Annotated in this window: 205 protein-coding genes and 3 pseudogenes (2 of these 208 only partly in view); 130 read left to right on the top strand and 78 right to left on the bottom strand. The window is 32.8% G+C overall.

Annotated features, from left to right (window positions below; all coding sequences use genetic code 11):
• The 3 genes in view from fmt to AC1EU5_RS13175 are tightly spaced (each overlapping or abutting the next) and all read right to left on the bottom strand, a layout consistent with a single transcriptional unit that may run on beyond the window.
• Positions 1-673: the 5' portion of a methionyl-tRNA formyltransferase gene (gene fmt / locus AC1EU5_RS13185; protein ID WP_480192869.1), read on the bottom strand. The gene continues 272 nt to the left of window position 1, outside the view; the window shows 673 of its 945 coding nt (coding positions 1-673); it begins with the start codon at positions 671-673; the stop codon falls past the left edge of the window.
• On the bottom strand, positions 666-2,567 hold the full coding sequence (locus tag AC1EU5_RS13180; RefSeq protein WP_480192868.1) for a RecQ family ATP-dependent DNA helicase: 1,902 nt from the start codon (positions 2,565-2,567) through the stop codon (positions 666-668). The genes fmt and AC1EU5_RS13180 overlap by 8 nt, the downstream gene beginning before the upstream one ends.
• Positions 2,560-3,120 (bottom strand): AAA family ATPase, encoded by a 561-nt coding sequence (locus tag AC1EU5_RS13175; RefSeq protein ID WP_480192867.1) that lies wholly within the window; start codon positions 3,118-3,120, stop codon positions 2,560-2,562. Before AC1EU5_RS13175 ends, AC1EU5_RS13180 begins: the two co-directional genes overlap by 8 nt.
• A 130-nt stretch (positions 3,121-3,250) precedes the next feature.
• Between AC1EU5_RS13175 and AC1EU5_RS13170 the strand changes: the two genes are divergently transcribed.
• The 6 genes from AC1EU5_RS13170 to rpsA all read left to right on the top strand — a co-directional run bounded on the left by AC1EU5_RS13170 (position 3,251) and on the right by rpsA (position 10,704).
• The gene (locus AC1EU5_RS13170) at positions 3,251-3,535 is read left to right on the top strand and encodes a DUF493 family protein (protein WP_480192866.1); all 285 of its coding nucleotides are present in this window, start codon (positions 3,251-3,253) and stop codon (positions 3,533-3,535) included.
• An 87-nt stretch (positions 3,536-3,622) separates the two neighbouring features.
• A complete protein-coding gene (locus AC1EU5_RS13165) occupies positions 3,623-5,521 on the top strand; it encodes a peptidylprolyl isomerase (protein ID WP_480192865.1) in 1,899 nt (632 codons plus the stop codon).
• 33 nt (positions 5,522-5,554) lie between these two features.
• Entirely contained in the window at positions 5,555-6,376 is an 822-nt protein-coding gene (locus AC1EU5_RS13160) for a peptidyl-prolyl cis-trans isomerase (protein WP_480192864.1), read from the top strand.
• Complete coding sequence (locus tag AC1EU5_RS13155; protein WP_480192863.1) at positions 6,360-7,718, top strand: peptidylprolyl isomerase; 1,359 nt, start codon at positions 6,360-6,362, stop codon at positions 7,716-7,718. The genes AC1EU5_RS13160 and AC1EU5_RS13155 overlap by 17 nt, the downstream gene beginning before the upstream one ends.
• A gap of 1 nt (position 7,719) precedes the next feature.
• A complete protein-coding gene (locus tag AC1EU5_RS13150; protein WP_480192862.1) occupies positions 7,720-8,673 on the top strand; it encodes an AAA family ATPase in 954 nt (317 codons plus the stop codon).
• 195 nt (positions 8,674-8,868) lie between these two features.
• Positions 8,869-10,704 carry a 30S ribosomal protein S1 gene (gene rpsA / locus AC1EU5_RS13145; protein WP_480192861.1) on the top strand — a complete coding sequence of 612 codons (1,836 nt, stop codon included), beginning with the start codon at positions 8,869-8,871 and terminating at the stop codon, positions 10,702-10,704.
• 57 nt (positions 10,705-10,761) lie between these two features.
• Here the strand turns inward: rpsA and AC1EU5_RS13140 are convergent, their stop codons facing one another.
• Entirely contained in the window at positions 10,762-11,436 is a 675-nt protein-coding gene (locus tag AC1EU5_RS13140) for a CPBP family intramembrane glutamic endopeptidase (protein WP_480192860.1), read from the bottom strand.
• 93 nt (positions 11,437-11,529) lie between these two features.
• Positions 11,530-12,039 (bottom strand): hypothetical protein, encoded by a 510-nt coding sequence (locus AC1EU5_RS13135; RefSeq protein ID WP_480192859.1) that lies wholly within the window; start codon positions 12,037-12,039, stop codon positions 11,530-11,532.
• Positions 12,040-12,185: 146 nt separating this feature from the next.
• Between AC1EU5_RS13135 and glmM the strand changes: the two genes are divergently transcribed.
• Both glmM and AC1EU5_RS13125 read left to right on the top strand, forming a co-directional pair.
• Positions 12,186-13,577: a phosphoglucosamine mutase gene (glmM, locus tag AC1EU5_RS13130; protein WP_480192858.1), complete on the top strand. Its 1,392-nt coding sequence runs from the start codon at positions 12,186-12,188 to the stop codon at positions 13,575-13,577.
• A 67-nt stretch (positions 13,578-13,644) separates the two neighbouring features.
• On the top strand, positions 13,645-14,562 hold the full coding sequence (locus AC1EU5_RS13125) for a TraB/GumN family protein (RefSeq protein WP_480192857.1): 918 nt from the start codon (positions 13,645-13,647) through the stop codon (positions 14,560-14,562).
• Between the two features lie 76 nt (positions 14,563-14,638).
• Here AC1EU5_RS13125 and secA read toward each other — a convergent pair whose 3' ends face one another.
• From secA to AC1EU5_RS13105, 4 genes are all read right to left on the bottom strand, one after another.
• Positions 14,639-17,977 (bottom strand): preprotein translocase subunit SecA, encoded by a 3,339-nt coding sequence (secA, locus tag AC1EU5_RS13120; protein ID WP_480192856.1) that lies wholly within the window; start codon positions 17,975-17,977, stop codon positions 14,639-14,641.
• A 149-nt stretch (positions 17,978-18,126) separates the two neighbouring features.
• Positions 18,127-18,348: a DUF2795 domain-containing protein gene (locus AC1EU5_RS13115; protein WP_480192855.1), complete on the bottom strand. Its 222-nt coding sequence runs from the start codon at positions 18,346-18,348 to the stop codon at positions 18,127-18,129.
• Between the two features lie 117 nt (positions 18,349-18,465).
• Complete coding sequence (locus AC1EU5_RS13110; protein WP_480192854.1) at positions 18,466-19,038, bottom strand: cob(I)yrinic acid a,c-diamide adenosyltransferase; 573 nt, start codon at positions 19,036-19,038, stop codon at positions 18,466-18,468.
• Between the two features lie 42 nt (positions 19,039-19,080).
• Positions 19,081-19,857: an O-methyltransferase gene (locus tag AC1EU5_RS13105; RefSeq protein WP_480192853.1), complete on the bottom strand. Its 777-nt coding sequence runs from the start codon at positions 19,855-19,857 to the stop codon at positions 19,081-19,083.
• A 90-nt stretch (positions 19,858-19,947) separates the two neighbouring features.
• On the opposite strand from AC1EU5_RS13105, the gene AC1EU5_RS13100 reads away from it, so the two are divergent.
• The 39 genes from AC1EU5_RS13100 (at position 19,948) to AC1EU5_RS12910 (ending at position 63,754) form a co-directional block, all read left to right on the top strand.
• Positions 19,948-20,727 (top strand): polysaccharide biosynthesis/export family protein, encoded by a 780-nt coding sequence (locus tag AC1EU5_RS13100; RefSeq protein WP_480192852.1) that lies wholly within the window; start codon positions 19,948-19,950, stop codon positions 20,725-20,727.
• Between the two features lies 1 nt (position 20,728).
• On the top strand, positions 20,729-23,176 hold the full coding sequence (locus AC1EU5_RS13095) for a GumC family protein (RefSeq protein WP_480192851.1): 2,448 nt from the start codon (positions 20,729-20,731) through the stop codon (positions 23,174-23,176).
• A gap of 10 nt (positions 23,177-23,186) precedes the next feature.
• Positions 23,187-24,488, top strand: a complete 1,302-nt coding sequence (locus tag AC1EU5_RS13090; RefSeq protein WP_480192850.1) for a nucleotide sugar dehydrogenase — start codon at positions 23,187-23,189, stop codon at positions 24,486-24,488.
• A 21-nt stretch (positions 24,489-24,509) separates the two neighbouring features.
• The gene (locus AC1EU5_RS13085; RefSeq protein WP_480192849.1) at positions 24,510-25,829 is read left to right on the top strand and encodes a UDP-glucose dehydrogenase family protein; all 1,320 of its coding nucleotides are present in this window, start codon (positions 24,510-24,512) and stop codon (positions 25,827-25,829) included.
• 2 nt (positions 25,830-25,831) lie between these two features.
• Positions 25,832-26,875: an NAD-dependent epimerase gene (locus AC1EU5_RS13080; RefSeq protein WP_480192848.1), complete on the top strand. Its 1,044-nt coding sequence runs from the start codon at positions 25,832-25,834 to the stop codon at positions 26,873-26,875.
• Between the two features lie 8 nt (positions 26,876-26,883).
• Positions 26,884-27,675: a 3'(2'),5'-bisphosphate nucleotidase CysQ gene (cysQ, locus tag AC1EU5_RS13075; protein WP_480192847.1), complete on the top strand. Its 792-nt coding sequence runs from the start codon at positions 26,884-26,886 to the stop codon at positions 27,673-27,675.
• Between the two features lie 8 nt (positions 27,676-27,683).
• Positions 27,684-28,142, top strand: coding sequence for a DUF2061 domain-containing protein (locus AC1EU5_RS13070; RefSeq protein WP_480192846.1), 459 nt, complete (start codon positions 27,684-27,686; stop codon positions 28,140-28,142).
• Complete coding sequence (gene cysC, locus AC1EU5_RS13065) at positions 28,139-28,735, top strand: adenylyl-sulfate kinase (RefSeq protein WP_480192845.1); 597 nt, start codon at positions 28,139-28,141, stop codon at positions 28,733-28,735. Before AC1EU5_RS13070 ends, cysC begins: the two co-directional genes overlap by 4 nt.
• Positions 28,728-29,633, top strand: a complete 906-nt coding sequence (cysD, locus tag AC1EU5_RS13060; RefSeq protein ID WP_480192844.1) for a sulfate adenylyltransferase subunit CysD — start codon at positions 28,728-28,730, stop codon at positions 29,631-29,633. Before cysC ends, cysD begins: the two co-directional genes overlap by 8 nt.
• Positions 29,634-29,643: 10 nt before the next feature.
• A complete protein-coding gene (locus AC1EU5_RS13055; protein ID WP_480192843.1) occupies positions 29,644-30,903 on the top strand; it encodes a sulfate adenylyltransferase subunit 1 in 1,260 nt (419 codons plus the stop codon).
• Positions 30,904-30,920: 17 nt separating this feature from the next.
• Positions 30,921-32,039 (top strand): GDP-mannose 4,6-dehydratase, encoded by a 1,119-nt coding sequence (gene gmd, locus AC1EU5_RS13050; RefSeq protein ID WP_480192842.1) that lies wholly within the window; start codon positions 30,921-30,923, stop codon positions 32,037-32,039.
• Entirely contained in the window at positions 32,032-33,114 is a 1,083-nt protein-coding gene (locus tag AC1EU5_RS13045; protein WP_480192841.1) for a GDP-L-fucose synthase family protein, read from the top strand. The genes gmd and AC1EU5_RS13045 overlap by 8 nt, the downstream gene beginning before the upstream one ends.
• A 34-nt stretch (positions 33,115-33,148) precedes the next feature.
• A complete protein-coding gene (gene wecB, locus AC1EU5_RS13040) occupies positions 33,149-34,219 on the top strand; it encodes a non-hydrolyzing UDP-N-acetylglucosamine 2-epimerase (RefSeq protein ID WP_480192840.1) in 1,071 nt (356 codons plus the stop codon).
• A gap of 115 nt (positions 34,220-34,334) precedes the next feature.
• Positions 34,335-35,783: a lipopolysaccharide biosynthesis protein gene (locus tag AC1EU5_RS13035; protein WP_480192839.1), complete on the top strand. Its 1,449-nt coding sequence runs from the start codon at positions 34,335-34,337 to the stop codon at positions 35,781-35,783.
• A gap of 72 nt (positions 35,784-35,855) precedes the next feature.
• On the top strand, positions 35,856-36,467 hold the full coding sequence (locus tag AC1EU5_RS13030) for a class I SAM-dependent methyltransferase (RefSeq protein ID WP_480192838.1): 612 nt from the start codon (positions 35,856-35,858) through the stop codon (positions 36,465-36,467).
• Positions 36,468-36,701: 234 nt separating this feature from the next.
• Complete coding sequence (locus tag AC1EU5_RS13025) at positions 36,702-37,583, top strand: sulfotransferase family protein (protein WP_480192837.1); 882 nt, start codon at positions 36,702-36,704, stop codon at positions 37,581-37,583.
• Entirely contained in the window at positions 37,580-38,746 is a 1,167-nt protein-coding gene (locus tag AC1EU5_RS13020; protein WP_480192836.1) for a glycosyltransferase, read from the top strand. The genes AC1EU5_RS13025 and AC1EU5_RS13020 overlap by 4 nt, the downstream gene beginning before the upstream one ends.
• 154 nt (positions 38,747-38,900) lie before the next feature.
• Complete coding sequence (locus AC1EU5_RS13015; protein ID WP_480192835.1) at positions 38,901-40,145, top strand: glycosyltransferase family protein; 1,245 nt, start codon at positions 38,901-38,903, stop codon at positions 40,143-40,145.
• Positions 40,142-41,161, top strand: a complete 1,020-nt coding sequence (locus AC1EU5_RS13010) for a glycosyltransferase family 2 protein (protein WP_480192834.1) — start codon at positions 40,142-40,144, stop codon at positions 41,159-41,161. Before AC1EU5_RS13015 ends, AC1EU5_RS13010 begins: the two co-directional genes overlap by 4 nt.
• 44 nt (positions 41,162-41,205) lie before the next feature.
• On the top strand, positions 41,206-43,077 hold the full coding sequence (locus AC1EU5_RS13005) for a carbamoyltransferase family protein (RefSeq protein WP_480192833.1): 1,872 nt from the start codon (positions 41,206-41,208) through the stop codon (positions 43,075-43,077).
• 2 nt (positions 43,078-43,079) lie between these two features.
• Entirely contained in the window at positions 43,080-44,243 is a 1,164-nt protein-coding gene (locus tag AC1EU5_RS13000; protein ID WP_480192832.1) for a hypothetical protein, read from the top strand.
• 2 nt (positions 44,244-44,245) lie between these two features.
• On the top strand, positions 44,246-44,395 hold the full coding sequence (locus AC1EU5_RS12995) for a DUF5989 family protein (protein WP_480192831.1): 150 nt from the start codon (positions 44,246-44,248) through the stop codon (positions 44,393-44,395).
• Between the two features lie 4 nt (positions 44,396-44,399).
• Positions 44,400-44,774 (top strand): hypothetical protein, encoded by a 375-nt coding sequence (locus tag AC1EU5_RS12990; protein WP_480192830.1) that lies wholly within the window; start codon positions 44,400-44,402, stop codon positions 44,772-44,774.
• Positions 44,775-44,812: 38 nt separating this feature from the next.
• Positions 44,813-46,816, top strand: a complete 2,004-nt coding sequence (asnB, locus tag AC1EU5_RS12985; protein ID WP_480192829.1) for an asparagine synthase (glutamine-hydrolyzing) — start codon at positions 44,813-44,815, stop codon at positions 46,814-46,816.
• A 41-nt stretch (positions 46,817-46,857) separates the two neighbouring features.
• Positions 46,858-47,970 carry a glycosyltransferase gene (locus AC1EU5_RS12980; protein WP_480192828.1) on the top strand — a complete coding sequence of 371 codons (1,113 nt, stop codon included), beginning with the start codon at positions 46,858-46,860 and terminating at the stop codon, positions 47,968-47,970.
• 36 nt (positions 47,971-48,006) lie between these two features.
• Positions 48,007-49,242 (top strand): hypothetical protein, encoded by a 1,236-nt coding sequence (locus AC1EU5_RS12975; RefSeq protein WP_480192827.1) that lies wholly within the window; start codon positions 48,007-48,009, stop codon positions 49,240-49,242.
• Entirely contained in the window at positions 49,239-50,363 is a 1,125-nt protein-coding gene (locus AC1EU5_RS12970; RefSeq protein WP_480192826.1) for a hypothetical protein, read from the top strand. Before AC1EU5_RS12975 ends, AC1EU5_RS12970 begins: the two co-directional genes overlap by 4 nt.
• A 92-nt stretch (positions 50,364-50,455) precedes the next feature.
• The gene (locus AC1EU5_RS12965) at positions 50,456-51,781 is read left to right on the top strand and encodes a DUF362 domain-containing protein (RefSeq protein WP_480192825.1); all 1,326 of its coding nucleotides are present in this window, start codon (positions 50,456-50,458) and stop codon (positions 51,779-51,781) included.
• Positions 51,782-51,784: 3 nt separating this feature from the next.
• Positions 51,785-52,804: an ATP-grasp domain-containing protein gene (locus tag AC1EU5_RS12960; protein WP_480192824.1), complete on the top strand. Its 1,020-nt coding sequence runs from the start codon at positions 51,785-51,787 to the stop codon at positions 52,802-52,804.
• Positions 52,797-53,873, top strand: coding sequence for a glycosyltransferase family 4 protein (locus AC1EU5_RS12955; RefSeq protein WP_480192823.1), 1,077 nt, complete (start codon positions 52,797-52,799; stop codon positions 53,871-53,873). The genes AC1EU5_RS12960 and AC1EU5_RS12955 overlap by 8 nt, the downstream gene beginning before the upstream one ends.
• Positions 53,870-54,991 (top strand): glycosyltransferase, encoded by a 1,122-nt coding sequence (locus AC1EU5_RS12950; RefSeq protein WP_480192822.1) that lies wholly within the window; start codon positions 53,870-53,872, stop codon positions 54,989-54,991. Before AC1EU5_RS12955 ends, AC1EU5_RS12950 begins: the two co-directional genes overlap by 4 nt.
• Positions 54,984-56,147: a glycosyltransferase family 4 protein gene (locus AC1EU5_RS12945; RefSeq protein WP_480192821.1), complete on the top strand. Its 1,164-nt coding sequence runs from the start codon at positions 54,984-54,986 to the stop codon at positions 56,145-56,147. The genes AC1EU5_RS12950 and AC1EU5_RS12945 overlap by 8 nt, the downstream gene beginning before the upstream one ends.
• A gap of 2 nt (positions 56,148-56,149) precedes the next feature.
• Positions 56,150-57,283, top strand: a complete 1,134-nt coding sequence (locus AC1EU5_RS12940; RefSeq protein ID WP_480192820.1) for a hypothetical protein — start codon at positions 56,150-56,152, stop codon at positions 57,281-57,283.
• Positions 57,276-57,881 carry a sugar transferase gene (locus AC1EU5_RS12935; RefSeq protein WP_480192918.1) on the top strand — a complete coding sequence of 202 codons (606 nt, stop codon included), beginning with the start codon at positions 57,276-57,278 and terminating at the stop codon, positions 57,879-57,881. Before AC1EU5_RS12940 ends, AC1EU5_RS12935 begins: the two co-directional genes overlap by 8 nt.
• Positions 57,881-58,885, top strand: coding sequence for a sugar-transfer associated ATP-grasp domain-containing protein (locus AC1EU5_RS12930; RefSeq protein ID WP_480192819.1), 1,005 nt, complete (start codon positions 57,881-57,883; stop codon positions 58,883-58,885). The genes AC1EU5_RS12935 and AC1EU5_RS12930 overlap by 1 nt, the downstream gene beginning before the upstream one ends.
• The gene (locus AC1EU5_RS12925) at positions 58,882-59,511 is read left to right on the top strand and encodes an acetyltransferase (RefSeq protein WP_480192818.1); all 630 of its coding nucleotides are present in this window, start codon (positions 58,882-58,884) and stop codon (positions 59,509-59,511) included. Before AC1EU5_RS12930 ends, AC1EU5_RS12925 begins: the two co-directional genes overlap by 4 nt.
• Before the next feature lie 2 nt (positions 59,512-59,513).
• Positions 59,514-60,593 (top strand): non-hydrolyzing UDP-N-acetylglucosamine 2-epimerase, encoded by a 1,080-nt coding sequence (gene wecB / locus AC1EU5_RS12920; RefSeq protein WP_480192817.1) that lies wholly within the window; start codon positions 59,514-59,516, stop codon positions 60,591-60,593.
• A 13-nt stretch (positions 60,594-60,606) separates the two neighbouring features.
• Positions 60,607-61,722: a DegT/DnrJ/EryC1/StrS family aminotransferase gene (locus AC1EU5_RS12915; protein WP_480192816.1), complete on the top strand. Its 1,116-nt coding sequence runs from the start codon at positions 60,607-60,609 to the stop codon at positions 61,720-61,722.
• A gap of 97 nt (positions 61,723-61,819) precedes the next feature.
• Positions 61,820-63,754 carry a polysaccharide biosynthesis protein gene (locus AC1EU5_RS12910; protein ID WP_480192815.1) on the top strand — a complete coding sequence of 645 codons (1,935 nt, stop codon included), beginning with the start codon at positions 61,820-61,822 and terminating at the stop codon, positions 63,752-63,754.
• Here the strand turns inward: AC1EU5_RS12910 and AC1EU5_RS12905 are convergent.
• The 5 genes from AC1EU5_RS12905 to AC1EU5_RS12885 form a co-directional block, all read right to left on the bottom strand.
• Entirely contained in the window at positions 63,704-64,795 is a 1,092-nt protein-coding gene (locus tag AC1EU5_RS12905; RefSeq protein ID WP_480192814.1) for a lipoprotein N-acyltransferase Lnb domain-containing protein, read from the bottom strand. The two genes, AC1EU5_RS12910 and AC1EU5_RS12905, sit on opposite strands and share 51 nt — an antisense overlap.
• Positions 64,796-64,872: 77 nt before the next feature.
• Positions 64,873-65,988: a putative type IX sorting system protein PorV2 gene (locus AC1EU5_RS12900; protein WP_480192813.1), complete on the bottom strand. Its 1,116-nt coding sequence runs from the start codon at positions 65,986-65,988 to the stop codon at positions 64,873-64,875.
• An 81-nt stretch (positions 65,989-66,069) separates the two neighbouring features.
• Positions 66,070-67,032 (bottom strand): YheT family hydrolase, encoded by a 963-nt coding sequence (locus tag AC1EU5_RS12895; RefSeq protein ID WP_480192812.1) that lies wholly within the window; start codon positions 67,030-67,032, stop codon positions 66,070-66,072.
• Positions 67,033-67,773 carry a 5'-methylthioadenosine/adenosylhomocysteine nucleosidase gene (locus AC1EU5_RS12890; protein ID WP_480192811.1) on the bottom strand — a complete coding sequence of 247 codons (741 nt, stop codon included), beginning with the start codon at positions 67,771-67,773 and terminating at the stop codon, positions 67,033-67,035.
• Positions 67,774-67,817: 44 nt separating this feature from the next.
• Positions 67,818-68,483: an ABC transporter ATP-binding protein gene (locus tag AC1EU5_RS12885; protein WP_480192810.1), complete on the bottom strand. Its 666-nt coding sequence runs from the start codon at positions 68,481-68,483 to the stop codon at positions 67,818-67,820.
• Positions 68,484-68,576: 93 nt separating this feature from the next.
• Between AC1EU5_RS12885 and sucC the strand changes: the two genes are divergently transcribed.
• Positions 68,577-69,812, top strand: a complete 1,236-nt coding sequence (gene sucC / locus AC1EU5_RS12880) for an ADP-forming succinate--CoA ligase subunit beta (protein WP_480192809.1) — start codon at positions 68,577-68,579, stop codon at positions 69,810-69,812.
• A gap of 92 nt (positions 69,813-69,904) precedes the next feature.
• On the opposite strand, the gene AC1EU5_RS12875 is transcribed toward sucC, so the two are convergent.
• The 7 genes from AC1EU5_RS12875 to AC1EU5_RS12845 all read right to left on the bottom strand — a co-directional run bounded on the left by AC1EU5_RS12875 (position 69,905) and on the right by AC1EU5_RS12845 (position 77,505).
• Positions 69,905-72,400 carry a M14 metallopeptidase family protein gene (locus tag AC1EU5_RS12875; protein ID WP_480192808.1) on the bottom strand — a complete coding sequence of 832 codons (2,496 nt, stop codon included), beginning with the start codon at positions 72,398-72,400 and terminating at the stop codon, positions 69,905-69,907.
• A gap of 119 nt (positions 72,401-72,519) precedes the next feature.
• A complete protein-coding gene (locus AC1EU5_RS12870) occupies positions 72,520-73,014 on the bottom strand; it encodes a DUF2911 domain-containing protein (RefSeq protein WP_480192807.1) in 495 nt (164 codons plus the stop codon).
• A 57-nt stretch (positions 73,015-73,071) separates the two neighbouring features.
• Positions 73,072-73,914 carry a DUF2911 domain-containing protein gene (locus AC1EU5_RS12865; RefSeq protein ID WP_480192806.1) on the bottom strand — a complete coding sequence of 281 codons (843 nt, stop codon included), beginning with the start codon at positions 73,912-73,914 and terminating at the stop codon, positions 73,072-73,074.
• An 81-nt stretch (positions 73,915-73,995) separates the two neighbouring features.
• Complete coding sequence (gene gldG / locus AC1EU5_RS12860; protein WP_480192805.1) at positions 73,996-75,633, bottom strand: gliding motility-associated ABC transporter substrate-binding protein GldG; 1,638 nt, start codon at positions 75,631-75,633, stop codon at positions 73,996-73,998.
• On the bottom strand, positions 75,633-76,346 hold the full coding sequence (gene gldF, locus AC1EU5_RS12855; protein ID WP_480192804.1) for a gliding motility-associated ABC transporter permease subunit GldF: 714 nt from the start codon (positions 76,344-76,346) through the stop codon (positions 75,633-75,635). Before gldF ends, gldG begins: the two co-directional genes overlap by 1 nt.
• Positions 76,347-76,376: 30 nt before the next feature.
• The gene (locus AC1EU5_RS12850) at positions 76,377-76,673 is read right to left on the bottom strand and encodes a putative quinol monooxygenase (RefSeq protein WP_480192803.1); all 297 of its coding nucleotides are present in this window, start codon (positions 76,671-76,673) and stop codon (positions 76,377-76,379) included.
• 1 nt (position 76,674) lies between these two features.
• Positions 76,675-77,505 carry an SAM hydrolase/SAM-dependent halogenase family protein gene (locus AC1EU5_RS12845; RefSeq protein WP_480192802.1) on the bottom strand — a complete coding sequence of 277 codons (831 nt, stop codon included), beginning with the start codon at positions 77,503-77,505 and terminating at the stop codon, positions 76,675-76,677.
• A 144-nt stretch (positions 77,506-77,649) separates the two neighbouring features.
• Here AC1EU5_RS12845 and AC1EU5_RS12840 point away from each other — a divergent pair, with 144 nt between their 5' ends.
• Genes AC1EU5_RS12840 through AC1EU5_RS12830 form a run of 3 tightly spaced genes read left to right on the top strand, consistent with a single transcriptional unit; the run spans position 77,650 to position 80,004 of the window.
• Positions 77,650-78,597 (top strand): PhoH family protein, encoded by a 948-nt coding sequence (locus AC1EU5_RS12840; RefSeq protein WP_480192801.1) that lies wholly within the window; start codon positions 77,650-77,652, stop codon positions 78,595-78,597.
• A gap of 49 nt (positions 78,598-78,646) precedes the next feature.
• Positions 78,647-79,603: a phosphoribosylaminoimidazolesuccinocarboxamide synthase gene (locus AC1EU5_RS12835; RefSeq protein ID WP_480192917.1), complete on the top strand. Its 957-nt coding sequence runs from the start codon at positions 78,647-78,649 to the stop codon at positions 79,601-79,603.
• Positions 79,600-80,004, top strand: coding sequence for a DUF2721 domain-containing protein (locus AC1EU5_RS12830; RefSeq protein ID WP_480192800.1), 405 nt, complete (start codon positions 79,600-79,602; stop codon positions 80,002-80,004). Before AC1EU5_RS12835 ends, AC1EU5_RS12830 begins: the two co-directional genes overlap by 4 nt.
• Here AC1EU5_RS12830 and AC1EU5_RS12825 read toward each other — a convergent pair.
• A complete protein-coding gene (locus AC1EU5_RS12825) occupies positions 79,991-81,205 on the bottom strand; it encodes an aminotransferase class I/II-fold pyridoxal phosphate-dependent enzyme (RefSeq protein ID WP_480192799.1) in 1,215 nt (404 codons plus the stop codon). The two genes, AC1EU5_RS12830 and AC1EU5_RS12825, sit on opposite strands and share 14 nt — an antisense overlap.
• Positions 81,206-81,356: 151 nt before the next feature.
• Between AC1EU5_RS12825 and AC1EU5_RS12820 the strand changes: the two genes are divergently transcribed.
• A complete protein-coding gene (locus AC1EU5_RS12820; protein ID WP_480192798.1) occupies positions 81,357-81,815 on the top strand; it encodes an Lrp/AsnC family transcriptional regulator in 459 nt (152 codons plus the stop codon).
• Positions 81,816-81,868: 53 nt separating this feature from the next.
• On the opposite strand, the gene AC1EU5_RS12815 is transcribed toward AC1EU5_RS12820, so the two are convergent.
• The 6 genes from AC1EU5_RS12815 to AC1EU5_RS12790 form a co-directional block, all read right to left on the bottom strand.
• On the bottom strand, positions 81,869-82,459 hold the full coding sequence (locus tag AC1EU5_RS12815) for a YceI family protein (RefSeq protein WP_480192797.1): 591 nt from the start codon (positions 82,457-82,459) through the stop codon (positions 81,869-81,871).
• 127 nt (positions 82,460-82,586) lie between these two features.
• Entirely contained in the window at positions 82,587-84,854 is a 2,268-nt protein-coding gene (locus tag AC1EU5_RS12810) for a M1 family metallopeptidase (protein WP_480192796.1), read from the bottom strand.
• Positions 84,855-84,927: 73 nt separating this feature from the next.
• The gene (locus AC1EU5_RS12805; protein ID WP_480192795.1) at positions 84,928-85,431 is read right to left on the bottom strand and encodes a DUF6702 family protein; all 504 of its coding nucleotides are present in this window, start codon (positions 85,429-85,431) and stop codon (positions 84,928-84,930) included.
• Between the two features lie 120 nt (positions 85,432-85,551).
• The gene (locus tag AC1EU5_RS12800) at positions 85,552-86,346 is read right to left on the bottom strand and encodes a hypothetical protein (RefSeq protein WP_480192794.1); all 795 of its coding nucleotides are present in this window, start codon (positions 86,344-86,346) and stop codon (positions 85,552-85,554) included.
• A gap of 92 nt (positions 86,347-86,438) precedes the next feature.
• Positions 86,439-87,170: a DUF4369 domain-containing protein gene (locus AC1EU5_RS12795; protein ID WP_480192793.1), complete on the bottom strand. Its 732-nt coding sequence runs from the start codon at positions 87,168-87,170 to the stop codon at positions 86,439-86,441.
• Positions 87,171-87,173: 3 nt separating this feature from the next.
• Entirely contained in the window at positions 87,174-88,301 is a 1,128-nt protein-coding gene (locus AC1EU5_RS12790; RefSeq protein ID WP_480192792.1) for a sugar-transfer associated ATP-grasp domain-containing protein, read from the bottom strand.
• A 559-nt stretch (positions 88,302-88,860) separates the two neighbouring features.
• Between AC1EU5_RS12790 and AC1EU5_RS12785 the strand changes: the two genes are divergently transcribed.
• The 22 genes from AC1EU5_RS12785 to AC1EU5_RS12680 all read left to right on the top strand — a co-directional run bounded on the left by AC1EU5_RS12785 (position 88,861) and on the right by AC1EU5_RS12680 (position 116,640).
• Positions 88,861-93,120: a T9SS type A sorting domain-containing protein gene (locus tag AC1EU5_RS12785; protein ID WP_480192791.1), complete on the top strand. Its 4,260-nt coding sequence runs from the start codon at positions 88,861-88,863 to the stop codon at positions 93,118-93,120.
• Positions 93,121-93,988: 868 nt separating this feature from the next.
• Positions 93,989-94,966 carry a Gfo/Idh/MocA family protein gene (locus tag AC1EU5_RS12780; protein ID WP_480192790.1) on the top strand — a complete coding sequence of 326 codons (978 nt, stop codon included), beginning with the start codon at positions 93,989-93,991 and terminating at the stop codon, positions 94,964-94,966.
• A gap of 17 nt (positions 94,967-94,983) precedes the next feature.
• Positions 94,984-95,763 (top strand): glucose-1-phosphate cytidylyltransferase, encoded by a 780-nt coding sequence (rfbF, locus tag AC1EU5_RS12775; RefSeq protein WP_480192789.1) that lies wholly within the window; start codon positions 94,984-94,986, stop codon positions 95,761-95,763.
• Positions 95,745-96,851: a CDP-glucose 4,6-dehydratase gene (rfbG, locus tag AC1EU5_RS12770; protein ID WP_480192788.1), complete on the top strand. Its 1,107-nt coding sequence runs from the start codon at positions 95,745-95,747 to the stop codon at positions 96,849-96,851. The genes rfbF and rfbG overlap by 19 nt, the downstream gene beginning before the upstream one ends.
• On the top strand, positions 96,827-97,387 hold the full coding sequence (gene rfbC, locus AC1EU5_RS12765) for a dTDP-4-dehydrorhamnose 3,5-epimerase (RefSeq protein ID WP_480192787.1): 561 nt from the start codon (positions 96,827-96,829) through the stop codon (positions 97,385-97,387). Before rfbG ends, rfbC begins: the two co-directional genes overlap by 25 nt.
• Positions 97,384-98,514 (top strand): DegT/DnrJ/EryC1/StrS family aminotransferase, encoded by a 1,131-nt coding sequence (locus AC1EU5_RS12760; protein ID WP_480192786.1) that lies wholly within the window; start codon positions 97,384-97,386, stop codon positions 98,512-98,514. The genes rfbC and AC1EU5_RS12760 overlap by 4 nt, the downstream gene beginning before the upstream one ends.
• Positions 98,507-99,466: a peptidoglycan bridge formation glycyltransferase FemA/FemB family protein gene (locus AC1EU5_RS12755; RefSeq protein ID WP_480192785.1), complete on the top strand. Its 960-nt coding sequence runs from the start codon at positions 98,507-98,509 to the stop codon at positions 99,464-99,466. The genes AC1EU5_RS12760 and AC1EU5_RS12755 overlap by 8 nt, the downstream gene beginning before the upstream one ends.
• Before the next feature lie 2 nt (positions 99,467-99,468).
• Entirely contained in the window at positions 99,469-100,107 is a 639-nt protein-coding gene (locus AC1EU5_RS12750; protein WP_480192784.1) for a DapH/DapD/GlmU-related protein, read from the top strand.
• Positions 100,108-100,222: 115 nt separating this feature from the next.
• Positions 100,223-101,668 (top strand): lipopolysaccharide biosynthesis protein, encoded by a 1,446-nt coding sequence (locus tag AC1EU5_RS12745; RefSeq protein WP_480192783.1) that lies wholly within the window; start codon positions 100,223-100,225, stop codon positions 101,666-101,668.
• A 49-nt stretch (positions 101,669-101,717) separates the two neighbouring features.
• Positions 101,718-102,830 (top strand): DegT/DnrJ/EryC1/StrS family aminotransferase, encoded by a 1,113-nt coding sequence (locus AC1EU5_RS12740; protein ID WP_480192782.1) that lies wholly within the window; start codon positions 101,718-101,720, stop codon positions 102,828-102,830.
• Positions 102,831-102,956: 126 nt separating this feature from the next.
• Positions 102,957-104,153, top strand: coding sequence for an ATP-grasp domain-containing protein (locus tag AC1EU5_RS12735; protein WP_480192781.1), 1,197 nt, complete (start codon positions 102,957-102,959; stop codon positions 104,151-104,153).
• Between the two features lie 40 nt (positions 104,154-104,193).
• Positions 104,194-105,159 (top strand): hypothetical protein, encoded by a 966-nt coding sequence (locus AC1EU5_RS12730; RefSeq protein ID WP_480192780.1) that lies wholly within the window; start codon positions 104,194-104,196, stop codon positions 105,157-105,159.
• A gap of 41 nt (positions 105,160-105,200) precedes the next feature.
• Complete coding sequence (locus AC1EU5_RS12725; protein WP_480192779.1) at positions 105,201-106,232, top strand: glycosyltransferase; 1,032 nt, start codon at positions 105,201-105,203, stop codon at positions 106,230-106,232.
• A gap of 9 nt (positions 106,233-106,241) precedes the next feature.
• A complete protein-coding gene (locus tag AC1EU5_RS12720; RefSeq protein WP_480192778.1) occupies positions 106,242-107,594 on the top strand; it encodes an O-antigen ligase family protein in 1,353 nt (450 codons plus the stop codon).
• Positions 107,581-108,546: a glycosyltransferase family 2 protein gene (locus AC1EU5_RS12715; protein WP_480192777.1), complete on the top strand. Its 966-nt coding sequence runs from the start codon at positions 107,581-107,583 to the stop codon at positions 108,544-108,546. The genes AC1EU5_RS12720 and AC1EU5_RS12715 overlap by 14 nt, the downstream gene beginning before the upstream one ends.
• 20 nt (positions 108,547-108,566) lie before the next feature.
• Positions 108,567-109,700, top strand: a complete 1,134-nt coding sequence (locus AC1EU5_RS12710; protein ID WP_480192776.1) for a glycosyltransferase family protein — start codon at positions 108,567-108,569, stop codon at positions 109,698-109,700.
• A 209-nt stretch (positions 109,701-109,909) separates the two neighbouring features.
• Positions 109,910-110,938, top strand: a complete 1,029-nt coding sequence (locus AC1EU5_RS12705) for an ATP-grasp domain-containing protein (RefSeq protein ID WP_480192775.1) — start codon at positions 109,910-109,912, stop codon at positions 110,936-110,938.
• A gap of 2 nt (positions 110,939-110,940) precedes the next feature.
• Complete coding sequence (locus AC1EU5_RS12700) at positions 110,941-111,864, top strand: glycosyltransferase family 4 protein (RefSeq protein WP_480192774.1); 924 nt, start codon at positions 110,941-110,943, stop codon at positions 111,862-111,864.
• Positions 111,865-111,871: 7 nt separating this feature from the next.
• Positions 111,872-113,020, top strand: a complete 1,149-nt coding sequence (locus AC1EU5_RS12695) for a carboxylate--amine ligase (protein WP_480192773.1) — start codon at positions 111,872-111,874, stop codon at positions 113,018-113,020.
• A 16-nt stretch (positions 113,021-113,036) separates the two neighbouring features.
• On the top strand, positions 113,037-114,113 hold the full coding sequence (locus AC1EU5_RS12690; RefSeq protein ID WP_480192772.1) for a DUF354 domain-containing protein: 1,077 nt from the start codon (positions 113,037-113,039) through the stop codon (positions 114,111-114,113).
• Positions 114,114-114,124: 11 nt separating this feature from the next.
• Positions 114,125-114,880 (top strand): hypothetical protein, encoded by a 756-nt coding sequence (locus AC1EU5_RS12685; RefSeq protein WP_480192771.1) that lies wholly within the window; start codon positions 114,125-114,127, stop codon positions 114,878-114,880.
• A gap of 362 nt (positions 114,881-115,242) precedes the next feature.
• Positions 115,243-116,640, top strand: coding sequence for a sugar transferase (locus AC1EU5_RS12680; RefSeq protein ID WP_480192770.1), 1,398 nt, complete (start codon positions 115,243-115,245; stop codon positions 116,638-116,640).
• A 94-nt stretch (positions 116,641-116,734) separates the two neighbouring features.
• Here AC1EU5_RS12680 and AC1EU5_RS12675 read toward each other — a convergent pair whose 3' ends face one another.
• From AC1EU5_RS12675 to AC1EU5_RS12650, 6 genes are all read right to left on the bottom strand, one after another.
• A complete protein-coding gene (locus AC1EU5_RS12675) occupies positions 116,735-119,155 on the bottom strand; it encodes a GumC family protein (protein ID WP_480192769.1) in 2,421 nt (806 codons plus the stop codon).
• 17 nt (positions 119,156-119,172) lie between these two features.
• Entirely contained in the window at positions 119,173-119,853 is a 681-nt protein-coding gene (locus AC1EU5_RS12670; RefSeq protein ID WP_480192768.1) for a polysaccharide biosynthesis/export family protein, read from the bottom strand.
• A gap of 265 nt (positions 119,854-120,118) precedes the next feature.
• On the bottom strand, positions 120,119-120,781 hold the full coding sequence (locus tag AC1EU5_RS12665; protein ID WP_480192767.1) for an LbetaH domain-containing protein: 663 nt from the start codon (positions 120,779-120,781) through the stop codon (positions 120,119-120,121).
• Between the two features lie 88 nt (positions 120,782-120,869).
• The gene (locus AC1EU5_RS12660; RefSeq protein WP_480192766.1) at positions 120,870-121,655 is read right to left on the bottom strand and encodes a hypothetical protein; all 786 of its coding nucleotides are present in this window, start codon (positions 121,653-121,655) and stop codon (positions 120,870-120,872) included.
• A gap of 137 nt (positions 121,656-121,792) precedes the next feature.
• The gene (locus AC1EU5_RS12655; protein ID WP_480192765.1) at positions 121,793-123,172 is read right to left on the bottom strand and encodes an arylsulfotransferase family protein; all 1,380 of its coding nucleotides are present in this window, start codon (positions 123,170-123,172) and stop codon (positions 121,793-121,795) included.
• A complete protein-coding gene (locus AC1EU5_RS12650) occupies positions 123,150-124,559 on the bottom strand; it encodes a hypothetical protein (RefSeq protein ID WP_480192764.1) in 1,410 nt (469 codons plus the stop codon). The genes AC1EU5_RS12655 and AC1EU5_RS12650 overlap by 23 nt, the downstream gene beginning before the upstream one ends.
• A gap of 702 nt (positions 124,560-125,261) precedes the next feature.
• On the opposite strand from AC1EU5_RS12650, the gene AC1EU5_RS12645 reads away from it, so the two are divergent.
• Positions 125,262-126,296: a class I SAM-dependent methyltransferase gene (locus AC1EU5_RS12645; RefSeq protein ID WP_480192763.1), complete on the top strand. Its 1,035-nt coding sequence runs from the start codon at positions 125,262-125,264 to the stop codon at positions 126,294-126,296.
• Between the two features lie 259 nt (positions 126,297-126,555).
• On the opposite strand, the gene AC1EU5_RS12640 is transcribed toward AC1EU5_RS12645, so the two are convergent.
• From AC1EU5_RS12640 to mnmE, 6 genes are all read right to left on the bottom strand, one after another.
• Positions 126,556-126,774 carry a hypothetical protein gene (locus AC1EU5_RS12640; protein WP_480192762.1) on the bottom strand — a complete coding sequence of 73 codons (219 nt, stop codon included), beginning with the start codon at positions 126,772-126,774 and terminating at the stop codon, positions 126,556-126,558.
• Positions 126,764-127,741: a ketoacyl-ACP synthase III gene (locus AC1EU5_RS12635; RefSeq protein WP_480192761.1), complete on the bottom strand. Its 978-nt coding sequence runs from the start codon at positions 127,739-127,741 to the stop codon at positions 126,764-126,766. The genes AC1EU5_RS12640 and AC1EU5_RS12635 overlap by 11 nt, the downstream gene beginning before the upstream one ends.
• A 165-nt stretch (positions 127,742-127,906) precedes the next feature.
• Positions 127,907-129,235 carry an ANL family adenylate-forming protein gene (locus AC1EU5_RS12630; RefSeq protein ID WP_480192760.1) on the bottom strand — a complete coding sequence of 443 codons (1,329 nt, stop codon included), beginning with the start codon at positions 129,233-129,235 and terminating at the stop codon, positions 127,907-127,909.
• Positions 129,232-129,927: an SDR family NAD(P)-dependent oxidoreductase gene (locus AC1EU5_RS12625; RefSeq protein ID WP_480192759.1), complete on the bottom strand. Its 696-nt coding sequence runs from the start codon at positions 129,925-129,927 to the stop codon at positions 129,232-129,234. The genes AC1EU5_RS12630 and AC1EU5_RS12625 overlap by 4 nt, the downstream gene beginning before the upstream one ends.
• A complete protein-coding gene (locus tag AC1EU5_RS12620; RefSeq protein WP_480192758.1) occupies positions 129,920-130,213 on the bottom strand; it encodes a hypothetical protein in 294 nt (97 codons plus the stop codon). The genes AC1EU5_RS12625 and AC1EU5_RS12620 overlap by 8 nt, the downstream gene beginning before the upstream one ends.
• A gap of 504 nt (positions 130,214-130,717) precedes the next feature.
• Positions 130,718-132,112 carry a tRNA uridine-5-carboxymethylaminomethyl(34) synthesis GTPase MnmE gene (mnmE, locus tag AC1EU5_RS12615; RefSeq protein ID WP_480192757.1) on the bottom strand — a complete coding sequence of 465 codons (1,395 nt, stop codon included), beginning with the start codon at positions 132,110-132,112 and terminating at the stop codon, positions 130,718-130,720.
• 140 nt (positions 132,113-132,252) lie between these two features.
• Between mnmE and AC1EU5_RS12610 the strand changes: the two genes are divergently transcribed.
• The gene (locus tag AC1EU5_RS12610) at positions 132,253-132,588 is read left to right on the top strand and encodes a DUF4870 domain-containing protein (protein WP_480192756.1); all 336 of its coding nucleotides are present in this window, start codon (positions 132,253-132,255) and stop codon (positions 132,586-132,588) included.
• 469 nt (positions 132,589-133,057) lie between these two features.
• On the opposite strand, the gene AC1EU5_RS12605 is transcribed toward AC1EU5_RS12610, so the two are convergent.
• The 3 genes from AC1EU5_RS12605 to AC1EU5_RS12595 are packed head-to-tail and all read right to left on the bottom strand — an operon-like array spanning position 133,058 to position 137,166.
• Positions 133,058-133,639: a MiaE family protein gene (locus tag AC1EU5_RS12605; RefSeq protein ID WP_480192755.1), complete on the bottom strand. Its 582-nt coding sequence runs from the start codon at positions 133,637-133,639 to the stop codon at positions 133,058-133,060.
• Between the two features lies 1 nt (position 133,640).
• Positions 133,641-135,359 carry a DNA polymerase III subunit gamma/tau gene (locus tag AC1EU5_RS12600; RefSeq protein WP_480192754.1) on the bottom strand — a complete coding sequence of 573 codons (1,719 nt, stop codon included), beginning with the start codon at positions 135,357-135,359 and terminating at the stop codon, positions 133,641-133,643.
• 37 nt (positions 135,360-135,396) lie between these two features.
• On the bottom strand, positions 135,397-137,166 hold the full coding sequence (locus AC1EU5_RS12595; RefSeq protein WP_480192753.1) for an AMP-dependent synthetase/ligase: 1,770 nt from the start codon (positions 137,164-137,166) through the stop codon (positions 135,397-135,399).
• Positions 137,167-137,343: 177 nt separating this feature from the next.
• On the opposite strand from AC1EU5_RS12595, the gene pheT reads away from it, so the two are divergent.
• On the top strand, positions 137,344-139,773 hold the full coding sequence (pheT, locus tag AC1EU5_RS12590) for a phenylalanine--tRNA ligase subunit beta (protein WP_480192752.1): 2,430 nt from the start codon (positions 137,344-137,346) through the stop codon (positions 139,771-139,773).
• A gap of 2 nt (positions 139,774-139,775) precedes the next feature.
• The gene (locus tag AC1EU5_RS12585; protein WP_480192751.1) at positions 139,776-140,816 is read left to right on the top strand and encodes a quinone-dependent dihydroorotate dehydrogenase; all 1,041 of its coding nucleotides are present in this window, start codon (positions 139,776-139,778) and stop codon (positions 140,814-140,816) included.
• Here AC1EU5_RS12585 and AC1EU5_RS12580 read toward each other — a convergent pair.
• Together AC1EU5_RS12580 and AC1EU5_RS12575 are read right to left on the bottom strand one after the other, a co-directional pair.
• Positions 140,799-141,536 (bottom strand): pentapeptide repeat-containing protein, encoded by a 738-nt coding sequence (locus tag AC1EU5_RS12580; RefSeq protein ID WP_480192750.1) that lies wholly within the window; start codon positions 141,534-141,536, stop codon positions 140,799-140,801. The two genes, AC1EU5_RS12585 and AC1EU5_RS12580, sit on opposite strands and share 18 nt — an antisense overlap.
• Positions 141,537-141,605: 69 nt before the next feature.
• Complete coding sequence (locus tag AC1EU5_RS12575) at positions 141,606-143,978, bottom strand: M14 family metallopeptidase (RefSeq protein ID WP_480192749.1); 2,373 nt, start codon at positions 143,976-143,978, stop codon at positions 141,606-141,608.
• Between the two features lie 106 nt (positions 143,979-144,084).
• Between AC1EU5_RS12575 and AC1EU5_RS12570 the strand changes: the two genes are divergently transcribed.
• Positions 144,085-144,837, top strand: a complete 753-nt coding sequence (locus tag AC1EU5_RS12570; protein WP_480192748.1) for a head GIN domain-containing protein — start codon at positions 144,085-144,087, stop codon at positions 144,835-144,837.
• A gap of 69 nt (positions 144,838-144,906) precedes the next feature.
• Here AC1EU5_RS12570 and purL read toward each other — a convergent pair whose 3' ends face one another.
• Both purL and AC1EU5_RS12560 read right to left on the bottom strand, forming a co-directional pair.
• The gene (gene purL / locus AC1EU5_RS12565; RefSeq protein WP_480192747.1) at positions 144,907-148,674 is read right to left on the bottom strand and encodes a phosphoribosylformylglycinamidine synthase; all 3,768 of its coding nucleotides are present in this window, start codon (positions 148,672-148,674) and stop codon (positions 144,907-144,909) included.
• A 143-nt stretch (positions 148,675-148,817) separates the two neighbouring features.
• Positions 148,818-149,189 carry a hypothetical protein gene (locus tag AC1EU5_RS12560; RefSeq protein ID WP_480192746.1) on the bottom strand — a complete coding sequence of 124 codons (372 nt, stop codon included), beginning with the start codon at positions 149,187-149,189 and terminating at the stop codon, positions 148,818-148,820.
• Between the two features lie 378 nt (positions 149,190-149,567).
• Here AC1EU5_RS12560 and AC1EU5_RS12555 point away from each other — a divergent pair, with 378 nt between their 5' ends.
• The 4 genes from AC1EU5_RS12555 to AC1EU5_RS12540 are packed head-to-tail and all read left to right on the top strand — an operon-like array spanning position 149,568 to position 154,652.
• Positions 149,568-150,245: a TetR/AcrR family transcriptional regulator gene (locus AC1EU5_RS12555; RefSeq protein ID WP_480192745.1), complete on the top strand. Its 678-nt coding sequence runs from the start codon at positions 149,568-149,570 to the stop codon at positions 150,243-150,245.
• A gap of 2 nt (positions 150,246-150,247) precedes the next feature.
• Positions 150,248-151,918: a peptidase domain-containing ABC transporter gene (locus tag AC1EU5_RS12550; RefSeq protein WP_480192744.1), complete on the top strand. Its 1,671-nt coding sequence runs from the start codon at positions 150,248-150,250 to the stop codon at positions 151,916-151,918.
• Positions 151,912-153,264, top strand: coding sequence for an HlyD family secretion protein (locus tag AC1EU5_RS12545; RefSeq protein ID WP_480192743.1), 1,353 nt, complete (start codon positions 151,912-151,914; stop codon positions 153,262-153,264). Before AC1EU5_RS12550 ends, AC1EU5_RS12545 begins: the two co-directional genes overlap by 7 nt.
• Entirely contained in the window at positions 153,261-154,652 is a 1,392-nt protein-coding gene (locus tag AC1EU5_RS12540) for a TolC family protein (RefSeq protein WP_480192742.1), read from the top strand. Before AC1EU5_RS12545 ends, AC1EU5_RS12540 begins: the two co-directional genes overlap by 4 nt.
• Here AC1EU5_RS12540 and AC1EU5_RS12535 read toward each other — a convergent pair.
• The gene (locus tag AC1EU5_RS12535; protein WP_480192741.1) at positions 154,645-154,992 is read right to left on the bottom strand and encodes a winged helix-turn-helix transcriptional regulator; all 348 of its coding nucleotides are present in this window, start codon (positions 154,990-154,992) and stop codon (positions 154,645-154,647) included. The two genes, AC1EU5_RS12540 and AC1EU5_RS12535, sit on opposite strands and share 8 nt — an antisense overlap.
• Before the next feature lie 107 nt (positions 154,993-155,099).
• Between AC1EU5_RS12535 and AC1EU5_RS12530 the strand changes: the two genes are divergently transcribed.
• From AC1EU5_RS12530 to AC1EU5_RS12485, 10 genes and pseudogenes are all read left to right on the top strand, one after another.
• Positions 155,100-156,041 (top strand): NADP-dependent oxidoreductase, encoded by a 942-nt coding sequence (locus AC1EU5_RS12530; protein WP_480192740.1) that lies wholly within the window; start codon positions 155,100-155,102, stop codon positions 156,039-156,041.
• Between the two features lie 83 nt (positions 156,042-156,124).
• A pseudogene (locus tag AC1EU5_RS12525) lies at positions 156,125-156,364 on the top strand (DUF1330 domain-containing protein); the annotation flags it as partial.
• Positions 156,365-157,339 (top strand): LLM class oxidoreductase, encoded by a 975-nt coding sequence (locus tag AC1EU5_RS12520; protein ID WP_480192739.1) that lies wholly within the window; start codon positions 156,365-156,367, stop codon positions 157,337-157,339. It begins immediately after the preceding pseudogene.
• Positions 157,336-158,142: an SDR family NAD(P)-dependent oxidoreductase gene (locus AC1EU5_RS12515; RefSeq protein WP_480192738.1), complete on the top strand. Its 807-nt coding sequence runs from the start codon at positions 157,336-157,338 to the stop codon at positions 158,140-158,142. Before AC1EU5_RS12520 ends, AC1EU5_RS12515 begins: the two co-directional genes overlap by 4 nt.
• Before the next feature lie 39 nt (positions 158,143-158,181).
• The gene (locus tag AC1EU5_RS12510) at positions 158,182-159,060 is read left to right on the top strand and encodes an AraC family transcriptional regulator (RefSeq protein WP_480192737.1); all 879 of its coding nucleotides are present in this window, start codon (positions 158,182-158,184) and stop codon (positions 159,058-159,060) included.
• Between the two features lie 88 nt (positions 159,061-159,148).
• Complete coding sequence (locus AC1EU5_RS12505) at positions 159,149-159,775, top strand: O-methyltransferase (protein ID WP_480192736.1); 627 nt, start codon at positions 159,149-159,151, stop codon at positions 159,773-159,775.
• A 69-nt stretch (positions 159,776-159,844) separates the two neighbouring features.
• Positions 159,845-160,738 carry a nuclear transport factor 2 family protein gene (locus AC1EU5_RS12500; RefSeq protein WP_480192735.1) on the top strand — a complete coding sequence of 298 codons (894 nt, stop codon included), beginning with the start codon at positions 159,845-159,847 and terminating at the stop codon, positions 160,736-160,738.
• 68 nt (positions 160,739-160,806) lie between these two features.
• Positions 160,807-161,109 carry a hypothetical protein gene (locus AC1EU5_RS12495; protein WP_480192734.1) on the top strand — a complete coding sequence of 101 codons (303 nt, stop codon included), beginning with the start codon at positions 160,807-160,809 and terminating at the stop codon, positions 161,107-161,109.
• A 231-nt stretch (positions 161,110-161,340) separates the two neighbouring features.
• Complete coding sequence (locus AC1EU5_RS12490; RefSeq protein WP_480192733.1) at positions 161,341-165,084, top strand: glycosyl hydrolase; 3,744 nt, start codon at positions 161,341-161,343, stop codon at positions 165,082-165,084.
• A gap of 85 nt (positions 165,085-165,169) precedes the next feature.
• Positions 165,170-166,066: an alpha/beta hydrolase fold domain-containing protein gene (locus AC1EU5_RS12485; RefSeq protein ID WP_480192732.1), complete on the top strand. Its 897-nt coding sequence runs from the start codon at positions 165,170-165,172 to the stop codon at positions 166,064-166,066.
• Here the strand turns inward: AC1EU5_RS12485 and AC1EU5_RS12480 are convergent.
• The 3 genes from AC1EU5_RS12480 to AC1EU5_RS12470 all read right to left on the bottom strand — a co-directional run bounded on the left by AC1EU5_RS12480 (position 166,063) and on the right by AC1EU5_RS12470 (position 169,682).
• Positions 166,063-166,920, bottom strand: coding sequence for a fructosamine kinase family protein (locus tag AC1EU5_RS12480; RefSeq protein WP_480192731.1), 858 nt, complete (start codon positions 166,918-166,920; stop codon positions 166,063-166,065). The two genes, AC1EU5_RS12485 and AC1EU5_RS12480, sit on opposite strands and share 4 nt — an antisense overlap.
• A 66-nt stretch (positions 166,921-166,986) precedes the next feature.
• The gene (locus AC1EU5_RS12475; RefSeq protein WP_480192730.1) at positions 166,987-169,209 is read right to left on the bottom strand and encodes a xanthine dehydrogenase family protein molybdopterin-binding subunit; all 2,223 of its coding nucleotides are present in this window, start codon (positions 169,207-169,209) and stop codon (positions 166,987-166,989) included.
• Positions 169,210-169,220: 11 nt separating this feature from the next.
• Complete coding sequence (locus tag AC1EU5_RS12470; protein ID WP_480192729.1) at positions 169,221-169,682, bottom strand: (2Fe-2S)-binding protein; 462 nt, start codon at positions 169,680-169,682, stop codon at positions 169,221-169,223.
• Positions 169,683-169,853: 171 nt separating this feature from the next.
• Between AC1EU5_RS12470 and AC1EU5_RS12465 the strand changes: the two genes are divergently transcribed.
• The 4 genes from AC1EU5_RS12465 (at position 169,854) to AC1EU5_RS12450 (ending at position 173,388) form a co-directional block, all read left to right on the top strand.
• A complete protein-coding gene (locus AC1EU5_RS12465; RefSeq protein WP_480192728.1) occupies positions 169,854-170,957 on the top strand; it encodes a bestrophin family protein in 1,104 nt (367 codons plus the stop codon).
• A gap of 41 nt (positions 170,958-170,998) precedes the next feature.
• Complete coding sequence (locus AC1EU5_RS12460) at positions 170,999-171,640, top strand: transglutaminase-like domain-containing protein (RefSeq protein WP_480192727.1); 642 nt, start codon at positions 170,999-171,001, stop codon at positions 171,638-171,640.
• A gap of 3 nt (positions 171,641-171,643) precedes the next feature.
• Positions 171,644-172,753 (top strand): bestrophin family protein, encoded by a 1,110-nt coding sequence (locus tag AC1EU5_RS12455; protein WP_480192726.1) that lies wholly within the window; start codon positions 171,644-171,646, stop codon positions 172,751-172,753.
• 68 nt (positions 172,754-172,821) lie between these two features.
• A complete protein-coding gene (locus tag AC1EU5_RS12450; RefSeq protein ID WP_480192725.1) occupies positions 172,822-173,388 on the top strand; it encodes a carbonic anhydrase in 567 nt (188 codons plus the stop codon).
• Between the two features lie 44 nt (positions 173,389-173,432).
• On the opposite strand, the gene AC1EU5_RS12445 is transcribed toward AC1EU5_RS12450, so the two are convergent.
• From AC1EU5_RS12445 to AC1EU5_RS12420, 6 genes and pseudogenes are all read right to left on the bottom strand, one after another.
• The gene (locus AC1EU5_RS12445; protein ID WP_480192724.1) at positions 173,433-174,011 is read right to left on the bottom strand and encodes a hypothetical protein; all 579 of its coding nucleotides are present in this window, start codon (positions 174,009-174,011) and stop codon (positions 173,433-173,435) included.
• Between the two features lie 84 nt (positions 174,012-174,095).
• A complete protein-coding gene (locus AC1EU5_RS12440; RefSeq protein ID WP_480192723.1) occupies positions 174,096-175,304 on the bottom strand; it encodes an RsmB/NOP family class I SAM-dependent RNA methyltransferase in 1,209 nt (402 codons plus the stop codon).
• Between the two features lie 47 nt (positions 175,305-175,351).
• Positions 175,352-175,471: pseudogene (locus AC1EU5_RS12435) on the bottom strand (DUF2400 family protein); the annotation flags it as partial.
• A 254-nt stretch (positions 175,472-175,725) separates the two neighbouring features.
• A complete protein-coding gene (locus AC1EU5_RS12430; RefSeq protein ID WP_480192722.1) occupies positions 175,726-176,523 on the bottom strand; it encodes a phytanoyl-CoA dioxygenase family protein in 798 nt (265 codons plus the stop codon).
• A gap of 284 nt (positions 176,524-176,807) precedes the next feature.
• A complete protein-coding gene (locus tag AC1EU5_RS12425) occupies positions 176,808-177,572 on the bottom strand; it encodes a TIGR02757 family protein (protein WP_480192721.1) in 765 nt (254 codons plus the stop codon).
• 57 nt (positions 177,573-177,629) lie between these two features.
• Positions 177,630-179,363 (bottom strand): tetratricopeptide repeat protein, encoded by a 1,734-nt coding sequence (locus tag AC1EU5_RS12420; RefSeq protein WP_480192720.1) that lies wholly within the window; start codon positions 179,361-179,363, stop codon positions 177,630-177,632.
• Positions 179,364-179,540: 177 nt separating this feature from the next.
• Here AC1EU5_RS12420 and AC1EU5_RS12415 point away from each other — a divergent pair, with 177 nt between their 5' ends.
• Both AC1EU5_RS12415 and recG read left to right on the top strand, forming a co-directional pair.
• Positions 179,541-180,323 carry a hypothetical protein gene (locus AC1EU5_RS12415; RefSeq protein WP_480192719.1) on the top strand — a complete coding sequence of 261 codons (783 nt, stop codon included), beginning with the start codon at positions 179,541-179,543 and terminating at the stop codon, positions 180,321-180,323.
• Positions 180,324-180,418: 95 nt separating this feature from the next.
• Entirely contained in the window at positions 180,419-182,524 is a 2,106-nt protein-coding gene (gene recG / locus AC1EU5_RS12410) for an ATP-dependent DNA helicase RecG (protein ID WP_480192718.1), read from the top strand.
• Between the two features lie 32 nt (positions 182,525-182,556).
• Here the strand turns inward: recG and AC1EU5_RS12405 are convergent, their stop codons facing one another.
• Both AC1EU5_RS12405 and AC1EU5_RS12400 read right to left on the bottom strand, forming a co-directional pair.
• Positions 182,557-183,354: an alpha/beta hydrolase family protein gene (locus tag AC1EU5_RS12405; RefSeq protein WP_480192717.1), complete on the bottom strand. Its 798-nt coding sequence runs from the start codon at positions 183,352-183,354 to the stop codon at positions 182,557-182,559.
• Positions 183,355-183,361: 7 nt separating this feature from the next.
• Positions 183,362-184,477: a DUF2911 domain-containing protein gene (locus AC1EU5_RS12400; RefSeq protein WP_480192716.1), complete on the bottom strand. Its 1,116-nt coding sequence runs from the start codon at positions 184,475-184,477 to the stop codon at positions 183,362-183,364.
• Between the two features lie 199 nt (positions 184,478-184,676).
• On the opposite strand from AC1EU5_RS12400, the gene AC1EU5_RS12395 reads away from it, so the two are divergent.
• Together AC1EU5_RS12395 and AC1EU5_RS12390 are read left to right on the top strand one after the other, a co-directional pair.
• Positions 184,677-185,534: an N-acetylglucosamine kinase gene (locus AC1EU5_RS12395; protein ID WP_480192715.1), complete on the top strand. Its 858-nt coding sequence runs from the start codon at positions 184,677-184,679 to the stop codon at positions 185,532-185,534.
• 27 nt (positions 185,535-185,561) lie between these two features.
• On the top strand, positions 185,562-186,608 hold the full coding sequence (locus AC1EU5_RS12390) for an ATP-grasp domain-containing protein (protein WP_480192714.1): 1,047 nt from the start codon (positions 185,562-185,564) through the stop codon (positions 186,606-186,608).
• Between the two features lie 26 nt (positions 186,609-186,634).
• Here AC1EU5_RS12390 and AC1EU5_RS12385 read toward each other — a convergent pair whose 3' ends face one another.
• The gene (locus AC1EU5_RS12385; RefSeq protein WP_480192713.1) at positions 186,635-187,015 is read right to left on the bottom strand and encodes a RidA family protein; all 381 of its coding nucleotides are present in this window, start codon (positions 187,013-187,015) and stop codon (positions 186,635-186,637) included.
• Positions 187,016-187,025: 10 nt separating this feature from the next.
• A complete protein-coding gene (locus AC1EU5_RS12380) occupies positions 187,026-189,683 on the bottom strand; it encodes a putative LPS assembly protein LptD (RefSeq protein WP_480192712.1) in 2,658 nt (885 codons plus the stop codon).
• Positions 189,684-189,823: 140 nt separating this feature from the next.
• Between AC1EU5_RS12380 and AC1EU5_RS12375 the strand changes: the two genes are divergently transcribed.
• The 14 genes from AC1EU5_RS12375 (at position 189,824) to AC1EU5_RS12310 (ending at position 201,694) form a co-directional block, all read left to right on the top strand.
• The gene (locus AC1EU5_RS12375; RefSeq protein ID WP_480192711.1) at positions 189,824-190,933 is read left to right on the top strand and encodes an N-acetylmuramoyl-L-alanine amidase family protein; all 1,110 of its coding nucleotides are present in this window, start codon (positions 189,824-189,826) and stop codon (positions 190,931-190,933) included.
• Between the two features lie 57 nt (positions 190,934-190,990).
• Entirely contained in the window at positions 190,991-191,944 is a 954-nt protein-coding gene (locus tag AC1EU5_RS12370; RefSeq protein ID WP_480192710.1) for an MlaD family protein, read from the top strand.
• Between the two features lie 147 nt (positions 191,945-192,091).
• Complete coding sequence (locus tag AC1EU5_RS12365; RefSeq protein ID WP_480192709.1) at positions 192,092-193,408, top strand: membrane protein; 1,317 nt, start codon at positions 192,092-192,094, stop codon at positions 193,406-193,408.
• A complete protein-coding gene (locus AC1EU5_RS12360) occupies positions 193,398-193,844 on the top strand; it encodes an LNS2 domain-containing protein (RefSeq protein WP_480192708.1) in 447 nt (148 codons plus the stop codon). Before AC1EU5_RS12365 ends, AC1EU5_RS12360 begins: the two co-directional genes overlap by 11 nt.
• A gap of 14 nt (positions 193,845-193,858) precedes the next feature.
• Positions 193,859-194,629, top strand: a complete 771-nt coding sequence (locus AC1EU5_RS12355) for a (Fe-S)-binding protein (protein ID WP_480192707.1) — start codon at positions 193,859-193,861, stop codon at positions 194,627-194,629.
• Between the two features lie 26 nt (positions 194,630-194,655).
• Positions 194,656-195,318 (top strand): SPOR domain-containing protein, encoded by a 663-nt coding sequence (locus AC1EU5_RS12350; RefSeq protein WP_480192706.1) that lies wholly within the window; start codon positions 194,656-194,658, stop codon positions 195,316-195,318.
• 20 nt (positions 195,319-195,338) lie between these two features.
• The gene (locus AC1EU5_RS12345; protein WP_480192705.1) at positions 195,339-196,235 is read left to right on the top strand and encodes a 1,4-dihydroxy-2-naphthoate polyprenyltransferase; all 897 of its coding nucleotides are present in this window, start codon (positions 195,339-195,341) and stop codon (positions 196,233-196,235) included.
• Between the two features lie 38 nt (positions 196,236-196,273).
• On the top strand, positions 196,274-196,951 hold the full coding sequence (locus AC1EU5_RS12340) for a metal-dependent hydrolase (protein WP_480192704.1): 678 nt from the start codon (positions 196,274-196,276) through the stop codon (positions 196,949-196,951).
• Positions 196,952-196,963: 12 nt separating this feature from the next.
• Positions 196,964-197,491 (top strand): SRPBCC family protein, encoded by a 528-nt coding sequence (locus AC1EU5_RS12335; protein ID WP_480192703.1) that lies wholly within the window; start codon positions 196,964-196,966, stop codon positions 197,489-197,491.
• A 4-nt stretch (positions 197,492-197,495) separates the two neighbouring features.
• Positions 197,496-198,020 (top strand): SRPBCC family protein, encoded by a 525-nt coding sequence (locus AC1EU5_RS12330; RefSeq protein WP_480192702.1) that lies wholly within the window; start codon positions 197,496-197,498, stop codon positions 198,018-198,020.
• A 16-nt stretch (positions 198,021-198,036) separates the two neighbouring features.
• Positions 198,037-198,420, top strand: coding sequence for a VOC family protein (locus AC1EU5_RS12325; protein WP_480192701.1), 384 nt, complete (start codon positions 198,037-198,039; stop codon positions 198,418-198,420).
• A gap of 106 nt (positions 198,421-198,526) precedes the next feature.
• A complete protein-coding gene (locus AC1EU5_RS12320) occupies positions 198,527-199,561 on the top strand; it encodes an o-succinylbenzoate synthase (RefSeq protein WP_480192700.1) in 1,035 nt (344 codons plus the stop codon).
• 29 nt (positions 199,562-199,590) lie between these two features.
• The gene (locus tag AC1EU5_RS12315) at positions 199,591-200,571 is read left to right on the top strand and encodes a CPBP family intramembrane glutamic endopeptidase (protein ID WP_480192699.1); all 981 of its coding nucleotides are present in this window, start codon (positions 199,591-199,593) and stop codon (positions 200,569-200,571) included.
• On the top strand, positions 200,549-201,694 hold the full coding sequence (locus AC1EU5_RS12310; protein ID WP_480192698.1) for an AMP-binding protein: 1,146 nt from the start codon (positions 200,549-200,551) through the stop codon (positions 201,692-201,694). Before AC1EU5_RS12315 ends, AC1EU5_RS12310 begins: the two co-directional genes overlap by 23 nt.
• Before the next feature lie 149 nt (positions 201,695-201,843).
• On the opposite strand, the gene AC1EU5_RS12305 is transcribed toward AC1EU5_RS12310, so the two are convergent.
• On the bottom strand, positions 201,844-202,731 hold the full coding sequence (locus tag AC1EU5_RS12305) for a 3-hydroxybutyryl-CoA dehydrogenase (protein WP_480192697.1): 888 nt from the start codon (positions 202,729-202,731) through the stop codon (positions 201,844-201,846).
• Between the two features lie 54 nt (positions 202,732-202,785).
• The gene (locus AC1EU5_RS12300) at positions 202,786-203,751 is read right to left on the bottom strand and encodes a Gfo/Idh/MocA family protein (protein ID WP_480192696.1); all 966 of its coding nucleotides are present in this window, start codon (positions 203,749-203,751) and stop codon (positions 202,786-202,788) included.
• Positions 203,752-203,837: 86 nt separating this feature from the next.
• On the opposite strand from AC1EU5_RS12300, the gene AC1EU5_RS12295 reads away from it, so the two are divergent.
• Positions 203,838-204,482, top strand: coding sequence for a protein-L-isoaspartate(D-aspartate) O-methyltransferase (locus AC1EU5_RS12295; protein WP_480192695.1), 645 nt, complete (start codon positions 203,838-203,840; stop codon positions 204,480-204,482).
• A gap of 107 nt (positions 204,483-204,589) precedes the next feature.
• Here AC1EU5_RS12295 and nadC read toward each other — a convergent pair whose 3' ends face one another.
• Positions 204,590-205,447, bottom strand: a complete 858-nt coding sequence (nadC, locus tag AC1EU5_RS12290; protein WP_480192694.1) for a carboxylating nicotinate-nucleotide diphosphorylase — start codon at positions 205,445-205,447, stop codon at positions 204,590-204,592.
• An 84-nt stretch (positions 205,448-205,531) separates the two neighbouring features.
• Between nadC and rlmH the strand changes: the two genes are divergently transcribed.
• Entirely contained in the window at positions 205,532-206,005 is a 474-nt protein-coding gene (rlmH, locus tag AC1EU5_RS12285; RefSeq protein ID WP_480192693.1) for a 23S rRNA (pseudouridine(1915)-N(3))-methyltransferase RlmH, read from the top strand.
• Position 206,006: 1 nt separating this feature from the next.
• On the opposite strand, the gene AC1EU5_RS12280 is transcribed toward rlmH, so the two are convergent.
• Positions 206,007-207,107: a hypothetical protein gene (locus tag AC1EU5_RS12280; protein WP_480192692.1), complete on the bottom strand. Its 1,101-nt coding sequence runs from the start codon at positions 207,105-207,107 to the stop codon at positions 206,007-206,009.
• Between the two features lie 121 nt (positions 207,108-207,228).
• On the opposite strand from AC1EU5_RS12280, the gene AC1EU5_RS12275 reads away from it, so the two are divergent.
• Entirely contained in the window at positions 207,229-208,497 is a 1,269-nt protein-coding gene (locus tag AC1EU5_RS12275) for a hypothetical protein (RefSeq protein WP_480192691.1), read from the top strand.
• Between the two features lie 19 nt (positions 208,498-208,516).
• Here the strand turns inward: AC1EU5_RS12275 and ppgK are convergent, their stop codons facing one another.
• Complete coding sequence (gene ppgK, locus AC1EU5_RS12270; protein WP_480192690.1) at positions 208,517-209,290, bottom strand: polyphosphate--glucose phosphotransferase; 774 nt, start codon at positions 209,288-209,290, stop codon at positions 208,517-208,519.
• A gap of 107 nt (positions 209,291-209,397) precedes the next feature.
• Between ppgK and mscL the strand changes: the two genes are divergently transcribed.
• Entirely contained in the window at positions 209,398-209,841 is a 444-nt protein-coding gene (gene mscL / locus AC1EU5_RS12265) for a large conductance mechanosensitive channel protein MscL (protein ID WP_480192689.1), read from the top strand.
• Positions 209,842-209,920: 79 nt separating this feature from the next.
• Here the strand turns inward: mscL and AC1EU5_RS12260 are convergent, their stop codons facing one another.
• The 6 genes and pseudogenes from AC1EU5_RS12260 to AC1EU5_RS12235 form a co-directional block, all read right to left on the bottom strand.
• Positions 209,921-211,891, bottom strand: coding sequence for a vanadium-dependent haloperoxidase (locus AC1EU5_RS12260; RefSeq protein WP_480192688.1), 1,971 nt, complete (start codon positions 211,889-211,891; stop codon positions 209,921-209,923).
• Positions 211,892-212,045: 154 nt separating this feature from the next.
• A pseudogene (locus tag AC1EU5_RS12255) lies at positions 212,046-212,225 on the bottom strand (DUF2188 domain-containing protein); the annotation flags it as partial.
• A gap of 214 nt (positions 212,226-212,439) precedes the next feature.
• Positions 212,440-213,978, bottom strand: coding sequence for a serine hydrolase (locus AC1EU5_RS12250; protein WP_480192687.1), 1,539 nt, complete (start codon positions 213,976-213,978; stop codon positions 212,440-212,442).
• A gap of 396 nt (positions 213,979-214,374) precedes the next feature.
• Positions 214,375-215,757, bottom strand: a complete 1,383-nt coding sequence (locus tag AC1EU5_RS12245) for a hypothetical protein (RefSeq protein ID WP_480192686.1) — start codon at positions 215,755-215,757, stop codon at positions 214,375-214,377.
• A gap of 2 nt (positions 215,758-215,759) precedes the next feature.
• Positions 215,760-216,488 carry an NAD(P)-dependent oxidoreductase gene (locus AC1EU5_RS12240; RefSeq protein WP_480192685.1) on the bottom strand — a complete coding sequence of 243 codons (729 nt, stop codon included), beginning with the start codon at positions 216,486-216,488 and terminating at the stop codon, positions 215,760-215,762.
• 63 nt (positions 216,489-216,551) lie between these two features.
• A complete protein-coding gene (locus AC1EU5_RS12235) occupies positions 216,552-217,607 on the bottom strand; it encodes a serine hydrolase domain-containing protein (protein WP_480192684.1) in 1,056 nt (351 codons plus the stop codon).
• Between the two features lie 132 nt (positions 217,608-217,739).
• On the opposite strand from AC1EU5_RS12235, the gene AC1EU5_RS12230 reads away from it, so the two are divergent.
• On the top strand, positions 217,740-217,964 hold the full coding sequence (locus tag AC1EU5_RS12230; protein WP_480192683.1) for a hypothetical protein: 225 nt from the start codon (positions 217,740-217,742) through the stop codon (positions 217,962-217,964).
• 30 nt (positions 217,965-217,994) lie between these two features.
• On the opposite strand, the gene AC1EU5_RS12225 is transcribed toward AC1EU5_RS12230, so the two are convergent.
• Positions 217,995-218,633, bottom strand: a complete 639-nt coding sequence (locus AC1EU5_RS12225; protein ID WP_480192682.1) for a GDSL-type esterase/lipase family protein — start codon at positions 218,631-218,633, stop codon at positions 217,995-217,997.
• A gap of 59 nt (positions 218,634-218,692) precedes the next feature.
• Here AC1EU5_RS12225 and AC1EU5_RS12220 point away from each other — a divergent pair, with 59 nt between their 5' ends.
• A complete protein-coding gene (locus AC1EU5_RS12220) occupies positions 218,693-219,298 on the top strand; it encodes a non-canonical purine NTP diphosphatase (protein WP_480192681.1) in 606 nt (201 codons plus the stop codon).
• A gap of 8 nt (positions 219,299-219,306) precedes the next feature.
• Here the strand turns inward: AC1EU5_RS12220 and AC1EU5_RS12215 are convergent, their stop codons facing one another.
• Positions 219,307-219,924 carry an HAD family hydrolase gene (locus tag AC1EU5_RS12215; RefSeq protein WP_480192680.1) on the bottom strand — a complete coding sequence of 206 codons (618 nt, stop codon included), beginning with the start codon at positions 219,922-219,924 and terminating at the stop codon, positions 219,307-219,309.
• 114 nt (positions 219,925-220,038) lie between these two features.
• A complete protein-coding gene (gene prfB / locus AC1EU5_RS12210) occupies positions 220,039-221,139 on the bottom strand; it encodes a peptide chain release factor 2 (protein ID WP_480192679.1) in 1,101 nt (366 codons plus the stop codon).
• Between the two features lie 111 nt (positions 221,140-221,250).
• Between prfB and AC1EU5_RS12205 the strand changes: the two genes are divergently transcribed.
• Genes AC1EU5_RS12205 through AC1EU5_RS12190 form a run of 4 tightly spaced genes read left to right on the top strand, consistent with a single transcriptional unit; the run spans position 221,251 to position 225,438 of the window.
• A complete protein-coding gene (locus tag AC1EU5_RS12205; protein WP_480192678.1) occupies positions 221,251-223,644 on the top strand; it encodes a zinc-dependent metalloprotease in 2,394 nt (797 codons plus the stop codon).
• A 13-nt stretch (positions 223,645-223,657) separates the two neighbouring features.
• Positions 223,658-223,954, top strand: coding sequence for a barstar family protein (locus AC1EU5_RS12200; protein WP_480192677.1), 297 nt, complete (start codon positions 223,658-223,660; stop codon positions 223,952-223,954).
• Between the two features lie 6 nt (positions 223,955-223,960).
• Positions 223,961-224,983, top strand: a complete 1,023-nt coding sequence (locus AC1EU5_RS12195; RefSeq protein WP_480192676.1) for a threonine aldolase family protein — start codon at positions 223,961-223,963, stop codon at positions 224,981-224,983.
• Positions 224,984-224,985: 2 nt separating this feature from the next.
• A complete protein-coding gene (locus AC1EU5_RS12190; protein ID WP_480192675.1) occupies positions 224,986-225,438 on the top strand; it encodes an N-acetyltransferase family protein in 453 nt (150 codons plus the stop codon).
• Here AC1EU5_RS12190 and AC1EU5_RS12185 read toward each other — a convergent pair whose 3' ends face one another.
• Positions 225,439-225,948 (bottom strand): alpha-ketoglutarate decarboxylase, encoded by a 510-nt coding sequence (locus AC1EU5_RS12185; protein ID WP_480192674.1) that lies wholly within the window; start codon positions 225,946-225,948, stop codon positions 225,439-225,441.
• A gap of 79 nt (positions 225,949-226,027) precedes the next feature.
• On the opposite strand from AC1EU5_RS12185, the gene AC1EU5_RS12180 reads away from it, so the two are divergent.
• The 4 genes from AC1EU5_RS12180 (at position 226,028) to AC1EU5_RS12165 (ending at position 229,115) form a co-directional block, all read left to right on the top strand.
• A complete protein-coding gene (locus tag AC1EU5_RS12180) occupies positions 226,028-227,374 on the top strand; it encodes a M28 family metallopeptidase (protein WP_480192673.1) in 1,347 nt (448 codons plus the stop codon).
• Positions 227,375-227,439: 65 nt separating this feature from the next.
• A complete protein-coding gene (msrA, locus tag AC1EU5_RS12175) occupies positions 227,440-228,090 on the top strand; it encodes a peptide-methionine (S)-S-oxide reductase MsrA (protein WP_480192672.1) in 651 nt (216 codons plus the stop codon).
• Positions 228,091-228,185: 95 nt separating this feature from the next.
• Positions 228,186-228,782: a GTP cyclohydrolase I FolE gene (gene folE / locus AC1EU5_RS12170; RefSeq protein ID WP_480192671.1), complete on the top strand. Its 597-nt coding sequence runs from the start codon at positions 228,186-228,188 to the stop codon at positions 228,780-228,782.
• 51 nt (positions 228,783-228,833) lie between these two features.
• Positions 228,834-229,115: a hypothetical protein gene (locus tag AC1EU5_RS12165; RefSeq protein ID WP_480192670.1), complete on the top strand. Its 282-nt coding sequence runs from the start codon at positions 228,834-228,836 to the stop codon at positions 229,113-229,115.
• 13 nt (positions 229,116-229,128) lie between these two features.
• Here AC1EU5_RS12165 and AC1EU5_RS12160 read toward each other — a convergent pair whose 3' ends face one another.
• Positions 229,129-229,434: a DUF6787 family protein gene (locus tag AC1EU5_RS12160; RefSeq protein WP_480192669.1), complete on the bottom strand. Its 306-nt coding sequence runs from the start codon at positions 229,432-229,434 to the stop codon at positions 229,129-229,131.
• Between the two features lie 89 nt (positions 229,435-229,523).
• Positions 229,524-230,162: a DUF937 domain-containing protein gene (locus AC1EU5_RS12155; protein ID WP_480192668.1), complete on the bottom strand. Its 639-nt coding sequence runs from the start codon at positions 230,160-230,162 to the stop codon at positions 229,524-229,526.
• A 166-nt stretch (positions 230,163-230,328) separates the two neighbouring features.
• Between AC1EU5_RS12155 and AC1EU5_RS12150 the strand changes: the two genes are divergently transcribed.
• Positions 230,329-230,686, top strand: the 5' portion of a protein-coding gene (locus tag AC1EU5_RS12150) for a dicarboxylate/amino acid:cation symporter (RefSeq protein ID WP_480192667.1). 968 nt of this gene lie beyond the right edge of the window; the window shows 358 of its 1,326 coding nt (coding positions 1-358); it begins with the start codon at positions 230,329-230,331; the stop codon falls past the right edge of the window.

Raw genomic sequence — 230,686 nt, 5'->3', positions numbered from 1 at the left:
TGTTGTAGATATCTTTTCGAGAAGTGTTCCAATCTATTTTGCAGGTTTCTTTAAATATTTTTGGTGCCGCTTTTTCTTCTTTTTTAGGTTGCTTTTTGGTAACTACACTTCCTTTGGCAATCTTTTTAACGGTTTTCACAACTAACTTACTTCCTAGTTCCATAAGTTTATCATGAAGCTCACCTGCGGTTTCTTCTTTACCTATTTTAGTTTTCTTTTGAAGGATAATCTCTCCAGTATCAATTTTTTCATCAATAAAGAAAGTAGTGACACCGGTTTTCTTTTCACCATTAATAATTGCCCAGTTAATAGGGGCAGCACCTCGATATTCTGGTAATAAAGAAGCATGCAGGTTAAAAGTGCCATATGTTGGCAGGGTCCATACTACTTTTGGCAACATTCTAAATGCTACTATTATTTGCAAATTGGCATTTAACGCCTTTAATTCTTCAATGAAAGATTCACTCTTTAAATTTGTTGGCTGTAATACCTTAAGATTGCGCTCTGCAGAGAATTTCTTAACAGCCGACTCATTTAATTTTCTTCCTCTACCAGCGGGCTTGTCTGGTGCAGTAATAACGCCTACAATATTGAATTCATGCTCTAAAAGTGCCTTTAATGTACCTACAGCAAAACCTGGAGTTCCCATAAAAACAATACGCAAATCAATCATAGTCAACTTTTTCAAATGTATTGTGCGAAGTTAATCGTATTTTATTCGTTTCCAATAGCAATTGTAATGATTCTATAACACACTCTTTGTCTGATTGGAGTAATTCTACAAGTTGCCTTGAAGTTAGATTCTTATGGTCAGTCAATGCAATTAAAATTAATGCTGAAAGTTTTTGGGAATCTACTGTTTTTATGTTTCTCACTTGACAGATATCACAAATGCCGCAATCTTCACTTTCTAACTCGTCAAAATAGCTCAATAAAAATTTACTTCTACATAGCGTATTATTGTTAATATAATTTAGAACAGCGTCCATTTTCTTCTTTTTGACTGATAAGTGTAGTTTAATTTTCTTTGATATTCTATTGATAACTCTATCATCCTCACGAGGTATGAGGAAAAAAAGTGCGCTATCATTTGAAGCAGGAACATATTCTATAATGCCATCTGTATGCATCTTATTTAATTTGTCTTTAATCTCAGGGGTATTTAGCTTCAATTTTTTGCTAAGTATCTGCTCATTAATTTGCTTGGGGCTTTCAAAAATTCCACCATAAGTTCTTAAAAGAAGTTTAGCTAATTGACCTATTGAGGTATGAGTATCACAATATTTCATTATTATACCATGATTTGCTGTGAATACCACGGAAGACTTTTTATTAAAATTATCTTCTATAAATATAATTTCTTCTTGCTCTAATAATTTTAAAGTATTGTATGTTTTTAATGAAGACAATTCATAATGTGCGCAAAACTTCTGAAAATTAAATGAGAATGACTGCTCTGGCTTTTCACCTAAACCAATATGAAAATATTGATTTAGTTTACTATATACTTCTTTAATAAAACCTAAAGTAGGTTGCCCATTAATAAATCGTTGTTTAAATGTTGAAATAGTGGCTTCATTATATAAGATCGTTGAAGAAGCCCAACTTCCATTTCTACCTGCTCTACCTGCTTCTTGCATATAGTTTTCTAAACTAAAAGGTAGATTGATGTGTATAATTTTTTCAATGTTGTCTTTGTCTATTCCCATTCCAAAGGCATTAGTAGCTACCATAACAGGAGTTTTCTCTTCCATCCAGTTTTCGAAAGCCCTTTGCTTTTCATCATTAATCAAACCGCCATGATAATAACCACTTCTAATACTCTTTGAATTTAAAAAATTAGCAGTGTTTTTGGTTGCTTTTCTACTTGTTGTGTATACTATTGAAGGGATTTCTTTATTAAGTTCTTGCTTCAATGCATATAAAACATCTTCAGACTTTATCAGTTTATAGGCTAATTCCTCTCTTTTTAAAGAGCTTTTAATAGTGGTGATATCACTTAATTCTAGATTTTCAACAATGTCCTTCAATACAGTTTTGGTAGCCGTGGCTGTTAAAGCAATAGTAGGAGTATTTGGGGTCAATTTTTTTAACGATACTATATTTCTGTAAGCAGGCCTAAAGTCATGCCCCCATTCTGAAATACAATGTGCTTCATCAACAGCAACTAGACTAACATTTAATTGTTTGATCTTTTCTTGAATAAATTCAGATTGTAATTTTTCAGGGGATAGGTATAAAAACTTATAATGTCCATAACGCAAATTATCAAAAGCTGTAATTACTTCCTCTTGTAAAAGCATAGAAGTTAAGGCAATGGCCTTAATTCCTTTTTTCTCTAGACTTTGCACCTGATCGTTCATCAAAGCAATTAAAGGTGAGATAACAATGCAAATACCTTCTTTTATAAGTGCAGGAATTTGAAAACAGATAGACTTACCACCACCAGTAGGTAATAGAGCGACCACATTTTTACCTGTTAGTATTTCTTCAATAATTTGCTCTTGCGGAGGCCTGAATGATGAATAGTTCCAATACTTTTTTAAAACAGTAATGGGATCATCCATTTTTAATGTAGTTTAGTATGAAATTTACCCGTTCTTTAACGGTACCAGTAGGCACTTTTATTGTGGAATATCCAAGATCGCTGTAGGTTTGTTCAAGATAACCATGAATTTGTAGTGCTTCGTCATAGCTTTCTAATCGTTCATTATCAGAGACATAGATTTCTTTCCATGGAGGTAAGATAAATATCGTGTTGTAGACATTTTTCTTACAAACCTTTATGAAGTCGTTGTCATACTCTTGATCAAAAAAATCCATGTAAGCAAGTACATCTGGAATACCTCGATCAAAAAAGACAGTATTATAGTCTAAGTCTTCTGACGTAATAAACTGATGTACCCTGCCATTTAAAAGCTTTTTATTGAACTCCATAGGGTCATCAACAAAAGCTAATGGATTGGAGACAAAAGTATTGGGGTCACCATCTTTTTTTGCTTCAAATGTCATATCACGAATAATTTCATGATGGCAATAGTACCCTTGCTTTTCAAGCTCCTTTATAATAGATGTTTTTCCGGTACCTGGTCCACCCGTAATGACTACCTTATGTTGCATTCATATATGACTTTAAAGACAAAGAAAAGAATAATTTCATTTAAGATAAATAATATCGGTAATTTTGTCAGCAATTTGTGAAAAATGCAAATTGGTATTGTATTTGAAATAATACATTTAAATTATCGAGATGTCAAGTAAAGAGGAGGAGTTTTATACAAAATTAAAGGCTAGTTTAGAAGAAACTACTACGTTTCCTGCAGATTATATGTACAAGTTTATTATACCTGCCGATAAGGAAAAAATGAAAACGATAGAGTCTATTTTTGACCATAGTGGAGCCGTGATAAGTACCAAGCCATCAAAAACAGGAAAGTATAACAGTATTACTGTTGTAGTGAAGATGAAAAATGCCGATGAAGTGATTGCAAAATACCAGGAAGTTGCTACTGTTGAAGGCGTTATTTCTTTGTGATTTATTTAACAGGTAAATTAAAAATAATAAATATTTTTGCGAAGCAAAAATTCTATAAATCAGCCAAATTTTAGAGATTATTCGTTTATGAAGATACAAGGGATTATTGTTCTAGCGTTTACTATTGCTTTTCTTCAGTTAAATGCCCAACATAAAAAAGATATATTATTTACTATTGATAAGGAACCGGTTTATGCCGATGAATTTTTGAGAGTTTTCAATAAAAATAGAGATATAGTTGATGAGGAGAATCAAAAATCAATTGAAGAATACCTTGAGCTTTATGTAAACTACAAATTGAAGTTAAAACAGGCATATGAATTGGGTCTGGACACGGTTGCAAGTTATCAAAAAGAATTAAAGAAATATAGAGAACAGTTAATTGCTCCCTACCTTAAAGATAGCAAGGTAACCGAATTATTGTTGCGTGAGGCTTATGACAGAATGAAAATAGATGTAAATGCCAGTCATATTTTGGTAAGACTTGACCCTAAAGCATCTCCTCAAGATACCTTAACAGCATACAATAAAATTATGGAGGCCAGAGAAAAAGTAATAAAAGGAGCCTCTTTTGAAGAAATTGCTAAGACTTATTCTGAAGACCCTTCTGCAAAAAAAAATGGAGGTAGTTTAGGTTATTTTTCCGCCTTTAATATGGTATATCCTTTTGAAAATGCTGCTTATAGTTCAAAGTTAAAAGAAATCTCAATGCCATTTAAGAGTGCGTTTGGCTACCATATTTTAAAAGTGAATGATAAAAGACCCTCTAAAGGAGAAGTTGAAGTTGCACATATCATGATTCGCGAGAAAGAAGCAGACACAACTTATGCCAGTAAACAAATAAAGGAGGTTTACTCAAAACTCCAGCAAGGTGATGCTTTTGATTTCTTAGCCAGAAAATACTCAGATGATAAAGCTAGTGCTGTAAACGGAGGTAAACTAGCAAAGTTTTCCGAAAATAAAATGATTAAATCTTTTTCAGATGTGGCCTTTGCCCTTAAAGATAAAGATGAGCTTTCAAAACCTTTCAAGACGCAGTTTGGATGGCATGTGGTTAAACTAATAAAGAAGCATCCTTTACTTCCTTATGAAGAGTTGAAAGATGATTTAAAAAGAAAAATAGAGCGAAGTGAACGCGCGAGTATTGCCGGGAAATCCATTGCGGGAAAATTGAAAAAAAAATATAACATTCAAGAAACACCTGAGATATTGAATGCTTATTACAATGATGACAGCCTTGCAATTGCAAATAATTTGAATACAACTGCTTTTTCTGTAAATGGTAAAAGTACATCCTTAGAAGAATTAGTTAATTATAATAAATCACAGCGTAACAAAACACCGCAGGCTGCGTATCAAGATTTTCTTAATCAACAAATTATAGAGTATTACAAGACGAACCTTGAAAATACCAATGAAGACTTTGCATTTACTATTCAGGAATATAGAGATGGGTTATTACTTTTTGATTTGCTACAAGATAAAGTGTGGACAAGAGCAGAAAAAGATACAATTGCCTTAGCAGATTATTTTAGCAAAAATAAATCAAAATATATGTGGAAGCAGCGAGCTGATTTAATTTTGGCTAGTTGCACAAAAGCTAAAAAGGCGAAAATTGTACAAGATCTTTTAAAGCAAGGAAAAACTATTAATGAAATAAAAGAAAAGGTAAATGAAGGAGCTACTATTCATGTGCTATTTTCAGAAGGTGTTTTAGAAGAAGGTGATGTTAAATTACCCAAAAATTTTGTCTTTGAAGAAGGTGTTTCTGATATTTATGATGAGGGAGCAAGCCAATTTTTGATAGCTAAAGTAAATCAAATAATGGCGCCTACTACTAAAAAGTTAAAAGAAGCTAAAGGTTTGGTGATCAATGATTTTCAAAAGAAGCTTGAAGAGCAGTGGATAACCGAACTAAAGAATTCTTATGAAGTTAAAGTAAACAAGAAAACATTAAAACGTCTGGTAAAAGAAAATGCTAAATAAGTAATGCCTAAACAGCTTTTTTACATATCATTCATGGTGTTAATTTTTTTTTCTTGTTCTGAGAAAGGAGATATTGAAAATGCAGTTGCGAGAGTACATGATACTTATTTGTACGATAATGACATTTACGACATACTTCCTGAAAGATATACACCACAGGACAGCTTATTATTGACTAAAAATTATATCAATTTTTGGGCTAAAGAGCAGCTAATGCTAAAAAAAGCTGAGATCAATGTAAATGATGATAAGAGTATTGAAGAACTAGTCCAAAGATATAAGCAAGATATTTTAATTGATAAATATAAAGAAGCTGTAGTAAAACAGTATTTAGATACGGCTATAACATCATCAGATATCACTAATTTTTATACAGAAAATAAAGCAATTTTCAAGCTTAATGAGGAGCTTATAAAATTTAAATACATAAACTTCAGCAATGAGTTGTTAAACCCAGAAGAGTTTAAAAAACTGTTTAGATCTAGTAAGAGAGAAGATTTAGATAGCCTTAGATCTAAGGAAATGCAATTAAAGTCTTTAAGTCTAAATGATACAATATGGGTTCGTTTGAGTGATGTATTTAACAGGATACCTAATTTAGACAATGATGACAGAGATAAAATACTAAAAAAGACTAAGTTTCTTGAAAAGAAAGATTCTTTAGAAGTATATTTGATCGCTGTAAAAAATGTTTTAAAAAGAAGTGAAACGGCTCCTATGAGTTATGTTTTACCAACCATCAAGCAAATGATTTTGCACAGAAGGAAATTAGACTTATTAAAGAAAATAGAAGAGACGTTAGTTGAAGATGCTATTAATAATAAAGAATTTGAGATTTATGAAGAGCGTAATTAAAAATCTAGTAATTATTGTTTTTTTGAGTGTTGTAACCTTTGGTTATGCTCAAAACAGAATTAAGTTAGATGGAGTTGCTACTGTAGTAGGTAAAAATATTGTATTAGACTCAGAAATAGAAGGCTACAAAAAACAGCTTGAGCAACAAAGTGAAGGGAAAGTTGAGGCTTCAGATTGTGAAATTTTGGAGCAGATTATGGATAGAAAGCTACTATCACACCATGCAGTTATTGATAGTGTTGTGGTGACTGATGTAGAGGTTTCTTCAAGAGTTGATAGAAAGTTAGGCTATTTCTTGCAACAGTTAGGAACTGAGGAAAATGTATACAGATATTACGGGTTTGATAATATGTCTGATTTGAGAAAGGAATTTTTGGAAGTTGAAAAGGAAGCAGCACTTATAGAAAGAATGCAACAAAAGTTGACAGAAAAAGTTGACGTGACGCCTGATGAGGTACGTAGTTATTATAAAAGTTTAGAAGAGAAAAATAATTTACCAGAGTTTGGTGCAGAAATAGAACTTGCTCAGATTGTATTAAAAGCGCAACCGTCTGGTGATGAAGAAGAGCGCGTTATTAATAAACTCAAAGAGTTAAAAGGGCAGGTTGAAAACGGAGATAGTTTTACAATGAAGGCCATTTTATATTCTGAAGACCCTGGGGTTACTAATAATAAGGGGTTTTATACAATCACCAGAGAAAGCGGATTTGTAAAAGAATTTAAAGAAGCTGCATTTAGTTTAGACGAAGGAGAAATATCAGAACCTTTCAAATCTGATTTTGGATATCATATTTTACAGGTAGAAAAAATTAAGGGTAAACAACGTGATACCAGACATATATTAATGCAGCCAAAAATAAATGATAATGAACTTCAAAAGAGTAAGGATACTTTAAATAAAATTCGCAAAGACATACTTACATTTAAATTAACTTTTGAAGAAGCTGTAAAAAAATATTCAGAAGATAAGGATACTAAGAGTAATGAAGGTTTATTGGTAAACCCTGTTACAAGTGATACAAAGTTTGAATTAACGGGTATGGACCCAACTTTATATTCTAGGATTAGTGAATTGAAAGAAGGTGAGATTACAGAAGTTTTTTATGATGAGACCAGGGAAGGCGAAAAGATGCATAAGATCATTCTTATGAAGAGTAAGACAGAACCGCACATTGCTGATCTGAATAAAGATTATGTAAAGATTCAGAATTTAGCATTACAAAAAAAGCAGCAAGAAACTATAGATAAGTGGGCAAAAGATAAGATTACGGATACTTATATAAAAGTTAATCAAGGTTATAAAAAATGTACCTTTAAGAATAACTGGGCCAAAATCAATTAATATGTCAGATGTTGCTGCAATTGAGAACTTGGTAAAGAAGTATGCTCAGTTAAAATCAGAAATAGGAAAAGTAATTGTTGGTCAACATGAAGCTGTTGACTATGTGTTATTGTCCATACTTTGTGGAGGTCACTCTTTATTAATTGGTGTTCCGGGCCTTGCTAAAACATTATTAGTCAATACGGTAGCTGAGTCTTTAGGCCTTGATTTCAAGCGTATTCAATTTACACCAGACTTAATGCCTTCTGATATTTTAGGAAGTGAGATATTGGATGAAAGTCGTCATTTCAAATTTATTAAAGGCCCAATTTTCTCGAATATCATCCTTGCGGATGAAATTAACAGAACACCTCCAAAAACACAGGCAGCTTTATTAGAAGCTATGCAAGAAAAAGCTGTTACCGTAGCCGGACATCATTATAAGTTAGACGCACCGTTTTTTGTATTAGCAACTCAGAACCCCATTGAGCAAGAAGGAACCTATCCTTTACCAGAGGCGCAATTAGATCGTTTCATGTTTTCTATTAATTTGCAATATCCTTCATTTGAAGAAGAAGTAGAAGTGGTGAAAGCTACTACCTCAGATATTACAAATCAGGTGAATGCCGTACTTTCCGCACAGGAAATCATTGCAGCACAGCATTTAATTAGACGTATTCCTGTGGCTGATAATGTTGTTGAATATGCTGTTAGACTTGTGGGAAAGACTAGACCTAATACTGATGCAGCGGCAAAAATAGTAACAGACTATATAGATTGGGGTGCTGGCCCTAGAGCTTCTCAAAATTTGATTTTAGCGGCGAAAGCACACGCAGCTATTAATGGTAAATTTTCTCCTGATATAGAAAATGTAAAAGCGGTTGCTTCTGGAATTTTAAGGCATAGAATTGTAAAGAATTACAAAGCTGAAGCCGAAAGTGTTAGCGAAAATCAAATTATTGAATCACTCTTCTAAATTTTCTCATTTTCCTTTATCTTAATTATTTGATTTTCAATTGAAGAATTGAAAAATTAATCGTAAATTTGCACGCCTTTTTAGGTGAGTACAGATTCAAAAAAGGTATTGCAAAAATTTAGTTAAACATCTCTTATTAATATTCTCACTTAAGAATCTGAATAACAATAAGATACAAATTTTAAAATCAGCAATATGGCTGAAGAAACAAAAAAAGAAGTAGCTGAGCAAGAAGCAATAGCTACTGAAAAAAACAACAAAACTGAGAAGAAACAAGAAGTTCAACAGCAAAATACGCAAGAATTTCTTGATAATTTTGACTGGCACAAGTACGAAGAAGGTATTGAAGCTGTAGATGAAAAGAAATTAGAAGCTTTTGATAAGGCACTAGAAGGTACAGTAGGTTTTGTTGATGAGCGTGAGGTTATAGAAGGAACTGTAGTTCGTATGACTGATCGTGAAGCAATTATTGATATTAACTCTAAGTCAGAAGGAGTTATTTCATTAAATGAGTTCCGTTACAATCCAAAACTAGCAGTTGGTGATAAAGTGGAAGTATTAGTTGATAAGCGTGAAGATGCAACAGGGCAACTAGTATTATCTCATAAAAAAGCAAGAGTAATTAAAGCTTGGGAGCGTGTAAATACTGCACATGAAACTCAAGAAGTAGTGAATGGTTACGTTAAGTGTAGAACTAGAGGAGGAATGATTGTTGATGTATTTGGTATTGAGGCATTCTTACCTGGTTCTCAAATTGATGTAAAGCCAATTAGAGACTACGATCAATATGTAGATAAAACAATGGAATTCAAGGTTGTAAAAATCAATCATGAATTCAAAAATGTTGTTGTATCTCACAAAGCATTAATTGAGGCTGATCTTGAAGAACAAAAGAAAGAGATCATCGGTCAATTAGAAAAAGGTCAGGTATTAGAAGGTGTTGTTAAAAACGTAACATCGTATGGTGTATTTGTTGACCTTGGTGGTGTTGATGGATTGGTTCACATTACAGATTTATCTTGGAGTAGAATTAATCATCCAAGTGAGGTAGTTGAACTAGATCAAAAATTAAATGTGGTAATCCTTGATTTTGATGATAATAAGTCAAGAATTCAATTAGGATTGAAGCAATTAAGCAAGCATCCATGGGAAGCTCTTGATGCTGAATTAAAGATAGGTGATAAAGTAAAAGGTAAAGTGGCAATTATTGCTGACTATGGTGCATTTATAGAAGTTGCTGAAGGTGTTGAAGGATTGATTCACGTATCTGAAATGTCTTGGTCTACACATTTACGTTCTGCTCAAGATTTTGTAAAAGTTGGTGATGAAGTTGAAGCTGAGATCTTGACTTTAGATAGAGAAGAGCGCAAGATGTCTTTAGGTATGAAGCAGCTGAACCCAGATCCTTGGACAGATATTACAACAAAATATCCTGTAGGTTCTCAACACACAGGTACTGTTCGTAACTATACTAACTTTGGTGTATTTGTTGAGCTGGAAGAAGGTATTGACGGGCTAGTTTATATTTCTGATCTATCATGGACTAAGAAGGTAAAACATCCATCTGATTTTGTAAAAGTAGGTGATAAGCTTGATGTTCAAGTATTAGAACTTGATGTAGAAGGGCGTAAGTTAAACTTAGGTCACAAGCAGACTACTGAAAATCCTTGGGACAAGCATGAAGAAACTTATTCATTAGATTCTGTTCATAAAGGAATTGTGAAAGAAAGAACCGATAAAGGTGCTATCGTTACATTAAATGATGAAGTAGAGGCATTTGTTCCTTCACGTCACATGGAAAAAGAAGATGGTAGCAAACTAGACAAGGGTGATGCATTAGACTTCAAAGTGTTAGAGTTCAATAAAGAGTACAGACGCTTAGTAGTTTCACATACATCTACCTTTAAAGAGCAAGAAGAGAGAAACTTCAAGAAAGCGCAAAAGAAAATGGCAGAGAGTGTTGAGAAACCAACATTAGGTGATGCTAATGATGCTTTACAAGCGCTGAAGGATAAGATGGACGGAAAATAAATCTGAAGTTCATTTTTATATATAATAAAGCCGCTGATTTTTTCAGCGGCTTTATTGTTAGATATATGCTAGTACTACTTCATAGTCAAGTAACAATACTATTAAATTGTGAAGAAAATGTACGATAATGCCTAGCCATAAAGTTTTGTATTTGCTCCTTAAATACCCAAGAAATAACCCAAAAGGAAAAATCCAAATTAAAGAGATAAATGAAAAATGAATTAATGCAAATATAAATGCTGTGCCTACAATTGTAAGTTCACTACTTGTTATTTTTTCTAGTTGGTTAAATAAGAATCCTCTAAATGCGAGCTCTTCAAATATTGGTGGCATTACTGCAATAAAAATAAAACCGCTTAACAAAGGATATTCGTAATCTATATATTGTAAATAATAATTGTCTACTTCCACGATGTTAAAAAAGGTAGAAATAGATTCAATAAAGTAATAGACCCCAACGCTAGAAATTATTGGAAATAATAAAACTAAGCACCAGATATGCCAATTTACATTAGGAAATTTATAAAGTTTAATAATACTTTTGCTATCAAAAAAACAAAAACCAAGCACTAATAAAGCAAAAGCAATTTCAATGATTAGTTCTATGCTGAAATTATAAGCATACTTTTCGCTTATAAAGAATGAAACTAAAGCAAATATTACAAAAGCAACATAAAAGGAAATAATTAAGTTTAGCGAACTAGTTCTTTCATTATTTTGATCTTTAACCAATTGTTTTCCGCACTTTGGGCAAAACTTCGCATTATCTTCATATGTAATTTTGCAACTCTTACATGTTGTACTCAACTTTGTCTTTTATTAAAATTAGGTTAGCTCCGCTTCCTTTATTGAAGAAGCTGAATAAATACCCTTGCCTAGGTAAGTAATAATAATTACTTTCCATATAATGCCTTTTACCAAACTAGATGGGTCTACAACCGCAGAAAGAACAATAGTAGTAATATATAGTAAAAGCCCAAGCAGAAGTGCCATTAAGGGTTTTTTCGATGTCCAAGATGCTAATAGCAGATAAATAAAGAAAAGGATAAAACTTACTGCAAGAGCAAACAAGTCTTTATTAGAAAAGTAAAAGATAAGTCCAAACACTAGATTAATGCCTGCTATTACATATAGTGTAGTTCTTGCTGATTTTATTTTCTTTTCAGCATCAATATTTTTGTTTTTTTCTACTGCTCTTCTAGCATGAAATTGAGCGATTTCTTTTTCGGTTCCACTTTCAGGGTAGCCACAATTAGAGCAAAAAACAGATTCTGATTCAATAGGTTCGCTACACAAAGAACATTCGTGAATCTCTTCTTTGATTTTCTCTTCCAAAGCTTGTTGATTTTTGATTAAAATTCTAGTGCCAAATATATATGAATATATTAATCTTCAAAAAGAATATTTTTTGATTTAAAACTAATAAAATCAAATGTGCAATATTCTAAAGTATATATTTGTAAAAACTAAAGTATCAAGTTGTGACATTAATAAAATCAATTTCAGGTATAAGAGGCACCATAGGTGGAAAAGTAAGCGAAAATCTAACACCAATAGACGCAGCTAAGTTTGCCGCGGCGTATGGAACATGGCTTATCAAACGTAATAATACTAAAGAAGGGTTACGAGTGATTATTGGTAGAGATGCACGTATCTCGGGTAAAATGATCAGTAGTATCGTTTCCAATACGTTAATAGGTTTAGGTATTGATGTAGTTGATATTGGTTTGTCTACTACACCAACTGTTGAAGTAGCTGTTCCTTTAGAAAAAGCAGACGGAGGTATTATCTTAACGGCTTCTCATAATCCTAAACAATGGAATGCCTTAAAACTATTGAATGAAAAAGGAGAGTTTTTAAATGGAGAAGATGGAGCTGAAATTTTAACTTTGGCTGAAGCGGATGATTTTGATTTTGCAGAAGTAGATGATTTAGGATTGTATATAAAGGATAAAGGTTATATAGAAAGGCATATTAGTGAAGTATTGAATTTAGAGCTAGTAGATGTTGACGCCATTAAAGCGGCTAATTTTAAAGTGGTAGTTGATGCTGTAAACTCTACGGGAGGTATTGCCATTCCAGCTTTATTAGATAGGTTAGGAGTAGAGTGTATAAAATTATATTGTGAGCCAAATGGACAATTTCCTCATAATCCTGAGCCATTAAAGGAACATTTAACAGATATTTCAGAGTTAGTAGTTAAGGAGAAAGCTGATTTAGGTATTGTGGTTGATCCAGATGTAGATAGACTAGCGCTAGTTTGTGAAGATGGTTCTATGTTTGGAGAAGAATATACACTAGTGGCTTGTGCCGATTATGTACTAAGTCAAACTCCTGGCAATACGGTTTCAAATTTATCTTCATCTAGAGCGTTGCGCGATGTAACTCAAAAGCGAGGAGGTAATTATCAAGCGAGTGCAGTAGGTGAAGTAAATGTAGTGCAGTTAATGAAAGATACCAATGCTGTGATTGGTGGTGAAGGTAATGGTGGTATTATCTATCCTGCCTCACATTATGGACGTGATTCATTAGTTGGGGTAGCCTTGTTCTTAACCCATTTGGCTAAATTTGGTATTAGTTGCAAAGAACTAAGAGAAAGTTATCCTTCTTACTTTATGAGCAAAAACAAAATTCAGCTTACCCCTGATCTTGATGTAGATGGTATTTTAAAGTCAATGGCTGAAAAGTATGGAAATGAAGAAGTAAACACCATTGACGGAGTTAAGATTGATTTTACCAATGAATGGGTGCATTTACGTAAATCTAATACTGAACCTATCATACGAATTTATACAGAAAGTACTTCACAACAAACTGCTGATGATCTTGCCAAAAGAGTACTACAAGAAATTGCTAAAATAGCTGGAATCTAAAAATGGTGAGCATGTTGTAACGTTTTTTAAAAAAAGCGTCAAGTAATTACAACTCAAAAACAAAAAAATGAAAACAACTATTAAATCTATTTTAGTAGTGGTATTTACCGCTACCTTTTTTATTGCCTGTAAAAGCACAGCAACGTCTAGAACAACTGAATCAATTTCAAGTTCTGATAAACAAGAAAAATTGGCAAATTCTTTGTTGTGGAAAATCTCGGGCAATGGTTTGGAGCAACCGTCTTATTTATACGGAACAATTCATATGACTTGTGATTATCAGTTTACTGATAAATTGAAAAAAGCCTTTGATGAAACCAGTCAAATAGCATTAGAGATTGATATGGATGACCCTCAAATGCAAACTAAGATGATGCAAGGTATGATGATGCAAGGTGATACAACTATAAAAGGCATGCTGTCAGAAGAGGATTATGGTTTGTTGAATGACTTCGTAAAAGATAATGTAGGGATGAATCTAGGTATGTTTAATAAGATGAAGCCTTTTGCTTTGTCATCTATGATGATTGCGAAATTAATTCCCTGTTCACCACCTGCTTCTTATGAGCTAGAGTTTGTGAAATTGGCCAAAGAGCAGAATGAAGAATTAAAAGGTTTGGAGACTATAGAATATCAAATGGCAGTTTTTGACTCTATTCCTTATAAGGATCAGTTAAACGAATTAGTGAAGATGGCTAAGGAAGGATTAGAAAAAAGTAGTGAGGAATTCCAAAAATTAAACGATCTGTATGCTAAAGAAGATGTGGAAGGGTTGTTTACCTTAATGATGGAAACTGATGATATGACTTCTGAGTTTACGGAAGAATTGTTAGACAAACGCAATCAAAACTGGATTCCGGTTATTGAAGAAATGTCTAAGGAGAAACCAACTTTCTACGGGGTAGGTGCAATGCATTTGGCAGGTGAGCAAGGAGTAATTAAATTGTTAAAAAAAGCTGGTTATAAGGTTGAACCTGTGTTTTAATTAAAAGATTTTAGGGCATAGAATAAAAAATCCAGCTTTTGAGCTGGATTTTTCTTTTTCTATATGTTGTGATTTATTATTCAACCAAAACCCATTCCCCTTTATCAATTAAAGGGATGGCTTGTTTGTATTTCACTTCTTTACTTTCACCACTCATAACATTTTTAATGGTAACACGCTCATTTCTTCCAATTTTTCGTTCTGTACGAACAATAGTTTCGGTTACATGTTGCTCTTGTGTTTGATTGGTAATAGTATCCTGTGTTTGACTTCTGAAATCTGCTTTAGTAGCTTGCACTTTTTCTCTTTGTTGTTCTCTTGCTTGTGATACCTGATTTGCATTTTGATTAGGTAATTCACCTTTGAACAAGAATGATAGTACCTCTTTATTTACCTTATCAAGCATTTTCTTGAATAACTCAAAAGCTTCAAACTTATAGATCAATAACGGATCTTTTTGTTCATAGGTGGCATTTTGAACAGACTGTTTTAGTTCATCCATTTGACGAAGATGATCTTTCCATGTTTCATCAATGATTGCAAGCGTAATGTTCTTTTCAAAATCGGTTACCAATTGTTTCCCTTGGGTTTCATAAGCATCTTTTAAATTGGTAACTACATTTAGTGTTTTTACACCATCCGTAAAAGGAACTGCAATGCGTTCATATTGCGCTCCTTGTTTTTCATATACATCTTTGATCACAGGAAAAACAGCATCAGCATTACGTGCTATTTTTGCCTGATAGTGCTTATAAACAACATCAAATAATTCATCAATTAATTCTTGTTCCGTCTTACTTTCAAATTCTTCTTTGGTAAAAGGAGAGGAAGTAGAAGAGAAGCGAATTAATTCAAACTCAAAATTTGAATAATCATTAGATGCTTTATTTTCTAAAACAATGCTTTCACAAGTGTCAAATACCATGTTTACAATATCTACTTGCAAACGTTCACCATAGAGTGCATGACGACGACGTTTATAAACTACTTCTCGCTGAGAGTTCATAATATCATCATATTCAAGTAATCGCTTACGAATACCAAAATTATTTTCTTCTACTTTCTTTTGAGCCCGTTCTATAGACTTTGAGATCATAGAATGCTGAATTACCTCACCTTCTTTTAATCCCATTCTGTCCATCATCTTAGCTACACGCTCGGATCCAAATAAGCGCATTAGATTATCCTCAAGAGAGACGTAGAACTGTGAAGAACCAACATCCCCTTGACGTCCAGCACGACCTCGTAACTGCCTATCCACACGACGAGAATCATGACGTTCCGTACCTATAATAGCAAGGCCACCAGCATTTAGCACCTGATCAGATAATTTAATATCGGTACCTCGACCAGCCATATTCGTTGCAATGGTAACAACACCTGGCTTTCCTGCTTCAGCTACAATATCAGCTTCCTTTTTATGAAGTTTTGCATTTAGAACATTGTGTTTTATCTTTCTGATGGTTAACATCCTAGAAAGCAATTCAGAAATTTCAACAGAAGTAGTACCCACCAACACTGGTCGATTTGAATTTACCAATTCTACAATTTCATCAATAACAGCATTGTACTTTTCACGTTTGGTCTTGTAGATTAAATCTTCTCTGTCATCTCTAGCTAAAGGTCTATTTGTTGGAATTTCAACAACATCTAGTTTATAGATTTCCCAAAACTCACCAGCCTCAGTAACAGCAGTACCTGTCATTCCAGAGAGCTTCTTGTACATTCTGAAGTAGTTCTGCAAAGTAACAGTTGCATAGGTTTGTGTAGCTGCCTCAATCTTAACGTTTTCCTTTGCTTCAATGGCTTGGTGCAGACCATCAGAGTAACGACGTCCATCCATAATACGACCTGTTTGCTCATCAACAATTTTGATCTTATCATCCATCAAAACATACTCTACATCTTTCTCAAAAAGTGTGTAAGCCTTCAATAACTGGTTCAACGTATGAATACGTTCGCTTTTAATACTGAAATCACGGTATAGCTCCTCTTTTGCCTTTGCTCTATCGTCTGCTTCAGTTTTTTCTGAATCTATCTTTGCAATTTCAATTCCTATATCAGGTAGTACAAAGAAATTATCTTCTTTGTTGCCACTTCCAGATAAATACTCTATACCCTTATCTGTTAATTCAATTGAGTTATTCTTTTCATCAATAACAAAATACAATGCTTCATCAATTTTTGGCATTTCTCTATTGTTATCTTGCATAAAGAAATTCTCTGTCTTTTGCAGGAGTTGTCGTATACCTTCTTGGCTTAAGAATTTAATTAGAGCTTTATTTTTTGGTAACCCACGATACACACGCAGCAAATGAAAACCACCATCTTTGGTGTCTCCTTCGGCAATCATTTTTTTGGCATCAGCTAAAACACCAGTTAAAAAAGCACGTTGTTTCTTAACAATATCATCCACCTTAGGTTTTAGCTCATTGAATTCATGGCGATCACCTTGTGGGGTTGCTCCAGAAATAATTAATGGTGTTCTGGCATCATCAATTAATACCGAATCTACCTCATCAACAATCGCATAATTATGAGGGCGTTGTACCAGGTCTTTTGGTGAATGTGACATGTTATCACGCAGATAGTCAAAACCAAATTCATTATTTGTTCCGTATGTGATGTCTGCGTTGTAAGCCTGCCTTCTAGATTCAGAATTTGGCTGATGCATATCTATACAATCAATGCTAAGTCCATGAAATTCAAAAATAGGACCCATCCAGGCGGCATCACGTTTTGCCAGATAGTCATTTACTGTTACCACATGTACACCTCGTCCTGTTAAGGCATTCAAATAGATAGGTAGAGTAGCTACAAGTGTTTTACCTTCACCGGTCATCATCTCTGCAATTTTACCTTGATGCAATACAGAACCACCTATAAGCTGTACATCATAATGAACCATATCCCAGGTGATAGCTTTTCCTGCAGCATCCCAAGAATTTTTCCAAATAGCTTTATCGCCGTCAAGAGTTACATAGTCTTTGGTACCTGATAATTCTCTGTCAAATTGATTAGCATTTACTTCAATGGATTCATTTTGAACGAAACGCCTGGCCGTTTCCTTTACTACAGCAAAAGCTTCGGAAGAAATTTCGCTTAAAACCTTTTCTGAGGCTTCATAAGCCTCATCACTTAAGCGGTCAATTTCTCTATAGATTTCTTCTTTTCTATCAACATTGGCTGTTTCAGTTTCTTTTTTTAATTCAGCAATGGTGTCATCAAAAGTTTTGGTAGCTTCTTTTATTTTTTCTTTGAAAAGAAAGGTCTTTTCGCGAAGCTGGTTGATGGAAAGTGGTTGTATTTCAGCTTCAAAAGATCTGACACCATCAACAATTGGTTGTAGTAGTTTTAAATCCTTTTTCTTCTTATCACCAACAAATGCCTTTAATACAGAATTTATAAAACTCATAGTTTGATTTTAAATTATAGCGCAAGCCAACTAAGGAAAATTTGGGCTTACAAATATAGCCTTTTTAGCTACTTAATATTTATATTTTATTTGCCAGAACTTCGAGTTCAGTGCATAAAAAAAGTCTCACAAAGGAGACTTTTAGATCGTTAATATTCATCTTCATTCCAGAGGAAATCCTCGTCAGTGGGATAATCTGGCCATATCTCTTGAATTATTTCATAAGTCTCACCCTCATCTTCAATTGCTTGCAGATTTTCAACTACTTCAAGAGGCGCACCGGTTCTTATTGCATAATCAATCAATTCATCTTTGGTTGCCGGCCAAGGCGCATCACTTAAATAAGATGCTAGTTCTAATGTCCAATACATAGCGTTATTACCTTTTTTAATTTTTTGCAAATGTAATTTTTTTGAGCAAAAAAGCAAGTTTTTTCTACTCTAATTTTCAAATACGTAAAAGAACGTGTTTTTAATTGTTTGTTAAAGCTATTTTTTCTTTGGAATCCAAGGAATTTCTTTAACCTGATTATCGACGGTCAACTTTCGTGCCAAGACAAAAAGGTAGTCGGAAAGGCGGTTAAGATATGACAGAATATATTTATCAATGGGTTCGTGCTCATTCAGCTGAACTACTAACCGCTCTGTTCTGCGGCATACACAACGCGCTATATGACAGAATGACACGGTTTGATGACCGCCAGGTAAAATAAAATGAGTCATCTGTGGTAATGATTTGTCCATGTAATCAATTTCTAGTTCTAAAAAAGAAATATCTTCTTGACTTATTTTGTTAATATTTAATCGTTCTTGACCACTTTTTAATTTTTCTTTTTCAGGAGGAGTGGCGAGCATAGCACCAATGGTGAACAATTCATTTTGAATTTTTAATAGCGCGTCAGAAGTTCTTAAATCTACTTTTTGATCTTTAATAAGTCCTAAATAAGAGTTAAGTTCATCAGTTGTGCCATAGGCTTCAATTCGTAAATGATATTTAGGAACGCGAGTTCCTCCATATAATGCAGTAGTACCTTTATCTCCTGTTTTAGTGTAGATTTTCATATGTTAAAAGTAGAAAGTTAAAAATAGAAATTCAACATTAATTTAAACTCTTATTATATAATGTTGTTTTGGTTGTTCTTTTCTAAAAAAAACAAGTCCCCATTTAAAAGTATCTATTGATACTGTAACTTTTGGATGCTGATAGATATACTCCCATGCTTCTTTCATTCCTTTGCTCCAATAAATATCATCAAAAATAAAAATTGTGTCATTATGAATATGATGTAAACATTGTTCGAAATAGTCGATCGTTGGTTTCTTTTGATGATTGCCATCAAAATATATAAGATCATAGACATTATTTTCTACTACTTTTTTTAAGGTATCACTAAACCTTCCGGTAATTACTTCTATGTTAGAAATATTAAATTTTTTAAAATTATCTTGAGCTAATGATGCTGTATTTTTGCATCCTTCAAGAGTGGAGATGCTTATCTCCGCTCTAGCTAAACTCATACTTGCAGTTGCTAATCCTACTGAGGTGCCCAGTTCTAAAACAAATTCAACGTTAAAATAGTTAATGATCCTACCTAACAAATATGCTCTTTTTCTATTGATTCCTGCATTTTTTGCTATTTGAGAAACCCTTCTAGTGTAGGCTTGTAATTTTTTCGAACCAGCTCCAAAGTCCTCAACTTTAATTTTTGCATCATTTTTTAATAAAGCTGTTTGTAGTAAATTGAATTTTGAATACCAATCTTTATTGTCTTTATCGTAAAAACATTTGGTGATTAATTCATAGACAAATGGAGAATGTATCCCGTGTTCATTTGAGGATTTAATAAAGAATTTCAAATATGATTTAACTTGAAAAAGCATGGTTTGTATGTAGTGCCGAAAATAGCTAGAAATATTCTTTTAATAAACAATTAAAAATTATATTTGCCGTTGGAATAAAAATGACCTTAGATGCGTAGGCTATTAGTACTGATCTTTATTGTAACAATTACTTCTTGTGTTCCAAAAAAGGACTTGATTTATTTTCAAGGGGAGCCTTCTTCAAGAAAGTCGGTTCATAAATTGATGAATGAACCATACAAGTTACAGGTAAATGACATTTTAGACGTACGTATTAAGGCTGCAGATCAAAAACTTGTTGCGCTTTTTAGTCAAAATCAGGAGAGTAATGTTCAAATGCAAGTAACACCTGAAAATATTTATTTTAACTCCTACACAATTGATAGGCACGGAAATATAAGATTACCATACTTGGGTGAAGTAAATGTATTAGGTTATACTGAGCGCGAAGTTAGAGAAAAGATTGAGCAAAAGTTAACAGTATTCTTTAAGAACCCTGAAGATCTTTTTATAACCGTTAAATTGGCGGGAATTCGTTTTACCGTTTTAGGTGAGGTCACTAATCCTAGAAGTATTGTGTTGTTTCAGAATCAAGTAAATATTGTTGAAGCTATTGCAAATGCAGGCGATATTACGTTAACTGGTAATAGAAAAAGAGTTTCGGTAATAAGAAAAAATGTTGATGGAACAAAGAAGTTTGTATTAGATTTAACAAGTGTAAATACCTTTGATTCTGATGCCTATTTTATTCAATCTAATGATATCGTATATGTTGAACCATTAAGTCAGAAATCTTGGGGAACAGGTACTACGGGTCTTCAAACCTTAACTACAATTGTATCGATTGTTTCATTAGTTTCTACTGCTATATTAATTTCCAGAAATTTATAGAGTGAAGGAGAAATCGAATAATTTTGATATAAATCTAGAGGATATTAAGTCTTTTGATGTTAAAGACTATGTTTTGAAGGTTATTTCACATTGGAAACTATTTGCAATAACAGTTTTTATTGGTTTACTTATCGCTTATTACTATAACATGCGTAGGCCCCGTATTTATAGTTTACATAGTATTATTACTGTAAAAGAAGAGCAAAACCCATTGTTTACGTCTAGTACTAATATTGCATTTAACTGGGGAGGCCCAAGTGATCAAGTAGAAACAATCATTACAATATTAAATTCTCGTACGCATAATGAAAAGGTAGTTAAGTCATTGAAATACTATATTAACTACTTGCAGGAGGGTCGTTTCAGGCTTTTAGATGTTTATGGCCAAACTCCATTTAAGATAGAACTTGATACTACTGAATACCAAATTCAAAATTTGCTTTTAAAGCTTAAATTTTTAGATAATGGTAAATTAAAACTGAGTACTGAATTTGAAGAGGGCTTAGAATATAGTTTAAGCAATTATGCCAATTTTAATTCTAAAATATATGTTCCGAACAAGGCTGACTGGGAGCAAGAATTTTCAATTTTTGAGACTTTAGAGACTCCTTTTTGTAATTTTAAATTAAGCTTTAATGATCCGCTAACTGATTTTTCTGGAAAAGAGTATCTTATAAGCTTTTCGGGATTTAACAGCACTGTTGCCGCATATCAAGGTATTAATGCTCAAACGATGGTTAATCGTACTTCTTTAGTTCGTTTAGAAATGAAAGGATTAAATAAAAAACGAATTGAGGATTTTATTAATACAACTGTTGCGGTATTAGACCGAGATCAACAAGATCAAAAGATTCAATATGCTATTCGAACAAAAAAATATATTGATACAGTGTTTTCCGATGCATCTACAAACCTTCAAAATATTGAACAGGATTTAGGAAATTATAAGCGTGATAATAATATTTATGATTTAAGTGTAGAGGGTAATGCATTATTCAGCAAAGCTCAAGAACTTGATAAAGAGGAACAAGAGATTCAGAGCAGGTTATCTTATTATAGTAATTTAGAGAATTACATTCAATCAGCTAATACTATCAATGATGACGTTCCAGTTCCTCTAAATGTTTCAATGGAGGACGCTAACATTTCTAATAATATTGTTGAGCTAGTGGAACTTTCAAAACAGAAGAAGAATTTAGAGAATACTGTTAAATCAGATTACCCACCTTTAAAAATACTTAATGATAAGATTGATATTACAAAAAAAGTTGTTATCGAAAATTTATCTAATTTAAAAAACGAAACAAAGAGTAATCTTAATAATATTAAGCGTCAGTTAAGTTCTTATAATGCGAGATTGCAAACCCTTCCAAAAAAAGAACAAGGTCTTGTAAAATTGCAACGTAACTACGGTCTTACTTCTGCTAATTATGAATATTTAAAGCAAAAACAATATGAAGCTGGTACTGCAATTGCCGCGAATGTATCAGATATTAAGGTATTAGATAAAGCAAAAGATGTTGGACAAGGCCCAATAAGTCCTAATACACGATTTAATTATCTAGTGGCTTTAATGGTAAGTTTTGGAATTCCTTTTTTGTTTATCCTGCTGAAGGAAGCATTTAATAATAAAATAGTGAGTGTTGAAGAAATTGAAAAAAGGTATGACATTCCGGTATTAGGTGTTGTGGGTACTAGTAAGTTAAACAGCTATTTAGCTGTTTTTGAGAATCCGAAATCAACTATGGCTGAATCTTTTAGGGCTTTAAGATCAAATATTCAATTTTTATTTAAAGATGTTAAAGGCTCTAAAACTATAGTTATAACTTCATCAGTAAGTGGGGAGGGTAAGACATTGTGTTCAATCAATATGGCCTCTGTTTTTGCTTTAAGTGAAAAAAGAACAGTTTTATTAGGATTAGATTTAAGAAAACCAAAATTACATACTGATTTTGATATTGCCAATGATATAGGAGTTGTAAACTACTTAATAGGTCAAAAAGATATAGAAGAGGTAATTCAACAAACAAAAATTAATAATTTAGATATTATAACTTCTGGTCCAATTCCACCTAACCCTTCAGAATTGATACTAGGGGAGCGAACTACAAATCTTATTAATTACCTCAAAAAGAATTACGATTATATAATAATAGATACACCTCCAGTAGGTTTAGTAGCTGATGCAATAGAATTGTTTAAATATGCTGGCGCTATAATGTACATAATAAGGCAGAATTATACGCAGAGAGGTATGCCTAGAATGATCAATGAAAAGTATAAAAATGAGGAAGTAAAGAATATAAGTTTTGTTTTTAATGATTTTACGGTAAGAGATGGCTATGGTTATGGCTATGGTTACGGTTATGGAGGGTACGCTTATGGAAAATATGGAAATGGCTACCATCAAAATGAAAAAATAAAATGGTACAAAAAGCTTTTTAAATAAATTATTTATTATGAAAAAACCAAAAATTGCTATTATCGGATTAGGATACGTAGGTTTGCCATTAGCAGTAGAATTTGCTAAGCAATATGAAGTCGTTGGCTTTGATATAAATAAGAGACGTATAAATGAGTTGAAGTCTGCAAAAGATATTACTTTAGAAACTTCATCTGAAGAATTGGAGGCTGTAAATGTAAACTCATTAGATGAATTGAAGGCAGATGCCAAAGGGCTTTGGTTAACATATGACTTGAAAGAAATTGAGGCTTCTAATTTTTTTATTATCACCGTCCCTACTCCTGTAGACAAAAATAATAGACCAGATCTTACACCTTTATATAAAGCAAGTGAAACTGTAGGAGGTGTTCTAAAGGAAAATGATATTGTTGTTTATGAGTCTACCGTATTCCCTGGAGCTACAGAAGAAGAATGTGTGCCAATTCTTGAAGATACTTCAGGTTTAAAGTTTAATAAAGATTTCTTTGTAGGGTATTCACCTGAGAGGATCAATCCCGGAGATAAAAAACATACTGTAACCAAAATTTTAAAGGTGACTTCAGGTTCAACACCTCAGGTAGCAGCTTTAATTGATGAAGTTTATAATTCGGTTATTACAGCTGGTACTCACTTGGCGCCATCCATTAAAGTTGCTGAAGCAGCTAAAGTAATAGAGAATTCACAACGTGATATTAACATAGCATTTGTTAATGAATTGTCTAAAATATTTAGATTGATGGATATTGATACGCATGAAGTACTAGAAGCGGCAGGTACTAAATGGAATTTTTTACCTTTTAAGCCAGGTTTGGTTGGAGGGCATTGTATTGGCGTAGATCCTTATTACTTAGCACAAAAGGCTATGCTTTTAGGATACAATCCAGAAATTATTCTAGCTGGTAGAAGATTAAATGACAGTATGGGGCCATTTGTTGCTCAAGAAACAGTAAAGATGATGATTAAGAAAGGAATATCAGTTAAAGATTCAAACATACTTGTTTTGGGTATTACCTTTAAAGAGGATTGTCCAGATATTCGTAATTCAAGAGCCATTGATATTGTACGTGAGTTGGAAACTTATAACATTAATGTAGATGTATTTGATCCCTGGGCATCTGCTTCTGAAGTTATGCACGAATATAATATTGAACTAATTTCATCACAATCAGAGATAAATAAAAAATACAGTGCAGCTATAATTGCTGTTTCACATAAAGAGTTTGAAAATATAGATTTAGACGGTTCTTTATTAGATCAACATATCATTTTTGATGTGAAAGCTACATTACCAAAAGAGAGATCTCATAGCAGATTATAAATAATAGATATTATTTAGATAATGAATATCACAGTAATTGGAACAGGGTATGTTGGTTTAGTTACCGGAACTTGCCTGGCGGATATGGGTAATACAGTTACCTGTGTAGACATAGATCAGGATAAAGTTCAGCGAATGAAAAAAGGAAAGGTTCCTATTTATGAACCTAATCTGGAAGAATTATTTTTAAAGAATATTAAAGGTGAGCGTCTTTATTTTACTGATGATTTAAAGAGCGCTGTAAAAGATTCAACCATTATTTTTCTAGCACTTCCTACACCTCAAGGAGAAGATGGTTCTGCAGATTTGTCTTATGTGAAGAAAGTAGCGAAAGATTTAGGTAGTATTATTGAAGATTATAAAGTAATAATCAATAAAAGTACTGTACCTGTTGGCACAAGTGATATAGTTAAAGAAGTAATATCAAGCCTTACAAATACTGAGTTTGATGTGGTTTCTAATCCTGAATTTTTAAGAGAGGGCTATGCTGTTAAAGATTTCATGGAACCTCAACGCATTATTGTAGGTACAAAAAGTAAAAAAGCAAGACATATTCTTGAAAAGCTATATAAGCCGTTCATTACAGTTAAAAGGCCTATTATTTTTATGGATGAACGTTCTTCTGAACTTACTAAGTATGCAGCAAATACTTTTTTAGCTACTAAGATTACTTTTATGAATGAAATGGCTAATCTTTGTGAACAGATAGGAGCTGATGTAGATTTGGTACGAATTGGAATGGGATCTGATAATAGAATAGGAAACCGTTTTTTATATCCGGGGATAGGGTATGGAGGGTCTTGTTTTCCTAAAGATGTAAATGCTTTGGTTAAATCTAGTGATGAAGCTGATTATGATTTTCAGTTATTAAAATCTGTTTTGAAAGTTAATGGAAAACAGAAAAAATCACTAATTCCTAAACTAGAAAAATATTTTAATAATGATTTAAAAGGTAAGAAAGTGGCCATTTGGGGTTTGGCTTTCAAACCAAATACAGATGATATTAGAGAGGCTCCAGCAATAGATGTAATAAATGAATTATTGCTTAAAGATGTTTTAATTTCTGGTTATGATCCTGAAGCTATGGAAAATATAAGCAGAATATACGAAGGTAAAATTCAATTAGGTAAGAACGCCTATGAAATATTAGAAGGAGCAGATTGTTTGTTAATTTGTACAGAATGGAGTGAATTTGTTTCTCCTGATTTTGATAGAATGAAATCATTGATGAATGCACCAGTCATTTTTGATGGTAGAAATATATTTGATCTAGAGGTTATGAAAGAAAAAGATTTCCATTATGAATCTGTGGGAAGAAAAATTATTAAAGGAAAACTTTAAAAATGAAAAAAGTATTAGTTACCGGTGCTGCAGGATTTATAGGATTTCATCTTTCAAGATTGTTGATTGAAAATAATTTTGAAGTAATTGGTATTGATAATATTAACGATTACTATGACCCTAACTTAAAACTGATAAGACTAAAAGAGCTTGATGTAGAAGTTGGTAATATTGAATACAATAATGCTATTCAAGGAAAGATTAGGTTTGTGAAACTTGATCTTCAGGATAGAGATAATATTTTAAAACTTTTTGAAACTGAAAAATTCGATTATGTAATTAATTTGGCCGCACAAGCCGGTGTAAGATATTCTTTAGAGAATCCTCAAGCATATATAGACAGTAATATTACGGGATTTCTAAGTATTTTAGAAGCTTGTAGACATTTTCCGGTAGAACATTTAATTTATGCTTCCTCAAGTTCTGTTTATGGATTGAGTGAGCAAATACCTTTTTCGGTAGATAATCACACAGATCATCCAATAGCAATGTATGCAGCTAGCAAAAAGGCAAATGAAATGATGGCTCATTCATATGCCCATTTGTTTGGTATTCCTTCAACTGGTTTACGTTTTTTTACAGTTTACGGCCCCTGGGGAAGGCCTGATATGGCGCTACATATTTTTACCAAAGCAATCGTTGAAGATCAAGAATTTCAGGTTTTTAATTTTGGAGATATGAGTAGAGACTTTACTTATGTTGGAGATATTGTTGAAAGTATTCGAAGGCTTATACCTCTTGCTCCTGAGCCTTATAACCCTAATTTTAATGCTCAAGACCCTAATCCATCTATAAGCTCGGCACCCTATAGAATCTTTAATATTGGAAATAACAGCCCAGTTGCATTAATGGATTTTGTACATGCAATAGAAAATACATTAGGTAAAAAAGGAAAGATTAAATATCAACCAATTCAAGCTGGCGATGTGCCAAAAACTTATGCAGATGTACAAAGTTTGTTTGACCACATAGATTTTAAACCGTCAACTAAAATTGAAGACGGAGTAAAAGCTTTTGTTGATAAATATCTTGAACTAAATGCATAATAATCATTATGAATGAGCTCTTAAAAATTGCTATTAGAGCAGCTATCAAAGCTGGAGAAGAAATAATGAGGATTTATCAAGAAGATGATTTTCATATTAAATTAAAAAAAGACACCTCTCCTTTGACAATTGCTGATGAAGAATCTAATAAAATTATCAACAACCATCTCTTAAATACTAAGATTCCAATAATTAGTGAAGAGAATGCTCAAGTTAGTTTTGATAAAAGAAAACATTGGGACACATGCTGGATAGTTGATCCTTTAGATGGTACTAAAGAATTTATTAAGCGTAATGGAGAGTTCACGGTTAATATTGCATATGTTGAACATGGAGAACCAATTCTAGGTGTGGTATATATTCCTGTAGAGCGGAAATTATACTACGCAGATGTAAGAGATAGGAAAGCATATTCTTTATTTGTGAATTCAGATTTTACAGAGGAGCATTTTAATCATAGAATTGAGATTTCTCCATCAATACTAAATACTAATAAAGTTAGAGTTGTAGGAAGCAGATCACATATGAATGATGATACAAGGGCATATATTCAGCGTATTGAGAATGAGGGTAAAGAGGTTGAGATAATATCTAAAGGAAGTTCCTTGAAATTTTGTTTGATAGCAGAAGGTGAGGCAGATGTGTATCCTAGATTCGCCCCAACTATGGAATGGGACACCGCTGCTGCTCATGCTATATGTAGTGCAGTAGGTATCTCAGTTATCTCGCAAGAAACAAATAAAGCCCTGAAGTACAACAAAGAAAATTTATTGAATCCTTGGTTCTTAGTTTCTAAATAAATTATTTAATGGTGCCTTATAAGAAGGAATCTCATATCCGTAGTCTTTTAAAAGGCATTTCCTGGCGTATCATAGCTACGGTTGATACAGTTCTAGTTGTTCTTTTTGTAACATGTATTACTGGTAATTGTAGCTTAGAAAACGCAATTAAGATTGGCTTCTTTGAGTTTTTAATAAAATTCGTGCTATATTACTTTCATGAAAGGATTTGGCAGTCTGCCTTAAAAAATGGTGTTATAACACCACGTGTGACCTTATATAAAACTATTTCTTGGCGCACAGTGGCGACTGCAATGACATTTATCATTTCAGGTGCTATATTAAATGCTTTTGATGAGGTTGCTTTATATATTGCTCTTACGGAATTATTTACGAAATTTGCCCTTTATTATTTTCATGAAAGGTTATGGTTAAAATTACCATTAGGAAGAGTTAGAAGATTTTTCTTCTCTAAAAAAATAAAATGAAAGAGAATATCATACAACATACATATAAGGTTTCTAAAGAGCATAGAAACAAAAAGAATACACATGCGTCTTTTTTGATTTGGTTTACTGGATTATCTGGGTCAGGAAAATCAACTATTGCTAACCTTGTTGAAGCAAAACTTTTCGAGCAAGGTATCAATACCTATTCACTTGATGGTGATAATATACGTAATGGAATGAATAGTGATCTTACTTTTTCTGCGGAGGACAGAACTGAAAATATTAGAAGGATTGCTGAAGTGGCGAATTTGCTAGTTGATGCGGGTTTAGTTGTTTTGGCCGCTTTCATTTCTCCTTATAGAAAAGACAGGGAAAATATTAAGAATATTGTAGGTGTTGAAAATTATATTGAGGTTTTTGTTAATACCTCACTTGAAGAATGCGAGAGAAGAGATGTGAAAGGCTTGTATAAAAAAGCCCGTAAAGGAGAGATTAAAAATTTTACTGGTGTAAATGCTCCTTATGAGGCACCTTTAAATCCAGATATTGAAATAATTACTGAGAATTTAACTATTGAAGAATCTGCTGAAAAAGTTATGAATATATTACATGAAAAATTAGGCTATGAGTAAGTACTTTTTAAACTATTTAGATGAATTAGAATCTGAGGCGGTATTTATAATGAGAGAGGTTTTTGCACAATTTAGAAATCCAGTTATTTTATTCTCTGGTGGAAAAGATTCAATTGTGTTGACCCATTTAGCAAAAAAGGCTTTCTACCCTGGAAGAATACCATTTTCCCTTATGCATATTGACACCGGTCATAATTTTCCTGAAACTATAGAGTTTAGAGATAATTTAGTTGAGAGCCTTGAAGTAAATTTACTTGTAGGTTCAGTTCAGGAAGCCATTGATGATGGTCGTGTGATTGAAGAGAAAGGAAAAAATGCTACTAGAAACAGTTTGCAGATAACTACGTTACTTGATGCTATAGAAAATAATCAAATAGATTGTGCTATAGGTGGAGGTCGTAGAGATGAAGAAAAGGCGCGTGCAAAAGAGCGTTTTTTTTCTCATAGGGATGATTTTGGACAATGGACGCCAAAAAATCAGCGTCCGGAATTGTGGAACTTATTTAATGGCAGAATGAATCAAGGAGAACACTTTAGGGTTTTTCCTATTAGTAACTGGACTGAGATGGATGTTTGGAATTATATTCAAAGAGAACAGATACAAATACCTTCTCTATACTTTGCTCATGAGAGGGAAGTTGTTTGGAGAAATAATAGCTGGATTCCTGTATCTGAGTACCTTCCAAAAATTGAAGGAGAACAAATTCATAAAAAGAAAATTAGATTTAGAACTTTAGGCGATATAACAATTACGGGAGGCATTGAAAGTGGTGCAGATACTTTAGAAAAAATAGTTGAAGAAGTATCAGCAATGCGCGAAACAGAGAGAGGTAACAGAGCGGATGATAAAAGATCGGAAACTGCCATGGAGGATAGGAAAAAACAAGGATATTTTTAAGAAAATAACGATGAGCAATATAGATAACAATCAATTACTTCGCTTTACCACTGCAGGAAGTGTTGATGATGGTAAGAGTACTTTGATAGGTAGATTATTATATGATTCAAAATCAATTTTCGAAGATCAAATTACTGCTGTAGAACAAACAAGTAAAAGAAAAGGTCAAGATAAAGTTGATCTTGCATTATTTACTGATGGGTTAAGAGATGAACGCGAACAAGGTATAACAATTGATGTAGCATATAGGTATTTTACAACACCCAAACGAAAATTTATTATTGCTGATACGCCTGGTCACATTCAATATACGCGCAACATGGTAACGGGCGCTTCTACTGCGAATGTAGCCTTAATTTTAATAGATGCCAGAAAAGGAGTCATTGAACAAACGAAGAGACATTCTTATATAGCATCTTTATTGCAAATTTCGCATGTAATCGTGTGTGTAAATAAAATGGATTTGGTTGATTATAAAGAAGAAGTATTTGATGATATTGTTTCACAATATGAAGGCATTTCCTCTAAGATGATGATTAAAGATGTGCGGTATATTCCTATAAGTGCTTTAGAAGGAGATAACGTTGTTCATAGATCTCAAAATATGCCTTGGTACCAAAACGCACCGTTATTGCATACACTAGAAACTATGCACATTAGTAGTGATAATAATATGGTAGATGCGCGATTTGCCGTGCAAACTGTTTTAAGGCCTCAAAATGAAAAATATAGAGATTACAGGGGGTATGCTGGTAGAATTTCTAGTGGTATTTTTAGAGTTAGTGATGAAGTAAAAATTTTACCTTCGGGTTTAGTATCAAAAATTCATTCTATTAATTATTTGGAGAAGCAAGTTCAAGAAGTTTTTTCAGGAATGTCTGCGGCAATTACCTTAGAAGATGATATTGATATAAGTAGGGGTGATATGATTGTAAAATCTAATAATCAACCCAAAATTGGTCAAGATATTTCTGCTATGATTTGTTGGCTGAATGACCAAGCAGCTAGACCAAAAGCCAAATATATTTTAAAGCATACTTCAAATGAACAGAAGGCTATTATCAAAGAAGTAATTTATAAGGTAAATATTGATACATTCAAAAGAATAGAAGATGATAAAAACTTGAACATGAATGATATTTGTAAGGTAAACCTTAGAGTTACTGCTCCTCTTATGTTTGATGACTATGATGTGAATAGAGAAACTGGTAGTTTCGTTTTAATTGATGAAGCCACAAATGAAACGGTGGCTGCTGGTATGATTGTATAATTTAATAACATTTTACATTGAACAAAAAAGTAGCTTTAATTACCGGTGTAACCGGACAAGATGGTGCATATCTGAGCGAATTCTTATTAAAAAAAGGATATATAGTGCATGGTATTAAACGGAGGTCATCACTATTTAATACAGATAGAGTTGATCATCTATATCAAGATCCACATATAGAAAATCAAAATTTCATACTCCATTATGGAGATATGACAGATAGTACAAATCTTATTAGGATTATTCAGGAAGTGCAACCAGATGAGATCTATAATCTTGCTGCAATGAGCCATGTTCATGTATCATTTGATATGCCTGAATATACTGCTAATGCAGATGGTACCGGTACCTTACGTCTTTTAGAGGCAATCCGTATTTTAGGTATGGAGAAAAAAGTTAGAATTTATCAAGCTTCAACATCAGAGTTATATGGTAAAGTTCAGGAAGTACCTCAAACTGAAGAAACACCATTTTATCCAAGAAGCCCATATGCTGTCGCAAAGCTATATGCATATTGGATAACTGTTAATTACAGAGAAGCATATGGAATGTATGCCTGTAATGGTATTTTATTTAATCATGAATCACCAATTAGAGGAGAAACGTTTGTAACAAGAAAAATTACAAGAGCAGTTTCTAAAATTGCACTGGGCTTGCAAGACAAATTTTATCTTGGAAATTTAGATGCTAAAAGAGATTGGGGGCATGCAAAAGATTATGTTAGAATGATGTGGATGCTATTACAACATGAGACCCCTGAAGACTGGGTCATAGCAACTGGTAAAACAACTACTGTTAGAGATTTTGTAAAAATGGCTTTTAAAGAAGCTGGAGTAGAATTAGAGTTTAAAGGCCAAGGAGAAAATGAGAAAGCTTATATAAAATCATGTTCAAATCCTGAATATCAAATTGAATTAGGTAAAGAGGTTTTGGCAATAGATCCTAGATATTACAGACCTACTGAAGTTGAGTTACTTATAGGAGATGCTTCTAAAGCCAAAAATAAATTAGGCTGGGAGCCTGAATATCAATTAGAAGACCTTGTAAAAGATATGATGCAAAGTGATTTAAGTCTTATGAAAAAAGATCAATTTCTTCGCAATGGTGGGTATGATATTCTAAATTATTATGAATAAAGAAGCAAAAATTTATATTGCAGGGCATAGAGGATTGGTTGGTTCTGCCATTCTAAATAACTTAAAATCTAAAGGTTATAATAATATAATTACCAGAACTAGTAAAGAGTTGAACCTCATAAATCAAAATGAGGTAGAATCATTCTTTGAAAAAGAAAAACCTGAATATGTTTTTTTAGCAGCCGCTAAGGTTGGAGGTATTGTTGCCAATAATACCTATAGAGCAGATTTTATTTATGAAAACTTGATGATACAAAATAATGTAATTCATCAGTCCTATGTTTACGGAGTAAAGAAACTGTTGTTTTTAGGAAGTACCTGTATCTATCCTAAAAACTGCCCTCAACCAATGAAAGAAGAGTATTTATTGACTGATACTTTAGAGTATACCAATGAGCCTTATGCTATTGCTAAAATAGCAGGTATAAAAATGTGTGAAAGTTATAATATTCAATATGGCACTAATTTTATAGCGGTTCAACCTACCAATTTATATGGCCCTAATGATAATTTTGATTTAGAAAAGTCTCATGTTTTACCAGCATTGTTACGTAAAATTTATTTAGGAAAAGCGTTAGAAGAAGGTAACTGGGATATTATTAGAAAAGATTTAAATAAGTTACCTATTGAAACTATTTCCGGAAAAGACTCAGAAGAAATGATCTTAAATATTCTAAAGAAATATGGGATAAAAATGGAAGATAATAAGAACGTAGAAGTAGAAATATGGGGTACCGGAAAGCCTATGAGAGAATTCCTGTGGAGTGAAGATATGGCAGACGCGTGCGTACATCTCATGAGTAATATTAATTTTTCAGATTTGAATAATAATGATAAAGAAATAAGAAATACCCATATAAATATTGGCACGGGTGAAGAAGTATCAATAGAAGATCTAAGTAGTAAGATAAAAAGGTTTATTGGTTTTAAGGGAGAATTATTCTTTAATGATCAAAAACCAGATGGAACCATGCGAAAACTTACTGATGTCAATCGACTAAATAGTTTAGGTTGGAAGTATAAAACCTCACTTAATGAAGGCTTAGATAAATACTATAATTACTATACATCATAATTCTTTTGAGACAATTTATTATTCATAATAAAAAATGAAAATAGTAACTATCTTAGGTGCGCGTCCTCAGTTTATTAAAGCAGCTTGTCTTAGCCATCAAATTTCAAAACATGAAAATATTAATGAAGTTATAGTACACACTGGTCAACATTTCGATAAAAATATGAGTGAGATATTTTTTAATGAAATGGGTATACCAAAACCAAACTATAATCTTAATATAAATAGCCTTACTCATGGTGCCATGACTGGCAGAATGCTTGAAGAAATAGAAAAAATATTAATTGATGAAATGCCTGATTGGGTTTTGGTTTATGGAGATACTAATTCTACAATAGCTGGGGCATTAGCAGCAAAAAAGATGCATATTAAAGTTGCACATATTGAAGCAGGATTGCGTTCTTTTGATATGCAAATGCCTGAAGAAATTAATAGAATACTTACGGATCAAATTAGTGATATACTGTTCTGCCCAACAGAAACGGCTATTCAAAATCTTGCCAAAGAGGGTTTTTTGGATAAGGAGGTTGAAATTGTGAACTCTGGTGATATTATGTATGAGAGTGCATTATTTTATAAAGATAAGATGAAAAAAGTAGCAGATATTGGCGCCGATTTTATATTGGTTACACTGCATAGACAAGAAAACACAAATGACAAATATAAGTTAACCAAAGTAATAGAATCTCTTAATCAATTGGCTGAAATGGGTGAAAATATAGTTCTACCACTTCATCCTAGAACCAAAAGATTTATAGAGAAATATGATTTAAAAATTAATTTTAAGACTATTGATCCGGTAGGCTATCTTCAAATGATTTATCTTTTAGATCATTGTAAGGTGGTAGTTACTGACAGTGGTGGGTTACAAAAAGAAGCTTATTTTTTTAATAAATTTTGTATTACATTAAGAGACACTACAGAATGGGTTGAACTTGTAGATAATAATGTAAATGTACTATTGCCAATTGATAAAAATTTAACAAAAAATATCCATAACAATATGAATCATATTGTTGATAATACCACTTATTTATATGGAAAAGGCAATAGTTCTGAAGTTATTATCGAAAATTTAATAGGGCACTCAAAACAAATTGCTTAAAAGTTTTTAAAGCTTGAAAAAAATTTTCAATGTATGATTCCTAGCGCTTATATTTATGCTCTAGCGAACCATTTTGAAAGAGATACTTTTTTTATAAGTAAAAGGCGTAATAATAATGAAACAAAAGGAGCATAAATTAAAAACTGTATCTGCTTTAAAATGGAATACACTTAACCAGTTTATTACCCAGTTAATTACTCTGGGTATAGGTATTTTATTGATGCGTTTAATAGAACCTGAGGAGTTTGGTCTATTAGGTATGGTTGCCGTTTTTACGGGTTTTATGAATGTGTTAGCAAATTTTGGACTGGCTACTTCATTAATTCAAAAGAAAGAAATAGATGAGTTAGACAAAAGCACGGTGTTTTATGCTAATCTGTTGTTAGGTGTTTTTTTGTCAGCCATTTTGTTTTTTAGTAGTGATTATATTGCTGCATTTTATGATTCGCCTAAATTAGTAAGAATTGCAAGATTCATGGCTATACTTTTCACCACTCAAGCTTTTGGTATGATACCGTCAACTGTTTTAAGAAGAAGGTTAAACTTTAGACTGATATTCTTCATCAATTTAATAGCTGCATTGATTGGGGGAGGGCTGGCAATTTATCTGGCATTAAATAATTATAGAGTATGGACCTTAGTTTATCAGCAATTAACCACTTCAATCGTAACTACAATTTTACTATTAGTTATTGTTCGCTGGCATCCTAAATTTCTATTTTCATTAAGCCGTTTAAAAGTACATTTAAAATTCAGTATTCCACTATTTGGAACAAATACCCTGAATTATTGGAGCCGTAACACGGACAACTTATTAATTGGTAAATTTTTAGGTCCTGGAGCCCTGGGTTTATACTCAAAAGCATATGCTTTGATGATGCTACCATTAACTAAGATAAGTGGTGTAATTTCATCGGTTATGTTATCTTCTTTTTCATTGATTCAAGATGATAAAGAGCGTATTAAAACAATTTATTTAAAAATAAATAGAATTATAGCTTTTATTACCTTCCCCATGATGGGAATTCTATTTGTGGCTGCAGAACCATTGGTTAGTTTTTTTTTAGGAAATAGATGGGTTGATATGACATTTTTACTAAAAGCTTTTGCTTTTGTTGGGGCGGTACAATCAGTTCTCGCATTAAACGGAAATATTTTTATTTCACAGGGCAAAACAAAAACCCTTTTTTATTTAAGATTGTTTACAAGTGTAATCATAATTGTTGCCATTATAATAGGTGTTCAATATGGAATCAACGCAGTAGCAATTGCATATTTAATAGCATTTATTATTAATTTTATACCAGTTCAATATAATGTATCCAAAATAATTGAATTAAGGATAGTAGATTTTTTAAATAATATCAAAGTCCATTTTATTTCAGCTATCGTTTTGGTGTTTTTGGGTTTATTTTTATTAAAATATATTTATAATTACCCGGATTATGTTCAAATAATTTTTATAACCACCTTATTTATGTTAGGTTGGGTTTTATTATTTAAAATGTTTAATGAAAAAGTGTTAAAAGAAATACAAATTATGTTAAAGGAAATAATAAATTGATTTTTCAGACAAATGATAAAAAATATATTACATGAAATAACTCCTCCTATACTTTGGCGTGCTATATTGAAATTGCGAGGAAACCAAAAGTCAAGCACTAGCAAGTTTGAGTATGGGGTCGAACAACCTAGAGAGTTCTATGATCATACCTATCATAAATCAAAACATTGGAAAAACCACTACACAGAATCACATTATTACCCTTTATGGACCGTTGTAGCCGATCGTATCCGTAGTGTGAATCCAAAGAGAATTCTTGATATTGGGTGTGGCCCAGGGCAATTTGCTTGTTTTGTTCGTGATATTGGAATACAAGATTATATAGGCCTTGATTTTAGTGCAGCGCGTATTAAAAAAGCGCGGGAGGTTTGTCCAGAATACAAGTTTGTGGTTGCAAACGTGTTCGAAGATCAGTTAATTACTACGGAAGAATATGATGTTGTTTTGATAATGGAGTTTCTTGAACATGTTGAACGAGATATTGAAGTTCTGGAAAAAATTCGCCCAGGTACAATAATATTGGGAACCGTGCCTAGTTACCCAAGTGCTGGCCACGTTCGCTACTTTGATAGTGTCAAAGATGTTGAGTTACGGTATAATCCAGTTATTAAAGATATGAAAGTAACTCCCATACTTGCTAGAATTGATGGAACTACTAACTATCTTATTCAAGGAATAAGGTGAGCATTTATAGTATATACCATTTGCTGCATGTGATGTAATTTGTATTACGCGTCTAGAAGCTCGGATTTGGTTTATTGCCCAACAATTAGTTTTTTTAATTTGATTGTGGATGACTTTGATTCAAAGTGTAAATACAGTATTGAGATTAATGAGTGAAAAAAAATTAGATGCGATAGATCAGATCGAATAAAATGAAATCCATAAAAATGCTCAAATAAAGATCAAGAAACAAATATGAACTTCAAAAATCAAAGTAAACCTAATTTATTTATTATTGGGGCTCAGAAGGGTGGAACAACCACTTTATGGAATATGCTAAGCGCGCACCCCGATGTTTTTATGTCTGTTCCTAAAGAACCGAGTTTGTTTTCTTTTAGTGATTACAAAAATAGATTAAATGATTATGAAGACATTTTTGCAAGGGTAAAAAATGAAAGAATAATTGGAGAAGCTTCTGTAATTTACTCTCAAACTACTGTTATACCTAATATTCCTGAAAGAATTCATAAGTATAACCCAAATGCAAAGATCATTTATATTGTTAGAGAACCTATTGAAAGATTAAAGTCAGTGTGGAGACAAACATTACATACCGGCCACTGGTATAGACATGTTTATAAAATCTACAGTGATGTAGAAGTTCCTCTAATGCCTAAGAATTTTTTAGAAGCTGTATATGAATACCCTGCTTTTTTAGAAGCAACAAAGTATTGGACACATATTAATAATTATAGATCTTTTTTTGATGATAAAAATATTTTGCTTCTGTTTTTTGAAGATTTGAAAGCAGACCCAGAATCAGTTTTTAAAAGTATTTGCTCTTTTTTAGATATTAAGTATTTAACAGGGGATCATTTTTTTGAAGTTAAAAATTCAAGCAAAGGAAAGAAAGTAGAAAGGAGTTGGGTGGTTAAATTAAGAAAATTTAAGCTCTTAAAGTATTTATTTAACAAAATCAATGAAATGCTTAGATTAAATATATCCTTACAAAAAGAAATTAATTATGAAATAGATTTTCCATTAGAAGAAAGAAAGAAAATATATGAAATGCTTGATGAAGAAATAACTAAGATATTACATTATGGTAATAAAGAATCAGATTATTGGGAGGTATGAATTCTATAAAGGTTCTTAATATTTCTCGTTTTTTACCTATAAAGGGTTTTCCAACGGTCAATGATATCACATTAAAAATTTATGCCAATCTTAGAGACCAGTATGGCATTGAAAGCATTTTTATTATGCCTTTGTCGCATATACCTTATTGGGCTACTTTTATAAAATCTTCATTAAAAAAAAGACAAAAGATTATTCAAGATAAAAATTATATAGATAAGCAATATCAGTTACCAATCTATTTTTTTGAAGGTTATTTTGCCCTACTATCAAAAAAAGGTGGTTTTGGACAGTTTTATGATTTAAAGTACCAGTTTGCATTTTATAAAAATGGATTATACAAATATGTTAAAGGTTTTAAACCAGCTTTAATACATGCACATACTCTAGAAGATGCTTTTTATGCCTATAAAATTAATCAGAGGTTCGGTATACCGTATGTGGTAACATTAAGGGGTTTTTATCATGATTTATATAAGAATGAATTTTTAAAAAAAGTATTATTAAATGCAAAGACCGTAACAACACCCAGCGCCGAGCTTCAAAAGAATCTTAATGAACTGTATTCAACAGAGTTAATTCCTCATGGTTTAGATGACGAGTGGTATATAGATGTTCCTAAAATTTTTGATCAAAAAAATATTGGCTTAATTACCGTAGCAAGTTTGATTGAAATGAAGCAAATACAAACAGTAATAAAAAGTGTGGCAAAGTTGATTGAAGAAGGGGTGAAAATTAACTATTCTATTGTTGGTGATGGACCCTATAGAGAAAATCTTGAAAAATTAGTGGAACAACTTAATTTGCAAGATGCTGTTACATTTTATGGTTTTCTTGAACATGAAGAAATAAGAAGATTATACAAAAAAAACATAATATTTATAATGCTTAGTTATCCCGAAACTTTTGGTAGGGTTTACTTTGAAGCGGCGTCCCAAGGACTTTTAATAATTGGGCGGAAACAAACTGGAATGGACGGATACTTTACAGAGGATGAAGCCTTTGTTATAAATAATACCGAAGAGGAGGTAATTGAAGTTTTAAAGCAAATTGATAAATCTCTTTTTGATAAGATGACCAAAAGGTCAAGGTTAAAAATGGAATCTTTTAGAAATAGTGATGTGATAAAAAGTTATTTTAAAATTTTAAATGCAAGCTGTTGAATTGATGAGATGCTTGCATGCTCCTTTGATGGCTAACAGAGAAAGAAATAGAGTCATATTGGTACAAGAGAATAGAGACCTCTATTTATGTATTGAAATAACCTCTATAAACCAATAAAGGTTTATTAAAACTAGAATCAAAGATAAGTACGTTATGCCAAAAATATTAATTATTTGCGATGTATATCCTCCAAGTTTTGCGCCTAGGATGGGGTATCTTGTAAAAAACATGAAAAATTTGGGTTGGACCGCAGATATTGTGTCACGTGGTCAGGATGGCGATCGTAGTTTTAAATCATTAGTCGGATCTGAACGGGTAATGCGTGTACGAGGTTTAAAGATTCCCTTGAAAAGCACAAAGGACAAAATATTGAGGTTACTTACACAAAAAAAAGCTCACGAAAGAAATGCAAAATTAATTTCAGATAGAATAATTAATGAACTTAATGCTAAAGATTATGATTTAATTCTTTGTTCAACGTCACACCGCACATTTTTATTGGATGCAGCATTTCAGGTGGCTCAAGCATGGGATTTAATGTGGATCGCAGATTTAAGAGATCTCAATGAACAAAAACATAAAATCGTAAATAGGGAAAAAGGAATTATTAAAAGTATCATTAATAAAATTGAACATAATTACCATATTTTCTCTATTAATAGAAGAAATTATAGATTTAAATGTGCAAATGCTTTGATTAGCATCTCTCCATGGCATGTTGAGCAATTAAAAAAATACAATAAGAATGTACATTTAATTTATAATGGATTTTGCCCAGAGTATTATTATCCTAAACCTGGTAAACCTCAAGAGATCTTTAAAGTTACATATACTGGTATGGTTTTTAGTTCAGAATATAGTGATCCCACACTTTTTTTTATCGCCGTTAAAAAATTGGCTCAAGACGGTTTCATAAGTAAAAGTAATTTTCGTATCCAGTTCTTTACTCCTAAAAATAGAAGGCGCCCTATTTTAGAAAACACGGCTTATAAGGAGATCAGTGATTTTGTTGATTTTATGGATTATATAGATACATCAGCGGTTCCACAGGTATTAGCGGATTCATCAATACTTCTATTATTTACGAATTTGTTCAAGGAGGATGGTCCCAAAGGTATTATGCCAACAAAATATTTTGAATATTTAGCTATGGAACGACCTATACTATGTGTTAGAAGTGATGAAAATATATTAGAGGATTCCATCAAAAAAGCCAAAGCCGGTATTGCGGCTCGAACAGTAGAAGAAACCTATGATTTTTTATTGGAGAAATTAAATGAATGGAAAGAAAAAGGACAGACCACAATTAATGTAAATCGAGAGTATACACAACAATTTTCTCGAAAATTACAAGCTAAACAATTTGTTGACCTATTTGATCAAATACTTAATGAATGAAAAAGTTAAGTTTTATTCTTCCTGTTTATAACGTAGAACCTTATGTTGAAAAATGTATTAGAAGTATTAGGGACAAAGAATTGGCATTCGATGATTACGAAATTATCGTTATTAATGATGGATCACCGGATAATTCTGCTGATATAGTTAAGAATTTACAAAAGGAAATTCCGAATATTATATTAATTGAGCAGGAAAATAAAGGGGTTTCAGCAGCACGTAATAAAGGTATTGAAAATGCTGTTGGAGAATATTTAGTATTTACTGACCCGGATGATTTTGTAAATGCTAATTTATTAAAAAGACTTTATGATCGTGCAAAGAAAGATAATTTAGACATTTTGCAAAGTGGAAGATCATTTATAAGATCTGACGGCGAGGTTTTTCATATGGTTGGGTATGAAACAATAAAGGATAAAATATATGATGGGCCTCAGGCTTTTTATGAAAAAGACAAGAGTTTTCAATTTTTTGACTCATCAGTTGGTTATTTATATAAAAGAAAATTAATTATTGAGAACAATATTAGGTACCCCGTAGGTGTTGTTCATTTAGAAGATGGAGTTTTTATTCGAATGCTGTTTACATTGGCTAATCGGGTAGGTTTTGAAAATTGTGATTTTTATCAGGTCTTTGAAAGACCGGGTTCTGCATCAAGATCGAACATAGGTACATCTTTTGAAGCTGTTAAAGGAGATATTATTTCCATTAAGAAATTGTTATCATTTATAGAAACTAATCGACTTAGTTCCTTACAGAAAGAGTTTATCAATACGAGTATTTTAAAATACGTTTTATTACCCTTAATGCGTGCCATGAATGCGAAGAACATACGAGCACTACTAGCATATCATAATCTCTTGATCAATGAGGATATTTTACCGGTGAGTATCCGTCATGTTTCTCCGAACGAATATTTAAAATATGCTAAGGCTTTAAATAAGTCGGTTTGGCTTTTTGCGATTCGTTATGCTTTTGATATGATTAAGAAGAGATTTAAATCCAAAATTCCATAGCTTTGCTCGCTAAATTTTATATTTATTAAAACTAAAAAATAAGAATGAATCAAAAAAATATTTTAGGCATTTCAGCTTTCTATCATGATTCAGCAGCTACGATTACTATTGGAGGGGAAATTATTGCCGCTGCACAAGAAGAACGATTCACAAGAGATAAACACACTCCAGATTTTCCAAAAAATTCCATAAAGTACTGTTTAGAAGAAACAGGTTTAGAAATTGATGAATTAGACGCCATCGTATTTTATGACAAACCGTTACTTAAATTCGAACGATTACTTCAAACATACTATGCTTTTGCACCCAAAGGGTTAATGTCTTTTTTAAAAGCTATTCCGGTATGGTTAAACGAGAAAATGTTCTTAAAAAAATTAATATATGATGGCTTAAATGAAGTTGGACCATATGATAAGAAAAAGGTCAAACTTTTATTTCCTGAACATCACCTATCTCACGCTGCAAGTGCTTTTTATCCTTCACCATATCAGGAATCTGCAATTCTTACAATAGATGGGGTAGGTGAGTGGAGTACAGTGTCAATAGGTAAAGGTAAAGGAAAAAATATTGAGATATTAAAGGAAATGGAATTTCCACATTCTGTTGGCTTATTGTATAGTGCCTTCACCTACTTTTTAGGGTTTACTGTTAATTCTGGAGAATATAAACTTATGGGTTTAGCCCCGTATGGGAACCCTGAAGCTGAAGAAACAAGTAATTTTGTATCCTTAATAAAAAATAATTTAATTTCAATAAAAGAGGATGGTTCCGTTTGGATAGATCAAGATTATTTTAATTATGCAACTGGTCTTCGAATGGTCAAAGAGAGTAAATGGACAAACCTTTTTGGGTTTGGACGTAGAGAACCCGAAACTGATATTGAGCAGAAGCATTGTAATCTTGCTCTTGCCATTCAACTGGTTACAGAAGAGATTGTTATTAAAATGGCCAAAGAAGTAAAAAGATTAACGGGGTCTGATAATTTATGTTTGGCAGGAGGTGTAGCACTTAATTGTGTTGCAAATGGAAAATTACTCAGAGAAAATATATTTAAAAATGTATATATACAACCTGCCGCCGGAGATGCTGGTTGTTCATTAGGAGCGGCATTGGCAATTGAATATATGTATTTTAATAATGAAAGAGTCGTTACTAATAAAATGGATACTATGAAAGGCTCGTATTTGGGTCCTGATTATTCCGATAAGGAAATCCACTTGATGAACCGTAAGGTTAAGGCTAATGTTAAGAAATATGATAATTTTTCTGATTTAACAAAGATAGTTGCTGAAAAGTTGGCCAAAGGTGATGTCGTTGGATGGTTTCAAGGAAAAATGGAATTTGGACCAAGAGCTCTTGGCAATAGAAGTATTTTAGGAGATGCACGTAATCCGCAAATGCAAAAGAAATTAAACTTAAAAATAAAATACAGGGAAGGCTTTAGACCCTTTGCACCATCAGTTTTGGCGGAAAAAGTATCTGAATATTTTGATCTTGATACTGATTCGCCATATATGTTGGTTGTTGCTCCAGTAAAAAAGTCAAGAAGGAAGACATTGCCAGAAAATTATTATAATTTACCATTTTTTGAGCGATTATATACTGAAAGGAGTGACTTACAATCTATCACACACCTTGATTTTTCTGCCAGGATTCAATCAGTTCATAAGGAAACAAATCCACGTTATTGGAAATTAATTGATGCTTTTGAAAGACAAACAGGATATGGTTTGGTGGTAAATACTAGTTTTAATGTACGTGGTGAACCTATAGTTTGTACACCATACGACGCCTATCGTTGTTTTATGAGTACGGAAATGGATTATTTGGTAATCAATGATTTTTTATATGTTAAAAAGGAACAGCCTGAATGGGAAAATAGGGATAAGTGGAGAGTAAAGTTTAAAATGGACTAGAAATGAAAAAAAAGAGTATTTCAAGAACAATTTTAATCAATATTGGAATTTTTCTGGGTTTTTTAATTCTTCTGAATTTTTTTGCAATTACGGGCTGGGAATCTAGACGATTTATAAACTATCTTAAGAATGATGTTTTTAAAAAGAAAACTGAGCGTATTGATCCACGAGCATTACTCCCTAATTATAGTGATAAAAGTTGGGCAAAGCAATATTTTAATGATTTTAATAAACTGAAAGATGATAATTATGAATCTTATGTAGGATGGAGAAAGGAAGCATTTAAGTCAACTTATATTAATATTGATTCATTAGGTGATAGAGTTACACCACAAATTAATAATGCAACTGACAGTGTAACAAAAGTTTTATTTTTGGGCGGATCAACAATGTGGGGAACCGGAGCACCTGATAATGGAACAATCCCTGCATTTTTCGTCGCAGAAGAAAATAATTATTTTGTAAAGAACTTTGGTGAATCCGCATACAGGGCAATGCAAAGTTATATTTATTTGTTGCTTAAATTTAATTCGGGGGTAAAAGCTGATTGGGTGATAACCTATGATGGAGTTAATGATGCTGTAGGCTTTTTGAATAATAATAATGGTACTTCTACTATTGCTGAAAGTAAAATGAAATCTAAATTAAAGCAAAAGAAAGAAATGCCTAATTATATTACCGATTTGACTTATCGTAATTTTTTTATTGGACCTTTGGAAAATACAGTGATACGATTCAAAAATAAGAGGGTTATAAAGGAAAAAATGGACATTGTTTTAAACGAAGAAAGAACAAATATTGTTGCTAGAGCTATGCTCGATAGTTGGAATGCTATGATGGATCTATCTGAAAATAACGACTCAAACTTTTTAGCTGTTCTACAACCTAACGTATCTGTTGGAAAACCAAAAATTGACTATCTAACATTTGACGAATATGAAGAGCTATTGATGAAAACATATAAGCCATTTTATAAACGAGTTCGTGAATTGTTAAACGAAGATGAGAAATATCGTAAATTGAGCAATCATGTTCTTGACCTTACCAATAGTTTTGATGGTAAAGCATATTATATAGATTGGTGTCACGTTATACCAGAAGGAAATAAGATCATTGCAGATCGGATCAAGGAAAGAATTAATCAAAATATTAATAAAAAAGAATAAAAATGGATTTTTTAAAGGATTTATGGCATTTTATGAAAGAGCGAAAGAAGTTTTGGCTTGCACCCGTAATTATACTTTTATTATTATTGGGCATTCTAATTGTTTTTGCAGGTAGTTCGGCCCTGGCCCCATTTATTTATACCATATTTTAAAATTATGAGCTCAATAAAGATTAAATCAGATTCTGTAAAAACAGTATTAGTAATAACCGTCGGATTTATAGTGGTATATGCTATATTCAAATGGGAATGGGCACTTTATACTGCTTTAGTTATTGGAGTTTCAGGAGTTTTGTCAGAATTTATTTCAAAAAAAATTGATTTTGTTTGGATGAAATTGACATGGTTGCTAAGTTTAATTATTCCTAATGTACTTTTAACAGTTGTTTTTTACCTTTTTTTAACCCCAATAGCATTATTATCTAGGGTTTTTGGTGAAAAGAATCAACTTGGTTTGAAAAATAATCAAAGTAGTATATTCAAGGAATCATATAAGAAGTTTGATCCTCAAAGTTTTGAGAAAACTTGGTAATTAAAAAGATTTATTTTAATTAAATTTTTAGACCTAGCATGTGTGGCATAAGTGGTGTTTTGAGTCAAAAAATAATAGATTTTTCATCTTTTGTAAGAATGAATCAAATAATTAGTCACCGTGGGCCCGATGATGAAGGATTTGTTTTTTTTGATAAGGATTTGAAAGCCACAACTGGTGGCAGTGAAGATACTTCAATGGAAGCGTGGGATAGCACTTTTCCTTATAAGCCCGTTTTAGAGGTAAAAAAAAACTACGGCGATTTTAATATTGCTTTTGGGCATCGCAGACTCTCGATTTTAGACCTATCACCAGCGGGACATATGCCAATGTGTGATAAAGAAGAAGAGTTATGGATCACCTATAACGGAGAAGTTTACAATTTTATTGAGATTCGAAATGAACTGAAACAATTAGGTCACAATTTCTTTACAAACTCAGATACAGAAGTCATTCTAAATGCATATAAAGAATGGGGTTCCGATTGTTTAGATCGATTTATGGGAATGTTTGCTTTTGCTATTCTTGATATCAAAAACAAAAACTTTTTTTTGTCAAGAGATCGATTCGGAATCAAACCCTTGTATTACTGGGTCTCAGAATCAGGAGATTTTTATTTTGCAAGTGAAATTAAGCAATTTACCGAAAATAAAGAGTGGAGTCCTAAATTGAATCATCAAAGAGCCTTTGATTATATTTATGGATATAAAACTGACCATACCAATGAAACTATGTTCAAAGGTGTTTATCAACTAGAACCCGGCCATGCCATATTCTTAAATATTGAAAATTATCGTTTTGAATCTAACAATAAAATTGATTCCTTCAAATGGTATAATCCTCAACAAAATATGTTTAAGGGATCTTTCGGGGAAGCAAAAGAAATATTTAAGAACAAATTTTTTGAATCGGTCCAAATGCATTTACGAGCTGATGTGAAAGTTGGATGTACTTTAAGTGGCGGAGTTGATTCATCGTCCATTACTTGTGTAGTGAATGAACTTTTAGATAAAGAGGGTAAAGTAGAAATTCAAAATACTTTTTCAGCAGTAGACGGAGATTCAAAATATTCGGAGAAAAAATGGATTGATATAGTATTGGATAAAATAAATGTCAATTCTCATTTAATTACTCCTGATCCAGAAGAAGTGCTTAGTAATATTGATCAGATAATTTACCAAATGGATGAGCCGATAGGTTCAATGAGTCCATATTTAGCCTATTTAGTTGATCGTAGTGCAAAAGAAAACGATATAACAGTTTTACTAAATGGTCAAGGCGCAGATGAATATTTGGGAGGTTATGGAGCATTTAGAAAATTACAGCAACAAAAGGCCTTAGATTCTTTAAATATTGGCAAAATTAAAAAAGAGTTTGAATGTACTTTTGCCGAAGCAATAAAATTAGCTGTAAGATCATCACTAAGACAAATTTTTACTTCTTTATTTCCAAAAAGATATAATAGAACATTTAGTAACTCTTTGGATGCAAAAAAGTGGTTTTATTGTTTGGACTATAAGGTCTTACTTGCAGATACTAGCAGAGTAATCATGAATTCGTTACCTAAAATTACCAGTTATAAAACGATTTCGAAAGGTCAACTCACTAAGTCGCCTTTGCCCATGTATCTTCGATGGGAGGATCGTAATTCAATGATTCATTCAATAGAGGCACGAGTTCCATTTCTTGACCATCGTTTGGTTGAGTTTTGTCATAGTTTACCTATTGAATATTTAGATATTCCGGGACAGACAAAAAGAATATTATTGGAATCCATGAAAGATACTATTCCTAATAAAATATATAATAGAAAAGATAAAATGGGGTATGTGGCCCCTGATGAGCGATGGGTTAAAGAAGAGTTTACTCAAACGTTTAGAGAATTATTAAGAGATAGTATAGAGTATTCGCAAGGAATAATAAAACCTGAAGCACTAGACTATTTTGATGATATTATATCCGGAAAGGAAAAATTTAATTTTTCTTATTGGAGATTAATTATGTTTGGACACTGGATGAAAAAATTTGAGATCGTGCTATAGTATGTTTAAACCCAACTTTATCTTATACGATTTTTATTTAAATGAAAGAAAAAAGAATACTCATTGTTTCAGGCACATTTTTTCCTGAAAATAATCCTAGATCATTTAGAACTACAGAATTAGCTAAAGAATTTTCGAGATTAGGGCATAGTGTGGTATTATACATACCAAAAGATAAACCCAATCATGAGAAGTTTGAAAAAGAATACGGGGTTACAATTAAGAATCTGGGTAAAAGAGTTTTAAAAAGAATTAATCCAGATAGCGAAAATACAGTTGCAAAGATTTTAAGAAGACTACTTAGAAGAACTTTAATTCAATTATTCGAATACCCAGATATTGAATTGATGTATCAAGTTAAAAGAAAATTGAAAAGGGAAAAAGAATACGATTTATTAATTTCTATAGCTGTACCCTTCCCAATTCATTGGGGTGTAGCTTGGGCTAGAAGAAAGAGTAATCCCATTTCCAAAATTTGGATTGCGGATTGTGGTGATCCATACTATTTCTCAAGCCATGATTCGTTTAGAAAATTGTTTTACTTTAAATACTTAGAAAAGTGGTTTAGTAAAAAGGCGGATTATATTTCAATACCATTTGAAGGCTTAAAAAAGTATTTTTTTGGAGAATTTGATTCTAAATATAAGATCATTCCTCAAGGGTTCAATTTCAAGGAAATTATAATATCAAACGAGCCAATTAATAATGAAGTTGTGACTTTTGCGTATGCTGGAAGCTTTATGAAGAACTCGAGGGATCCTAGGAGGCTTTTAGATTATTTGTTAACAATAGATCTGCCATTTAGATTTATAATTTATAATAACCAAAAAGAATTTACTGATCCTTATATAAAAAAACTTGGAAACAAAATTTTTGTAAGAGATTATCTACCACGTAAAGAATTAATTTATCAACTAAGTAAAATGGATTTTTTGATCAATTTAGAATATGATCCTACTAACCAAGCCCCAAGTAAGTTAATTGATTATAGTTTGACCAAAAGACCAATTTTATTAATTAAAAACAAAGAATTTAGTGAGGGTATTATAACTGAATTTTTGAATAGAAATTATAAAAATCGATTTGAATATAATGATCTAAATGATTATGATATAACGAATGTTTCATTGAAATTTTTAGATTTGTTAAATTAAGAGGAATAGATTTATAGTTAAAAACCATAAAATAAAGTGAACCAAAAAACGAGCAGCTGGGTATTATTTTTTATAAACCCTTTTGTGTCTGTGCTAGTGGCTTTAAATAATTATTCTTGGCCTTTTGCAAAGAATATTTTTTGGGCATTTTGTGCTTTTTATGGTTTTGCTTTTGCCATTGGTCAAGAAAATTCAGGTTCTGATATTAATAGATATATAGACCAGTTAATTGTTTTACACTCTTATACTACCCTTACTATTAATGAAATTATTTCCTTCTTCGATCAGTCTGGTGAGATAGATATCTTTAACACTTCTATAACATACCTAGTATCTAGATTTACTGATAATAAAGGAATATTGACTATGGTTTATGGAGTGTTCTTTGGATATTTCTATTCAAGAAATATTTGGTATACTCTTGGGTTACTCAAAGGTAAATTCACATTTTCTATTAAATTGCTGATTTTTACATTTTTATTGATCGCCCCTATATGGTATATTAATGGGGTTAGGATGTATTTGGCATTTCACGTTTTTATGTACGGGTTACTTCCGTTTATATTTGAGAATAAAAAAGAAAAACTTATATACATATATTTATCATGGTTGATTCATTTTTCTTTCCTGATTCCAATCACAATATTTGTTATTTATCGTCTAATCGGAAATAGACTTAATTTATATTTTTTGACTTTTATATTTACTTTATTCGTTTCGCAGATTGATCTAAGTGTTTTGGGTGATATTGAGAGCTACTTGCCTCAAAGATTGTTGGAAAGATCTCAATCTTACATAATTGAAAGTACAATAGAGTCAAATACCGGTCAAGTTAGTACTTCAAATTTAGTTTGGTATGTTGAGTGGTACGGACGTGCTTTAAGATGGGCAATTTATTCTCTCATAATTTATCTTTTTCTTTATGGTAACGCCTTTGTGAAAAGAAATTTGGAATATAGGAAGTTGTTTTCGTTGATACTTATATTTTTTAGTGCTGCGAACTTACTTCTTAATATGCCTTCAGGAACTAGATTTATGATATTCCCGTTATTTTTAGCCCTTATTTTAATTCTTTTATATTTAGATATATTCAAGGTTGATATAAATTTTAGGACGATGGTTAACGTTTTGACTCCTGCATTTATTCTTTTTATAGTAGTTTCTATTCGTATTGGTTTATATTCATCTAGTTTAACAACAATTATTGGTAATCCTTTTTTTGCAGTTTTCAATGTGGGAGATACGGTTTCAATAAATGATCTAATAAAATGAGTATAGTAAGAAATATAAAACTTAACCTCTCTAATGTTATTGGTTGGAGAAGTTCGAAAAAAATCATTGTTTTTGAAAGTGACGATTGGGGTAGTATCCGTATGCCTTCTAGAAAGATTTCTGATATATTAATTAAGAAGGGAGTTAGAGTAGATAATAATGATAATTGGTCTTTAGATTGTTTAGAATCAGAAAATGATTTAGAAAATTTGTTTTCTATTATTATAAAGCATAGGGATTTGGTTAACAATTTTCCTTTATTCACTATGAATACTGTAATGGGAAACCCTGATTTTGAGAAGATAAAAGAATCTAAATTTGAAGCATTTCATCACGAACATTTTTTTAAGTCTTATGATCGTTTCCATGGTTCAAGTTTTGAGCAGTTATGGAAAAAAGCTTTTAGAGATAGAATAATCCAACCACAATTTCATGCAAGGGAGCATGTAAATGTACCCTTATGGCTTAAAGACCTCAGAACTGATTTTAAGGATACTAGACTCTCCTTTGATTATGGTTTTTATGGTTTGATAACTAAAACGAGTTCAGCGTATCAAAGTCATTATTTAGCGGCATATAGAGCTGAGAATGAAGAGGAATTGAGGCAAATTAGAGATAGTACTAAAGAAGGACTACAACTTTTTGAAAACACCTTTGGTTTTAAATCAAAATCTTTTATTGCCTGTAATTATGTTTGGTCCAAACAAATCGAATCGCTTTTACATCAAAAAGGAGTTTTATCATTGCAAACCCAAAGAGGACAGCTTGAGCCTGATATTATTAAAAATGGAAAGATTAATATAAAAAGACATTATACAGGAAAGAGAAATGAGTTGAACCAAATTTATACCGTAAGAAATGTAAAATTTGAGCCTTTTGAAAATAAAAGAATTGATTGGGTGAAGAAGGCACTAAGAGAAATTCAAATAGCTTTTTTTTGGAATAAGCCAGCTGTAATTTCTACACATAGAATAAATTATGTTAGTGGTATCAGTGAAAAAAACAGAGATCAAAATCTGAAAAAACTGGATACATTACTAAAAAATATCTTAAAAAAGTGGCCAGATGTTATATTCTTAAGTAGTGACCAACTTGCTTCACTAATAGCAAATAGTGACTAACAATTATGAAATAGTGTTTTAAAAATAAAAATTCATCAAATTTTTAATAAAAAAATACAGAATTTTATGCAGATTATAGATTATTAAAAGAAATGAAAGCATTTGTAAATATAAAAACAGTCTTCCCCAATACTTCCAGAGAGCTGCAGTCGTTAAAAAAAGTATATGAAGATCAAGATATGTTACTTGACCTTATTGATGAAGTTGTTCAAGGGTATTTAACTCCTGAAGTAATTGAAGGAAAAAAAGTTTTATTAAAACCAAATTGGGTAAGGCATTCTAAGGTTGAAGAGGATGAATGGTGTTTGAGAACTCATGATAGTTTTTTATTAGCAACCGTAAAATATGTTTTAAATCTTAAACCGAAAGAAATTCTAATTGGTGATGCTCCCATACAGGGTTGTCATTGGAGTAAAATGGTTACTCAAAATTTAAAAGAAAGCGTAGTTAACCTTTCGAAAGAGTATAAAACACCTATATCTATTAAAGATTTTCGAAGAGTTCATTTTGATCCTGAATTAAATAATGCAATTGAACAACAAGAACCTATTGATAATTATGTAATATTTGATGTTGGAAAGAAAAGTTACCTTGAACCTATAACAGAAAAGGATACTAATAAATTTAGAGTTACAGTATATAACCCGGATAGATTTCATGAATCACATAGGCCCGGTGTTCATAAGTATTGTATTACCAAAGAATTATTTAATGCAGATGTTGTAATTTCTATACCAAAAGTGAAGACACACCAAAAAGCTGGAATTACTTCGGCTTTAAAGAATATAGTTGGCTTAAATGGTGATAAAGACTTTCTGCCACATCATAGATTGGGAGGAACAGCAATGGGAGGAGATTGTTATCCTGGTGATAATAAATTTAGATATTGGTCAGAATTGAGCCTAGATAACGCCAATAGGAAAAAAGGGAAATGGCAGTATTATGTATGGACAAAGATTGCTTCTTTATTATGGAGAATCTCTTTTCCAAAGAAAGTTCATAGTTTAACAGCTGGATGGTATGGTAATGATACTACATGGCGTATGGTTATGGATTTGAATCAGATAATATATTTTGGCACAAAAGCGGGAGAATTGAAAGAACAGAAACAGCGTTTATTTTTTTCTTTGTGCGATGGAATTATTGGGGGACAAGGTGATGGTCCTCTAAATCCAGAATTATTACCTTTAGGAGTAGTGAGTTTTACAAATACTTCAGGGTTTAACGATCTAGCGCTATCTAAAATGATGGGGATGAATTCTGAAAAAATACCACTATTAGTTTCAGCTAAAACCCTTGAAAAGGACTCTGAGGTAAGCTTCCAATTAAATAAGAAATCCGTGAACTTAAAAGATTATGATAAACTTGCTATTAAAGCAAAAATGCCACCCGGTTGGATAGAATATAATAAAAAATAAAGTATGAAATTCGCAATTCACAAGGGTAAAGAGGGGTTTTATTCAAGATGGATAAATTACTGTGAGAAGAAAGATATACCATACAAATTAGTTAGATGCTATGATAATAATATTCTAGACCAACTTAGTGATTGTGATGCTTTATTATGGCATCATAGTCACTCAATGTCCAAAGATATTTTATCGGCAAAAGCACTATTATTTTCTCTTGAACAAGCTGGAATCAAAGTTTTTCCTAATTTTAATACTGGGTGGCATTTTGATGATAAAGTAGGGCAGAAATACTTACTGGAAGCCATAGATGCCCCTTTAGTAAAATCGTATGTTTTTTATTGTAAAGAGGAAGCTTTAGATTGGATAGGAAAAACCGACTTCCCAAAAGTATTTAAATTAAGAGGGGGTTCTGGTTCAGCCAATGTCAAATTGATTAGAACAAGATCAGAAGCCATTAAATATACAAAGAGGGCGTTCAGCAAAGGATTTAAACAGTATCAAGCTTTACAGAATTTGAAGGAAAGGTGGCGTAAGTATAAGAACGGCTTGACGGACTTAAAAGATGTTTTTAAGGGTATTCTACGCTTTTACAAAGAACCAGAATTTTCTAAAACTATCGGATTTGAAAGAGGCTATATTTATTCTCAGGATTTTATCCCAAATAATGATTTTGACATTAGAATTGTAGTGATTGGTGATAGAGCCTTTGCATTGAAAAGAATGGTTAGAAAAGGTGATTTCAGAGCTTCTGGTAGCGGAGAGATGAAATTCGGTAAGGAGGAGTTTGATGAGCGATGTGTTGAAATTTCATTTGAAACATCCAGAAAGTTAAATGCCCAATGTTTGGCATATGATTTTGTTTTTGATATTGATGAAAATCCTTTAATTGTTGAAATAAGTTATGGGTTTGCAGTAGAAGCGTATGATCAATGCGAAGGTTTCTGGGATAAAAATTTAACTTGGCATCCTGGGAAGTTTCTACCACAAGGTTGGATCATTGAAAATTTATTAGCAGAGAATAATGACTAGAATTATAATAGCAATTCATTCGTTGGGAGTTGGTGGAATGGAAAGGGTCGCTTCAGAATTGGCAAATAGATTTTACGAAAAAAATGATATTGAAGTTCATTTTATTCTGTTCGGAATTAAAAGGGAAGTTTTTTATAATGTGAATTCAGGGATTAAAATTCATAAACCGAAATTTGAGTTTAATAATAGACTCCGAAATTTTAACACGTTAAAAACTCTTGTTTTTTTAAGAAAAAAAATTAAAGAATTGAATGCTGATGTGATTTTAAGTTTTGGGGAGTATTGGAATAATCTAGTTTTACTTGCCAATAGTGGCTTAACAACTCCAATTTATATTGCTGATAGAAGTACTCCACTAAAAGATTTAGGTAGATTTCAAAATTACTTAAGAAAACTTTTATACCCCAGATCTTCTGGGTTAATCGTTCAAACAGAGTTTGCCAAGAATATTTATAAGAAGACCTTTAGAAACCTAAAAATTGTTTCTATACCAAACCCAATTCCAGATTTAAAATTTGATAACAATTTTAAAAGAGAAAATATAATCCTTTCAGTTGGCAGATTAATAGAAACTAAGCATATAGATAGGTTAATAAAAATATTTTCAAACTTAAAAGTAAAAGACTGGAAATTAGTTATTGTTGGCTCTAATGCTAAAGAGCAGAATACAAAAGTGAAACTTGAAAAATTGACAGATCATTTAGGTTTAAATGGTAGAGTAAATTTTGTTGGTAATACAAAAGATGTTAACAAATACTACTTAAAAAGTAAAATCTTCGCTTTTACTTCTAGTTCTGAGGGGTTTCCTAATGTTATTGGTGAAGCCATGGCTGCAGGATTACCTGTAGTGGCTTATGATTGCATAGCTGGACCCTCCGAAATTATAAGTGATACAGAGGATGGTTTTATAGTACCTCTTTTCGATGATCAACTATTTCAAAACAAACTAGAGTTCCTTATTGATAATGATAATTTAAGGTCTCAAATGGGTGAAAGAGCAAGTTTTAATAGTAAGCGATATAATTCTGATGATATTACCAGGCAATTCTTAAAAATCATTGTTAATTGAAAATCTTAATCAATACAGCTTCTACTTTTAAAGGAGGAGGAATTCAAGTGGCAAAATCATTTATTGAAGAATGTAAAAAATATTCAGAGAATCAATATTTTGTAGTTCTCGGTGTTACTCTTTCCGAAATGATTAATAAGGAGAGTTTTCCAGATAATTTTTCTTTCTATGACGCCCCGTTTAGACCGGCAACAATGGTTTTTAAATTAAAATCTCATAATTATTTCTTTAAGGAAATTGAAAGAAAATGGCAACCAGATGTGGTGTTTACAACATCTGGCCCTTCATATTGGAAGCCTAAAGCCCCTCACCTTATTGGCTATAATTTACCACATTATATATACTCGGAATCACCATTTTTTAAGCAAATATCATTTGAAAGAAGAGTATGGTGGAGAATGATGAAGGTCTACGCACGTTATGTATTTAGAAGAGACGGCGATGCATATGTGGTTCAGACAAATGATGTAAATAAAAGGCTCAAAAAATTTCTCAATAAGCCGAAAGTCTTTACGGTATTTAACACAATAAATAGTTATTTCTCAGATTTTACTAGTGTTACTGCCAGGTTAAAGGATAAAAATCAAAATGAATTTAGACTGTTAACATTATCAGCTTGGTATCCTCATAAAAATTTACACATAATTCCTGAAGTGGTTAAAAGATTAAAAGATACAAAGGTGAATATAAAATTTATTGTGACACTTCCGGAGTCCGATTTTTTTAAATTGACCAAAGGTGAGAATTATCCAAATATTATAAATGTAGGACCTGTAAAGATAAAAGATGCACCATCGTTATACACTGAGTGCGATGCGATGTTTTTGCCAACACTTCTTGAATGCTTTTCTGCTTCGTATGTTGAAGCTATGAAAATGAGAAAACCTATAGTAACAAGCGATTTAGGTTTTGCACACACCATATGTCAGAATTCAGCTATTTATATTAATCCTACTGATGCTGATGATATTGCTTTTAAAATTAAAAAACTCGCCAGCTCTAAGAAGCTTCAGGGGGATTTGATTGAAAATGGCGTATCTAGATTAAACACTTTTAGCACAGCTTCAGATAGGGCAAAACAATATCTGAGAATTTGTGAAACTTTAATTAATGAGTAGAAAATCAACTAGTAAAATTGAAAATAGAAAAATTTTAATTGTTAATCAGGCAGTTAATTATTTAACTATAGGAATTTGCAATGAATTTTGTGAAAAATTTGCGAGGGTTGCTTTAATAACTGGAAGCGTGCACACCCAGGGCGAATTATTAGATGAACAAATAGAGATTACTTATATAAATAAATGGAGAGAAGAGCACGGTATTGGTAAGTTTTTAATCTATTTAAAAGCTTTGTTAAGAATTTTCTTTTTACTAAGAACTAAGTATCGGAACTATGAGATATTTTTTATTTCTGTTCCTCCAATGGCTTACCTTTTAAATTTATTGGTTGGTAATCGATTTAGTATGTTAATTTGGGATATCTATCCTGATATACTAAAGATTATGGGTATGTCAGAAAACCATATTGTTTTTCGTTTATGGGCAAGACTTAATAAAAAATCATTTAATAAGGCTTTTAAAATATTTACAATTGGAGACAAAATGGCAGAACTGCTTTCAAAATATGTTAAAGATGAAGCTATAATTGTGCAACCTATTTGGGCTATTTTCAATGAAAACAAACGAATTGTTAAATCTGAGAACCCCTTTGTAAAACTTCATAATTTAGAAAATAAATTTGTTGTACAATATTCTGGAAATATTGGATTGACACATAAAGTTGAAGTAATGCTCGATTTGGCCGAAATAATGAGTGATTATGAGAATATATTATTTCAAATTATTGGAAGGGGACCTAGAAAGAAAGTGTTACAAGAGTTAGTTGAAAAAAAGCAATTAAAGAATTGTCAATTCTTGCCCTTTCAATCAGATGATATGTTTCCCTATTCGTTATCAGCAGCGGATGTCGGGATTGTAATACTTGATGAAAAAACCTCAAAGGGAAGCGTGCCAAGCAAATCTTATAATCTGATGAGTTTGGGTATTCCATCTTTATATATTGCATCTGAAGACTCTGAACTAAAAAATTATTCTCTGAAATATAAAAATGCAGAATGCTTTACAGAGAGACAACTTTATAATGCAAAAAATTACATTTTAAAACTAAAAGAGGATAAAAATTATTATCAATCTTTGTCAAAAAATAATATTACTGCATCCATGAATTTTAAGAGATCAAATGCAGAGAAAATTGTTAATTATTATATCGATTAATAATGAAACAGAAAATTTTAAATAATATTAAGAACATTTATGGTTGGAAAACCAAGAAAAAAATTGTTGTGATTTCTGTCGATGATTATGGTAATGTGAGGTTGGATAGCAAAAGAGCAAGAAAGAATTTAGATAATGCTGGGATTAAAGTATATAACAGGTTTGATGCTTACGATGCTTTGGAGACCAGAGAGGATTTAGAAAGTTTATTTGAAGTTCTTACGTCAGTCAAAGATAAGTATGGAAATCATGCTGTTTTTACACCTTTTGCCCTTCCTTGTAATATTAATTTTGAGAAAATGGCTTTAGATAATTTCAATAATTATATTTATGAACTTTTACCAGAAACTTTTGAGAAATTGGCATCAAAAGATCCAAAAGCATATGAAGGAGCGTGGAAGCTTTTAATGGAAGGTGTTAATGAAGGTATCATGGCACCACAGTTTCATGGAAGAGAACATATAAACCTTAAAATACTTAATGAAAAGTTAAAGATAAAGGATAGTAAGCTTTTAATAGCTTTGAAAAATAGGTGTTATACTAATATTGGTAATAGTCCTTATAAAACTATAAGTGCGACCGCAGCATTTGATTTTTGGGAATATAAAGAGAATGAATCTTTTGACGAAATAATTTCTGACGGTTTAGAAAAATTTCAGGAAGTATTTGGATACAGACCCAGACATTTTAACCCACCCGGAGGTAGAGAGCATCCAGTAATTCATAAATTCTTAAAAAATGAAGGAATAGATTTTTTGGACACTCCCCTATTGAAAAATGAACATCAGGGTGTGGGAAAATATAAGAAACGATTTAATTTTACAGGTAAGACGAACAACCTTGGAATGATATACCAGGTTAGAAATGTGGTCTTTGAACCTACAGACGATAGAGGTATTGATTGGGTTTCTTACTCTTTTAATCAAATAAAGTCAGCGTTTTACTGGAATCGCCCGGCAATTGTAAGCTCGCATAGAGTAAATTTTTGTGGTCATATTGATCAAGGAAATAGAAAAAAAGGGTTGAAAAGTTTAAATCAATTATTGAAAAAGATTGTGGCAACTTGGCCTGATGTTGAATTTATGTCTTCCTTAGATCTGGGTGACTTAATTAATGAGAGTAGAAAAGATGTATAGACATTTTATTAAAAGGGTTTTTGATTTTTTGACAAGCTTGTTTTTATTAATAATTCTTTCACCTGTATTATTATTTATATTTGTTATTCTATTTATTCAGAATAAGCATAAGCCCCTTTTTATCCAGATTAGGCCTGGAAGGAACCAAAGGAAAATAAAAATAATAAAATTCAAATCTATGACTGATGATGTTGATAAAGAAGGTAACTTGTTACCTGATAAAAATAGAATCACTCGATTCGGTGCCTTTATCAGAAAAACATCACTAGATGAATTACCTCAACTTTTAAATGTACTTAAAGGAGATATGAGCTTAGTTGGACCAAGGCCTTTATTATTTAAGTATATACCATTATTCAATAAAGAGCAATTAAGAAGGCATGAAATAAAACCGGGTATTACAGGATGGGCTCAAGTAAATGGTAGAAATAAAATTTCTTGGACAAAAAAATTCAAATATGATGTATACTATGTAGATCATATTTCATTTCTTTTTGATATAAAAATATTATGGCTTACTTTTTTAAAAGTAATTAAAAGAGAAGGTATTAATCAAACTGACGATAGGCCTATGGAGCCTTTTAATGGAACAAATTAATGAAAGTTAAAAGATTTATATATCTCATATATTATCTTAAAAAATTAGATAAAGATAAATTTAGAAAGTATTCAAACTTTGTGATTGAAAAGCATGGTATGACTAAGTTTTCCTTATATAATGATATTCTTAATGCTGTCCTTAAATACAATATTTCTATTCTGGATTACTTTTATTTTAAATTTTATATTTTGAATAAAGAGGAAAGAAAAACATATGCTGGCACTGGTTTTATGTATGAATTTCAACTTAGAATGAATCCGAAAAATAAGAGAAAAATATTGGAAAACAAACTCTTTTTTTTGAAAAAGTACTCCAGATTTGTGAAACATAAGCACTACGAAAAAAACGATTATTTGGCAAACTTAAAAACTGCTAGAGATTTTTTCGATAGTGTTGATAAGGTGGTTTTAAAATCATCTGATGGTCAATGTGGTGAAGGAATAGAAGTCATTAAAACTTCTGATTTGCAATTTGATATTTTTAAGAAAATTCTCATTCACTCTGAAAATGACCTTTTGGAAGAATTTGTTGTACAGCATAAGGATTTAATGAAGTTGTCATCAACAGGGTTAAATACAATAAGAGTTTTTACTCAATTGAATGATTATGGAGAAGTAGATTATTTAGGTGCTAGATTAAGAATTACTGTTAATTCTGAAGTTGATAATTTAGCCGCTGGGAATCTAGCTGCACCTATTGATATGAATACAGGTATTGTTTTTGGTAAGGGCGTGTATAGTGATATAACAAAAAAAGATCAAACACAACACCCTATAACCGGTCATAAAATAGTAGGTTTCAAAATTCCATATTGGAGCGAAATATTGTCAATAGCCAAAGAAGCTGCGTTACTATACCCTGAAAACAGATCAATAGGTTGGGATATTGCACTTACTGACATGGGACCCGAATTACTTGAAGGAAATCATAATTGGTGCAAATTGCTATGGCAGTTACCTGCAAAGCAAGGGCTTAAAAAAGAATTGATTAAATATTCATGAAGGACAAACTTATTATTATTGGTGCAGGAAACGTTGGTGGTTTTTTGGCATTGAATCAAGAGTTATTTCAAAAACAATATGATATTATTGGCTTTTTAGATGATAATGAAAAGAAAATTGGAAAAAAATTTTGGGGTATTCAGGTTTTAGGGAGGATTGAAAAAGTACAAGACTATAAAAATTGTTCAATTGTAATTGGAATTTCAAAACCAGCTGTTAAAAAGAAAATTCTAGGTAGAATAGGTGATAGATTTGATTTTCCAAACTTTATTTCTAACAATTGTTGGATTTCAAATAAAGTTGATATAGGAAAGGGAGTAATTATTTATCCTAATGTTTCAATTAATCATGAATCTGTGGTAAGCGATTTTTCAATTATTAATATGAATTGTGTTATTGGTCACAATTGTATTATTGGCAGGGGTAGTTCATTATCTCCGGGTGTTAATTTTGCTGGTTTTACGGTTGTTGAGCCTTTTGTTGAAATAGGAATTGGAGTAAGTACAAAACAGGGAATCAAAATTGCTAAACACTCTGTGATTGGGGGGCAAAGTATGTTAACACGAGATGTTGAGGCAAACTCAATTTATGTTGGAGTACCTGGAAAAAAAATAAAAAGTATATGAAAATGAAAATAGATATCATAGCAGGTGCGCGACCAAACTTTATGAAGATTGCTCCTATTTTAGAGGAGTTAGGAAAAGTTAAAGATAAAATTGAATATAGATTGATTCATACCGGACAGCATTATGATAAAAAGATGTCTGGTAATTTTTTTGAACAATTAGGTATTCCTGAGCCTCATGTGAATTTAGAAGTGGGATCAGCTACCCAGGCTGTACAGACAGGTAAAATCATGGAGCGTTATGAAACATTATTGCTGAATGAGCCTGCAGATTGGTGTTTAGTAGTGGGAGATGTTACCTCTACGATGGCTTGCAGTATTGCAGCAAAGAAATTAAAAATGGGAGTTATTCATGTTGAAGGGGGTATACGGTCAAATGATTTGAATATGCCAGAGGAAATAAATCGCATGGTAACCGATTCAATTACAGATGTTTTTTATACTACTAGTGAAGTTGCTAATCAAAATTTAATAAATCTAGGACACTCAAAAGAGAAGATAATATATGTTGGGAATACCATGATAGATACATTATTGAAAAATATGCCAAGATTTGCAAAACCTCAAGTTTACAATAAACTCAATTTGAAAGACAAAGGTTATTTTGTAATGACCTTACATAGACCTGCAAATGTAGATGAAGAACAAAAGCTAAAGAAGCTGATTGATGAAATTGTCAAAGGTGCCAATCAGATGCCAATTATATTTCCAGTACATCCTCGTACAGCAAAAATATTAAAGAATATAGGAGTTGAAGCGCCTAATCTGCATATGATTGAACCATTAGGATATTTAGAATTTAATTATTTAGTAAAAAATTCCTTTGCCGTAATCACTGATTCAGGGGGGATTACAGAAGAAACCACAGTCATGAAAATACCATGTATGACCTTGAGAGATAATACTGAACGACCTGAAACTATAACTGTTGGCACCAATGAATTGGTAGGTACAAACCCAGACAATATAGCTCCTTACATGAAAAAATTACATGATGGTCAATGGAAATTAGGTGATGTACCTTATTTGTGGGATGGTAAGACCTCAAAAAGAATTGTAGATCATTTGTTGACCTTGATTTAGTATTAATAATTTCATGAAAGAAAAAATCTGGTTATCGTCACCACATTTAACTGGTGAAGAGCAAAAGTATATTAAGGAGGCCTTTGAGACCAATTGGATAGCTCCACTGGGCCCCAATGTTAATGGGTTAGAAAAAGATATATGTGACTATACAGGTGCTGAAAGCTGCGCGGCCTTAAGTTCGGGAACAGCAGCTATTCATTTGGCATTAATTTTATTAGGTATAAAGGAAGAAGATGAGGTTATTTGCTCTACGTTTACATTTTCGGCCTCTGTAAATCCAATAAGGTATCAAAATGCAATTCCTGTTTTTATAGACTCAGAAAGAGATACGTGGAATATGTCTCCTGAATTGTTGGAGCAGACAATTAAGAAAAGAATAGAAATTGGGAAAAAACCTAAAGCTATAATTCTTGTTCATCTGTATGGAATGCCATCAAAAATGAAAGAATTATTAACCATAGCTAATAATTATGAAATTCCTGTTATTGAAGATGCAGCTGAGGCTATAGGAGCCAAATATAAGGGCAAAGCAATGGGGACATATGGTGAAATGGGAATTTTCTCTTTTAATGGAAATAAAATTATAACAACATCTGGTGGAGGGGCTCTGGTCTCTAATAATCCTGAATATTGTAAGAAGGCAACATTTTTAGCAACTCAAGCACGAGATAATGCTCCACATTATCAACATTCACATATTGGTTATAACTACAGAATGTCTAATATCTGTGCAGGTATTGGACGAGGACAAATGGAAGTGCTTGATAATAGGGTAGAAGCGAGAAGGTCGAATTATGAATTTTATAAAAATCAGTTGGAAGAGATACAACAAATTTCTTTTGCTCAAGAGCCAGAAGGTTTTTACTCAAATAGATGGCTTACAACAATAACTGTAGATAGTTTTGAAACTAGAGAAAAAATAAGACTTTCATTAGAAAAAGAAAATATAGAATCTAGACCATTATGGAAGCCCATGCATTTACAACCTATCTTTCAAGAATTTCCAGCATATTTAAATGGTGTATCAGAAGAATTATTCCAAAAAGGGCTCTGTCTCCCAAGTGGTTCTGACTTGACATCAGAACAATTATCTAGAATTTGCAATGTAATAAGTTCTAATTTTTAGTTAATTGTAATTTATTGATATTAAGATAAATAAATAGTTTATTCTTTTATTTCACATTTTATTACGACATTTACAGTATTAAAAGGATAGGGGAATCATGTTAAGGTCTTTTTTTCTTAAAGGTGCAAACCTAAATGTATCTCGTTGGGTAGTATTACTCATTGATATTTCTTTAGTGGTTCAAACTTTTATTCTAGCCTACCTGATAGTCTTCAATTTTAATCTGAATTTTCAAAGGTTTGGTTTTTTTGCCCAAATAGGCTTAGTTACATTCCTTTCACTTCTTTGTTTTTTGATTGTAGGCTCCTATAAGGGAACAGTGCGCCAAACTGGTATTAAGGATGCTATCAATGTGTTTTATGGAGTGTCTCTTCTTTATATTTCATTAATTGCTTTAACCCTGCTTGATCGTGAATTTGAATTTACCAATAGGTTTGCAGCACCGCTTAGAGTTCTGACAGTTCATTACCTGTTAAATATAATTGTACTTATTGCAAGCCGATTTATTTTTAAGAGATTTATACAACGCGTATTAACACAATACAAAGCTCCAGTAAATACCTTAATTTATGGAGCTGGGGATTCGGGACTTTTAACTTATTCTACCATATATAATGATACGAGTAATAACACGAATGTAGTTGGTTTTGTTGACGATGATAAAAACAAAATTGGTAAGAAATACAATAGGGTTAAGGTGTATGCTGCAAGGAAGATTACAAATGATTTTATTGAGTCAAAAGAGATCAGTGAAATTATTGTATCTATTCAGAATGTAGAAGCTTACAGACTCATGCAAATCGTTGATTCTCTTTTAGGGCTTCCTGTAAAAGTTAAAATTGTACCTTCTGTTGATAAATGGATTAATGGAGATCTCAATTTTGGACAGATAGAGGAAGTAAAGATTGAAGATTTATTGGATAGAACACCTATTAAGATTAATAATCCAATACTTCAAAAGGAATTAAATAAACAAAGTGTACTCATTACGGGAGCTGCTGGTTCTATAGGTAGCGAAATAGCTAGACAGGTAAGTAAATATAGTTATAAAGAATTGGTGTTATTGGACCAAGCAGAATCAGCATTGTATGATGTTCAGCAGAGCTTTATTAGAAATGATATTCGTAATTATGAAGTAATTATTGCGGATATAAGAAACAAGGATAGGATACAACAAGTTTTTGAAGCCTATGATTTTGATTTAGTTTTTCATGCGGCTGCATATAAGCATGTGCCATTAATGGAAGATAATCCTTATGAAGCTGTTAAGGTCAATATTTGTGGAACCAAAAATTTAATGGATTTATCATTGCAATTTGGAGTAGAAAAGTTTGTAATGGTTTCAACTGATAAAGCTGTAAACCCAACAAATGTTATGGGTGCAACTAAGAGAGTTGCCGAATTGTATGGTAGAAGTTTGAATGAAGAAAATAGAACTAAATTTATAACTACCAGATTCGGCAATGTTTTAGGATCTAATGGTTCAGTTATTCCACTTTTCAAAAAGCAAATAAAAGCTGGAGGACCTTTAACTGTTACTCATAAAGAAATTACCCGTTATTTTATGACTATACCTGAAGCCTGCGAACTGGTTTTGGAAGCCGGTGTTATGGGCGATGGTGGTGAGATTTTTGTATTTGATATGGGAAAATCTGTTAAGATTTTTGACATTGCAAAAAAAATGATTAACCTTTCTGGTTTGCGATACCCAGAAGACATAGATATTAAGATTATTGGTTTGCGCCCAGGAGAGAAGCTCTTCGAAGAGTTATTAAGTACAGAAGAAAATACTGTTAAAACCTATAACAAAAAAATACTTATAGCTAAAAATCAAGAGATTGATTACACTTTTGTAAAAAAGAAAATAGAGGCACTTACATTATTAGTTGAAAAAGATAAAGAAAGTATTGTTTTTAAACTAAAAGATATAGTACCTGAATATATCTCTAATAACTCTGAATTTGAAAAGCTTGATGAAGCTTTAAGTATGGTGGGTATAAAACCTTCTCAAAAAAAGGTACCGAATAAATAGCACTAGCAATAGCGGGATAATCGCAGTTGAGAAGATCTGTACTTTCAAAATCCAAAGTATAATTGTTGTTAATAATAATAAAATGCAAATATTAATATAATCGGTTACCCATTTTGAAGATTTTTTCAGTAGTAAAAAAGCTATCACCAAATTCAAAGGAAAAGCCCATAAAATATTAAAATTATTTGCAGTTGCGGAATGATCAGTAGCAAACCAAAGTAGTAGCAATAGTACACCAATAAGCCCTGTGGTAAAGAATAGGATAAAATCAATCCATTTTGTTCGAGTTTTGGTTCTATAATCCCTATAAGTTAATCCAATAATAATAAAGGAAATTAAAGAAAACACTACGAGCGGATTTAGTAGAAAAGAGTTTTTCCTTTCATGTTTTTGGGGTTGGAATAATGTACGTGTTATGCGAACTAATGGCTTTCCTTCAATCGTTCCTTTTTCAAAAGCCTTATAGATATACTCAGGAAGAAAGAGGTAATTTTTTGACTGTGCTTTTTTATCAATGACTGATCCCAATGCTAGATCAATACCAAACCTTCCCCAAGGCTGTTTGTCAAGATTTTGATGAATTAACTGTCTGAATGTTTTTCCCTCTTCACCTTTAAAATCATAGTTCAGTTTCAATTTATCATTTAGAATTGTATCAGAAACAACTTCTAATTTTGTAGCACAATTGTCATAAAAGAAATCATATAAATAATTTCTATTTTCGGGCTTGGCGTTGTTTTGTAAAAACTCAAAATAAGCTTGTACTTCAGCTTGTGACAGGGCTAATATCTGTTCTTTGACCGACCTATTCTGATGTTGATAAAGCTGCATGAAGCGTTCAAACCTTGAAACACTTAACAGATACAATAACTTACCCTGAGCAAATTTTCCGTAAAAATTAGGTATTTCAAAATCATAAACACCATAATTATAGACTATATCTAGGCTTAATAAGGGGTCCTTTATTCGCATGGCACTATGACCAAAGGAATCTACTAATTCATCCCCGGGCCCAATAGTTAAAATACTGACCTGAGCCATATGAGAAAGCTTTATATATTGACTATAAGAATTTCCTATTCCTACAAGTAAAAAAAGAGATATTATGAAATTCCTGATCATGGTCTAAAAAAACTAAAATCTGCTTTTATTGAAAAAACATTGGAATACAAGGTGCCGCTAGCTCCTCCAATATTTGATAAAGCATAATCCACCTGAATACCCTTATACTTAAAACCAACCCCAAAATTTGGCTCTACAATTAAAGAATTAGAGTTGTCAAAATTGGTTTCATTTTGAAAATTTGTAATACCTCCTCTTAAATACACCATATTTAAGTAATCAACTTGAAAACCAAAAGAAGGGTTCATACTCACCACTGATGAAGAGATAATATCATTGGTTTCTGTAAAACGCATATGCAAATCTAAAGCTGTTAAAAGCCCAAAATCTCTATTAATTTTAAACTTTCTGGCTATGCCAAATTGTAATTTGGGTTTTGTAATCTCTATGTCATCAGGTACAACAGTAGGAATTACTTCATCATCATTAGTTGGGTCTCCATCATTTAAAATATTATTATTTAGTTCTTCATAAATAGCCAAAATACCATCTAATTCACCATCATCAAAAGACCAGGCATTAAAAGAGGTAGTTATATCTCTTGCCATGAGTCCAAATTGCCAGTTCTTAGTTTTATATTGAATTCCAGCATCAAAACCAAAACCAATAGATGAAGCAAAATCACCAATAACGCGTCTTATAATTTTAGCATTTAAACCAAAATTAATGCCTTTGTACTTTAATTTTTTTGCGTATGCTATATTTAGTGCCCAATCGGCCGTAGAGAATAAACTCACTCTATTGTAATCTATGTTTCCATCTATAATAAGATCTGTAGTATTCAAAATATCATCAACTCCAAATCGTATTAATGAAATAGCAATAGTACTTTCATTATCTAATGGTTTGGCAAATGCTGCATAATCATATTTAGCAATGCCTTGAAAATATTCAGCGTGCATGAGTGCACCTTGGTAATCTGCTATTTCAACCAAACCTGCAGGATTCCAGTAGATAGCGTTTACATCATTTGTAGTTGCACTTACAGCATTACCCATGCCAAAAGCTGCGGCATCTACACCTATGTTTAAAAACTCATTTGAGTAGCCTCTAACCGACTGGCCAAAAGAAATCATTGAGGTTAAAAAAAAGAATAGACTTATTTTTTTCAAACGATGAATTTTGTGCAAATATTACATTTTATTATAAACTAACAGTACTTTCAGTAAGATAATGTTTGTTAGGCTAGATAGTTATATTCCATGCTGTATGAAGGATATGATTCGTTGTTCGCACCAAGGTAATTTATTAGTATTTAAGTAGGTCATAAAGCCAACATGCCCACCATATTTTGGCACTTCTAAATGAAAGTGTTTATGATCTCTAGCTTCTTCTATAGGATAACTTTCAGCAGTAAAGAAAGGGTCATCCAAGGCATTGATCAATAAAGATTTGGTCTTTATGGTTGAGAGAAATTGCTTGCAACTGGCTTTTTGCCAATAATCTTCTGCATTTTTAAATCCGTTAGCAGGAGCTGTATAAAAATCATCAAGTTCTTTAAAGTTTTTTACACGAACTATTTGTTCTTTTGTTAGATGTGAATCAGGAAACTGCTCTAATTTTTGTAAAGCCTTTTGCTTTAATGTTTTAAGAAATGTGCTTAGATACAATTTGTTTGAAATAGCGGTCATTTTTGCGGCTGTTGCCTGTAAATCACATGGTGTAGAAATTGCTACACCCGTATTGATATGTGGTCTATCTTTTTCGCCTAGATACTTCAAAGTCAAGTTGCCACCAAGACTATAACCTACCATGTTTAATTCTTCATAATCAAAGTTTTGTTGGATATAATCAAAAACTTCTTCAATATCTTCGGTTTTTCCACTGTGATACGAGCAGAAGAGTCTATTAGTCTCACCACTACATCCTCTTAAGTTCATAGAAACGGCATCATAACCTTTTCTGTTTAATTCATTGGTGAGCGAGATCATATAAGAAGAGTTTGAACTTCCTTCCAATCCATGAATAAGCAATACCAACTTTTTTGAACCTATGGTAGAAAAATCAAGATCAACAAAATCTCCATCAGACAATTCAACGCGTTTTCTTCCATACTCTAATTCAGGATGACAGAATATAGCTCTGTACATGGTATTTAAATGTCCATTTTTAAAAATAAATGAAGGCGAATATGTAGATTCTTCTAAATATGGCATTTATATAAAATAATTTTCTAAGATTTTTAAAACATATTTACTGGCAATCTGGTTTAAAAAATGCTGAAAATCTATGTGTGCGTTATCATTTGCGTTATCTGAAATAATCCGAATGATAGAAAAAGGTATTTGATATTCATAGCAAACCTGAGCAACAGCCGCACCTTCCATTTCAACACTTACAACTGACTGCAAGTTCGAATTTATGAAATTTATCTGAGATTTACTAGTGATAAATTGATCTCCACTTGCAATATCACCATGTATAACCCTAGGATTCAGAATATCGAAATTGGTTGCTTCTGCTTGTGATATAGTATGATTAAAATCCTTTAAAAAGGTTTTTGAAGCATCGATTAATTTTTTAGAAGCAACATCATCTGTATTAAAATATGATTTGCCCAACAAGGGTAATTCAAATCTATTAAACAATGGAGAGGCATCTACATCATGTTGATATAATTTCTTTCCGATTACGATATCGCCAATATGAACTTTAGGGCTAACTGATCCGGCAACACCGCTAAAAATAAGTTGATCTAAACTGAAATCATTAGCAAGTTGTGTAGCGGTTGTTGCTGAAGCTACCTTACCCCAGCGTGAGAAAACCAATACCACCTCTTTTCCAAATAGGGTGCCAACGTGATATTTGCGAAGCCCTTTAGCGTAGCTGGTTGCATTTTTGAGTTCTATAAGGAGTGCACCCATTTCTTCTTGCATGGCACTCATAATTGCAATCATAGCTAAATCGAATTAGGGTATAGATGAAATTTTACGCATTTATACTAAGGCTTAACAATTTTACCGTCTACCATTTCCAGTTTTCTATCTGCCATAGTTGCCAATTCTTCATTGTGAGTAACGATTACAAAAGTCTGTTTGAATTCATCACGAAGCTTAAAAAAAAGCTCATGAAGACTCTTTGCCGAAGCCGTGTCTAAATTACCACTGGGTTCATCAGCAAAGATTACCTTAGGATGATTTATCAAAGCTCTGGCTACCGCAGTTCTCTGTTGTTCACCACCAGAAAGTTCACCAGGCTTATGGTCAATACGGTCTCCTAAACCTAAAAATTCTAATAATTTTTTTGCCTCTTGCTGTACTTCATTTTTAGGTCTATTGGCTATAAAACCTGGAATACACACGTTTTCTAAGGCTGTAAACTCAGGCAATAACTGATGAAATTGAAATATGAAACCTATATGCTGATTTCTAAATTTTGATAAACGCTTGTCGTTTAGAACTGAGACATTATCGCCGTTTAATTGTAATTTGCTATTTCGTTTATCATCAGGAGCGTCAAGAGTCCCTAAAATTTGTAATAATGTTGTTTTTCCTGCTCCACTAGGCCCTACAATAGCTACAATTTCACTCTCTTTTATATAGAGATCTACACCTTTTAATACTTGCAGGTTACCATAAGTCTTGGTAATATTTTTTGCTTCAATCATCAAAATAAAATAAACGATGTGAAAATAGTCAAATTCACAGAAACACCTTAAATTTTAAATAAAGTTTATATGTAAAGCGCGCCTAAATTTCAAATGGTTTGTTATTTTTGCTTACGCGTACTCAAAAATACATCAATGAATTTACACGAATATCAAGGGAAAGAAATTTTAAGCAGCTTTGGCGTAAGAACACAACGTGGAATTGTTGCTCATAATCATAAAGAAGCTGTTGATGCAGCAAAGCAATTATCTATTGAGACAGGAACTAGTTGGTGGGTAGTAAAGGCTCAGGTTCATGCGGGCGGCAGAGGTAAAGGTGGCGGTGTGAAATTGGCAAAGACTTTACAAGAAGTAGAATCAATTTCAGAAGATATTATAGGTATGATGTTGAAAACTCCTCAAACTCCACCAGAAGGTAAAAAAGTACATCAGGTTTTAATTGCTGAAGATGTGTATTATCCTGGAGATAATGAACCTGAAGAATATTATATGTCAGTGTTGTTAAATAGATCTACTGGCAAAAATATGATCATGTATTCAACTGAAGGAGGTATGGATATTGAAGCCGTTGCAGAAGAAACTCCACATCTTATTTTTACAGAGGAAGTTGATCCCGCTATAGGTTTATTGCCATTCCAGGCACGTAAAATTGCCTTTAACTTAGGATTGTCTGGTGGTGCCTTGAAGGAAATGGTAAAGTTTGTTTCTTCGTTATATACAGCTTTTGTGAAGTCTGATTCTTCATTGTTTGAGATCAATCCGGTACTAAAAACATCTGATGATAAGATCATGGCTGTAGATGCCAAGGTAACTTTAGATGATAACGCCTTGTTCCGCCATAAGGATTATGCAGAAATGCGTGATTTACGAGAGGAAAATCCGATTGAAGTAGAAGCAAAAGCAGCAGGGTTGAATTATGTCGACCTTGATGGAAATGTTGGCTGTATGGTAAATGGCGCTGGATTGGCTATGGGTACTATGGATTTAATAAAAGAGTCGGGTGGTGAACCTGCTAATTTTTTAGATGTTGGTGGTACTGCAGATGCTAAACGTGTTGAAACAGCTTTTAAGATTATTTTAAAAGATCCAAACGTAAAAGCTATTTTAGTAAATATATTTGGAGGTATTGTACGTTGTGATCGAGTTGCACAAGGTATAGTTGATGCGTATCAGAATATGGGTGATGCTATTAATGTACCAATTATAGCGCGTTTACAAGGTACCAATGCAAAGGAAGCAAAAGAGTTGATTGATAACAGTGGTATGGAAATTATTTCTGCTACTGAATTTCAAGAAGCTGCAGATAAGGTTCAGGAAGTATTAGCTTAATTATACATCCGACTACCAGAATAATAATTTATAAAAGAAAAGAGCTGCAATTTTGCAGCTCTTTTCTTTTATTTGTCAATGCCTCTTCGTTTCTACATAAATTTTCCGAAAAAGATAGCATTCATCATAAGCTTATTAGTACCGTACCAAAACGCTCTGAAATTAGTATTGTCAGTAAAAACAATCACTTTACCCTTACCCATTTTTGCACTTTTAAAAGGTATAGATTCGGCTAATTGGTCTAAATTTTCTTTGGAGATATAACCACTCATGAGTGGTTTTTTAGTGTATTGTAGAGCCGGTTTATAAGTACCTAAACTATCTGGCTTTACAAATACAGTGGTATTCCTAAATAGAGGCAACTTATTTGAGTTATATCCAAAGTTTATGGGGTGACTTCTATCAATGGTGGCTTCAAAAATAGCACCGCCAATGACTTGAGCACCTCTAAAGTTTTGACGTTGATCAAATGCTACATTTTTAGTTCCAGCTTTTGATTTTTTAAAATCAAGTTTAATGAATTTATTACTGTTTAACCATTTTAAGCTATTTCTAAAACCAATAAGTGTACCGCCACCTTTCACATAGTTCTCTAATTGCTTTTTAGGATTGTTTAATCTACCACCATTTGAGTTTGGTAGAATTACAGCAGTGTACTTACTTAAGTTGACTCTTGATAGATCTCGTGTATCTAATTTAGCGATAGGAATATCGTAACGCGTGTCTAGTAAGTGCCATATTTCACCAGCATCATATGAAGTGATTCCATCACCAATAATTAAAGCTATTTTAGGTTTTTTCAAAGCTTTGAAATTACTACTTCCTAAATCAATACCTTCTGTCAAACCAGTGGTAACTGCATCAATATTAACTCCGGTTTCTTTAGCCAGGTTTTTAAGTAGTTCATATAATACATCCGGTGTTTTTTTCTGATTTTGAACAGGCACCATGATCGTACCGTAATCATATGAATTTCCTGCCAATTTAAAGGGCTTCATAGCTACTTTAGCACGCAGTCCTCTCTTTAAAATTTGATAGACCAGTTTTGGTGTATAATATTCATCCCATTCAAATAAGTAAGCATAATTACTCTTTCCTGAAACTATACCTTTTGGGAAAGACAGATCAGTCACTTCTTCACCCAAATTTGAGGTGTTATTTTGATATTGATAAGGCAAGTTAAATGCCAGAGGGAGAGTCCATGCTGAGACATCATAAAAAAGACTATCTCTAAAAGAGGTTCTTTTTTCAAACATAGCATTGATCATTCTAGAATTAGCTTGATTCAAAGGAATGACATAACTATTTTCTTTTTGACTGTTTTTATAAAACTTTATATGCTGCCTTTGTAGCATTTTAGCAAAATGATACGTTTTAGCTCTATCGGTTTTGTCACCAAAAGCAATAGCCTTTGCTTTATTTCTCGTCACCTCGCGTTGAGCGTTTTTGTAAAAATCACGTTGATAGTTTAGCAACTGCTCACGCATCTCTTTACCAGCTTCTAACGTAGATAAGGCGGTAGTGAATTGATTTTTAATTGTAAAAGGAAATTTTAGCAATCCATTATCGCTTTGCTGTAAATGACCTCTTGAACTGGCCTGTTCAAATAAAATTCCAATACCACCATTGATATCTGGAAAGGTTGAACCTTTACCATAATAAAAATCATCAAAGCTTTCTTCTGTATAATAAAGCGAGCCTATTTTATCGAGTGCCTTTGCGTGGTAGGTGCCTATTTCTTTTGTCAATTCCTGATTTTTATTAGGAGTTAATGGATGCGTTCGTGAAGGAATACCAGGTTGAAAGAAAAAAGTGGCATTGGTACCCATTTCATGATGATCAGTTAAAATATTGGGCTTCCATTGATGAAAACTTTTGACTCTAGCTTGTGATTCAGGTAATTGTGAAACTAACCAATCACGATTCATATCAAACCAATAATGATTGGTTCTGCCTCGAGGCCATGCTTCGTTATACTCTCGGTCACTACTATCAGGAGTTAAATTCTGATTTTTATGTGTATTCACCCAAGATGCGAATCTATTTAACCCATCAGGGTTGTATGATGGATCAAATAAGATAATAGTATTATCAAGCAATTCATCAATAGCTTTACCTTGTGCCGCCGCTAAATAATAGGCAACCAACATTCCTGCATTAGCACCACTGGGTTCATTACCATGTATAGAAAAACCTTGATATACCACTAATGGCATAGCACTAGTATTTATTGCTGTAGAAACATTAGCATCAGAAAGTTTTAAATGCTCGGTTCTTATAAGCTCTAAATTTTGCTGATTTTGTGGAGATGTAATTGTTAATAATAGGAGCGGTCTTCCTTCATAAGTGTTTCCTCGGTTTTCAATGGTAACCCTATCAGAAGCCCTAGCCAGTGCCTTCATATACTCTGCTAGTTTATCATGAGAAATATGCCATTCACCTACTTGATGACCAATAATACTTTCAGGAGTTGGAATAGCTGAATTATAAGAGACATCTTGCGGTAAATAGTAGGAAAGATCTATCTTTTGAGCATTGGTAGTTAAACATACTACTAGAATAAAAATGTAAGGTAAGATTCTTTTCATGGTGTTTAAATTGGTTAGAATGATAAATGTACCCAGAATAACTGAGTCATCAAAATACTGAAAAACAAAAGCCTCAATAATCAAATTGAGGCTTTTGAAAACAGAATTCTAATATTTATTTAATTAGAAACAGGTATTGTTAAGCGTGTTTTTGCCCAAGCAAATTCAATTGCGTTATCACCAATAGTATATTGCAATGCTTCTTGGTTGTCATCAACAAATGAAGGTTTCACCATAACTCTGGCTGCATCTTGACTTTCATTGTATGAATAAGCACCCCAGGCATCATTCTTTGTATTGAAAATAACTACCCAATCAGCGTCTTTTTTAGGGATAATAAAGAAGCCATATTTACCAGCTTTTAAGGTTTTACCACCTACATTTACATCCTTGTCAAAAGAAACTGTAGTATTTTCATTTGCACCAGCGCGCCATACTTTATCATATTTTTCAAGGCCTCCCCAAATAGTTCTTCCTTTTACACTAGGAGCACCGTAGTCAACAGAAACAGAAACACCACCTATGGTACCTTCAGCTTGCTTTCTAGGACTCTTTTGAGCACAGCCGATAGAGACTACAAATACAAAACATACTAATAAACTAAGTTTTTTCATGAATTATAATTTAAAGTTATTTTAAGCTTTGTCGTTCTTGGTTTGGTTTGATTACTTTTATTTTGAAGACCATTCAGCAATGGACTTTTTATTCATTTCAACCCAATTAGCATTACCTGCTTCTTCTGCACCTTTCATTGACGCCGTAGCAGCTTCAATGGCTTCTTTTTTCTTACCAAGACCAGCTAGTATTAAAGCTTTTTCACGCTTCATCCACCAGGCTCCTTCATTGATTTTTACAGCTTTATCGATCCATGTTAATGCTTGATTTAAGTCTTTGCCAGTTTTTCTATAGTATCCGGCAGCACTATAGTAATCATTAGCTGATGGGCCTGCCATGACCTTTGTAATACTTTTGGATGCTTTAGCGTCTGTAGGTACATTAAAAGGAACACCAACATACACATCTTCCCAAAGCATACCCAGTGTAGCACCGTCATCTTTTAAGTCATCAAAAGTCATGGTAAATGATTGGATTGGCATTGGCATTTTTTGAACAGGCACAATAGCAGTTAGAGCAATTTTGGCTTCACTCCAATCTCCTGGAACACCACCTCCTTCATGATCGGTATAGAAATGTACTTTCCATTTATCTGCATTAGGTTTTGTAAAAATGGCATATGTACCTTTCTTTAAGGTGTCACCATTAATAGTTACATCATCTTTAAAAGTAATTTTTGTTCTTGCGTTAGCGCCAGTTCTCCATAGTTGATCATATGGTACAAGACCGCCAAATATTTTTCTACCTTTCATTGAAGGTCTAGAATATTCAAGTACAACATCTGTTAATCCTACAGTTTGTTTTAGTTTTGAGGAAGGGCTAGGAGCCGGGGTCTCTACTTGTGCTGAAAGTGACCAAGCACCAAAAACCAATACAGCTAAAAGTGTAATTTTTTTCATTTTGGTATATTTAAGTTTAAGTTAATAAAGGGTATCAAAGATAATTGAAAAAGAACCTTAAAAAGAGGGTTTAACTTTTCTTTAACTATATTTTCTATTCCTTATAAAGTTAAAGATAAGCCCGAAGATCCCAAGCAATACCAATGGTAACAGCACATTAATTACCTGCCATTTAGTTTTTTGCGAAATAACTTTTTGTTTGTCTAAAAATTGAAGATTAAGGGTTTTAGATCTTAAGTTAATTAAGCCAGAGTCATCTAACAGATAATTGATAGTATTCAATAAAAATGTACTATTACCATACTGCTGATTTGTCCATTTATCAAGCCCCAGTTCTAGCGGTTGGCCTTGATGAATTTGATTTGCTATGATGTCACCATCAGCAATAATAACCATTTTACTAGCTAAACTTTTTTCATTAAACTCATTGGCCTTAAAAGGCTTTACACGATTTGCGTAAGCTGACTTGAATTCGCCTTCTAACAAAACGCCTAAAATCTGATCGCCATTATTATAATCTTTGGGTAATGGTTTCTTATTGATTTCTTCGATAGATATTAGATTTGGAGTGCCAATAGGTTTTGATAATTTTGAACTCTGTAGCAGTACAGTTTTACTAATATTGTTCTTTAAGGTATCAATTGAATTCGCAAATTTTAGATTAATAGCTTCAGTGTTTGTTGTAATTGGATGCTCACCTTTAGATGTAATTACAGGATGGTATTGCCATAAGAAATCCTGATACTGTGTTCTATTACCAACATTTCCGGCAGCTAAGCGAATGGTGGCACTATACATGTCTTTAATCACGTCAAAATTTAGACGCACTCCATAAGAGAATAATAAATCTGTTAAACCCAAATCACGATTGTAAGCTAAGGTCTCACCAGTATTCATTAAGCTGTCGAGTTCAGCCACTACATTATCAATGAGCCAAAGAGATTTGCCTCCATTAGTAATAAATTGATCTAATGTAAACTTCTCTTGCTCTGAAAATTTTTCTGTAGGCTTTGCTATAATTGCCAAGTCATATCCCTTTAGCTGTTGTAATGTCTTTTCAGGGTTATTACTAACAGAGTCAAGAGTGAATGGGGCAAGTTTATAGTATTGACTTAACTTTCGTAAAAAACTGGCCAGATAGATATCGTCTAACTCGCCATTTCCTTTTAAAATAGCTATGGTTTGATTCTTTTCTGAAGACACCTTATGAAAAGCATCTGCAAAGCTATATTCCAGATTTTGAATTGAGCTTTGTAGTTGTTCTTCTTGAGTAGTGGTAGTTTGTGTAGCAAGCAATGATACATTTTCAACTTTGTCTTTATATTCAACGGTAGCCCAAGGAAAAATGATTGTTTCAGATACATTACCAGCTTCTTGAGTTGATAATCTGCTCGGTTGTAACCCTTGCTTGATAAGTTCTTCAGCCTGATCTAAAGGATCAATAAATTTGAATTTAATATTATTATTCTTTGCCTTTAGTTCTTCAAGATATTGCTTGGTCTCAGTTTGGAGGCGTTTGAATTCAGCTGGAAATTCTCCTTGTAAATATACTTTTACAAAGGCGCGTTCATCAATTTTATCTAGTATAGCTTCCGTTGTTTCTGAGAATGTATACCTTTTATCTTGAGTTAGGTCAAAGCGTTTATAAAATTTATTGAAGGCAAAATTAAGTAGAACTAATCCAATTAGAAGTAAGGCTATTTTTGTGTACTTATTCATTATTCTTGCTCTAATTTTAATTTAGTTAAGAATAAAAAAAATACAGTAACACTTACAAAATAGATTAAATCTCGAGTATCTATAACACCTCGTGAGATACTGTTATAATGTTCTTTCATGCCAAAATTATGAATGCCATCTACTAGATTCATATTGGCTATTGCCTCAAAGCCATAAAACAAAACAAAGGAAATGATTACTGCCAGAATGAATGCTACAATTTGATTGTTGGATAGGGTAGAGGTAAACAATCCAACAGCCGTATATGCACTAGCTAAAAATAACAACCCTAAGTATGACCCAATGGTAACACCAGTATCTAAATTTCCAGTTGGATTTCCTAAATTATAAATACTAAAAACATAGATAAAAGTAGGAATGAGGGCTAATATAATTAGAAGCAGTGCGCCGAAATACTTTCCCAATACAATTTGCCAGTTAGTCATTGGTTTGGTTTTTAAAATTTCTATAGTTCCTAACCTGAATTCATCAGAGAAACTACGCATTGTAACTGCGGGAATTAGAAATAAAAAAAACCAGGGAACAATGAAAAAGAAAATATTCAGATCAGCAAAGCCAGCATCTAAAATATTGAATTGTCCTTTGAATACCCACAAGAAAAGTCCGTTGACTAATAAGAAAACTGCAATGACCAAATAACCTATTGGTGATGCAAAAAATGAATTTAATTCTTTTCTTAAAATTGCTAACATTTAGTTAGTTATCTTTTTAATGTTTAAGTACTAGTTTAATATTTCAATTTTATCCACACTCCATGCTTCTGGTTTATCATTGAATAACATTTTGGTTTTAACCCACACCTTTTTGAACAGGTCTGAGTTTCTATAGTGTTCTAAAAAATGTTCTTCTTGCCAATAGCTATAGGTGAAAAATATATTTGAATGTTTTTTGTCTTTATAGAGTTCTAACAATTCGCAACCTTCAAAAGCACGTATTTTATCTTTTACACCATCAAAGTTTGCTAAAAACTCATCTATTTTATCTTGCTGAAAGCTCATTTTCACAATGCGTACAAACATACTATTTAAATCTAACAGTTATTGTATCTCTATAATCCAATCCTAAAAGGCTAGAAGCACCACCTACAGTCTTTAGATTACTTCTATAAATAGCAATTTCAAGAAAGTTAGCCGAATTAAAAATTGCTAGCCGCTTACCATCATCTTGCCTGTTTTCTGCAGGAATATTAAAATTTACAACTTCATTATACTGTCTTAAGATTTTATTGAAACTATAGTTACGGGCAACAACCTCAAAACCTCGACCTTTACCAATCTCCTGAAATAGTTTTTTACTAATATTACTGATCACATTACCATAATTATCAATATAGATAACACTACCAACAATTTGAGTTTTATCATCGTTTATAGAGGGATGCACTTCAGTTATTTGCTTGTAATTTTGAATTTCTTTACCTATAACGTCTAACGTACCACCTCTGGCGATATGACCAGCTACCTTAACAAACACATCTAAAACGTTAAAGCTGCTTATGAGTCTATCATGAATAGTGATCTCTACTAATTTTTCTGGTCTAAATTCTGATGCAATCATTGAAATAACACCATTATCAGGGCAAATAAAGTAGTGATCATCAAGTAATAAAGCGATGTGCTTGTTTTCATCACTAAGCTCAGAATCTACTCCAATTATATGGATACTTCCTTTCGGGAAATTCTGATAGGCGTTTTTAACAATATATGCAGTTTCTGTAATGTTAAACGGCGAAACTTCATGTGAAATATCAATGACATTAACAGTCTCTAACTCATTGAAAATAGCACCTTTAATTGCTCCTACAAAATGATCTTTAGTTCCAAAATCTGTGGTGAGTGTTATTAATGGCATTTGTTGATTATTTCCTTAAGCCCGTTAAAATCTATTAAAATAATTAGTTAGATTTGTTGTACAAACGTACGTAAATTATCAGTCTTCAAATGCCAGTTTGTGGGCTATTTTTTAACAGATAATAAACATTAAAAAACACTCCATTTGAACGAAAGAACTATTGAGCTTACAGAAATCAATCCTAAAGATTTTTTTGGTACACAGAATAGCAATATTGAGCAATTAAAGAAATATTTTCCGAAGATTAAAGTAGTTGCTAGAGGTAATAAAATTAAAGTTTTTGGTGAAAAAAATTTACTGGATGAATTTGAAATGCGCCTCAAAATGTTGGTAAATCACTTTAACAGATACAATAAACTAGATGAGAATAGCATTGAGCGCTTACTTACTACAAGTGAAAATGAAGAGAAGAGCGAGAAAAAAGGTAATGATGTTTTAGTTCACGGGGTAAGTGGTAAATTGGTAAAAGCTCAAACAGCCAATCAACGTAAAATGGTTGAGTTGATTCAAAAGAATGATTTAATGTTTGCTGTTGGTCCTGCAGGAACAGGCAAAACATATACTGCTGTTGCTTTAGCTGTTAAAGCTTTGAAAGATAAAGAAGTACGACGTATTATTTTAACAAGACCTGCGGTTGAATCTGGTGAAAATTTGGGATTCTTACCTGGCGATTTAAAAGAAAAGCTAGATCCGTATATGCAACCCTTGTACGACGCCTTACGTGATATGATAGCGCCTGAGAAATTACAATCTTATTTAGAGACAGGAGTTATTCAAATAGCACCTTTAGCATTTATGCGTGGGCGTACATTAGATAATGCATTTGTAATTTTAGATGAAGCGCAAAATACGACGCATGCTCAGATGAAAATGTTTTTGACTAGAATGGGTAAGCACGCAAAATTTGTGATTACCGGTGATCCTGGACAAATTGACCTTCCCAGAAAACAAGTATCTGGTCTAAAAGAATCCTTACTAGCCCTTAAGAACATTAAAGGTATAGCTATGGTATATTTAGATGATAAAGATGTTATTCGTCATAAGCTTGTAAAACAAATTATTTCGGCTTATAAGAGTATTGAAACAGAATAATTACTTGTAAAGAACTAAACACAAGAATAGCTTATAACATACCATTTTGATTTTAAATACAGTCAATAAAACCAATTTTCATTTTCCGGACCAAAAATCAGTATACAGAGGAAAAGTACGTGAAGTGTATAATATTAATCATGAGTTATTGGTTATGATTGCCACTGACAGACTGTCCGCTTTTGATGTTATAATGCCACGTCAGATTCCATATAAAGGACAAATCTTAAATCAAATTGCAGCCAAAATGATGAAAGCTACCAAGGATATTGTTCCTAATTGGATATTGGCAACACCAGACCCGAATGTTGCTGTTGGGCATTTATGCGAGCCATTTAAAGTAGAGATGGTTATTAGAGGTTATTTATCAGGTCATGCAGCAAGAGAATACAAATTGGGAAAGAGACTACTATGTGGAGTTGTAATGCCCGAAGGAATGAAGGAGAATGATAAATTTCCGGAGCCTATCATAACCCCTGCTACTAAAGCAGAGGGAGGGGAGCATGATGAAGATATTTCTCGTGAGGATATTATCGCTAAAGGAATAGTTTCAGAAGAAGATTACACCGTTTTAGAAGAATATACGCGAGCTTTGTTTCAAAGAGGTACAGAGTTAGCCTCAGAAAGAAGTTTGATTTTAGTAGATACTAAGTATGAATTTGGTAGGACCATGGATGGAACGATTGTGTTAATTGATGAAATTCATACACCAGATTCTTCACGTTATTTTTACGAAGATGGTTATGAAGAGCGACAAGAAAAGGGTCTACCTCAAAAACAATTGTCTAAGGAATTTGTACGTCAGTGGCTGATTTCAAATGGATTTCAAGGTAAAGAAGGACAGACTGTTCCCAATATGTCAGATGAAAAAGTACTGGAAATTTCAGAACGTTATATCGAGTTGTACGAAAATATTACTGGAGAAGCTTTTGAGCGCTCAGGTCTTTCAAATATTGATCAACGGATAGAAAACAATGTTGTTTCATTTTTAAGCTCTAGGTCATGAGTGATATAACCTTAACTACACCTGGCTTATTGTTTTCAGCTATATCACTGCTATTATTAGCTTATACAAATCGTTTTTTGGCTATAGCTGCTCTTATAAGAAAGCTACATGGAGAAAATCAGAGCGACCCCAATTATTTGGTTTTGGGTCAGATTCAAAACTTACGAAAAAGAGTTCAGCTGATCAAGAATATGCAAATATGGGGAGTTGCAAGCTTGTTTTTATGTGTATTGTGTATGTTCCTGATTTTTGCAGACAATCAAGTAGCAGGAAAATGGGTTTTTGGAGTTGGACTACTTTTTTTATTAATCTCCTTAGGTATTTCCATACAGGAAATTCAAATTTCGGTAAAGGCGTTAAATCTGCATTTAAAGAACATGGATGAGACTAAACTGGAATAGCATTCAATATATTTAGTTCTTCCATACATTGTCGCATAGCTTTATACGTACGTTCAATATCATTATCTAAACCAATCGAAAACCTGATCAACCCGTCTGTTAATCCCATTTCTTGTTGCTCTTCTTCAGGTATTTCTGATGATGTTGCCGTGCCAGGAGCATTGAACAAGGTTTTATAAAAGCCTAAGCTAACTGCCAAATATCCTAAATTACGTTCTTGCATCAATTCCATGAACTCATTGGCTTTTTCAAGTGAGCCAACGTCAAGAGCAAGCATGCCACCATAGCCATATTCTTCATTAATCATTTTTTTAATGAGTTGGTGTTGTTTATGACTTTCTAGCCCTGGATAGATGATCTTTAAACCATCCTTTTCAAACATTTTTGACAGATACATGGCATTTTCACTATGTTTTTTGATTCTAATGTGTAGTGTTCTTAAGTTTTTCAAAACACTAGCAGCACGCAGACTATCCATTACAGGGCCTAATAGCATTGAGGCTCCATCATTTACATTTCGCAATTCATTGATGAAATTTTGTGTTCCGCAGATAACACCTCCTACAGTATCACTAGAACCATTAATAAACTTGGTTAAGCTATGGATCACAACATCTGCACCTAGTTTAGCAGGTGAAATGTTCAAAGGTGAAAATGTGTTATCAACTACTAACTTTAAGTTATACTTTTTTGCCAAATCAGCTAAAGCAGGAATATCTGCTATTTCTAGCAAAGGATTGCTCACGGTTTCGCAATAAATAACTTTAGTATTTTTATTGATAGCGGCTTCTACTTTTTCAAGATTGGTAATGTCAACAAAGGTGTTTTGAATATTGAATTTTGGAATGAAATTCTTTAAAAAAGCATAAGTGCCTCCATAGATAGTTCTAGCTGATACTATATGGTCACCCGCACCACATAACTGCAATAAAACGGGAGTAATGGCTCCCATACCTGAAGCTGATACATTAGCTGTTTCGGTACCTTCCATAGCTGCTAGAGCTTCTCCTAAATATAAATTACTTGGGCTGCTATGCCGTGAATATAAGTAACAGCCTTCTGAATTCCCTTCAAAGGTATCAGCCATTGATTTAGCTGCTAAAAATGTATAAGTCGAAGAATCTGAAATAGAAGGATTGATCCCGCCAAATTCCCCAAAGTATTGTAGGTCTTGAATCTTATCTGCTGGCTTAAATTTCATAATTGTAATTTTAGTCAAATTTACCAATGTGTTGATAAAATATCAATATATAAATATAATTATAGAAATATAATCTAATAAATTAGTATTATTTAAATTTAAAATCTAATTATTATTCGTAATTTTATAGATAGTTAGAAAAATTTTCGCAATGGATTTAGATAGTATCGATAAAAAACTCTTAATACTACTTCAAAAAAACAGCAAGGCCACAACTAAATGGTTGTCATTGCAATTGAACTTGTCTGCTACTGCAGTTTATGAGCGTATAAAGAAATTAGAAAGGGTAGGGGTGATTGAAAAATATATGGCCGTACTGAATAAGGAAAAAGTGAACAAAAGCTTTACGGTACTTTGTCATTTAAAATTAGTTCAGCATAGTCATGAGTACCTTACGAAGTTTGAAAAAGAAGTCATTGAGCTTGATGAAGTATTGGAATGTTTTAATGTGAGCGGTGAATATGATTATATTTTGAAAGTTATAGTTAAAAATATGAAAGCTTATAGAGCTTTTATTAATGAAAAATTAACCAGATTAGAGCATATAGGTAGTACGCATAGTACATTCATTATTAGTGAATTAAAGAATAGTGCTGAAATACCGGTATAAAAAAAACAGTCCCGAGTACTCGGGACTGGTTTTTTAAGTGTGTATCGTTTTTATTATTTAGCTGCTTTTACTTTTACTGTAATGACAATATCGTCGTATATCAATTTATTCTTTAGGTTATCAAAGAATTTTCCTGACCTGAATCTAATATCCCACTTCGTTCTATCAATTTTGAATTCACCACTAGTAAGTATAACTGTTCCGTTACGCTCATCAACATCAGCCAAAAAGTCAACATCATTGGTAATTCCTTTAATAGTTAGTTGTCCTTTTACTAAGGTTTTTCCATCTTTAACTTCGCTTCCAGTGATCTTATATGCGCCAGCGGTATGATTTGCTACATCAAAAAAATCCTTTGATTTTAAATGATCAACTAATTTTTGATTGTTCTTACCTGGTTTTATATCTAGTACTTTAATGGTGTTCATATCAATTGTAAAGTCACCACCTATTAGCTTCCCTTCTTCAAACATAAAATTTCCTTTTGAAATAGATAGCGTACCATTATGAGTTTTACCCGGTCTAGAAGCCGCCCATGTGATCACAGAATCTTCTACACTCGCAATATAATTTGTAGATTCAATTGCTTTGAAAGACATAAAGGCAAAACTAACTACTAACAATACTATTATTATTTTCTTCATTTTTTTCAATATTTTTTATTTCTACAGTAATAGTCGTATAAAAAGTCACTCATTACAAGTATGTATAATGAAAAAAAGCACCTTTAAAATGATTCTAAAGATGCTTTCTTACTAAAAAAGGGGAATATTAATTTTTCAACTCTTTTTTGAACTGGTCAAATTGAGATTCTTGTTCTTGCTTTGGCCAACTGTTATTGGTCATATCTATATCTGCAGTTTCTAAATCAGGATCAACAATTATATTTGTAATCTTTTTTGCCGAACGATAGACTTTAGTTACTTCTTTGTCATGCTTATTCCACACCTGAGCTGGGTATTTTTCTTTTACCTTTTCACCATCTTCGTAAGTTATTTCAACAATTAAAGGTAATACAAGCCCACCTGGTTTTTCATATGTAACCTCATAAAAGTAGTTTGGAGCTTCCTTTAACTGTTTCTTCTCTTCTTCAGATAAAGCAGTTAAATGATCATTTAAAAATTTGAATTCATCTACTTTTTTGGCATTTTCCGCTTTTACAGGATCACCTTCAGCAAAATATACAAGCTTATCTTTATAATCTGCTAGATTCATTCCGTAGCGTTTAGCCAAATCTTTAGCTTGCTCAGTTGGTTGATCTGTTAAATAGAAACTCTTCACATTTTTTACACCTTGATCATTATAATCAGTTGTGTAAAACCACCCTCTCCAGAACCAGTCAAGGTCCATAGCAGAAGCATCTTCCATAGTTCTAAAGAAATCAGCAGGTGTTGGGTGTTTGAATTTCCAGCGTTTAGAGTAGGTTCTAAATGCGTAGTCAAATAGTTCTGGACCCATAATGGTCTCGCGCAACATCCATAAACCGGCAGCGGGTTTAGTATAAGCATTTGGTCCAAAGTTATATACATTATCACCTTGAGACATTATTGGTGATAAACGATCTTGATCAATACTCATATAACGCACAATGTCTTTGGGTAGATTACCTGTATCGAAATTTGGATCATAGTCATATTCTGCAATCATTTCCACAAAAGAATTAATCCCTTCATCCATCCACGTCCAACGGCGCTCATCAGAATTTACAATCATAGGAAAGAAATTATGACCAACTTCATGTGTAATAACACCTATCATTCCATTTTTAACACGATCTGAATAGGTTCCATCAGGGTTAGGGCGACCATAATTAAAACATATCATAGGGTACTCCATACCTTGGCGCTTAGCGTGAACAGATATAGCTTTACTATATGGATAATCAAATGTCATTTTAGAATATTCTTCAAGCGTATTTGCAACTACTCTTGTAGAATGTTCTTCCCACAATGGGTTACCTTCTTTAGGATAGAGAGAGACAGCCATTACCTTTTTACCATTAATGTCTACTGCCATAGCATCCCAGATATATTTACGAGAAGAAGCGAAAGCAAAATCACGAACATTATTGGCTTTAAAGTGCCATGTTTTTTCTTTATCAGTACGACTTTTTTCTGCTACTTCAGCCTCTTCTTGTGTTACAATAAAAACTGGATCTTTATAAGAATTTCTTGCTTGCTCCCAGCGCTTACGCTGTTCTCTTGATAAAACTTCTTTCTCGTTTTGCAATTCACCAGTAGCGTCTACAATATGGTCAGCTGGTACAGTTAATTTTACATCGTAGTTACCGAACTCTAAGGCCCACTCACTACGCCCCCAGAATTGCATATTTTGCCATCCTTCTACATTATCATAAACGCAAAGTCTAGGAAAAAACTGAGCAATTGTATAATTGTTATTACCATCAGGAAAAGCTTCATAACCAGATCTACCTCCAATTTCTACATACGGAGGAACATTATACCACCATTTAATTTTAAAAACGAATTTACCACCAGATGCAAGAGGCTGTGATAGGTTAATGCGCATCATGGTCCTATTGATAGTATGTGAAAGTGGAGAGCCATCTACATTCAAAACAGATTCTATTTTAAAGCCGCCTTCAAAAGGCTTCTTCAAATTGTTTTTTGTAAACGTTACTGGCCCATTAAAAGCTGTATTACCTAAACTTTCAGCTTGAGCTAATGGAGTTTGTGAGTCAGGTGCACGCATGTTTTGATCTAATTGCACCCATAAATATTCTAAAGCATCTTTAGAATTGTTATGATATGTAATTGTTTCATCACCATAAATGCGATTGGTACCTTCCTCAACTCTAATATCCATTACATAATCAACTTGCTGCTGCGTATATTCATGCCCAGGGGCTCCAGAAGCTGTATGTTGAGAATTAGGCGTTGGCAATTCTTCGTTTAATTGCCTGAATTTACTTTTGTTATAGTGCCCTGGTTTTCTTTCTTCTTTCTCTTGTTGTTCTTGAGCAAAAGCAATAGAAGTTATTAAAAAGAAAGATAACAATAGATAGCTTAGTCTTCTCATTTATTTTGATTTAATACTTTTCAATTTTGCTGCCCGAAAATACTCATTTTCGGTTGAGGTGTGTTAATTTTAGTTAAAACTTTAACAAATCTTTATCATTATCTGAAGTTAATATAAAAGACTTTTTTTTATTGTTAATTTTTAATTTGATGATGTTTTGTTGATCAGGAAAATGATCCATCAGAATTCTATTTTGAACTTCAATAGATTTTATTTCTGGAACATTTTCTATCTCGGCAAACAAGTAAACAACATCATTGTCATATTTTTTTCCTAGGTATTTAAATTTGTAGCTCTTACCATTAATCTCAATTTTCAGAAAATCATTTAAATAACTGTGTATAAATACATTAGAATCTTTTATTTCACTTTCTGTATGAAGCTCAAAAGATTTACCATTTATTTGACTTAAGGCCAATTCTAAATCATCAATGAAAATTCTTGAAGTAATCTGAACGGATTTAGAACTAGTAATATAATCTACATTGGTAAGGCTTAGATAATACTTGTGTGTTGAAAAGGACAACGATACAATTAACGCGCTCACAATGATAAAACATGTAGTTATTTTCTTCATATACTAACTATAGATTTAGGAAGATGAAAACAAGAATCATTCCTAAATATATTTTCAGATGTAAAGGTATATTTTCAAATTCAATGATTGCAACCATTATAGAAATTTAATAAGCATCAATTATTCTTTGCTTTTAAGTTCTAAATACACATTCCGTTCTTTTAAAAACACATCTGTAATTTCTAGAAATCTACCATCATAATATAGATCTACAATATTCTTTTTATAACAATGGTCTAAAAAATAATCAATTTCTTCATTTGGTATTTTTAGCTGATTTGTAAAAAAACTATCTTTAAAACGAGTTCTTATATTTTGTAGGTCTTCCTGTTTTTTTACATTGAATTTATCTGCTTCAAGATGCTTTGACAGTTTTCTGTCAGCTTTTCTCTTTCCGGAAAGGATATAATATAAATTGTTAATTCCTCCTTTTTTACCTAATAGAGGCCCTATTAATAATGCGTCTAAAATAGCTATAGGAACACTAGCTGAAGAATGTCCGTTTAGCCTAGCTTCAAGTCTATTTAGAGGTTTCTTACCAGCATTGGGGAGATTTAAACTTTTGGCTATGTTTTCCGTTTTTTTAACCTCTATCTCAGTAATTTGATTGATTTTGGGGTTTAATTTAACAGAGATAATTAGTCTTTTGAAATCTGTATTCTTAATAATAATTTCTTTTCTTTCAAACTGTATAGCTGAAAAGAGTAGCGTGTCATTTAGTTTAACAGAAATTTGAAATTCACCAAATTTATTACTTATGGTAGCCTTTCTAGAGTTTTTATTGATTACATGAATGTCATCAACGGATAGGGAATCTGCAATGATAATTCCATTTACGGTTTTTCTTTCATTTTGTGAATGCAGTGAGAAGAATAAAGATAAAAATATGAAGGTAAAAAGTAATCCTTTTGGCATTCAGTATGGTTTGGTACCACAAATTAAGGTTCATAACTCACAAGAAAATATTAAAGCTATTATAAACTTATGTTAAATGCTAGGTGTCCAAATTAATTTGGAATCGAATCAAAACTTGTATTGAATTCAAGGAATTCTAATACATGTTTTGCATGATCTCCCTTTTTAACTTCTTCTGAAAAGTTATTGTAAACTGACTGCACTTCGCCAAAATCTAAATCAGGAGTTTTCAGCAATGAATGCAATATGATACTTGAGACAAAAGAATTAGGATATTGTTTAGCGTAATTCAGACTGTGTTCAAGATTTTCTTTTTCAATTGCTTTTATTTTATTATTTATTTCTTTAAGTTTTTCTAAATTATTTTCTGCGCGTGCTTTTTGAAATTGAGGGTACAGATCATTAATTTTAGAAGTGATTTCTTGTGATTTTTCGCGAAATAATTTTAATTCATTATTTAGTTTTGAACCTGTAATAATAGTTTTGTTTAAACTATCTATATATACAATTGATGTTGTACCCTCTTCTAAAATGAAGAATATGTTTTTGTTGTCTTCTAATTTTATATTATGAATTGATGGATACTTTATATTGCCTCTAAAGATAGCTTTATGATTTTGCAATTTTGAAGAATCTATTGAAAGAGTAGTGCCTTGTTTTCTTAATTGCAGTTTAAGATTGTCTTCAACCCCGTGGGCGATTATTTCAACAACAAAGTTAGATTCTTTGGGTGAAGAAGTATGGTTTTTGCATGAAGCTAATAACACTAAAATAAGTGTAATGAATTTTTCAGAAAAGTTTCTTGGAAAAATATTAACTAACATGAGTTATATTTCATAATCTATTTTTATCGTTTTAGTGTTTTTAAGACAGAAATCAATTATCTCATTCGTAAAATCCTTAAAAAGAGGTCCATTGCACATCTGATGAATATTAATTCCAATATTTCGATTATTTACTTCAATCATTTTTACATTACCATTAATATCAAGACACATGTCATGACCTAATAATCTTTGATAAGGAAATTTATTAGCGTTCTTTTTTACAACTGCTTTCATTTCATTAAAATTTGGAATTATCTTATCACTAAAATTTACGTTATTATAAGAAAATGATTTCTTTCCATGTTTGTTAGTAACGAACTCATTTAATTTACCCGAGTTAATATCTATACCACATATGGTACCGTCAGAAGATAAATTGTCTACAACAGCTCCGGGTTGGCCAATTCGTAAAATTGCATCTAGAATTTTTACTTCATTATCTATGACAGATCTGTAAGTGAAAAACCTTGTGGTATTCAATGAAGATTGGTTGAATTGACTAAAAAAGGAATGTTGGTCCATATATTCTTGTACCACAAAGTTATCCCCAAGTAAATTTCTTAACTCTTGTAAAGAAAACTCATGATTATTTTTATCCAACCACCGGTCATTTTTCAATTCATAAACAACAATTCCTTTACCACCTCCAGAATCAAACGATTTTTTGCAAATTATTTTTTCATATTTGGTAAGGCTTAAGTCTATATATTTTTCAGGATTTTTAATGTAATTATAATCTTCATCATAATATATACCATTAATTTTTCGAAAAATTGTTTTGGGTAATATTTCAGAATCAAAATCTTTTGAATAGACATTTTTATCAGAATATGCTAGTGCAAACGAAGCATTATTTAACGTTGGCTCAACTTTGTTATAATAAGTTTGTTCTGAAATGTATCTAAAGTCTTCAATATTATTAATTTTTGTGTAAACCTCTAACCATTTTGTACTGTGGTTTTTATCAATCTTTCTCCATAAATCTAAATTTTTCTTCCTGATAGATGACTTAGTTTCACTCTTTTTTATTCCAAGGTTTTTTCTTAAAAAATTTATTTTTTTAAAAGTGTCATATTTTATTTTCTGTGTCAGCAAAAATGAAATAACCTTTTTCAATATTCTTTTCATTACAATTTATTTTACAATGTCAGTCCATTAATATTATGATGAGGGTAAAAATACATTTTTTATTCATAGACATTTTAAATACTTGAATGCTATTATAAAAGTAATTAAAGATGTTGTAACCTCTAATAGTTCTTATTACTTACAATTTAATGTTGAAGTATTACTTCATAAGAGTTAGGTTCTGAAACTTGGACAAAAAGTACAAGAGGACAGTAAATATTCTGTTTAAAATAAAAATGGTTTTTAACAAAGCACATTACTTATTAACAATATAGGTTAATTTACCTAATAGTCTAATTGTCTTTAGATTTTCTTCAGATTTATAAAATACTTTCGCTTCGTTTTAATGGAATATTCTATAGATTTAATTGTAAGAACAATTTATTTGTATTTTTTTCGTTCTATTGAGACGTCGCTACGAAAAAAGAAATCCGTTCATTTTATATCAACCCTCCCCTAAAATATTGATTCTTAGGAATTTATAATTTTTTAGGTTAGATATATTTATGCGTAAAAAAACTATTAACAACAAATTATTAATTGTTTTATAAGGTTTCTTATGATAAAAAGAATATTCTTAATCTTACTTTTTGGATGTATAAATTTTAGTTTTTTATATGCTAATTCTACACCTATTTTGTCTAACTTTAGAGTAGAAAACGTTCAAAAAAGCAGGGTTTATTTTGATAGTAGTGTTCCGCTTGAGGGTACATCGGCAACTACAACAGGTTTTGTTATTAGTGGTAAAACAATAAGTTCAATAACACTTTCTTCCAATCAAACTACCGGGCACTATTTTACTGTCTCATCTCCGTTTAATTATTGGGATAATAATACTATCAGGTATGAGGGTGGTAGTGATATAGGTATTCATAATTTTTCATTACAATATGTCGATAACCTCATTAGTGAACCTGAAGCTGCAATAATTCGTTATGTTTCAGTAAACGGATCAGGTAATCATGATGGAACTAGTGAAGAGAATGCCTGGACTTTGCAGGAGGCAGAAGATAATTCTACAGGTGGTATGACCATATATGTAAAAGCAGGAAACTATGGGGGTGATCAATTGCTTTTAAGCTCTGGTAAAGTTACATCTGCAAATAACCCTATTAAATTTATAGGTTATAAGAATACTCCAGGAGATATTACATCCATGTATTACAGCTATCAACAAGGAGCTCCAAAAACACTAGACCCATCAGAAATGCCACTAATTCATAATTGGAACAGAACTATTAGCAGTGGCTTAATCAGAATTAGAACCAGCTATATTATCATAAGAAACTTTCAAGCTAACGAAGGAGCGTATAATTTTGAGGTTAATGGAGGAGGTAAACAAGGTGTCGTTTTCGATAATTGCTTATCTATGATAGCAATAAGTACTAGATCCGGTTTTGCGTCTCAAGCATCTCATTCAAGAATTAGAATAATTAACTCTGTAAGTATTAATGCTGAAATGGCTGGAATATATGCAGCAGGAGATTTTAATTTAGTTGAAAACTGTAAAGTTTTTAGTGACGAGTTAGGGGGAGGACCTGCGTCTGATTATTATATGTTTTTGAATGGTTCTAATAATATAATGAGGGAGTCATATTCTGAAAGGGTTGTGGATGATAGTCATGGGGGTCATGGTATTGGAATAAAAACACAAGGTGTTGGACAACTCGCGTATTACAACTTAATAGAAAATACTACTACTATTGGTTCAATTCAAGGTGTAGAATTAAGGCATGAAGAAGTTAAATACAATGTTGTTAGAAATGTAAAATTTTTAAGTGGTAACATAACAATGGATGCTGAAAATGAACCCGGAGGAATCATCTTCAGAGATGATGCGAGCTATAATAGGGTTGAAAATTGTGTATTCAGGGGATTGGAGCGTGGTTTAAGATTTAGGGATAACAGTGAAGAAGGTAGTCAGCCATCAGGCAGGTACAATACTATTATAAACTGCACTTTTGATGATTTAGAGCAAGCTATAGGAGCTTCTTCAGGCACTATTGCTACTGTTTTAAATACTAAAATTATAAATTGTACTTTCAATAATATCATAAAGATGTATTCTGACATTGGAAATAAAATGCAGGATAATAACAATGAGATGGTTAATTGTATTATTACTAATGTTGATGAAAGGTTTGGAGGTTGGGGAGAAAATCCACAAGAGCATAGAGGCTTTAAAGAAACTTATTGTGCTTATAATAATAACGGATTTAACTCGCCAAGCGGGGTTGGAAATATAGATGTAGATCCATTATTTGTTAATATATCTGCTGGAAATTTTATGCTGCAAGAGAATTCACCTGTGAAAGATTCAGGTTCAGATAGATCAGAAGTTAATTATGATATAGATGGGATGGAAAGGTCTAATGGAAGGTATTCTATGGGGGCTTATGAAGATACTGCACCTACAACAGGGGCCGTTTCACCTAGCTCATCAACAATTTGTGATGGAGAAAGTGTAACTTTAGTTGCCTCAGGTGGTACATCTTATTCATGGAATACAGGAGAAACTACAGCTAGTATAACGGTTAGCCCTTCAAGTACAACTACCTATACAGTGACTGTTACAAATGGTAGCGATTCTGATTCTCATGATGCTGAAGTTACAGTTAACGAGTCACCTTCTGTAGATTTAGGTGCAGATCAATCCATTTGTTATGGAGAAACTGTTACCCTAACAGCTAACGGTACAGGTGATTTTTTATGGAATACTGGGGATACAACTGCAAGCATTACAGTAAGCCCAACAACAACAACAACTTATAGCGTGACAGCCAATAATTCGTGTAGTTCTGATGCAACAGATGAAGTTGTTGTAACTGTAAATCCTGAAATTGAATTAGCAGTTGACGGTGATGTTAATATTTGTGTAGGCGAAACTACCACTTTAACTGCAACTGGGAATGGAGATTTTTTATGGAGTACTGGAGAAACAACACCGAGTATAACGGTTCAGCCAAATAGTACTACAACCTATACAGTTACATCTAGTTTAGGCGCATGTTCAGAGAATGAGAGTATTGAGGTAACAGTAAATACTCCACCATCGGTTGATGCAGGATCAGATCAGACGATTTGTGAAGGAGAGACAGTTACACTGACCGCTACAGGAGAGGGTAATTTTTTATGGAGTACAGGAGAAACTACAGCAAGCATTCAAGTGAGTCCTACAAGTACAACTACCTATACGGTAACAGCTAGTAATTCATGTTCAACAGATATTAGTGATGACGTGATAGTTACAGTTTCACCATCGGTAGACTTAACGGTAAGTTCAGATGTTGCTATTTGTGAGGGTGAGACGGTAACCTTAACTGCTACTAGTAATGAATCTGTGACCTGGAATACTGGAGAAACTACAGCAAGTATTCAAGTGAGCCCTACAAGTACAACAACTTATTCCGTTACTTCTGGTAATGGTAACTGTTCAGAGACAGAGGAAGTGACCGTAACGGTAAGTAATGCTGTAAGTGTTGACGCTGGTTCAGATGTATCAATTTGTGAGGGAGAGACAGTTACACTGACCGCTACAGGAGAGGGTAATTTTTTGTGGAGTACAGGTGAAACTACAGCAAGTATTCAAGTGAGCCCTACAAGTACAACCACTTATACGGTAACAGCTAGTAATTCATGTTCAACAGATGTTAGTGATGACGTTATAGTTACAGTTTCACCATCGGTAGACTTAACGGTAAGTTCAGATGTTGCTATTTGTGAGGGTGATACAGTAACCTTAACAGCTACTAGTAATGAATCTGTAACCTGGAATACTGGAGAAACTACAGCAAGTATTCAAGTGAGCCCTACAAGTACAACAACTTATTCCGTTACTTCTGGTAATGGTAACTGTTCAGAGACAGAGGAAGTGACCGTAACGGTAAGTAATGCTGTAAGTGTTGACGCTGGTTCAGATGTATCAATTTGTGAGGGAGAGACAGTTACACTGACCGCTACAGGAGAGGGTAATTTTTTGTGGAGTACAGGTGAAACTACAGCAAGTATTCAAGTGAGTCCTACAAGTACAACCACTTATACAGTAACAGCTAGTAATTCATGTTCAACAGATGCAACAGATGAGGTTGTTGTCGCGGTAGATACTATGCCTAACTTCTCTACTTCTGGTGATGTTACAATAGAAAGTGGTGAAAGTGCTACTTTAACAGTTACTGGCACTGGTAGTTTTTTATGGAATACTGGAGAAACTGCTTCAAGTATTACTGTAAGTCCAAGTACTACTACTACATATACCGTTACTTCAAGTAATGGTAGTTGTGAAGTTGAAGAAAATATCGTAGTAACTGTGGTGGCATCTTCTAACAATCAAGAAGTAATTGCTTATGCTGGCGAAGACATATCAATTTGTGAACCTGAAGAAGATATTGTTTTAACAGCTTCAGGTGGAGATACTTTTTTATGGAGTACAGGTGAAACTACAGCGAGTATAACTGTAAGTCCAGAAGAATCAACTTTATATTCAGTTCGTGTATCTGTAGGAGATTCTTATGACACAGATTATGTCCAGGTATTAATTAATGATTCTCTTTGTCAGTCAGATATTGACAAGTCTTTAAAAATATATCCGATACCAACTCAAAATACGTTAAATGTAGATCTTATTGGTTATAATGATGTAATTGAAATTCAGCTTTTTAATTTAAATGGTGCTCAGGTTTATTCTAAACAAATAGATAGTCAAAGTACATTAAATCAAATAAATCATCAGATAAATATGTCTGAGTTTAATAAGGGAATTTATTTTCTGAGAGTTATGAATTTAGGAATTGTAGAAACAAAAAAAGTTATGGTTATATAGTGAGTTATTATTTATAACTAAATATAACCCATATAATAGTTTATAAAACTGCTCATATTAAGTGAGCAGTTTTTTATTATTAGCCCATTAGTAAAACTTCCTTGTTTGTTAGAAGTTTGCCTTTTAGGTTTTACCGTTTTATTAAATCCGTTTAAATTAAAACCTTTTTTACCATTAAAATTGATTGGTATATAAACATCTCTAAAGTCTTCCAAGCGGACAATGTTTACATAACCAATTGCTCTCTTGAATTAGGAGTAAGAAGGGGAGGGATAAAAGCTCAATTAGAGTTTAATTAAATTCATCACTTTTAGTAGTGGATATTTATTTCTGAAAATGCTATTTAATAATTAATATTTTGAACTTATTCAGCAAGTAAAACCCTTTTCTCGAGCTAATAAATAGGGTTCGAATAATAAAACTTAATTTCTTTTTGTAGCAGTTCTTACGTACATTTTACAATAATTTTCAAATTCTTATTCTCATATTTTATAAGTGTTTAAAGAATCTTCTTGGTATTTAGTAAAATACTAAGTATCTTGCTCGAGTTATAGAAAAAGAAGATATTATGTTACTCCCCTTATTCAAACATTATTTTTTGATTTTAAACCGCTGGTTTTATAATATATTTTAATTTGGTGCCTTTTGTGTAAAATGAAAACATTTTTATTTACTCAATCAAAGTGTCAATCTGTTAATTTTATACTTACCATAGAAAGTTTGTAATTTTATTATTAATACTTTGTCTCACAAAAGTTGGAATAATATTGTATCTTATTTTTTATTAAAAACGTAATTTTGCTTTCAATTATTAAATTTTAAAATTTAGAACAGTAAGTATTCATTAATTATAGATAGTTTCAATTATATGAAAAAATTTGCATTAATAGGAGTTGGTGGTTATATAGCTGTAAGGCATTTAAGAGCCATTAAAGAAACCAACAATGATTTATTGGTGTCTCTAGATAAATTTGATAGTGTTGGTGTTATGGATAGCTATTTTCCTGATGCCGCATTTTTTGTTGAATTTGAAAGATTTGATAGGCATATTGAAAAACTCAGACGAAAAGGAACTAGTTTAGATTATATTAGTATTTGTACTCCTAATTATTTACATGACTCCCATATTAGAATGGCTTTAAGAAGCGGAGCACATGCAATATGTGAAAAACCACTTGTCTTAAACCCATGGAATATAGACGCCTTAGTAGATATTGAAAAACAATACAATAAAAAAGTTTACACAATCTTACAATTAAGACTTCATAAGAGTATTATTGAGTTAAAAGAAAAAATTGAAAATGGACCTAAAGATAAAGTCTACGATGTAGACTTAACATATTTAACTTCAAGAGGTAATTGGTATTATACTTCTTGGAAAGGAGATGTTACAAAGTCTGGAGGTATAGCAACCAATATAGGTATTCACTTTTATGACATGCTCACTTATATATTTGGAGAAGTGAAAAACAATATTGTACATTTACATGAGCATGATCGGGCTGCAGGCTACTTAGAACTTGAAAAGGCTAGAGTAAGATGGTTTTTATCTATTAACTATAATGTCCTTCCAGATGACGTTAAAGAGAAAGGACAAAGAACGTATCGTTCAATAACCGTAGATGGTAAGGAAATAGAATTTAGTGATGGCTTTTTTGATTTACACACAAAAAGTTATGAAGATATAATCAATGGAAAAGGATTTGGATTAGAAGATGCGCGTCAGTCCATAAGTATAGTACATCAAATTCGTAATACAGAATTAAGTCCTTTACTAGGTGATTATCATCCAATGGCGAAATTATCACCTGCTAAGCATCCTTTTAAAAGTAGTAAAGATAAATAATCAACTAAAAATTATTCATGAAAGTAGTCATTTTAGCTGGCGGGTTTGGAACCCGACTATCAGAAGAAACAGGTATAAGACCCAAACCAATGGTCGAAATAGGTGGTAAACCAATATTATGGCATATTTTAAAGTCTTATTCTTACTACGGCTTTAATGAGTTTGTAATTCTTTTGGGCTATAAAGGACATATGATTAAAGAATATTTTGCTAACTACTTTATACATAACTCCAGTATAACAATAGACCTTAAAAACAATGAGGTAAAAACATTAAATAATCAGTCTGAAGATTGGAAAGTTACTTTACTAGATACGGGTTTGAATACTATGACTGGGGGTAGAATTAAACAAGCAAAATCTGTAATTGGAAATGAAAAGTTTTTGCTTACTTATGGAGACGGTGTTTCAGATGTTAATTTAGATGAATTGGTAAATTTTCATAACTCTCATAATGGTATTATTACTATGACTACCGTTCAACCACAGAGTAGATATGGAACGATTGATTTTGGTGAAGACGATCAACTTGTAAAGTCTTTCGAAGAAAAGCCTGAAGGAGAAAGAGGATGGATTAATGGAGGTTTTTTTATGTGCGATTCTGAAGTTTTTGATTATATAGAAAACGATTCGACAAGTGTTTTTGAAAGAAACCCTCTAGAGAATATATCTAAAGATGATAAATTATATGCTTTTAAACATCATGGTTTTTGGAGAGCGATGGACTCGTTGAAGGATAAGAATGACTTAGAAAAATTATGGAATGCAAATAAAGCTGCATGGAAAACCTGGGCATAGACTCATTATTTAGTCTGTACAAGGACAAAAAGATTCTCCTAACTGGTCATACCGGTTTTAAAGGATCATGGATGGCTATTTGGCTTCAAAAATTAGGAGCCGAAGTTGTTGGAGTAGCACTAGATCCTAAAACAGAATTTGATAATTTCAATCTTTGTAATTTATCTTCTTTAGTAAAAGATATAAGATTAGATATAAGAAACAAAAGAGCTTTAATAGAAGTCTTTAAAAAAGAACAACCTGAAATTGTTTTTCATTTAGCCGCTCAACCCTTAGTCATAGAAAGTTACGAAAATCCACTAGAAACTTTTGAAACTAACACTCTCGGTACAGCTAACATATTAGAAGCAATTCGCTTGACTGATTCTGTAGAAGCAGCATTAATGATAACTACAGATAAAGTATATCATAATGAAGAATGGGTATGGCCTTATAAAGAAGAAGACAGATTAGGAGGATACGATCCATATAGTGCTAGTAAAGGTGCTTCTGAGATTGTAATTTCATCTTATAGAGATTCGTTTTTTAATCCAAGTAATTATACTAAACATAAGAAGTCAATTGCATCGGTTAGAGCTGGCAATGTGATAGGTGGAGGTGATTGGTCGGAAAATAGGATAATACCAGATTGTATACGATTTATTGAAGAAAATAAAGCTATTGAAGTAAGAAGTCCTAAATCTGTTAGGCCTTGGCAACATGTTTTAGAGCCTATATTTGGATACTTAATGCTTGGAGCTATGATGCAAAAAGATCCTGTAAGATATGCTGAGGCATGGAATTTTGGACCAGAAGCGGATAACGTCGTAACAGTTGAAACATTAGTTTCACTATTAATTGCTAAATATGGCTCAGGGCAATGGATTGATAAGTCTGATAAAAATGCACCTCATGAAGCCAAATTATTAGCACTAGATATCAATAAAGCAAAATATTATTTAGGCTGGAAACCAGCTTTAAACATAGAAGAAACAGTTGAGTTTACTGTCAACTGGTATAAAAAATATAAAGAAGCCAATGTGTTGAATTTATGTCGTCAACAAATTGATGCTTACTACGAGCTATGGAAATTAAAGAACGAAAATTAAAAGGTGTTTATGAAATCACATTAAAACCCCTTAGTGATAACAGAGGTTTTTTTATGAGAGCTTTTGATGATACGATTTTTAAAGAAAAAGGAATTGACAGAAAGTGGGTACAGGAGAACCATTCTCGATCAGAAACAAAAGGAATCATAAGAGGGCTACACTTTCAAATACCACCATATTCTGAAACTAAAATGGTTCGTTGTATTAAAGGAGCCATTTTAGATGTATTTGTCGATCTTAGAGAGGGATCTGATACATTTGGTCAATGGGATAGCATAGAACTTACCGAAGAGAATAAAAAAATGATTTTTATTCCTAGAGGCTTTGCCCATGGCTTTTGTACTTTAACAGATATAAGCGAAGTATTATATAAGGTAGATAATTACTATACGCCATCGGCGGAATTAGGCTTATTATGGAACGACAGAAACATTAATATAGACTGGTCGGTGATAAACCCCAAACTTTCAGAGAAAGATTCAAAAAACTTAACATTAAATGAGTTTATTACTAAATATAATTCTATAAAATTATGAATGTAAGATTATTCAAACCTTCCGTAGGTAAAGAAGAATTGCAAAATATATCGGAGGCTTTTGATAGATCGTGGATTGGTCTTGGTCCTAATGTCAATGAATTTGAAAGGCAATGGGAAGAATACATTGGAGTAAAGCATGCAATCGGGTTGAACTCTGCAACAGCGGCACTGCATGTGGCTTTGATGGTCTTTAATTTTCCTAAAGGAAAGAAAGTATTAGTTCCGTCACAAACATTTGCGGCTACAGCTTGTGCTGTTTTATATAATGGTCTAATTCCGGTATTTGTAGATTCTGATCCTATTACTTTAGGGATGGACCTAAACGATATGAAACAAAAATACACTGAAGATTGTGTAGCTATTATGCCGGTACATTATGCCGGTCATCCTGTTCCTATGGATGTAGTGATGGATTTTGCTAAAGAAAAGAATTTGAAAGTAATTGAAGATTGTGCGCATACAACTGGGGCTTTGTATAAAGGGAAACCTCTAGGTACTTGGGGTGATTTTGGTTGTTATTCATTCGAAGAGAAAAAATTAATGACAACCGGTGACGGAGGAATGATTGTTACAAATAATTCTGAACTCATTAAAGATATTAAAGCATTTCGTTGGGTAGGTATTGATAAAGATAATTGGAAAACGGCACAATCATATACCGATGCGAATAGAGATGCAATGCATTGGTTCTATGAAATTAATGTATTAGGGTACAAGTATAACATGAATGATTTATCAGCATCTATCGGCTTGGCACAGCTAAAAAAACTCGATGCTATGAATGAACGCAGATCAGCTATTATTAGAATGTATTTAGATGGTATTAAAGAAATAGATGACCTTGAACCGTTAGTGCCTTTTGAGCCAGAAACATACGTATATCAAATGTTCGGCATTAGATCTGACAGAAGAGATGAACTGATGATTTATCTTAAATCAAAAGGAATAGCGACTGGTTGCCATTATACTCCTTTAACTTTACAGCCATTATTCAAACCTTATGCTAAAGGCTGTGAGTATATAGAAAAAGAAGGTGATAGATTAATGACATTACCTTTGCATTCAGATTTGACAAATGATGAGGTAAATTACGTCTTAAAACATTTAAAAGAGTTTAATGCTTAGGTATAAAAACTATACATTAATAAAGCCAAATTCTGAGCAATCAGATAAAATCTTAGATGTAATTAATAATAATGATGGGTCTGTTTTTCAGGAAGTAGATCTAAATAAGATTGTTGAAAGAGAATTTCAAACAGAATTATTTTATTTAGTAGATGACCCTGAAAATATTAGTAACTTATCTCCAGTTCATGTTGAAAAAAGCAAGTTTGGACTAAAAAGATATCATTTTAAGCCACTTTACGATATTCCTTATGCAGGCTTTGTGAAAGATGAACTGGAGACAAATTATAATGACTTTTCGGTAGGTTTTTTTGATTCACTAAACTATTGTGGTCTTCCTATGATTCACAATAATGAAAATATTAATTCAACATTACAAAAAGGAGAAACTTGTGTGGTTGACCTTAGTTTGAAAGCTGAGGATATATTCAAAAATGTTATTCATTCCAAGCGCAGAAATATGATCAGAAAGGCTCAGAAATCAGGAATTTCTGTAAAGACCTTTTTTTCAAGTGGGGGTCTTACTGATTTCTGGCCTATATTAAATGAATTACATCAAAAGTTAGGATATACTCACCTTAAAGAGAATTATTACAAGACACTTATTGATCACTACGGGCCTAAAAAGCAAGCTATAATTTTAGTTGCTTTTAAAGAGGAAAAACCTATATCTGGAATTTTTGTTATTGGTAATAAAAATTCTATGTTGTACTATAAAGGAGCATCGACTTTTGGAGTAAAAAATGAAGGGCAAGGTGAATTGTTGCAATGGGAAGCAATAAAACTTTCAAAATCTTTAGGAGTGAAGAATTATGACCTTTGTAATTTGCAAAAAGAACAATTACCGTCAATTTACAAATTCAAAACGGGTATTTCAAATAACATAATTAGTTATCCGGTATATAAAAAAGCATCAATTGGATACAAAATAGTTAATAAACTTATAAGATAAGTATGATTAATGCCTTTTTAAACAAGTTACTTTTTAGATTAAATAATTCATCTTGTAAGATTGGTAGAAATGTTATCATCTCTAGAGAGACTAAAGTAAGTGATAACTGCAGATTAGCAAGGAATTGCCAGTTATCAAAAACTGTTAAATTAGGTAAGAATGTTGAAATTGGAGAATATTCGAAATTAAGAAGTATATCTATTGGAGATTATTCTGTTATTGAGAGCGGTGTTAGAGTAGTAGGTACTGAAAAAGGAAACATTGTATTAGGTAAACATTGTTATTTTGGGCTTAATAATATTTTAGATACAAGCGATAATATTACAATTGGTAATTATGTTCATATTGCAGGACCTTCAACAGCGTTATGGTGCCATTCATCAGCAAAAATGGCTTTAAATAGTATTCCTTTAAAAGATAAAGAAAAAGATAAGTTTAGACCTACGGCTCCCATTTTCATTGAGGATAATGTTTATATAGGTGGAAATTGTACAATTTATCCGGGAGTTTCAATTGGACATCATTCTATTGTTGCACCAAATAGTGCTGTGACTAAATCGTATCCTCCATATTCTTTAATTGGGGGTGTTCCAGCAATTATGATAAAGAAAATTGAAATAGACTTTGATAGTTATTATTGATTATTTGTGTTCTATAAAATTCCTTTTGTAATTGAAGATAAGAAAATCTTAGTAAGAACATATGGAATTAGATTTATTGAACGAACAATTAATATTTTAAATACAGTGGTGAGAATTGAATAATTTAAAACAAAAATCAATAGACGGTGTATTTTGGAACCTGCTAGAAAAAATAGGTATTCAGTTAATAAGATTGGTGTTGGGTGTAATATTAGCACGACTTTTGACTCCAACAGATTATGGTCTTATTGGGATGATAACTGTTTTTATTGCTATATCGGTTATGTTTATAGATAGTGGATTTGGTCTGGCTTATATTCAAAAACAAGATGCTGATGATACTGATGCCAGTACAATTTTTTATTTCAATTTATCTGTAAGTATTTTTTTCTTTATTATTTTATGGTTTGCAGCACCTTTAATTTCAAATTTTTATGAAGAGGTTCAATTAATTGAGTTAGTTCGAGTATTGAGTTTAGTTTTGATCATAAATTCTTTTGGCTTAATTCAAAGAACAAAATTGACAAAAAATGTAGATTTCAAAAAAAAAACCATCTTAAAGCTGATAAGCGCTATATTATCTAGTACATTCGGAATTATCGCCGCATTATTAAATTATGGAGTTTGGAGTTTAGTGATTTATAGAATTGTAAAGGCTAGTATTGAAAGCATAGGATTGTATGTTTTATATAAATGGAGACCACTTCCTTACTTCAGTATTAATTCTTTAAGATCAATGTTGTCTTTTAGTTCTTGGGCTTTGTTAATGGGTATCTTATCTACCATATTCAATAATATTTATTTAATTGTAATTGGTAAATTTTTTCCTGCCGCTCAGCTTGGTTTTTATACAAAGGCCAAACAATTTGACCAAACATTATCGAGAACAACGTCTCATGCTGTTGGAACAGTGGCATTTCCTGTTTTTTCAAAATTACAAGAAGACAAAACCGCACTAAAAAATGCTATGAGAAAATTTTGCCAACATACCTTATTTTTCGTTGTTCCTTTAGGAGCTATTTTTTTTGTTATGGCAGAACCATTCTTTCTATTGTTATTGACTGAAAAATGGTTGCCAATGGTACCCTATTTTCAATTATTATTAATTGCCGGAGTTTTATACCCTATTCACATGGTTAATATACAGGCATTGACTGCTCAAGGTAAAATGAAATTAAACTTTAACATATCCGTTTTAAGAAATATTCTACGAATTATAAATATCATTATTATGTATCGCTTTGGGGTTGTATTTATTATTTATGGTGAAATAGTAGCCTCATTTTTGGGCTTATTGATCAATACATATTATACAAAACGAATGGTTAATTATGGCATTGTTGAACAATTGAAAGATGTTTCTATTTTATTTTTTATTTCAGTAATTCTTGCTGCATCAGGAATATTTTTTATGAATGAAATTAATAATAATTATTTAAAAATTGCTTTTACTATATTATTTATAGCAAGTTTTTACTTGCTGGGGATGTATTATTTAAATAGAAAATTATTAATAGATAGTATAGAGATTATAAAAAGTAAAATAAGCAGAAAAAATTAGAGGACGAATAGTATAGTTTAATTTATTTTTGGTGAATAATATTTAAAATATGAAGAATAAAAAACCAGTATTAATTTCACAACCAACACTACCCGATCTTCATGATTTTGTTAAAAGTTTAGAAATTATTTGGGAGAAAAAATGGTTGACAAATAATGGTGAATTTCATCAGGAATTTGAAAAAAAACTTGCTGATTATCTAGGCGTTTCCTATGTTTCCTTATTCTCAAACGGTACTTTAGCATTAATATCAGCATTACAGACTTTAAGAATTACAGGAGAAGTAATTACCACGCCTTATTCTTTTGTAGCAACGACGCATGCATTGTACTGGAATGGAATTAAACCGGTTTTTGTTGATATTGATCCCGTTTATGGTAATATTGACCCTCTAAAAATTGAGGCAGCCATAACCCCAAAAACAACGGCAATAATGCCCGTTCATGTCTACGGTAACCCTGCAAATGTTGAAAAAATTGATGAGATAGCCGATATCTATGGTCTTAAAGTAATATACGATGCTGCCCATGCATTCGGGGTTAAAAAAGAAAACAATTCAATTTTAAATTTTGGTGATTTATCTGTACTCAGTTTTCATGCAACTAAAACATTTAATACAATTGAAGGAGGAGCTATTATCTGCAACGATGAAAAAACAAAAAAAAGGATAGATTATTTAAAGAATTTTGGGTTTGCTGATGAAACAACTGTTATTGCACCTGGTATAAATGCAAAAATGAATGAAGTACAGGCGGCTTATGGTTTATTACAATTAAAGTCTTTTGAAAAGCAAACTGAAGAACGAAAAGTAATAGCGAATGAGTACAGAGAATTGCTGAATGATGTTGATGGAATTCGTTTTTTAAATGATATACAAAGTGTAAAGCATAATTATGCATATTTCCCCATCTTTATTGACCCCGCAAAGTATCCGCATACAAGGGATGAGTTGTATCATAAATTAAAAAGTAATGGTATTCATGGAAGGCGGTATTTTTATCCTTTAATAAGCGAATTTCCTACTTATAGAGGTTTACCATCATCAGATGCTGTAAATTTAAAAAATGCTGCTGAAATTACTCGACAAGTAATTTGTTTGCCAATTTATCCTGGACTGTCAAAAGATACCATTAAAGAAATTGCAAAAATTATATCCCAATAAGTATGAAGAGCGTAAAAAATGTAATATTATTTAAAATCTTCATTTCAAAGCTATTAAGATTACCGAATTTATGATAATACAATTGAGATGATCATATTATTATGAATGAATTTTTTACGATGTAGTATGAATAAAAAACGCCTCTTGATTTTAGGTGGATCATTTTTTCAGTTATTTGCAATAAAGTATGCTAAGAAATTAGGATATTATGTAATAACATGTGATTACTTACCCAATAATCCTGGACATAAATTTTCAGATGAATATCACAATGTAAGCACAACTAATCTTGAAGGAGTATTAGAACTAGCAAAAAAAATAAAAATAGATGGAATATTAGCCTACGCATCGGATCCGTCGGCGCCTACAGCTGCATATGTTTCAGAGAAACTAAACCTTCCTGGAAACCCTTATGATTCTGTAAAGATTCTTACTGAAAAGGATTTGTTTAGAGATTTCTTGAGTAAGAATAATTTTAATGTTCCATATTCTAAAGGCTATACAAGCTATAACGAAGCTTTAGAAGATATAGATAAGTTTACCTTTCCTATTATGGTTAAACCCGTAGATTCTTCAGGAAGTAAAGGTGTAACTAAAATTATTAGCCGTTCAGAATTAGAAGACGCTTTCAATTTTGCGTTATTATATTCGAGAAATAAAAGAATTATAATTGAAGAGTTTATAAGTAGTAAAGATTGTCAATTACATGGAGATGCTTTTGTTTTTGAAGGCAAAGTAGTATTTTGCTATTTAGGCGATCAATATTTTAATGAACATGTAAATCCTATAGTGCCCGTTTCAACAGTTTTACCTTCAGTTCAAAATAAGCCTAAATTGCTTGAAATTGAAAGTGAATTACAAAAATTGATTGATATACTTGATATGAAGCACGGAGCTTTCAACATGGAGGCAAAAATTGACAATAAAGGAAGAGTGTTTTTGATAGAAGTTGGACCTAGAAGTGGAGGAAATTTTATACCCAAATTGGAACAATATGCAAGCGGCTTCAATTTGGTCGAATCATCAATTGAAGTTGCTATGGGTAACTATAAAAGTGTACAATCATATAGTAAAAAGGGATATTATGCTCAATATATTTTACATAGTAAAATTCCAGGTAAGTTTAAGAAAATAGTGATTTCAGATTCTATAGAAAGTAATATTCTCGAAAAACATATTTTCAAAATTAGAAATGAAGAAATTAATGCTTACAATGGTTCAAATACTGCGATTGGTGTTTTATTGCTTCAATTTTCTACTGCCAAAGAAATGCATGATAAAATATTGAATATGAGTAAATATGTAAAAATAGAGCTAATGTAATTTTTCTATTTAAAGTTAACTTAAATGAATATATGCTTTTATGAATGCTATTGGTGGATATCTAGAACTTGAATTGAATAATTATGGATCGGTTTATCACGACGCAGGAACAGCATTAAATACTGGGCGAAATTCTTTTGAGTATATCTTATTTAATAAAGACTATGAAAGAGTTCATATACCTTATTATACATGTGATGTTATACTTCAGCCACTTAAAAGATTGAAGATTGATTTTGAATTTTATCATCTAGATAAGGATTTTCTACCGGTAAAAAATTCAATTGGAGAAAGGGAAGCCTTACTTTATGTGAATTATTTTGGAGTAATGAATAGTCAAGTTGCACATGTGATAAAGTCTTTTCAGAATGTTGTAATTGATAATTCGCAAGCTTTTTTTGATAAACCTATAAAAGATGCACCAACATTTTATTCTCCTCGCAAATTTTTTGGGATACCTGACGGAGGTTTTGCATATGTAGAATCCAAAATGAATATTACATTAGAACAAGACAATTCTTTAGATCGTATTTCGCATCTAGTTCAGAGAATAGAGAATGGGGCAGAAAAAGGTTATAAAGCATTTATTGCTAATAAAATCAAACTAAATGACGTGTCTTTTCGCAACATGTCTCAATTAACATTTAAATTATTGCAAAACATAAATTATGAAAGCATTAAGGAAATTCGAAATAGAAACTTTGAAATGATTCATAATTCACTTGGTCAGATAAATCAGTTAACCCCAATTTTGAAGACTTCTTTTATAAATGGACCTCTAGTATATCCTTTTTTGTTTAAAGGAAATAAAAGTTTAAAAAATAAACTGATTGATAAAAGAATTTTCGTTGCTACCTATTGGCCTAATGTAAAAATTTGGCTGAATAAAAAGAATACATATGAAGCTTATCTTCAAGATAATTTGATACCTATTCCAATTGATCAGCGGTATGGAGAAAAAGAAATGCATAAAATTATACACACAATTATAGAAAGTGTTTCTTAAAAGAACAAAACACAAAATTAGTTTAAGTAGATTATAGATTTATGTCTTCAAAAGAAATTTTTTTAGAAAAATATCTAAAAGTTCCAGTTAAAGAATTTCAAAATGATGTTTGTAAGAAACCTCTTGTATCTGTATGTGTAATGACCTATCAGCACGTTAATTACATAACAAAGTGTTTAGATGGAATTTTAATGCAGCAAACAAATTTTGATTTTGAAATTTTGGTGGGTGAAGATGCGTCTTCAGATGGCACAAGAGATATTTGCGTAGAATATGCAAAAAAATACCCAGATAAGATTAGATTATTTTTACATTCAAGAGAAAATAATATTCATGTGTATGGAAAGCCTACACCTAAATTTAATGGAACTTATAATTTATACTCAGCTAGAGGTAAATATATAGCTCATTGTGAGGGAGATGATTATTGGACCGATTCGTTAAAATTGCAAAAGCAAGTAGATTTTTTGGAATTAAATAGTGATTACGGAATGATTTATTCTGATATTATTATGATTGATGAAAATGATAATATTATTAAATCTACAGATTTTCATAAAAAAATTAAATCTTTGTATAAGAGCGGATTCATTTTTTGGGAACTTTTAGAAGGTAATTTTATTAATAACCTAACCGTATGTTTTAAGAAAGATTTATTTTTAGATTATTTAGAAAGGTTTGGTGAAGAATTCGCGTATGATTATAGATGGTGGTTACATATCTCTACTTATACAAAAATTAAATATATAGATGAAAAGTGGGTTCATTATAGATTTCATAATTTAGGAATAAGCAGATCTAACGATTTTTTTGTTAAAAGAGTACCACTTGTACAGCAATCGGGGCTTGTGAACTATATGTCGGTAGTGAATTTTAAATCTGATTTTATTAACCGCACCATTTTTTCGAAAACATCATATAATATTCTAAAAAATAAAAATATATCTTGGCAAGAGAAGGCTCCTTTAATTACTATGCTAAATAAGTCTCCAAAATTATGGATTTATTTACTCAAATGGGTTGTTATTGATAAATTCATGAAAACATTGTTTAGAAAATTTCATTTGTTGTAAGACAAAAGAATGGATAAAAAGAAGTTTCAATATATTGATTATATTTTTTGGATTTTATTTATAATATATTCCAATCCTGGAGGTATTTTACAAGCCTTAGGTTTGATGAGAAGTGAAGGATCTATTTCGATAAGAGATTTATTATTTTTTTTATTATTTGGCTGCTATATGTTTGTTAGACAAGGTAAACCCGTTGTCAAAAGCGACTTATATCATAAATCAATAAAATATTTTATTATTTTTGGATTATATTACTTCATTGTTTTTGGATATATTACGCCTACTTTTAAATCGTCGGGTGGTTATTCTTTTTTTTCCTTTTTAAAGAAAAGTAGAACGGCAATTTATAATTTTCTTTTATTTATAACTGTTTACCATTTCTATTTGAGAAGTAATGTGCTTTTTTTTAGAACATTATTTTTATCATCAATTGGGGTTTTAATACTTTTCATCGCAACTATAGTCACAGGAATAGAAATTTTGCCATTAGATACAATGAATAGAAGTTTCACAAGAGCTAAAAGAATATTTTTAAAAAGTTATGGTTTCATGGCATTATTAATTCCTATAGGAGCTGTTGTTATCGTATTTTTTAAGAAAAGATTTAAATGGAAAAATATAATTTTACTTGCCTTTGGATTGATGTTTTTAGGGTGGCTGTTATCCATTACTAGAAGACATATAATTGGCACTTTTTTATATATTTTTTTGGCTTTAACTTTGTTTAACTTTATCGAACATAAAGCGCTAATTTCAGTTAAAAAACTTTTTTCAGTATTATTATATTCAATTGTTCTTGGTTTTATTATATCGTTAAGCTTTCCAAAATATATTCAAGCTGCCTCAGACGCATTAGAAGAGGCCATGTATGTTGCTAAAACTGGTGAATCATCTACAGGAGGGCAAGATGCTAGATTAGGTTTTGGAAAAGATTTTATGCAGAATTTAATAAAAGATAATACATATTTTGGAACAGGCTTTGACAATCGTTGGAGAACAAAAGAAGGAGATGAGCAAGGTTATGAAGCTGCTGATTATCCGTTCTTAGGTGCAATAGCAATGACTGGGATTTTTGGAATCCTATTTTTTATTCCAATTTATGTTTTATTAATTAAATCGTTGATTTTTGATATTAAATATTTAAGAAAACAAAAAGTAAATTACTATTCGATGGAATTTTTTGGATTAATTTTATTTATAGTTTATTGGGTATATAATTTAATGCTTTATATGAATTGGTTTTCACCAGTATCTTTACCATCTAGATATAGTTGGTTTGTTTATTTAGCTATGTACTTTGCATCTAGACAGTTGTTTTATACTTCACAAACGAAAGAAAAAATTGAGTATGAATACAAATGATACAGAAAAAACAGTAATAATTGTTTTGAATTATAACCAAAATGAATATACATTAAAATGTATTGACTCTATATTAAAATCGAGTTATCAAAATTTTTTGTTATTGGCTATTGATAATGGGTCAACTAAAGAGAACCAAGATGAGTTGATACGGAAATTACCTAAAGATAAAAGATTACTATTTAAAGTAGTTAAAGAGAATAGCGGATATGTTGGTGGTATAAATTTTGGCTTGAATGAAGGTGCAAAATTAAGCCCTGATAACTATTTAATCATGAATAATGATACGATACTTGATGAAAACGCAATCGAAGAACTATTGAAAACGTATAAAAAATTCAATAAAAAAGCAATAGTTACAGGTAAAGTGTATCATTATGATGAACCAAATAAGCTTCAGTTTGTTGGTTATGAGTATACCAATAAAAAATATCTTATTAGTAAAGTTTTAGGCGTTGATGAGTTGGATAAAGGGCAATATGATTCTATTCAAGAACGCGACATGTTAGATGATATTTTCTGGCTTTTTCCTGCTAAGCTTTATGATGAAATTGGTGGATATTGTGATTATTTTTGGTTCAATTCAGAACAAGCGGACTTTGGCCTTAGGGCTAAGAAAGCAGGGTATAAATTAGTGTTTACCCCACATGCTAAATTATGGCATAAAGGCAGTGTTTCGGTAGGGGGTAGAGATAAAAATCCAAGATTAGCTTATTGGACGGTTCAAAGCAAACTTATTTTAAAATTTCTACATTTAAAAAAAACGCGGTTTTTCAGATTTTACTTAAAAACTGTCATGAGTGTAGTAAGAACATTTATAAAATCCATTTATTACTACTTATTTAGAAATGAAAACCTATTTATATATGCACACGCCAAATATAGAGGCTTAACATATTTCAATAAATGGTTGTTCAAAAAGAATAAAAATACGGGATACAATCCGTTTTAAACTTATAGAGAATTAATCATATGAAGAAAACTTTGATTTACATAAGCGATTTTGGTGGCGAATCACAAGTTTTAAATCTTCTCAAAGAAGCTGAACTAGATGAATACATTAATGACATTTATTTACTGGTAGGTGAAAGTAATGATGATAAATGGCGAGCTTTAATTGAAAAAACCAAGAATACTGGCATTAAAGTTTTTAGGTTTAAGCAGTACCCAAATTATCATTTTTTTAATTTCCTTCAGTCTCGAGAACTGAATTCGGTATTAAAACAGATCTTATCAGATAATACAATCATTCATTTGCGCGGGGAAACATTTTCTTTATTAGTAAGTCGCATTGTTAAAAGAACCAATTTTTCTAATGTAAAAATTATCACTGATGTAAGAGGGGCGAGTTATGAAGAAATTTCACTTTATAGTAAGATAAAGCAACCTTTTTTGAAATTGAAATTATATCAATTAAAGAGAAATTTAAAGTACTTAAATAAAAGTAGTGATTATATTTCATGTGTATCAACAAGACTGAGAGATTATATAGTTGAGAAATCAGGATTTGACAAAGAGAAGATATATGTAAATCATTGTATTGCCGGTGATAGTTTTAAATTTTCAAGCTCAATAAGAGAGGAGTTTAGAAAAAAATTAGATTTAGCTGAGAAAGACGTACTTTTTCTTTTTATGACATCTGGAAACTCGGCTTGGCAAAATACAAATGAGATTATCAATCAAATTGCTCAAAATGGGTATAAGATTTTAAACTTGTCAAGAAAAAAGATAGCTCATAATAATGTTATTAATTTATTTGTTCCTTATACCGAAGTTTCTAGTTACTTAAATGCTGCAGATATAAGCATCGTATGGAGAAACGATGATATTGTTAACCAAGTTGCAGCTCCTATAAAGTTTAGCGAATATGCGTGTTCCGGTTTACCAGTTGTTGCTAACACAGGGGTTGAATTAATAAATAATTATATAAAGACATCAAAATTTGGTCTAACAATTAGCAATTTTAATGAGCTACAACCAGAAATGATTAAAAAACTGATTTCATTAGATAGGCAAGTAATTAGTGAAAGAGCACATCAATTATTTTCTTTAGATGTTATCTCAAAGAGATATATTTCAATGTATAAAGATGTATTGAAATTGTAATAAACATTTACTCCAAGCTATAATCAGAACGTATATTTGAAGGAAAGTTTAAGAGGTTATAAAAAAAATGGTGTTTGAAGAACTCATATACCCAGTGGTAGGAATTTGAAATAGAACAGTTGTTATATTTAATAAATATCAGTAAGAATTCAATAAGTCAGTAATTATGCTGTTAATAAGTAAGCTTTTCTACTAATTTAGAAATAGATATGACAAAAGAAGTAATTATATTAACAAATTATAAAAATTATTTTGGTTCAAAGCAAGGCGGTTTTCCGTATAGAAGTGGGTTTGATCTAAAGAAAATTTTTGAATTGTTCAATCTTAATTCTATTAAAGTTGAATTTGTTAAGATGTCTGATGCTGTTTATATTGAAGATGTTGAAGAAAAATACATTTTATATACTTCTTCCGAAGATAAAGGTTATCACTATAAATCTTACATTGAAGATGTGCTATTATATCTAAAAAATAAAGGAGCTAATATTATTCCCAGCTTTGATTTTTTAAGGGCTAATAATAATAAGGTTTATATGGAGCTTTATAGAAAGAATAATGGCCATTTCTGGAATGACAAATTAGATTCATGGGTTTTTGGTACATTAGAAGAAATGAAAGAGAAAATTGAGGATTTTAAATTTCCCATAGTAATAAAAACAGCAAGCGGAGCGATGAGTAGGGGCGTTATGCTAGCTCAAAATAGAGATGACTTAATTCGTAAGGTTAAATCTATTAGTAATTCTAAGTATTTTCTTAATGATCTAAAGGATCGTTTAAGGAGATTTAAACATCAAGATTATGTAAAAGACTCTCTTTATAGAAATAAATTTATTCTACAATCATTTATACCAAATTTAAAAAATGATTGGAAGATTTTGATTTATGGAAATAAATACTTCGTTTTAACAAGGCACGTTAAAAAAAATGATTTTAGAGCAAGTGGGAGTCATGAAAATTATTTACCAGGAAGTAAGTCTTTGCTGCCTTCAGGTCTTTTAGATTTTGCGAAAAAAGTTTTTGACTCAATGAATCTTCCAAACCTATCTTTAGATGTAGTGTTTGATGGTGAAAATTTTCATTTGGTTGAATTTCAAGGTCTATATTTTGGTACATCAACTATTCTTATGAGTGATATTTACTACGAAAAGGAACAAGATGATTGGGTGCAAAACGAAATAGACCAAAGTATTGAGGAGTTTTATGTTGAAAGTATTGTAGATTTTCTCAATAAGGCTTAATAATGAAAGTTTTATTTGTTTCTAGTGGTAATTCGTCTAATATAATTTCTCCTATTACAAAGAATCAGGGAGATTCATTGGAAGCACAAGGTATAAGCATTAGTTATTTTCCCATTCAAGGAAAAGGAATTTTTGGATATCTGAAATTTATTCCAATTTTAAAGAAGTATTTAAAAAAGAATAGGTTTGATGTTATACATGCACATTATTCACTAAGTGCATATGTTGCTTCATTGGCTGGTGCAAAGCCATTAGTTGTTTCCTTAATGGGAAGCGATGTTAATAGTAAGTTCTTCTATAAATTGATCATTAGAATATTTAATCTTTTTTTCTGGAAAGCTATCATTGTAAAGTCAAAAGAGATGAGTGAGATTCTTAATATAAATAAGACTACTATTGTACCCAACGGTGTTAATTTTAATAGGTTTAAACCTATAGATAAATTAATAGCACAGAAGAAATTGAATTGGAATCCAAATAAAAGGCATATTTTATTTTGTTCTAGTCCTAATAGGCCCGAAAAAAATTACAATCTTGCGGCCAGGGCCTTTAATTCTTTGAATAATGATTTGTTAATGATGCATTGTTTAGAAAATATAAAGAATGAAGATATACCATATTATATGAATGCTTCAGACGTTGTTCTTTTAACAAGTCTTAGAGAAGGTAGTCCTAATGTTATTAAAGAAGCGATGGCGTGCTGTAGGCCCATTGTAGCAACCGATGTAGGTGATGTTAGAGAAAGAATAGAGAAAACTGAAGGATGTTATGTATGTGGTTTTGACACTGAAGAGATTGCGTTGTCAATTACTAAAGCTTTAGATTTTAAAGGTGAAACAACAGGTAGAGAAAATATTTCTTATTTAAGAGCATCTAAAATTGCTAATAAGGTTATTGATATTTATAAGAAAGTAATAGCACTTTAATTCGTATATGAAAAGAGATGTAAGCAATAAAGGAGTAATTATTATAGGTGGTCATGTTCAGGGTTTAGGCATAGCTAGAATTTTTGGTAAAAGTGGAATTCCTACTATTTTGTTAGATACTACTTATTTTAATTTAACAAGACACTCAAAATATTGCAAGAAATTTTTTAGCTACAAAAAAGGAAAATTATTTGATGAATTACTAAGAATTGGTCAAAAAAATAGATATAATGATTGGCTTATAATGCCTACAAGTGATGCTCATGTTGAAGTACTGAGTAAAAATAAAGAGGCCTTATCTAAATTTTTTAAAGTCAGTACAGCAGACTTTACTTCCTTGAAGTATTTCTTTAATAAACGCCTTACTTATACATTGGCAGAAGAATTAGATATTCCAATTCCATGGACTGTTATGCCAGATGATATTGAACAGTTAAAATCGCTCACCATAAAGTATCCCTGTATCATTAAACCGGCAGTCATGCATACGTTCTATTCTAAAACAAAAAAGAAAGTTTTTGTTTGCAACCATTCAGATGAATTATATAATAATTACAAAAAAGCTTTAGAGATTATACCTAGCAATGAAATTATTATTCAAGATATTGTTCCCGGAAACAGTGAGCATCAGTATTCAGCTTGCTTTATGTTTAACGGAGAGAAATCATTAGTTAGACTATGTGCACGTAGAGCGAGACAACATCCACCAGATTTTGGCAATGCAACTACATATGCAGAAACTATTGAAAATGATGTGATTGTTCAATTTGCAGAGAAGATTCTTAAAGAAACCAAGTTTGTAGGAGTGTGTGAGGTAGAATTTAAATATGATATTAGAGATAATACCTATAAATTTTTAGAGGTGAATCCTAGAACTTGGAAATGGCATTCTATTGCCGAGAAATCAGACTCCCCCTTATTAATGAGTCTATACAATTATATGTACGGTTATGATGAGATTGTAAAAAAAACCTATAATACTGCAACATTTCAGCACATTTTGACTGATACGCCCACTAAATTAAAGATGAAAAGACTAAAAATGAAGTATAAAACCAGAAAGGGAAATAAGAAATATGCAGTTTGGGATAAAAGTGATTTATTTCCTGCTATTTTTGAATTATTGTACTTACCGTATCTTATTATAAAGAGATAAATTTTATGGAATTGCTATGAAAAAGAGAGTAATTTTTGATGTGGGTCATCCAGCTCAGGTTCATCAGTTCAAACATATGTATTGGATTTTAGAAAGAAAAGGGTGGGAGTGTCTATTTGTTGCAAAAGATAAAGATATTACTAAGCAATTATTAGATAAATATAACCTTAAGTATAGAATTTTATCAAAAAACAGAAAGGGCCTCTTAAGAAAAATCCTGAATTTACCAATTGATTATATAGCCTTTTTGAGAATTGTTAGATCTTTCAAGCCAGATTATGTACTAAGCCGATTTTCAATTCATAGTGCTCACATAGCCTGGTTATTAAGAATTCCCAATTTCGCGTTTTCTGACACAGAACATACTTCTTTTTTTCATAAGCTAACATTACCATTTGTAACTTTAAAATTTACGGGAGATTCGTATTTAATAGACCTCGGAAAGAATCATTACAGATATAAATCAAACATTGAGCTTTTTTATTTACATCCTGCTGTCTACGAGCCTGATGAATCCATTTTTGATGACTTAGGGTTATTTAAAAATGAAAAATTTGCATTGATTAGATTTGTTTCTTGGGATGCACATCATGACCTTGGTCAAAAAGGTTTTAGCCTTGATTTTAAGCATAGAATGGTGCATGAAATGGCAAAATATGTTCGGGTGTTCATAACCTCTGAATCAAATTTACCTGACAGCTTAAAAAAATACCAGATCAAAATTTCTCCTGAAAGAATGCATGATGCATTAAATTATGCGAGTTTATATATTGGTGAAGGAGGCACTATGGCTTCAGAGGCGGCATGCTTAGGGGTGCCTTCTATATATGTCAATAGTCTGGATGCAGGTGTTTTTCATGACGAAGCTGAATTTGGTTTACTATACAGTTTTAGAGATACCAATGGAGTTATTGAAAAAATCAAAGCTATTCTCATACAAGATGATTCAAAGAATTCTCACAGAAAAAAATTAGACTTATTTCTTAGTAAGAAAATAAATGCAACAGAATTTTTCTGTTGGTTTTTGCAAAATTATCCTAAGAGTCTTACAGAATTCAAAAGAGACCAAAATATTCAAGATCAATTCAATTAAACTATTTCTAGATGAGAGATTTCACCTTAGATATTTATAAAAAATTACTTGAAAGTTTAATAGGTCAAGATTATACTTTTCAAACGTTTCATGACTTTTTAGTTAGCCCAAAAGAAAAAAGTATTGTGTTAAGGCATGATGTAGACTTAAAGCCTTTAAATTCATTGAGATTTGCGCAAATTCAAAACCAGTTTAAAGTTAACGGAACTTTTTATTTTAGAGCTGTTCCTGTTAGTTGGGATGAAGAAATTATTAAAGAGATTAAGTCTTTGGGGCATGAAATAGGTTATCATTATGAGAATTTAACCACATGTAATGGTAATATTGATAATGCAATGAAGGATTTTGAACATAATTTAAATAGATTAAGAAAAATTGCTCCCGTTACTACCATTTGTATGCATGGTAGCCCTATGTCTAAGTATGATTCTAAGGATCTCTGGAAGCACCATAATTATAAAGATTATCAAATAATTGGTGAACCTTATTTTGATGTTGATTTTAATGAGGTTTATTATTTAACAGATACAGGTAGGAGATGGGATGGTCATAAAGTTAGTGTACGTGATAAAGTGAGTACTACTTTTAATATGACCTTTCATCAAACGAGTGAAATCATTGATGCTGCAAACTCAGGCTCATTGCCTAATAAAATTATGTTTACATTCCACCCTCAAAGATGGAATGACGATTATTTTTCTTGGAATAAAGAACTGGTTATGCAGAAAACTAAGAATATAATTAAGCGATTATTCTATGTTAAGTAAATGCAAAGAACATATTAAAAAACGGTTATTTTGTTATTTAACTACTTAAATTTCTGAAGAATAAATATAAAATTGTATATTTGCAAAGCTATAAAAAGAAACTCCCCTAAAAATGGCCAATTTAATATTGTTCAAAAGTTACTACAGTAAGTTTGTATTTGATCATAAATACAAACCCTCAATGCCTTTTAATTTAATAGCTTTATTTACATTTGGAGAAAATAGATTAACTCATTTTGCGAGTGTCTATACCCGGTTTTGGAGAGTTTTTTTGACTAAAGAAAAAGTTGGAAATGTTAACTTATATAATTGTCATTGTATAAGCTGATATTTTAGAAATTGTTATTTAATTCAAAATTGCTATGTTAGAATTATTAAACATTACACACCAAACTGAAGGTAGAAACTCCGAAAGTGACGTGTCTTTGGCTAAAAATCACATATTTGACAGGCTAAATGGTTTAAAAAATAGTGAAAAAAGAAATGCATCATTATTTGAAAGTCCTATCGTCAAAAAGAAAAAGCTCAAAAAAATCTCTGATTTCTCATCAATGGACCGTATTAGGATCGTTGTTGATGGATTAATTGGCGATTTAAGTAAAGAACAGATATGTAGAAAAGAACGAATATCTCTTGCTACTTATGAGCATCTTAAAGAAGAATTTTTAGTTGCATTTAACGAATTTTCTAAGTTAAAGGAGCTTCAGGAAACTTTATCATCTAAAAATATTGATACAATTAAAAAGCAAGTAGGAGAAAGACCTGCTGAATTCTTTCAAAATTTTTTAGATGTGGCGTCTTATGATTGTCTGGTAGTGCCTAAAGAAAAAGACTTGCTTAACTATAGCAACATAGTTCAAATAAAAAATCTTGTTTTACTTGATAAGATAAATAATTTTAGGAAGATAAATAAGAAATTAGAACAAGCCAATGAAAGATTACCTTTTGGTGGTATATTAATGGGAAGTTTTGAAACATTTAACAACCGCGTAAATAAGAATGTAATTTGTAGAATACCTGTATTGAATAAATTATGTTCTTTGGTTGGTTTTATTGTGCACAGAGTATTTCCTAAGTTACCTTATGTAAAAAAGTTGTATTTCTTTGCTACTAAAGGAAAAAACAGAATGCTATCTAAAGCTGAATCACTTGGTAGATTAGTTTCTTGCGGTTTTGATATTTTAGATTATACTGTAATTGACAACAGACATTATTATGCTGCAATTAAGGTTAAAGAGCCTGCATATGACATGAATCCTAGTTATGGTCCGTTGTTTAAGATGAAAAGAGTAGGTAAAAATGGTAAGACTATTGGTGTCTATAAGCTTAGAACAATGCATCCTTACTCTGAATACCTTCAGGATTATATATTAAAGCTTAATGGTTATTCAAATACTGGGAAACCAGCCAATGACTTTAGATTAGTGCCTTGGGGCAAATTCTTAAGACGTTATTGGATAGATGAATTACCACAACTTATAAATGTTTTTAAAGGAGAATTAAAATTGGTTGGAGTAAGACCAGTTTCTGAGCGCTATTTTAAAGATATACCTGTTGAAATGCAACAATTAAGATTAAAGCAAAAGCCAGGTTGTGTTCCTCCATATGTAGCTTTAAATAGAATGGGTTCTGTTGAAAGTGTATTACAAGCTGAGAAAGAATATTTAGAAGAAAAACTTAGAAATCCTTATTTTACAGATACTAAATATTTTTTCAAAGCAATATTTAATATCTTCTTTAAGAACAAAAGAAGCGCTTAAATAATAAGGTACAACATTGATAAAAAAGCTTCATGTAGATTAATTTGTATGGGGCTTTTTAAAATTAAGTGTATACGAATTTAAAAATTTTCACTTATGAAGTATTCGCTAGCTTTGTCAAGCTACGCCACCATTTATTTTTAGATTTTTCATGCTGCGCTCCATATCCGTATCCGTAACCATAACCTTTCTTTGAGTCTATTCCATTTACTAGTAAAGCTAAATTCGGAAATCTCTTCTCTTTGTAAATTGATTTAACATAACTTAAGAGTCTTTTATCTAAGAAGTTAACTCTTATAACATAAATAAAAGCATCAGCATGATTCTTTATAATGGTTGTGTCAGTTATGATGCTTGAGGCAGCAGTATCAACTATTATATAGTCATAAATTTCTTTTACTTCATCAAAAAGTTCTTTTACACGTGTGCTCATTAGCAATTCAGCAGGGTTTGGGGCAATATCTCCTGAAGAAATCAAATCTAAATTTTCAACCTTTGGTACGTTTATAACAATATCTTTTAATGATAAATCATTATTAATGATATAATTTGTTACGCCTTGAGAACCACGTATACCTAAATATGATTTTATTGTAGGAGCTCTAATATCCATACCTAAAATTAATGTTTTCTTGCCTGCATACCCTAATGAAGCTGCTAAATTTGAAGCAACAAAAGATTTCCCCTCATGAGCTATGGTAGACGTAACAAAAATTGCCTTCCCTTTTTTCTTAGAATTAGTCAATAAAAAGTTCAAATTGGTTCTAAGTATTCTAAAAGCTTCAGCTATGCTAGAATGATCTTCTTTATTAATCAAAAAGCGTTTTTTCGATTCTAACTTTGGGATATCGCCAAGTATAGGAATATTTAATATTTTTTCAACTTCTTCGCGACTTTTAATTGTTGTATTAAGAAAATCTCTAAGAAATATAATAACAAAAGGTATAATTAGGCCAATAAATATATGTACTAAATAAAAAACCTTTTTCTTTGGCGAGATTGCACTGCCCACACTTTCAGCTCTTTCTATCACCATGGCATTTGGATCAACAACACCAAGTGTAATCGCAGTTTCTTCTCTTTTTTGCAAAAGGTATAGATATAATGCTTCTTTGATACCCTGTTGACGCTGCACATTTCTAATTTGTCTTTCTTGCTTTGGGGCAGAATACAATCTTGAATTGATTACAGCATCTTGTTTATTAAGTGCATCTATAGATATTTGTTGAGTAGAACTCAAATTATCAAGCCCTTGTTTAATATTATTCTCTAAGGCTTTTAATTGATCATTAATATTAACAATAATTGGGTTTTTTTCAGTCGAATTTTTTAACAAACGTTGTTTCTCAATTATAAGATTGTTGTACTGTGCAGATGCAGATTGTACATTATTATCTTCTATTCCTAAATTTTGCGGTATAGGTTCGTTAGGATCTTTTTCGCTTACATATGTTTTGAGAGACTCAATTAGTTGAAGTTTTGTATTTGCACCAACTATTTGATTTTCTAAATCTTGTCCACTTTGCATATTTAGGCCAGTATCAGAACCTGCATAGCGAGTTTTAAGTGTTTCCGTTCGAAGGTCTACATCAGATAGCTCATTAGATATTATCTCTAGCCTTTGATTCACAAAATCTGAAGTACTTTTTGATAGTTCTTCTTTCAGAAAGATAGCACGCTCATTATATTTTTTGATAAGCTCATTTAAGAAATCTCTAGATCTTTGTCGAACGCCATCTGCTATCGATACGTCCAATATACTTGATCTTTCTGATTTAGGTTCTATAGATATGTTCCTGGCTAATGCACGAGCCAATTTATTAACAGAGTTAATTTGAATTAGAATGTTAGAGCCAATTAAATTACTTTCCTTTAAGTCAGTAGCAGGAACAATGATAATATCTCCAAATCCAATATTAATTTTTTCACCAAAATCATGTTTTAGCAAGAATGTCTTGTCTATATCAGTAACCGAAAAACTATTTAATGAATTAACAGAAATTATAAATGAATAGTTTATTCTATAGGCTGTGGAATCACTCATTAAAAAATTAATTTTTAATGGGGGCTCAACATAATTTTCAGTTTCATAGTACTCAGTATTTAATCCGAGTTTATCATCTAAAAAATTACTTAGATAGTTCTTATTGGTATAATATCGAATATTTAACCCAAGTGATTTTACTACTTCAGTAACAATACTTTGAGATTTTAGAATCTCTATTTCATCTTCTATTTTATCATTTGAACCATTCACAACACCTAAGTCTTGAAAAACTGAAAGGGTGGAATTACCCTCATTTTCTTCATCCTTAATTTTTATTGTGGTTGTAGCTCTATATTTAGGACGTTCAAAATTTAATTTATAAAATGCAATAATAATGCTTAGTAGAAGTGATAAGGCGAACCATTTCCAATGCCTAAGATATTGAATAATGGTATCCTTAATATTAACATTAATACTGTCAATATTTTCATCTTCATGATGAAGCTTTTGTTGTTTATCAAATTCCATCTAACTTTCTGTATTATTTATCTTGTTATGCTAAAAACTAAAGCAACAGCAGTAAGTAAAATCGAAACTATTCTCAAAGTTTGGGTTGAATTCGGACCTATTGTGGAGGATTTAGCTCTGGAATTATTTGGTTCCACATAGATCACATCATTTTGAGCAAGGTAATACACAGGAGAATTAAATACATCTTCTGAAGTCATATCTACTCTAATATATTTTTTTTTACTATTCTCTTCTCTAATCACTAAAACATTTTTTCTTTCGGCCTGTATGGTCATGTCTCCAGCTAAACCTAAAGCTTCAATAATTGTTATTCGTTCATTTGGAATAGTGTATGAACCTGGATTTCTAACTTCTCCAAGAACAGTTATTTTAAAATTAACTATTCTAATATTTACAATAGGGTCTTTTACGTATTCTTTTAACAGATCTTTAATCATAGATGTGGCTTGTACTCTATTTAATCCAGCTAATTTCAGTTTTCCAAGTACAGGAAAATCTATATTACCATCTGAATCTACTAAATACGATTGTTGATTTCTTCTACCCGTTGAATTTGATTCATCACTAAAATTAACAACCGTTAAGTTAAATGGTCGTACAGCATCTTGGTCTAGACCAGATACAATAATAGTTAACATGTCGTCCGGATGAATAATAGGAATATAGCTATTAACAGAATTACTACTACGTACCATATCTACATTTTGAAAATAAACTATATCTTGTTTTGAACCACAAGAGATAAAAAATAATGAAATACAGATTAAATAGATATATTTTTTAAGCTCGGTAACTGAAGTTTTCATGTCCTTTTTTTTTGGTATTTAGTATAGGTAGTTTAAGAACAAATATAGGCAAATAACTCTTTCTAATACTAGTATAATAATTTTCGTTATAGACTTGTAGTAATTCTGTCTGTAGTAATTCTGCGAAAAATTATTTAATAACTTTTATATAAAACTATTTTTTTGGAATGGCCATAACTTTTTCTTTGAAACGAAAAAAAACAGTAGCATCATCTTTTATAGATTTATAAACTACCATTCCTGCCTGAATCACATTATTATTACCAATTTGAACACGTGGAACCACCGCAGATCTAACGCCAAAATAATTATTGTTACCTATGTTTACATGACCTGCAATGACAGAGGTTGCAAAAAAATTATTATCACCAACAGTACAATCGTGGCTTACAACACTGTATGGGGTAATAATATTATAATTACCAATAACAGCATACTTTTCTATGATACAGAATGGAAATATTATATTTCCAATCCCAATTTTCAATGATTTGGGTAGTATAACAGAATCATGGACAAAGCTGCCAATCATTGCACTTTTTTTGCGTAAACTATCAATCATTTTTTTTCGAAAATTAATATCAGCAACACATACTAATACTTCTTCGTCTGGAGCAGGTGAATATCCATCAATGTCGCATATAACAGGTGCTTTGAAATTATATTTCTGATAATACTTTTTTAAATTATAATCGAATTCAATATACCCTTTAATATTTATCTTTTCATTTTCTGGAACTTTAGCATTGTGGTCCTCTATATAAAAAGTGGTTTCAGCAGCACATCCACCTGTTCCTAATATTATAATATTTTTCATGTTTTGATTTTATCTTTTATATCATAGCAAAGTAGTACAGCATATTTATATTAAATGATGACTTGATTTTTTTTGAAATATTCATCAATTATTTTTTTATAATCTCAGCTTCAATTTCTTTAATTTTTTTTAAATTTTTATCATCACCTTCTGACAAATCCAAATTCCATGTACATGCTCCATACTGTGATGATAGTTCAGCCAATTTACGACAATTATATTGTTTTTCCTGTACAAGTTTTCTAACAGATTCCTCTCCATATATGCTGAGATAGTCGTTAAGAGCTCCTTTAATTTCTGATCTACGTTTTTGCAAATTTTTAATTATATATTCTACAGGTGCCTCTAAAAATAACAATTTCCTTCCTGTAAAAAATTTATTTAAAACTTCATCTGAAATTAATTTTTTTTCAATTATTTCAACAATTTCTGAAGTAAAATTATGGCAAAAACTGTCATCTAGAAACCATCCACTGTCATCTAGTAAACCTGAAAGGTTCAAATACCTATCGTCCTTAGCTGAGCTTGTCATGAAATTTAATAATCTCATATTTTGATCAAAGTCTCTCTTATTATTATAAAATTTTGAAATTGTAAGTGATATGTTTAGTAGGTAGAACTCGTCAAGAAAAGAATTAGATTTAATGCTTTGTTGCTCATTTGCTCTATAATAATCTAAATTCCAATTGTAATTTAAGACTTTACTTGCCTTAGAATGGAAAGTAGTTTTACCTATACCTGATGTTCCTATCATTTCAAAAATAACACCTCTTGTTATTGAATTTTTGACATAAACTTTCTTAGGTTTTTTTATAAGCTTTACTCTATATCCAAATATGCCAAATATTTTGAAAAAATATTTTTTTACATTCATTAAATAGTTAATTTTTGTCTTAGATAATTTAACTCAAGTTTTTTATTGCTTGACTGAAAAAATATTAGCTACTTAAAAGATATATTAAGAAGTTATCAAAAAATATCAGCAACCTAATTATTATCTTTTTTCATGTTTTATTCTTCAAGATACTTTCCTTCCTTTTTTAAATATAATCTAGACCATCCTGGAAATTGAGCATATTTAGGTTTTGGCCTATATGGAACATAGAATTTATATTTTAATGCTCCAATAGAATCATATAAATAATATGTGCCTTTATGTGTTTCCTCAACAAAAATATCTTTTGATGACAGTATTGATTTGCGACCCTGCCATTTAGTATTAGACATATTATTCAAAATAAAATTTGTTTGATTCGTTTTAAAATTGAACAAGACTATATCATTATTGCCTTCTTTTACTTTATCGTTCAAGAAAGAAAGGTTATTATTGAAAATTGATATTATAGAATCGTTTTCAATATCAACATCATGTTGATTGAGCCAAGGGCCTTGTTTTTGCATAATAATTTTATTAGTTTGGGGTCTAAACAATGCAACTAAGCTTTTATTTCTCATACTCAGAAAAACGTCACCTTTTTTCCAATAAGTACCATCATTCATTACAGGTTCAACATCATTTAAATGAAATGGATCCTTGTACGTATTATTCCAATTATATCCCACAGGTGTTGACTCTATTGTACTTTCGAAAAGGTTGTTCTCTAAATAAATATCTGTCAAAGATTTATGGTATAATTCATTTCCTTCTTGATCTAAACATAAAATGGCATCATCTCTATAACCAATAGAGTTAGCGGTATCATTATTAAGATCAATAGAACAAGCCCAAATATTACCTTCTTCGTCTAGCTCTAATGAATGATGCGCGATTTTATTACTTTTCCAAAGAATTTTAGAATCCTTATTCATTTTATATATAAATCCATACGATGCTACTTTAAATATTACAGAACCATCTTCAAGCATCATCTGGTGTCTTATAATAATCTCGTCTGTTTTTCTTTGGATGCTCTTTTTCATCTTCTCAGACAATTTTTTATTTAAATTGGATTTATCAAAAATAGATATAATGGTATCTAAATCTGCTAAGATAATATCTAGTGGAATGGTCCATTTTCTAGCTACTTCACCAGTTTTAATATTTTGCAACAATATTTCGCTAGTAGTAGGATTAATAAATGAAGTGTGAAGTAAAAAAATTGAATCACTAACATATTCTAGGTTATTAGCTTTACCAATTTCCTGAAGAGAGTCAATGCCTTTTATTTTTATTGCATTTTTAGGTATCACTTCTTTGGATTTGAACCATTTTCTAATTTCATAAGGTATATTGTAAAATTCTACCATGATTTTATTATAAAGTCCAGAATTTCCTCCTTCAACTTTCTTAAAAGCACGTATACTAGACCAGCTAATTAACCAAATAAAAAAAAATAGGACTAAAATTACCCGAAGAATTTTTACAAATTTATCCATAACTATTGATTGCATTTTTTTTAAGATTATTAAATAAAGTTACATATTTAATATTTTTTTGATTAATGCTTTTACTGGCTCTTGATTTAAATTCCTTTATTTTGATAGAATCAACTAATTCTTGCGGTAGATGAACATTTGATAATAATATTTCTAATGATTTTTTCGGATCAGAAACAAAATATTCATAACAAAAAAAATGAAAACTTCTTTTTTCTTTGAAAGTGAAATATACTTGGGAATAAAAAAAATACCAAATTTCGAGCCAATAGTCAAGACTATCTTTATCTAAATATAATTTTGAATCAAAATCCTTTTCTTGTAGGGTTGGTATTTTGGTATGTAAACCAAATTCATGGTGCACTAAAAAATCCATGTAGTCTAGTGTAAAATTGTCCTCTTTTTGCAATTTAGATAACAATTTATGCTGTTTTAATAACGAGGCTGCCTGTTCATAAGGGTCTCTAAATGGAATTATAGTTACTGTTTTATTACTATGTTTATCATCCAATTGCTGTAACGATTCAGCTCTGAGTAAATGGTTATTATTCTTTGCTAAATAAATTTTGTCTTTAGCGATCAATTTTCTGAAATAATTGTATTTATTATATATTTCATTATTTAATTCATGCTTAATGATTTTATCATCCTTTATATATTGATCCCCTAAATAATTTCTAAAAAAAGGTTCCTCTAAGGCTTCATACGAATTTAAGCTATGTTTAATACCATCTTGATGAAACCTTTCTTTTTCTTGTGCCTTTTTTTTTGATGTTAAAAGAGGCCAGGTTTTTGGCATAAACAAAAAGGGTAAATTTCTATAAGAAAGGCTTCTAAATTCTTGTAACTCTCCCAAGTACTGCATTATCACAGTAGTACCTGCCCTTGCCATACCCGATATATAAACGTTATGAGTAGAAACATTAGCTTTTAATGTTTTCTTATTTAAGAATAACTCAATTTTGAAAATGAATCGAGATATATTTTTATTTCCTAAAAAAATATAATGTAACAATTTATTGATTGAGGAGTAAGGTTCTTTTTCTTTTTTCTTAGATATTAATGGGACTAATAGTATTGGTAATAGTGTACCTAATATAAATGGCCATTGAAGCAAATATTTTGGAAAAAGTTCCGAAATGAACTCTTCCGATTTAAAATGAGGGATAGTTTTTCCGTTAAATAAATTGATGACGATAGATGAAATACCAACTAAAAAAATAATAACAAAAATGAACAATATCGTTTTTAGTAGTACAACCAACAAAAAACTAGCAACACCTCTAAATCGTTTTTTTATTTGATTAAATATTTCATCATCATTTAATGTAGGATGTCCGCTATAATATACAAATTGTGATGTCGCAAGTATCCAATCATTAATGCTTGAAATATATTTCAATTTAAAAAAAAAGAGGATTGCCAATAAGGAAATAAGAAAACCGGCTAAAAATATCAAGTTGATTTTTTTCTTTTTTTCAAATAGCGTTTAATTGGAAACCATAAAAAAGTAAATAGAGTAATTAAAATTAAAATTATTACTCCAATAATTATTGCCAAGATTCCACCACCGACACCTGGACCTAAATATAAATAGTACATAATAGATTATTTTTTTCTTTTATCAAAAATCGCAATTACTACAAAAGTAATAAATTTAGATTTAAATGGGATAATTTCTTCAGGGGTATACAGTTTCAGAATACACTTATGAATCAAAAGATTATTTTTAGTTTTGATATTATCTTTTATTACAAAATAGTTTTCATAGACGCCTCAATACGATGAATAAGTGAAAATATTGTCATTTTTCAGATAGCTATTTTCCAGTGATTTACGCTAGACAAAAAGAGTCTGACTCTTTTCAAAAAGCAAAAGATTATTAATTAACAATTATCAACTCCTTTTTTGAGAGAAAGTAAAATTTTTACAATCTTAAAAATTTCAATTTATTTCATATCTTTATTTAAATGTAATTTGTTAATTTAACAAGCTACAAACAGAAATGTAGATCACTTATATTATTTTTCCAAATAGTTAGTATAAAATTGCTCTACAAATGAAAAAGAATAGTATTGGATTTTTAATATTAAAATGACACAAAATGATTGAGTCTAAAGTGATATGCCCGTCCTGTAAAAAAAAATCTATATATGACCGTTACGATACTTTCTGGATGTGTAGCGAGTGTAATGAGAAATATACTTGTGAAGATGGGATACCTAAACTTTATTTTACAGACTCTATTAGTAAAGTAGACAAAAGGCTTAGAGAAAGACTTTATAAGTATACAGCTTGGTTTTATAATTTTTGGAATCCTTTCTTTATGCTTCCAGTTAGACCAGTAAGAGTATCTGTGAAATACTGGATTGTATATTTTTTATTAGTTTTTCTATTAATTTTCTCAGCATATAATTTGATAGATTTGGTTGCATTTCGTAGTATTAATAATGTAACCATTTTTGATTTTTTATTGTTTATACCAACGGCAATATTGATTGTTTATTTAACAAAATATCCTCGATATGCATATTTGCTTTTGCTTTCGATTCCAATAAAAATTATACTTAAGATTCGAAATTTCACACCTAAGAAAAGCCACGCTTCTGTTCATAAGGCGTTTCAAAGGGAATATTTAGAGTCAGATAAAAAAATACAAATGCTTGATATTGCCAGTGGTACTGGTAATTCACTATTTCGACATGGTTGGATGAATTTGAATGCAGACTACACGGCTGTAGATTATTCTTTAGAAATGATAGTACAGGCGAGAAGTTTAATGAGTAAGCAGAAAGTTCCAGCAGATTTTATTGTAGCAGATGCTACTAATCTTCCTTTTGAATCTGAAACTTTTGATATTACCACCAATTATGGTGCAGTTAATGGGTTTTCCGACCCCAAAACTGCTCTGAAGGAAATGGTTAGAGTGACTAAAAAAGGTGGTAAAATCCTGTTTTTAGACGAACAAGAGTACGAATCAGCCACATGGGTAGAACATTTTTATTTTAAGAAAGTATTTGCTTGTCTCAACACTATTATTGGATGCCCTGTTAACTTACTGCCTGATGATCTTGAGGAAATAGAAGTATATCAAGTATATGAGTTTGTTTATATATGTACAGCAAGAAAAAAAATGTAATTTTTCTTCCCTTAAAACCGAACTGTTTAAAAGCAGAGCAAATAACCTAAAATTAAACAGTATTATATGACAAAATTAAATCTTCACTGTAACTGATTGCAAATATTTTGAAGGAGTTTGGTAAAGTTAATATTTAGAGAAAATTAATGATGAATATGGTTTAAGTTCAGCAACTTTTTATAGGCGAGCCAATTGAAAATTTTTCATAAAGTTTTGAGATTATTTTTGGTTTAGTCCTTTAGTGATTCTATTTTTAATATCAACTTTTTCTTTGATTAATGTAAACAATTACATCATTGATAAATTTAAATTCTTCAACTTCTTCTTTTGAGACATCAATATTAAAATTAGAATCCAAAAAAGAAACTAGCCCTAAGGAAGAAAGTGAATCAAATTGAATAGGTGTTTCATAAATATCGAAATCTTCCTCCAGCTCTAAGAGTTCTGCAATTTCTTCAATAATTTCATTACTTTTCATTATATATAATTGTTTTAAATATTTCTGTATTTGATAAGTTTACAACACAATTTGCATATGACAAACCGACCCCATATCCACTCAAAAACGTATTGCCCTTTTCAACGTTAAAGAATTTCTCTGTAAGCGCTAATGGAATTGAAGCGGGCCCTGTATTTCCAAATCCGTTTAAAACAATTGGTGATTTAGAATTATCAATCTTCAATGCTTTATTTAAAAATTTAATGATAAAATCATTCGCTTGATGAAAAATAACATTATCAAAATCATCAATGTTTTTATCAAGGTACTTTAGGTTTTCCTTAATAGATTTTGGAACATATTTACTGACAAACTTGAAAACTTCAAAACCATCCATAAAAAACTCATCTGACTTCATGATGAGAGCATCTGGTTTTTCATCTACTGATCTAATATCAAAAAAAGTGGGAGACTTATTTTCTGAAGAAGAAACTATACAAGCAGATCCTCCATCTCCAAAAACACTTTTAGTGGCAAAATCTTCTTTGTTTAAATATTTTGTTAATACATCACCACATAATAACAGCACGTTTTTTATTTTTTTATTCTGAAGTAAACTATATGACTGAAAAAGTCCTTGAATAAAACCAGTGCATCCTAACGGTAAATCAAAACAGGTAGTGTCATTGTTTAAACCTAATTTTCTTCTAATCTTAAATGAGGTCTGTGGCATAACATAATCTCTAGTTTGACTTACGAAAACAATCGAATCAATCTCGTTTTTGTTGAAGTTGAGTTCTTTAAATAAACTTTCAGCAGATTTAATACAAAGATCTGATGCAGTTGTATCAGAGTTGGCTATCCTAATCGATTCTATTCCAGTTACCTGTGATGTCTTTTTTAATCGAATTTCACTTTCGTTTTTGAAAATTGATTTGAGATCCATCAAATTTTCTGGAACACAGGAGGTTATTCCTAAGATTTCAGTATTATTGAATTCAATCATTCTTTTTCTTTTTTCTAATTATTAATTTATCTCATTCAAAAAAATCTGAATGGACTACTAGATATGTTTTGTAAAATTTATTTACAAATGCTGTCAATATAGACATTTATTAGTTCTTATGAATATTTTACCTATCACATTTATTTTACCAGCTATTAAATTTCATTATCCATTCTTCTTTCCTCTATTTGTGATTTTTAATTCATCAAATGAAATTAATACAGGGATTTTAAATTTATCAAGTCTTTCTCTACATGTTTTTTTTATTAATTTTTTCAAGAGCTTCTTGTCATCAAAATTAGTGTGTATTTTTGCACATACAATATTACCTGTTATGTTATTTTGTTGACCATAAACGGTAGAATCTATAACTTGGTCAATGGAATTTAATACCTCTTCAACTTCAGAAGGATAAACCTTTAATCCTCCTACATTGATTATTTTATTTTTTCTTCCGATGATTTTTATATATCCATCATCATCAGTCTCAACCAGATCACCTGTTGCATACCAACCATCTTCTTTGAAATTTTCATTGCTATGATTCAAATATCCTTTTATAGAAGTTTTAGATCTTAAGTATAGTTCATCATTTACAATCTTAAAATCTTTTTCATTATCAATTATTTTAAAAAAGAGACTATCAGAGGATTTACTTTTAGTTTTTAAAATGCCCGTTTCACTCGTTCCGAAAGTTTGTAACAGTTTAATATTTGGAAGAAAAGAGTTTATTTTTTTTAATAGAACTTCCGACATCCTTTCAGTTCCATAAGTTATTAGTTTTAAAGATTGTAATTTTTTTGGATTAAAATTATCATCTATTAATAATAGATTTAAAAAAGTAGGAGTTGTTGGCAAAATATTTACATTGTATTTTTCAATTAAATTTATGATAGTGGAAGGATTTCTATCTTTTGGAATTACAAAAGGTGAACCGGTAATCAGGCAATTTAATAATGTATTTAGACCTCCTATATGATCAAACATTAATAAGATAATAAAGAGTAGAGATCTTTTTTTTCGAGGTTTTTTTATTGATTTTATGATTTCAGAAAAATTCTGAATCATCACTTTTGGTTTTCCCGTAGTTCCACTAGAAAATAGAATAATTCCTGCATCTCCTTTAGTTGTATAAATGGTATACTGGTTTGAAGGTGTAGAAGTTGAATTCATTTTTTCAACTATAAGAGAACCGTCTTTATCAAATGAAATGATTTTATCTGGATTAGAAGAGCTTATTTTATCAAGAAGTTCTTTTTGGGTAGTTTTTACAATTGGAATAATATTGACCGGATATTCTGATAATAAAAGAAGAAGAGATATTGAATGAAAATTATAATCTGAGTATATAACAATATTTTCATTTTTAGTAATTTCTTTATTTATCTTGACTCTAAATTTCTCGATCTGATTTATTAAATCATCAAATGTATACGAGCTATTTTCATCAATGATAGAAATCCCGTTATATGATTTCAAAATATTATTTATCATAACCCACCCAAATAAATTTTTTGACCAGTTATAAAAGAACTTTTTTCACTCATAAAAAAATCAACTACATTCATTATGTCATCAAAAGTTCCAAATCTTTTCAAGGTTTGTTGATTCAGTATTTCTTGAACTTTATCTTTTGGAACTACTTTTATTAAATCTGTTAAAACGGGTGTTGGGCCAATCACATTCACTGTTATATTATACCTGGAAATTTCCTTGGATAGTATTTTACTCATGGTTTCTATAGCGCTTTTACTTGACGCATAAACCATTTCTCCTTCTAAGTACATAGGAACAGCTACAGTTGAAAAATTTATAATTCTACCAAATTTTTGTTTCATCATCAATTTTGAACATTCCCTAGAAAAAAGAAATGTTCCTAGATAATTTGTGTCAAAAAGATCTTTAACCGTAGAAACAGGTGTTAATACGGAATGGTTCATAGAAGCTTTTCCTGCATTATTAATTAAAACATCTATCGACCCAAATTTTTTCTTAGCTTCTTTCACTATCCTTTTCACATCCTTTTCAGAGGTAACATCACCAATTACATGAAAATAATTTTGATGAACTAAGTTGGTATTTGATCTAGAGCATCCAACCAAGTTAAACCCCTTTTTTAAATAGTGTTCGGTCAAACTTCTTCCAATACCTTTCCTATTGCCTGTTATTAATATGGTTTTATTCATTCACTTCTTCTAAAATAAAATCATACATTAATTGCAAACTAATAAACGGACTATTTCTTCTTGACATAGCTTTTTCAGATGCTAATTGAATTTCAATATCGTAGTTTTCATCCAAAAATTGTTCAACTTCAACTATAAACTGGACCAGTTCAAGAGAATCAAAGATTGAAGAGCTACCTATTAACCTAGTATTTTCGTCTATTTCACAATTAATCTCAATTTCATTTTCTTGAATAAAATCGTTTAATAGATTAATTAGATCAATTTTCAAATTTTCAAATTTCATAAACCTTTATTATATATATATCTTAATCCAAATATACATAATTGTATTTTTTAAACTAGCCTTTCTCAGTATTCTGTAAAATGTTTTAATTCTTATTGTTTATCAACCCAAATTCAGAATGAATTATCATATTAATACTATTTATGTTGATCTTAAAGTAGTTATAATTACGCTTATGGTAAATCTTTTTTCAAATAGATAGGGGTAGTATTTAATATGTTTACAAGTATTTTAATATAAGTATGACTAGATTAAGTTATAGAGAAAACTCAAAACCCTCCTAAAGTTAATTGCTTGATGTAAATTTTGACTTATTTGATAAATTGTTAAACGTGTTTTAGAGATAATAATTATTTAATGAAGTTCATAAAGAATCATATACTTATTCCTAAAGGTGTATACTAATCTTAGCCGCAAACCAACTTGAAACTAATTAGCATGAATTACCTTATTATCTCTTAATTAATAAAAATGGAGATTATTGATTGTTTATAAAATTAATACTCACTTGCCGATACAAAAATTACCAAAAATGTTACCTAAAATATCTTTGTCAACATCAAATTCACCGGTAATATTTCCTAAGTGGCGTAAACATTCACGTATATCTATTGCAAATAGGTCAGAAGGTAGTTTATTATCAACACCATTTTGAACTGCCAAAATGCTTTCTAGGGCATTATTGAGAGCTTCAAAATGGCGTGAATTGGTTACAATCGTTTCATTATTACTTAGCGCGCCGGTATTGACCAATGAGGTTAGTTCTGATTTTAGCACATCAATACCAACGCCTGTTTTGGCGGAGAGTAATAATGCATTTGGAATTTTGTCTTTGATAATTGAAATTTCTTCATCCGTTCTTTCATCAATCTTATTTACTACCACTAATAATCTTTTAGTAGTAAAACGATTACGCACTTGTTCTAGTTCAACTTTTAACTCAGAACTCCGAGCTTCGAACTTTTCCGAATTTATAAGGAAAATTACCAGCTGTGCGTTATCTGCTTTTTCATAGGTTTTTTTAATGCCAATATTCTCTACGACGTCTTTGGTTTCACGTATACCAGCAGTATCTATAAATCTAAAAGCTACACCATCTATAATAACTTCATCTTCTATAGCATCACGTGTGGTACCGGCTATATCAGAGACAATTGCTTTTTCTTCATTCAACAATGCATTGAGTAGAGTAGACTTTCCAACATTAGGCTCACCAATAATGGCAACGGGTATTCCATTTTTCATAGCATTACCAAATGCAAAGCTGTCAATCAACCGTTTTAATACAGAAGTGATCTTAGCCAATAGTTCTTTGAACTGCGTTCTATCTGCAAATTCTACATCTTCACCGGAGAAATCTAATTCCAACTCAATCAAAGAGGCAAAATCTAATAATTGTTGACGTAAAGCTTTTAATTCATTAGCAATTCCGCCACGCATTTGTTGTATTGCCATTTGATGCGAAGCTTCAGAATTAGATGCAATCACATCAGCTACAGCTTCAGCCTGGCTTAAGTCCATCTTACCATTTAAAAAAGCGCGCATAGTAAACTCACCATTATCTGCCATTCTACATCCATTTTTTAAAAACAGCTGAAGAATTTCCTTTTGTATATAGTCGGATCCGTGACAATTAATCTCTATTACGTCTTCACCGGTGTAGGAGTGAGGATTCCGAAAAATGGAGATTAATACCTGATCTAATACTTTTTCATTTTCTTTTATATGACCTAAATGTATAGTATATGATTTTTGATTTACAAGCGATTTATCCTTTTTAATAGACGTAAACAAACCATCTGTAATTGAAATGGCGGCGTCTCCTGAAATACGTAATACAGATATAGCACCAACACCAGAAGGTGTAGCTAACGCGATAATGGTATCATTTTGAATCATAGAGTGCAAAATTAAGAAATTCATTATCGGTAGAACGCACATTAAAATGTGTTTCAACCCTTTGTAGATGAACTATTTGTAACAAAACATTGAGTTTTGCGTCTAATTAATAAAGTATTCATTAATCAAAAACCAATAAAATGAAATCAAATAAACAACTTTTAGTACTCACACATCTAAGTCAGTTATTAGACTTAGTAACTGTGGTAGGGGGCTTTTTAGTTCCACTGATCATATGGATAACTAATAAAGACAGCATACAGAATATGGATGAGCACGGTAAATCAATTATTAACTTTAGATTGAGCATGATCATCTACTTTTTACTATGCTTTCCGTTAATCTTATTTTTTGGCCTTGGATTGCTAGGATTTTTAATAATTCCGGTATTATACTTCATTTTTCCAATAGTTAATGCCGTAAAAGCAAGTAATGGTGAAGAACCTAGTTACCCATTTTCCATGAAACTTATATAACACAAGAAAATTTAAATGTTAAAAAATCACTCTTTTTTGGAGTGATTTTTTTGTTTTCGGTAATAAAATTTTTAAAAATTGAATTTAAATATTTGATTATCAAATATTTATAAATAAATAGAAAACTCCCTGAAAACCATGAATTTTAAAAATCACTAAATGCTCTATTGTGAGATATGTAGATACGGTATATGTTTGTACTGTAATTATTTGAAAAGATAATAAAACGATAATTTAAACGTTCTTAAACATATACTCCGCAAGGAGATAACGAAAGGGGAGAAAGGAGAGAAGCGAAAAGTTAGTCCTATGAGTTAACGCCTACAAGTAACTTTTCTCCTTACTATTTTTTCAAAAATTCTTACTCCGTTTGGGGTTAAAAACAGGGGAGAAAGGAGAGCAGTTAGTTAATAAGCCAAGTCTTAATCTACAATTAACTGATCTCCTTATTTTTTTGCCTAATTTTAAGCTATCCGTGCACTTTTGCTTTATTTCCTCGGGTTTTCATAAATGCTGCTTCATAAGCTAGCAGGTCTTTCCACTTGGTATCAACTATCATTCTGTCAAGATATTCTCTGGCAAAACCAAGGAATAATGTATAATGATTGGCTTCAGATACCATTAAATCTTTATAGAATTGAGATAATTCTTGATCTTCTAAATTTTCAGAAAATACTTTAAAGCGTTCGCAACTTCTAGCTTCTATTAATGCAGCATATAATAATCTATGTACCAATTGCTCATTTCTTGATCCGCCTTTTGGGAAAAACTTTCGTAAATATAATGCATAGTCATTGCTCTGTTCTCTACCCAAAGTCATATCTCTTGATTTCATCAATTCATGCACCATTTTAAAGTGTTCCATTTCTTCTAAGGCAATATCTGCCATGGCAGTCACCAATTTAGTTTCTTCAGGAAAATTAATGATAATTGAAACTGCATTGGAAGCAGCTTTTTGCTCAGCAAAAGCATGATCAGTTAAGATCTGTTGTAAATCATCTTTAGCAACTTCAACCCAGGAAGTTTCTGTTTCAAATTGTAATCCTAGCATTTTACAGGTCTAATTTAAATGTACTTTTTAATTTTGCTAATGCCTTATTCTTTTCTAGCAGTTTATTGTATTTCTCTTGAGGCGTATACGCAAACTTTTTAGTATTCTTCTCATTTACAATGATTTGAAAATCAAGACTATAGTTGTTTAATGAAGCTCTTAAAAACTTTAATAATCTAGGCTTTATTTTATTGAATTCAGCTTTCATAATACTGTTGGGAAATGTTAACTCTATTGAATTTACATTTACTTTGGGCTGATCAGAAGCCATAATAGAAGCTACTATTTTTTCGCCATTTTGATGAAGCTTTTCAATAAATTGTTCCCATAATTCAAAAAACTGCTTTTCTGTAAAAGGGTCTTTCGGAAGATCTGCCAGATTTACATTTTCTAAAGCTTCCTCTCTCTTTTCTTCTTTCTTTTTTAATACAGTATTTAAAGAAAGTGCTGAAGAACGTCTACGTTCTGTTTTTAAAATTGGTTTTTCTGGAATGGAAACAGGTTGTTTAGACTGTACCTGAGATGAAGACACTGGAATTTCAGAAGCAGTATTTACTTCTTTTTTTGCATATTCTTTTGGGGTTTCTTGAACTTTCTTTTTAGCAACGTCAATAAAATTCTTCGCAGGAATTATAAAGTGCTTAGGCTTTTTTTTTTCACCATCAAAGGTGATGGATGCCAATTGCATGAGCGCTAATTCAGCTAATAAACGCTGATTCTTACTGCTTTTATACTTTAAGTCACAGTCATTAGCCAAATCAATAGCTTTTAGTAAGAAATTCATAGGAGCTTTTACTGCTTGTTCAAGATACTGCTTTTTGGCAGTATCACCAACTTCTAACAAATCTACAGTGGCTTTGTCTTTGGCTACTAATAGATCCCTAAAATGGGAAGCTAAGCCGGCAATAAAATGATGCCCGTCAAAACCTTTTCCTAATATTTCATTGAAGTAAACCAAAACTCCTGGAATATCATTTGCTAATAACAAATCAGTTGTTTTGAAATACGAATCGTAGTCAAGAACATTTAAATTTTTAGCTACAGCTTGCCGTGTTAAATCATTTCCGGAAAAGCTTACCACACGATCAAAAATAGACAGTGCATCACGCATAGCACCATCTGCTTTTTGTGCAATAATATGTAGGGCATCGTCGTCAGCTTCTATACTTTCCCGTAGCGAAATTTTATTTAAATATGACTTTATATCAGAAACTGTAATTCTTTTAAAGTCAAATATTTGACACCTAGAAAGGATTGTAGGTATAATTTTGTGTTTTTCTGTGGTAGCCAGTATGAATATGGCATGTGCAGGAGGTTCTTCTAAAGTCTTTAAAAAGGCATTAAAAGCGGCTTGTGAAAGCATATGCACCTCATCAATAATATACACTTTATACTTACCAACTTGTGGAGGTATTCTTACCTGATCGGTTAGACTTCTAATGTCATCTACTGAATTGTTAGAAGCAGCATCTAACTCAAAAATATTAAAAGCAAAATCCTCATCAGGATTCACTTGCTGATCACCTTGATTGATTTGTTTTGCCAGGATTCTGGCACAAGAAGTTTTACCAACCCCTCGTGGGCCAGTAAATAATAATGCTTGTGCTAAATGATTACTTTTTATAGCGTTTTTAAGCGTATTGGTAATCGCTTGTTGCCCAACGACATCTTCAAAAGTCTGAGGACGGTATTTGCGAGCAGATACTATAAAATGTTCCATGAAGTAACTTCGTAATTAAGAATTACAAAGGTATAAATTAACCATAGATTTTATCGTATAGGTCTTTATATATTTCTTTAATGACTTTACGCTTCATTTTCATGGTAGGAGTGAGTTCACCACTATCTATACTCCATACATTCGGCGTTAGCTCAAAGCGTTTAATTTGTTCCCATTTACCAAATTTGGTATTACAGGCAATCACTTCTTCCTGAATTTTATTAATGATAACTTCTGAACTTGCTATTTCTTCAAACGAAGTACCTATATCTTGTCCTTCATCAGAAATCCATTCACGTATGTATTCAAAATTTGGTTGGATCAACGCTGCTGGCATTTTTTCACCTTCGCCAACAACCATAATTTGTTCTATAAATAATGATTGTTTAAACTGTCCTTCTAATAATGGTGGAATTACGTACTTTCCACCAGAAGTTTTAAACATTTCTTTGATACGTCCAGTAATTTTTAAAAATCCATCTTCAATTTTTCCTTTATCTCCAGTATGAAAATATCCATCTTTTAGAACTTCAGCCGTCTTTTCTGGATCCTTATAATAGCCTTGCATTACATTAGGGCCTTTTACAAGAATTTCATCATTCTCTCCAATTTTAACTTCAACTCCATCAATAACTCTTCCAACTGTACCTATTCTAAAACCTCCATTTTGTTGATCATTTACAGATACTACAGGTGAAGTCTCGGTTAGACCATAACCTTCCATAATGGGCATACCTGCAGCAGCAAAAACACGTGCCAAACGTTGTTGTAAGGCCGCACTACCGGAAACCATAAGTTCTAAATTTCCGCCTAAAGCTTCCTGCCATTTACTAAAGATCAACTTTCTGGCTAGGCCTAACTGCTTTTCATACCACCATCCATTTTTACCGTATGGTTCATATTTTAAGCCCAAATTAATTGCCCAAAAGAATAATTTTTTCTTGATACCTGTAAGATCTTCACCTTTTGCATAGATTTTATCATAAATCTTTTCGTAAAGCCTAGGTACGGCCGTCATCACATTAGGTTTTACCTCTTGTGCATTTTCACTTAATTTATCTATGGCCTCAGCATAGTAAATTGAAACCCCACAATACTGATATAAGTACAAGATCATACGTTCAAAGACATGGCATACCGGTAAAAAACTTAAAGCTTTTGAATTACCGTAATTTAGAGGCACTCTTTTCTCACTAGCCAAAACGTTAGTAACTAAATTGTTATGAGAGAGCATAACTCCTTTTGGCCTTCCAGTAGTACCCGAAGTATAAATCAAAGTAGCAAGATCATCAGGAACAACATTTGCTTTACATGTTTCAACATCATTTTGGTTACTACCATCTTTACCCAATTCAAGAACCTCTCTCCAACTTTTCTCTCCAGCAATATCATCAAAAGTATACACACCTTTTAATTGTGTATTGCCCTTTATTTGATTAAGTTTTTCAATAATGGTAATATCAGAAGCAAAGCAGTAAATTGATTCTGAATGATTCAGTACGTATTTATAATCTTCCTTTGATATGGTAGGGTATATAGGCACACTTTGTGCTCCTAATTGTAAAATGGCTACATCCATGACATTCCACTCCGTTCTGTTGGTGGTAGAAATAATGGCAACTTTATCATTTTTTTTAACCCCTAATCGAAGTAGACCTCTACTTACGGCGTTGGCCTGGTCTATATATTCTTGACTGGAAGTAGAAACCCATTTTCCATCATATTTAGTAACAAGGGCCTCTTTTAAGTTGTATTTATCAAGTTGGTAGTAAGCAAAGTCAAAAATGCGTGTAATTTCTGTAGACATAAATTTATAATTTGGGGGAATGCAAAGTATAAAAATTAAGCCTATTTAACAAATACTTTAGATGATCTTTCAATAACTGCCATTTTCATAAAAATCAAGGGCGAATTTTGCCACTACGCTACTTTACCAGTTAAATGTATTCTTTATCTTTGCTGACTTAAAAATCAAGAATCTTCAATGAAAATTTCATATAACTGGTTACAACAATTCTTAAAACTAGATTGGGACGCTGAGAAAGTTGAGACTTTACTTACTGACCTTGGCCTTGAAGTTGAAGGTATTGAAACAGTTGAATCTGTAAAGGGAAGTTTGAAAGGTGTAGTAGTTGGAGAGGTTCTAACATGTGAAAAACATCCAAATGCTGATAAACTAAAATTGACCACTGTTGATTTAGGCAATGGTGAACCTGTACAAATCGTTTGTGGTGCTCCTAATGTAGCTGCTGGGCAAAAAGTTCCTGTTGCTACCATTGGTACGGTTTTATATGACAAGGAAGGGAATGAATTCAAAATAAAGAAAGGAAAAATTCGCGGTGAAGAAAGCCATGGAATGATCTGTGCTGAAGATGAATTAGGTCTTGGTGAAAGCCATGATGGAATTTTAGTTTTAAAAAATTCTATAAAAGCAGGTACTCCTGCAGCTAAAGTTTTTGATCTTAGTACAGATGAGGTTTTTGAAATTGGTTTAACACCGAACAGGGCAGATGCCATGAGTCATTTGGGCGTTGCCAGAGACTTACGTGCTGGTTTGTTACAACAGTCAATTGACTTAGAGTTAATTACTCCATCTGTGAGCCGCTTTGATGTTGATATACGTAGTTTTAAGATTGATGCAGAAGTTAAAGATTATAAACTAGCTCCTAGATATGCAGGTGTGACCATTACGAATATAAAGGTTGAAGAATCACCCAAATGGATTAAAGATAGGTTAAATGCAATAGGTTTGACTCCTATTAATAATGTTGTTGATATTACCAATTATGTATTGCATGAATTAGGACAACCTTTACATGCATTTGATGCTGCTAAAATCAAAAAGGAAAAAATAGTAGTAAAAACACTGCCTAGTGGAACCAAATTTACTACGCTAGATGGAGTAGAGCGAGCATTGCATGAAGAAGATATTATGATCTGCGACGCTGCTTCAAATCCATTATGTATTGGTGGTGTTTATGGAGGGCTAGATTCTGGAGTTACAGAAGAAACCACTGCTATTTTCTTAGAAAGTGCTTATTTTAACCCGGTTTCTATTCGTAAGACGGCAAAGCGTCACGGATTAAATACCGATGCCTCATTCCGTTTTGAACGAGGTATTGACCCTAATATTACTGAATATGCATTAAAGCGAGCGGCTTTGCTTATTGAAGAAATAGCTGGAGGTAAGATCACTTCTGATGTTATTGATTTATATCCTAATAAAATTGAAGACCATCAAGTAAGTTTGTATTACGATAAAGCGTTCAAATTGATTGGTGAAGAGATTTCTCATGAAACGATCAAGAATATTCTAGCATCATTAGATATTAAGATTAATAATCAGACAGAGGCCGGTTTAGGTCTTACTATCCCTGCTTATAGAGTAGATGTTACCCGTCAAGCGGATATTATTGAAGAGATATTGCGAGTGTATGGATATAATAATATTGGTACATCTTCAAAGCTGAGTACTTCATTGTCTTATTCAAATGAAAAGGATGTTACTAAGATTCAGAATTTAATTTCAGATCAATTGGTTGCATTAGGTTTTTATGAAATGATGGCCAATTCATTAACAAAACCTGACTACAGAAAGTTATCAGAAACCCTAAAGGAACAACATAATGTTACAATGTTGAATCCCTTAAGCAATGATCTTTCCGTTATGCGCCAATCAATGCTGTTCAGTGCTCTGGAAGCCATTGCATATAACATCAATCGTAAGAGTACTAGTTTAAAGTTTTTTGAATTAGGTAGTACTTATCATAACTATGAAAGTAATTATAATGAAGATAGACACCTTACAATTACTATTTCTGGAAATAAAACCAAGGATAGCTGGAATACAACCAATGCTATTTCTGACTTTTTCTATCTAAAAGGAATCGTTAATGCCTTACTTTCAAGGTTAGGTCTTGAAAAGTATAAGCCTGTACCTGTGAAGAATGACTTGTTTTCTGAAGGCGTTTCATATACCTTGGGAAAAACTTCATTAGTTGAGTTTGGAGTTGTTAAAAAATCTGTACTTAAAGAATTTGGTATTAAACAAGAAGTATTATTTGCAGATATCAATTTGAATAATTTGTTACAATTCTTAAGTAAAAAATCTTTTAAAGTTGTTGATTTACCAAAGTACCCAGTCGTAAAGCGCGACTTTGCCCTTTTATTAGATAATAAGGTATCTTTTGATGAAATATATACTACTGCATTTCAAACGGAACGGAATTTACTGAAATCTGTTGATCTGTTTGACGTATATCAAGGTAAAAATTTACCCGAAGGTAAAAAGTCATATGCCGTTAGCTTTCAGCTGCAAGATGCTAATAAGACACTTAATGATAAGCAGATTGATAAGGTGATGCAAAAGTTGCAGACTGCTTTTGAGCGTGATTTTAATGCTGAATTAAGATAAGAATGTACAAAACATTAATCCGCCCCATTCTTTTTCTATTTGACCCTGAAAAGGTGCATCACTTTACGTTTTCATGTTTGAAATTTGGGTTTAAGCTACCTTTTATAGCTTCACTTACAAGAAGTAGTTATACAGTTAAAGACAAAAAATTAGAACGTAATTTATTTGGACTGACTTTTAAGAACCCAGTTGGTATCGCCGCTGGATTTGATAAAAATGCCTTATTGGTTGATGAGCTACCTAATTTTGGATTTGGATTTATAGAAGTAGGTACAGTGACTCCCAAGCCTCAAGAAGGTAATCCAAAAAAGCGATTGTTCAGGTTAAAAGAAGATAAAGCCATAATTAATAGAATGGGCTTTAACAATGATGGTTTAGATGTTATTTGTAGACGTTTAAAAGATAGAAAAGGTACTATTATTATTGGCGGAAACATTGGTAAGAATAAGGTAACCCCAAATGATGAAGCACTTGAGGACTACTTATTGAGTTTTGATGATCTCTTTGATTATGTGGATTATTTTGTGGTGAACGTTAGCTCTCCCAACACACCAAACCTAAGAGAATTGCAAGATAAGGAACCACTTACAAGACTTTTAAAAGCGCTACAAGATGAGAATAAAAAGATGACTAGAAACGGGAGAGCCAAAAAGATGAAGCCAATTTTACTAAAAATTGCTCCGGATCTCACGAATGAACAGTTATTAGATATTATTGAGATTATTAAAGAAACGAAGTTAGATGGCGTTATTGCAACGAACACTACCATTTCTAGAAAAGGTTTGCAATCGGCTAATAAAAGCGAAGTAGGAGGGCTAAGTGGACAACCAGTCAAACAAAGAGCAACCGAAGTCATTCGTTTCTTGGCAGAAAAATCAAATAAGGCATTTGCCATTATTGGAGTAGGAGGTATTCATTCTGCTGAAGATGCTTTAGAAAAAATTGAAGCCGGTGCAGACTTGGTTCAAATCTATACCGGCTTTATATATGAAGGACCTCAATTGGTCAAAAGAATTAACAAGGCATTAGTTTCTACTGTCTAAAAGGTATTTATTAAAACTACCACCATTTATCTTAGTATATTTAGAATTGATGTCATAAGCTACATCCATTCCTTTGATATCAAAATCACCGCGTACCTTTGTGTATTTTATGTTTAGGTTTCCTCTAAACTTCGTATTATTAAATGAAACGCCTCTTCTGAATTCTGAGTACTTAAAAACTGCATCTTCATCAAATTCAGTGTTAGCAAAGCTTGACATTTCATCAAATTTGGCATATTTAAAAGTGGTGTTCTCTTTAAATTCTGATCCCGAGAAGTCAGCTCCTCGTTCAAAATCTGAATACTTAAATAAAGCATTTCCTTTAAAAGTACAGTTTACAAACTTTACGTTGTCTTCAAAGTTGGCAATAAACGTATACTTACTGGTTTCATCATGAATATACCCAAATACATTATCTTCAAAAACGCAATTCACAAATTCAACTTTACTCTCAATTTGTTCCTCAACACTATTACTTCCACCATTCTTATACCATTTGTGTTTTCTGGGTAATTCAGGTAGCTTTTCATCCATATAGGTCATGTCAAAAACTTCGGTAATGGTAACATTTTCATAATAAATGTCCTTACCATTTTTAATATCAGATAAAATACTGTTAGCGCTTACAGTTTTCTGTGCTAAAAGACTTATTGTAAATACAGAAAGTAGTAAAAATGTAGTTAAAGAGATTGATTTTTTTAGTTGCAGTGTAGTTTTCATGCTTTAGAATTAAAAAGGTTTATTAAAAAGACACTGTAATTCTTGATTTGTTACAGCAAATACAAAAAATTACTGTTTTATGATCTTATAGATTCCTTTGCCAGTTTCTGTTTGCAATTTTACAATATAAATACCTGAGCTTAATGCCTTCATATCTATTTCGGTCAATTGCTTATCAATATTTAATTTCTTGACCAATTGCCCGGTAATACTATACAGTTTTAAGTTTGCATTGATAACGTTTGGAAAGTATACACTTAGTTTTTCAGTTACGGGATTTGGGTATAGTTTTACGCCTAATGCATCAAAAGTTTCATTGCTAAGAGATTCTTCAGCAATAGTTGAGATATTAAAATCGTCAAAATAAAATCCATCAGCGGTCGCACTTTGGTCTGAAACTAATTGAAATCGTACCTTAATGGCTTCTCCTAAATAATCACTCAAATCAATTGATTCCTGAACCCAAGCATCTTGAACGCCATCATACATAGGCTGTCCATTAATACCTTGTATCGAATTTCCTGTTCTGGTATAGTTGCCACATTGCGCTTCCCAAGAAGCTCCATCATTTGTTGAAACTTCAAACTGTACATAGTCAAATCCAGCTTCAAGAGCCCATTTTGCATTAAATGTAGCCATCGCTATTCGGGCATTGGTTAAATCAATAGCGTTTTCAATTTCAATAGTGGTATTTTGATTGTTTCCATAACTGCCACTCGGAGAGTCCGTGATAGAACTAGATGCCGAAACAAATTCAGAAGTTGTGGTATTCCAACTTGAAGTATCCCAATTGATTAAATTGTTTCCAGGGTCATTGATTGCAATTTCTGCAGGTCCTAATATTTTTGATACTTCCATTTCAATAGGATAGATTCCATTATCAATCACAATTTTATAGGTAATGGTTTCGCCGATAGAGGCGGTTGAAGTGTAGCCAATAGAACCTGCAATTTTTTCAAGGAGATTTAATCCGTTGTGCATGTTTGCAGAACCAGTAATTGATAAATTTGATGAAACTGGAACTATACTTACCGTAAAATTACCTGAACCTTCTAAGCCTAGACGCTGAATTTCATAATTTAGAACTCCCGTACTTGAACTTAAAATAGATTCTTGCGTATCAAAAGCCATGGCATAATTATTCGTTGACCGTGCCATATTGAGATTGAAATACATCATTTCTTTACAGATGTCTTCAATACTGCTTTGGGCAGGCCAAAAACTATCACCTATCTCAGGAGTCATGGCTATGATCTTGTTATGTGTGCCTACTGTTCCGTACATAAAATCATCACTATCACCTGAAAATGGAAAATCTCTTATGGGGTCATATCCATTTTGTTGTGTGTATCTTCTTAAAAGAGCGTTATATACATTCTCATCAGGTGTAGTCACGTCTGCATAACCAAATGGAAAGTAGATCAACTCACCAAATGTATGGTTGTTAAGGGCAATTTTAAAATCATGCTGCTCTACAAACCATTTTACAGCTTGAGTTTCTTCTTCAGAAAATGGTGTTGTACCATGATAGATTTCAGAACTTGTTGTTGAAGAAGACCCTGCACCCCCCCAAGTGCCGTTATTAGAATTCCCGTTGATGTAGTAGTCATAGTTTCTATTATTATCTACTCCAAAAGTACCATTGCCATTATCTTTACGATTTTTCCGCCAACCACCACCGCCAAAGGGGTTGGTAGTTTCATTATAGACATATCCATCAGGATTCACTACGGGAATAAAATAGAATTCGGTATTGTCAACTAAGGCTTTAATTGATGAATCGGTGGCATAATTTTCTAATAAATACCACATAAAAAAGATAAGTTGTTGCATAGAAGCTGGCTCACGAGCATGATGCAAAGAAGTGTATAGAATTTCTGACTCAGATTCATCATTATCAGGATTATCAGAAATACGAACCCATTCTATAGGTCTTCCTTCTTCAGTCATAAAATTATTTATGATTGCACGTTGTGATATGAGATTTGGATATAAAGAGCGCATATCATCCAGTTCCTGTAACACTTCTGAATACGTATAAAAACCTCCAAATTGTGTGCTACTTTTTACTTCAAAATTTGCCGGTGTTTGATAATCAATAGTAGAGTTTTGGCAAGACGTATTTTTTAATTTAGCTTTACTTAGCGTGTTTCTTTCAAGGATATATTGACCCATATCCTCTATTAATATATCAACCTCAAATCCTAATTTTTTTGTTGTTTCAAGTTCTTGTTGAGTAAAAACAGATTCTATGTATTTTTTCGACCTCTTTATTCCGTGGTCAATACCAATACCATTATTAATCAAATGCTGAAGCTCATTGGTTTTGGTATAATGTATTCTGGCTTTTTGATATACAGGAACCTCTTCTTGCGCATAATTAATTAATGGTACAAACAAGAAAAGTGTAACAATTAAAAATAATGATAGTCTCTCTAACATATATTCAAAGATAATTATATTGACGATAAATTTTTCTTAATTTATCAGTAGCTTAAGAAAAGATTACCTTAAAAGGTGAAAAATATCAAACTTTAATCAATACATCATGAAAAAACATCTCAAGCTTGCATTATTTTTTATAGCAATTGCAACTATTCAAATCATTTCAGCCCAAGAAAAAACAATTGCACTTAATGAAGGATTTGATAAGATTATTGTGAGTCCGCATATTGAAGCTATTTTAGTGCAAGGTGATACTCCTAAGATTGAAATTGAAAGTATAACAGAGCCCATTGAAAAATTCAAATTTGAAGTTGTTAATGGTACACTTCAAGTATATATAGAAGGTGCTAAAACAGTTACTGAACATGAGAAAGTAAAGGGTAATGGTTATAAAATGAAAGTACCTAGATATAAAAATACAGTAGCCAAAATAAAATTGACGTATCAAAATGTTGGAACTTTTTCAGTAAGAGGTGAAGAAAAAATTACATTTGAAAGCCCATTAGATCAAGAGAATTGTACGCTTCGTATTTATGGAGAATCAGAGGTGTTGATCAAAGAAGCAAAGCTTGAACAATTGCGTGTTACTATTTTTGGAGAAAGTCATTTAGTCATTGATTCGGGTTCTATTAACAGACAACGCATTACAGCTTATGGTTCAAGCAAAATGAGATCGTTAAATGTTGATAGTAAGGATGCTAAGATTATTGCTTATGGAGAAGGCACTTATCAGTTTAATGTATCTGATAGATTAAAAGTAACTTCCTATGGTGAAGCCAATATTCTATATAAAGGAAGTCCTGATATAAAGAAAGGTATCGTTATAGGCGAATCCACAATAAGAAGAGTAAATTAGAAAAATTCCTTTAATTAATTTTCATTGAAATCAGCTTTGTAATTAGGCAAAGCTGATTTTTATTTTCGGTTATTTCTGGTTACCTTCTATCCACTTTCTTGCATTCACAAAAGCTTCCAACCAAGGAGATACTTCATCTTTTCTTCCCTCTGGGTAGTATGCCCAGTTCCATTGAAAAGTTGATCGTTCTATATGGGGCATAGTAACTAAATGTCGGCCTGTTTTATCACATAACATAGCTACATTATAATCTGATCCGTTAGGATTATGGGGATATTCCGCATACGTATACTTAGCACATATATTGTACATTTCTTCGGCTAGTGGAAGCGTATATTTTCCTTCACCATGAGAAATCCAAACACCTAGAGTACTTCCTGCCAGTGAGGATAACATCACAGAATTGTTCTCCTGAATTTTTACAGAGGTAAATGCACTTTCGTGCTTTCCAGAATCATTATAGGTTAATTTTCCATGTACTTCATGTTCTGGATTTACTAATTCTAACTCCATCCATAGCTGGGCGCCATTACAGATACCAACGGATAAAGTATCTTTACGTTCAAAGAATTTCTTTAAGGCCGTTTTCGCTTTCTCATTATATAAAAAAGCACCTGCCCATCCCTTTGCTGAACCCAATACATCTGAATTAGAAAATCCTCCTACTGCTCCAATAAACTGTATGTCCTCTAACGTTTCCCTTCCAGAAATGAGATCAGTCATATGTACATCTTTTACATCAAATCCGGCCAGGTACATGGCATTAGCCATTTCACGTTCTGAATTGCTCCCTTTTTCTCTTATAACAGCAGCTTTTGGTCTGTCATTGCGAGGAGTTTGCGACGCGGCAATCTTTTTATTATTGACAGATTGCTTTTCCCGATTACTTGGGATCGCAATGACGTCCTGAAGTTTACCAGTAAAATGCTTTGGAAACTTATATTGTAAAGGTTGCTTTTTATAATTATCAAATCGATCTTTTGCTAATCCGTTAACGGTTTGCTTTTCATCTAATAAGTATGAAGTTTTATACCAGGTATCTCGTAAGGAAGCTACATTCAATGCTAATTCTGTATCGTGATTTTTAATATTTAATACTCCTTTAGAATTCACAGTACCGATTTTTATACATTCGATGCCCTGCTCGTATAAAGCCGGAAAAATCTGTCCACTATTTGATTGAAATACAATACCTACATTTTCTGAGAATAGCAGTTTAATAGTATCCTCCTCTTTTAAAGATGTTAAATCTAAATCAGCTCCTAAATTAGTATCAGCAAAACACAATTCTAGTAGAGAAGTGATTAATCCTCCAGAGCCAATATCATGACCTGAAGTAATGAAGCCAAGTTTGATGAATTGTTGCATTGTATCAAACACTCTGGCAAAATATTGACTATCAACAATGTTTGGTGCCGAGTTTCCAACTGCATTTACAACTTGCCCAAATGAAGAACCTCCTAACTTAAAGGCATCCTTAGATAAATTTATATAGTAAATATCGCCTCCATCTTTTTTCAAAACGGGCTCAACTACCTTTGTAATATCATTACAGTTGGCCCCGGCAGATATAATAACTGTACCAGGTGCGATCACTTCCTCATTAGGATATTTTTGTTTCATTGATAAGGAATCTTTCCCGGTCGGAATATTTATTCCTAGCTCAATGGCAAATTCTGAACAGGCTTTTACTGCTTCATATAAACGCGCATCTTCACCTTCATTTTTACAAGGCCACATCCAGTTGGCAGATAGTGAAACCGATTTCAATCCGTCTTTCAATGGTGCCCAAATAATGTTTGTTAATGCTTCAGCAATGGAATTTCTACTGCCAGCAATAGGATTAATGAGTCCTGAGATGGGTGAGTGCCCAATTGCTGTAGCAACGCCTTCTTTACCTTTAAAATCTAAAGCCATTACGCCAACATTATTTAATGGTATTTGTAGTGGTCCAACGCATTGTTGCTTCGCTACTTTTCCGCCCACACATCTATCCACTTTATTGGTGAGCCAGTCTTTGCAAGCCACAGCTTCCAGTTGTAATACCTGCTCTAAATATTGATGGAAATTTTCTTGAATATAGGATGCTTCTTTATAGCTTCTATCAAGAGTGATATCATTCATGATAGTTTTAGGTGAGCTTCCAAACATATCACTCAAGGCTAAATCCATTGGTTTATTTCCTTTGGTTTTAGACTCAAAAGTAAAACGGTCATCACCTGTAACTTCCCCAACAGTATACATAGGCGAACGCTCACGTTCAGCAATCTTATGAAGTGTGTCTATATGTTTATCAGAAATGACCAAGCCCATTCTTTCCTGAGATTCATTGCCAATAATCTCCTTATTGGATAAAGTAGGGTCACCAATAGGTAGTTTGTCAAGGTCTATGATTCCTCCCGTGTCCTCAACCAATTCAGATAAGCAATTTAGATGCCCACCTGCACCATGATCATGAATGGAAACAATCAAGTTCTCATCACTCTCAACCATACCTCTCACGGCATTTGCAGCTCGTTTTTGCATTTCAGGATTGGAGCGCTGAACTGCATTGAGTTCAATGCCTGCAGAAAATTCACCGGTATCTGCTGATGAAACTGCAGCACCACCCATACCAATACGATAATTCTCACCTCCTAGTAGCACTACTTTATCGCCTTGTTTTGGTATGTCTTTTAAGGCTTGCGTTGCTTTACCGTAGCCTATACCTCCTGCAAGCATGATTACTTTGTCGAAACCAAGTTTTCGAGGTTGAGACCCTTCGACTCCGCTCAGGGTGACATCTTGTTTTTCATCATGTTCGAAGGTCAATAATGAACCACAGATTAAGGGCTGGCCGAATTTGTTTCCAAAATCTGATGCACCATTTGAAGCTTTAATCAAAATATCAATAGGGGTTTGGTACAACCATTTACGCTCTTCCATGGCTTGTTCCCATGGGCGACTTTCTTCCAGCCTAGAATAAGAGGTCATATACACTGCCGTTCCTGCTAAAGGAATGGCTCCTTTACCACCAGCCAAACGATCACGAATTTCACCACCAGAACCCGTTGCTGCACCATTAAAAGGTTCTACAGTGGTTGGAAAATTATGTGTTTCTGCTTTTAAGGAAATTACGGATTCAAAATCTTGTGTTGTATAATAATCAGGCACATCGGCTCTCTTTGGAGCAAATTGCTCCACTTTTGGGCCTTTTATGAAAGCTACATTGTCCTTATAGGCGGACACGATATCATTAGGATGTTGCTTCGATGTTTCCTTAATTAATTTAAACAATGAAGAAGGTTTTTTCTCTCCATCAATAACAAAAATTCCGTTAAAAATCTTATGACGACAATGTTCTGAATTTACCTGAGAGAATCCAAACACTTCTGAATCTGTAAGCTTACGCCCTATACGTTTAGAAACATCATTTAGATACGCAATCTCTTCATCATTAAGTGCTAAACCTTCTTTCTCATTATAGGCTGCAATATCTTCAATTTCTAAAATAGGTTCGGGTTGAATATCTATAGTAAATGAATTTTGATTTAACCCCATATATTTTTCAGAAACCATAGGATCATAATCTGTAAAATCTTCAGGAACAGCTTTAAATTCTTCAATTCGAAGTATATTACCAATACCCATATTTTGAGTAATCTCTACAGCATTGGTACTCCAAGGTGTGATCATTGCCTTACGTGGGCCAACAAAAAAGGCGTCAAGAGACGCCATGTTTATCTTAGGTTGGTTGCCAAACAACCACGTTAACTTTTTTTCTGTATTGTTTGAGAATTCTGAAGTGGTTTGAACAGCATATACTTTGCTGTTTACATCCCCAAAAAAATGAATCATTTAGTTGTGTATTTTGAAACAACAAAAATACATTTTTTGCCCATTTGCGGTGGTTGAGTTATAAGCTTTTATTAACTACTTCTTAATAAATAATGCAAAAGGTAGAAGTGGGTTGTTCTATTCTTTAAAAATAATCGTAAAAGCTATTCGGTTCTTACAAGTTCACCTGACTTAAGAGCTTTCTTAAAATCAACTGAAACAGTTCTATGACTTCCAAAGAACCTACTTCCATCTCCTTTTTTTATTTGCACAAGTACAGTGCCATCCTTTTTTTTACCTACAGATGTTACCTTTACCTTATTACCTATAACACTTTTGTAATTGACGATTCCTCCTTTTTTAATGATAAAATTTGGCCTAGGAAATTCTATATACTTGAATCCACTTTTTTCCGGTTGACCTATCTTAAACTGGTCGCCAATTTTTACATCCTGAGGTAAACTTTCTTCTTTATCAACTATGCTAATTTGTGAGCCGATAAATGTAAATAACAAAATAAAAATTAATGATTTCATATTGTAAAGCTTAGAGTTTAATTACTAAAGTTTTCTTATATGTAAAAGGCTACTTGAACACTTTTATCTTGAATTTGTCTGCTACTTTAAACTAGTTCTTCGACTTAACACGAAATTAGTAAAAAATGCGAATATTACAATTTTTAACATTTAATTTTATCACATCTGCTATTGAGTGATTTTATGAGTCTTAATATTAAGAAAATGATAATTCAAACGAACTAAAATCGAGTTCGACTATGTTATTTTTTGATACTTATCGTATTAATAATTGCTTTAATTTATGTTTTACACAATGAGTTTTTAACAATTATTTAATAGTTTTACAAACTTAAATAATAGTAATACTATTATATTTGCGATCGAAATTATTAGAGAATGGAGCAGCTATTATCAAATTTAAAGATTGCAGTACCGGAAAATATCTACGTAAAGGATCCTGAATCATCTGATCTTGGCAAGCGTATTGTAGAGCATAGTATTCTTTTGATAGACGAAATAGGTTTTGAGGCTTTCACTTTCAAAAAGCTAGGACAACTTATTGGTTCTAATGAGAGCTCTATTTACCGCTATTTTGAAAGCAAGCATAATTTATTGGTGTATCTTTCTTCTTGGTATTGGTCATGGAAGGAATATCAGCTAGTACTTGAAACATTTAGTATTACCGAACCTTCAGAAAAGCTAAAGAAGGCTATTAAAATTTTAACAAGAACAATTAAAGAGGATACCAAGTTTACACATGTTAACGAAGTGGTGTTGAATCGTATCATCATCAATGAAAGCTCTAAGTCCTTTCTAACAAAAGAAGTAGATCAAGAAAATCAAGAAGGCTATTTTGTGGTATATAAGCGCATTGTATCTCGCTTAAAAGAAATGATCATAGCGGTCAATAAGGAATACGAATATCCGGCTTCACTGGCAAGTACCATAGTTGAAGGTGGTTTACATCAACATTTTTTGAAAGACCATTTTAAATCAATTACCGACTGTAGTAAACAGGTTACGCCCACTTCATTTTTTGAACATCTAACATTTACCATTTTAAACATTCGCTAAACATGGCAAATCCTATACTAACACCTTGGCAGCGCTTTTTAGGGTTGCTTGAACTAGAGCGTAAAGATATTTTACAGATATTTTATTATGCTATTTTTTCTGGTTTTGTGGCCTTGTCTCTACCATTAGGTATACAGGCTATTATTAATTTAATACAGGGAGCGCAGATCTCTACATCGTGGATCGTATTAGTTGTTTTAGTTACTCTCGGCGTTTTATTTTCTGGCGCCTTACAGTTGATGCAATTACGTATTATAGAAAGAGTTCAACAGCGAATTTTTGTGCGGTCTTCTTTTGAATTAAGTTATCGTTTTCCTAAAATAAAAATGCAGGAATTGCGTAATTATTATCCTCCTGAATTAGCAAATCGTTTTTTTGATACCCTTACTATTCAAAAAGGATTAGCTAAAGTATTGATAGATGTACCTACGGCTTTATTGCAAATTGTATTTGCTTTGATATTGCTTTCATTTTACCATCCGTTTTTCATCATTTTTGGTGTTTTATTGCTTCTATTGGTTTATGTGGTTTTTAAGTATACGGCGCAGCGTGGCTTGCAAACGAGCTTGCAAGAATCAAAGAGCAAGTATAAAGTAGCACATTGGATTCAAGAAATAGCAAGGGCCGTTGTAAGTTTTAAATTATCTGGAAGTACAAGTTTGGCATTACAAAAAAATGATGCTCTGGTTACAGAGTATTTAGAAGCCAGAGAAAGTCATTTTAAGATTTTGATCATTCAGTTTATACAGATGATAGGTTTTAAAGTATTGGTCACAGCTGGTTTATTACTAATTGGAGGTGCTTTAGTATTAAAACAAGAAATGAATATAGGTCAATTTGTAGCTGCTGAGATTATTATTTTATTAGTAATTGCCTCTGTGGAAAAATTGATTCTTGGCCTCGAACCTTTTTACGATGTGATTACTTCTATTGAAAAAATAGGGCAGGTGGTAGACAAAGAAATGGAGTTGCAAGAAGGTGAAAAACCCAACTTTAAGGGGACAATGACTATTGAATTAGATAGTATATCTTATAAAGTATCTAATCGCGAAAAGCCTATTCTAAAGAATATTTCTTTAAATATTGAGCCTAAAAGCCGCGTGCTGGTTCAAGGAGAAAGTGGTTCTGGTAAGTCAAGCTTGTTGCGTGTTTTAGCTGGCGTTATTCAAACAACTAGAGGTGCAGTTACAGTTAACAATTTTGCTATAGAAAGTTTGCATTTAAACCATTATAGAGCACAATTAGGCTTATCACTTTCTGAGGAAAGTCCTTTTGAAGGTACTATTAGAGAGAATATAACTTTTGGAGATGAAGAAGTTTCTGATGATGCTATTCTATGGGCCCTTGAAAAAGTAGGGTTAAAGAGTTTTCTTAAACAACAAGTTAATGGCTTACAGACAATATTATACCCAGAAGGAAAACAAATGTCGTACACTATTGCAAAAAAAATTGTTTTGGCCAGAGCTATTGTTAAGAAACCAAAAGTGCTAATACTTGAAGATGCATTAGATCAATTTAATACCAAAGAAACTAATGATATCATTGATTTTCTGATTGCACCAGAGAACCCGTGGGCATTGGTGGTGGTGAGTAGTAATAAAAGATGGCAAAACTATTGTAATGATACTATTACACTGGAAGAAGGACAAATTAAAGATTATAAAAAATGCTAAACATTTCACATAATAAATTGAATAAAAAAGTTTCATTGGCAGGGTTTCAGTCTGGAAAAAAAGTCTTCAAAAATGGTTATCACAAACGTTTTAATCAGTTTTTATTGGCATTTGCCATCATTGGAATTTTAGTGCTCTTTTTACCATGGACGCAGAATATCACCGGTAAAGGTCAGGTTACTACATTAAAACCAGATCAACGTCCACAAACAATTCAATCGCAAATTCCTGGTAGGATAGAGTCGTGGTATGTTAGAGAAGGCGATTTTGTAAAGAAAGGAGATACGATTCTAAGAATTTCAGAAGTAAAGAGTGATTATTTTGATGACAAATTGGTTGAACGTACCAATGATCAAATTGAATCTAAGTCCTCATCTGCAAAAGCATATCAAGACAAAGTAAAGGCTTTGCAACGGCAAATAGTTGCATTGCAAAATGAAAGAAGTTTAAAATTAAAACAAGTCAAAAATAAACTTCTACAGTCAAAGCTAAAAGTAAAAAGTGATAGTATTGATTTAGAAGCTGCCAAAACCAATATTGATATTGCTCAGCGGCGCTATGATCGTGTGGTAACCTTACAATCAGAAGGGTTAAAGGCGGTAAAAGATGTTGAGGAGAAGCGTTTAAAACTACAAGAAACTCAAGCTAAATTGATATCGCAAGAAAATAAATACTTGGCAAGTCAAAACAATGTTATCAATGCTGAAATTGAACTTTCCAGAGTATCAACTGAATTTGCAGACAAGATATCAAAAGCACAGAGTGATATGTATACCGCTCAGTCTAGCCAGTATAATACCAATGCTGAAGTCACTAAGTTAGAGAACAGTTATGCTAACTACAAGCGTCGTAATGAGCTATTATTTATAACTGCACCTCAAGATGGTTATGTTAATAAAGCTATTAAGGCAGGTATTGGCGAAACATTCAAAGAAGGTGAGCAATTGGTAGGCGTGATGCCTGCTAATTACGAATTAGCAGTTGAAACATTTGTAGAACCTATAGATTTACCGCTGATTCACATTGGTGAAGATGTACGCGTTCAGTTTGACGGTTGGCCTGCTATTGTTTTTAGTGGTTGGCCCAATGTATCGTATGGTACGTATGGAGCGAAAGTTGTTGCTATAGAGAATTTCATAAGTGATAATGGTAAGTATAGAGTACTGTTAGCTCCAGATAGCGATGCTTATGAATGGCCTGAGGCTGTACGCGTAGGATCAGGAGCTAGAACTATTGCTTTGTTAGACGATGTGCCTATTTGGTTTGAATTATGGAGACAGTTAAATGGATTTCCACCCAATTATTATCAACCCGCCACTACGGATAAAAAAGTTGCTAAAAAATGATAAAAAGAGTACTACTTACTTTTACTATTTTTTGCTTTGGTTATGTAGCTTTTGCTCAGGATGAGGTGCTTACATTTGAGGAATATTTGGGGTATGTAAAGCAGTACCATCCATTCGTGAAACAAGCTAATTTATTGCTAGACGAAGGTCAAGCCAAGCTTATGAAAGCACGAGGTGCTTTTGACCCTAAATTGGAGGTTGACTATGACCGTAAAAAGTTTAAGAGCACAGAGTATTATGATAAGCTAAATGCAACCTTCAAGATTCCTACCTGGTTTGGTATTGAATTAAAAGGAAACTTTGAAGAAAACTCGGGTGTATTCCTGAATCCTGAAGGAAATGTACCTGAAGATGGGTTATACAATGTAGGTGTTTCTATTCCTTTGGCTAGAGGATTGCTTACGAATAAGCGTATGGCTATGTTACGACAGGCAAAGTTATATAGAGAGCAGGTACAAGCAGAGCGTCAACTTGCTATCAATGACATACTATATGATGCTAGTATAGCCTATTTTAATTGGTTAAGGGCGTATAAAAATCAGCAAGTTTATGCTAACTTTTTTGGTAATGCTAAAAGGCGTTTTGAAGGAATCAAAAAGAATTACGAAGCAGGGGAAAACCCTGCTATAGATACCTTAGAAGCTGGAATTATTTTAAATAATAGGAAATTGGCATTAGAAAGAGCACGAATTGTTTTTATAAAGTCGTCATTAGAAGTCTCTAATTATTTGTGGTTAAATAATTCTATTCCTGTTGAGTTGCAGGATACCATAAAACCTGATATTAAAACTAATAATTTTGTGGATTCTGTACTTGGCACTTCGCAATTAGATATTGAAAGTACAGTTATTGAAAGTCACCCTAAGTTAAGAGCACTGAATCTAAAATATAGAAGTCAAAAAATTGAGCGGCGTTTACGTCTGAACAATTTATTACCTCAAATTGATTTAGAGTATAATTTTTTATCAGAAACCCCGGATGTTGCCAGTTCATTCAATACAGTTAATTATAAATCAGGTGCGCGCGTTAATTTCCCCTTGTTTCTTAGGAAAGAACGTGGTGATCTAAAATTAGCGAAACTTAAAATGAATGATACCGAGTTTGAAATAGCGACTACTAAAGTAAGTTTGGAAAATAAGTTCAATGCATTGACCAACGAGATTGATTCTTATCAAGTACAAAATGAATTAACAGGAACAATTGTTCGAGATTATTCAAGATTACTAACAGCTGAGGAACGCAAATTCAATTTAGGAGAGAGCTCCTTGTTTTTGATCAATTCTAGAGAGTCTAAATTAATAGAGTCCGAATTAAAAGCCATTGATATTGAAAATAAATTTTTTAAGGTAAAAGCAACTATGTTTCAATTGATCAATACGGCTATTTAATTGCTATTGGTGCATATTTCTCTACTACATAATCACCCCAATTTGCAATAGATTGTATTACCGGAATTAAGGTTTTACCCAAATCTGTTAGCGTATATTCTACTTTTAGAGGTGGTTTTTTTGTATAAACTTTTCGGTTAATGATACCATCTTCCTCTAATTTCTTTAGTTGCAAACTTAAGGTACGCTCGGTTACAGTAGGCATTGCTTTTCGTAATTCGTTGTAGCGTAAAGTACCTTCCATAAGGTGAAATAGAATCACGGTTTTCCACTTACCACCGATGACGCCCATTGTTAAACTGGCGCAACAGGGATATTCTTTTCCTTTAAATGTATGCATCACTCTATATTTTTATACTATCCTTTTTGACCGTTATTGTGTGGTTACAAAACTATACTTAATTTTGCTACTATAAAAATTATAGTTTAACTTTTTACATCATAATAATGAAAGCAATTGTACTAGAGCAAGCAGGAGGTGTCGAGAATTTTAGCATAGAAGACATAGAAAAACCTACAATAAATAGTAATGAAGTTTTAATAAAAACTAAAGCATTAAGCATCAACCCGGTAGATTATAAGGTACGCGGAAATGAAGATGTAATGACAATGATTTATGGCGAAGAACGACCTGCCATTTTAGGTTGGGATGTTGCTGGCGTAGTTGTAGAAACAGGACGTGGAGCGACAAAATTTAATGTAGGTGATAACGTGTTCGGAATGATAAACTTTGTAGGTATGGGGAAAACCTACGCCGAATTTGTTGCAGCATCTGAGGCGCATTTAGCGAAAGTTCCTGAAGGTATTCACTTTCAAGGAGCTGCTGCTACTACATTAGCTGCTTTAACGGCATATCAAGTATTAAAGAGTGGTATTAAAAAAGGTGATCGTATTTTAATTCATGCGGGCTCAGGTGGAGTAGGTCACTTCGTGGTACAAATTGGAAAAGCAATGGGAGCTTATGTCATTGCAACAAGTTCCGGTAAGAATAAAGAGTTTGTCATGTCTTTGGGTGCTGATGAATTTATTGATTACCGAACGCAACAGTTTCAAGGCGAAGTATCAAACTTAGATTTTGTGTTTGATATGTTTAATGGTGAAATACTACTCAATTCAATTAAGGTAGTAAAAGAAGGAGGGAACATTATCTCATTGCCTACTCCTGAATTTTCAGATGAAATTTTAGCATTAGCAAAAGAACGCAATGTAAATGTTTCCTTTTTAATGGTGCAGTCCAACGGAGAAGATATGGAAGCTTTAGCAAATATGTTAGCAAACAGAGCTATAAAACCTCATATTTCGCATTCGTTTCGGTTTAACGAAATGGATAAAGCACACCTGCAACAAGAAAGTGGCAGAACAGTAGGAAAAATAGTAATAAACGTATAAATCAGTTAAATTTAAATGGTATGGCATATTATTCAGTATTAGACGTAACTCCAACTAACATGGATTAGGTAGAGGCTTATGTAGCAGTATCAGCAGATATTGCTGCTAAACATGGTGGTAAATATTTAGCAAGAACAGCAAATCATGAACAAATTGAAGGTGCTGAACAACCGGCAGCATTACGTATCATTTTAGAATGGCCTTCTAAAGAAGCTGCCCAAAATTTTATGATTGATCCAGAGTACGTACCGCATTTAAAAGCTCGTACCGCTGGTTCAGTGAGTCATCATTATTTGATTGAAAAGAAAGACGATTTAACATAAATGCAATTCGAAAAAATAAATAAAGGTTTTAATCATACTTTCAAACCAAATAAATTAAGCATTGGATTGGTTGTTCCTATAGAGAACCATGCAGCTAGCCCTATACCAACAATGGTTGATCATTTAGAGCGGGTAAAGCTCATAGAACAATTAGGGTTTAAAGCACTATGGATCCGCGATGTGCCGTTTCATGTTCCTTCATTTGGTGATGCAGGACAAACCTATGACCCATTCACATATCTTGGTTATTTGGTTGGACAAACCTCTGAGATTGCTTTAGGTGTAGCGAGTATTGCTTTGCCGTTGCATCACCCGGTACATGTCGCAAAGTCAGCTGCAACCATTGACCAACTGTCAGACGGAAGACTCATTATGGGAGTAGCTTCTGGAGATCGTTATGATGAATATCCGGCAATGGGTATTGATTATGACAAGAGAGGAGAATTATTTAGAGAATCCTTTGAATATATTAGAAAAGCACAAGACGATTTTCCAATCGTCAAAAGCAATCATTATGGTAATGTAAGAGGTCACATTGATATTTTACCTAAAGCAACTGGTCATAAGGTACCTATGATGGTCACCGGGTATAGTCAACAATCTTTAGCATGGAATGCTGAGCATGGTGATGGTTGGATGTACTATCCTAGAAATTTATACCAGCAAGAACATATGATTAAAGAATGGAGGGAATTGATCTCAAAATACACTGAATTTAGCAAACCCTTTTTGCAACCTTTATATATTGATTTACATAAGAATAAAGACTTTGAACCACAGCCTATTCATTTAGGATTTAGAATAGGAGCCAACTATTTGATCGAATATTTTAAACAATTAGAAAGGATTGGTGTGAATCATGTTGCATTAAATTTGAGGTTTAACTCAACCAACATTGAAGAAACATTAGAACGTTTAGCGGAAGATGTGTTATCACATTTTCACACAGATATTAAAGAAGAGATTAGCACATGAAAACAATATTAATTACAGGAAGCACAGACGGCATAGGGAAGCTGACTGCAATAAAACTTGCTAAAGACGGACATAAAATTTATTTGCATGGAAGAAATCAGGAAAAATTAACCCGTGTAACCTTAGAGGTAAAAGAAGCATCTGGTAATGAAAACATTAATGGATTTTCAGCTGACTTTTCTGATTTTCAAGCAGTCAAAAGCATGGCAAAAGAAGTGAATTCAACCCTTTCAAGGTTAGATGTATTAATAAACAATGCTGGAATTTTTAAAAGTCCTGTTAATCAAACAAAATTTGGAGATATTAGAATGGTTGTTAACTATTTGGCACCTTACTTATTTACTAAAGAAATCATGCCATTACTAGAGAAAGGAAATGAAGCACGTATTGTAAATCTAAGTTCAGCGGCACAATCACCAGTTTCTTTAGAGGCTGTTGGAGGCGCAGAAATTTTTAATGTGAATTCAGCCTATGCGCAAAGTAAGTTGGCCTTGACCATGTGGAGTTTTGATCTGGCAAAAAGTCAAAATAAGGTTGCTGTAATAGCCGTAAATCCTGGTTCATTGTTAAATACACGTATGGTAGCGGAAGCCTATGGGCAACATTGGGCTCCAGCCGATAAAGGTGCTACTATTTTGTATCAGTTAGCGATTTCTGATGAATATAAGCGAGTCACCGGAAAGTATTTTGATAATGATAAAGGTAACCCTAAAGGTGCTTTTGCACCGGCGCATGCTGATGCTTATGATGAAAATAAAATATTGGCATTAATTAGTAAAACAAAAGAAGTACTAGATAAATGACAAATCACTTAGGAACTTTAGATTTCTTACATTTACTATATGACAAAATCATTACCTAAAATAGTATTCAAATCGAGTATTGACCTCGATATTGAGGTTATGACTTTGGCTGAAACGTATAGTAAGCTTACCAAAATTGATGACCACAATCCTTTTGCACCTCATAAAATTCAATTTTACCTCATTGTTATTGTTACCGAAGGTTGGTGCCAACATTATGTAGATTTTCAGTTTTATGACATAAAAGAAGGAAGCGTATTGTTTGTTGCCAAAAATCAAGTACACCACTTTACCGAAAGTATGAGAAATGCGCAGGGTTTTAGTATTATCATTAGCAGTCAATTCTTGGAGGAAAACTATTTTCTATCTAAGAACATTAATTTAAGCAGGTTATACAATTACCACTTAGAGTTACCTGTAATTCATCAAGAAGACATGGGCGAAGACAGCTTCATTGGTATTGTCAATAAACTTTACCAAGAGTATTATTTTCCAAATGATTTTGCCAAAAACGAAATTTTACATGCCTTACTACATCTCTTGTTATTAAAAGCTGAACGTGTAAAGGAATCCAAGTCGGTCAATAATATAAAAACGCAATGGAAAGATACATTTATCACCTTTAAAAATATGCTCGAGAAGGACTATGTAACCACAAGAAATTCAAGGTTTTATGCTGAAAAATTGTTAGTATCTTACAAGTTTCTAAATGACATCGTAAAGAAATTAACAGGAAAGACAGTCAAGACTTTTATTGATGATTTTGTAACGATTGAAATCAAGCGTTATTTAGTATCAACTTCTTTATCTGTAAAAGAAATTAGTTATAAAACAGGATTTGAAGAGCCAGCTAATATGATCAAATTTTTTAAGAAAAATACTCAAAAAACACCGCTTCAATTTAGAAGTCAATTATAGTATTAGTTACACTTTTACTATTTTTTGTTTCAGATTGATAGTCTTCTATTCTTTACTTCTTCTCAATTTTGCAATACAAAAAATAAAAATGAATAACACAATAGAAGAAAATATAGAAGTAGTTCTAAATGAATTATTTAACGATTCTAAGAATGATCACCTTAAAATGATGAAGGGTGTTGTTAAAAGTGTATTTAGACCCATGCAACCATCTGATTTCAAAGAGGCATACTTATCTATAACTAAGGAACAAGGTGAGGATTTAGTAAATCTTATAAAACAAAATCACATAAAGAGTATTATTGAATTCGGAACCTCTTTCGGTATATCAACACTTTATTTAGCTCAAGGTGCAATTGAAACAGGAGGAAGTATTGTTACAACAGAATTACTTGAATCTAAAGCATTAAAAGCTGTAGAAAATTTTAAAAAAGCTGGTGTAAATGATCTTATAGAGATGAGAATTGGGGATGCCATTGAAACATTGAAAAATTATAGTAACCCCATTGACCTATTACTATTAGATGGTTGGAAGGATTTGTATTTACCACTTTTTCAAATGTTGGAGACCAATTTTCATGATGATACATTTATATATGTTGATAATGCAGATATGTCAGAAGTTAAAACATTTTTAAAAGTAATAGCCAAGAATCCCAAATATCAATTAGAATCTAAGCATCAAGGTAAGGTGATGCTAATTCGTATGCGATAAATTACTTTGCTATATTTATAAAATTTTAATAAAAAGAATAAATAGAACTAATAATAAATTTAACCAAAAATGAAAAAAACAATTTTAGTATTGGCCGGCATTGTTATGCTAGCAAGCTGTAAAACAGAAAAAAAAGAGAACTCAGAAACATCAAAAATAGAAGCAGCAAAAGAAGAAACAGTAATGGAAGTATCAAACAAAGACAAGGCAGTAGCTGTGCTTGAAAGCCTAGAAACAGGAGCACATGAACCAATTGGATATATCAATCCAGAAAAATACATTCAACATAATCAAGCAGTGGCTGACGGTTTAGCTGGTTTTGGGGAGGTGATGAAAAATGCTCCTGAAGGAGGTTTTAAAGCCAAAGTAGTACGCTCTTTTGAGGATGGTGATTATGTATTTTCGCAAACAGTGTACGACTTTTTTGGACCAAAAATAGGTTTTGATGTATTCCGTTTTGAAGATGGAAAAATTGTGGAGCACTGGGATAATTTAATTCCCGTTCAACCTGCAAATCCAAGTGGTCACACACAAACTGACGGTGCTACAGAAGTTACAGATCTAGATAAAACAGATGCAAATAAGCAAGTAGTGACTGAATTTATTACCAATGTACTTTTAAATGGTGAAATGGATAAAGTGACTACTTATATCAATCCAGAAAACTATGTACAACATAATCCTGCTGTTGCAGATGGTTTAGATGGTTTTGGTGCAGCCATGAAGTACTTTGCTGAAAACGGATTGGTCATGGAGTATGAAAAACTACATAAGGTATTAGGACAAGGAAATTTTGTTTTAGCAATTAGTGAAGGAAAATTTGGTAAGGGTGATCATACTTCATTCTATGATCTATTTCGACTAGAGAATGGACGAATTGTTGAACACTGGGATGTGATTGAAACCATTGCAGCAGAAGCTGATAGAAAAAATACCAACGGAAAATTTAACTTTCCTAACTAATGCGTAACACACTTATTTTCTTAATCTGTTGTTTATCGTTTTTTAGTTGCCAGCAAAATACTAAGATTATGGAAAGACCTTATGTGATAGAAGTAACTTCATTTCAATTTAAACCTACTATAAATGCAGATAATTTTTGGAAAGAAGATGATAGGGTAGAGGAAATATATACGAGTAAACAACCAGGTTTTATTCGTCGAGAAAGTGGATTTTCTAAAGACAAAAACGAAGTTGTAGTAGTTGTGTATTGGAAAACCAATGAAGATGCTGAAGCTTCTATGCAAAAGTTTATGCAAGATTCTTCTGTTGTAGACTTCGCGAATATGATTGATGGTTCAACAATGAAAATGGCACGCTATACTGTAAAATAAATATAAAAATTAGTTTTATACGACGAATCCTGTTTCAGAAAACTATCTGAGGCAGGATTTTTTTATTGTACAAAAGTGTATAGTTTTGAAAATGCCAGAATTTCAATTAAAATTCAGTAATTACTTGTGTTAAAACCTGATTTCTGTACACTGCGTATAGTTTTTGTATAGGTATTTTATTGTGTTTTGAGTGAGCATTAGTTTACATTTGAAGACCAATAACTTATTCTCATGAAACTCAATTCTCAATTTTCTTTAAAAATAGCAGCATTTTTTTTAATAACTAATTCTTTCTTCTTAATTGCTCAAGTAAGTGTGGGAAATGGAAGTTATACAACAACTTTTCCAGGAACTGATGTTGCCGGTAGAAATGGGTTTCCATCTGGCTCACCGCAATTAAGTGGAAATGCAATAGGGAAACCTGTACCTACAAATGATTGGTGGTCTACACTTATAAAAGAAAATCATGCTAGTAATTTATTCAATTACCCTATAACCATGAGAACTACTAGCCAAGGATTAATAGTTACCTACATTCCTTGGGGTCCTATTGGTAACTCTGCACCAATACAAGTTGGTTTAACTGGATTAAACACTCCAAGAACTACAGTTTCAGATTATTCAGATTGGACCGTTACCATGGATTGGAATGATGGCTCTCGTAACTTACAGGCAACTTCTGGTATTGGAATGCCATTTGTTTATTTTGAAAAAGACACTGATGATATAGTTGAAATTAAGGTCAATTCAGGTACTGCTACTGTTTCAAATGAAATACTCACTATTGAAAATGCCTCTCATGGAGCTGATTTTGTGTTTTATGCTCCAACAGGCAGCTCTTGGACACTATCAGGTGATACATATACTTCAACTTTAAATGGGCAGAATTATTGGTCTATGGCAATGCTTCCTCAAAGTGCCACCAACGTTAGCTCAGTTGCACAAGCTTATAAAAAATACGCATATGTATTCCCTACGAATACAACTACTTCCTGGAATTTTAATCAAAGTAACTCTGTGGTAACAACAACTTTTACAGTTGATACAGATATAAAAGAAGGAACAGATACAAATGTTCTTATGGGTTTATTACCACATCAATGGAGTAACTTGGCTTCAAGTTCATCGACGCCAAACGGAGACAGCTATGGTACAGTTAGAGGAGAACTAAAAACGTTGGATGGAAATAGCTTTGTTGTTGAAAATACATTTAAAGGTATACTTCCAACATTACCAAATTTGTTGCAATATAGCCCAGGTTATGATCCAGTTGATTTAGATGCCAAAATAGTTCAAATTGAAAATGATGCATTAGCTCCTTGGACAGATTCTTACAATGAGGGACAAGTCATGAACAGATTGGTTCAAACAGCTAGAATAGCAGATCAAATGGGAGATGTAGAAGCAAGAGATAAAATGATCGCTACCTTGAAAGAGCGTTTAGAAGATTGGTTAACCTATCAATCCGGAGAAGTAGCTTTCTTATTTTACTATAATGATACATGGTCTGCTATGCTAGGATACCCTGCTGGGCATGGGCAAGACAATAATATAAACGACCATCATTTTCATTGGGGATATTTTATTCATGCTGCTTCTTTCATGGAACAGTTTGAGCCAGGTTGGGCTGATCAATGGGGAGATATGATAAATTTACTGATTAGAGATGCCGCTTCTGAAGATAGAAATGATTCTCTTTTTCCGTTTTTGAGAAATTTTAGCCCTTATGCAGGGCATAGTTGGGCTAACGGATTTGCTACATTTCCGCAAGGAAATGATCAAGAATCAACATCTGAAAGTATGCAGTTTAATTCGTCTCTTATCCATTGGGGAACTATTACCGGCAACGATGAAATTCGTGATCTTGGAATATATCTGTATACAACAGAACAAACAGCAGTAGAAGAATATTGGTTAGATGTTTACGATCGAAACTTTCAAGCTTCACAACAATATAGCTTAGTTTCAAGAGTTTGGGGAAATTCTTATGATAATGGTACATTTTTTACAGCTGATATTGCTGCTTCATATGGCATAGAGTTATATCCTATGCATGGAGGTTCATTATACTTAGCACACAACCAATCTTATGCGCAATCATTGTGGGCAGAAATGGCAGCCAATACGGGTGTTTTGAATAATCAGGAAAACCCGCATTTATGGCATGATACCTATTGGAAATTTCTTTCATTAACAGATGCGCAAGCGGCTATTGACTTATACGATTCTTACCCAGATAGAAATTTGAAGTTTGGTATATCTGATGCACAAACGTATCATTGGTTGCATTCAATGAATGCGCTTGGTAATGTTGATGCTTCTATAACCGCAAATTACCCAATTGCGGTTGCGTTTTCAGATGATAATAATGTGCTAACCTATGTAGCCCACAATTATTCAGATGCTGCTAGAACGGTTACATTCTCTAATGGTTATATGCTTAGTGTTCCGGCAAATTCTATGGCCACCAGTAGAGATATTAATGTATCAGCAACGTTAGCTTCGGATACTTATCAAGTTGATGAAAATGAGAGTGTTACTCTTACAGCCTCTACTACTGGAAGCGGTATTACTAGAGTAGAATTCTATGATGGAGACACTTTAATTGGTGAAGATACAAGTGCACCTTATGAATTTACTACTTCAGGATTAGACATTAGAATTCACTCTATGTATGCAAAGGTGTATGTAAATTCAGAGTTTAATATTTCTAATGTTATAAATATTCAGGTAGGCGATCAGGTACCATACTCAGGAACGGCAGCACCAATACCCGGAGTTTTAGAAGCTGCTCATTACGATACGTATGAAGGAGGCCTAGGACAAAATATTTCTTATTTTGATTCATCCGTAGACAATCAAGGTGATTTTAGACCAACAGAATATGTTGATGCTATTTCTGATGCTTCAGAAGATGATACTGTAAGTTTTATTACAGCTGGTGAATGGCTAGAATATACTATAGATGTGCAAAACACTGGATGTTACGATCTAAGTTTGCGCTATGCTTCTGGAAATACAAGTGGAGGAGGACCTTTCTATTTTGAAATTGATGGACAAAAAGTAAGCCCTGATATTCCTTTAACATATACAGGAGGATGGGATAGTTGGAGCAGTAAATCAAGTACAATTGAGTTAACTGCAGGTACGCATATTCTCAAATTAGTAATTATCCAAGGAGAATTTAATTTGGGTAAAATGACATTTGCTTATAATGGTACTGAGTGTACAGTTTCTAATGGTGATACAGGTTTACCATTTGATTTTGAAACATTTCCTATCACTACAGACTTTAACAATTTTGATGGCGGAACAGGCACAGTAGAGGCTGTTTCAGCATTACAAAGCAATGGAAACAACAGTAACAATTTGGCAAAAATAGTTAGAGATGGAGGGCAGGTTTGGGCAGGCGCCTATTTAAATTTAAATAGTGCCTTAAACTTTACTACTGATAACTTTATTAATTTAAAAGTTTGGACAGATGCCCCAATAGGCACCTTGGTGAAAATGAAACTAGAGAGACAAGAAAACGCCAGTAATGCTACTGAGTTAGACCTGTTTACGACGGTTTCCGGACAATGGGAAACATTAAGTTATAATTTTTCAGCACAAGGGGCTAGTGTATTTGATAGACTTGTATTTATGTTTGACTTTGGTAATTTAGGTGATGGTAGTGCTACTTCAACTTTTTATTTTGATGATGTACAACAAAGTAATCAAGCTGTTTTAAGTCTTGAAAATTTTGATAATAGTTCCATCAATATTTTCCCAAACCCTGCTACAAATTTACTTCAAGTCAGATCAGGCTCAAGTGAGTTAACTAAAGTTGAGATATTCTCAGTATTAGGTAAAAAAGTAATAGAGCGTAAACAAAACTTAAATACTATTACTATTGGTAATTTATCTAATGGAATGTATTTTATTAAGGTATATGCTGGAAATAGATATTTCACAAAGAAATTTATAAAGCAGTAAGTTGTTTTAATCAGTCAATAACCTAAGCGAGCATTTTTAGAAAATGCTCGCTTTTTAGTTTAATTTTATCTAACTTTAGTTTTCAATGTTTAATAGTTTAACATACTATTTGGTGCTTTTAGTTTTAAAGCTAAAAGGCATTAAGAAAGAGTTTAGCAAAGCTCCAATAGATTATTTAAAATTACGCAAAGAAGATGTTAAACAACCAAACATCAAAATGTTCAAGCCACACCAGGTTAGAACATTTACAGAAGCAGAAACTCTTATTACCGAAGTACATCCTAGTGCTAGTAAGAATACCTTAATTATTTATTGTCACGGTGGTGCTTTTATTTCAGGACCAGCTCAACATCATTGGGATACTATAAAAAGTATTGTGTCAAAAACAAGCGGTATTGTGTGGATGGTAGATTACCCTAAGGCACCAGAAAACACAATTGAAGTTATCTCCAAAAACATTGATCTTGTCTATTCAAAGGCGTTAAAGGAGTATCCAACATATCAAATTGTTTTGATTGGAGATTCTGTGGGTGGAACATTAATAATGGGACTTACGCAAAAACTAATTCAGAATACTATAAAGCTTCCTAAGAAATTGGTTTTAATCTCACCGGTAGTTGATGCATCTTTGTCTAATCCAGAAATAAATATTTTTGATAAAGTTGACCCGATGCTTTCGCCAAAAGGAGTTTTAAGTGCTAAGGAAATGTGTGCTGGAAATAATAGTTTAGATGATATCAGAATATCTCCTATCAATGGGAGCTTTAAAAATTTTCCTAAGACATTACTATTTGTAGCTGAACATGATATTACATATCCTGACCAAAAGATTGTTATAGAAAAGATGTATGAGAGTAATACCGATCTTCAAGTCATCATTGGAAAGAAGATGCCTCATATCTGGCCTATTTTACCAATTCTTAAAGAGGGAAAAAGTAGTTTGAAAATACTAATAGATTGGATAAACGAAGAGGATTTCTAAAAATATTTATTAAGGATTTGCTTTACTGAACTATAATAAGAACTTCCAAAAAGATTTAAATGCACCAGGAGGTAATACAATTGATAGATTTCTATTCTTGCTGAAGTTTCAGATGTTTTAGGAAAGATATCATGGTAAGCATAATAAAATGAACTACTAAATCCACCAAAAATCTTACTCATGGCAATATCAATTTCATGATGACCATAATAGACAGCTGGATCAATTAAATAGGGGGTTCCGTTTACGTTTATTAAAAAATTATCACTCCATAAGTCACCATGAAGTAGAGAAGGTTTTATATTTTTAAAGAGATCAATCAAAACTTCTTTCATAAATTCCTTGTTGGGAATTTCGCTTGGTCTCAATAGGTTATGAAATAGCGCCAATTGAAACTGGGGTTGTAATCGTTCTTCTATATAAAAATCTAACCAGTTATTATTAAAGCTGTTTTGCTGAGCTAAACTTCCAATAAAATTATCTGTTATGAAACCAATGGATTCTGAAGTTGTTTGATGTAACTGGGCGAATTGATATCCTAGTTTTTCAAAGTCCTGATTTGATGCTTTCTTTGACTCAATAAATTCCATCAATAGAAATGCTTTTTCACCTAAAATTCCTGAATGAAAAACCGTCGATACAGCAATAGTATTTGTTTGAGCTATGGTTTCTAATCCAATTTGTTCGGCTTTAAACATGGCTAAAGCATTAGTACCAGAATTTACTTTTAGAAAATATTGGTTATGAGAAGTTTCTAATAGAAATACTTGTGAAATATCTCCACCTGAAATAGCTTGAAAGCCTTTTACTTTTTCATGAAGTATATCTGAGATATGTTGAATTAGTCTATTCATGAAACAAAAATAAACCAATGAAGGAAACTCCATTGGTTTATCAAGCTTGATATAATTGATTAATAACTATCCTTTTACTTCTTCAACCTCTTGGTTTAGATATTTTACAAAGGGTTGTTTGAACAAACGTTGCCCAGTTGCTTTTTTAATGGCATTGGCTATGGCACCACCTGCAGGAGGTAAGCCAGGTTCACCTAAACCGGTAGGAGAGAGTCCGTTTTCAACAAAATGTACTTCCACTTGAGGGGTTTCCTGCATTCTAATTAATCTATACTTGTCAAAATTCATAGCTGAAGGAACTCCTTTGTCAAAAGTAAAATCACCATACATAGCATGACCTATTCCGTCAAGTACACCGCCTTGCACTTGGTTTATAGCCCCAGTAGGATTTACAACAATACCACAATCAACTGCTGCCACTATTTTTTTGATCACTGGTTTCCCATCTTTCAACTCAACTTCGGCCAATTCGGCCACATGGGTATTATGGCTGTAATAAGCACAAAAACCTTGATAAACACCATCAGGAGCTTTACCCCAATTTCCTTTTTCAGCACAAAGCTTAATGGTATCTTCCATGCGCTTACCAGAGTATTCTATTTTTTCATCTTTAGAGTCTTTTACATTTTGTAACAAATCGATGCGCAATTGCACCGGATCTTGTCCTAGTTCTTCTGCCAACTCGTCAAAGAAACTCTGTTCTGCAAATGCAAGGAAATTGGTATAAGGTGCTCTCCAGGCACCTGTAGTGATATTACTTTGGTAACTATCGCTTTCAACCTTATAATTTGGGATACACCCTGCCGGAAAGAAATGAGGAATCAAATCATACATATTAGAATTGACAGCAGCTTCTTTTAAGTGATAACCTGTAATCTTTCCATCCTTGATAGAAGCAGCAATTCTATACTTAATTGCAGGCCTGTAAACACCATCGGCCATATCATCTTCTCTAGAGAATACAACTTTAACAGGCTTTTTAATAGCATCTGAAATTTCTGTAGCCTCAACTACAAAATCTCCATATAACCTACGACCAAATCCACCACCCATACGTGTCATTTCTAGATGAATGTTTTCTTCTGGTCTGCCTAACATCTTCGCAATATATCCGGACGTCCATTGAGGTGTTTGAATAGGGCCAACTAAATGAATTTTATCAGCAGTTACATCAGCGTAAAAATTCATTGGCTCTAAGCAATTGTGTGGTAAGAAAGGTGATTCATACGTTCTTGTGATCACCTTATCAGCTTGGGCGAACGCTTTCTTTACGTTACCATCTTCTCTTCGAGAAGTAAGTTTGGGGCTGTCTAAAATCTTATCTAATTCTTTATTATGATCAGCTATACTCTCCAGCTTACTTCCTGCCTTCCATTCAGCCTTGAGCGCCTTTTTACCTTTCATTGCAGCCCAAGTACTAGTGGCAATGACTGCAATTTTATCACTCATACGCGTAAATCGATTAACCTGATCACCCACAGATTTCGTTTTATCCCCAAATTTTATAACATCTAAGACACCACTTACGGCTTTTGCAGCTGTATCATCGTAACTCATTAGTTCTTGTCCAAATGCTGGTGAGCGTAATACCGAAGCATAGACCATTCCGTCTTTTTTATAGTCAAGTCCAAATAATGGTTTTCCGGTAACGATTCCGTCAAGATCAACATTTATAGCATTTGTACCTATAATTTTATAATCTTTTGGGTCTTTTAATTTTACATCTTCCGGAACATCTAAAGTAGCGGCTTCAACTGCTATTTCTCCGTAATTTAATTGTTCACCATTGGCATTAGTAATTATACCTTCTGAGGCACTACATGTACTCGCATCTACTCCCCACTTTGCCGCTGCAGCATTAATGAGCATCTGTTTTGTAGTTGCTCCCGTTTGACGTAATGCATCCCAGCCATGGCGAATTGATTGACTACCACCTGCTACTTGTCGTTTATATTCTGTTTTATTGTAATCTGCTTGTGCTACTACAACATGATCCCATGGTACGTCTAATTCTTCAGCTATGATCATTGGCATAGAAGTTTTTACACCTTGGCCTATTTCAGGATTAGGAGCAAAAATGGTGACGTAACCATTTTCAGCTATTTTAATAAATGCATTAAAATCTTTAAAATTTAAGCTAGAAATATCTACTACTTCTTTAGGAAGTACTGCTTCCTTCTTACAAGCTGTAAATAGATTAAAGCCTATAAGCATTCCGCCACCAGCTATAGCTGAGGTTCTTAAAAAGTTTCTTCTGCTTACTGTGAATGTGTTTTCTTTTGTTCTCATGTTATCAATTATTAAGAAACCTTTTTAGCAGCCATAGCAACAGCTTTTTCTATTCTATTGTAGGAAGCACATCTGCAAATATTACCATGCATAGCTTCACGTATTTCTTCATTTGAAGGACTGGGATTGTCCTTTAAGAAAGAAGCTGCTGTCATAATTTGTCCTGCTTGGCAGTATCCGCATTGTGGCACATCTACCTCTTTCCAGGCTTCTTGTAATGGATGATCACCATTTTCTGATAAGCCTTCAATAGTAGTAATTTTTAGCCCATCTAGACCAGAAACTCTAAGTTGGCAACTTCTGGTTGCTTGTCCATCTACATGAACAGTGCAAGCACCACACTGTGCAATACCGCAACCATATTTAGTACCTACTAAATTTAGTTCATCGCGTAAAACCCATAATAAAGGAGTGTCTTCGTCAACGTTTACCGACATAGTTTGCCCGTTGACATTGAGATTATAGTTTGGCATTTCTGAAGAGAATTAGAATTATCAGTAAAAGGTACAAAAAATTGAAAACCAATTTATTGATGGGCTTTATTTTTTTTAATATTAACTATGAATTCACATTTCTTTAACTTTTGTTGCATTTTTATTTTTTGGGATGTTTTTTAGTAGATTTATCCCTCTAATTTTTTTAGCATGTATATTAAAAAGACTTTTCCGTTATCGGGTATACTTAGGTGGACTCGACGAAATATCTACATATTTGTCATTTTAGCAACAATCCCGGTATTTTTGTTTGATGTTATTGGATTAAAGTGGTTACATGTACCATGGTTGCCATTGGGAGTGTTGGGTACTGCGATTTCATTTTTGATCAGTTTTAAAAACAATGCATCTTACGATAGACTTTGGGAAGCACGAAAAATATGGGGTGGTATTGTAAATTCCTCACGTTCGTGGACGATTATGGTAAAAGATTATATTAATAATGATCATGCAGAGAATAAGCTTTCAAAAGACAAATTATTTAAAATTCACCAAGAATTAGTACATCGCCATGTAGCTTGGTTAACGTCTTTGCGTTATCAACTACGTAAAGATAAACCTTGGGAAGCACATTTAAAGAGGAGTAAGTCTAATGCCGAATTTAGAAAAACCATGTTGTATGTTCATGAAGATGAAATCCCTATTGAAGACGTTATCAGGGATTATATTTCAGAAGAAGAATATAAAGAACTGTTCGCTAAAGTCAATCAAGCTTCACAAATTTTAGGGATACAATCACGTCGTTTAAGAGAGTTAAAAGAAGGAGGTTATATTGATGATTTCCGTCATATGGAAATGGAAAACATGTTGGTAGAGTTTTACACGCTTCAGGGAAAAAGTGAGCGTATTAAAAACTTCCCGTATCCTCGCCAATATGCAACGATGAATTATCTTTTCGTCTGGTTATTTATTATTTTAGTGCCTTACGGAATTATGGAAAGTTTTGAAGTTATTGGTGACAATATTTTATTAGAATTACAAAAACATCAATCTAGAACTGCTTGGGGGCACAGAATACAAGAGTTTATTGCAGAGCATTTTGTATGGTTTTCCATTCCATTTAGTGTTGTAGTTGCTTGGGTGTTTAATACGATGGAATTGATTGGTGAAAATACGGAGAATCCATTTGAAGGGGGACCTAATGATGTGCCTATAACTGATATGAGTAGAGGTATTGAGATAGATATTCGTCAGTTAATTGATGATGATAATATTCCAAAGCCTTATGAATGGAAGAATGATATTGTGATGTAGATTCTTTTAAAATTAGTAGAATTGTTTATTTTAGATACTTCATGAAATCAGAATACCTTAAATCGACTTTTTATTTAGATTATAATAGTCCTCAAATTCAGGAATTGATTTCTGACATGGGTTTTTCAACTTCAGCGCAAGAAAGAATAGAGTTACTCTACATTAAGGTTAGAGATGGTTGGCGTTATAACCCTTTTGTTATTGGGTTAACTAAGGAGCATTATATAGCGAGTTCTATTTTTAAAAAAAGAGAAGCACATTGCATAGATAAAGCTATTTTGTTGATTGCAGGTTTAAGGGGCATGGGTATTCCAGCTAGATTACATTTAGCCAAAGTGTCCAATCATATTGCCACAGAGCGCCTGGAGGAAAAATTGGGTACCAATGAACTGGCACCTCATGGTCTTGTAGATGTTTATCACAATGGTAATTGGCGAAAGTGTTCCCCTGCATTTAATACAGAACTCTGTGATAGATACAATGTAGACGTCTTAGATTTTGACGGTACAGAAGATTCCGTACTTCAGGAATATAATAGAGATGACAAAAAGTTTATGGAATATTTAGAAGATTATGGTAGTTTTGAGGATGTTCCTTTGGAGGAAATTAAATTGATATTTAAGACTAACTACCCTGAAATGTACGATCATTTTAAGCAACAAGAAATAATAAATTTTAAATAGCCAATGCTAACCAAAAGAAACTACTCTTTAAAAGAAATGCTTTCGTGGACACGAAAGTATATATACATATTTATTATACTTTCATTAATCCCAGTACTGTTATACTCGGGTTTAAAGTGGTATTGGTTACACTTGCCTTGGCTACCTATTGGCTTGGTGGGTACAGCCTTAGCATTTATTATTTCGTTTAAAAATAATGCGTCTTATGGTCGACTTTGGGAGGCAAGAAAAATTTGGGGAGGCATCGTTAATGCCTCTCGCTCATTTGCTATGATGTGTAATGACTATATCACCAATGAGCATGCAAAAGACAACTTATCTGAAGATGATTTTTTTAAGATAAGAAAGCAACTCATTCTACGTCATGTAGCTTGGATGGCTTCTTTACGTCATGCATTACGAGCACCAAAACCTTGGGAGATATCGTATTTAAACAAATCTGACCGTGAGTATATTGATAAGCGTTTTAAAATAAAAGAGCACACTACAAGTTTGGGAGATGAACTAACGGACTATGTTACCGAAGAGGAAAAGGAACATATACTAGATCATAGGAATAAGCAAGGAGCTTGTTTAAAACTACAATCGAAACAATTGCGTGAGCTTAAAGAGCAGGGGTATATTTGGGAGTTTTCATTTTTAGAAATGGAAAATATGCTAGTAGAGTTTTTTACACTGCAAGGAAAAGCAGAACGTATTAAGAATTTCCCATATCCAAGACAGTTTGCAACGCTCAACCGTTTCTTTATCTGGATTTTCGTGTTTCTGTTACCTTATGGAATGATGCATGAATTTAATGAAATTGGGAGGCAGATTGTTGAAATATCACAGCAATGGAAGCCCTATCCAGAAGGCGGCTATCACCACCTGATTGAAGTAATTGGTGCCAATTTTGTATGGTTTACTATTCCGTTTAGCGTGGTAATTTCTTGGATATTCCATACAATGGAACGCATAGGTGAAGTATCTGAAAACCCGTTTGAGGGTACTCCAAATGATGTTCCAATTACCACAATGTCTCGTGGAATAGAGATTGACATTCGTCAAATCATTGGGGATGATGCCAAAGAAATTCCAGAAGGCATACCCGAAGTGTTTGATACGCAGATGTAATTTTTAAAAATTCTTTAACTTTATATTAATCAAAAACAATTATTTTTATTTAAAATTTAATTTTAATCATGACCATAGAAAATATCATAGACAGATTAGAACAAGGAAACCAACGTTTTGTTTCTGACAAATTAGAAGGAAAATTACATGACCAAAATCGTCGTGACGCATTAACAGGAGGGCAAGATCCATATGCTATCATTTTAAGTTGTGCTGATAGTAGAGTAGTGCCAGAGCTAGCCTTTGATGCTGGTTTAGGTGAGGTTTTTGTAGTACGTGTAGCAGGAAATGTTGCTAACACATCATCAATGGCAAGTATTGAATATGCCGTGGCTCATATTGGCAGTAAAGTGTTAGTTGTTTTAGGCCATCAAAGTTGTGGAGCCGTTACCGCTGCAGTAAGTGGTGGGGATAATGGTTATAATCTAAATCATTTGCTTTCACATATAACGCCTGCAATCTCTGCTTCAGCAGACGGAGCTCCAGTGAACGACATAGTAAAAAAGAATGCTGAATTAAATGCTGATGAATTGTATAACAGATCAGCCATTATTAAAAAAGCCGTAGATAATGGAGATCTTAAAATTGTTCCTGCTTATTATAATTTAGATACCGGTAAGGTAGATTTCTTATAAGTTCTGAAAAAATAGAATTTAAAAAGGCTGTCATTTGGCAGCCTTTATTGTTTTAATGCAGCAAATCCTACAGGCTTGTTCTTATAGAATACTTTTCCGTAACTAAAGTTTTCTTTTACTGGAAAATCTAAGTAGTACGCTACATCTTCATCCTGTAGATTTAATTTTTTCAATGCCTTGACAAAAGCCTTGTCTTTTCTTTTTCCAATTCTAAGGAACTTAGTTTTGTATGTTTTGGCCTCATAATTTTGATATCCTTTCATTACGGTATCTAGAAAGGTATTGTAATTTTGATTTTGGGCTTTTGATTTTAAGTAGATTTTCTTTTCTCCACGATAATAATATACAGCATTAGCACGAATACGAAGTTTATTATCTTCATCTAATAAGGTAATATCATTAAGATCAAATTGCTCTCTTCCGGCTGTAGTTGGTTTAATAGTTATCTTAACACTTAAAGCTTGCATGTCTTTATCTTCATACCTATAAGGCTGCATCCATGAAGACTTGTTAATAAATGCTCTGCCTACTTCTACTTCAAATTTATCTTTTTGTATATTCTGAGAATGAAGATTTAATAGTAAACAGTTAAATATAAGTGCTATTAAAATTGTCCTTTTCATATTATTTAATTCATATTTATATTCTCATATACAATTATAATACCAGAATATAAGCTAATAACGCTTTGAAGATAATGAAATTGTTTAAGAATTATGTTCTAATAAAGCCATATAAAACCCATCAAAGCTTGATTTTGAAGCTAGTACTTTATGATCACTTACAAAACTAAATTCATTATTTGATTTCAAAAAGGTATCCACTTGGTTTTGATTTTCTGAAGGTAATACAGAACAGGTAGCATATACTAGCTTACCACCTGGTTTTACCATTTTAGAATATTGCTGCAGAATTTCTTGCTGTGTTTTACGAATATCATCTAGAAATTCAGGTTGTAATTTCCATTTTGAATCTGGGTTTCTTCTTAAAACACCTAAACCAGAACAAGGAGCATCAATTAACAATCTATCTGCTTTTCCGTATAGTTTTTTAATAGGCTTTGTAGAATCAATGATTCTTGTATCAATATTGTGAACTCCATTTCTACGAGCGCGTATTTTTAACTTCTTTAACTTACTTTCATAGATATCCATAGCAATGATTTGCCCTTTATTCTGCATTAAAGATGCTAAGTGTAATGTTTTACCACCTGCACCGGCGCAAACATCTACTACTTTCATACCTGGTTGTACATCAAGATAAGCCGCTACCAACTGCGAAGAGGCATCTTGAACTTCAAATAAGCCATCTTTAAATGCTTGCGTTTTAAAAACATTGGCTCGTTCAACTAATTTTAGAGCATCCGGGTGTTTTGGCAATTTTTCTGCAATGATATTCTCAGTTTCAAGTTGTTTTTGAAGATTTTCTCTGGTTGTTTTTAATGTATTGGTTCGTAAAATTACTTCTGCTTGTTTGTTAAGTGCCGCAATTTCTTCAGTCCATAAATCTTCGCCTAGTTCTTCAATTCCAACTTCATCTATCCAGTCAGGAATAGACTCTCTAAATTTTCTGATTTTTGATAATTCATCAAAACGTCCTTTAATTCTTCTGGCAGGAGTAGGCTCAATTTGGTTCCAATCGGGTAATGGAATCCCTTTTAATACGCACCATACCGAAAAGAGTCGCCATAAATTTGGTCTATCAAAAGGTTCTTTAACATCAGCTATTTCAGCATACAATCGTTTCCAGCGAACTATTTCATAAATGGTTTCGGCAACAAATTTGCGATCACGACTTCCCCAGCGCTTATCACGTTTTAATGCCTTTTCCACAGCTTTATCTGCATACACACCTTCGTTAAATATATCGCGTAAGCTATCAATTACGGCAAATACTAAATTCCTATGTAATCGCATGAACTATTAATTTGTAAATGAAAATAAGAGTGCGCAAAGTTAGCTATTTAAAACTTCTCAAATACACCTAAACCAAACAAAGCAAAATCATATTTTACAGGATCAACGGGGTTTGGTTTACGCAGATTAGCATCTAGTTCCGTCAACGCTTTAGCATCATTTTGCCTCAAAGTGTTGAGGTAACATCAAATGGTTTGGTAGATGCTCAAGATCCAACAATTAAGTACTATGTAATAAATGAAGAAGGTACAGCATAGGAATTGCAAAACGAAGTTGTGAGATATTTAAACACCGTTTATGAATCACCTAGAGATGTTTTGTTATAGCCGTCAAACTGATAACGTTTTAATTAAATTTCTCATCAGTTTCCTATCGAGGGTATTGTCTGTAGTATTACTAAAAAAGACACGATTGGATCTGCTTATATACTATCAAGTTCATAGCCTTGACGGGCGGACATCTGACCGTCCCAAGTTTTAGAGGGTTGTGCGTAATAACCTAGTAAAGTTTTCTCTTTATGACTCATTTTACTCAGACGTTCTTCACCAAACATAGATACAAAATCAAATTGAGGTTTAGCCCACCATGATCTATAAGTTAGTAGTAGTCCCCAAGCACTTTGATAGGGCTCTACAACATCAGTAGTAGCATGATATAGATGACTAAAGAATATTACAGCATCACCAGCTTTGAGATTGACAACTTTCTCATTAGAAAGATCTAAATTTTCTCTCAATTGGAACTCTTCAAGATGTGATCCAGGTAGAACTTTTAACCCCCCATTAAACTCATGTCTATCTTCAAGTGCAACGATACACTGCATAGACCAACCAATAGGTCCAGGTCTTTTTAATCTAACATCTACATGATAAGGAATTGCAGTTGAGCTTTGTCTCATATTACACTGAGCTATTGCGAAATTGGGTTCACTAGCTGGTATAATTCCATAGTAAGGATCATTCAGAAACTCTTGAACAATAGGAATATGTGACCCATTAGTAGCTAATTCTAAATAATCCTTAGAATGATAGTGTATATTATTAACCATTTTATCATGTTTAACAATGCTTTGATAGCCAACAGGTGCTCCAGAAGTATCGTCGCCAACGGTTTCAATAACTGAACCAAGTACTTCTTTTAAGTCTTTAATTTTTCTTTTATCTAAAAAATCATGTATAACAGTATATCCGTGGGTTTTAATATTTGAAACGTGATTCATAGCTTTTCTTTCGTTTAGTAATTTATGATTATAAATATAATCAAATCTTTAATATGAATTAATTCAATTTATTCCAATGAGAATAATTTTAATTGTTCTTTAATTTGTTGCGTGTACTTAAACAGATTTGAGCTTTTTTCTCTGGGCAATCATCATGGTATTCAAAACCTTTGTACTTATTAAGTTTTTGACCTTTCTTTAAAATGCTTTTTATATTCTCATCTTAAGTAATATGATAGAATTTCTGATATGATTTTATTAATACAGTTTTGTCCATAATGATATTAGAATTTTTCAAATACACCCAATCCAAATAAAGCAAAGTCATATTTCACTGGATCTTTAGGGTCTAGATTTCGCAGATTCGTATCTAGTTCTTGTAGAGCTTTGGCATCATTTTGAGTTCTGTTGAGCAAACCCAATTTGCGAGCAATAGTTCCTGAGTGAACATCTAATGGACATGATAATTGCGAGGATGATAAGGATTTCCAGATACCAAAATCTACACCAGTTTTATCATTTCTCACCATCCAACGTAAAAACATATTGATTCGTTTTGCTGCAGAACCTTTTGCTGGGCTTGAAACATGTTTTTGTGTTCGTTTCGGATGTTCTAATTCAAAAAAGACAGTTCTAAAATTACTAATGGCGTTTTGTAGTGAATCCTTTTGAGCATAAGCTTTAAAAATAGCTTCTAATCCGTTATGGCTTTTATAAATATTTTGAAGTGATTTAATAAAATATACGAGGTCAACTCCATTAAAAGTACGATGCACAAAACTCTCAAATAATTCTAAATGATGTTCTTTATGATTGATAATAAAATCGTATGGTGAATTTCCTAAAAGATCCATCATTCGTTGTGCATTTTTGATAATCATTTTTCTGTTTCCCCAAGCGATGGTTGAAGTTAAAAACCCTGAGATTTCTATATCTTCTTTTAGTGAAAATTGATGTGGAATTTGAATAGGGTCGGTTTCAATAAAACTTGGATGGTTATATTGAATAACTTTTGCGTCGAGAAATTCTTTGAGCTCTGCTGGGGTCATAGAAACCCAAAAATACTCTTTTCATAACGAGAATTATCATCATGAAAAGAGATTATTTTATCGTACAGAACTAGTGATTTCAATATCAGCATCAGCCCAAGCTTTATCAAATTCTTTTTTTACAGCATTCGCTTCCTCTGTTTTTCCTTGTAGCTCTAAGGCATTGTAAAGACCCATTAAAGACCATCCATTTTGCCTAAGTACTGCTAAATCTTCTTTGTAAACAACTTCTGCTTCTGCATATTTATTTGCTTTTAATAGAATGGCACCCAGATTTTGTCGTGTAGGTATATGCCATGCGGCGGGCTCAGTATAGGTAAGTGCATCTTCATATTCAACGGCTTTTTTAAGATGTTCTATGGCCTTTGTCAAATCGCCTTTTAAAGCTGCCAATTCACCGGCTACTACCTCATAGGCAATATTTGCTGCTCGAATAGAAGGATTATGAGCTGTAGCTATTAAATCCTCAAGACTTTTATCTTTCTTGAATTGTGCTATGGCATCTAATTCTTCCTGTGCCTCTTTAATGTTATTTTTTCTAATAAATGCAATGCCTCTGGCATAATGCCAAATAAGATTCAAGTGTTTAATGTCAGAATTAGGTTTAGGTACTGTTAAAATCTCATTCCATTTGCCAAATCTAGTATATGCTAACAAAGGTGTTGCTGCAAAATCTTGTAAAAATGTTAACTCTACTAATTCACCAGTCGGGACCTTTTCAGCCGTTTTTTTAGCCGCATCTATGGCAATCTCACTAGCACCTAACAAGCTGGCTGATGACCATAAGAAGTGAATATTATGAGGGTAATAAGCTAAAGGGTACATGCCTTGTGAGAAACATTGAGAAATATAATCTTCATCGGCTAAGACCGCCTGTTGGTTTACCTTAACGGCATCCTTATACCTGCCAATTCTGATATAGATATGAGATGCCATATGAACTATATGTCCGGCACCAGGCATTAACTCACCAATTCTATCAGCGCTATCTTCTGCTAAATCTGGATTTGGCAACTCTACCATATGTATATAATAATGATGTGCCCCTGCATTCTTAGGGTTATTATTAATTGCTTTCTCTAAGGCAGTTTTCGCTTTATCTATATGTGGTGAGGGATTTCCATCTTTATCCCAGTAATTCCAGGGGGTGGTGTTCATAACTGATGCAGCATATAAGGTTAGTATATCATCATCCTGAGGAAATTGTTCTGCTACTTTTGTCATGGCCTTCATATAACTCATGTTGAGTTCAGCAATATCTTTTGTAAGGTCATCACTATATCTTGATTGCAACGCTTCAATAAGTGCTTTTTCTTTAGCTGATGCATTTGCCAGTAAGCTCTTGGCTTTTTTTGCAGCTTCAAAAGCTTGTTTTTTACGCTCATCATCCGGTAACCAATCATTAATATTTGGACCAAGGGCATAAGCTTGCCCCCAATATGTCATAGGAGCGTTTGGATCTAATCGAGAAGCTTCCATAAATGAACGATGTGCTTCTGCATGATTAAATGCATAGGTTAGCCTTAAGCCTTGATCAAAAAAACGCTGCGCCATTTTATCTTTTGTATTAATGACCATACTGTGATTTCCAAGATTTTCAAAAAGTGGAGAAACTTGTTTGGTAGTATCAACTACTTCCAGAAGGAATGTTGTAGGAGTACATTTGATAAAGTTCATCCCTATTTTTGGTGCAGTATCTATTACATTGTTTTTTACTGAGTTGGAATTAAATACATAAACCAATAGCAGTAGTATTAAAGCTGTCAAAGTAGTGTACAATTTTGTTTTCATAGTAATTAGTTTTATTAGATATTATTTTCTTTTCTGAACATAAAGACAGAGCATAAGGTTCAAAGAGTCAATGAAGTAGGGTTGTGTAAAGATATATACTTTTAACACATTTTTTGCATAAAATTTAGTATATTAGAGTGCTTAACACTGATTTATCAACACTTAAACTCTATTATTATGAAAAAACCAATAATCTTTCTCGTCGCTATTTTGTTTGGTTTTACATCTCTAGCCCAAGAAAAGCTTTATTATGTTTTAGAATTCATGAAAGTGAATGAAGAAAATGAAGCAGCTTATTTAGAAACCGAATCATTTTGGGAAAAAATACATGAACAACGTATTAAAAATGGTGATATTGTTGAATGGGATCTTTGGAAATTAAAATCTAATGATGAAGACCTAAGTTACCAATATCTAACTATTAATGTCTATAATGATCCGGCTAAAATGTTAGGTGAGTGGGGAGATGTAGAAGCACTGGCCAAAAAAGCTTTTCCAAAAATGACAGATGAAGAAATAGACGCGAAGTTGAAAGCTACTCCTAAATCAAGAAATTTGGCTGTACGATATTATGTAGAACGAATTGATAAAACCGACGATGATTTTGGCCTACCAGTTGGTACAATTGCTACTTTAAGCATGATGAAGGTAGATCAGCCCAATTTCAGTAAGTATGAAAAGGCTGAAAGTGAAGTTTTTAAACCTATGCATCAGGCAGAAATTGATAATGATCAACGTGCAAGTTGGAATCTTAATCGATTTATTTCTCCTGTAGGTAGTGATACTTATGCATCACATATAACCATGAATATCTACAAGGATTTTAATCAGTTCTTTTCATCTTCAGATGATAACGATCCTGAATATACCACAGAACAACAGAAAGCTATTGATGATGGTATTGCACTTAGAAAAATGAAATATGTACATATGGCTACGTTAATAAAAAAAGTAAGGTAGGGGTAGAATTATTTGAATTAGTAAGCCCTCTTATTAGAGGGTTTTTTTATGTTAGCTACTCAAAATTACTATATTCGTTTGCCAAATTCTAAGTATTGCCAGTTGTTGATCTACATAAGTCTATAGAGTATTTAAAGGGTGTTGGTCCTTCAAGGGCAGATTTGTTACGAAAGGAGCTTGGAATAAGAAATTTGGCTGACTTAGCCATTTTTTTTCCAAACAGGTATATAGACAGAACACAGTTTTTAAAAATCAATCAGTTGCAGAAAAATGCCGCAGAGGTTCAGATTATAGGTAAAATTACTCATATAAAAACCGTGAAGCAAAAACGAGGCAGTCGTCTTGTTGCCACTTTTGTGGATGACACTGGTAGTATAGAACTTGTTTGGTTTCGTGGTGCAAAATGGATTAAGGACAATTTAAAAATTGATACTCCTTATGTAGCTTTTGGCAGAACCAATTGGTTTAACGGAGTGTTTAATATGCCTCATCCAGAATTAGATTTAATTCAGGATTATAAGAAAGGTCTACAATCGGCAATGCAACCCGTCTATCCTTCTACAGAAAATTTATCCAATAAAGGTGTTACGAATAGAGTAGTAGTAAAAATGATGCAAAACTTATTTGCTACTGTTGGAAATTACTTTCAAGAAACCTTATCTGAAGAAATTTTAAGCAAGCTTCAACTAATCTCCAAAAGTCAAGCACTTTTTAATATCCATTTTCCCAAAAATCAGGATTTACTAACAAAAGCCCAGCAACGCTTAAAGTTTGAAGAATTGTTTTTTATTCAGTTACAGTTGATACGGAAAAAACTAATTCATAAATCAAAGATCAAAGGATATGTTTTTGAGAGTGTGGGATCAAATTTTAATCAATTTTACAATGACTATTTACCATTTACATTGACCAATGCCCAGAAACGAGTAATTAAAGAGATTAGAAAAGATTTGAGATCTGGTGCCCAAATGAATCGTTTGTTACAGGGGGATGTTGGCTCTGGTAAAACTATAGTTGCTTTATTATGTATGTTACTGACCATTGATAATAGGTTTCAAACAGCTTTAATGGTGCCCACAGAGATTCTGGCAACTCAGCATTTTAATAGTTTGAAAGAACTACTTCAAGGCATGGATATACATATTGCTTTGTTAACGGGCTCTACCAAGACTAGTGAACGTAAAATTATTCATGAGCAATTAGAAAATGGTGAGCTCCATATTTTAGTTGGTACTCATGCCTTATTAGAAGATAAAGTCCAGTTTAAAAATTTAGGCTTGGCTATTATTGATGAACAACATCGATTTGGTGTAGCACAGCGAGCAAAAATGTGGTTAAAAAATGAACTTCCTCCTCATGTACTTGTAATGACAGCTACGCCAATCCCAAGGACATTGGCAATGAGTGTGTATGGCGATTTAGATATATCAATTATTGATGAGCTACCCCCTGGAAGAAAAGAGATTAAAACTGCACATCGCTATGATAGCAACCGTTTAAGCGTTTTTCAATTTTTAAAGGAGGAGATTGCTAAAGAAAGGCAAGTGTATGTAGTATACCCTTTGATTCAAGAATCTCAAAAACTTGATTTTAAAGATTTGATGGATGGGTATGAAAGTATTACTAGAGAATTTCCAAGACCCCAATACCAAGTAAGTATTGTACACGGTAAAATGAAAGCTGCTGATAAAGAATTTGAAATGCAGCGATTTTTGACTGGAGAAACACAAATTATGGTAGCTACAACAGTCATTGAAGTGGGAGTTAATATTCCGAATGCTTCTGTTATGGTTATTGAAAGTGCAGAACGTTTTGGTTTATCACAATTACATCAATTAAGAGGTAGAGTAGGGCGCGGAGCAGAGCAAAGCTATTGTATTTTAATGACAAGTTTTAAGCTCACGAGTGATGCTAAAATCCGTATAGAAACCATGGTGAAGACAAATGATGGATTTGAAATTGCAGAAGCTGATTTGAAATTGAGGGGCCCAGGTGATTTGATGGGTACGCAGCAGAGTGGCGTATTGAATTTGAGAATTGCTGATGTAGTAAAAGATTCACATATTTTATATAAAGCTAGACAAGTTGCCATTAACATATTAAAAGAAGATCCTAATCTAAGTCAACCTGAAAATAAAAATATTGCACTAGCGTACCGAGAAATTACTAAAAAAAGAGCTATTTGGGCAAATATTAGTTAAAAAAGCTGAGCAAGTATACTCAGCTTATATATTCACTCCTTTAACTCCTCAAGGAATGCTTTTACTATTTTCCAAGTTTCAATTACTGGTTTATTAACCCTGTCTTGTACCAACATAGAAGAGCCATGTACTCCATTTTGAGCAATATAAACATGATGTCCTAGTTGCTTGGCTAATTTAATTTGCTTTTTTGCTTTTTCTGATTGTGCTTCGCTAGGAGGTTTCAAAATTAAAAGTGGTACATCCTTTAAAGCACTAAAAAATTGTTCTGGTTGGCAATCTTTCATTGGTTTTCCAGAAGCTGGTGAAAAAGCAAGTACTCCATTTATTTTATCACTATGGTTAAGAGCAAGTTTGATAGACAATGTTGCACTATAACTACTTCCCCATAATATTTTATCACCAATAAAACCGTTATCATTAACAAATTCTAAAGCTGCTTCAAGATCAGGATAAGCATCACAGTAAGTATACCCATTAAAAGAAAAATCTTTATAAGAAATATTACTTACGGTTCTATTATAGTCTCCATATAACTGACCTCCTAAACGTTGATCTACACTCAATACATTATATCCTAGTGATACCAATTCAGGAATTATAGATGAATATTCACCTCTTGCATTGGCACCCCCTTGATGAAATAGTAAAATAATACTTGACGACTTATCATACTCAAATAAGTCGCCAAATATTTTTATACTGTCTTTTGTGTAAAAATGAACGGTCTTAGACCGTTCATCATCAGAAGATAAATTGGAATTTACCTTCTTTTTATCACAGTTGACAAGAATAGCAATAAGAAATAATGAAAACAGAAATTTTTTCATCACTCAATTATTGCAGCGCTTCACCTTTTTTCAACCTGTCTATATTTGCCTGTACTCTGTCTTTATTTACTTGGGCTGGTGCTAGTGCTAAGGCTTTGTTTAAATATTTAAGTGCAGATTTCTTATCACCTTTAGCATCATAACCTCTTGCCAAGCCATAATTTACAGGCCATGTATTTTTGTGGTTTGCTGCATTCCACTTAAATACTTCTATAGCCTTATCCTTTAGACCTAGAGCAATTAACTGACGCCCATAACCATGTACTTGAAACACAGTACCATCTTTTAATGAATCATCCATCAATTTAAGTCCTTCAGCCTGTTTGCCCATTTTATTTAAAATACCAGCCTTAATCTGTGCATTTGCAAAGGTTTTTTGACTAAAAAACTGTCCTTGTCTTGCAGCATCTATCCATTGTAATGCTTCATTCAGATCACCTCCATTGTTCATAGCAAAATTCGCGGCCTGCTCCCAATTAGATCTTGTAAACCCTGCTTGTCCTTGCATTTTTTTACGAATATCAGTCAAGACAACATCAGTAACATCAACCTCAATTTTAAAAGGAATTTCCTTCTTTTCCCATATTAGCGCAGCAGTAGCACTATTTGGTTGTACGTCAACAAATTCAAAAGTTAGAAACTCACGATGTGGAACTTCCTTTGTTTTAACAGTTACTTTAGCAACATCTTCTGCAGGATCATAGAAATAACTTCCCCAGGCAGAATGGTTTTTTGAAAGAATAATATCTGCATTTCCATCTTCATGTAAGACCATGTGTAATCCATATTTACCCGCTTTAACTGGAGTACCTTCTAAAGTTACATCATTCGTAAATTTAATAATAGTATTTTCATTTGCACCAGCACGCCATGGTGATTCTTTGGCTGTTCCAAAGCCTAAGTTATTCATCCCGTAAGGAACTAGCTTACCCCAAATTTCTCGATCATTTACACGGGGCCTGGAATAGCTAATATAAATATCGGTGATTCCCACCTGTTGTTTTACGGAGGCCTTCTGACTTCCCCTAGGTGTATTTAATTGGGCTTCCAGTGGTGAACTGACCAACATAAGAGCGGCAATAAAGAAAAGACATAACAAGTTTTTTGTACTAAACTGTTTCATAATAGTTTGGTTTACATTAATAATTAATTAGAAATACAATTTTGGAATGAAGCTTGGTTTTTGAAAGTTTTGATGAAGTTACCTATTAGAACTTCCTATACGAGTTATAGCTTTGTTAAAGTTTTATTGAAAATGTTAAAGGTCTTATAGTTTTTAGTTTATGTTTTCTTTATTTTTACCCTTCATTAATATTTTAACAATGATCTTTATTGTAGATAGTGGTTCTACCAAATGTGATTGGATAGCTGTTGATAAAAATGGTATTCAATTGTTTGAAAAAGTACGTACCAAGGGTCTAAATCCTGCTATTTTAAGTCCGGATGAACTCTTAGGGAGGATTCAAGAAAATTCTGTGCTCACAATGCATAAAGATGAAGTTTCTGAACTTTATTTTTATGGTGCAGGCTGTGGTACTCCTGGTCCTAAGATGGCTTTAGAACAATTGTTGAAAACGTATTTTACAAATGCTAAAGTTGATGTTCAAGAGGATACATTAGCTGCTGTATATGCTACTGTAGATAATAATGAGCCAGCTATTGTTTGTATTATGGGTACTGGTTCTAATTGCACTTATTTTGACGGAAAAGTAGCACATCAGGAAGTAGAATCTCTTGGCTATATTATTATGGATCATGCCAGTGGCAATTATTTTGGAAAACAGCTGATTAGAGACTATTACTTCAACCATATGCCTGGAACATTAAAGGTTTCGTTTAATGAAAAGTACAACCTTGACCCTGATTTTATTAAGTACAATCTTTACAAACAAGCAAACCCTAATGCTTACTTGGCTTCCTTTGCAGAGTTTATGTTTTTAAACAAAGAGAGTGAGTATATTAAAGATATGATCAAACTTGGCTTTAAGCGTTTTACGCGAAATATGATTTATCAGTTTAAAGATAAGCTAGCCAATGTTCCGGTACATTTTGCTGGCTCAATTGCTTATTTATCGCAAGACGAAATCAAAGAGGTAGCTGATGAAATGGGTTTTACCGCTGGTAATTTTGTTAAGCGACCAATAGATGGCCTAGTAAAATATCACACCCAAAAACTATAAATTACCCAATGATGTCAAGCTATTTTTATGGATAAAATAGCAATTTTGTATCAGGCTAAGTTACCTCCAATAAAAGATGGTATTCAAAAACCTATGAAACCTGGTGGGTACTCGGATAGTGGTGCCGATATAGCTTATGCTCTTTCCAAAAGAGGATTACCCGTTATAACTCCCGTTTTAAAACCACAATTAACTAATGATTATGATTGGGTTTTTCCGGATACAGCTGATGGTATAAAAGTGGCACAAAATAAAGGAGCTAAGATTTTCTGGTTGAACACCGTTCTATATAAAGATCACGCAATAGAAGCGCTTTTTGACACTAAACTCCAATTCATTGGCCAATTACCAAGTAAAGTAGATGTTTTTGATGATAAATTATTTACCAATCAACTGCTAAAAAGAAAAGGTCTGCCTATACCGCAATATCATGTAGTTAAGGCAAACGAAAAAGTTATTCCAGAGATTTATTTTCCATTGGTGGTAAAACCCATAAGAGGCAGAGGTAGCCAAGGAGTATTTTTGGTAAATAATATGTATGAACTAAATGAAAAACTTAATAGAGTTTTTAAAGATGGTATATACGGAAATTCAGTTTACATTGAACAATATTTGTCAGGACAAGAAATAACTATTACTATAATGCCTCCAGGAGATTATAATGTTCAAGGAAAGCTTATTGAAAAACAAAATTACTGGTGTCTTCCTGCTGTAAAACGGTTTAATCATAGAAATGGAATTGCACCATATAATGGAGTAACTGCTATTATTAATAATAGTGAGTTTTTAAATGATAATGAATTAATTTCAGATGAAATAAAAACGATATATAGACATTGTGAAATGGCAGCTTCGTTAGTAGAAGCTAGAGCACCAATTCGCATTGATTGCAGGGCTGATGAAAAGGGCAAATACTATTTGTTTGATCTTAATATGAAACCCAATATGACTGGTGCTTCAAGACCTCATAGAAATGACCAGGATAGTCTTTCAGTACTAGCAGCTCGTAAAATTGGATGGAGCTACGAAGATTTATTGCTAAGTATGATACAACGAAGGTGGAGTTTTAATTAAATCACACCTTATTAAAGTTTAATTTATTACTTAATGGCAATCATAGAAATTTCTACATTAACATTTTTAGGTAAACACGCAACTTGAACTGTTTCTCTAGCAGGAGCAGTTTCATTATTAAAATAGGAGCCATATACTTCGTTAATGTTAGAAAAATCATTCATGTCTGCTATGAAAATGGAAGTTTTTACTACATTTTCAAAGGTCATACCTGCCTCTTGTAATACGGCTTTCATGTTTTCCATTACCCTTTTGGTCTCTGCTTTAATATCATCTAATATCAATTCTCCTGTTTCAGGGTTTAAAGCAATTTGCCCCGATGTATATAAAGTATTTCCTGTTAAAACTGCTTGATTGTAAGGCCCAATAGGTGCTGGAGCCTTAGTTGTTGTGATAATTTTTTTCATGATTTTATATTTAGAATAATCGTTGGTCTGGTCTTCTACGTTGATCATATTTTAGATCACTTAAAACAGAAGATTTAACACCTATAAAGAAAAAATATGTTTGACTGAAACCAATAGGTACCCAATTAAAGCTCATACGCCAACTATCTAGATCACGCTCAAAATTCAAACTTAAGTTTGAGATACCTTTACCTACAAAATCATATCCTGAAGAAAAGCCCACATTCCATTTAGGCGATAATTCTACACTGCCTGAAAACTGCAATGAATTGGTAGAGATGTCATTTTGCCTTCTACTGTTAGAATAACCAAAAGTATGTCTAAAGCTTATGTTCCAAGGAATTGTAGATTTATATAGTGTTTCCGTTTTTTCTTCATCGGCATCTTTTCTTGCTCCAAATCTAGAATTTCTTGTAGTGAGGTCGCCACCCAGAAGATCATTGGAATTTGGATCTTTTGCAGGTGGAGCACCCTTCTGTCCATCCCCTTTTTTCTTACCAAAATCATCACTTGAAACAGAATAGTTAGTGGAAATACTTGCTCTAGTCAACCTAAACAAACTCCCCCCATTATTTATGTTAAAAGTATTGATTCGGTTACCATTTGCATTTAAAGCATAAGGATCTAAGCTGGCACTTATGTTAACTCCTAATCTATTGTCAAAGAAGTTCGTACTTGCAGTCATACTAACGGGGCTCCATTTCAAAGAATCTGCAGCCATGTTATAACTAGTGGAAAAATTAAAGGTATTTAATAAGGTTATTTTTTTGGCTTCTGTAACTGTAGAATCTTTGGGCATTACTTTGGCTTCTAAGGTATTATTAAGAGATATGCCAATTGCACTTGATAATCCTCGTGAAGGTTGTCCAAAGAGACCTCCCTCAAAACGAGAATATTCTAAAATATCATCAGGGTCATCACTACGCAGTACTTCATCATAAAAGTTACTAAAATCGGGTCTGTAATTAAAAGAAATTGACGGGCGCATAACGTGGCGAATGGCTTGAAGACGTCCTTTTTTAAAAGTATACATACCGTAAATATTGGTAGATGCAGATATACTTCCTGAATATTCTCTAAAGGCATCAAAACCATTAATAGTATCTGTTACTACATGATTGCCCTCTTCAAGTGTTGGATCAAATGTTCTATCTATAGTCTTTAGGTACCAAACTTCATTATAATTAGCCGAAGGAGATAACGTAACATAGTTTAAAACTTTTAGATTAGTGCTTGCAGAGACTGTCTGACGAATTCCATTTCTAGCATCATCAAACATTCCTGATTGAAAGAATTCGTCATCAGTAGTATTGATTTGGTTTTGTAAATCCATATTATAAGTAAGACCAATATTTTGAATAGCATTCTTTTTGGAACCGGTGCTTGGTGCGAATGGATAAATACGATCCATACTTAACTGGATAGATGGCAAAGTCATTGATATTTGCTCAGTATTTGTATTCTGAGTATGCGTTAATGAAGCATTCAAATTGAATGGAGTACCTACAAATTTTTTATAATAGGAAATGGATGAGTTAAATGTATTATTGAAGTTTTGAGAAACATTGATTTCATTCAATGACTGCCTAAAATACTGACTACTACCAAGATTTACAGATGCTGAGAATCTAGAGTTAGGATTTGACTTAGTATCTTGGCTATGATTCCATCGTAAGTAGAAATTATTGGTTTTGCTAAAATCATCAAAACCGCGTTGACCTGTAATTAAATTTTCAAAGCGCAGGTTAAAGCCACCACTGAATTTATAACGCCAAGCATAACTAGATTCAAATCGCAAAGCCCAGCTACCATTTGTATAGACATCTCCTAAAACGGCAAGATCAACATAGTCATTAATTGCAAAATAATATCCTCCATTTTGCAAAAAAAATCCTTGCTGACTATTTTCACCCCAGGTTGGTAAAATAAGACCAGATTCTGACCGCTCCTTACTCAATGGGGCGTAAAAGAAAGGTAAAATGGCAGGAGTTGGTACTTCCGCTAAATATAATTGAGAAAGACCACCTACTACTTTCTTACCTGGCACTACTTTGATATTGTTGGTTGCAATGTGATAATCAGGTTTTTCTTTATCTGAAGTTGTAAAAATAGCTCTATTGATATATAAGGTAGAGTCATTTTCTCTTTTGGTGATTTCACCTCTTATAATTACACCTGTTTGCTCTGTCTTTGTATTGTAAATTATTGCCTTTTCATTTTTGAAGTTATAGATTAGTGAATCTTGTTCAGATTCCTGACCACCTTGCTTAAAAATGGGTTTTTGTGCATAAGCGCCGGCAGTGTCTATAATTCCTTTAGCATAGGCCAAGTTTTTTTCATAGTCAATAATAATGATACCAGCTTTAAGCTCTATGTCTTGATAATATAATTCGGCTTTATTATATAAGGTAGCTGTTTTATTAACGAAATCATTAGAAATATAGTCCTCTGCTTTTTTCTTGATGATGTCTTCAAGAAAATCTTTAGGTTTTTGAACGCTGTCAACCTTAGAGGAGTCTTGGGTAATTAAATTTTTATCAAGCTTTAAGGAGTCTAATTGCTTTGTTTCTAAGGAATCTTTTTTGTTAATGTCCTGTGAATAAATTGCCTGAACCGAAATACTAAAATATAGTAAAACTAAAAGTATGTACCTTAAATTTGTGTGCAATGCTATATATAGTATTTTTGTGTTTGCTAAAAACGGCTCGGTTTTTGAATTTACAAACTTACATATATTTTTTATGTAGCTAGACTTAAATAGTCGTTAAAAAAGCGAAGCTCAAAAAGGGATAAAATAAGAATAAATTGATGGTAAAGAAAATTCTCATAGTGCTCATTGCGGGAGCGTTAAATATAACTAATATTCAGCTGCTAGAGGCACAGGAAAAATTTAAAGTAGTACTGGATGCTGGACATGGAGGCACTGATCCGGGAAACCTTGGCGCACCCAAGAGTAAATACTTTGAAAAAGATATAGTTTTGAAAATTGCTTTGAAGGTAGGTAAGCTTTTAGAAAAAGAAAAGGATATTGCAGTTGTATATACCCGTAAAGATGATACTTTCATTGAGCTCGATAAACGAGGCCAAATAGCACAAGATGCTAAAGCAGATTTATTTGTTTCTATTCACTGTGATGCTTTTTCAAGTTCGCAGGCACATGGGGCTGGCACATTTGTATTAGGATTGCATGAAAATGACAGAAATTTTGAAATTGCTAAGAAGGAAAATTCTGTAATTTTTATGGAAGATAATTACCAAGAGAAATATCAGGGTTTTGATCCAAATTCTCCTGAGTCAGTTATTGGTATCACCATGATGCAAGAAGAGTATCTTGATCAGAGTTTACACTTGGCCAGTATGATTCAAAATAACTTTGCAAATAATCTTAAAAGAAAAGATAGATTAGTTAAACAAGCAGGTTTCTTAGTGCTTCGTAACACATTTATGCCTAGTGTTTTAGTAGAAACAGGTTTTTTAACAAATCCTAAAGAAGGAGCCTACTTAAATTCTGAAAAAGGTCAAAAGGAAATTGCTAAAGCTATTTATGACGGCATCATTACTTATAAGAAGCAATATGATGCCAATTATATAGTTGAAGAAAAACCAAAACCAATAGAAAAGCCTAAGGATAAAATACAACCAAGAATTTTTAAGGGGGTTGATTTTAAAGTACAAATTGCTTCAAGCTCTAAAAAAGTTAATACGGCATCCTATAATTTTAAAGGTCTAAAAGGTATTGAACGCGTTCGGGTTGGAGCGCACCATAAATATTATTATGGAAAAACTTCAGATTATACCGAGGTTAAAAAATCGCAAAAGTTAGCTAAAGAGAAAGGTTATATTGGTGCCTTTGTTGTAGCCTTCAAATCCGGCAAAAAAGTTTCTGTTAAAGAGGTTCTTAAGGCAGAGATAAAATAGCTAGCTTTTTACTCACAGAAATAATTAGTATTATTGTTGCTTACTAAAAGTTGACTATTGAAGATTTCAAGAGAACTAAAAACGGCCATCATAGTTATATCAGGTATTGCCTTATTTATATGGGGTTTTAGTTATGTAAAAGGTGAAAATCTATTTCACAAGCCACGTGTTTTTTATGCGGAGTATGATAATGTTCAAGGCTTATTGCCTTCTGCAGGTGTCACCATTAATGGCTTAAAGGTTGGTAAAATAGATGATATTTATTTCCATCCTAAGAAAGCGGGTAAATTGGTTGTTAAGTTTTCCTTAGAGAATAGCTTTAAGTTTCCAAAGAATAGTGTAGCGCAGATTTATAGTCCAGATTTTATTAGTGGCAAATCTCTAAAGATCATGCCAAATGGAGCCGATGGCGCCGTTGCTAAATCTGGCGATACGCTAGTTTCGCAAGTGGAAACAGATATATTGGCGTCTATTGGTGATCAATTGGTGCCCTTAGAGGCTAAAATCAGTAGCTTTGTTGCTAATGCCGATGCTTTATTGAAAGGATTTAATGATGTTTTTGATCAGCAAGGTAAAGATAATTTGAAGCAGTCACTTGCAAAATTAAACAATACACTTTCAACGTTTAGTGGAGCTTCCAGATCCTTAAATAAGATGTTAGCTGAAGATGGTCAAATAGATTCTATTTTAACCAGTGCTACAACAGCAGCAGATAACTTGGCTAAATTGACTGATTCACTGAATAATGCTAATCTTGCAAGTACTGTAAGAAAGTTAGAATCTACTTTACAGAGTTTTAATGGAATTCTAACTGATATTGACAGCGGAAAAGGTTCTATTGGCAAACTACTAAAAGATGAAGGGCTCTACGATAATCTTGAAGGTGCCTCAAAAGAAATTGAGGAGTTATTGAGAGAACTAAAATTGAATCCTAAGCGCTTTGTACACTTCTCACTATTTGGTAAAAGACCAAAGCCATACCAACCTACTGAAAACGATACAATTAAGTAGGTTTATCAACTTTTTCTTCTTATATGTCTGATTAGAAAAGTTATTAAAAAGTAGTTAATAACTAATTCTTTTTACATTTTATTGAAATCTCATAATTACTTAGTTTTACGCTGCACTGAAAATAGCAGCGCGTACTAAATTAATAGCATGCAATACATACCGAATATAGTCTTTGCACTGATTCTGGCTCTTGGAATTGGTTTTTTTGCAAAAAATGTAAGGAAACTAATTAGAAATATTAAACTAGGAAAAGATATTGACCGAACAGATAATTCATCAGAACGATGGAAAAATATGATCAATATTGCCTTAGGTCAATCAAAAATGATACGTAGACCGATTTCAGGGTTTTTACACGTGATCGTTTATATTGGTTTCATCATTATTAATATAGAGGTTTTAGAGATCATTATAGATGGGTTGCTAGGAACACACAGAGTTTTTCAGCCCTTATTAGGAGATGCTTTTTATGGGTTTTTAATTGGTACTTTTGAGATTCTTGCTGTATTGGTCTTTGTTGCTGTGATTATTTTCTGGTTACGCCGAAATATTATTAAAGTAAAACGATTCTTGAATAAAGAAATGACAGGTTGGCCAAAGAATGATGGTAACTTCATTCTATATTTTGAAATGGTTTTAATGGCTTTATTTTTGGTCATGAATGCTGCAGACCCAGTATTTCAGAAGGCTGGAGTTGGTAATGTAGTAAGCCAATTTATTGCACTTATCTTTAACGGAATCAACCCTGAAACCGTTCATTTGATTGAAAGAGGAGCGTGGTGGTTACATATAGTCGGTATTTTAATATTCCTGAATTACTTATATTATTCTAAACATTTACATATTCTATTAGCGTTCCCAAATACTTATTATGGTAATTTAAAACCTAAAGGAGAATTCAATAACCTAGAGTCAGTTACTAATGAAGTTAAGATGATGCTAGATCCTAATGCTGATCCTTATGCGGCTCCAGAAGAAAACGCTACAGATGAAGTGCCAGAAAAATTTGGAGCTAGTGATGTTACAGATCTCAACTGGGTGCAGCTCTTAAATGCTTATACCTGTACAGAATGTGGACGTTGCACATCTGCATGCCCTGCAAACTTAACGGGAAAAGAACTTTCACCTAGGGCTATTATGATGAAAACCCGTGATAGGGTAGAAGAAGTAGGCAGGAACATAGATGCTAATGGAGGAGCGTTTAAAGATGATGGAAAACAGCTATTAAATGATTATATTACTCCTGAAGAGTTATGGGCTTGTACAACTTGTAATGCATGTGTTGAAGAATGCCCTGTAAGTATAGATCCTCTATCCATTATTATGGATATGCGCAGATACTTGGTGATGGAACAGTCTGCTGCTCCGCAGGAATTGAATATGATGATGACAAATATTGAAAATAACGGTGCCCCATGGCAATACAATCAAATGGATAGATTAAACTGGAAAGATGAAGAGTAAATTCAACAAAGAATTAGAAGAATTAAAAGACGAACAAGGTAATCTGATAAGCCCAGCTTTACCAGAGGACGTTAAAAATTATTTAATAGATATAGATGGAACTATCTGCGATGATATTCCCAATGAAGAACCAGAACGTATGTTGACTGCTCAGGTATATCCTGACGCTTTAAAAACAATTAATAAGTGGTATGATGAAGGTCATGTTATTTGTTTTTTCACCTCTCGTACAGAAGAGCACAGAACCTATACAGAAATTTGGTTACGTGACAATGGGTTTAGATATCACAGCTTATTAATGGGTAAACCAAGAGGTGGTAATTATCATTGGATTGACAATCATTTGGTAAAGGCAACACGTTATAGAGGGAAGTTTACTGATTTAGTTAGAAAAGAAGTAACAATAGAGGTATTTGACGACGGTAAACACGAATAAAAAAGGTTAAGCATATGGATGTACCAACCATGGCAGAAATGATTGCTCAAGGTAAACAACCTGAAGTGTTGTTTTGGGTAGGTTCTGCAGGTAGTTATGATGATAGGGCAAAGAAAATTACAAGGGCTTTTGTAAAAGTATTACATAAGGCCAATGTTAATTTTGCTGTGTTGGGTACTGAAGAAAGTAGTACTGGCGATGCTGCCAAAAGGGCTGGTAATGAGTTTTTATTTCAAATGCAAGCAATAACAAATATTGAAATATTGAATGCATATGAAATAAAAACTATTGTTACATGTGATCCACATTCATTCAATACATTTAAAAATGAATATCCAGGTCTTGGTGGTGTTTATGAAGTATATCATCACACGCAGTATATTAAAAAGCTCATAAAAGACGGACGATTAAAGATTGAAGGTAATGCTTTTAAGAATAAAAGAGTAACTTTCCATGATCCTTGCTATTTAGGACGTGCAAATGAAGAATATGATGCTCCAAGGGATTTGATCAGAGAGTTAGATGTTAGCTTTGTAGAAATGCATCGCAATAAGTCTACAGCTTTATGCTGTGGAGCTGGAGGTGCACAAATGTTTAAAGAACCGGAAAAAGGGAATAAAGATATTAATGTATTAAGAACAGAAGATGCCTTAAAGACCAAGGCTGAAATTATTGCTACAGGTTGCCCATATTGCAATACAATGATGACAGATGGTATTAAAAATAAAGAGAAAGAAAACGAAATAAAAGTTTTAGATATTGTTGAACTCATAGCAAATGCTTAGTATTTGCAAAAAACTCCTACCAAACAATGCCTTATATAAAAGATAAAAACCTCGTTAACATCTATGAAGAAGTTGACAAGGCCAACCAAACTATTGGTAAACTCTCAGACCTTTTAAAAGAAGAAGAAGAGAATAATTCTATACTTAAGAAGCACCGTATAATTCTTGGGATTTTTGGATTATTACTGTTACTACTTTTTCTATGGTCTTTTTTAGGTAAGGATAAAAAAAATGGTGTTGATCAAAATTACTTGATTAAGAATAACTTGACATTGATTGATACAGATAGCCTTGAGCAACTTCGCAATACAGATTCAGATACATTTGCTCTAAACGACAGTATTTCTGGTGGAATTAATGGAGATGAAGAATATATTGAACTTGAAGAAGAAGGAGAATCAGGATTGGCAGGAGAAACCATAGTTTATAGTGTGCAGATAGGGGCATTTACCAATTTTAAGGCAAATCTCTTTTCAGATGATTTAGCACATATGAAAGAGTTTAGGGAAGGAGGTTTGAATAAGTATGCTATTGGCAATTTTATTACTTATAAAGAAGCCAAGCAGTTAAAAGAGGATTTGAGAAGACTTGGCTTTAAAGATTGTTTTGTGATTGCGCAGTCGTATGGAGATCCGGTAAATATTAGAGAAGCCTTACAGCTCAGTGAAGAAACGCATTATTTAAACTAAGAAGCGCTTATTTTTAAGATATGCTAAAGGCTTTTATAAAAGCTGCACGTTTACGAACACTACCTTTATCAATTTCTGGAATTATTATAGGTAGTTCTTTAGCTTATGCTAAAGGATATTTTGACTGGAAAATTTTTCTTTTTGCGCTACTCGCTACAATAGGGTTTCAGGTAATTTCCAACTTTGCCAATGACTATGGAGATGGTGTAAAAGGCACTGATAATGCAGATAGAATTGGCCCAGAAAGAGCCTTGCAGAGTGGTGAAATTACGCCTAAACAAATGTTAAGAGCAATTCAAGTGTCTAGTACGATAACATTTTTTATTGCATTGATTTTGATTTATTTAGCATTTGGTGAAGAAAATATTTTCTACATATCTGTATTTCTATTATTAGGGTTGGCTAGTATAGCCGCAGCTATTAAGTATACTATGGGTAAAAAAGCCTATGGCTATAGTGGTTATGGAGATCTTTTTGTCTTTTTGTTTTTCGGATTGGTAAGTGTAGTTGGTAGTTACTTTTTATTTACTAAGCAATTAGGTTTTCTTGTATTTCTGCCCGCAATATCGATAGGTCTATTAAGTGTAGGTGTTCTTAACTTAAATAATATGCGTGACAGGGTTTCTGATGAAAAATCAGGTAAGAGAACATTGGTTGTAAAAATAGGAGATGAATTTGCTAGATACTATCATTATTATATACTAATTACAGCATTTTTATTGACCTTACTCTATACAATAATTCGTTTTGAGTCTTATTACCAGTTTTTGTTTGTTATTGCTTTTATTCCTGTTTTTAAGCATTTATATACAGTTTACAAGAATACAAGCCCGGCTGAATTAGACCCAGAACTTAAAAAATTAGCCTTAAGCACATTTCTTTTTGCAATCCTTTTCGGACTAGGTCAAATACTATAATTTATTTTTTTGATTAACTTTATAATCAAAACTAACCGATGCATATTACATATTTAGGGCATGCATGTCTTGCTATAGAAGTTTCAGGAAAGCATTTAATCATTGATCCGTTTATCACGGGTAATGAACTTGCCAAAAAAGTTGATGTACATGCATTAAAGGCTGATTATATTTTAATTACGCATGCACATCAAGACCACATTCTAGATGTTGAAGTTATCGCAAAGAATACCAGTGCCAAGATCGTTTCTAATTATGAGATTGTTACGCATTATGGTTCAAAAGGGTTAGAAGGACATCCTATGAACCATGGGGGCTCTTGGCAATTTGATTTTGGTAAAGTTACTTATACCAATGCCGTTCATACAAGCTCATTTCCTGATGGAAGTTATGGTGGTCAACCTGGAGGATTCATCCTGGAAACAGATGAAGGCACCATCTATATTGCCGGAGATACAGCACTCACATATGATATGAAGTTAATACCTCTCAAAGTAAAATTAGATTTGGCTATACTTCCTATAGGCGATAATTTTACCATGGGTATAGATGATGCCATCATGGCATCTGACTTTATAGAATGCAATAAGGTGTTAGGTTATCATTATGATACTTTTGGTTATATCAAGATCAATCATATAGAAGCCAAGTCAAAATTCTCAGCAAAAAAGAAAGAATTGATGCTGTTAGATATAGGAAATCGTATAACTATATAAACCCCAAACGTTATGTCAACATTATTGTACATTTTATTGGCAATTGTATTACTAATTGTAGTATTAGCAATGATTGCCCCAAAGAGCTACGCTGTAAATAGGAGTATTACTATTGATAAACCTGTTTCTGAGGTTTTTCAGTATTTAAAATTTTTAAAGAATCAAGATAATTGGAGTCCGTGGCAAGAGAGAGATCCTGATATGAAAAAAACATTTACAGGTACAGATGGTGAAGTAGGTTTTATTTCTGCTTGGGAAAGTGACCATAAGCAGGTAGGTTCAGGTGAGCAGGAAATTGTTGGAATTGATGAAAATAAAGAGTTACGAACGCACCTTCGGTTTTTAAAACCTTTCAAGTCAGAATCAAATGCTTATATACGCGTAGCTGACGATAACGGTGGTACCAAAGTTACCTGGGGGTTTTCAGGAAACAACAAATTTCCTGTGAGTATCATGATGCTATTTATGAATATGGATAAAGCTGTTGGTGGTGATTTTGAAAGTGGCTTAACAAAACTCAAAAGGACTCTAGAAAATTAATAGTATGAAGCGTATTTTAAAGATAATTATTGGAGTTTTACTACTTCTATTAGTCGTGTTTTTGATGACAGGTCTTGTTGTGAAAGAAACTACATATGAAGTATCTACCACTATAGATAAACCTATTGAGGAAGTATTCACTGCCTTTAACGATAAAACTAATTTAAAAGAGTGGTTAAACGGAATACAATCCTTTGAGCCTATAGAAGAAAAGGAGGGTAAGGTAGGTAGTACTTATAAGGTGGTGGTTTTAGATGGTAGCGGTAACGAATTTGAAATGAAAGAAACAGTTACGGCTTTTGAAGAAAATAAACGGGTAGGATTAGAGTTTGATGCGCAAAGCATGTTTAAGACAGATAATATTACCTTTATTACTGATGGCAACACGACCACAATAACTAATAATTCTTCTTGTAAAGGTACATCGTACCTTTACAAATGCATGTTTCCATATTTTAAGGGAATGTTTCAAAACTTAGATCAGGAAAATCTCGATAATTTTAAGAAATACATAGAAAATTCTAATTAATCATAAAATTTAATAGATGAAATCACAAATGGTTGGCTGGTTTGAAATACCAGTTGCAGACATGGATAGGGCAGCCAAGTTCTATAACTCAGTTTTTGATATTACAATCAATGTTCAACAATTTGGTCCTACATTAATGGGGTGGTTTCCGGCAACAGAAGACCATAATGCTTCTGGAGCAGGGGGATCCTTAATTCATAATACAGAGCATTACCAGCCTTCTGATAAAGGTACTTTGGTATACTTTAATTGTAGTGATTTGAGTAATGAGCTTGGTAGAGTAGAAGCGGCTGGTGGTTCCATTTTAAAGGAAAAAACACAGATAAGCCCTGAAATAGGGTATATGGCTTTGTTTAAAGATACAGAGGGAAATAGAGTGGCATTGCATTCAAGGAGTTAGAAAACACCTTTACTATACCCAAGTAATAGGGATTGTTCTTCTGTTAAATTAAAAGGACAGGATAACAAAAATAGTATATTTGCTAAATTCGCGGTAAGTAGAATTTATGCAGGCTAGCTTCAAAAAGTACACACTTCACTTTAAACGTCCCGGAGGCACTTCTCGAGGTGTTCTGCATACCAAGGAGACTTATTTTTTGATTCTTAAGAATGGTGAGAAAACTGGCGTAGGAGAATGCGGATTATTTAAAGGATTGAGTGCTGATGATAGGCCAGATTATGGAGAAAAGCTACAATTTATTTGTAATAATATTCATTTAGGAAAAGAGTGGCTACTAAATGAAACCTATGACTTCCCTTCCATTCAATTTGGTATAGAGCAGGCTTTTTTATCATTAAAAAGCCATAGCGGTTTTGAATTGTTTCCATCTGATTTTACGAAAGGGAAGGCTCGTATCAATATCAACGGATTGATATGGATGGGTTCTCAATCTTTTATGAAAGAACAAATCGTTGAAAAGATCAATCAGGGATTCACCACGGTAAAACTTAAAATAGGTGCCTTAGATTTTGAAACTGAATTAGGACTTTTAAAGTTTATAAGGCAAGAATTCTCTGAAAAAGATATTGAATTGCGTGTTGATGCTAATGGAGCTTTTCTACCTAAAGAAGCATTAGAAAAATTGAAGCGACTTTCAGAGTATAATTTACATTCAATTGAGCAACCTATTAAGCAAGGGCAGTGGCAGGAAATGGCTGAATTATGTTTAAAAGCACCATTACCTATTGCATTAGATGAAGAATTAATAGGTGTTTTTGATGTTGCTGAAAAAGAAAAGGTAATTAAAACAGTACAACCCCAATACATTATTTTAAAGCCAAGTTTGATTGGAGGTATTCAAGGTAGTAGGGAGTGGATTAGCATTTCAAAAAATAACAGAACATCTTGGTGGATCACGTCGGCATTAGAGAGTAATATTGGCTTAAATGCAATAGCACAGTTTACTCATACATTAAAAACTACAATGCCCCAAGGATTGGGTACTGGTGGATTATTTACTAATAATTTTGAATCACCTTTATATGTTGATCAGGGTACTTTACATTATAATCCTAAAAATGAATGGCAGTTTAATTTGTAAAGCTTATTTTTGAGAAAAGAGTTTAATTCATGGATTTTATTCAACAAGGTTTTAAAGGAAATACAGAATGGTTCTATTACTTAGGAACTATCATTATTATTGCTATTTTTTGGCAATTTATTGGTGTCATGCCACTGTCAGTTGCTGCTTTTATGCAAGTAGGAGGTGATTTTAATGAACTTATGGTTGCTGCTGAAGATGGATTTATGTCTATCGGTATGAACTCTAACTTGTATTTGTTGTTGGTACTTTTGACTTTAATTTTTGGTTTGTTAGGATTGGTTATTGGCGTAAAAGTATTGCACAAGAGAACCATGAGGTCAATAACAACCAGTAGAAAAAAAATTGATTGGCAACGTGTGTTTTTTGCATTCTTTTTATGGGGTAGTATTTCAATTGCTTTTTTAACAGTAGAGACTCTAATTGAACCTGAAAATTTGGTTTGGAACTTTAAGCCCATTCCATTTTTTATCTTATTACTTATTTCACTTCTATTTATACCGCTACAGACCAGTTTTGAGGAGTTGTTGATGCGTGGTTATTTAATGCAGGGTATTGGAGTGCTTGCTAAAAATAGATGGGTGCCTTTAATAATTACATCGCTGATATTTGGGTTATTACATGGGGCGAATCCTGAAGTCAAGGAGCTCGGTTGGGGTATAATGGTGTTTTATATTGGTACAGGACTTCTTTTTGGCATTACAACTTTGATGGATGAAGGTACTGAGATTGCTCTTGGAATGCATGCAGTGAATAATATTATAGCGGCTTTGTTTATTACTACTGATTGGACAGCTTTTAGAACAGAAGCTCTATATCTTGACACATCCGAACCTTCACTGGGCTGGGAAATATTGATCCCCGTATTTGTTTTTTATCCAATAGTATTGCTCACCCTTTCGAAAAAATATAAGTGGAATCACTGGAAACGTCGATTATTGGGGCCAGTGGAAAAACCAATATTATTGGCAGAAAATGAATCCGATTATGACATTGAAAAACTTTCATAAATGGCACCCTGATTTTCGTTTAAACGATGAAAGTTTTGATGCGACTACTGATTTATTAGAACTCAGTAAGAGTATTTCTAAGAGCTGTTATGAATTTTTAAAAGAATGGTTTGATGAAAAAGATTTCATTATCACGTATACTTCTGGTTCAACAGGAACTCCAAAAAAAACTCAATTAAAAAAAAAGCATATGATCAATAGTGCCTTAGCTACGGGTGCTTATTTTGATCTGCAAGCAAAAACAACGGCATTACTTTGTTTATCAACTGATTTTATTGCCGGTAAAATGATGTTGATTAGAGCCATGACACTAGGTTGGCATTTAGATATTATTCAGCCAATTTCAAATCCGTTAAAAAATGGAGATAAGATCTACGATTTTACTGCTATGGTGCCATTGCAAGTACATCATTCTATATATCATTTAGATAGAATAAGGAAACTTATTATAGGTGGCGGTGTAGTATCAAAAGAGTTGCAAAATAGACTGCAAAGTAGCTCTACTAACATTTATGCTACCTATGGCATGACAGAAACAGTTACGCATATAGCAATAAAAAAACTAAATGGAACGTCATTGCGAGGAAGTAGGACGAAGCAATCTTTTGAATCTGAAGAACAGATCACCCCTTTGTCAAGAGCAGATTGTAGTGACGTATATATTGTTTTACCAAATGTGAGCATTTCAAAAGATACTAGAGGCTGTCTGATTATAGATGCACCAAATATTACAGATAATAGAATTATAACCAATGACCTGGTTGACATTGTTTCAGAAAGGCAATTCAAATGGCTGGGCCGTTATGATAACATTATTAATTCAGGGGGCGTAAAGCTTATTCCAGAGCAAATAGAAAAGAAATTATCAAGAATTATTCACGAACGCTTTTTTGCCGCCGGAATTCCAGATAACATTCTTGGTGAGAAACTAATTCTGGTGATAGAAAGCGAAGAATCCATTTTAGATGCCATTTCTAACAAAGTGAGAAATCTTAAGTCTTTGAAAAAATATGAAATCCCAAAGGAAGTCTATATAATTCCGAAGTTTATAGAAACGGAGACAAAAAAAATCAAACGTCAACCAACATTGGATTTGATTTTGAAAAAAGCCGAGTTTTTTTAATAGACTTCGTCAATTCGAGTGGATTTTATAAATGAAATGGATAAAATTTGTATCGAGAATGAGAAATAAACTTAGAAACTTTTGATTAGTTCTCGATAGAATTCGCCAAAGGCAAATCACTCGAGCTGACGTCAAAAGTGTGATAAAATTTAGCTAAATTGTTTCGAGATTTTCTCAGCTTTTCTATTTTCAGAATAATCATAAAAACCTTCACCCGACTTTACGCCAAGCTTACCTGCAGTAACCATATTCACAAGTAAAGGGCAAGGTGCGTATTTTGGATTGCCAAACCCTTCATAGAGTACATTTAAAATAGACAAGCAGACATCTAAGCCTATAAAATCTGCTAATTGTAATGGTCCCATAGGATGTGCCATTCCCAATTTCATTACGGTATCTATTTCATACACACCAGCTACACCTTCATATAAAGAATAAATAGCTTCATTCAACATAGGCATCAAAATACGATTGGCAATAAACCCTGGATAGTCATTGACTTCTACTGGAATCTTACCTAGTTTTTTAGAAAGTTCCATAACAGTTGCAGTCACTTCATCAGAAGTGCTATAACCTCTAATAACTTCTACCAATTTCATTATAGGTACAGGATTCATAAAGTGCATGCCTATTACCTTATCAGGTCTACTAGTAGTAGCAGCAATCTTGGTAATAGAAATAGAAGACGTGTTGGTGGCAAGAATAGTGTCCTCAGCACATACCCCGTCCAAGTCTTTAAAAATCTTCAACTTTAAGTCAATATTCTCGGTAGCAGCTTCTACCACAAGACCAGCATCTTGAACACCTTCCTTAACCGAAGTACATGTTTTTATGTTGGTTAAAGTACTTTGTTTTTCCGCTTCGGTAATTTTTTCTTTGGCAACCATTCTATCCAAGTTTTTGGTAATGGTAGCAAGGCCTTTATCTAGGGCAACCTGAGAAATATCAATAAGTTGCACGTTGTATCCAAATTGGGCAAAGGTATGCGCAATACCGTTCCCCATAGTTCCAGCTCCTATAACAGCTATATTTTTCATATTACTTTTTTTGTCATTCCTACGTAAGCAGGAATCCATTAAGTTATGTTTAAATTACTTTTTAAAACTATCAATAATCTCCTGTGCTAAACGCAATGCCTTAGCACCTTGAGTAAGTGTTACCACAGGTCTTGTATTTGTATTTATAGCATCCGCAAAGGTTTCTAATTCGTCTAAAATGGCATTGTTAGGTGTAATATCAGGGTTTTCAAAATAGATCTGTTTTTTTACACCTTCGGCATTTTGCAAAATCATTGCGTATTCATCAGGGTTTTCAGGAACGTCTTTCATTTTTACCACCTCGCTTTTCTTTTCTAAAAAGTCAACAGAAATATAGGCATCCTTTTGAAAGAAACGTGACTTTCGCATATTCTTTAAAGAAATTCTACTAGCGGTTAGATTCGCTACACAGCCATTTTGAAATTCTATACGTGCATTTGCAATATCTGGTGTTTCACTAATAACAGATACACCACTGGCATGCACATTTTTCACTTTTGAGTCTACTACACTTAAAATAATATCAATATCATGAATCATTAAATCTAATACAACTGGCACATCAGTTCCACGCGGGTTAAACTCAGCCAACCGATGGCATTCAATAAACATAGGGTTTTCAATCATATCTTTTACAGCGGTAAAAGCAGGGTTGAAGCGTTCTACGTGCCCAACCTGACCAAGAATATGATGCATGCTAGCTAATGTTCTAATGGCTTCAGCTTCTTCAACTGTATTAGTAATAGGTTTTTCAATAAAAATATGACGTCCTTTGGTAATTGCTTCTTTGGCGCAGTCAAAATGCGACAGGGTAGGAGTTACAATATCTACAACTTCTACAGCATCAATTAGTTCTGAAATAGAATCAAAAGGCGTATACCCAAATTCTTTTGCCACTTTTGCTGCATTTTCCTGATTAGGATCGTAAAAGCCTACTAGCTCATATTTATCAGATTGTTGTAATAATTTTAAATGAATTTTACCAAGGTGGCCAGCACCTAAAACACCTACTTTTAGCATAAAAACTGATTTTTGGTAAAGGTAAAAAATAATCAAAATGAAGGTGTTCTTTTGAAAAATTATTTACGTAATTTCGAACGCAAGCCATGAAAGATACTGCCAAACATAAAGGACTTAGAAACCAGTTGGTTAAAACTGTGAAGTCAAAAGGAATTCAAGATGAAAATGTATTAAAAGCAATTGCTGAGGTACCGCGTCATTTATTTATGGATTCAGGGTTTATTGATTTTGCGTACCAAGATAAGGCATTTCCTATTGCGGCAGATCAGACAATTTCACAGCCTTATACTGTTGCTTTTCAAACAGAATTGTTAGAAATTCAACCGGGTGATAAGGTATTGGAAATAGGCACAGGTTCAGGGTATCAAACCGCAGTTTTGGTAGCTTTAGAAGCTGAAGTCTATAGTATAGAACGGCAGAAAGAGCTATATGATAAAACACGTAAATTTTTGCCTAAAGTAGGCTATGTAGCTAAGAAGCTGAATTTTGGAGATGGCTATAAGGGTTGGCCTGAATATGCGCCTTTTGATAAAATTCTTGTCACTGCCGGAGCGCCATTCGTTCCTAAACCACTACTACAACAACTGAAAATAGGAGGTAGGCTCGTTATTCCTGTGGGGGATGATGTTCAAGTTATGACACTTTTCATCCGTAAAGGCAAAAAAGAATTTGAAAAACATGAGTTTGGAGAATTTCGATTTGTACCTATGTTAAAAGAAAGCCAGAGGTAAATTTTACCGTCATAGCGAATAAAATAAAGCAATCTGTTTATTAGTAGTTCTATTCTGACAGATGATTACTTCAATTTATTTTATAAATCTCGTAATGACGATAATTACTAAACCGCTTTCAAACTCAAATCCATATTATATACAGAGTGGGTGAGTGCTCCAGACGAAATATAGTCAACGCCACATTCAGCATAATGACGAACAGTTTTTTCATTGATACCTCCTGATGATTCGGTTAGGCATTGATTACTAATCATTTTTACTGCTTTTCGGGTATCTTCATAATTGAAATTGTCAATTAGAATTCTATATACGCCATCGGTTTGTAAAATTTCTTCAATCTCCTTAAGATCGCGAGCTTCAACAATGATCTTCAAATCGCGATTGGTATCTTTTAGATACTGCTTTGTTTTGTCGATCGCTTTGGTAATACCTCCTGCAAAATCAATATGATTGTCTTTTAACATGATCATATCGTACAATGCAAAACGATGATTTTCACCACCACCAATCTTTACCGCCCATTTTTCTAACGCTCTAATGCCTGGTGTGGTCTTTCGGGTATCTAAGATTTTAGTGCCAGTGCCTTCTAATAAATCAACAAATTTTCTGGTTTTTGTTGCAATAGCACTCATACGTTGCATAGCATTTAATACCAATCTTTCAGCTTTTAATATGGACTGCGAAGCACCTTCTACATAAAACACAATATCACCATATTTTACAGGATTACCATCTTCAATCAATGTCTCTATTTTCATTTGAGCATCTACATGCTTAAAAACGAGTTTTGCAAATTCAACACCCGCAATAATTCCATCATCTTTTACCAATAATTTTGCTTTGCCTTTTGCTTCTATAGGAATACAAGCCAACGAACTATGATCACCATCACCTACATCTTCGCGAATTGCATTGCTGATAATTAGTTCTAATTCTTGCTGAAATTGTTCTTGACTGATCATGTATTAAAATTTGATGCGTAAAAATAAGTTTTATATTTATCAGATAAAATGCCACCAATAAATTTTTAAAATTTAGCAGCTCCTGTGAAAATCAAACTAATAGCCATTGGTAAAACCGATGATAAACGATTGCAACAATTAATAAATGACTATCAACAGCGTTTAAAGCACTACATTAAGTTTGATTTAGATATTATACCAGATCTGAAAAATGCTAAAAATCTTTCACAAGCAGAGCAAAAAGAGAAAGAAGGGCAATTAATCCTTAAAAAACTAGGACCTTCAGATCAACTTATTTTATTAGACGAAAAAGGCCATGAATTTAGGTCAATTGAGTTTTCAAGATTCCTACAAAAGAAAATGAACTCAGGTTTAAAGCAATTGGTGTTGGTTATTGGTGGGCCTTATGGATTTTCAGAGGAGGTTTATAAAAAAGCTCAGGGCAAAATTTCCTTTTCTAAAATGACTTTTTCACATCAAATGATTCGTCTTTTTGTAGTGGAGCAACTTTACAGAGCCTTCACTATTTTACGAAATGAACCCTATCATCATGAATAGTCTATTTTATAGTCAATCCAACGTTATCCTCTAACCTTCCGGTAACGAGCCATCCTCCAAAATCTTCGGAAACTGCCATCAGTAAAGTATTCTTTCCTTTCTTTAAGTTGAGATATACTGCATCAAATAGCCCTACAGTGCCTAAATAACGATAATCTCTTGTGCGATAACCATTAGTACCCCAATACAAAGGTTTTCCATTAAGGATCACTACAACCCGATCACTATAACCAAATTCTAACTTTTTTAACTGATCCTTCTTTGAACTGATTTTCACTTTGGCAAAAACAGTATTGCCAGGTTTGTTATTTCTACGTTGAATCAACCTAGAAATATTTGCTGCAGTGCCTTCTTCAACATGAACTTTACCCATCCATTTTCGTGATTTGATAAGAGAATCAATAGCGCTAGATTTTTTTAAGAGCTTTTCATCAAACTTATTTGAAATTTGCCATTCTTGTATTAGCTTTTCAAGCTGCTTTCTTTCATTAGGTTTAAAGTTTTTTAATTCGGTCTTACTTTTATCAACTTTAATATTTGCCAGATGCATCCCTGAGCGATTACCTCCGGTAAAAACAATATCACCGGGTGCTGTTTTATGAAATAGTTGCCATGAGAGGTTAGGCTCCTCGCTGTAATCAAGAAATACTTGTGCTTTATTATCATTAACAACAATTTTTACATGTGTCCAGTCGTCATACTTATAATCATATGCAAATGAATATTTGGGCCCGAAATACAATTGCCATGACGTAATTCCGTTTGTGGTGGGTATGGCTTGATTTGCATCAGGCTTGCCTGGTAAATGTGGACGAATATACCAGTGCTCAGCATTAAGTCCATCGGTTCTAAAGTAAACACCTGGAAATGCCTGTTCTTTTTTTAAGTAGATATCATATTCTATTGTGCCATTTAAAAATTTAGTATCCTTTAAGGTTAGTGAACCTGCCTGTAAGTAGATGGCATTTTTACCCTTGTAATTTTCAATAACATGTGATTTAGATGTTATTTTAAAGTGGGCTGTATCTATGGGGATAATTTCTTGAGCATAACCGATAAAACCGATTAAAAAGATTAGGACAAGTAGATGTAGACGTTTCATATCAATGATTAAATAAGAATAATGAACCAAAACTCTTAAATGCCTTTCCATTTATGAAAACAAAACCGTTCAATTTCATTCATTGTTGTTCAACTAATATTTTTTGATCAAATTTGTTCTAATGAATAATTACGAAGAATTTGATAATGTTCAACGATGTTTGCGTCTTATAGAAACTCAGTTAGGATGGGGAGATGCTGCTACATGGCATAATGATGTTTTTATTGAATTAAGTGAAAAAATTCAGGAGCAAACGCATGTACTACTTAGCCCCACTACACTTAAAAGAGTGTGGGGTAAGGTACAATACGCCAATGCACCAAGCATTAGCACCTTAAATACCTTGGCGCAATTTTCGGGCTTTCTGAATTGGAGAGATTTTAAAATCAAGGGGAATACTAAAAAACCATCTTTTTTTGCCAGAAGAATAAATCCCAATTTAGGAGTGATTATGGGCTCAGCAGCGCTAATGACACTGCTTTTTATATCACTCTATTCATTAACAGATAGAAAAACTATTGAATCACCAGATTACTCAAAAATTGAATTTAAAAGTAGGCCGATTGCCTTGGGTTTGCCAAATTCTGTAGTTTTTGACTTTGATTTAACAGGAGTAAGGTCAGATAGTATTTATATACAGCAATATTGGGATCCTACAAAGACAATAGCAATCACTAAAGATCAAAAGCGAGCTACAGGGCAGTATTATTATCCGGGTTATTTTCGCGCTAAAATGGTCATAGATGGTAAAATTATCAAAGAACATGATCTCTTTATTAAAAGTGATGGTTGGTTGGGCACTATTGACTATAAACCCATTCCGAAATATATTAAAACTGAACAAATTATTTCAGATAAATTAGCATTTAAAAGTGAAATTATAGATGAGATCAAGTCTAGTGAAACACCATTACGATCCTCCTTTCATTATGTAAATGAACTGGTAAAGATTTCTGGAGATAATTTTGAACTCTCAACCTCTATTAGAAATATATATAGTGACAAATGGGCTGTTTGTCAAACTTCATCTATTGTTATTATAGGTACAAAAAGTGCATTTGTAGTACCCTTTTCTATTTTAGGATGTGTCTCAGAAATAGGAGTGATGTTAAGCGATGTTTATTTAGATGGCAAAAAACATGATCTATCTGCTTTAGGAGCGGATTTCTCTGAATTTAGAAAAATCAAAATTTCATCAAAAAATAAAAGCTTAAGTATTTTTATTGATGATCAAAATGTTCTTAGTCAACAATATACACAGTCCATTGGCGATGTAGCTGGAATACGATTCCGATTTTTAGGAGCGGGAGAGGTAGATTACCTTAAACTGACAAATGAAAACGGTGAACTCATCATCAATGATCATTTCAAGAATGAAGATTTCAACTAATCTTTAAGAGTAGTATAGATTAATGTATAGACTCTTTTAACTTTTTCTGATGGTATCTATCTTCTACCACACCTAAGGCGGCACCTACGATACCTGCATTATTCTGATAAGTAGCCGCTATAACTGGAGTATCAATGGTGATGAGGTCTTTAAACTGATCGAATTTTTTAGAGGCACCACCACCAATAATAATCTGATCTGGCGTAAGCATACGTTCTATGATTTTTAGGTATTTATTAAAACGTTTTGCCCATCGTTCTAAGGGTAAGTTATCTCGTTTTCTTGCTGAATCAGCGGCCCAATGTTCTATTTGCTCAAACTTCTTATATGGAAAACTACCCAATTCAAAATTAGGGATCAGATGACCGTTATAAAAAGCTCCAGAACCCAAACCTGTACCAATGGTGATCATCAATACAAATCCCATATGACCTTTACCAACACCAAAATGCATGGCTGCTATAGCAGCGGCGTCGGCATCATTAATAACGGTAAAATTAAGGCCTGTACGTTCTTTAAACAATGAATCTACCTGAACACCTTTCCAGCTTTTATGTAAATTACTATACTGTATAGCCTTTCCATGATGCACTACTGTTGGTAGTCCACAACCAACCTTGCCAGTCCAATTAAAATGATCAACAATAGCTTTTACCGTATCTGCAATATCATCAGGCTTACGACCTTCGGGTGTGGGGATACGATACCTTTCAGTAAGCAACTCACCTGTTTTGGTGTCAACAATGGCTCCTTTAATACCAGAACCACCAATATCAATACCTAAAATTTCCATTCATTACTAGTTAGCGTTGCCGAAAATGCAATTATTTTTTAATACTATCAAATAATTTGTAGGTCTACTTATCCTATTTTTGTTAACAGAGCTTAAAACAAATAACAATGAAATTATTAAATGAATTTAAAGAGTTTGCAGTCAAAGGTAATATGATGGATATGGCCATTGGTATCATCATAGGTGCTGCGTTTAATAAGGTAATAGATGTTTTGGTAAAACAAGTATTGATGCCCCCTTTATCACTACTTTCTAACGGAGTAAATTTAGAAAACAAAAAAATTGTGCTGAAGGAAGGTAGGGTAGATTCAGCGGGAGCCGTTTTGGTAGAAGAAGTAGCTATTGGTTATGGCGCTTTAGCGGAAGCCTTCTTAGATTTTTTGATTATTGGGTTTACTATTTTTGTAGTGGTAAAGGCTATGAACAGACTACGAGCCAAAGCACAAGATGCTAAAGATGAAACAGTTGTGACGCCTAAGGATATTGAACTTTTGAGTAAGATGAATGAGCTTTTAGAAGAACAGAATGCTTTATTAAGAACCAATAAATAAGTGATTATAATAAGCTAAGTGCTGTATGAGAACTATATCATAACAACACTTAGCAATCTTTTAAAGAGAATTTATTTAATTAAATTCTTATCGAAGTTCCATTAAATAATGGTACCGTCATTGAAAAGTTTTCACCAAGCATCAGCTTTTGTTCTTCCAATATACCTAATGCTATTTTTTCTCCCATTAATATTGATTCGTAATAATCGGTAAAATAATGAACACCTGCCCAATTTCTTCCTATAGAGATATTGGAAGCTAGTTTATTGAGTTCACCTTCAACTGTTAGGTGTGCAAGATTATTATCACAATCAAAGACAGGTACTTCTTTTAATTTTGAGCCATTTTCAACTGATACAAATGCTTTATTTGAGTCTTTACCATTTGCTTTAAATAAGGCCTTACAATCAAAAAATGCTTTTAGTATAGTGACACAAGCACCTGCTACAGTAGCATGCCCAGCTCCATAGGCAGGATGCATTGGTGAGCCTTCACAAAATGCCATAGGAAGCAAGTAATTTTTATCAGTCTTATCATCTGCACTTGGATTGAAGTCATCTACACATTTTAAAATTCCTGCATCGTTCAAAGCTTCAAAGGAACTTTTCAATTCAGGAGATATATCTTTTAGAAAGCCTATTTTATGAAATCTAGCGGCTAAAACCTCAGGTCTGCAACGTCTATGTATATTATACTTTTGAAAGCGAACCGCTTTTAAGGCACGAGTTGCTACTTCGGTAACCAGAGATAAAATATGCGGCCCTCCAAAATGCGCGAAGCCTTGTTGATGATCTCTATTATCATCTTCTTGAAATGGAATACCCGGATCAAAAGCGTAGCCATCACCTAATAAGATAAGGCAAGCATTTAAATAGGCTTCATAAAGTGCATCATAATGTACGTAGGTTGCTAAATCTCTGGGAGTATAAATAAACCGTCTATCTTTTGACACATAGTCCTCTAATTGCCCAACTGAAGCAGCATTTTGTACATCAAACCACTCATTCCAAGTTTGCATATAATCTTTATTTGGAACTGCTGTTCTTACTTTTTGTTCAATGGAAATAGCACCATAAGAGACTAAGCCGTCAGCTGGACTTCTTTCATTATCATTTCCATTAATGCCCGCATTTCCTATTAATAGAAACTGTGATAAATAAGGACCAACATCATCACCTGTTGTAATCCCTCTAAAAGCAGATGAAGGGTTGGGACATTGCCTGCCACATCTTCTCGCTTCTTCTTGAATGTTTAATTTCAATTCTGTGTTGGAGAACCAATCGAGTTTTTTTAATTTCTCGGTTTGTTCAAGAACTTTATTTACATCATTCTCTATGGTTTCTAAATCGCTAGAATTGGTTAAATGAATTCCTTCCGCCTTTATTGTACCACAATCTTTTAAATGTTTTTTTTCTATTACCCCGGCACTCATGGCATTAAAAGGTACATCTCTCAATAATGCCTGCACATAAACTTCAGCTATTTCTGCGGTGAGTTCTGCACTACCTAAGGCAGGTGCAGGAGGCATCGTTACTGCTTGGGCGTCTGGCCCTTCTAAATCAAAGGCTAATCCAGCACTTTGGCTTTCCCATGCTCTTAAACCTACTGCTTTTCCATCCTTTCCTCCAGTTTGAGCTTTCTTTGATTTCCATTTATTTTTTTCAGGTACTCCACAATTTCTTAAGTTTCCAATAAATTCATCGGGACCTAAAGGTGTGTCTCTAAAATCCCTTGGATCTCCACTGTCGATAGCTCTTATAAAATATTGATAATGTAATGGGTTGTTTAATAAACCTGTATCATGATTATGAGGCATTCCTTTGGTAAAACTCATTAAATAAGACGGTTTACCTTCTAATTTTATTTCCTCACCTTTCCCATGCTGTTTTTTATGGTAGTCTTTATGGCACTTCTCGACATCAGAGTCTTTTTTGTGCCTAAATTTTTGTTCATCACCATTAGAATAGTGTTCAGGGTGGTGCCTTTGTGTAGCAAGTTGATTTGCTTCGTTTCTTTTTTCCCATGCGGAAATTTTTCTGTTTCTTTTCATAGCATAAAAATTATTAATTAAACTTAATAATGGCAGGTAGAGATTACAAAAGTATACCAATGTACTATCTCTAGTCAAGAGGAAAATTCCTGTTTTTAAGGGGTTTTTTTCCCCTTTTTATCAACAGGAAAGAGCAGAAAGGTAGTTATGTTGGTCATGATTCAGCATAGTTTATTCTATCTCTAATACCCCCGCTTTTTCGGTGTATAATAACATCAGCTTTGTATTTTCTGGCTATGGTTTTGGCTTTTTTAATGGCAGTGCTTTGTTTTCTGTGTTTTGAATTAATGCGTTTGTTGCCTTCACGTCTTACTGCCGAACCATCTTTATAAGGTACTACGTGTTGGTGCTAGGTGCGTTTTTTAGTGCGGCTACTTTTAAAAAAGAGGTCAACGATTTGTTCTAAAAGATCTAACCAGAAATTGGCTTTGCGGCTTGTCATTGAAGGTGTTGACATTTTAAAATTCTATTCTCGATACAATTTTCTTTGATTTCGACTGCGCTCAATCTGACAGAAAATCACTCGAATTGACGAATTTTGTTAAAAGCTAGTTTTTTACCTTATAAGGTTTTAACTCTTCAAAAAAGAAATCATCATTGGGTACATCAAAGTCAAAGCCGGTGACTTCTAAATTGTTATTGGTCTTGATCTTGATGGTTCCAAAACTAAACCAGGCTTGGTCATGGTTCCAATTGATTTTCCAAACATCATAATGCCAATGGGTGAGGGTAGCTGACATCAAAGGTGAATGTTCAAAGTCCAGTTTTAATTGTTTGTTGGTATAGCTAATAACTATTTTACCATACATATCAGACTTATAAGTTCCTATAAATTTTTCAGGAGGCGTTATAGGCTTGGTATTTAACACTCGTTTTTTGAGGCGGTATTCAATTCGGGTATCTCGTTCTCTGCGTTTGTTGTAGCGGTTTAAATAGTGCGCAGACCAATCCTTGCCATTCTCAACACCTAAAAACTGATCGAGTGCATAATTGACCGCAGCCGGATACGGACTCTTAGTCCCATTGGTCAAAACCACCACGCCTAAATTCTCATCAGGTATCAAGGTCACAGCCGTCAACATACCATCATATCCGCCTGTGTGACTTACACGCAATCTGCCTTGATAATCGCTTAAGCCCCAACCCAATCCGTAGCCTCTAAAATGTGTGTTGTTATCATTTTTTGAGGTATGATCTACCGTAAAATTGTTATGTGGTTTCCAAACCCTATTTCTGGTTGCCTTGGTTAACAAGGTATCGGTTCCATGAATTCCATGATCTAAATTAAAGAGCATCCATTTGGCAACATCAGAAACACTTGAATAGAGTCCGCCGGTTGCTGCGACGTTGTCCCAGCTGGTAAGGGCAATGGCTTTGTTCTTTCCACTGCGATAGACATGTGGTGTGGCATAATTACCTTTCGTTTTGACGTCAGAGAGTTTATAAACGGTGCGATCCATACCCAAAGGATCTAAAATACGTTCTTTGACATTTTCACCCCAGCTTTTCCCAGTAACGGCTTCTATAAGTTCACCGGCAGTGATATACATTAAATTAGAATAGCCAAAGCCATCTCTAAACTCAAAGGCTTGTGGCACATGCTTAAAACGCTTGATGAGGTCTTTAGCAGGTAGATCTGACTTGTACCAGATATTATCACCGCTAAAGGTACCCAGACCCACACGATGACTTAATAAGTCTTTAATCGTAACATTGTTACTTACCCATGAATCATACAGTTCAAAATAAGGGAGGTGTGTTTTTACTTTGTCATCCCAATTCAGTTTTCCTTCTTGTACCAGCATTCCGATTAAGGCAGAGGTAAAGGCTTTTGAATTTGAAGCAATCGCATATAAGGTATTTTCATCGGGCTTTTCGTTACTACCTATTTTTTTCTCGCCGTAACTACCGGTAAAGACCAGTTCTCCATCTTTTACGATACCAATCGTAACGCTAGGTACTTCCCAGTCTTTGACCATTTGTTCATAGTAGTCATCTAGTGCTTTAAGATCAACAGTAGTGGTTTGTGCATATAATTCGATACAAAGAAAGAGGGTGATACTAAGAAGAAGGCTGACTTTTTTCATTATGTGAAGGTTTTTGTTAGTTATCAAAACAGGTTATGAATAACGTGTGGCTACGAAGTTCGGGTATTTCTTTGAGAATGTCAACAAGCATGTTTTTTGGTTTAAGTTCTATTTAATTGTTCTTCATTTTTTACTTGATGAAAAAACGAAGCAAAAAAATCAAGTCAAAGTAAGGAAATCACTTCGTACCATTCACTCTCAACTCTACATGATTATTGCTTTGTAATGCAATTCCGCGTTTCCGCTCATTATTTCTGGACTTTAACCATTCTACCATTAAATTTCACGTCATTGCGAGGCTTTATTCAAAAGCTGTGGCAATCTACCAAATGGGATTTATGCTAAATAGATTACTTCAGCCCAAGGCCTTGGCCATTATCGAATATTTAAACTTCATTATTTGTAGGCTAATAAAAAGGTTCCTGGTTGCAGTTTGATACCATCAAGACTGGCTCGGCCACGGCCCAGTACAAGGATTGGTTTTCCTGCTTTGTCTCTGAGACGCGCCAGTTTCAGCACGAGGCGCTGGTTCTCACGATAATAAGAATGGGGTCCGACTATCAAGTAGCTTTCATTACCAAAAGCTGAAATAGTTCTTCGATGGGTATTACTAATACCGAGCGGATAGAGCGTAGTTCCGTCACTCGCAGCATTGGTTGAGATAATAGCTCCCAGTTGTTTTTTCCCTAAAAGCAGTACTTTTTTTAACTGCGTAACTTGGTAACGCTTCATGCGCTCAATGACCTCCGCTACATATTCACCGTCAGGATGCTGATCAAGATACGTCAAATAGGCCTGGTCTGTGTTGCTTGCCAAAGCTCTTGTATAGTCGCCTTTATCGGTTTGAAGCCGTATTCTTTTATTTCGTTGCTCTTCAAAAAGAGATCGATGTTCTGCAACTCGCTGAAAATTAGCATCTTTTCTGCACCGTATACGATAATTTGAATAGTGAGCATTCGATAAATCTTTGGAGGCAAGTAATGCTTCACCTTCCATTTTACAGAGTGCTGCCCATTCAACTTTATCAGGATTATAATTCAAACATTTTTTGAAATAATAATTATCCCGGTCAACAATATAGGGTTGCTGTGCACTGTAATCCTGAAAATACAAATTGCATAAAGTACGGCTCATTTTTTCGGAAAGTTCACGATCAATTTTATACTTGTGCTTATCTACAAGATCAGTTAGGTCTTTGATATCTTTGCGTTTAACAGCCTCTTGAAAACGTGTATGCCAGTATAACTTTTGTATTTCATAGCGCTTATCACTTCTAAGATATCTATCCAGAAAGGTTTTGTATAGAATACTGAGATTTGATTCTTTAGCATTGTTATAGGCGTTTGTTTCTAACATATTTTCAAAATCATACTTATTTTCTAGATATGATGGAGCAATTTCAATATAATAAGTTTCAGTTGTTTTAGGATCCTGTACCGTAAAGAAGTACATGCCTTCTATATCTTCTTCATAGGCCATTAGCTGATATTTTTTGCGAGCCTTTAATTTCTTTTTACCCTTTTCTGCACAATATTTATCCTGACAAGTACTGATTCTTGTTTTGAAACTTATTTCCAATAATTGTGCGTTTGTAAGTTGAGTACTAAAACAACTTACAGCAATAAATAAAGAGAATATTCTGAGTAACATTGACATGGGAGTGCAGTCTATTAACTTAATAATCAGATCTTTGATAAAGATACTGAATTTATTTATTAGTATATTCAGTTTGCTCTCAGAATAAAAAATGGAATCTAAGCTACTGTCTGAACGATTCAAGATCAGTTTGGTTCGGCACTGTATATCACAGGCATTTGTCCTTTCCATTGTCTCCATAGCTCAGCATCGTGAATTAGCCGAGCCATGCAATGGGCAACATTAATTCTACTGACTTTACCGGCATCAAAAATGGCGCTTCGGATAGGTGCGGGGTGTAGTTCATAATCAGTGACGATATCTTCATCAATTAAACCATCAGGCCTTACTGTCACCCACTCTATGATTGGATGCTTTTGCCCAACTTGCGTTTGTAAAAAATGGGCTGCCTTTTCATTATCCACATGAGGTGGGAGAAGCAGTCGTAATAAGCCTACCACAAGTTTTTGTCCTAATGAAATAGGTACGTTCAAATCTCTATTTCTTACACCTGATGAACTCATCAATACATATTTGACTGGGGTAGTTTGCTTCGTTGCTTCTATGGCGACACACAAGCGTCGCACTGCATCAGTTACCAATCGTCGAGGCTTTCCATAGACACCTTTGAAGGTCATATTGTGCCCTAAACAAGAAGCAATAGCATTGCAATCTTGAACAATAGTTTGCATTTCGGCGTCGGTCAACTCCAGTACACTGGCAATACTGATCTCCAGATTCCTATTGTTTTTCCAAGATTCAGGGAGTTTTGCAGTGGAGCGCACGATAATTTTCACCTGATGTTCCAGGTGAAGCAATTGTTCAACCAGTTTAGTTCCCGTAGCGCCGCTAGCACCTACAACGAGTGTTTTCATCTATTTTGTTCTTTACACTACTTTAGTAATTCTTTATACCAAAAGTGGGTAAAAAGATATCTTTTACAATGGCAAAAGGTAGCTTATCTTCCTGAGAATTATAGGCACCACCCGTGAAACGGCAATAGTATTTAGCTCAGGAAAGACAAAGATATACTGTCCGCCATTACCTGTAGCTGTTTTAGCAATGGTCTTTTTGTTATTTATAAGAAAAGGAATGTTCCACCAAAGATAACCGTAGTCTAAATTGGCAATCTTCGTTACAGCTGTTGTTGACTGCTCAATCCAGTTTTCTGAAATGACTTGTACGTTACCCCATTTACCTTTGTTAAGCACAAGCTGACCAATTTTCGCTAGATCACGCGGTTGCATATATAATCGTTTTGCAGATGGGAGTACCTCTTTTTTTGATGTATGTGCCCAAGAATAATTGGTAATTGCAAGTGGTTTAAATAAATAAGTGCTTGCAAATTCGTTGATAAGCATACCTGATGCACGTGATACAATTTCAGCAAGTAAAATAGTGCCCATAGAGCAATAATTGGACACTGAACCTGGCTCATTGAGCATAGGCAAGTCAAGGGTGAACTGTAACCAATCTTTTTTACGATAAACTTTATCTTCCTGACCCTTCGAATTTTTATTGAAATCATTACAATCATAGCCCGGTGACATAGTCAATAGATGCCGAATGGTAATTTTCTCTTTACGAGGATCCAGATTTTTCTTAGCGACGGGGGTTTTTAAATACTTGGTAATAGGGTCGTCAATGGAAGTAATAAAGCCTTTATCTATGGCAATACCTACTAATAGTGAGCGAATACTTTTGGTCACGGATCGCAGATCCTGTTGACTATTTAGGGCGTAGTCATTAAAATATTCTTCAACAATAAGTTGATTATTTTTAATAAATAAAGCACTGTGCAATTGATGTTTAGCACCTTTTAATTGACTAAATAATTGATGTACTCTAGTTGAATCTAGACCTAGGTCGCTAAGGTTATTGGTTTTCCAACCATCATTAAGTTGTAACGGTTTTACATAGGTATAAGATTGCGCAGTAATGAGTCCGCCTGTATATAACAGGAAAATGAGTAGTAGCAATGTCTTTTTTTGCATAGAAGAGCGAAGTTCGAGTTTTTAGATGATAGAAGCAAGTGAGATTTGTGATATGAGAATATTATTTTAAGATTTCTTTAGCGTTTTAACTAAATACGAATCCCTAATTTGCGTTCAACAAAATTTAAACGGATGAAAATCAATATAAAGCTCGTACTCTCATTTACAATGCTATTCATCCTGGTACCGTTTCTTTTTATTTTTCCATTTTATGGAATGACAAATGCTGAGCAACCAACTCAGCAAATAGAACAAGTAACTTGTACAAACTTGAAGAATACTTCAGCACAAAAGGAATCTGGTATACCAAAAGCTAGCAAAATCACTACTAATAGAAAATCGTGTGGTACTAGCTAGAAGGATAGTAAGGAAAAAATGTTTAGACAGTTATTTTACCTTACATATTTTTCGTTTCCAAAGTCTATACCCCTTACGATTCATGTGTAAATTATCTTCGGTAAAAATTTTAGCTTTAGGAAGTCCCTTTTTTGTAAGCATTATATCCCAAATATTTATATAGGTTAATTTTAGGTTGGTTGCAGAATAAGTTTTTAGTAGCTTATTAAAGCTTTCATACTTCTCTTTTAGATGCCAACGAGAAGGGCTTGGCTTTGCACTAATCAAATAAATATGGGTGTTAGGCAGTACGTTATGAATCTTACCAACTACTTGTTTCATGGTGGTCAAAATTGAGTCTGGCATCTTGCCAGCATTGATATCATTATCGCCTTCATAGATAAAAACCTTTTTAGCTTTATATCTTAGCACTAATTCATCCAAAAAATAGAGTAAGTCGGAGGTCTGTGAGCCGCCAAAACCGGTATTGACTACCGTATACTGTTGGCAATCGTTGGTTAGACCTTCCCAAAGACGCATACTAGAACTTCCTGTAAAAACAGCTAGATTTTTAGCTTTTGGAATCGGAAGTTGTTTTAGTGAGTCAATTTCGGTATCAAAGCGTTGTGGATCTTGGGCATACGTGATTAAAGTGCTTATAAAAACGAATAGTGAAAAGAATCTTTTCATAAATGATCAAATAGAGTTTGAAGGTACATAATTGCGCTGAATCTTATTATTTTAGCAAGATGAAATTAGTATTTGCTACCCATAACAGGAATAAACTAATAGAAGTGCAGCAGTTATTACCTGAAAGTTTAGAATTGTTAAGTTTGACTGATATCAATTGTCATGAAGAGATTCCTGAAACTGCTAGTACATTGGTAGGTAATGCACAGATAAAAGCCAATTTTGTGAAGCAAAACTATGGTTATGATTGTTTTGCTGATGATACAGGTCTACAAGTAAATGCCTTAAATGGGGAGCCTGGTGTGTATTCAGCGCGCTATGCAGGCACACCAAGAGATGCCGAGGCAAATATGCAGAAGTTGTTAGATAATCTTAAAGATAAAAACGATAGGAGTGCCCAGTTTAAAACAGCTATTGCACTGAATCTTGATGGAAAACAACATGTATTTGAAGGGATATGCAAAGGTGAGATATTGTATAAGAAAAGAGGAGCGCAAGGTTTTGGGTATGACCCTATTTTTCAACCAGAAGGGTTTAATACTTCCTTTGCTGAAATGAGTATGGAACAGAAAGGGTCCATTAGTCATAGGGGTAGGGCAGTGAAGAAATTAGTAGAATTTCTTGTGAATTTCGTGTCAATCCCGATAGCTATCGGGACGGAATGACAAATAAATTAAAAATAAATTCCCAGATGATTCATTTCATTGGTTAGCTGTTGACTATTCTTAAATTGAATAGCATGAATACCTAAAGTTCTGGCAGCTTCTACATTTTTGATATTGTCATCAATAAACACAGATTTTTCGGGAGTAATATTATAACGATCTAAGATGATTTCATAGATTTTTTTATAAGGTTTTCTGGTTTTTTCTTCGCCAGAAACAACAATACCTTTAAAATATTGTAAAAAGTCATAGCGTTCTAAGGCTACGGGAAAAGTCTCTGCACTCCAGTTGGTCAATGCATATAGCGAATGACTATTGGCATTTTTTATTTTGTTTAAAATATCAACTCCTTCTTGAATGGGCCCGCCTAGCATTTCCGTCCAACGCTCATAATATGTTCTTATGAGATCTTCATGTTCAGGGTATTGTTGAATCAAAACTTTATTGCCTTCTTCTATTAACCTACCGGCATCATGTTCTTCATTCCACTCCATGGTGCAGATATTGTTTAAAAACCAATCTACTTTGGCTTCATCACCATTAAAAACTTGGCGATATACATATTTAGGATTCCAGTCAATAAGAACACCACCAAGATCGTAGATAATTGTGTTGATTTTAGGCATAAATTATTTAAATATGAAATTCAAAAACTTTTAGATTAATATTCTTAACTCTTAACTCTTAACTCTTAACTCTTAACTCTTAACTCTTAACTCTTAACTCTTAACTCTTAACTCTTAACTCTTAACTTGCTTCTGTCCATTTGCCATCAAATAAGCCTTTAAAAATGCGTCAATATCTCCATCCATTACGGCGTCTACATTGCCAGTTTCTTCAGCTGTACGAACGTCTTTCACTAATTTATATGGATGCATCACATAATTTCGAATCTGACTTCCCCATTCGTTTTTCATTTTGTTGGCCTCAATATCTGCTCTGGCTTCCTGACGTTTTTCCAATTCAATTTGATACAACTGTGATTTTAACATCTGCAAAGCAGTAGCTCGGTTATCATGTTGTGATCTTGAATTAGAGCATGAAATCTGAATTCCCGTAGGTTTATGTGTCAACTGCACTTTTGTTTCTACCTTATTTACATTTTGTCCACCGGCACCACTTGAGCGCGCCGTAGTAATTTCAATATCAGCAGGATTAATTTCTATTTCAATTGTATCATCCGCTAAGGGATACACATATACCGAAGCAAAAGATGTATGACGTTTGGCATTACTATCAAAAGGTGAAATACGCACCAAGCGGTGTACTCCATTTTCACCTTTAAGCCAGCCAAAAGCATAGTCGCCATCAAATTGTAAAGAAACTGTTTTGATTCCGGCTACATCGCCTTCCTGATAGTTTAATTCTTTGATTTTCATACCGTGTTTTTCTCCCCACATCATGTACATGCGCATGAGCATAGAAGCCCAATCACAGCTCTCAGTACCTCCGGCACCAGCAGTAATTTGTAAAACGGCATTTAGATCATCACCTTCTTCAGAAAGCATATTTTTAAACTCCATTTCTTCTAAAAACGAACTTGCTTTTTGGTATATTTCAGTAATTTCTTCTTCGCTTGCTTCACCATCCTTATAAAAATCATATAATATTTGAAGTTCCTCACTATCTGTTTTCGCAGTATTATAATCTTCTACCCACTTCTTTTTAAATCGTAGTGAACGCATCAATTTTTCAGCTTCCTTAGGGTCATTCCAAAAATTAGGATCTGCAGACTTTTCCTCTTCATTAGAAATCTCAATGAGCTTTTGGTCAATATTTAAATAGCCTTTCAGTTTTTCAACGCGCTCATTAATATCTTTTATCTGGTCTTGTGTAATCATAGTTGAGAGCAAAAATACACTTTAATAAACAACCGTAAAACTTAATTTGCCCCTCAAATTGACATAAACTTGATTGATCAAATTTTCATAGCTTTATGCAAATTTTATGCAATGAATCGACTCACTTCCTTCCTTTTTCTCTTTATTTCTATCAACCTTTCTTTTGCTCAATTTTTTGACAATCAAAAGAGTATGAAGTCATATAAAGGTTATTTCGATTTTTACTATGATGAGAGTGCAGATAAAGTTTATCTGATTGTGGATAAATTGGATACGGAATTTCTATATGTGCACGCGTTATCTGAAGGATTAGGCTCTAATGATATAGGGTTGGATCGTGGGCAACTAGGTGATGGCGTAGTGGTAAAATTTCAAAGGGCAGGTAATAAACTATTATTAATCCAACCCAATCAGCGTTATAGAGCCTTAACTGATAATAATGAAGAGCGTAAATCTATAGAAGAGGCCTTTGCTAAATCTGTCTTATGGGGATTTAAAATTGATAAGGAAAAGAATGGAAAATATGTAGTAGATGCTACTGATTTTTTAATGCGCGATGCACATGGTGTGATCAATAGGCTTTCGAATAACAAGCAAGGAAATTATAAACTTGATACATCAAGAAGTGCGTTTAATTTAGAACGTACCAAGGCATTCCCTAAAAATGTAGAGTTTGATGTGCTGCTTACCTTTACAGGAAAACCAACAGGATACAATATTAGAAGTGTAACACCTGATGCCTCAGCTGTAACTTCACATCAACATCACTCATTTGTTGAGTTGCCCGATGCTGATTATCAGCCAAGAGTTTTTGACCCTCGATCAGGATGTTACCCGATGCGTTATTTAGATTATGCTACTCCGGTAAATGAATCTATTACTAAACGTTTTATTTATCGCCATAGATTGGAGAAAAAAGATCCTAAAACTGCTGTTAGTGAAGCTAAAGAGCCCATTATTTATTATTTAGACAGGGGAACACCAGAGCCAATTCGCTCAGCTTTATTGGATGGTGCACGATGGTGGAACCAAGCTTTTGAAGCCATAGGTTACAAAGAAGCGTTTCAGGTAAAAATGCTGCCTGAAGATGCTGATCCTATGGACTTGCGATATAATATGATTCAGTGGGTTCACAGATCTACAAGAGGATGGAGCTATGGTGGTAGTATTTCTGATCCAAGAACTGGTGAAATTATTAAAGGCCATGTAAGTTTAGGATCCTTACGGATCCGTCAGGATTTTATGATTGCACAGGCTTTGCAAGCTCCTTATGCTAATGACACTACAGATGATAAATTTGCTTTAGAAATGGCATTGGCAAGAATTCGTCAGCTTTCTGCACATGAGATAGGGCATACCTTAGGTTTTGCCCATAATTTTGCTGCTAGTACCAATAACAGGGCTTCGGTAATGGATTATCCGCACCCTAAATTGACCGTAAAGAATGGTAAAATAGATTTTTCAGATGCCTATGCAGTTGGCATTGGTGAATGGGATAAAGTAACGGTAGCCTATGCTTATCAAGATTTTATAGAGAATGAAGAGCAAAGTTTACTGAATATTTTGGATGATGCATTTGCTAAAGGCTTAAGATACATTTCAGATCAAAATGCACGGCCAAAAGGAAGTGCCAATGCCTATGCCCATTTATGGGATAACGGTAATGATCTCTCTACGGAATTAGATAATGTAATGAACATCCGTAAAACAGCAATCAAAAATTTCTCAGTCAATAATATTAAAGTTTATGAACCCTATTCTGTGTTAGAAGATGTTTTTGTACCTCTTTACTTTTTTCATAGGTATCAAACAGAAGCTGTTGTAAAATTAATTGGAGGTTTAGATTATAGCTATGCAATCAAAGGTGGAGATCAAACTCCGGTAAAGAGGATAGACGGATCAATCGAAAAGAAAGCCTTGAAATCCTTGCTAAAAACGATTGATGTTAATGAAATTGCAATTCCTAAAGATAAATTAGGCCTTTTTCCGCCAAGGGCATTTGGATATAGTAGAAGCAGAGAATCGTTTAAAAGCAAAAATGGAGTTGCTTTTGATCCCTATGGTGCTGTTGAAACAGCTTCGCAATTGACTTTAGAACTATTATTCAACGCTGAGAGAGCTTCCCGATTGGTACAACATAAAAGTTTGGATACATCTCAACTAGGGTTGGCCGAGGTAATTGATGCAGTAATCAATGCAACTTTTAAAAAGAATCATAAGGATACCTATTTACAAGATCTTCAAAATGTAATAAATATGGAAGTGCTGAATCAACTATTTTATTTGGCATCAAATCAAAATACCTATAGACAAGTGAATGCCATTGTATTCAATAAAATAGATACAATAACATCTTATTTAAAGACAAAGAAATCTACGGGACTTCAAAAGGTCTATAATGCTGATATGCTAAAAAGTATAGAAACATTTAAGAAGAACCCAACCAAGTATAAAAGAACAGAAGCGCCTAAAATTCCTGACGGATCACCCATTGGAAGTTATTAGCAAAAAAGTTGCTATGAAAACATACACATTTAAATCAGAGGAACTTTCTACTTGGGATATGTTTCATTTTGCTTTTAAAAATAAAATGAATTTTCCAAGCTATTATGGAAGTAGTATGAATGCATGGATTGACTGCATTGATGACTTGATTAAAGATGAGATGATTATTATTCATATTGAGAATGGAGAGTTGCTAAAAAAAGAAGCGCCTCAAATATTCGAAGCTTTATTGGAATGCTCAGCCTTTATTAATTATAGAAATTTAGAAATAGGGCAAGAAGCGAACCTAATAATTTCTACTAACCCCTAATTCCTAATGACTATTAATCTTATAAGTGATACAGTAACCAAACCAACCAAGAGTATGTTAAATGCTATGATGCATGCCCAAGTAGGGGACGATGTCTTTGGTGCTGATCCAACCGTAAATGCTTTGCAGAAAAAAGCTGCAGAACTTTTCGGAATGGAAGCCGCATTGTTTTTTCCGTCAGGTACTATGGCTAACCAAACGGCTATTATGTTGCATACAAAACCTGGTGATGAGATTATTTGTGATAAGTGGGCACATGTTTACAATTATGAAAGTGGAGGTCCAGCCGCAAACTCTGGTGTTTCTTGTAATCTAATTGATGGACATCGAGGTATGTTCACTGCACAACAGGTAAAAACACATATCAAGAATAAGGATCATATTTATGAGGCATATACCTCATTAGTCACAGTTGAAAATACTACAAATAAAGGTGGAGGCGCTTGTTGGGATTTCGAAGAACTAAAAAAGATTAAAAAAGTTTGCAATGACCATGACCTTGCATACCATCTTGATGGCGCAAGATTATTCAATGCTTTAGTAGCAAAAAATGAGACTCCAAGGCAATATGGTGCTTTGTTTGATACCATTTCTATTTGTTTGTCAAAAGGATTAGGTTGCCCAATTGGCTCAATATTGCTGGGAAATAATAACTCAATCAAGGAAGCATTGCGCATTCGTAAACGATTAGGGGGCGGTATGCGACAAGTTGGTTACTTGGCAGCTGCGGGTATATATGCTTTAGAGTATCATGTAGAACGATTGGCTGAAGATCATAAAAGAGCAAAGGAAATTGCTGATATTTTAGAATCACAATCTTATATTAAGATTGTAGAACCAGTAGAAACAAACATTGTCATTTTTAATATTCAAGATGATATTGATGAGCAAGAATTTGTGCAGAAATTAAAGGATAAAGGCATTTTAGTAGTTGGAATGGGTCATGGAAAGCTCCGAATGGTAACCCATCTTGACTTTACTGATAAAATGCTAGAAATGTTGATTGCAGAATTGACTAATTTTTATTGAAAATGATATTCAGAAAAGCCCAAAGATCTGACGTAAAAGAAATAGTAAGAATGATTGCTAATGATAAATTGGGCAAACTTAGAGAGAACTATGAAGATCCTTTACCTGAAATTTATTACCAGGCTTTTGAAAATATTAATAATGACGAGAATCAAGAATTAATAGTTCTTGAAGATGAGAAAGGTGAAATTATAGGAACGTTACAATTAAGTTTTATTCAATATTTAACGTATCAAGGTGGTATTAGAGCTCAAATAGAAGCAGTTAGAGTAAGAGAAGATCAACGAGGTATGAGATTGGGAGAAAAATTATTTAAGTGGGCAATTAATCGAGCTAAGGAGTGCGGAGCACATTTAGTTCAATTAACTACAGATAAAAAAAGACCCGAAGCCATAAAGTTTTATGAGAAATTAGGGTTTAAACCTACCCATGAAGGAATGAAATTGCATTTTTAGCTAAAAATATATCCTTACTATTGGAGACCATGCTGAGGCAAAAATACTGTCACGCTCATCATACAAGACGTCATATCGAATACCAAACGCTGCCCATCCTGTCCTATATGCCACACCCATATATAAAGCAGGGTAATCTGTAGAATATGTATCACTTCTACTTTGCCTTTGATTTACAAAAAGCTGCTCAAACTCAACAGAAATTTGCACCTGTTCAATGGGGTTATACAAACCTAAAACACTAGGACTAAATACATGCGATCTGAATTCACCTACTTTAGCATATAGATACCCAACACCAACACCTAAAGCCAGACCATTTCTAAAATCATAAATAGCACTAGGAGCTACATTTATAGTGGTGCTATTATCTCCAAATGAAAAACCAAGTCCCCCACCAAAGAGTACATTATCCCAAAATTTTGGTTTTTGATAGATTGCAGTAGAATCTATTTGTGCATAACTAATAGTTGTAAAAAAGAATGCTAAAAGCAGAGCTACTTTTTTCATAGGAGTGTTTTGATTTAATGTAACGAATATAAATATTCTTTAAATAATGGTAACTTTAAGCAATAATTGAAAGACTAAAATGAGAAACGTAGTATTAGTAGTTGTTTTATTCACTTCATTGGTAGTTTCTGCACAAAGTGAAGTTTCAGAAATACTAACTGAAATAGCCACAGCACCTTCCGCTGAACGTATTGAAAGAGATATTCGTAAACTTGCAAATTTCGGTACACGTCATACCTTGTCTGATACAGTTTCAGCTACTAGAGGAATAGGTGCCGCACGTCGTTGGATTAAATCGGAATTTGATGCTATTTCAAAAGATTGTAATAGCTGTTTAGACGTAAGCTATCAACGTAATCTAGTTCCTAAAAATGACAGAAGGATTGTGAAAGATGTAGAAATTGTGAATGTATTGGCTATTCAACGCGGCACGAAATATCCAAATAGGTATGTGATTATGTCTGGTGATATTGACTCTCGTGTTTCTGATCCTAATAATTATACCTCTGATTCACCAGGTGCTAACGATAATGCTTCCGGAATGGCTGGAACCATTGAAGCTGCAAGAGTATTGTCAAAGTATAAATTTCCGGTCTCTATAATTTATGCAGGACTCTCAGGAGAAGAACAAGGGCTTTTTGGAGGTCAGTATATGGCAAAAGTTGCAAAAGAAGAGGGTTGGGATATCATTGGTGTACTCAACAATGATATGATAGGAAATATTAAAGGTATAGATGGTGTTATTGATAACAGTACCTTTAGAGTATTCTCAGAGGCTATTTCTATGGCAGCATCTGATAAGGAAAAAGGGAGTATGCGTTTTTATGGAGGAGAGGTAGATGGCCCGTCTAGGCAGTTAGCACGTTATATTGATAAATTGACAGATGCTTATTTGACAAATTTAGATGCTATTATGATCTATCGATTAGATCGTTTTGGTAGAGGAGGGCATCATCGACCGTTTAATGACCAAGGGTTTACAGGAGTTCGAATTATGGAAACGCATGAAAACTATAATGAGCAGCACCAGGATTTACGTGCCGAAAATGGAATTGAATATGGAGATGTAATTGAATCAGTAAACTTTGATTATGCTGCGAAATTGACTGCTGTAAATGCCTTAGCGTTAGCATCTTTAGCATCAGCACCATTAGCACCTAAAAATGTGAAAATTGGGGGAATAGTACAACCATCAACGAGATTGCAATGGGATGCCATTGAAGATGAGAATTTAGTTGGTTATAAAGTGTATTGGCGAGATACTACTGCGCCGCAATGGCAATACAGTAGATTTGTCGGAAAAGTAACTGATTATACCTTAAAAAATATAGTGATAGATAACTACCTTTTTGGTGTTGCATCGGTTGGAAAAAATGGTGCAGAGAGTCTGATACAATTCCCAAGGAAGTTAATAGGTAGGAATTAATGTTAAAGTTTTCTTAACTGTGTAATTGAATTGGCATTTTTTCGTCATATTTATAAACAAATTAAATGATAAAAAAAACGGCAGTATTTATTTTTGCATTGGCTTTTTTATCATGCACAGCAAAAGCCAAGGAAAATAAAGATAATTTAAACGCATTAATGAGTACTGAATTAAAAGAAGGATTGGAGTTAGCAACCTTTGGAAATGGATGTTTCTGGTGTACAGAAGCCATTTTTGAACAACTAGAAGGAGTATACAAGGTAGAGTCGGGTTATGCAGGAGGAGCGGTTAAGAATCCTTCATATAAAGAGGTTTGTACTGGTAATACTGGTCATGCTGAAGTTATTAGACTGCATTATGATCCAAAAGTGATAAGTTATAGAGAGTTACTAGATGTGTTTTTTAGCACACATGATCCTACTACATTGAATAGACAAGGAAATGATATAGGCACACAATATAGATCGGCTATTTTCTTTCATAATGAGGAGCAAAAAGCTGAAGCTGAGAAGATGATAGCCGATTTGTCAAAAGAAAATGTTTTTGATAATCCTATAGTTACAGAAATAACACCAATCAATAATTATTATGTAGCTGAAAATTATCATCAAGATTATTATAATAATAACAAAAATCAAGGATATTGCCGAGCGGTAATTAATCCTAAATTAGAAAAGTTTCAAAAGAAATATAAGAATAAGCTGAAAAAGCAATAAAAATTTGGTTGATTTTTGGTTTTGAAGATTTGTCGGAATTCTTCTTTCGGCAAATCTTCTTTTTTTATATCTTACCGTTTTAAACTACAGTTAGAATGCCTTATAGAAAATTTGAAGAGTACAATATTGAAGTTACTGATGATATCAAAGAAAAATATCAGTCTATTATAGAAAGTGTAGGAGAAGATGTTGATCGTGAAGGGCTGTTAAAAACACCAGAGCGAGCATCTAAAGCCATGCAATATTTAACTTCTGGGTATTATATGGACGCCCAAAAGATTTTAGAGTCTGCCTTGTTTGATGAGGGTTATTCTGAAATGGTCATTATAAAAGATATTGAGCTCTATTCATTATGTGAACATCATATGCTGCCATTCTTTGGGAAAGCGCACATAGCATATATACCTAATGGTAAAATTGTTGGTTTAAGCAAAATACCTCGTGTAGTAGATGTTTTTGCACGTCGTTTACAAGTACAAGAACGTTTGACTGATCAAATAGTAAATGTCATCAATAAAGTATTAAAACCTCAAGGAGTGGCTGTTGTTATTGAAGCATCACATATGTGCATGATGATGCGCGGTGTTCAAAAGCAAAACTCAGTAACTACAACATCAGCTTTTAGAGGTGCTTTTAAAGATATAGAAACTAGAACAGAATTTTTGAAACTAATCAGTTCAGACTTGTCCTAAAATTTGGCATTTTTATTGCTATAATAAAGTAGTAATTAATCAAAAAATAAAATGACAGACAACAAGTACAAAAAATTAGCCATAGGACTGGTGCTAGATTGTATTGGATATGCATCATTTGCCATACCGGTATTAGATATTGTATGGGCGCCACTTTCAGCCTATTTCATGACCAGATTGTATAAAGGAGATAAAGGAAAAATAGCTGCTGCTATATCATTTATTGAAGAAGCTATGCCTTTCTTTGATGTTATACCAACTTTTACATTAATGTGGTTATATACCTATGTTTTTGAAAGTAAAAAAGAGACTATTGTAGAAGTACAAGCTTAATAAGCTTGCTAACTTATTTTTTAAATAAAAATCCTAATCCTAGCCGGGTTAGGAATTTTTTTTCAAAATTCCAGAAGAATTTAAATTGCCCAAATAACCACCCCACTATAGGTAAGGTAATTTGATAAATAGGGAAAATGAGTAGAAAACGAATTGTATGGTATAACCAGGGAGAAAATGTCTCTTTAGTCACTCCAAAAAATTCAGTAACTGGTTTCGCTACCCAAGCAGCAAAAGAACCATTAATAGCAAACACAATTAAAATGGCAATGATTGCCCAGTTACTTTCAATACCCCAGCGCTCTTTTAGTTTTTCCATAAAAACGAATTGCGATGCAAAATTAACTTAATAGTGCGTATAAAAAAAGCCGAACACTAGTTCGACTTTATACTTTAAATTAGCTTAGATTATTTCTTACCAAATAGTCCACCAAGTAAGCTTCCTAAGCCACCACTTTTCTTTTGTGAACCACCAAGCACCATTCCAGCAACATCATCAATTACGCTGCCATCTCCGTCAGCATCCAAAATTTTCTCTAAGAAACTTTGTTCTTGTTGTGTAGAACTTCCTCCTAACATACCACCTAATAACCCACTTAAATCACCAGAGTTGCTTACGTTATTTTGGCGTGTTTGTTTACCTAAAACTCCCATTAAAATAGGGGCAGCAACTTTTAAAATATTAGCTACAGAACCAGCATCAATACCTGCTTTTTGACCAATAACTTGCTCAACACCTTGTTGTCTGTTGCCTAGAACGTGTCCTAAGATTTTTCCTCCATCTTGAGTTACCTCAGGGTTTACACCGCCACCAAAAAGATCGCCTAAATTATCTAAAATTCCACCATCATGTTTATTCAATGCTCCCATCAAGCCTTCTGCTCCTTGAGGTGTAGAAGCATTGCGCTGCATGGCTTTCATTAGTACAGGTAACGCCATAGTTAATACGCTTCCTGTCTTTGAAGTGTCCTGGCCTGTAGAACCAGCTACACCAGAAACGATAGATTTTCCTAAGTCACTATTTAATAAGTCTAAAATTCCTTCCATTTTTGTTTTTGTTTAATTGGTTTTTAAAGAATTCACAAGATACAATAATTGTTATTATTATCTATATAGTTAGACAGGTAAATAAAGAATAAGTCACATCAAAAAAGATATTGATTTTATATTGCCATATATTTTCTATCTTTCAACTTTAAATTGGACAACTTAAATGAAAAAAATAGCCCTTCACTGGCAAATCCTTATTGGGATGTTTACTGGATTACTATTTGGTTTTTTAATGACTCAGATTTCTTTGGGAAAAGATTTTGTAACTGATTGGATAAAACCCATTGGAACAATATTCATTAACTTATTGAAGCTAATTGCCATCCCGCTTATTTTAGCCTCACTAATAAAAGGGATTTCAGATCTAAAAGATATTTCTAAGTTTAGGAATATGGGGCTAAAGACTATAGCCATATATATAGGCACAACAGTCATGGCCATTACTATTGGTCTTTTATTAGTAAATATTCTTGAACCGGGAGGAGGAGTTTCAGATGAAACGATTGCTAAAATATCTGAAA

The organism is Maritimimonas sp. 2405UD52-3, assembly GCF_056591715.1.
This window is presented reverse-complemented; position numbering and strand designations above follow the sequence as displayed.

Coding starts and splice junctions, on each gene's coding strand:
- AC1EU5_RS12360 (WP_480192708.1), top strand. CDS start 193,398: ATGAAGAGTAAATTCAACAAAGAATTAGAAGAATTAAAAGACGAACAA.
- AC1EU5_RS12420 (WP_480192720.1), bottom strand. CDS start 179,363: ATGAAAACAAAATTGTACACTACTTTGACAGCTTTAATACTACTGCTA.
- AC1EU5_RS12700 (WP_480192774.1), top strand. CDS start 110,941: ATGAAAGTTTTATTTGTTTCTAGTGGTAATTCGTCTAATATAATTTCT.
- AC1EU5_RS12425 (WP_480192721.1), bottom strand. CDS start 177,572: ATGACCCCAGCAGAGCTCAAAGAATTTCTCGACGCAAAAGTTATTCAA.
- mscL (WP_480192689.1), top strand. CDS start 209,398: ATGAAATTATTAAATGAATTTAAAGAGTTTGCAGTCAAAGGTAATATG.
- folE (WP_480192671.1), top strand. CDS start 228,186: ATGCCTTATAGAAAATTTGAAGAGTACAATATTGAAGTTACTGATGAT.
- AC1EU5_RS12730 (WP_480192780.1), top strand. CDS start 104,194: ATGAATGCTATTGGTGGATATCTAGAACTTGAATTGAATAATTATGGA.
- AC1EU5_RS12945 (WP_480192821.1), top strand. CDS start 54,984: ATGAGTAGAAAATCAACTAGTAAAATTGAAAATAGAAAAATTTTAATT.
- AC1EU5_RS12605 (WP_480192755.1), bottom strand. CDS start 133,639: ATGCTAGGATTACAATTTGAAACAGAAACTTCCTGGGTTGAAGTTGCT.
- AC1EU5_RS12925 (WP_480192818.1), top strand. CDS start 58,882: ATGAAGGACAAACTTATTATTATTGGTGCAGGAAACGTTGGTGGTTTT.
- AC1EU5_RS13020 (WP_480192836.1), top strand. CDS start 37,580: ATGAATTCTATAAAGGTTCTTAATATTTCTCGTTTTTTACCTATAAAG.
- msrA (WP_480192672.1), top strand. CDS start 227,440: ATGATAAAAAAAACGGCAGTATTTATTTTTGCATTGGCTTTTTTATCA.
- AC1EU5_RS12940 (WP_480192820.1), top strand. CDS start 56,150: ATGAAACAGAAAATTTTAAATAATATTAAGAACATTTATGGTTGGAAA.
- AC1EU5_RS12675 (WP_480192769.1), bottom strand. CDS start 119,155: ATGGAATTTGATAAACAACAAAAGCTTCATCATGAAGATGAAAATATT.
- AC1EU5_RS12505 (WP_480192736.1), top strand. CDS start 159,149: ATGAATAACACAATAGAAGAAAATATAGAAGTAGTTCTAAATGAATTA.
- AC1EU5_RS12930 (WP_480192819.1), top strand. CDS start 57,881: ATGAAAGTTAAAAGATTTATATATCTCATATATTATCTTAAAAAATTA.
- AC1EU5_RS12215 (WP_480192680.1), bottom strand. CDS start 219,924: ATGCCTAAAATCAACACAATTATCTACGATCTTGGTGGTGTTCTTATT.
- AC1EU5_RS12415 (WP_480192719.1), top strand. CDS start 179,541: ATGAAAAAACCAATAATCTTTCTCGTCGCTATTTTGTTTGGTTTTACA.
- AC1EU5_RS12560 (WP_480192746.1), bottom strand. CDS start 149,189: ATGAAATCATTAATTTTTATTTTGTTATTTACATTTATCGGCTCACAA.
- AC1EU5_RS12250 (WP_480192687.1), bottom strand. CDS start 213,978: ATGAAAAAAGTCAGCCTTCTTCTTAGTATCACCCTCTTTCTTTGTATC.
- AC1EU5_RS12240 (WP_480192685.1), bottom strand. CDS start 216,488: ATGAAAACACTCGTTGTAGGTGCTAGCGGCGCTACGGGAACTAAACTG.
- AC1EU5_RS12875 (WP_480192808.1), bottom strand. CDS start 72,400: ATGAAAAGAATCTTACCTTACATTTTTATTCTAGTAGTATGTTTAACT.
- sucC (WP_480192809.1), top strand. CDS start 68,577: ATGGTTTGTTATTTTTGCTTACGCGTACTCAAAAATACATCAATGAAT.
- AC1EU5_RS12660 (WP_480192766.1), bottom strand. CDS start 121,655: ATGAATGTAAAAAAATATTTTTTCAAAATATTTGGCATATTTGGATAT.
- AC1EU5_RS13110 (WP_480192854.1), bottom strand. CDS start 19,038: ATGAAAATCTACACTAAAACAGGAGATAAAGGTACTACTGCATTATAT.
- AC1EU5_RS13105 (WP_480192853.1), bottom strand. CDS start 19,857: ATGCTTTTTCAAGTTAAATCATATTTGAAATTCTTTATTAAATCCTCA.
- AC1EU5_RS12640 (WP_480192762.1), bottom strand. CDS start 126,774: ATGAAAAGTAATGAAATTATTGAAGAAATTGCAGAACTCTTAGAGCTG.
- AC1EU5_RS12335 (WP_480192703.1), top strand. CDS start 196,964: ATGTCAACATTATTGTACATTTTATTGGCAATTGTATTACTAATTGTA.
- AC1EU5_RS12475 (WP_480192730.1), bottom strand. CDS start 169,209: ATGAGAACAAAAGAAAACACATTCACAGTAAGCAGAAGAAACTTTTTA.
- AC1EU5_RS13180 (WP_480192868.1), bottom strand. CDS start 2,567: ATGGATGATCCCATTACTGTTTTAAAAAAGTATTGGAACTATTCATCA.
- AC1EU5_RS12160 (WP_480192669.1), bottom strand. CDS start 229,434: ATGGAAAAACTAAAAGAGCGCTGGGGTATTGAAAGTAACTGGGCAATC.
- AC1EU5_RS12725 (WP_480192779.1), top strand. CDS start 105,201: ATGTCTTCAAAAGAAATTTTTTTAGAAAAATATCTAAAAGTTCCAGTT.
- AC1EU5_RS12625 (WP_480192759.1), bottom strand. CDS start 129,927: ATGAATAAAACCATATTAATAACAGGCAATAGGAAAGGTATTGGAAGA.
- AC1EU5_RS12890 (WP_480192811.1), bottom strand. CDS start 67,773: ATGATTGCAATTATGAGTGCCATGCAAGAAGAAATGGGTGCACTCCTT.
- AC1EU5_RS12350 (WP_480192706.1), top strand. CDS start 194,656: ATGCCTTATATAAAAGATAAAAACCTCGTTAACATCTATGAAGAAGTT.
- AC1EU5_RS12460 (WP_480192727.1), top strand. CDS start 170,999: ATGAAATCAGAATACCTTAAATCGACTTTTTATTTAGATTATAATAGT.
- AC1EU5_RS12520 (WP_480192739.1), top strand. CDS start 156,365: ATGCAATTCGAAAAAATAAATAAAGGTTTTAATCATACTTTCAAACCA.
- AC1EU5_RS12280 (WP_480192692.1), bottom strand. CDS start 207,107: ATGAAACGTCTACATCTACTTGTCCTAATCTTTTTAATCGGTTTTATC.
- AC1EU5_RS12200 (WP_480192677.1), top strand. CDS start 223,658: ATGAAAACATACACATTTAAATCAGAGGAACTTTCTACTTGGGATATG.
- AC1EU5_RS12295 (WP_480192695.1), top strand. CDS start 203,838: ATGAAAGATACTGCCAAACATAAAGGACTTAGAAACCAGTTGGTTAAA.
- AC1EU5_RS12740 (WP_480192782.1), top strand. CDS start 101,718: ATGAAGAATAAAAAACCAGTATTAATTTCACAACCAACACTACCCGAT.
- AC1EU5_RS12455 (WP_480192726.1), top strand. CDS start 171,644: ATGCTAACCAAAAGAAACTACTCTTTAAAAGAAATGCTTTCGTGGACA.
- AC1EU5_RS12965 (WP_480192825.1), top strand. CDS start 50,456: ATGAAAGCATTTGTAAATATAAAAACAGTCTTCCCCAATACTTCCAGA.
- AC1EU5_RS12485 (WP_480192732.1), top strand. CDS start 165,170: ATGTTTAATAGTTTAACATACTATTTGGTGCTTTTAGTTTTAAAGCTA.
- AC1EU5_RS12690 (WP_480192772.1), top strand. CDS start 113,037: ATGAAAAAGAGAGTAATTTTTGATGTGGGTCATCCAGCTCAGGTTCAT.
- AC1EU5_RS12720 (WP_480192778.1), top strand. CDS start 106,242: ATGGATAAAAAGAAGTTTCAATATATTGATTATATTTTTTGGATTTTA.
- AC1EU5_RS12445 (WP_480192724.1), bottom strand. CDS start 174,011: ATGAAAAGGACAATTTTAATAGCACTTATATTTAACTGTTTACTATTA.
- wecB (WP_480192817.1), top strand. CDS start 59,514: ATGAAAATAGATATCATAGCAGGTGCGCGACCAAACTTTATGAAGATT.
- gldG (WP_480192805.1), bottom strand. CDS start 75,633: ATGAATAAGTACACAAAAATAGCCTTACTTCTAATTGGATTAGTTCTA.
- cysQ (WP_480192847.1), top strand. CDS start 26,884: ATGAATGAGCTCTTAAAAATTGCTATTAGAGCAGCTATCAAAGCTGGA.
- AC1EU5_RS13175 (WP_480192867.1), bottom strand. CDS start 3,120: ATGCAACATAAGGTAGTCATTACGGGTGGACCAGGTACCGGAAAAACA.
- AC1EU5_RS13055 (WP_480192843.1), top strand. CDS start 29,644: ATGAGCAATATAGATAACAATCAATTACTTCGCTTTACCACTGCAGGA.
- gldF (WP_480192804.1), bottom strand. CDS start 76,346: ATGTTAGCAATTTTAAGAAAAGAATTAAATTCATTTTTTGCATCACCA.
- AC1EU5_RS12570 (WP_480192748.1), top strand. CDS start 144,085: ATGAAAAAACATCTCAAGCTTGCATTATTTTTTATAGCAATTGCAACT.
- rfbC (WP_480192787.1), top strand. CDS start 96,827: ATGGAAATTAAAGAACGAAAATTAAAAGGTGTTTATGAAATCACATTA.
- AC1EU5_RS12220 (WP_480192681.1), top strand. CDS start 218,693: ATGAAATTAGTATTTGCTACCCATAACAGGAATAAACTAATAGAAGTG.
- AC1EU5_RS12990 (WP_480192830.1), top strand. CDS start 44,400: ATGAGCTCAATAAAGATTAAATCAGATTCTGTAAAAACAGTATTAGTA.
- AC1EU5_RS12865 (WP_480192806.1), bottom strand. CDS start 73,914: ATGAAAAAAATTACACTTTTAGCTGTATTGGTTTTTGGTGCTTGGTCA.
- AC1EU5_RS13160 (WP_480192864.1), top strand. CDS start 5,555: ATGGTGTTAATTTTTTTTTCTTGTTCTGAGAAAGGAGATATTGAAAAT.
- AC1EU5_RS12610 (WP_480192756.1), top strand. CDS start 132,253: ATGAAATCAAATAAACAACTTTTAGTACTCACACATCTAAGTCAGTTA.
- AC1EU5_RS12515 (WP_480192738.1), top strand. CDS start 157,336: ATGAAAACAATATTAATTACAGGAAGCACAGACGGCATAGGGAAGCTG.
- AC1EU5_RS12555 (WP_480192745.1), top strand. CDS start 149,568: ATGGAGCAGCTATTATCAAATTTAAAGATTGCAGTACCGGAAAATATC.
- AC1EU5_RS13070 (WP_480192846.1), top strand. CDS start 27,684: ATGGTGCCTTATAAGAAGGAATCTCATATCCGTAGTCTTTTAAAAGGC.
- AC1EU5_RS12910 (WP_480192815.1), top strand. CDS start 61,820: ATGTTAAGGTCTTTTTTTCTTAAAGGTGCAAACCTAAATGTATCTCGT.
- AC1EU5_RS12495 (WP_480192734.1), top strand. CDS start 160,807: ATGGAAAGACCTTATGTGATAGAAGTAACTTCATTTCAATTTAAACCT.
- AC1EU5_RS12805 (WP_480192795.1), bottom strand. CDS start 85,431: ATGAAGAAAATAACTACATGTTTTATCATTGTGAGCGCGTTAATTGTA.
- AC1EU5_RS13000 (WP_480192832.1), top strand. CDS start 43,080: ATGAAAAAAAAGAGTATTTCAAGAACAATTTTAATCAATATTGGAATT.
- AC1EU5_RS13025 (WP_480192837.1), top strand. CDS start 36,702: ATGAACTTCAAAAATCAAAGTAAACCTAATTTATTTATTATTGGGGCT.
- AC1EU5_RS12185 (WP_480192674.1), bottom strand. CDS start 225,948: ATGAAAAAAGTAGCTCTGCTTTTAGCATTCTTTTTTACAACTATTAGT.
- secA (WP_480192856.1), bottom strand. CDS start 17,977: ATGAGTTTTATAAATTCTGTATTAAAGGCATTTGTTGGTGATAAGAAG.
- AC1EU5_RS12535 (WP_480192741.1), bottom strand. CDS start 154,992: ATGCATACATTTAAAGGAAAAGAATATCCCTGTTGCGCCAGTTTAACA.
- AC1EU5_RS12705 (WP_480192775.1), top strand. CDS start 109,910: ATGACAAAAGAAGTAATTATATTAACAAATTATAAAAATTATTTTGGT.
- AC1EU5_RS12970 (WP_480192826.1), top strand. CDS start 49,239: ATGAGTATAGTAAGAAATATAAAACTTAACCTCTCTAATGTTATTGGT.
- AC1EU5_RS13155 (WP_480192863.1), top strand. CDS start 6,360: ATGAAGAGCGTAATTAAAAATCTAGTAATTATTGTTTTTTTGAGTGTT.
- AC1EU5_RS12440 (WP_480192723.1), bottom strand. CDS start 175,304: ATGCGATTACATAGGAATTTAGTATTTGCCGTAATTGATAGCTTACGC.
- AC1EU5_RS12755 (WP_480192785.1), top strand. CDS start 98,507: ATGCTTAGGTATAAAAACTATACATTAATAAAGCCAAATTCTGAGCAA.
- AC1EU5_RS13005 (WP_480192833.1), top strand. CDS start 41,206: ATGAATCAAAAAAATATTTTAGGCATTTCAGCTTTCTATCATGATTCA.
- AC1EU5_RS12155 (WP_480192668.1), bottom strand. CDS start 230,162: ATGGAAGGAATTTTAGACTTATTAAATAGTGACTTAGGAAAATCTATC.
- AC1EU5_RS13010 (WP_480192834.1), top strand. CDS start 40,142: ATGAAAAAGTTAAGTTTTATTCTTCCTGTTTATAACGTAGAACCTTAT.
- AC1EU5_RS12355 (WP_480192707.1), top strand. CDS start 193,859: ATGGATGTACCAACCATGGCAGAAATGATTGCTCAAGGTAAACAACCT.
- AC1EU5_RS12780 (WP_480192790.1), top strand. CDS start 93,989: ATGAAAAAATTTGCATTAATAGGAGTTGGTGGTTATATAGCTGTAAGG.
- AC1EU5_RS12305 (WP_480192697.1), bottom strand. CDS start 202,731: ATGAAAAATATAGCTGTTATAGGAGCTGGAACTATGGGGAACGGTATT.
- AC1EU5_RS12645 (WP_480192763.1), top strand. CDS start 125,262: ATGATTGAGTCTAAAGTGATATGCCCGTCCTGTAAAAAAAAATCTATA.
- AC1EU5_RS12580 (WP_480192750.1), bottom strand. CDS start 141,536: ATGAAAACTACACTGCAACTAAAAAAATCAATCTCTTTAACTACATTT.
- AC1EU5_RS12635 (WP_480192761.1), bottom strand. CDS start 127,741: ATGATTGAATTCAATAATACTGAAATCTTAGGAATAACCTCCTGTGTT.
- AC1EU5_RS12500 (WP_480192735.1), top strand. CDS start 159,845: ATGAAAAAAACAATTTTAGTATTGGCCGGCATTGTTATGCTAGCAAGC.
- AC1EU5_RS12885 (WP_480192810.1), bottom strand. CDS start 68,483: ATGATTGAAGCAAAAAATATTACCAAGACTTATGGTAACCTGCAAGTA.
- AC1EU5_RS12710 (WP_480192776.1), top strand. CDS start 108,567: ATGAAGAAAACTTTGATTTACATAAGCGATTTTGGTGGCGAATCACAA.
- AC1EU5_RS12550 (WP_480192744.1), top strand. CDS start 150,248: ATGGCAAATCCTATACTAACACCTTGGCAGCGCTTTTTAGGGTTGCTT.
- rfbG (WP_480192788.1), top strand. CDS start 95,745: ATGGAAAACCTGGGCATAGACTCATTATTTAGTCTGTACAAGGACAAA.
- AC1EU5_RS12235 (WP_480192684.1), bottom strand. CDS start 217,607: ATGCAAAAAAAGACATTGCTACTACTCATTTTCCTGTTATATACAGGC.
- AC1EU5_RS12825 (WP_480192799.1), bottom strand. CDS start 81,205: ATGAAATTTAAGCCAGCAGATAAGATTCAAGACCTACAATACTTTGGG.
- AC1EU5_RS12315 (WP_480192699.1), top strand. CDS start 199,591: ATGGATTTTATTCAACAAGGTTTTAAAGGAAATACAGAATGGTTCTAT.
- AC1EU5_RS12595 (WP_480192753.1), bottom strand. CDS start 137,166: ATGTCTACAGAAATTACACGCATTTTTGACTTTGCTTACTACCAACTT.
- AC1EU5_RS12960 (WP_480192824.1), top strand. CDS start 51,785: ATGAAATTCGCAATTCACAAGGGTAAAGAGGGGTTTTATTCAAGATGG.
- AC1EU5_RS12870 (WP_480192807.1), bottom strand. CDS start 73,014: ATGAAAAAACTTAGTTTATTAGTATGTTTTGTATTTGTAGTCTCTATC.
- AC1EU5_RS12600 (WP_480192754.1), bottom strand. CDS start 135,359: ATGGAACATTTTATAGTATCTGCTCGCAAATACCGTCCTCAGACTTTT.
- AC1EU5_RS12345 (WP_480192705.1), top strand. CDS start 195,339: ATGCTAAAGGCTTTTATAAAAGCTGCACGTTTACGAACACTACCTTTA.
- AC1EU5_RS13170 (WP_480192866.1), top strand. CDS start 3,251: ATGTCAAGTAAAGAGGAGGAGTTTTATACAAAATTAAAGGCTAGTTTA.
- AC1EU5_RS12895 (WP_480192812.1), bottom strand. CDS start 67,032: ATGCCATATTTAGAAGAATCTACATATTCGCCTTCATTTATTTTTAAA.
- AC1EU5_RS12340 (WP_480192704.1), top strand. CDS start 196,274: ATGCATATTACATATTTAGGGCATGCATGTCTTGCTATAGAAGTTTCA.
- AC1EU5_RS12390 (WP_480192714.1), top strand. CDS start 185,562: ATGGATAAAATAGCAATTTTGTATCAGGCTAAGTTACCTCCAATAAAA.
- cysD (WP_480192844.1), top strand. CDS start 28,728: ATGAGTAAGTACTTTTTAAACTATTTAGATGAATTAGAATCTGAGGCG.
- wecB (WP_480192840.1), top strand. CDS start 33,149: ATGAAAATAGTAACTATCTTAGGTGCGCGTCCTCAGTTTATTAAAGCA.
- AC1EU5_RS12685 (WP_480192771.1), top strand. CDS start 114,125: ATGAGAGATTTCACCTTAGATATTTATAAAAAATTACTTGAAAGTTTA.
- AC1EU5_RS12680 (WP_480192770.1), top strand. CDS start 115,243: ATGTTAGAATTATTAAACATTACACACCAAACTGAAGGTAGAAACTCC.
- AC1EU5_RS12715 (WP_480192777.1), top strand. CDS start 107,581: ATGAATACAAATGATACAGAAAAAACAGTAATAATTGTTTTGAATTAT.
- AC1EU5_RS12510 (WP_480192737.1), top strand. CDS start 158,182: ATGACAAAATCATTACCTAAAATAGTATTCAAATCGAGTATTGACCTC.
- AC1EU5_RS12330 (WP_480192702.1), top strand. CDS start 197,496: ATGAAGCGTATTTTAAAGATAATTATTGGAGTTTTACTACTTCTATTA.
- AC1EU5_RS12190 (WP_480192675.1), top strand. CDS start 224,986: ATGATATTCAGAAAAGCCCAAAGATCTGACGTAAAAGAAATAGTAAGA.
- AC1EU5_RS12540 (WP_480192742.1), top strand. CDS start 153,261: ATGATAAAAAGAGTACTACTTACTTTTACTATTTTTTGCTTTGGTTAT.
- AC1EU5_RS12815 (WP_480192797.1), bottom strand. CDS start 82,459: ATGAAGAAAATAATAATAGTATTGTTAGTAGTTAGTTTTGCCTTTATG.
- AC1EU5_RS13125 (WP_480192857.1), top strand. CDS start 13,645: ATGAAAACAACTATTAAATCTATTTTAGTAGTGGTATTTACCGCTACC.
- rpsA (WP_480192861.1), top strand. CDS start 8,869: ATGGCTGAAGAAACAAAAAAAGAAGTAGCTGAGCAAGAAGCAATAGCT.
- purL (WP_480192747.1), bottom strand. CDS start 148,674: ATGATTCATTTTTTTGGGGATGTAAACAGCAAAGTATATGCTGTTCAA.
- AC1EU5_RS13085 (WP_480192849.1), top strand. CDS start 24,510: ATGAATATCACAGTAATTGGAACAGGGTATGTTGGTTTAGTTACCGGA.
- AC1EU5_RS13100 (WP_480192852.1), top strand. CDS start 19,948: ATGCGTAGGCTATTAGTACTGATCTTTATTGTAACAATTACTTCTTGT.
- AC1EU5_RS12275 (WP_480192691.1), top strand. CDS start 207,229: ATGAATAATTACGAAGAATTTGATAATGTTCAACGATGTTTGCGTCTT.
- AC1EU5_RS12375 (WP_480192711.1), top strand. CDS start 189,824: ATGGTAAAGAAAATTCTCATAGTGCTCATTGCGGGAGCGTTAAATATA.
- AC1EU5_RS12530 (WP_480192740.1), top strand. CDS start 155,100: ATGAAAGCAATTGTACTAGAGCAAGCAGGAGGTGTCGAGAATTTTAGC.
- nadC (WP_480192694.1), bottom strand. CDS start 205,447: ATGATCAGTCAAGAACAATTTCAGCAAGAATTAGAACTAATTATCAGC.
- AC1EU5_RS12300 (WP_480192696.1), bottom strand. CDS start 203,751: ATGCTAAAAGTAGGTGTTTTAGGTGCTGGCCACCTTGGTAAAATTCAT.
- AC1EU5_RS12630 (WP_480192760.1), bottom strand. CDS start 129,235: ATGATAAATAATATTTTGAAATCATATAACGGGATTTCTATCATTGAT.
- AC1EU5_RS12955 (WP_480192823.1), top strand. CDS start 52,797: ATGACTAGAATTATAATAGCAATTCATTCGTTGGGAGTTGGTGGAATG.
- cysC (WP_480192845.1), top strand. CDS start 28,139: ATGAAAGAGAATATCATACAACATACATATAAGGTTTCTAAAGAGCAT.
- AC1EU5_RS12750 (WP_480192784.1), top strand. CDS start 99,469: ATGATTAATGCCTTTTTAAACAAGTTACTTTTTAGATTAAATAATTCA.
- rfbF (WP_480192789.1), top strand. CDS start 94,984: ATGAAAGTAGTCATTTTAGCTGGCGGGTTTGGAACCCGACTATCAGAA.
- AC1EU5_RS13015 (WP_480192835.1), top strand. CDS start 38,901: ATGCCAAAAATATTAATTATTTGCGATGTATATCCTCCAAGTTTTGCG.
- AC1EU5_RS12670 (WP_480192768.1), bottom strand. CDS start 119,853: ATGGTACGTAGTAGTAATTCTGTTAATAGCTATATTCCTATTATTCAT.
- AC1EU5_RS12320 (WP_480192700.1), top strand. CDS start 198,527: ATGCAGGCTAGCTTCAAAAAGTACACACTTCACTTTAAACGTCCCGGA.
- AC1EU5_RS12195 (WP_480192676.1), top strand. CDS start 223,961: ATGACTATTAATCTTATAAGTGATACAGTAACCAAACCAACCAAGAGT.
- AC1EU5_RS12655 (WP_480192765.1), bottom strand. CDS start 123,172: ATGCAATCAATAGTTATGGATAAATTTGTAAAAATTCTTCGGGTAATT.
- AC1EU5_RS12995 (WP_480192831.1), top strand. CDS start 44,246: ATGGATTTTTTAAAGGATTTATGGCATTTTATGAAAGAGCGAAAGAAG.
- AC1EU5_RS12665 (WP_480192767.1), bottom strand. CDS start 120,781: ATGAAAAATATTATAATATTAGGAACAGGTGGATGTGCTGCTGAAACC.
- AC1EU5_RS12935 (WP_480192918.1), top strand. CDS start 57,276: ATGTATAGACATTTTATTAAAAGGGTTTTTGATTTTTTGACAAGCTTG.
- AC1EU5_RS12400 (WP_480192716.1), bottom strand. CDS start 184,477: ATGAAACAGTTTAGTACAAAAAACTTGTTATGTCTTTTCTTTATTGCC.
- mnmE (WP_480192757.1), bottom strand. CDS start 132,112: ATGATTCAAAATGATACCATTATCGCGTTAGCTACACCTTCTGGTGTT.
- AC1EU5_RS12980 (WP_480192828.1), top strand. CDS start 46,858: ATGAAAGAAAAAAGAATACTCATTGTTTCAGGCACATTTTTTCCTGAA.
- AC1EU5_RS12795 (WP_480192793.1), bottom strand. CDS start 87,170: ATGTTAGTTAATATTTTTCCAAGAAACTTTTCTGAAAAATTCATTACA.
- AC1EU5_RS12325 (WP_480192701.1), top strand. CDS start 198,037: ATGAAATCACAAATGGTTGGCTGGTTTGAAATACCAGTTGCAGACATG.
- AC1EU5_RS12205 (WP_480192678.1), top strand. CDS start 221,251: ATGAATCGACTCACTTCCTTCCTTTTTCTCTTTATTTCTATCAACCTT.
- AC1EU5_RS12225 (WP_480192682.1), bottom strand. CDS start 218,633: ATGAAAAGATTCTTTTCACTATTCGTTTTTATAAGCACTTTAATCACG.
- AC1EU5_RS12180 (WP_480192673.1), top strand. CDS start 226,028: ATGAGAAACGTAGTATTAGTAGTTGTTTTATTCACTTCATTGGTAGTT.
- AC1EU5_RS12585 (WP_480192751.1), top strand. CDS start 139,776: ATGTACAAAACATTAATCCGCCCCATTCTTTTTCTATTTGACCCTGAA.
- AC1EU5_RS12465 (WP_480192728.1), top strand. CDS start 169,854: ATGTATATTAAAAAGACTTTTCCGTTATCGGGTATACTTAGGTGGACT.
- AC1EU5_RS12385 (WP_480192713.1), bottom strand. CDS start 187,015: ATGAAAAAAATTATCACAACAACTAAGGCTCCAGCACCTATTGGGCCT.
- pheT (WP_480192752.1), top strand. CDS start 137,344: ATGAAAATTTCATATAACTGGTTACAACAATTCTTAAAACTAGATTGG.
- AC1EU5_RS12800 (WP_480192794.1), bottom strand. CDS start 86,346: ATGCCAAAAGGATTACTTTTTACCTTCATATTTTTATCTTTATTCTTC.
- prfB (WP_480192679.1), bottom strand. CDS start 221,139: ATGATTACACAAGACCAGATAAAAGATATTAATGAGCGCGTTGAAAAA.
- AC1EU5_RS12310 (WP_480192698.1), top strand. CDS start 200,549: ATGACATTGAAAAACTTTCATAAATGGCACCCTGATTTTCGTTTAAAC.
- AC1EU5_RS13150 (WP_480192862.1), top strand. CDS start 7,720: ATGTCAGATGTTGCTGCAATTGAGAACTTGGTAAAGAAGTATGCTCAG.
- AC1EU5_RS12820 (WP_480192798.1), top strand. CDS start 81,357: ATGGATTTAGATAGTATCGATAAAAAACTCTTAATACTACTTCAAAAA.
- AC1EU5_RS12695 (WP_480192773.1), top strand. CDS start 111,872: ATGAAAAGAGATGTAAGCAATAAAGGAGTAATTATTATAGGTGGTCAT.
- AC1EU5_RS12790 (WP_480192792.1), bottom strand. CDS start 88,301: ATGAAAAGAATATTGAAAAAGGTTATTTCATTTTTGCTGACACAGAAA.
- AC1EU5_RS12845 (WP_480192802.1), bottom strand. CDS start 77,505: ATGCCATTAATAACACTCACCACAGATTTTGGAACTAAAGATCATTTT.
- AC1EU5_RS12450 (WP_480192725.1), top strand. CDS start 172,822: ATGACCATAGAAAATATCATAGACAGATTAGAACAAGGAAACCAACGT.
- AC1EU5_RS12620 (WP_480192758.1), bottom strand. CDS start 130,213: ATGAAATTTGAAAATTTGAAAATTGATCTAATTAATCTATTAAACGAT.
- AC1EU5_RS12480 (WP_480192731.1), bottom strand. CDS start 166,920: ATGAATAGACTAATTCAACATATCTCAGATATACTTCATGAAAAAGTA.
- AC1EU5_RS12830 (WP_480192800.1), top strand. CDS start 79,600: ATGAGTGATATAACCTTAACTACACCTGGCTTATTGTTTTCAGCTATA.
- AC1EU5_RS12905 (WP_480192814.1), bottom strand. CDS start 64,795: ATGGCTCAGGTCAGTATTTTAACTATTGGGCCCGGGGATGAATTAGTA.
- AC1EU5_RS12260 (WP_480192688.1), bottom strand. CDS start 211,891: ATGAAAAGAAACAGAAAAATTTCCGCATGGGAAAAAAGAAACGAAGCA.
- AC1EU5_RS13115 (WP_480192855.1), bottom strand. CDS start 18,348: ATGTATTGGACATTAGAACTAGCATCTTATTTAAGTGATGCGCCTTGG.
- AC1EU5_RS12365 (WP_480192709.1), top strand. CDS start 192,092: ATGCAATACATACCGAATATAGTCTTTGCACTGATTCTGGCTCTTGGA.
- AC1EU5_RS13045 (WP_480192841.1), top strand. CDS start 32,032: ATGAATAAAGAAGCAAAAATTTATATTGCAGGGCATAGAGGATTGGTT.
- asnB (WP_480192829.1), top strand. CDS start 44,813: ATGTGTGGCATAAGTGGTGTTTTGAGTCAAAAAATAATAGATTTTTCA.
- AC1EU5_RS13090 (WP_480192850.1), top strand. CDS start 23,187: ATGAAAAAACCAAAAATTGCTATTATCGGATTAGGATACGTAGGTTTG.
- AC1EU5_RS13035 (WP_480192839.1), top strand. CDS start 34,335: ATGAAACAAAAGGAGCATAAATTAAAAACTGTATCTGCTTTAAAATGG.
- AC1EU5_RS12915 (WP_480192816.1), top strand. CDS start 60,607: ATGAAAGAAAAAATCTGGTTATCGTCACCACATTTAACTGGTGAAGAG.
- AC1EU5_RS12430 (WP_480192722.1), bottom strand. CDS start 176,523: ATGAATCACGTTTCAAATATTAAAACCCACGGATATACTGTTATACAT.
- AC1EU5_RS12230 (WP_480192683.1), top strand. CDS start 217,740: ATGAAAATCAATATAAAGCTCGTACTCTCATTTACAATGCTATTCATC.
- ppgK (WP_480192690.1), bottom strand. CDS start 209,290: ATGGAAATTTTAGGTATTGATATTGGTGGTTCTGGTATTAAAGGAGCC.
- AC1EU5_RS12165 (WP_480192670.1), top strand. CDS start 228,834: ATGACAGACAACAAGTACAAAAAATTAGCCATAGGACTGGTGCTAGAT.
- AC1EU5_RS12760 (WP_480192786.1), top strand. CDS start 97,384: ATGAATGTAAGATTATTCAAACCTTCCGTAGGTAAAGAAGAATTGCAA.
- AC1EU5_RS12545 (WP_480192743.1), top strand. CDS start 151,912: ATGCTAAACATTTCACATAATAAATTGAATAAAAAAGTTTCATTGGCA.
- AC1EU5_RS12490 (WP_480192733.1), top strand. CDS start 161,341: ATGAAACTCAATTCTCAATTTTCTTTAAAAATAGCAGCATTTTTTTTA.
- AC1EU5_RS12405 (WP_480192717.1), bottom strand. CDS start 183,354: ATGAAAAAATTTCTGTTTTCATTATTTCTTATTGCTATTCTTGTCAAC.
- AC1EU5_RS12575 (WP_480192749.1), bottom strand. CDS start 143,978: ATGTTAGAGAGACTATCATTATTTTTAATTGTTACACTTTTCTTGTTT.
- AC1EU5_RS12395 (WP_480192715.1), top strand. CDS start 184,677: ATGATCTTTATTGTAGATAGTGGTTCTACCAAATGTGATTGGATAGCT.
- AC1EU5_RS13080 (WP_480192848.1), top strand. CDS start 25,832: ATGAAAAAAGTATTAGTTACCGGTGCTGCAGGATTTATAGGATTTCAT.
- AC1EU5_RS12785 (WP_480192791.1), top strand. CDS start 88,861: ATGATAAAAAGAATATTCTTAATCTTACTTTTTGGATGTATAAATTTT.
- AC1EU5_RS12850 (WP_480192803.1), bottom strand. CDS start 76,673: ATGTTTGTACGCATTGTGAAAATGAGCTTTCAGCAAGATAAAATAGAT.
- AC1EU5_RS12470 (WP_480192729.1), bottom strand. CDS start 169,682: ATGCCAAACTATAATCTCAATGTCAACGGGCAAACTATGTCGGTAAAC.
- AC1EU5_RS12810 (WP_480192796.1), bottom strand. CDS start 84,854: ATGAGAAGACTAAGCTATCTATTGTTATCTTTCTTTTTAATAACTTCT.
- AC1EU5_RS12735 (WP_480192781.1), top strand. CDS start 102,957: ATGAATAAAAAACGCCTCTTGATTTTAGGTGGATCATTTTTTCAGTTA.
- AC1EU5_RS13165 (WP_480192865.1), top strand. CDS start 3,623: ATGAAGATACAAGGGATTATTGTTCTAGCGTTTACTATTGCTTTTCTT.